Here is a 226020-nt window from a genome sequence, read left to right as displayed (position 1 = left end):
TTCTGAACCGATTGGGCGTGGTTGCCTACCCCCTGCTGGTGCAGCGTAGCCACGTTGTTCGCGTTCAGGGGGCTCGGTGCCGATGCGGGCAGCCGGTCCAATCCGATTTCCTCGGCCAGCCGCTGCTCGGCCCTGCCCGTTTCGCTTTCCCGTTGCTGAGCCCAGGCCGGGGCCGCACCCACTAGCAGGAGCCCCCCGGTCAAAAGTGCCAATAATTTGCTCATGGCTCTGGCTAATTGGGCACGCCGTAACCCAGCAAACCGGACCCGCTTGCCAAGCAAGCGGATCCGGTGCTAAGGGTGTTTATAGCGCACCCGCGCTTAGCTATTAGTCGTGGTCTTGGCGAACGATAGCAGCGTTGCCGTTGCCGTTCTGCACCACTTGGCTCCACTGACGGTCGGCGTTGCCCGAGCCGGCAGGGCCGTTGCCCTGGCGGGTATCGGCAAAGTTGCCAGCGCCCGAGAAAGCAGCGTTGGTTTGCTTCTGGTGCGCGAAGTTACGGTCGCTGTCCTGGTCGATGAAGCCGTAGTTGAAATCACCGTCTTGATCTTGCACTGCGTAGTTTTCGGTCACGTTAGCACCGGCAGCGCCCTGCTCTACGATAGCCTCCTGGCGGTAGCCATTCTGATCCTGGTCAACGTAGTTGCGGGTGCCGTACTGCGAGGAATAAGCTACGTTGCCGCCTCCAACTGGGAACAGGCCACGCTGCGTCTGGTAAGCGTCGTTACCCGTGCCGTTCTGATACATATCGGCGCTGTGGTCCGAGCCGATCTGGCTTACGCTGCCGTAGTTGCCGCTACCAACCTGCTGCAGATACGAATCGTTATCTACCAGTACGTTGTTACGGCTGGTGGCACTGATTTGCACATTGCTTGGCAGTGCGCGGATGCCAGCCGTCCGGCCTTGAGCGGCGGGCTTAGCGTTGGGAGTAGTCTGGGCGAAAGCAGCACCCGAGAACAACAGAGCAGCGGCAAGAAGTTGGATTTTCTTCATGATGTAGGAAGGTTTGGGAATGGGTTGTACTATAAATTTGGTAAGTAATTCTTGTCTTTTCCGGATAGACAGTTCAAATATATGAACGATATCTAATATTCAAATACCGACGAGTAATTTTTTTATTCAATTTTTTCTTGGGATAGTTAGATATAGATTGGGTAATGTGCAATACACTAATTATCAGCTAAATAAAACATCAACTACTTGGCAGTGCGTGCCGACGAAGCAGCGCCCAGGTAGTAAGTGAGCCCCAAACGGCCGCCCCAAGTGTAGTCGTTGTAGGAGCCGTGCGGCATATTGTCGAGCTTATCGCTCAGGAAATAGCGGTTTTCCAAGCTGGCATTCAAACCCAGGCGCTTGGTCAGGAGCAGTTCGGCCCCTAGGCCAAATAAGGTATGCGGCACGGGGGACGTTGGCGCCCCGCCGCGCACGCGCAAGGGCAGCGTTACGCCGCCGCCCGCAAACACCACGGGCGTAAACGCATCAAGCGGAAAGAGCCGGTAGCTTATGCCACCCTCGGTATAGTTAAGGGTACGGTCGAGGTACTTTTCGGCGGAAAGCTGGCCCCGGCCCACGGCTGCAAAGGCGCTCCAGCGGCCCGTACCCAGCTGGTAGCGCACCGTAAGCGCGCCCTGCGGCCGAATAAGCGGGTTGGCAAAGTCGCCGCTGTAGCGCTGCAAACCCGCCGAGAGGCCAATGCCTAAGGTGCTGCGGCGCGGGCGCATATCGCGGCCGAGCACGTCAACGGTTAAGTTTTCTTCTTTTTCCTGCAGGTAGGCGCGCATGCCGGGGCCGTTGGCTTCCTCGGGGTTGCGGGGGGCCCACAGGCCGTCCCTAATGCCCTCGTACACCATGGCCCGCACCGATTTTTCGATGGCCTCCTTCACGGCCATTTCGCTGGGCTCGTTGTAGGTAAAGCCGGTTTCGGTTTCGAGCAGGCGCTTGAAGTTGACGAAGCGAAACAAGCCCGCATCGACCTGCTGCGACAGGATGGTTTTGCTGGTGTACACGGTTTTGAGCACGCGCCCGTTGGCCGTGCTGATGGCCCGCAGGTACACCGTAACACGGTCTTGGCGGTACTGGCCCGAGGCCCCGGCCCCAAAGTAGCGCAGCCCGGCGCCGCCCGTCAGGATGTTGGCATCGTACGAGATGATGCCGCCTTCGAGAATTACGCCCGCAAACAGCAGCGGCGGCAGCGGCGGCTGGCGCTGGCCCGTTTGCTCGGAGTATTCGGCGCGCGTCGAGCGGATGATTTTGCGCTCGTTCAGCAGGTTGCTCAGGTTTTCGCGCTCAATGGCATCAAACCAACGCGATTCTTCCAGGGCGCGCATCAGAATGGTGGTGGTGCCCTGCGTTACGGCTGTGGAAAAGCTGGAGCCGCCCGAGGTGGGCTTGTACTGCCCGGTTTGGTCGCGAAACTTGTACACGGCCACCACCGCTTTTTCGCGGGGGGCGGGCAGGTCGCGCAGCTCGGCGTTGGCGTTTACTTCGGCACCTAGGCGTGCGGGTTGGGTGCCCAGGGGTTGGTGGAAATACGGCGCGCACCCGCCGGCCACGAGCGTGGCCGCCAGTGCCAGCCGGTGCGCAGGGCGCAGCAGCGGAGTGTTCATACGTGGTGGGGAGTGCAAGAAAGCTGGGAGGTGGAGGAGAAACCGCAACCGCTGCACCACCTAGGGCACGTTGGGGATGGTAACGGTGGTTTGGTTGCCGGTACCCGAGTCGGTGATTTTGATGGTGACGCCGTTGGAGCCGGGCACCACCTCAATCTGGTACACGCCCACGGTATAGTTGCCCGGCTTTACGGGGCCCGTGCCGCTGCCAAACTGCGAGGTAATGAAGCGGTTGGTAAGCTGGGCCAGCAGCTGCTTGTTCAGGTTGTCGGCGAAGCTGGTGAGCGGGTCGGCGTTGTCGCGGCCGTCGCGGCCGTCCCGCGCGTTGGTATCCTCAATGGTGTTCTGGGCCGAGGCCGAGCTCAGCAGCCATTGGTAGTTGAAGGTGTTGCCGCCCCCAAACGAGGGGTTTTTCGGCTCGTACACAAGATCCTGGGCGGCGGCGGGGCGGGCCAGCAGCCCCAGCAGCAACCACATACACGCAGTAAACCATACTTTCATAAACATCGGGCGGGGGTAAGGTGGCAGAATAAAACGGGCGGCCTAATACTGCCCCGTGCCGCGCAGCTCGCCTTGCTCGAGCTGCTGGCTGAGGTTGCGGGCCGATTCGAGGTAGCCGTACACGGCCGCGGCGGCATCGGCAGCCGAGGCCTCAATCACGTCGTAGCGGGCCTGCATGGGCATTTCGAGCAGCTCGGTGTTGTCGACGGACACGGCCACCAGGGCCGAATTGCCCATGCGCGCCGGGCGCTCGGCAATTACCACGGAGTACTCGGTTACGCCGGGCGGCGGCTCGAACACGGCGTAAAAGGCATCGTAGAAATCGTGGCCGATTTTGGTGATGGTTTGGTCGATAACCAAGCCTGCCGACTCCGGACCTAGGGCCTTGGGCGCACTCCGGCGCACCGAGTCGGCGCTGAGCAGCAGCTGCAGGGCCTCCTCCAGCTTTTTAGGCGGCAGCGGAGCCGATTTGTTCTCGCGGGCGGGCACCGTGGCCGCGCGGCTGGGCGCATCGGCTCGGGTGGGCACTTTCTTCTCGGCCTGAGCGTGAGCGGGCAAGGCAGCCAGCCAGCCCAGCGCTACGCTGGCCACTGCCAACAGCCACGGGCGCCACCAGCAAACGCTTGGTACCGGGGGTGTGGGCAAGGCGGCGGGCGCTTTCATAACACCTAGGGTTAGGCCCCATTGCTAGGGCAGCTACAACAAAGAGGCAGAATCATTCATTGCAGCATCCATCAATACATAGGATAAATGCTATTGTGTAAACGTAATCGAATATTCTAATTATTCAACATTTTGAATGTATTTTCCCAGAAAGATGAAACGGCATGTGCAAAGTGCAAGCTCGTCGGTTGGCTTGGGCGCCCGCCAAAAAAGCCGCCCGGCCTCACCTTGCAGGCGGGGCCGGGCGGCAGCACAGCGGGCTAGGGCTCGGCCCTATTCCCAAAGCGGGTAGTGCTCGAGGTTCACTTCCTGCCCGAAAAACAGGCGCGTGCTTTCCTCGAACGACGGCGTAAAATCGGAAACGTAGAAGTGGTGCTGCGGCAGGCGCTCGGCCGGCGCCCCCGACAAGCCGTGCGCTTGCAAGAGCTGCTGCAAGGCCAAAGCAACCGTGTCGGATGGGTCGAGCACATCCACGCGGCCTTGGTAGTAGTCGGCAATCTGCTCCCGAATAAGCGGGTAGTGCGTGCAGGCCAGCACCAGCGCCTCAATGCCCTCCAGCGCGGGGTCGGATAAATACGTGTTGATGACGCTTTGGCTGACGGCCCCGCGCACGAAGCCTTCTTCGATCATGGGGGCCAGCAGCGGGGTGGCCAGCGCGTGCAGCCGAATGTCGCGGTCGAGCTGGTCGAGCTTTTTGCGGTACACGTTGGAGCCCACGGTTTGCTTGGTGCCAATCAGGCCCACTTCGCGGTTGGCGTAGTGCAAGCCTACTTGCTGCACAATCGGGTCGATTACGTTGAGCACGCGCGCCTTGGAGCCCACGTACTCGCGCACCAGCTCGTAGGCTGCCGCCGAGGCCGAGTTGCAGGCAATCAGGATTACTTTGCAATGCTGGCGCAGCAGCAAATCGCAGATTTTCACGCTGTAGGCCTGAATAGCGGCCGTCGACTTGTCGCCGTAGGGCAAGTGAGCCGTATCGCCGAAGTACACCAGCCGCTCGTGCGGCAACAGCTGGTTTACGGCACGGGCCACCGTGAGGCCGCCAATGCCGCTATCGAAAACCCCGATAGGGCGCGAATCGGGCGTGCTGGATGCAGGTACTGACATGGGCCCGAAGGTACGGCGGTTTCGTGGTGCACAGGCCCTAGGTGCCCGCGGGCCGGGCCGGGTGCAGGCAAGCGCCTGAGCGGCAAGCCAAACTGTTGGTGCGCCGCCTGGCAAGCCCAGGCAATGCGGTTTGGCGACAAACCGGCCCGAATGCGCCGCGTGCTTCGGCGTGGTTGCATTTCCGGGCAATTGTGTATGTTGCTCAGCAAACTACTGCTGCTTTTATGAACCGAAGCGTCATTCTGGAGGAGATAGACCAGGCGCTTGCTCATTACAACGCCGAACAAGGCCGCCCGGTCGCCATCGAGCTTGGCGAACGGAAATACACGCAGCTGGTGCTCGATGTAGCCGGCCTGCACGCCGATGGCGGCGAACTGACCACCAACACCGGCCGCCCCCTCGCCTACAAAGGCCTCGAAATCCTGCGCGACGACGTGCACGTGGACCGGGTAAGGGTGATTTAGGTGTTAGCTGTTAGCTGTTAGCTGTTAGCTGTTAGCTGTTAGCTGTTAGCTGCGTATGGCCGACCTAGGGGCCGGGTTGTGCGGGCGTGCACTTTTCTCAAGACCCCATACCTAGTACCCAGTACCGAGTACTCAATACCCAATACTCCCTACCAGCTACCTTTGCAGCATGAATTTGCTGTCGGCTGAGAATATATCGAAGAATTACGCGGACCGCTGGTTGTTCCGCGACTTGTCGTTTGGGTTGCAACAAGGCCAGCGCACGGCGCTGGTAGGCGTAAATGGTTCGGGCAAGACTACCCTGCTGCGCGTGCTGGCCGGGCTGGAGCCACCCGATACCGGCCTGGTGGGCGTGCGCAACGGCGTACGCCTGGGCTTTTTGCCCCAGCAACCCACCTTCGATAACAACCTCACCGTTCAGCAAAGCATTTTCGCGGGCGAAAACGCCACCCTGGCGGCCGTGCGCGACTACGAGCGCCTCATGCTGAAAGGCGATGCGGCCGACCCCACCGAGCTGCAGCACGCCCTGCAGCGCATGGACGTGCTGAACGCCTGGGACTACGAAGCGCAGGTGCGCCAAATCCTAGGTCAGCTGGGCATTCACGACCTGGAGCAGCGCGTAGGCTCGCTCTCGGGCGGGCAGCAAAAGCGGGTGGCCCTGGCCCGCCTGCTGATTGAGGAGCCGGAGGTTATCATTCTCGACGAGCCCACCAACCACCTCGACCTCGACACCATTGAGTGGCTCGAAAACCGCCTGGCCTCCCCCACCCTCACGCTGCTGATGGTAACCCATGACCGGTACTTCCTCGACCGCGTGGCCAACGAAATTGTGGAGCTCGACCGCGGCCAGGTGCACCGCTACCAGGGCAACTACGCCTACTTTGTGGAGAAAAAGGCCGAGCGCGAGCTGATGGAAGCTGTGGAGGTAGAAAAAGCCCGCAACCTGCTGCGCAAGGAGCTGGAGTGGATGCGCCGCCAGCCGCAGGCCCGCGGCACCAAGCAAAAAGCGCGCATCGAGGCTTTTTATGAAACGCAGGAGAAAGCCAAGGGCCGCGGCCCGCAGCAGCAGGTAGAGCTATCGGTGAAATCGACGCGCCAGGGCAACAAGGTACTGGAGGCCAAGCACCTGATGAAGCGCTTCGGCGAGAAAACCGTGCTCAACGACTTCAGCCACGTGTTTCGGAAGCAGGAGCGCCTGGGCATTGTAGGGCCCAACGGCGCCGGCAAAACCACCCTGCTCAACATTCTTACGCAGCGCCTGCAGCCCGACAGCGGCGAAGTAGAGGCCGGCCAAACCACCGTGTTCGGCTACTACACCCAGCAAGAGCTGCAGTACACCGACGACCAGCGCGTGATTGACGTGGTGAAGGAAGTGGCCGAGGTGGTGGAAATGGCCGACGGCTCGGTGCTCACGGCCTCGCAGCTGTTGCAGCACTTCCTGTTTCCGCCGGCCCAGCAGTACACCTTGGTGGACAAGCTCAGCGGGGGCGAAAAGCGCCGCCTGCAGCTGCTGCGTGTGCTCATCAAAAACCCCAACTTCCTGATCCTCGACGAGCCCACGAACGACCTCGACATCGTGACGCTCAACATCCTGGAAGACTTCCTGCTGAACTTCGCCGGCTGCCTGGTGCTCGTATCGCACGACCGGTACTTTATGGACCGGCTCGTGGAGCAGCTGCTGGTGCTGGAGCCCGGCGGGCGCGTGCGCCTCTTCCCCGGCAACTATACTGATTACCGCCAGTTCCTTAAGGATCAGCAGGCCGCCGAAGCTGCGGCGGCTGCGGCCAAAGCCGCCAAAGCCACGGCCAGCGCCGCGGCGGTTGCGGCCCCGGCTGCCAGCAAAGCGCGCCGCGCCACCTTCGCCGAGAAAAAGGAATACGAGCAGCTCGAAGCCGCCATTGCCAAGCTCGAAGACGAGAAAAAGCAACTCGTGGAGCAGATGAACAGCGGCAGCGGCAGCCACCAGCAACTAGCCGAATGGGCCGCCCGCCTGCAGCAGCTCGATGCCGACCTCGACGCTAAGGGCGAGCGGTGGCTGGAGCTGGCGGAGCTGGTTGACTAACGGCCGGCAGCGCCCTAGGTGCCGCCTGGGCCGTGGCGGGCTGGTAGCCGTTGGGGCGGTAGCGGAACTGCGTGAACTCGGCAGCCAGCGCGCGGCCGCCCACCGGCAGCACCACGCGTAGGCGGTCGGCGGCATCGGCGGTGCGCAAAAACCGCACGCGGCCGCGCACGGCAAAGCCCGCGTCGAGGGTGGTTTTGCGCAGCAGGTCGGTTTCGGTGGCGCGCAGCTCGTCGCGGAGGGCGGCGGCGCGCACGGCGTGGTCGGTGCGCTCTTGCTGATAGCCGTTCATTTCGGCGTGGTAAGCAGCGTTGCGGGCGTCGCGCTGGGCGTCGGTTTCTTTGCGCTTGCGGCTGCTTAGGTCCTGGGCTATTTCGTTGATGCCGGAAAGGATTTCGACCGCCGGAATGGCCGTGGATTTCTTCTCGTGGAAAGCCGCGCTTAGCTGCAGCTGCCGGATGGTTTCTTCGGGGTCGATGGCCGGTACGCGCACCGGGCCAACCGCAGCGGCAGCGTTGGGCGTGGCAGCCGGCGGAAAGCTGGCCAGCAGGTAAAACTGTTCGGGCGCCACCACCACGGCGCGCGCGCTGCGGTTGCGCAGCGTTACATCGAACTCGAGAAAGTTGCCGGCCGTGGAAGCCGCGGCCATGCTCACTTCCACGCTATCAGCCTCGTCGGAAACCATTTCTAAACCGCCTTCCCAGCGTGTGGCATTGCTGGCGGGCTTCAGGGCAATGTGGTACTGCGGCACACAACCGCCCAATTGCAAGCAGGCACCTAGGAGAAGTAGCGGAGTAGAAAGACGCATAGGCTTGCGGGGATAAAATGGCAGTAAAACCCGCAGAAATATTCGTGCCATTCTATACTACCGAGGCAACTTCTATCTTGCTTTTGCTTCTGTACAATTGCTCACTTCAGCTCACCCACAAGCTATGAAAGTTCAACCCTACTTGGTGCTCTCGCTGGCACTTATCAACCTAGGCACGCTAGCTACTCTGCCCGCCGTGGCGCAAGACGAACCCGCACGCCGGCCTATGGTTATGGATGCCATTGCCACTAACCAGGACCAGGCCAAGCCCAGCCCGGCAGCTACGGCCACCGGCAAGGCCGGCAAGGCCAACGTTACCATCAAGTACAGCAGCCCGGCGGTAAAAGGCCGCAAAATCTGGGGCGAGCTGGTGCCTTACAACCAGGTGTGGCGGGCCGGCGCCAACGAGGCCACCACCATCACCTTCGACAAGCCCGTTACGGTGGAGGGCAAGCCGCTGGCCGCCGGCACGTATTCGTTCTTCGTAATCCCTACGGAGCAAGCCTGGACGGTTATCTTCAACAAAACCGCCAACCAGTGGGGCGCCTACAAGTACGACCAGGCCCAGGATGCGCTGCGCGTAACCGTAACGCCGCGCAAAGCCGCCATGATGGAGCGCCTCGCCTACACCGTTACCAGCCCCGGCGTGGTGCTGCGCTGGGAAACCATGGAGCTGCCCATTGCGGTGAAGTAACGGTTTGGCCGCCTATTCTGGCCCAATTACGCTTGAGCCAGCTTTTAGCGTTGCCAGCCTTCCGATCTTTCCAATAAAAAGCCCTCCAGCACTACCGCTGGAGGGCTTTTTATTGGCAATGCTAATTTCAGCAGCCCCGGGCAAAACACTTGTTATTGAACGATAAGTCGCCCCGACGCTGCCCCATTCCGCACCATGTACACGCCCTGCGGCAAGCCGGCGGGCAAGCGCAGCTCTAAGGTTCCGGAAGCGGGTAGCGTGGTACGCAGCACTACTCGCCCCGTAAGATCGAGCAGGTACAGGGGCTGCCCGGGGGCGGGCCCGGAAACCGTTACGCGCTCATGCACGGGGTTAGGCCAAAGCTGCAAACCAGGAGTAGCAGCGGGAGTTAGAACCACGATTTGGACTGGCGAAACGGTTTCGGTGCCGTCTTGGTCGATCTGGCGCAAGCGGTAGTACACGGTGGTAGCGCCGTAGCCGCTCAGGCCGTTGTCGGCGTACTGGTACGAGGTGGCAACCGTGCTATTGCCCCGCCCCGGCACCCACCCTACCCGCCGAAAGCTGACGCCGTCGAAGGCAGCTTCTACCGCAAAACCTTGGTTGTTCCGCTCCAGCGCGGTAGTCCACGACAAGTGCGCCACGCCACCCCGCGCTTCGGCCCGAAAAGCCGTTAGCTCCACCGGTAGCGTGCCAGCCAGCGTAATGTTGGCGTTGTTGACGGCGAAAAAGACGTTGTTGACGGCCTGAATTTTCAGGCGTCCTTTCGTGGTGTTGAGCCTAGGTAGCTGTATTTCGGCGCTGCCATCGTTGGTCGTGCTGGCCAGCAGCACCGTAGGGAAAGTATTGCCCCCATCGGCCGAAAACAGTACCTGCACGTTGGTGCAGTTTACGGGTACCTGGTTGGTACCGAGCACGTTCCAATTGAGGGTATAGGTGCTACCCGGTGCCAGCGTCAGGGCCGTGTTCGGAGCCGTTACACTAAATGGCCCGGCATCGGCTACGGTTAGGGCCGTATTGGCGGCTGCTACCCCGCCCCGGTTGTCGCGGGCAGTGAGGCGGAAGTTGAGCGTACGCGCCACCAGCGGCAGTATTTCGCCTAGCGACGAGCTGCCCGAAAGCACGGCCGCCATGCTTGGGAAAGTGCGCGCAGGACTCGGCTGCGGTGCAAAGCTGCGAAACAGCGGCGGGCCCGAAACATCGGTAGCGGCGCCGTCCAGGCCGCTGGGGTCGCCTAGGTCCAGCTGCTCCCACGAATACCCCAGGGCGTCACCGTCGGAGTCCGAGCCGCTGCCCTCCAAGGTAAACGGGGTGCCCTTTGGAATGACGTAGCCGCTGGGCGGCACGCTTACGCTGGGCGCGCTGTTGCCGTTGGCCGTGAGGGTACCGCAGCGCAGCCGCCCCATTATGGCGCTGATGCTGCCGGCATGAAAGTACCGCACGGCGCTGCCTACGTTATCGGGGGCGCAACGCGAATCGTACGACATGATGGTGTTGCCAGCGCCGGGCTCGTAAGCCAGGCTGGCGCTGCGGTTGCCGCTCCCACAATTGCCTTTGTCGCCGTTGAAGGTATGGCCAGAGCCCAGCTGATGCCCGATTTCGTGCGTTACCACGGTAGCCATCAGCCCGGCCGACGCGCCCGTGGATGAACCTCCGGCCGGGCGCGTAGAGGAGCACACTACGCCCACGTACGCCACGCCCGAATACCCGCCCGAGCGGTAGCCCAGCACGTGCCCGATATCGTATGTGCCAGCACCTAGGGCGCTATTCACCACCGCATCGTTGGCGTTCATCAGCGCCGATGGACTGCCGTTATCGTAGGGGTCGGAGTTGGCATCGAGGTAGATAAGCTTATCCGTATCGGCTACCAGCTGCAAGCGCATCGATAAGTCGCGCTCATACACCGCATTGATGTTATTGACGAGCGTAACCATGCTGGCCAGGGCACCGGCAACGCTGCCGCCGCCCAGGCTTTGCACGTATTCGCCGGTGGCGGCCAGTGCCAGGCGCAGCGTACGCAGCTGCGTTCCGTAAGGAGCCGGCGCGGTTGGGGGCGCACCGCCCGCGGGGCGGGCACCGTTGCCGGGCAGCTCAATGGCTTGGCAGCTGAACTCAGCAGGGGTTTGCTGGCGGCTTTGGTAGCGGCCAGGCGTCTGGGCTTCGGTACCGATGGCCAGCACGCCTTGGGGAGTGGTAACCTGCGCGTGCAGTCCGGTGGGCAGCCACTCCAGCCGCACCGTAGTGGCCGGCTCATCAATGCCGCGGCCGGCGTAGGCCTGTATCTGCGGGTAACGGGCAGCAAGCGCCGGCTCCATCACGGGCACTTGGGTAATGGCAAAGCGGTGCAGGGTGCCATCGGGGTACGGCAGCTCGAGCGGTACGGCCTGCTGCGGCCTTGTTTCGGCTGGCGCCTGTGCTAAGCGCGAGCGAAGTTGGGCTGCATCGAGCGCGTACCAGTGGCCGCCCGGGGTTGCAGCCCGAAGCGCATCGGGAGCGGGTACCTTTTGCCAAAGCGCGCCGGTGATTTGCCCGTAGCCGATGCCTGGCAACCCAAGCAAAACGCCAGATATAACGCTTGCCTTCAGTAAGTTGTGTATCATAGTCGTGAGGTAGAGCAGTGTGCGGCTCTGCCGGGCACGCTACCGGCCAAGCGAAGCTGCACAGCGGCAAGATTACGCCACAGCTTTTATCTGCCCCCGACCAATCGTTGTATAACCTTGGATAATATCAGAATAGTTAAATTACAACCTAAAATACTTGGTTTCAACAGGGTTACCTCTGCGTTTTCTACAACATAGCCGAGTTGCCACCGTCGGGAGGCAGCTGGCATATCTTCGGCCCTAGGTACCTCAGTTGGCTACCACGAAATCACCCCTCAAGCTGAGCAGGCATTCGAAACCGGCCTTCGGGGTCGGGCTGCATATCAATGGCCCGCACAATGGCCCGCAACGGAATCGGCCCGAACACGTGCGCGAAGTACTGCCCGCGGCTCTCGGCCCACTCCCTTTTCACTAACACGCCCGCGGCACCTAGGGTCGCTTCGTCGAGCTCGAGCAGCACCACATCGGCGCGGCCCAGGTAGTAGCGGTTGGCGGTTTCGAGGAGCTGGTGCAGCTCGGAGGTATGGATGAAACCCTCGGCCTGCAAATCGGCGCTGGCGAAATAACCCGTTTGCTGGGCCTGCTCCCAATCGGATAGCTCGGCTACGCGGTAAAGCATTTCTTTAATTCTGAATTAGGAATTAATAATTATGAATTGCCCAGCTGTTCGCGGCGCCGAGGCCAACCAGCTCCGAACGCAGTAGGCGGTACCCGGAACGCAAAAACGGGGCGGACAGCCAGCGCCGTCAGCCCCGTTTTTTGTTTTTAATTCTCAATTTTTAATTGACCTAAGCTTTCCAGAGCTCGTGCTGCTGGCCTTTGCTGGTGTTGAGCACCAGGCGCGTGGGGCTGGGCAGCAGCACCAGGCGCACCTTGCCGGGGTACTTCTCCGAGTCGATCCAGACGCCGTCTTCGGCGGTGGGCTCGGGGCCGTTGGGCAGGTAGGCGGTGGGCAGCAGCACGTCGGTATCAGAGCCCAGCTCGCCGTGTACTTTCTCCAGGGCGGCTTCCAGGAACTCGCCGTACTCCTCGTTGAAGTCGTCTTCGAGGTCGTGCAGTTCCTCTTCAACATCGTCGTAGCGGGCGTCGCTGTAGGCGAGTTGGTGCAATTCGTGCTTTTTCTTCAGCAGAGCCGCAAGGGCTTTATTCAGGGCGTTAGTATCCATAGGCGAAAAATGACGGCGGCGCGGGCGCGCGGCTGCATTGGCAAATTTGTGAAAGATTCAAGAAAACAGCGGCGTCGGGCACAAATTACCCCGAAACAGTATTTTTACGGAAGTATTCCCGACACCCGATAAACCACCCGAACCCCGCTCCTGCGTATGGAAACGATGACTCCGGCCGCCGCGGCCACTCCCGCTACCGCTGATTTCTTACCTCTAAACGGCACCGATTACATTGAGTTTTACGTTGGCAACGCCAAGCAGTCGGCCTACTTCTACCAGGCGGCGTTCGGGTTTGAGCTGGTAGCCTACGCCGGGCCCGAAACGGGTGTGCGCGACCGGGCTTCGTACGTGCTGCAGCAAAACAAAATCCGGCTGGTGCTTACCACCTCGCTGCTGCCCGACTCCGATATTACGCGCCACGTAGCCAAGCACGGCGACGGTGTGAAGGTAATGGCCCTGTGGGTGGATGATGCCCGCAAATCCTTCGAGGAAACCACCAAGCGCGGCGCCAAGCCGGCTTTCGAGCCTTACACCATTTCCGACGCCAACGGCGAGGTGACGCTGGCAGGCATTTACACCTACGGCGAAACCATTCACACTTTTGTGGAGCGCTCCAAGTACAACGGCGTGTTTCTGCCGGGCTTTGTAGCGCGCAAAAGCAACGTTCCGCAGGGCAACCCGGTGGGCCTGCAGTACGTGGACCACTGCGTGGGCAACGTGGGCTGGGGCCAGATGAACCAGTGGGTGAAGTTTTACGAAGACGTGATGGGCTTTAAACTGCTCATCACCTTCGACGACGACGACATCTCAACGGAATACTCGGCCCTGATGTCGAAGGTGGTGTCGAACGGCAACGGCTTCGTGAAATTCCCCATCAACGAGCCGGCCGAAGGCAAGAAAAAGTCGCAGATCGAGGAGTACCTCGATTTTTACCACGATGCCGGCGTGCAGCACATGGCCCTGATTACGCACGACATCCGCACGACCGTAACCGAGCTGCGCCGCCGCGGCGTGGAGTTCCTGTCGGTGCCCGATACGTACTACGACGACCTGCTGCAGCGCGTAGGCCAAATCGACGAAGACCTGCAGTCGATTAAAGAGCTGAACCTGCTTGTGGACCGCGACGACGAAGGCTACCTGCTCCAGATCTTTACGAAACCGGTGGAAGACCGCCCCACCGTGTTCTACGAAATCATTCAGCGCAAAGGCGCTAAGTCGTTCGGCAAAGGCAACTTCAAGGCTTTGTTCGAGGCCATTGAGCGCGAGCAGGCCCTGCGCGGCAACCTGTAAGGCGGCAGCCCTCCGGGTGCTCATCGGAGCCCCGGCCACCTAGGTGGCCGGGGCTTTTTTGTGCCCGGCAGGTACCCCACCGCACCCGTATTCTGTTGACGAGCAGCCGCCTGAGCCGCTAGGGCGGTGCTTTTTAGCGGTTGTAACCTGCCTGCCCTCAGTCCGGCGGCGAATGCGGCCCGTTTTCGAGTAGCCGCGGCCCCCGGCTGGTAGGCCGGTGTGTACTTGTGCCAGGTTGGGTCCACCGGCCCCAGTGGCGCAGCCAGCGCAGGCTTAAGCCTGTGGCGTTTTAGCGCTTATCTTTTTTCAAGCCGAATAGTACTTCTGAGAAAATAGTGGGTGGTTTTGGTGCTGCCAACCGGTTATTGTGCAACCCAGCTTTAGATTATCATAAGGTGGAGTTAAACTTTATACTGAGGAGTTGAGTAAGATTAACCATTTCTTAATACAGCTCTCCACCCCTATGAAAACACTTCTTCGCACTGCCTTTACCCTCGCACTGGGTAGCGGCCTCAGCTTCGGCGCACACGCTCAGCAAGGCGGCCATTGCCTGAGCTTCACCAGCAGCAAATCCTCGAAAGTAACGGTGCCTTTGCAAGCGCCCAACGGCGCGGTAACCATGGAAGCGTGGGTTTACTTCAACGGCACTTCGTACACGAGCGGCACCGGCCGCTACACGATTATGGAGTTCGGCGACGACACGCCCTGGTTTGGCGTGAACAGCCAGGGCCAGCTCGAGTTATACAACGTGGCTTCGGGTGGGCGCGTGCCGATGCGCGCCTGGACGCACGTGGCCTACACCTGGGACGGCACCAACGGCGCCCTGTTCGTGAACGGCACCCAGGTAGCCACCTCCACCAAAGCCCCCTGGACGCTGCCCACCGTCAACAACCTGGGCATCGGCCACAACTCCGGCGATACGGGCTGGCAGGGCTATATCGACGAGGTGATGGTGTGGAAGGACGACCGCAGCGGCCAAATCATGACCGACATGCAAAGCGGCGTGGCCAACCCGCCGGCCTCGTTGCTGGCGTATTACAAGTTTGAAAACGTGACGGGCCAAACCGTGGCCAACCAAGTGCCGGGCGGCCCGGCCGGCACCCTAGGTACCAGCGCCACCGCCGACGACAGCGACCCAGTAGCCGTTACGTCGGTGATTACCAGCTCGCGCAAAAACGCCGAGTTGGCCGAGGCCATGCTGCAACCCAGCTACCCCAACCCCTTCCGCCACGAAACCAACATTACCTTTACGCTGCAGCACGCCGCCCCCGTACGCCTGACGGTGCTCGACGTAACCGGGCGCGTAGTGGCCACCCTCCTCGACGAGAAGCGGGCTGCCGGCACGCACACGGTGCCGTTCCGGGGCTCGTTGCGCAGCGGCATGTACCGCTACCAGCTCACCACCGAAGGGCAAACCGTTTCGCGCACCATGTTGGTGCAGCCCTAGGTTGCGCTACCCTTGCTTATGCCCCGAGGGCGCCGGAGCAACCTGCTCCGGCGCCCTCGGTGTTGCTGGCCCCAGGCCCACCTAGGGGCTCTACCGATTGCCGTGCAGGCCGGTGGTGCGGGCCCACAGCTGCGCGGCCGAAGCGTGGGCAACTGGCTTGCCAGCCTTGGCGGGGGCCTGCGCAAATGCAACGGCAAAGGGCAGGGCTACAAGCAAGGCCAGCAGCATAAACAGGAGCAGGCTGACGAGGCGGTGAGCGGTTTTCATAGCGGGTAAGGAAATGAGGACGGAACAGCGGTGGAGCAACCAAGCCAGCTTGCCACAAAGCACTGGCTTTTGTACCGGCAAGTCCGCGAAAAACCAGCTGCAGTTCAATCGCATGATAATGTGAGCTTTACCTTGCCCCGGCTGCTCTGTATCCAAACTTCCGTTTTCTTTGACGTACAAACGCCACCCGAACTTTCGCATTCTATGCCTCTTTCTTCCGACATCCAGCAAAAAATCAGCACCTGGCTTAGCGGCAACTACGACGACGAAACCAAGGCCGAAATCCGCCGCCTGCAAGAAAGCGGCGACGAAGAAGCCCTAAACGACGCCTTTTACCGCGACCTGGAATTCGGCACCGGCGGCTTGCGCGGCATTATGGGCGTGGGCTCGAACCGCATGAACCGCTACACCCTGGGCATGGCTACGCAGGGCCTGTGCAACTACCTGTTGCAGCAGTTCCCCGGCGAGGAAATCAAAGTAGCTATTGCCCACGACTCGCGCCTGAACTCGCGCACCTTCGCCGAAACCGCAGCCGGCATTTTCTCGGCCAACGGCATCACGGTGTACCTGTTCGAAGCGCTGCGCCCCACCCCCGAGCTGTCGTTTGCCATTCGGCACCTAGGCTGCCACAGCGGCTGCGTGGTTACGGCCTCGCACAACCCCAAGGAGTACAACGGCTACAAGGTGTACTGGCAGGACGGCGCCCAGGTAGTAGCGCCGCACGACAAAAACATCATCCGCGAGGTAAACGCCATTCAATCGGTCGATGCGGTGAAGTTCCAGGCCGATCCGTCGCGCATCCACATCATCGGCGAAGACCTTGACAATGCTTACCTAGGCGAAGTTGCCAAGCTGAGCATCAACCCCGATGCCATTAAGCGCCAGCACGACCTCAAAATCGTGTACACGCCGCTGCACGGCACGGGCATTACCATGGTGCCCAAGGCCTTGCAGCGCTTCGGCTTCGACAACATCCACATCGTGCAGGAACAGGCCACGCCCGATGGCAACTTCCCGACGGTGAAGTCGCCGAACCCCGAGGAGAAAGTAGCCATGCAGATGGCCCTCGACCAGGCCAAGCAGCTCGATGCCGACATTGTAATTGCCACCGACCCCGACGCCGACCGCGTAGGCATTGGCGTGAAGAACACCCATGGCGAGTGGGTGCTCGTGAACGGCAACCAAACCGCCGCGCTGCTCACGCACTACCTTGTATCGGCCCGCCAGCAAGCCGGCCAGCTCGATAAGGAGAAGGATTACATCGTGTACACCATCGTGACGAGCGACGTGCTCGGCGACGTGGCCCGGCACTACGGCATCCGCTCTTACCAAACCCTTACCGGCTTCAAGTACATTGCCGGCATCATCCGCGACCTGGAGGCCCGCAACGAAGGCCACTACTACATTGGCGGCGGCGAGGAAAGCTACGGCTTCATGATCGGCTCGTTCGTGCGCGACAAAGACGCCGTTTCGGCCTGCTGCCTAATTGCCGAAATGGCCGCCGTGGCCAAAGACCAGGGCCGCACGCTGTACGAGGAAATGGTGCAGATGTACCGCACCTACGGCCTCTACAAAGAAGACTTGATTTCGCTGACCAAAAAAGGCCAGCGCGGCGCCGAGGAAATTCAGGAAATGATGGCCCAGCTCCGCCAGAACCCGCCCGCTTCCCTAGGTGGCTCGCCCGTGGTGCAGCTCCTCGACTACCAGCAGCAAGTGGCCCGCGACCTGCGCACCGGCCAGGAGCGCCCCCTGGAGTTGGAGCGCAGCAACGTGCTGCAGTTCCTCACCGAAGACGGCTCCAAGGTATCGGCCCGCCCCTCGGGCACCGAGCCCAAAATCAAGTTCTACTTCAGCCTGAAGCAGCCCTTCGGCAACGGCGCCGATTTCGAGCAAGCCCAGCAGCAGCTGGATGGCCGCATTCAGCAGATTATTCGGGAGATGCAGCTGCAGTAACCCCAGCCGACTTGCCTAAATAAGAAAAAGCCTTACCGTAACGGTTGGGCTTTTTCATTACTAATACTTGCTAGGTACCTTCACGGGCCGAAGCAGAAAACACCTTACGCTTTGCTATTCATCGTGATTGAGCAACGTGCAACATTGGCTTTTGACTGCAGCAATACACTAGTTAATCTATGATCAAACCTTACTCCTCTATGGATGCCCGCCAAGGCAATGCTTTGTTTTTATGGTTGCTGATGCTTGCCACGTTCTGGCTACTCGCACGCTCAAGTGCGGATGCCCAGGGGCTGCCCGGCTACATCGTAAAGGCCAATGGCGACACCCTGCGGGGCCTGGTTGCTGAAATCAGCCACCAGCGCATAGCGTATTGGGTGCGGCCAGAGGCTCAGCCGCAGTATTTTACTCCTTCGCTGGCCAAAGCTTATGGCGTAGGCGAACATACAACATTCGTGAGCCGCCCTGCTCGTTTGCGCACCGGCCAAGACTCGCTACGGTTTGCGCAACCCGTGCTGGTGGGGCACGCCAGCATTTACAGGACCTCGTTTGATAGCGCCACGCTTTGGCTGGCTCCGCCGGCGCAGGATACCCTGTATGAGCTCACGTCTCGTAATTGGAACCTGCTGTTTGTGCGTTTCTTATCAGGCTGCGCACAGCCAAACCTGACCGATTTGCGGGTAATCGGCCACCGGTATACCCCCAAATTTATTACCGATTTGGTGGAGCAGTACAACCGGTGCCGCCAACCTGGTTGGCGACCTCAGAAGCAAAAGACCTCCTTTGTTCGGTCTGGCTTGCATATTTGGGCCGGCACAATGGTAGTGGCGAACTACACATACAACGGTGCTTACGAGGGCACTAAGTCGCCAAAAGAACGCCGCCCAGGCTGGGCATTAGGCGTTGATATGCGTTTGCTACGCCCCGATGGGTTTTGGTTGGGATTGGGGGTAGCAGCCCAACAGTTTCGCGGCGGCCTTAAGCCCTATCAGGCGTTTACCGGCAGCACAATGTTCAGTTTGTCCTATTCGGAAACCTACCACGTCAGCAGCTTTTTATTCAGACTCAGCACCGGACGCTACTTTGGCGTACCGGGGCGTACCCGGCCTTTTGTGCATTTTCAGGCAGCTCCGTCCTTTGCACTAACCGGTAAGTACCAGAGCCGTTACGACTACTCCAACACGCTAACCGATTTTGGCGTCAAGGAAAAACTCTACGGCAATTTTGGCGCACAAGCCAGCCTAGGCGGCGGCCTGAGTGTACCTCTATCAGCCGCGCGTGAGCTGCAACTGAGCGTACAATATGGCCAGTATGGCTTATTCTCTAATCCGGTTCTTCGAAGCAGTTTCGTATCCGCTGAACTGGGAATGGATATTAGCAGCAAGCCGCGGTAAGGCGGCAGGTGCAACCATTGCAAACCAGCCACGCAGCGCCGCCGCATCAGGTACCACCATTTGCACTACTGCGGCAATTGCCCGCTGCATACATAAGCAGCACCCCAACCGCCATACCTAGTGCATCATTTAGGGAGTGTGGCTGCCGTATGCTCGGTCATCATCTACTCCACCAAGCCCAGGCTTGGTGGGAGACTTACTTTTTGCTTGAATGCACCGCTTTACAACCGAATGCATGATTCGACTTTACACGCTGATTTCCCTTGTACTATTACCAATTGCAGCTTTGGCCCAAGGCCTGCCGGGCTACGTACTTAAGCTGAGCGGCGACACCGTACGCGGAACCATTACCGAGCGCCGCGGCCAGGTGTACCTGCGCCAAGCAAATGCAGCAACGCCCCAGCGGGTCGGCCCGAGCCAGGTTAAGGCCTACGCCGTTGGGGCCAACGCGCCTATTCACAGCTCGGTGGTGCGCTTGGCCTCCGGCGCCGATTCGGTGTGGTTTGTGTTGCCGCAGCTAATCGGCCCCGCCAGCCTATACATGGATGCCTCGCAGAGCGGTATGCTACTGCGTCCCGCCGCTAACGATACGCTTTACGAACTCAGCCCGAGTAATTGGCATGTGTTGTTCAACCGCTACCTAACGGGTTGCGCTACCTTAAAGCAAACCGATGCCCGTGTGCTGGAACTACCCTACTCGCCCGAAAATGTGCGACGGGTACTAACGGAGTACAACACCTGCGTTGATCGGGAGTGGCGCCTGCGCCAGCCTTCGGTTTCATCTGCTTGGCAGGAGGGCTTTGCCGTGCGAGCGACCGGGTTATTCGGCTTGTTGGGCAACAAAGGCCAGACCAATTTGCTGCCGCAGGTTGGCTTTGAGTGGACGGGCCTGCGGGCCAGCGGATTGTACGCCAGCCTGCAGCTTGATTACAGCTACCTGAGTGCTTATTCCGGCGTGACCAGGACAACCAACAACTTCAACGCCCCCGTGGAGCAGCGCGAGTACAGCCGGGCAGGCATGGCAGCGGCTACCACTGCCCTAGGTAAGCGCTGGGGGCAGCCCCAGCGAGTAGGCCTGCACGCAGGAGCGGGCATGGGCCTTTCGTTTATGGCTCATCAGTTCAACGAGGTGCAGCAGCGCCCGGCGGGCAGCGCGGGGCCGTTTCGGGTGGCCGAAAGTTACCATGGCGGGCGTGGCGTTGCCGCGCACCTCGACCTGACCGCCGGCGTGCACCTGCCCCTAGGTGCCCAACGGGAGTTGCGCCTGCAGGGGTGGTACCGCAATCTGTTGCTGACGGGGCTGAGCTTTGCTGGAGTTCAGGTAGGCTACCATTGGTTGCGTTAAGCAGCGAGGCTTGTTAACCGAGCACCCCGCTCGGCTTTTTACAACCGCACCCCAATACCTGGCCCAAACAGCACAAACCAGTGATAAGCTTTGCCTTGGTCGGTTGGCACTTTGCCGTTGAGCAGGTAGCCGCCGCCCAGGTACAGCGGGAAGGTGAGTTTGGCGTCGCGGCGCGTAGGGTATACCGAGCCCAGGATTACGATGCCTAGGTCGCGGTTGACATCACTGGAGCTACTGAGGTTGAACGCGTTGAGCGCCACGAAGCCCGCACCGATTTTGTAGGGCCGGAGGCGGTTGATTTTCTCGGGGTTGTAGAAGCTGAACTGCGCCAAGGTGGCCAGCGAAATACCCCCGAAGGAAGTGTAGTTGGCATCGGGTTGGCCCAGCTTACGCGTCAGCAAACCAGCCGGGAAACTGATATCGATATCAAATTTGAAATTACGCTTCAGCACCAGCTCCACGGTTTGGGTGGAGGGCGGCTCGCTGTACTGCGAAGCTTGATGTCGCACCACCACCACAATGCGGCTCCATTCGTCGAGGTCGTAGGTTTTGCGGCCCAGCAGGCTGTTGAGGCTCAGCGGATCGGTGCGGCACTGCTTGTCCTGGTAAAAGGCGGCGCGGGGCGAGTTGTCGCCGGGGCAGATGACGACGTTCTCGACGTTGCGGATTTCGATCAGCTCGCCTTTGCTGTTGAGCGTACGAATCTCGAACGACAGGAACTGCTTGCCGTAGAGCGACTTGTCGGTATCGATGGCGTTGGTGTTGAAGTTGAACACCACGTCGCGGATGGTGTGCTCGTAGAGCACCGGGCCGTTGAGGCGCGTAATCGGCCGCGACGACTCGCCGTAGCTCACCGACACGAAATCGAGCGGGTGCGGGCGCTGAAACTCGCGCACCGTAAGCGCAAAGCCGGTGGGTTGCCCGGCGTTCAGGATCATGCTCTTGCGCTTGTCGAACGTTACGGGCACCTGCACCCGCAGCACCACCCGCGCCTCCGTCCGCACCGACGAATCGGACGGAATTACCTGCAAATCCTCCAAATGAAAGCGTGCTTTCTGCAGCCCCTCCCCTTCCAGGCGCACGTCCACGGTTTCGCCGGGGCTTACATTGAGCGACGACGTCCAGTCGCCGCCGCGGTGCAGCACCTGCACGCTGGTAATGGTGGTTTTGGGGGTAATGTCGAGGTTGGTGACGTACTGCGCCTGGTCGTTTTGCTTGATGTAGAGGTAGCCCTCGGTTTGGCGGTGCGTGTTGAAGGGGCGCAGGTAGCACAGCACGCGGTCGTTGCTGAGGTACTGGCGCGTATAGAGCTCGGCAATGAGCGCGCCACCGGGCTCCTCCTGGTCTTCGAGGCGGTAGGTACGGCGCAGCTCAAACGCGCGGCCGTTGTCCAGTATCAGCTCCACGCCGCGGCGCCGGCTTACATCATCGAGCGTGATGCTGCGCTTATCGGGCGACAAAAACCGCAGGCGCGAGGCTTTCACGGTAAACTCCTGGCGCAGCAGCGGCAGCTGGTAGCTGAGCTTGCCGCCGCTGAGCAACTGCGGGCGCTCGGTTTGCAGGCGCACACCTAGGGCTTTGCGGCCCAGCTGGTTGGGCAGCACATGCAGGCGCAAAGTGCCGTTTTGCTCGCGCACCACGCGGTAGTCGAAATCCTCGCCGCGCACCCACTCGCCGGTGGCGCGCACGTTGCGCGGGTTCGAGCTGTTCAGCTCAAATACCTTCTCCTCGCCCACGTACAGTTCGTCGTCGGTGCGGCGGATGGAAACCGAGGTGCGGGCCACGGGCAGCAGCGGCACCACGTCGCGCCAGGCCTCCTGGCCCGGGGCGTCGGCGGGTTGCTCCACCACCAACCGGATAAACTGGCTGCTGGTCAGGTCCTGAAATTTCAGGCGGGTGCGGTAGGTGCCGTCGGCTTCGAGCGTAAGCGAATCGAGTTGCTGAAAATCGGCAGAGTGGCGCAGACGCAAGGGCTTTTGGCCGGGCAATTTGCCCTCGGGCAACAGGCGCAGCTCCACGGTTTCGTCGTCGCGCCGAAACCAGAAAAACAGCGTCGGCTCGCCCTGCACATTTGCTGTGTGGCGGCTAAGCTGGTAGGTGGCCGTATCGGTGCGAATGATGACGTCGCGCAGCAGCGAGCTTTGCGCGTTGGCGGTGGCCGGATTCAAGAACAACAGCCCCAGCAGGGCGCCGAGCAAACGGAAGGCAGAACAAAAACGCACGATGCAGATCCCAAACGCGGCCGATACATCCGGCCTGGCTAAACGGGTGCAAAGTTCATGGCCTTGCGGCGTTGCTGCAATGAAATGTTCCTGAAAAAGTGAAAAGCCGCCGTTGCGCCCGCTGTCATTGCGAGCCAAGCGAAGCAATCGGTCCCGGGCAGGGCACAACTCTTCTCCCAACAGCAAACCAAACCGACCTAGGGCGTGGCAGAACGATGTAGCGCGGTGTAGCGCGGACTTTGGCTACGCCGACCTGCGGTTGTAGTCCGCGTCCCCGGATAGTAATGTCTGACCTAGGGATGCAGCGCGTGTAGCGCGGGCTTCAGCCCGCGTTGGCCAGCACGAAATCAATAGGGCGAAACCGCGCGAAACCGTCGTTCACGCAAACGCGGGCTAAAGCCCGCGCTACCTGCAACGATTGATTTTACTATCTGTGGACGCGAACTTGCAGAGTCCGCGCTACAGCAGGCAACCTTTTTCGCTTAGTGCTAGCTGAACGGTTGTACTCGGCCCAGGACCGATTGCCTCGTCGTGCCTCCTCGCAATGACAGCGGCGGGGAGCGGCTACTGCTCTTCCTTGCGGATGGTCAGAATAAACAGCACCAGCAGCCAGAAGGCCGTGCCGCCCAGGCCCCACCACGTAACGGCCGGTAAGCCGCGGTAATAGGGCATTTGGCCGGCCGGGTAATTGCCCAGCAACGACAAACCCGAAAACAGCAGAAACGCCACCGCCAGCAGCGTAATAATGGTGCGCGATACCAGCTTTTCGGCCGTGCTAAGCAGTGGTGCGTAGCCCGAAAGCTGCGCCTGCACCCGCAAATCGCCTTTGGAGAGCTTGCGCACAATCTGGCGCAAATCGGTGGGCAGCGTGTACATGAGAGCCAGCAGCTGCTGGCCGGTGTACTGCAGCTCGGCGCCGATGTTGCTCATGGAGTACTGCTCCATAATCAGCCGGCGGCCGTAGGGGCGCACAAACTCGAAGGTGTTGAAGGCCGGGTGCAGCACCTTGCCAATGCCTTCCAAGATTACCAACGCCCGCAGAATCAGGAACACCGAACCGGGCACCTGCAGCTTGTAGCGATAAATAACGCCTTGCAGGCGCTCGGCCAGGGCGCTCATGCTCATCTCCTTCACATCGAGGCCCGTGAAGTCGTCGATGAGCTGCTGCAGCTCGGCCTCGAAGGTGCGCATGTCGCGGATATCGGAGGTGAGGGCCAGGCGCCGGAAGTTGAGCGCCATGCCGCGGGCATCTTGCTGGCCCATGCTGATGAACACGCCCGCAAACGCGTACTTCTGCTGCTTGGTAAGGCGGCCCACCATGCCAAAGTCGATGAGCACGATGCTGCCATCGGGGCGCACCAGCACGTTGCCGGGGTGCGGATCGGCGTGGAATATCCCGAACTCGAAAATCTGCGTCAGGTAGATGTCCATGCCGGTTTCGGCCACCGTGGCGGGGTCAAGGTTCCAGCGCAGCAGCTGCTCTTTGTCGGTAATTTTGCAGCCGCTGATAAACTCAATCACCAGCACGCGGGCCGTGCTTAGCGCGCGGTGCGGCTCGGGCACGTAAAACGTGTGGTACTCGGCGTAGAGCTTGCGAAACTGCTCCATGGCCCGCGCTTCGGAGGTGTAGTCGAGCTCCTGCATCATGCTGCGCTCAAAGGCCTCCACAATGTCCTGCGGGTTGCTGATGCCTTGGCGGCGCAGGTAGCCGCCCGTCAGGCGAACCAGCTCGCGCAGCAAACTCAGGTCCGTCGTGATTTTGTCGCGGGCATCGGGGCGCTGCACCTTCACCACCACTTCCTGCCCATCGAGCAGGCGGGCGCGGTGCACCTGCCCAATAGAGGCCGAACCCAGGGGCACGTCGTCGAACTCGCTGAACACTTCCTCGATGGGACGGCCCAGCTCCTGCGCCACAATCTGGCGGGCCACGGCGCTATCAAAGGGCGGCACGCTGCTCTGCAGCTTGGCAAACTCATCAACCAAGGGCTGGGGCAGCAAATCGGCGCGGTTGCTGAGCACCTGCGCCAGCTTGATAAACGTGGGGCCCAACTCCTCGATAACCATGCGCACCCGCTCCCAACGCGACATCTCGAACACCGACTGCGAGCCGTGGTGCCAGCTGCGGCGCTGCCGCTCGGGCACCAGCCGCCGCAAGGCCGTGGTGGTTACGGCGTCCTCAAAGCCATAGCGCAGCAGCACCTCCACCACTTGGCGAATGCGACCGAGGTTGGTTATCGTGTTTTTGAACATTGCGGCCAAAATCGGAAAAAATCGGGCGCGGCGCAGGCCCCTTGCCTAAAAGAAAGCCCCGCCGACCTAGGGCCGGCGGGGCTGTGCAAATACGTTCCGGACGTTAAGCGTTGTCGGAAGCAGCAGCGGTACTGCCCGTAGCGGCCGAGGCGCCCGATTTTTTAGCCGAGCTGCTTTTGCTACCGCCCGTTGCGGCTTTTTTAGCCGGAGCCGCAGCCGTGGCGCTATCGGCCTTTTTGGCAGTGGTGCTCTTGGTTTTGCTGGCCGTGGCGGTGCCCGAAGCTTTGGTAGCGGCGCCCCCGGCTTTGCTACCGTTGCCTTTTACGGCTTTCTTCAGCTCTTCCACATCCGAGTTCGAGGCTACGCCCATGCCCTTCATCACGCGCTTGGCAATGCTGTTGATCTGGGTTTCGAACTCCTTGCGCTTGGTGTCGGTGTTCTTTTGCAGCTCGTTCAGGATTTTCTGCCCCTCTTTCTGCGAGAGTTTGTTTTCCTGCACCAGTTGGTTGATCGTGTCCTGCACCCGGTCGTTGGTGCGCGAAACAAACCCAACGCCAGCGTAGATGAACTTCTTAAACAGGTCTTCCATGACTTGAGAAATGGTTGAGGTTAACTAAAACCGGCGCGGCTGGTGAGGCAAACCCAAAGTAGTATGCATGCCGACTACCTGTCACAAACCTACGAAAAGGTAAATATTCGCGGATGATTGAGCACCAATTTCTTGCATGATTTTTCTCAACCATTAACTCGGGTATTTGAAGCCAGTTAGGCCGCCGCTCTGGCCACCGGCCGAACGACTTTCGGCCGCCGTGCGCCTAGGTGCTTTGGGGCCAGCAGCTGCTCGGCAGCGGCCTGGGCACGCCACACGCCTTGCACAAAGCCAGCAGCCCGCTGCAAGGCCACTTTGGCCTCGGGCACGGTGCGCCAAAATAAGTGCCACCAGTGCACCAGCCCCTCGAAGGTTTGGAGGGTTACGGGAACACCGGCTGCACGCGCTTTGGCGGCCAAGGCCAGGGTATCGGGGTAGAGTAACTCGCCATCGGATACTTGCAGCAGCAACGGGGGCAAATCGTGCAGCTCGGCAAACAAGGGCGAGAGCATGGGGTGCGTAAGCGGCGTAGTGCCGGCATATTGCCGGCCCCAGGCTTTTATCTCGAGGGCCTCCACCAGCTTGGCCTCGTCGGGCAATTTGCCTGAGTTGTTGGCGGCACTACCCGGTATGGCTAGGTCGCTCCAGGGCGAAAGGCACAAGGCAGCTGCGGGCTGGGGCAAGCCGGCCTCGCGCAGGTACAGCATCAGCGCCAGCACCAAGCCGCCACCGGCCGAGTCGCCGGCCAGGATTACATCTTGCGGGCGGTAGCCTTGGCTAAGCAGCCAGTGCCAGGCGGCGGCGGCATCGTGCAAAGCAGCCGGAAAAGGATGCTCAGGCGCTTTGCGGTAATCGGCCGATAGGGCGCGTAGGCCGCAGTGCTGCGCTAAGGCGCCAATAAAACCCCGGTGCGTGTTGAGGGAGCCCATTACGTAGGCGCCGCCGTGCAGGTAGAGCAGCACGCGGCGGCAATCGGCGCCGTCGGGCTCAATCCACTCGGCTACCACGCCGGTAGTGCCCGTATCGGCCCGCTCGAAGTGCACGTTCCAGGGCATAAACTGCAGCAACGTGCTTAGCTCCAGGCCCAGGCGCAAGGTATTGATGGCAGGCCGCCGACGGGCAATGGGCCCGGCTGCGGCCGAAAGCAAGGTTTTGACCAGCTGATGCTGAAAGGAAGGCATGGTGGGGAAATGCAGGTAGGAAGCGCAGTGCGAGCGGAGCGGACAAGCCCGGGGCGCGGACTTGCATGCGAGGAGCTTAACTGACTACTATGTAACTCGGAACCGCGCTTGGGTACTCAAAAGCAAACGCTACGCTGAGTACGCAACCCGTTCGGGCGGAGTTGAAAATATAGCGTATTTTGAAGCTAATGCCAGCTCCTGCGTTCTTAGAAATTTTCTACTGACATAGCTCGCCCGCTTTGGCGTAGCTGCTACCGCTGGCCGGGCAGTTTCTGGCCGATGCGGTTTTTGTAGTATCCCCGGATAGCAATAGGTATCCAGCCCAGGATCGGTATAAAGAAATTGATAACAAACGGATTGCGCCACAGCAGCCGCAGCGTGGTACCAAACCCCGCGAGCCGCAGCCGAAACTGCTTGCGGCCGTTCTTGGAATATTGCCGTTCGAACTCGTGAAACAACATGGGCCAGAACGGCGGCAGGAAGAACGGGAAGTAGCGCCAGTTCTCTTTCATGCGCTGCCACAGCTCGCTTAGGCGGTAAGGCTGCTGGCCGTAGCGCGCCACGGCATCGTTGAGTTCCAGCTGCATTTGCTGCTGCACGCGCTCCGTCAGGACTACAAAGTCTTCGCGGGTAAGCTCCTCAAAGGGTTTATCAACCCAATCGGCGGGGCGCATGCGGCTGCCTAGCACAAAGGTGAGCTTGGCCGGAAAGGCCATGTAAAACATCCAGGGCTGCAGGATAATGCCGATGAGCAGCAGCGTGACGGGCAAAAACGGAATGCCGATTTTCTTGCTCAGGTGGTTAAGCCAATCCCAGCTATAAGCGCCGGGGTTGAGGTACTCGCCGTTGACGGTGGAAAACAGCACCAGATCGGTGTTGTGCTGAATGCTGAGGCGCACGATGCTGCTGGCGAGGCGCTGCAACTGGTACTTCCGGTTGAACCCCTTGCCGATGCCGGGTACCCCCTCGGGGTACAGCATCAGGTTGTGGTCGTTGTAGTACATCATCGTCTCGAAGTTCAGCGTGGTGGCATCCACGCAGCCGGCCCGCTTCCAGAAGTCGCGGAGCAGGAAGGGGTTCATCAGGGCCGATTGGCTGAGCAGCGGCGCCGACAGCGGCCGGGGCAAATCGGACTTGTGCGCTACCCGGCGGTAGAGGTGCGAGAGGGCCACGATGGCATCCCAGGGGAAAGCCATGCCCGAGTGGTTGGAGCAGAAAATGAGCGGCCGGTGCGGGTTGTTGCGCTCGGGGTAGTGCTCCTCAAAGCCCACCAGCTCGGAGCGGAACCACACCCGGTCGAGCAGCTGCAGGATGTTTTCGTCGAGGGCGCGAACGAAGTCCGGGTCGTAATGATCGTGGTAGATGCGCTGATTGGCCCGGATGGCTGCCGAGCTAGGCGGCTGGGTAGAGGCGGCAGAAACGGTGGCCGAGGACATCGGGGCGGGGGCACTACGAAGCTGGTGGAAGCCCCCGAAGGCGCCGGGGTTGAACCCAAGATACGCGTTTGGCCGATTCGTGGTCATGGTGCCTTAAATCTGCCGTTTCAGGGTAATGCGCGCCACGTAGATTTCGCCGTCGGGCCGGCGCAGAAACAGGATCAGCTCGCGGCCATCGGCCGAGTGCAGCAGGCGGCTGAGCTGCGTGAGCGAAAACGACTCGGCCGGGGCCAGGTTAAGCGACAAAATCTCGTCGCGCGGCTTTATGTTGGCGTTGTCGGCCGGCGAGCCGGGCTCCACGCGCTGCACCACGTAGCGGCGGTACTGCGGCCCGGTGGCCAGCAGCTCCAGGCCGCACATATCGTGCTCAAACGGGTCGCGGTACAGGCCGTTTGGCTTCAGCCACAGCTTGTTGTGCGGGTAATCGATGATGACGTTGAAACGCTTGAGCAGCTCGAAACCCACGTTGCCGTTGCGGGGCACGTTCACTTTGGCCTGCACGGCCTTGTCGTCGGGGAAAGAGGTGATAAGCGAATTGACGTAGTAGCGGCCCAGCTGCAGGCCCTGCACGCGCCCCAGGTAGCCGTGCACATCGCCGCTGAGGCCGCGCCCCAGGTGCGTGCGCAGGCGCTTGGGCGGCAGGGTAAGGCGGGCATCGGAGCTGGTTTCGATGGAAAGCGCGTGGCCGGCGCCGGTATCCAGAATCAGCTTGAGGGGCATGCGCACCGAGTCGTTGAGGGCCACCTCGGTGTTGATGTACGATTTATCGCCTTCGATATCGAGGGGCAGGTGCGTCCAGCGGCGGCCGCGCGGCGCCCGGAAACGGGTAGGGTCGTGCAGGATGAGCACTTGCTCCTCGGCATCCACCTCCACCACAAAGCTGCGGAAGACATCGGCCCCCAAAATGCCGTGAATAGGCTGGCCCACGTAGCTCGAGAGGTCGAAAACATCGTCGGAGAGCAGCAGAAAGGAAATGCTGGGCGACGAGGCTTTGTCGCCCAGCTGCACGCGCACGCTATCGGTCTGAAAGGCTACCAACGGGGCCTCCTCGCCTACCCCGGCCACCAAAAAGCGCTGGCCCAGGCGTAAATCGAGCGAATCGCGCAGGCCGGGGTCGGTTATCAGCGAGGTGCCCACGCCCGTATCGAGCATGAAGTAGTAGGGCCCGCGGCCGTTGAGCATTACGGGCACCACAATAAGGTTGCGCTGCAGCGTAAACGGCAGGCGGCACCTGGTGCTTTTGCTCTGCGTGAGCTTAAACAACGTGGTTTGTGCCGCGCCGGCCCTAGGTGCCCAGGCCGCTACAACCACCCCTGCCAACCAGGCCAGCACCCAAAGCCGCACGCGGCCAAGCAACGGACAACGACACGGGCTTGACGAGGCCATGGGGCTGAAGAATTGGGGCGTAATAAGATACAAAATATTCCGCCCCGCAACCACATGTTTTAGCGGGGCTCCTCCCAGCTACCCAAGGGGTTGTAGTGCAAATAGCCGCCTGCTACCTGCAGCGGGCTGCGCACGTTGTTGTGGTACAACTGCCCGGTGCCCAGGCCCTGAGCAAAATCGGCCATGGGGTACTGGGCCGTGTATTGGCTGATGGCGTTCAGGCCTACGTTGGATTCCAGCGCCGAGGTCATCCACCAGCCAATGTTGCGGTGAGTGGCCTCGGCAATCCATTGGCCCGCAGCACCCAGGCCGCCGAGCAGCGTGGGCTTGAGCACCACGTAGGCCGGTTGCACCTGCTCCAGCAACCGGCGCTGCTGCCCTAGGTCGGTTACGCCGATCAGCTCTTCGTCGAGGGCGATGGGCACGGGCGAGGTGCGGCATAGCTCGGCCAGGGCCTGCCACTGCCCGGCTTTTATGGGCTGCTCGATGGAGTGCAACCCGAACGCGGCCAACTGCTCGAGCTTGCGTTGGGCATCGGGCAGGGCAAAGGCACCGTTGGCATCCACGCGCAGCACCAGCTCGGCGGGGCTGGCCACCTCCCGAATGCTGCGCAGCAGGGCCAGCTCGGTATCAAAGTCGATGCCGCCGATTTTCATTTTCAGGCAGCGGTAGCCCTCGCCGAGTTTTTTCCGGATTTGCTCCTGCATAAACGCGGCGTCGCCCATCCAAACCAAGCCGTTGATGGGTACGCCCGCTTCGCCGCGGCTAAAGGCATTATCGAATAATTGGTGGCGGCCGCCGCCCTGGTAATCGAGCAGGGCCGTTTCGAGGCCGAAGCGCAGCGCAGGCCATTCGGGCTCTACCAGCTCCTGCCAGTTGGCCGGTACCTCGGCAAGCCCTAGGTGGTTGAACTCCTCGCACAGCCGTTGCAGGCGGCCTTCAAAGTCGAGGCGGTGGTCGGGGCTGAGTCCGGCCAGCGGAGCCGCCTCGCCTATGCCTTCAACTCCTGAGTCGTCATCGGAAAGGTGCAGGTACCAGGCTACGTGCTCGGTAAGCGCGCCGCGCGAGGTGCGGGCCGGAAAGTTGAAGCGCAACGCACGGTGCGAGTATCGTAGCTGTAGGGGCATGCGGAGTGGGCGAATGTGGGTGGCTCAAAAGTAGGATGGCTTGGTGCAGCGGGCAAAGGGCCTCACCCCCCCGGCCCCCTCTCCGTAGAGAGGGGGAGCCAGGCGTCAGCAACGATTTCGTTCAACGATTGCGGCGGCTGCGGCTGGCGCCTTCGCCGCCGCCCCGGTGTAGCGCGGAAATCCGTTCGCTGCGCCGACCTTCGGTTCTGCGACGCGCTGAAGGCGCGTATCTGAAACCGCGCATTACGGACATACGCGCCTTCGGGCGCGTCGCGGAACGGATTTCCGCGCTACACGCCCTAGGTGCCGGAAACGCGGCGGGGCCGCCGAACCCAAAGTTCGGCGGCCCCGCAATCGTTGCTGATGTTGCTGACGTCCGCGCCGCCGTGGCTCCCCCTCTCTACGGAGAGGGGGCCGGGGGGTGAGGCACCACTAAGGCCCTTTTAATCAATCACCGGCCCCGTGGTGGCCTCCGGGTCGCGATTGATAGGCGAACCGGGCTGGTTGTCCTCGGTGGCACGGCCCTGGGCTTGGTTGTTGGCCACGCCACCCAGGGCATCGGCCGGCACGTCGAGGTCTTCGCCGCGCTGCAGTTTTTCGCGCTCCAGGGCTTCCACCAACGAGTCGTTGATTTGGTCGCTCATGCCGCTGCTGCTCTGGCTGCCGGGCGTGTTCTGTTCAATTTTATCCTCGCGCAGGTTGTGTTGCGAGTTGGGTTGCTGTTGCTCTGCCATGATTAATCGGGAGTGTGGTTGAACATCGGGTGCTGATGAGCATACGCCAATCCGGAACCCATCGGTTACACAACTGCCCCTGCAAGCGGGGCCTGCAGGGGCAGTGGGCAATTATTGCCGGTAGGCACCTAGGGCTTAGCCGTTGCGGCGGTTGCCGCTGGTGGCGTTCTGGTCGCTTTGCGTACCCATGCCGCTGCCGGTGTCGCCACCGCTGCGGCTTTCGCCGCCTTTCTGCGAGGGGCTGGTGCCAAAGTTGCCGGGGCGGCTCTGGTTCTGGCCTTCGCCTTCGCGGTTCTGGCCCATGCCGCTCGTCATGGTGGTGTTTACCTGGTCTTCGAGGTCGTCGCCGCGGTCGGCGCCCACGTGCATCTGGCTCGGAATGCCCGACACCCCGCTCTGAATGGAGCTGTTCTGGTCGGTAGAGCCCATGTGCTGCGCCTGGTCCGACGACTGGATGCTTTGCTTATCGCCCTGGTTTTGCGGGGCGTTCGGGTCGTTCTGGCTGCGTTTGCCTTGCTGATTATTAGCCATGGGAAATGCGGTTAGGTGATGGTTGTGAGTCACAAATACGGCCCCAAAGCCCAGCGCTGCTGCGGCCGATTGCCGCAGCTACCACCTAGGCGGGCGCCGCACCAACGGCGGCCCAAAGCGGGGCAGCCACCGGCCTTGCGGCGGGCTTTTGTGTACGCCCGCCCCCGCCTCGGGTTGAGTTTTGCCAAGTATTTTCTGGATATATTTATCCACTAATACATACTACAAACCAGATATTTATCCCCAACAATCCGCCCGTAATTCGCTTACGTATCAGGCCGCCGTTGGCCGTATTCCCGTAGCTAGCCCACGTTTCCTGTTCCTGCAGCCTATGTCTTCCGTTGCCGCTTCAGCCCCTCCCGCGGTTAGTGCCGCTGCCACCGTTGCCGAACGCTACGCCGCCGTGCGCGCCCAAACCGAGGCGCTGTGCCGCCCCTTGCTGCCCGAAGACACCGTGGTGCAGCCCATTATCGATGTGAGCCCGCCCAAGTGGCACCTGGCCCACACCACGTGGTTTTTCGAAACGTTTCTGCTGAAGGAGCACTTGCCCGGCTACCGCGTGTACCACCCGCAGTACGCCTACTTGTTCAACTCGTACTACAACTCGCTGGGGTCGCGCGTAAACCGCGCCGACCGCGGCACCCTGTCGCGCCCGCCTTTGGCTGATGTGTACGCCTACCGCGCCTACGTCGACGAGCACATGCAGCAGCTGCTGGCGCCGTACCCCACCGTGGCCGATGCCCCCTTTGCCGAAGTGCTGGAGCTGGGCCTGCAGCACGAGCAGCAGCACCAGGAGTTGCTCGTTACCGACATCAAATACATCCTCAGCACCAACCCGCTGGCGCCCTCCTACTGGGGCGAGCCGAACGCAGTGCTGCCCGCAACGGTGGCCGCCCCGGCTCCGGCGTGGCTGCCAGTACCCGGCGGCCTAGGCACCATCGGTTACCAGCCCGAAGCCGGCGACCCTCCCGGCTTTTGCTTTGATAACGAGCTAGCGGCGCACGCGGTGTACGTGGAGGCTTTTCAGATGCAAAACCGCCTGGTTACCAACGCCGAATACCTGCAGTTTGTGGAGGCCGGCGGCTACCGTGATTTCCGGTACTGGCTGGGCGAAGGCTGGGATTTGGTGCAGCAGCAAGGCTGGCAGGCGCCGCTGTACTGGGTGGAGCAGCCCAATGGCAGCTGGCACCGCTTTACGCACCACGGCCTGCAGCCCCTCGACCCGGCCGCACCCGTTACGCACGTCAGCTTTTACGAGGCCGATGCCTACGCGCATTGGGCCGGGGCGCGCCTGCCCACCGAGCAGGAGTGGGAGCTGGCGGCGCGGCACTTTGCGCCCGATGGTGGGGCGGCTCAGTTTCTGGAAAGCAACCGCTTCGACCCAACGCCCGTGCCCGCCTCCGCCGACCCCACGCAGTGCCACCAGCTGCTCGGCGACTGTTGGGAGTGGACGTACTCGGCCTACCACCCCTACCCCGGCTATCAGAAAGCGCCCGGCGCCCTGGGCGAGTACAACGGCAAGTTCATGATCAACCAGATGGTGCTGCGCGGTGGCTCGTGCGCTACGCCCGCAAGCCACATTCGGCTGAGCTACCGCAACTTCTTCCATCCCGATAAGCGCTGGCAGTACACCGGCATCCGGCTGGTGCGGTAGGGTTCTCGTTGTTCGTTATTGGTTGTTCGTTTTTCGTTTTCGGCTTTTCTGCATTTATGTCTGCACCTATTTCTTCTGTTTCCGGCCCGGCCGCCAGCCCGTTGGCTGCTGATGCTTCAGCCGTAACCCAAGCGCAACCAGCGTTGCACAACGACAAACCCGAGTCGGAAAGCGAACAACGGACAACAAACAACGAAAACCGAGCAACGAACAATGAACTAGCGCAGCACGTGCTCGAGGGCCTCAGCAAACCGCAGCGGGCGTTGTCGTCGATGTATTTCTACGACGAGGCCGGGAGCCGCTTGTTCCAGCAGATCATGGAGCTGCCGGAGTATTACCCCACCCGCACCGAGTTTCAGCTGCTTACCCGACACCGCGAAGCTATTTGCACGGCTTTAACCCCGGAAAACGAGGACGCTTTTCACTTGCTGGAGCTCGGCGCCGGTGACGGGTTGAAAACTAAAATTCTGCTGCGCCAATTGCTCGATACGGGCACAAATGTCGTCTATGCGCCCGTCGACATTTCGGCTTCGGCCCTGGAGGGCTTAGCCAGCAGCCTGCGCCACGAAATGCCCGCGCTGCAGGTGCAACCGTTGGTGGCGGAATACGCGGCAGCCCTGACCCAGATGCGCACGCAGGCAGGCCGCAAAGCGGTGCTGTTCCTGGGTTCCAACATCGGCAACTTTCATCCCGAGGCCCGGCAGCAGTTCCTGCGTGCGCTCAGCAGCCAGCTCACCCCCAACGACCGCCTGCTCATCGGGTTCGATTTGCAAAAAAACCCGCGCCAGATCCGCGCCGCCTACGACGACGCCCAAGGCGTAACGGCCGCGTTCAACCTGAACCTGCTCACGCGCCTCAACCGCGAGCTGGGCGCCGATTTCGACCTAGGGCAGTGGGAGCATTTTACCGACTACGACCCGCAGGTGGGCGTTATCCGCTCGTACCTCGTGAGCCGCCGGGCGCAGCAGGTGCACGTGGCGGCCCTAGGTCGCAGCTTTGCATTTGCCGCCTGGGAGACGATCCATACCGAAAACTCCTACAAGTTCACGCTGCCACAAATTGAGGCCCTAGGTGCCGCCGCGGGGTTGGCGGTGCAGCAGGTGTTCACCGACGAGCAACAGTGGTTTGCCGACGTGCTCTTCGCGCCGCAGGGCTAACTGCGCGCAGTAGCGCGGGCTTGGCTACGCCTTCCTGCGGTTCAGCCCGCGTTGGCCTGAACGGTTGGTCCTGCACGGTTTCGCCCTAAGATTTCGTTCAGGCCAACGCGGGCTAAAGCCCGCGCTACATTCCGGCTTAGTCGTTCCCGCACTGCTAACGCCGCCCCAACCAATTGCGTAGCTGCTGCCCGGCCCGCTCGCCACCTAGGGAGCCGGCCGGGTGGTTACCTTTGTGGTTCGCTTACTCGCTTTGGTTATGGCTCTGACTTCGTTGCGCCCGCACATCCGCCCCACTCTGCTGCTTGCTTACCCCGTAATGCTCAGCCAGTTGGGCCACGTGCTCGTGAATGTGGTCGACAGCATGGTGGTGGGCCACACCGGCACGGTGCCGCTGGCGGCGGTTTCGTTGGGCGTAAGCGTTACCACTTTGCTGATGGTGCTGGGTATGGGCCTTTCGATGGGCATTACGCCCCTGGTAGCGGCCGCCGATGGCCAGCGCGACATTGCCCGCCTGGGCCAGCTGCTTACGGGCGGCGTAATCATGAGCACGGTTGCGGGAGTAGCGTTGGCCGGCTTGGGCTGGCTGATTACGCCATTGCTGAAGTACCTGAACCAACCAGCCGAGGTGGTGGCGCTGGCCGCGCCGTGGGTGCGCGTCATGTTCCTGTCGCTCATTCCGCTGATGGTGTTTCAGGGTTTCCGGCAGTTTGCCGAAGGCCTGGGCCTCACGCGCCAGGCCATGATACTGTCGGTACTGGCCAACGTGATAAATGCCGTGCTGTGCTACGCTTTCGTGTACGGCCGCCTGGGCGCCCCCAACCTCGGCATGATGGGCGCCGCCTGGGCCACCCTCATTGCTCGCGTAATTATGGCCGCGCTCATGGCGGCGTATGTGCTGCGCGCCGGGCGCCTGCGCCCCTACCGCGAGGCCATCGTCAGCTGGCAGCCCGAGTGGCACATTCAGCGCCGGCTGCTCGATATCGGCTTGCCCATTGGGGCGCATTTGGTGTTTGAGGTAGGCGCGTTCAGCGTTTCGGCCATCATGGCGGGCTGGTTGGGCGCCAGCACGCAGGCCGCCCACCAAATTGCCATCAACGTAGCCTCGGTAACGTTTATGGCCGTGAGCGGCGTAGCCACGGCGGCCACCATTCGGGTGGGCAACCTGCGCGGCATCGGCGACCTGGCCGGGGCACGCCGGGCGGGCTTCACGGCCTACCTGCTCACTTTCCTGTTCATGGCAACGTGCGGGCTGCTGCTGGTGGTGGCCCGTCATTACGTCCCGCTTTTCTACAATTCCGACCCGGCCGTGGTGGCCCAAGCGGCTAGTCTGCTGCTGATTGCGGCCTTGTTCCAGATTTCCGATGGCCTGCAAGTGGTGGGCCTGGGTGCCTTGCGCGGGCTCGAAGACGTGAAGGTGCCTTCGCTGGTGGCCCTGCTTTCCTACTGGGTGCTGGCGCTGCCGCTCAGCTACGTGCTCGGCTTTTGGCTCGATTGGGGCGCGCAGGGCGTTTGGGTGGGCCTGCTGGTGGGCCTTTCGTCGGTAGCTGCTATCTTATTACGCCGCTTCGCCCGCGAAACGCAAGCTGCTCCCGTGGCCGGTTCGGCAATGAACGAAAGTGCCGTGCTCGCGCGTTAGCGCGGCAGTACGTAGCTTCGCTTTCCTAGGTTTCGATTTATGCTCGATCTGCTGCTCTTCCCGCTGCTTCTGCGTTCTTTTTTGGCGCTTCCGTTTACCGCACCTGCCCAGCAGCAGGTAGCTCCCAAACCCGCGGTGCAGCAGCAACAGCCCGCCGCCCAAGCCAAGCCCGAGCTACTGGCCTGGTCGGCCAAACGCCCGCTTACCTGGGCCGATTTCAAAGCCCGTCCCAACACCGCCGATCCGCTGCACGCCCTTACCACGGCCAACATTGGCGCGCAAATTGGCTGCAAAGACTACGTTTTCTCAGCCAACGTGCAGGCCACCTTCACGCCTACTGAATCGTGGGTGAAGGCGCCGCAAACCGCTTCGGCCGCCCTGCTCCACCACGAGCAAGTACACTTCGACCTCACGGAGGTGCACGCCCGCATGCTGCGCCAGCGCCTGCAAACCATCAAGTTCGACTGCGAGCGGCTGCAACCGGCCTTCAACAACCTGATGAAGGTGGCCATTACGGCCTGGCAGCGCGAGCAGCAACGCTACGACGTAGAAACCAACCACGGCCTGAACCTGATAAAGCAAAAAGCCTGGCACGAGCAGGTGCAGCAGCGCCTCACGCAGTTGCAGGCTTTTGCCGCGCCCGAGGCTACGGCAGCCAGCACCAGCGGCGGCCAATAAACGCGGCGCGCAAATCCGTTGGCTACGCCGACCTTCGGTTCCGCGCTACAACTGCCCCGCGTACCTTGCGGCCATGTCAGCCGAACAACCTTCTGTAATTACCTGGTCCGACTTCGAGCGCGTGGATATCCGCGTGGGCACCATTGTGGAGGCCCGCCCCTTCCCCGAAGCGCGCAAGCCGGCTTATCAGCTGCTCCTCGACCTAGGCCCCGAGCTAGGCCTGAAGAAGTCGAGTGCCCAGATTACCAGGCACTACACCCCCGAAACCCTCGTGGGCCGGCAGGTGCTTTGCGTGGTTAACTTCCCATCAAAACAAATCGGCCCGTTCCGCTCCGAGGTGCTGGTAACCGGCGCCCCCGATGCCGAAGGCCATATTGTGCTGGCTTCGCTGGCCGGCCCCGTGCCCAACGGCAGCCGCCTGGCGTAAGGCGGCAACGCGTGTAGCGTGGGCTACCGTCGGGTTACTGCCGCGGCAGCTTTACCTCGCGGGCGCTGATGCTGTCAATCACCACGCCGTAAATCTCCTCCAGGTCCTTGCCGTGGATGGCGTAGTACCGCATACTTTGCCGGAATACTGGCTCGGTGGTGTTGTGGCGGCGGTACAGGTTCTTCGACTCGCGCAGAAACAAAGCGCGGGCCGAATCGGGGGTGGTGCCGGCGTTTTCTACGCGGGCTTCAGTCAGGTGCAAATCCACGAGTATGCGCACCATCTTGTCGCGGGGCAACAATTGGGCGGGGCGCGCGGGCTCTTCGGGCCGGTCGCACTGGCTGAACAGCAGCGTGTTCAGCAACAAAACGAATACAATCAGAGGATTCTTCACGGCCCAAAAATAACAGCTGCGGTTCCAACGCGTTATTTTAGCCACCGCTCATGAGTCAGCCCAGCCCCGACAACTCCCTTCAAAGCATTTTGCGGCGCCTGCGCCAGCTCGAAATCCGCATCCGCAAGGTGGTGGATGCCCAGCTGCAGGGCGACTTTCACTCGGTGTTCAAGGGCACCGGGCTGGAGTTCGACGAGGTGCGCCTGTACCAGTACGGCGACGAAGTGCGCGCCATCGACTGGGCCGTAACGGCCAAAGGCCACGGCACCTTCGTGAAAACGTACAAGGAGGAGCGCGAGCAATCGGTGCTGCTGCTGCTCGACGTGAGCCGCTCGCAGCGCGTGGGGGCCGAAGGCCGCCGCAAGCTCGATGTGGCCCGCGAAATCTGCGGCATTCTGGCCCTGTCGGCGGCGCGGCAGGATGCCCAGCTGGGCGTACTGGCTTTTTCCGATCAGAAGGAGCTGTACCTGCCGCCCGGCAAAGGCTTGCGCCACGCTTATGCGCTTATCAAATCGGTGTTCGGGCTGGAGCCGCAGAGCCCCGGCACCAACGTGGCCGCGGGCATCCGGCAGGCCCTGGGTCTGCTGAAGCGCCGGAGCCTCGTGCTGCTCCTCTCCGACTTCATCGACACCGAATACGAACGCGAGCTGACCATGCTGGCCCGCAAGCACGACTTGATTGTGGTGCAGCTGCACGACCGCCGCGAGCAGGAGTTTCCGCCCCTGGGTATTGTGCCCTTGCGCGACGAGGAAACCGGCCGCACCGTGTGGGTAAATACCTCCTCCAAGGCGTGGCGGGCACGCTACCGCGCTACCTACGAGCAAAACCGCGAGCAAATCGGCCAGATTTGCCGCCGCCACCGCACGTCGTTTCTCAGCATCGCTACCGATGTCGATTACGTGCCGCAGCTGCTCAATTTGTTTCGCCTGCGCAACCGCCGCGGCGCTCAACCTCAGGCTTCGCCCGCTTCCTGATGCAGCTGCGCGTAGTTCGTTGGTTGTGGCTGCTGGGGTTGCTGTTCGGCGCCCTAGGTGCCGGTGCGCAAGCCCCGGCAAAGGCACCTGCCACCCCGCCCGCCTCCGTGCCCGACTCGCTGCCGAAAGGCCGTTTTCTGCGCCCTGCGGCGAGGGTTGGCGAGTTGGTGGAGTTTGAGCTGACCTTCCGGCACGAGCCCGCGCTCAATGTCGTTTTTCCCGATTCCACGGCCGGGTTTAAGCCGTTTGAGTACGTGCGGCGCGAGTACTGGCCCACGCGCACCCGCAACGGCATCAGTCTTGACCGGTGCCGCTACACGCTGCGCACGTTTTCGCTCGACTCGGTGCAGCAGCTGCAAGTGCCCGTAACGGTGCTGCGCGGCCGCGACACCGTGCTCTTGTACGCCGCGCCCGCCGCCGTGCGGTTGGTACGCACCGCCCCCACCGTGGCCCCCGGCGCCGACCTGCCCCCGCTGCGACAGGATTTGCGCCCTTTGCCCGTTGAGCCGCTGTTTAATTACCCCTACTGGATTGCCGGGGCTCTGGCGGTACTGGCCGTAGCGGGCGTAATCTGGTGGACGTTTGGGCGCAACCTGCGCCAGCGCTACCGGCGCTACCGCATGGCCCGCAACCACGTGTATTTTATGGCGCAGTACGCCCGCCACTTGGAGCGTTTTCAGCTGAGCCGCTCGCTCGCCAACATGGAGCGCTCCATCACGCTCTGGAAAAACTACCTGGCCCGCCTCGAAGGCAACTCGCTGAATACCCTAACCACCCGCGAGATTGTAGCCCATTACCAGGGCGACTCCGACGTGGCCACGGCCCTGCGCCTCTCCGACCGCATGATTTACGGCAACCAGCTGCCCGACGAAGCCGCCGAGCAAACCGACCACGCCCTGGAGCTGCTCCGCCGCTTTGCCGACCGCCGCTACCAATTGGTGCGCACCGCGTCGCTGCGCGGCGCCTAGGTGCCGGCGCGGTTTCGGCCCAATGGCACCTAGGGCGCCGCGGTGCTGCCAATGCTTCTGCTTAACTTTCCGGCTGCATGGAGCAGTTTTGGCAGCAAGTAGTAGTACCGGCGTTCGATGGGCTCCGCTACTCCACCCTCACCAGCTACACCTGGGCTTACCCCCGGGTGCTGTTGCTGCTGGCCGCTGTACCACTGCTGTTTCTGCTGCGCGAAGCCCTGGCCCAGCGCCGCCGCCGTAAGCTCGGCGTGGCCTTCGTGCGGGGGCAGGCCCGCAGCCATTGGAGCTCGTTGCTGCGTTTTGTGCCCGATTTGGTGCTGGCGCTTAGCCTGATGATGGGCTTGCTGGCCCTGGCCCGCCCCCAACGCACCGACGAGCGCGTGGAGCAATCGGGCCGCGGCATTGATATCGTGCTGGCCGTCGACGTGTCGGCCTCCATGGAGCTGCAGGATTTTCAGCCCAACCGCCTGGAAGCGGCCAAGCGCATGGCGCAGGCGTTTGTGCGCGGCCGCCGCGGCGACCGGATCGGCGTGGTGGCGTTTGCCGGCGACGCTTACTCCGTACTGCCCCTCACCACCGACTACGAGCTGCTCAACGAAGAGCTTAACAACTTGCGCCTGGGCCTGATCCCCACCGACGGCACCGCCATTGGCACCGCTCTGGGCGTGGCCACCAACCGCCTGCGCAACTCGCCGGGCCGCTCGCGGGTGTGCATCCTCCTCTCCGATGGCGAAAACACCGCCGGCTCGCTCGACCCGCTGACGGCCGCGCAGCTCGCCCACGCTTTCGGGCTGAAGCTCTACACTATTGGCCTGGGCAAAGACGGCACCGTGCCCTACGGCCGCGACGAGCAAGGTCGCCCCAGGTTCGTGGAAACCCGCCTCGACGAAACCACCATGCGCCAGATTGCCGAGGCCGGCGCGGGCCAGTTTTTCCGGGCCACCGATAACTCGGCCTTGCAGCGCGTATTCGCCCAAATCGATCAGCTCGAGAAAACCGAGGTAAAGCTGACGCGCTACCGCAACACCCACGATTACTACCGCTTTTACCTGTACTGGTGCATTGGCCTGTGGCTGCTGTGGCTCGGGCTGAAAAACACCTTTATGGTAAGCGCCATGGAAGACTAACCGCGTGTGGCACCGAGTGGCACTCGGTGCTGGCGCCGCAGGCGCCAAGGCGGGAGCGGGCCGCTTGGGTCGTGGCCGCGCAGTCACACTGGCGCGAGTCTTAGCGCGAAGCGCGCGACTCGTGCCGCAGCATGGAGGGGAGTCTCCAGACTCCCGTCACCATAACGCACCATAACGGCTTGCCGGCTTGGGCTGCCTGATGTTTCCAGTAAGAAAAGCACCTAGGCCGCCTCGTTCACGGCACGGGAGTCAGAGACTCCCCTCCATGTTTGGGCACGAGTCGCGCGCCGAAGGCGCTAAGACTCGCGCCAGTGTGAGACCTTGCGGTGCCGCGCATTATGGGCCGCATAGCCCGGTCCCGCCTTGGCGCCTGCGGCGCCAGCACCGAGTGCCACTCGGTGCCACACCCTACCTTTGCCGCCATGTCGATAGCTGATAACATTCGTGCTTTCCAGCAAGAGCTAACCGGTACCCGCTGCCGCCTGGTTGCCGTGTCCAAAACCCACCCCGTCGAGCTAATCCAGGAAGCCTACGACGCGGGGCAGCGGCTGTTTGGCGAAAACCGCGTGCAGGAGCTTACGGCCAAGCAGCCTGCGCTGCCCGCCGATATCGAGTGGCACCTCATCGGGCACCTGCAAACCAACAAGGTAAAGTACATCGCCCCGTTTGTACACACCATCCAGAGCATCGATAGCCTGAAGCTGCTGCTGGAAGTGGAGCGCCAGGCGGCCAGGCACCAGCGCCAGATACGCGTGCTGCTGCAGTTCCACATCGCCGACGAAGAAACCAAGTTCGGGTTGTCGTGGGAGGAGGCCGAAGCCATGCTGCGCGACGCGGCGGTGCAGCAACTGCAGCACGTGCGCATTGCCGGCGTAATGGGCATTGCTACCAACACCGATGATGAAAGCAAGCTGCGCCAGGAGTTCGGCACGCTGCGCGGCTACTTCGAGCGGCTGAAGGCCGAGCTCCTTGCCAACAACCAAGAGTTCAGCGAAATATCGATGGGCATGAGCGGCGACTACCGCCTGGCAATCGAAGAGGGCAGCACGCTCATCCGGGTGGGCAGCGCCATCTTCGGCCACCGCGCCTACCCGGCCTAGGTTGCAACCTCGGCGGTAGCCAGGCTCCGGGCGTTGCCCGCTAAAAGCGGCTTACCTTTGCACGGCTCCCCGCCATTAGCTTATTACATACTTCTGCTGCATGAATGCTCGCCTCATCCTTATCACCGCTGCCATTTTGGGTGCCCTGGGGGTTTCGCTGGGTGCTTTCGGGGCCCACGCCTTTAAGGCGCACCTCGAGGCTACCGGCCGCCTCGAAACCTTCGAAACGGCGGTGCGCTACCAGTTTTATCATACCCTTGCCCTCATGGCCCTAGGTGTGCTGCGCTTCGTTCGCCCCGATGCGGTTAGCCTGGGTACGGTGGCTTGGCTGTGGCTGGGCGGTATCATCATATTCAGCGGCTCGTTGTACCTGCTGTGCCTCACCGGCTTGCGGTGGCTGGGCGCCATTACGCCCATTGGCGGGGTGCTGTTTATCATTGGCTGGGTGATGCTGGCCGTAGCGGCCATGCGCCTCGCCTAGGTAGCCGCAAAGCAAAAAACACAAAGGCCCGGTTGGCAGCTGCCAACCGGGCCTTTGTGTTTATCAGCCAGGCTATTGTTACGACTTCTTGGCTTTTACCTTGGTTTTGGTCTCGGTTTCCTTGGTCTTGGTTTTGGCCTCCACGGCCGTTTCGGCAGGGGCTGCAGCCGGGTCGAGAATTTCGCCTACCAGCGAAACCATGGTGCTGCCACCGGCCGCGTTCGACTCGATGGTCAGGACTTTGTTTTGCATGCCCAGCTTGCCGGCCGAGTTAAACTTGGCCGTGATGCTGCCGGTTTTGCCTGGCATGATGGGGTCCTTCGTCCAGTCAGGAGTGGTGCAGCCGCAGCTGGTGCCGATGTTCGAGATTACCAGCGGAGCCGTGCCCGTGTTCTTGAACTTGAACGTGTGCTCTACCACGTCGCCCTGCTTGATTTTGCCGAAATCGTACTTCATTTCGGTAAAGCTGATGGCTGGGCCATTTGCCTTGGCAGTAGCGGCTTGTGCGGGAGCCGCGGGGGTTTGAGCCTGAGCGGCGAAGCCGGCCAACGAGAGCGACAGCGCCAGAGCAAGTGCCTTTTTCATGTTGCGGGTGACAGTAAGAGTTGGAGGGTAATTCAAGTTAAGCCTTTCGCGCCGCTAGCCAACAATCGGACCAATTGCGGGCAGCTGCCTCGGGCAAAGCTACCAGATGCGTACCATTCGGCGGCGGTGTTTGCGGGCGTAGCGTTTGGGGTCGGGGCAGTTTTCGTAGGCTTGCTTATCCTGCCGCGAAAGCGGCAGCTGCTGCCGGGCCTCGGGGGCGGGTTGGTTGCGCCACACCGAGGGCATGTTGCTGCGGGCGGCAGCAGGCGGCGCGGCCTTGCGCGGCGTCCGCACCTGCGCCGTAGCTACCTGAGCGCTGCCCAGCCACAACCAACAACCGATACCTAGGGCGCAAGCAAGCTTCATGCGGGGCAGTTACAAGTTGCTACCCCAACACCTGCCCTGCCCAATTCATTCCGCGCCTCCGTCGACAAGTTTGGCGTTGAAATTCAGCAAAAAGAGCTTTTCGGAGGCACGCGTAACGGCCGTGTACAGCCAGCGCGTAAACTCGGCATTGATCATGTCTTCCTTCAGAAAACCGTGGTCGACGAACACGGCGGGCCACTGACCACCCTGCGCCTTGTGGCAGGTAAGCGCGTAGGCAAACTTCACCTGCAGGGCGTTCAGGTACGGGTCGGCGCGCATGGCGGCGGCTTTCTCCTTCTTGGTAGTCAGGTGAGAGTAATCCTCGCTTACGGCTTCGTACAACGCCTTGGAGCGGTCGGCCGGGAAAGCGGGGCTTTCGGTGTGCAGGGTATCGAGCAGCAAGCGTGCTTCTAGCTCGGGCTCGTCGGGGTAGTCGACGAGGCGCAGGCGGGCATCGGCAAAGCGGCAGCCAAACTCCTCCATGCGCCGCACAATTTTGGTTACCTCCACAAAGTCGCCGTTGGCCAAAAAGCCCGCTTCCGATTCGGCCGGCAGCCAGGTGTAGTTGTTGCGCACCACCATCAGGTAGTCGCCGGCCTCAATTTCGTCTTCGGCATCAAACAAGGTGCGCCGAATCAGTTGGTTGTACTGGTTGGCGTTTTTGTTGGAGCGGCAGATAATGGTGGTGTTCTCGTGGCCGTAGTGCCGGTAGGCCCAGCGCAAGCCGTCCTCCAACTTGTCGCCGCCCATTTTGTAGATGTCGGGGTAGCCTTTGGTAACAAACTGAATGTTGGGCGAAGCCTCCGCCGAACCGGGCGTGGCTTCCTGCGCATCGCGCAGCTCCTCGCGCAGCACGGTGGCGTTCATCAGAATACCCGACGACTCAGCCTGACGCATTACCTGACGCAGCTCGGCGGCCTCCACGCGGCAGCGGTACGAGCTAGCCAGCACGCCGGGGTCGAGGGCGGGGCTAATGCTTTGGCCCACCGGCGGCAGCTGGGCCGTATCGCCGATGAGCAGCAGGCGGTTGGTGGTTTTCTCGAACACGTAGCCGAGCAGGTCGTCGAGCAAAGCACTTTCGCCAAACGACTTCTCGTTTGAAATCATCGAGGCTTCGTCGACGATGAAGATGGTTTCGCCGGAGCGGTTGGGTTGCCGCGCAAAGGCCATGCTCTCCGAACCGCCCGACTTACGGTAAATGCGCTTGTGAATGGTGCTGGCTGGCACCCCCGAGTACTGCGACATTACCTTGGCCGCGCGGCCCGTGGGCGCCATCAGCACGTACTTCCGGCCCATTTTGTCGAGCCACTTTACCAAGGCGCTTACCACCGTGGTTTTGCCGGTACCGGCGTAGCCGCGCAGCAAAAAAACCTTCCGGCCGGGCAGTTGGTCTTTCAAAAACCCATCGAGCTGCCCAAACAGATACGATTGATCTTCGGTGGGCTCGTAGGGAAAATAGTTGCGAACAGAGGGTATTCTTGTCGTCAGCATTCGAGACTTATAACTCAGCTAGCAGAACAAAAGATTGAGCAAGCGCATTCGATGCCGATGCGATATTTGCCAAGCTGCACGGCTGCTTGGGCCTATGCACTTGGCTTTTTCGGTGCGCCCCAAACAAGCGCGTAAAGCCGCCCCGCCAACAGCACGGAGCCAAGCCCGAAGCATGCCAGGGCCATGTACTTGCAGAACTGCAGGTCGGCACACAAGTTACGCCCCGTTACCAGCGAAATGCACTCGGGTGGGCCGTTCGTTTCGTACTTCAGGCTTACGGCCGTGTTAACAGCTCCAAAGGCGTTTACAGCCGCTATTAAGTACAACAGCAACACCACCCAGTTGGCCCATGCCGAGGAAATAAGCCTTTTCACAACTCCGGCTCCTAGGCGGCTGGCTCTACCACGGCCATTGTAGCTGTGGCCTTGGCAATTAGCAACCCCTCTTCGGGGTTTTGGCCGCCAAATGCCCGCACTTCTGCTTCGCAGAAATGCAGCCGGCGCCCGCCTTTCAGCACCCAGCCAGTGGCAATCAGCTTATCACCCAGGCCGGGGTGCAGGTAACTTACCTTCAGCTCGGCCGTAACGAGGCCGTGGTCGTCGGGGATGAGCGTAACGCCGGCAAACCCGGCCACAAGGTCGGCCATGGTGGCTACGAGGCCGCCGTGGGCAAAGCCGCGCTGCTGCTGGTGTTGCGTGCCTAGGTCGAGTTCGGCCTGCACGCGGCCTGGCTCGATGGTCGTGATATCGGCACCAATAAGGTGCATAAAGTGCTGGCGCTCCAGCTTGCGACGAATACGCGCCGTGAGGTCGTCGGTGGGGGCAGTGGTAGGCGAAGTAGACATTGCCGCAAAGGTACCGCCCTAGGTTTGCCCGTGCCAATTGGCAGCCAAAGCGCGTATCTTTTCGCAGGCTTCACTGCTGATAATCATGAACCTGTCGGATTACCTTATTTCGGGCGCGTTGGGCTTGGCTTTGGCGGCGTGCAGCGGCTTTCGGGTGTTTGTGCCGTTGCTGGCGGCCAGCATTGCCTACCGCACCGGCTACCTGGCGCCGTCGCCGGGGTTTGCGTGGCTGGGCACTTGGGCCGCCCTAGGTGTGCTGAGCACCGCCACCCTGGCCGAAATGCTGGCCTATTACTTTCCGGTGGTCGATAATCTGCTCGATTCGCTCACCACGCCGGCCTCGTTTGTGGCCGGTACGCTGCTGATGACGGCCGCTTTGCCCGAGCTAAACCCAGTGCTGCGCTGGGGTTTGGGGGTGCTGGTGGGCGGCGGTACAGCAGGAATTATCCAAACCGGCACGGCCGTGCTGCGGGCGGGCTCTACGGCGGCTACCGGCGGCCTGGGCAACCCCGTGCTGGCCACCATCGAAAATACGTTGGCCGTGGTAGGCTCGGTACTGGGGCTGCTTTTGCCCTTGCTGGTAGCGGGGGCAGCTATTGCCGCTATCGTATTCATCGGCAGCCGGTTGCGCCGCCTGCGGCGGCGCAGGCAGGCAAATTTTTCGGCCGGCAGCCCCAACCATACGGGCATTTCATAGGTTTAGGGGCCTGTTACCGCTCCGCTTTCCGCACCTATGCCTGTTTCCTCTGCCTCGCCCGAATCGTTGCTGCACGCCTACACCGAACGCGCCCGCGTGCGCGTTTGTGGCCTGCTGGTGCACGATGGTTCGTTGCTCCTGACTGCCCACCGCGGCCTGTTGGCCAACGACGAGCCGTTTTGGTCGCCGCCGGGCGGCGGATGGCAGTTTGGCGAAACCCTACGCGAAGGCGTGGTGCGCGAGTTTCGGGAAGAAACCGGCCTGGTAGTGCAAGTTGGCCGCTTTTTGCACCTGCACGAGTACCACGGCGACCGGCTGCAAGCCCTCGAAATGTTTTTTGAGGTGCTGCCCACCAACCCCAAAGCGTTGCCGCGCCTAGGTTCCGACCCCGAGCACCACCCCGACAGGCAGCTGCTTACGCAGCTGGCCTGGCTTACGCCGCGCGAGTTGGTGAAGCTGCCGCCGCGGCAAGTGCACCCCATTCTGCGCGACCTCATCAGCGCCGACGACGCGTATATTCCGCAACTCCGCTTGCGCTAATTGCGGCACAAAACGGCGGCCTGCTTACCTTTAGCAGATATTAGTTCTGCTGTGCCGCCTGTGTCTCACGCCGATTCTGCCGATTTCGTTGCCGCTGCGGCTTTGCCTACAGCCTTGCACCGCCTGCGCGACGAAACCCTCGATACCGCTAACCTGGCGGGCTACAACCTGTACCTGACTGCCGGGGCCCACGGCCTGCGCGTAGGCGTAGCCGACGTGCGCCGCAACAAGTTTGTGGTGCTCGAGGATTACGCCCCCGAGCCTGCTACCTCGCTGGCCGGGCAGCTGCAAGCCCTGGCCAGCCACCACGACCTGGTTGGCCTGCAGGGCTGGAACCGCGTGCGCCTGGCCGTGCAAAACCGCCACTTCACGCTGCTGCCCGCTCCGCTTTTCCGCGACGGCGACGAGGCGGCATACCTGCGCCTGCACCACCGCTTCGATGCGCAACACGAGGTAGTGCGCCGCTTTCTGCACCCCAACCGAGAGGTGGTAAGCGTATTTTCGGTTGAAAAGGCCTTGGCCGATTGGTTTGAACGCACCTACCCGCAACAAAAGCTGCTCCATCAAACCAGCGCCCTGCTCGAAGGCGTAGTGCACCAAAGCGAGCGACAGGGCCCGCCTAGGTTGTTTTTGAGCGTGGGCCCGCACGAGCTTACCATTGCCGTAGTGCGCGAAAAGCGCCCGTTGTTCTGCAACGTGTTCAGCTTCAGCACCGCCGAGGACTTCATTTACTACGTCATCCTGGTGATGCAGGAGCTGGGCCTGAACCCCGACGACGACCCCGTGGCCGTGTACGGCGACCTGATGCACGACTCGGAGCTGTTTTCGGTGCTGCGCAAGTACATCCGCAACGTGCGCTTCGGCAACCGCCCCTACGACCTTAGTTACAGCTACCGCCTCAACGACGTGTTCGAGTACCGCTACTTCGAGCTGTACAGCCTGCACCTCTGCGAGTAATTAATAATTAGTAATTAGTAATGCGTGAAAATATTATTCAGACGAAATCGTATGCCTTTGCTTCCCGAATTGTGAAGGCATATCGGTACCTGGTGGCCGAACACCGGGAGTATGTATTGTCGAAACAGCTTTTGCGGAGCGGTACGTCAATCGGGGCAAACGTGGAAGAAGCATTGGCAGCAGCTTCCCGCGCCGATTTTGTTCATAAACTAACCATCGCGGCAAAAGAAGCCCGCGAAACCAACTACTGGTTGCGGCTACTGCACGACAACGATTTTCTTCCGACTCCCATCTTTCCCTTTTTTCGGATATCAATGAGCTTGGCAAAATCATCACCCGCATTCTGGTCAGCACCAAGAGCAACAATTAATAATTACTAATTCATAATTATTAATTAACCCAATGCGCATTGCCCTATTTCCCGGCTCGTTCGATCCGTTTACCAACGGCCACCTCGATGTGGTGCGGCGCGGCGCCGAGCTGTTCGACCACATCATCATTGCCATTGGCAACAACAGCAGCAAAACGCGCTACCTGCCGGTTGAGCAAACGGTTGATATCATCAACGAGGTGTTTCGCGACGAGCCGCGCGTGTCGGTGCAGGCCTACAAGGGACTCACGGCCGACTTCGCGCGCGAAACGGGTGCTAGGTTTCTGCTGCGCGGGCTGCGCAACACCACCGATTTCGAGTACGAAAACACCATTGCGCAGGCCAACCGCCACGTAAACCCCGAGCTGGAAACCGTTTTCCTGATTACCTCCCCTGCCCTGGCCGCCATCAGCAGCACCATCATCCGCGAAATTCACCGCTTTGGTGGCAACGTCGATGACTTCGTGCCATTCCAGATGCCCCCGGCCCAACAACCCTAGGCCCTGAACATCTTCTCACCCATGCCTGCCGCGGAAGCAACCTAGGTTACTTCCGCGGCAGGCATGGGTTGACCCATCTATTTGCGGGCCAGCACCCGAATTCCCGTGATTTTCGACGGTTCGGCGGGGTTCGGTACAGGCAGCACCAAATAAGTGTCGCTTACCAAGTCGAGGTTGCCACGGCGCATCAACTCGTCTTCGTTGGTACCGAGCAACACCAGGTCGCGCACTTTGCGGGTGCGGGCATTAAAAGTGGCTACAACCGTGGCGCCTTGGTAGTCAAAGGTATTGAGCCATTCGTCGGCCTGGTTGGTGCGCAGCTGCTTAGCGGTAGGCTCGGCACCTACCGAAGCCGCCTCCGCTTCGCGGGGCTTGCCCAGCACCTGGCGCACTTCGTCGATGTTGCGCCCCACCAGAGCCGGCATGTTTAGCCCGGTCACGGGCTTGGCTTGCGCAGGCGGTGCGGCATCCCTTTCGATGGCCGGGGTAGTGCGGGTGCAGGCAGCACCCGCGCATACCAATAACACCAGCATCAGCAAGCACGAACGGCTTGAACGCATAAGCTACACGCATGAAGCCGGAGCCAGTGCGGCCGCCCCGGCAGGCTAAGGCTACTTGTTGGTTACGGTAGCCGCGCCGGCCACCTCGCTCAGGTAGTGGCGCACCACCAACGAAATAGAGGCGTACGACTCTTCGAGGGCTTTGAGGGCCTCCTGGGGCTGCATCCAGCGCACTTCTTCGATGTACTCCTCCGCCTGCGGCTTCATGAGGGTATCATCGAGGCACTGCATGATGTACCAGTTGGTTTTCTTCAGGATTTTGTTGCCGTTGTAGGCGTAGGAGTGCCAGGTGCTGGGCAGCTCGTCGCCTAGGGCCACCTTGATGTTGCATTCCTCCTCTACTTCCCGCAGCGCACCTTCGGCCGGGTCCTCGTCTTTCTTAAGCTTACCCTTGGGCAAATCCCATTTGCCGAGGCGGTAAATCATGAGCACCAAGCCGTCTTTCACTACCAGACCACCAGCGGCCTTGGCAATTTTAAACTGGTCTTTGAGGTGCAGGATGAGGGCCTTTTTCTTTTTCGCCATGAGCGTGAGCGAGGTAAGCTTCTTGAGCTTTTTTACCTCCATCAGGCGCAGCATGCGGTCGATAAAAGCCGGCGTTACGTCGCGCACCAGCACATCGCCCACCAGGTCCTTCGAGATGAACTCGTCTTCGGGACCTAGGATGAGGTCGTAGCGGTGCTTGTAGACCTTTTCGGAGGTCTTCTTGATGATTATTGGGATGTCGTTGATGAAAACATTCATCGCGGCAAGTCGGAAGGAAAATGGGAGCAGATGGTCGTCCGGCAGGCTGCAAAACACAGCATTAATTTCGGTATACGAAAGGTGCTTGGATGCTAAAAGGCCAGCTGAGGTAGCCGGGTGCTTCGGCTAGTTAGGCGGAATACGGTTGTGAGCGAGAAAGGTAACACGCTCCCCGAATATTCACTTCATTGCAGCACCCCAGGTTTGCCGGGCGCGTACTTTGCAACCGCCAACTCAACCGTACCGCCATGCAAATCGGCCTGCTTTCCGATACACACAGCTACCTCGATGACCGCATTTTGCACCACTTGCAAGGTTGCGACGAGATATGGCACGCCGGCGACGTAGGCCACGAAAAAGTTCTGGACGAGCTGCAAGCCGTTGCGCCGCTGCGTGCCGTTTTCGGCAACATCGACGACCGCAGCATTCGCTTGCGCTGCCCCGAGCACCATATTTTCGAGGTAAACGGGCTGAAGGTGCTCATCACGCACATCGGCGGCTACCCGGGCCGCTACGCCCCGCCCGCCCGCCCGCTGCTGCAGCACGAGCGGCCGGGGCTGTTTATCTGCGGCCACTCGCACATTTTGCGCGTAATGCCCGACCGCCAGTTGGGCCTGTTGCACCTGAATCCCGGTGCAGCCGGCAAGCACGGCTTTCATAAAGTGCGCACCCTGCTCAAGTTTCGGGTCGAGAATGGGAAAGTGGAGCAGTTGCAGGCAGTGGAGCTCGGCCCGCGGGTGTAGCGCGCAGTAGCGCGGGCTTTGGCTACGCCGACCTTCGGTTGTAGGCCGCGGCCCCGGATAGTATTCTCAATCGTTGCGGGCGACGCGGTGTAGCGTGGGCTTCAGCCCGCGTATGCCGGCACGAGTGGTACCGCGCGGTTTCGCCTCAACGATTCTGTTCCAGCCACCACGCGCTACCGACCTAGGCCAGACATTACTATCCAAGGACGCGGACTGCAACCGCAGGTCGGCGTAGCCAAAGCCCGCGCTACCTCATACCACACGAAAAAGCAAAAGCGCCTTGCGTGGCCACGCAAGGCGCTTTTGCTATTACCAGCCGACCGGCCGGAGTGCCGTTTCGGCTTCCCGCGGAGGAAGCCGCGGCTTAAAACTTAGGCAGCTGCTTCGTTCTTTTTGAAGCTAGCCTTCAGCTCCTCGATATCCACGTTCTTCAGAACGGGCGTGCGGAGCAGATCTTTAATTTCCTGCACCTTGTTGTTGGCGCGGGCGATGTTCTTGCGGTGCTTACGCTTAAGACGAGTAACGGTCATGACGCGGTCGGTTTGAGTCTATTCTGCAGAATGAGGGGGCAAAGGTAAGCAAAAGTTCGACACGTTTTGCTGCTCGCCCAGTGATTGTTGCCGATTCGGGCGCCAAATATAGCAGCAAGTTGGCGCCGGGGCAGTAGTTTGGTATTCGCAAACGGCCGCATCAAGCAGCGCGGCCAGCTCATCGGCAACTGCAACGGCGCCCTAGGTGCTTCTACCTCAACAACCATGATTGATTTACGCTCCGATACCATTACCCGCCCTACCCCTGCCATGCTCGAGGCCATGTTTCGGGCGCAGGTAGGCGACGACGTGTACGAAGAAGACCCCACCGTGCGCGAGCTGGAAAACGAATGCGCCCGCCGCTTCGGCATGGAGGCCGGCTTGTTCTGCCCGTCTGGCACCATGACCAACCAAATTGCCATTAAAGCACACACACAGCCCATGTCGGAAGTGGTGTGCGAGCAAACCTCGCACATTTACCTGTGGGAAGTGGGCGGCATTGCCTTTCACTCAGGCGCTTCGGTAGCGCTGCTGCCCGGCGAGCGGGGCCGGCTTACGGCGGCGCAAGTGGCCGCGGCCATCCGCTCCGAAAACGTGCACTACCCCAACACCAGCCTCATCAGCCTCGAAAACACGCACAACCGCGGCGGCGGCAGCTGCTACAGCTGGCAGGCCCTCGAGGAAATTGCCGAGCTGGCCCAGAGCAAAGGCATTCCGCTGCACCTCGACGGCGCCCGCATCTTCAACGCCTTGGTGGCCACCGGGCAGCGCAGCGAAGATTACGGCCAGCTGTTCGACTCCATTTCCATCTGCCTGAGCAAAGGCCTGGGTACGCCCGTGGGCTCGGTGCTGGTGGGCACGCAGGAGTTCATTCGTAAGTGCAAGCGCATTCGCAAGGCCATGGGCGGCGGCTGGCGCCAGGCAGGGTACCTGGCGGCGGCTGGCCTGTACGCCCTCGAAAACCACGTGGAGCGCCTTGCCGACGACCACCGCCGGGCCCGCCAGTTGGCCGAAGCGCTGGAGCAGGCGCCGTACGTCGACTACGTGCTGCCCGCCGAAACAAACTTGGTCATTTTCCGCCTTCGCGAGGGCCTTACCGAAGACCAGTTCCTCGCCCACCTGGGCGAGTTCGGCGTGAAGGCCTCGGCCTTCGGCCCGCAAATGGTACGCTTTGTAACCCACCTCGACGTAGACGACGCCGGCATTGAGCGCGTGCTCGAGGCCATCCGGGCCGTGCCGCAGTACGCCTAGGTGGCGAATGCCCTCCAACGAGCAAGGCCCCGTAACCAGCGTTACGGGGCCTTGCTCGTTGGAGGGGTTATGCTAGCGTACCTCTTCTTTAAGCGGAATCGGATCGGCGGGTTCTTCGGTGAGCTGCCCCGGCGCCAGGATAATCATGCCGATGATGGCTGAAATCGCCGAGCCGATGAGCACCGCCAGCTTGGCCAGGTCCACGGCTGCTTCGTTGTTAAACGACAGCGTGGCGATGAAAATGGCCATGGTGAAACCAATACCCGCCGTGAAGCCCAGCCCGATAAACCGCCGCCAGTTAACGTTGGTGGGCAGCTGTGCCTGGCCCATGCGCACCACCAGCCACGTTACGCCCACAATGCCGAGCGGCTTGCCCACCATCAGGCCAAGCCCTACACCTAGGGCCAGCCCCGAAAACAGCTCAGGCACGATGTCGGCCGACAGCACAATAGCGGTATTGCACAGCGCAAATAGCGGCAGGATAAAGTAGTTGACGGGTTTTTGCAGGGCATGTTCGAGGTCTTCGAGCCGATCGGTAGGAATGCTCAGGGCCAGCAACACACCCGCAATGGTGGCGTGTATGCCTGATTTCAGCACGCAAAACCACAACCCCAAGCCCAGCAAAATATATAGCCCAAGCGGCTTTACCTTGAAGCGGTTGAGCAGTACCAGCACGGCAAAAATGGCGGCCGCCCCCAGCAAAAAGCCGCTGTGTATGCCGCTGGTGTAAAACGCCGCGATGATGATAACGGCCAGCAGATCATCGATAATGGCCAGCGCCGTGAGGAACACCCGCAGCCCAAACGGCACCCTATCGCCCAACAACGACAAAATACCCAGGGAGAAAGCAATATCGGTAGCGGTAGGAATGGCCCAGCCCGAAGCGGCCGGTGTGCCGCGCGTAAACGCCAGGTGAATCACCGCCGGCAGCAGCACGCCGCCCACCGCGGCCACGGCCGGCAGCAGGGCCTGCCGCGGCTCAGCCAACTCGCCGTACAGCACCTCGCGCTTGATTTCGAGCCCTACTACAAAGAAAAATACCGCCATGAGCCCGTCGTTGACCCAGTGCGACACCGACTTATCGAGCGCGCCGTAGCCAACGTGGGTTTCCCAGAAAGCCAGGTAGCCCGGGCCGGCCGTGGTATTGCTCAGCACCAACGATACCACGGTGGCCAGCAATAGCAGCAAGCCGGCCAGCTTTCCGCTTTCGGACAGCTCGCGAATGGGGATAATAATGCGTCGGAGGGGCATGAAAACAATGGTACTGGCGCCACGCAACGGGCACGCAAGCCCGACTGCTGGCAAAATTGGCAGATACAGCATTGCCCGCTCGGCAATACTTTGCATACGGCTACCACGCGCATCTTACCGTGATAGCCACACGAATTTACGGCTCAAACTTTAAGCACACGCTACAAAAGCTGTCCTTTAAGCTGCTCAAGCTGTTACGGCGGTACCCGTGCACCGGCCGGAACGCCGTGCGGCAGGTGCAGCATCTATACCCCACCGCAGCAAGCAGCGCCCGAAAACACTAGGTTTGTTGTTATGCCTCGCTCCGCTACCTCTGCTCGTTTGTTGCTGTTGCTGCTGCTTTGCCTGATGCACCTAGGCCAGGCGCAGGCGCAACGCAAATCCAAAGCCTACTTTCCGCCGGCCAACAATTGGGAGCAGCGTCGGCCCGAGGCCCTGGGCCTGGACCCGGCAGCGCTGCAAGAGGCCGTGCAATACGCCATTGCCAACGAAAGCAAAGCCCCGCGCGACCTGCGCGACGCGCATTACCAAAGCGCATTCGGGCGCGAGCCTTTCGGCTACCCCATCGGGCCGATGAAGGAGCGCGGCGCTCCCACCGGGCTCATCATCAAAAACGGCTACATCGTGGCGCAATGGGGCGAGCCGCAGCGCGTCGACCTCACTTTCAGCGTAGCCAAAAGCTTCGTTTCGACGATGGTAGGCCTGGCCCATCAGGATGGCCTCATTCGCAGCCCCGACGACAAAGTAGCGCCCTACATGGCGCCCATCATCCCGTTCAACCCCTGGAACACGCCCGCCAACAAAGCCGACGAGCTGGGCCAGCAGGATGTAATTGAGTTGTTCGGCACCGAGCACAACCGCCTCATCACTTGGGACCACCTACTGCGCCAAACCTCCGATTGGGAAGGCACGCTGTGGGGCAAGCCCGATTGGGCCGACCGCCCGCAGGGCCCCGCCAACGAATGGCGCACCCGGCCGCGCAACGCGCCCGGCTCGGTGTACAAGTACAACGACACCCGCGTGAACGTGCTGGCCCTGTCCATCATGAACGTGTGGCGCCGCCCGCTGCCGCAGGTGCTCAAAGAGCGGATTATGGACCCCATCGGCGCCTCTAACTCGTGGCGCTGGACGGGCTACGAAAACTCTTGGGTGGTAATGGATGGCGTGCCCATGCAGGCCGTAAGCGGCGGCTCGCACTGGGGCGGCGGTCTGTTCATCTCGGCGCTCGACCAAGCCCGCTTCGGCTACCTCACCTTGCGCAACGGCCAGTGGAACGGCAAACAGCTAATTGCGCCCGAGTGGCTGAAACTGGCCCGTACGCCCACGCCTGCGCAGCCCACCTACGGCTTCATGAACTACTTCCTGAATACCGACCGCAAGCTGTACCCCAGTGCCCCCGCCACGGCTTTCGCCCACCTAGGGGCCGGTGCCAACATCGTGTACGTCGATCAGGAAAACGACCTTGTAATTGTAGCGCGCTGGATTGAGGATAAAGCCATGGACGGCCTTATCCGACGGGTGCTGAAAAGCATGGGCAAGTAACTTTGCCGCCCTGTTCCGCAGGCTCCAATTCATCAGCCCCAAACTCCCGCCCCGCATGAATTTGTTTGTAGTTGGAGATGTGCACGGCTGCTACCACACCTTCGAGGCTCTGCTGCAGCACTGGAAACCCGCCGAGGAACTGCTGATCCAGGTGGGCGACCTGGTCGACCGCGGCCGCTACAGCCCCGAGTGCGTGCAGCTGGCCCGCGAGCTGGAGGCGCAGCACCCCGGCCACACCGCCTTTTTACTCGGCAACCACGAGTACGAAATGCTAATTCACTACGGCCCCGATGGCCCCAACCGCAACTGGTTAAGCTGGGGTGGCAAAAGCACGGTGGCGCAGTACAACGGCCGCCCCAACCTGCTGCGCGAGCACCTGGCCTGGCTTACCCAGCGCCCCATGGCCTGGGAAAACGAGCACGTGGTGGTAAGCCACGCCGGCATAGCCGACACCGCCGACCCCTTCGACCCCGACAACACCGACGGCATCCTGTGGCGCCGCGGTCCTTTGCGGCACCTAGGCAAGCGGCAGGTGGTAGGCCACACCCCCACCGACAACGGCCGCTACTACCACGACACTGCCCACGACGCGCTTTACATCGACACCGGCGCCTACCGCGGCGCGTGCCTCACCGGCCTGCGCCTCGCCCCTACCGGCGACATCCTAGGTCAGTTTTCGGTGCCTACCGTTGCGCTCGATATTGCCTAGGTCGTTTTACCTGCTGATCCGAAAGCACATGCCCGCTCCTGCCTCCTTCGACATGGCTGCCGCCCTGCAACACCTCAGCCAAGCCGACCCTATTTTGGCTGCGCTTATTGCCCAGGGCCGGCCCGTCAAACCCTCGGCGCACGAAGACCTGTACCTGGCTTTGCTGAAGGCCGTGGTGAGCCAACAGATTTCCACCAAGGCCGCCGCGGCCATCTGGCGCAAGCTCGAAGGCCTGTTCAAGCCCGATGGCTACCCCGAGCCCAACGTGCTGGTACACCTCTCCGACGACGAGCTGCGCGCCGCCGGCATCTCCAGGCAAAAAGCCGGCTACCTGCGGGCCATTGCCGAGTTTGCCCTGCAAGGCCAGCTCGATCATGCCCACCTCTCGCAGCTTGATGAGGACGCCTTTACCCAGCACCTCACCCAAATAAAAGGCGTAGGCCGCTGGACGGCCCAGATGCTGCAGATGTTCGCCCTCGATCAGCCCGATGTTTTCGCTGAAGGCGACCTAGGGATTCAAAATGCCATGCGCCGCCACTACCAGCTCGAGGAAACCGGCCGCGCCCTGCTGCGCCGCATGACGGAACTGGCCGGACCGTGGCGCCCCTACCGCTCGCTGGCCTGCAAGTACCTGTGGCAGTCGCTCGACAACGAGCCGGCGAAGTAGCTCCATTGGCATAGTGCGCTAGACTTGTCATTCCGAGCGCAGCGAGGAATATGGGTGCGAACTGCCCGGCGGGTTGTCGTTCAAAGCACTGCCCCAGATTCCTCGCTGCCGCTCGGAATGACAATTCAGGATGCGTTACTTCTGCGCCTGCTCTTCCTTTTTCTGATCAAGGTAGGTCACGATCATGGCAATGAAGATACTCACATAGGGCAGCACCATGCCAATGAGGAACCAGCGCCAGAACGGCTTGCCCTGGGCGATGTACGTGGTAATGAGCGCGCTGAAAAACGTGAGAACAACGCAGATAATCAGTAACGGAAAGTCAATCATTTCGGGAAAGGAAGCTGGCTAGCGCACTTTGCCGCGCTTTACCAGGTAAGCGTACAGCACCCGATCGAACGGCTCGCGAATATCAACGGGTACAAAATCGATGCGGTACTGGCCGCAGCGCTCGGCCAGCTCCTTGGTAAACTGCTGCATGGCGGCGCGGTATTGCTCGCGCACTTGCGCCGGGCTCAGCTTCACCCGTTCGCCGGTTTCTACGTCCTCAAACACGTAGGGGCGCTCGGCAAATTCGAATTCGGCCTCGGTGGCGCGGTCCATCACGTGGAACAGCAGCACCTCGTGGTGCTGGTGGCGCAGGTGCTGCAACGCGGCCAGCGTATCGGCTTGCTTTTGTTGGCTGCGCCCGAGCATATCCGAGAAGATAATGACAAGCGAGCGTTTCGGGATTTGCTGCGCAATCTGGTGAATTACGCTGGCTACCTCGGTGCCGCCGCGCTCGGTGGGGGCCTGCCGCTCCATCAGCTGCTGCAGCTGCAGCAGCAAGGTGTGGCGGTGCGTGCTGGTAGAGCGCACGGGCGTTTGCAGCTCTACTTTGTCGGAAAACGTAACGAGGCCCACCGCGTCGCGCTGCTTTTGCAGAAGCGTAGCCAGCGCCGCCGCGCACAGCACCGAAAAGTGCAGCTTGTCGTTGCTCGGCCGCGGGTAGTACATCGACGACGACACGTCGAGCAGGATGTGGCAGCGCAGGTTGGTTTCCTCCTCGTAGCGCTTCACGAAAAGCTTATCGGTGCGGGCCAGCACTTTCCAGTCGAGGTGGCGCGTGCTTTCGCCGGGGTTGTAGAGGCGGTGCTCCGAAAACTCCACCGAAAACCCGTGGTACGGCGACTGGTGCAAGCCCGTGATGAACCCATCGACCAGCTGGCGCGCCAGAAACTCCAGGTTTTCAAACGAGCGGACGGCAGCTAAATCGAGTGGTTGAGAAGCCATAGCAACGGATAAAGCAGGTGCGAAGCAATACAGACTGCGAAAGTAACGCGCAAGTTGCCGGGCGAGTGCCCGCCACGGCCGAGCTGCCGCGGAAATGTGCCACGCCGAGGGCCAGGAAATTGGCCTTAAACTTGGCTAGACACTATTTTTAGCAATAAATTTTCATATACGGCGCCTAACCGGTAGCTTTAGCCGGAGAATTTTCAATCTTCTCAAAATAACCCAATAAATTTTCCATTTCTTCATCTTTAAGCTGGACCCCGTGGAAGACCGCTACGAACAGGACGAGATTTATTCCCAGCGCATTAAAGCCGGCAAGCGCACGTACTTTTTCGACGTGAAGGCAACGCGCGGTCAGGATTACTACCTGACGATTACCGAAAGCAAGCGCCGCCTCCGCGACGACGACACTTTCTCCTACGAGAAACACAAGATTTTCCTGTACAAAGAGGACTTCTTGAAGTTTGCCGATGCGCTGCAAGACGCCATCGACTACGTGCGCCAGGAGCTGCTCACGCCCGAAGAAGTAGCCGAGCTCGACCGCCCCCGCCCTGCTTTCGAAGACCCCAACCGCTACGACGGCCCTGCCTATACGCCCGACAACTACTAAGCTTTACAACATCCCTCTTTCTCACGCAACGCGCTTCCGCCGCGGCTCCGGCCCCGATGGTAGCGCGTTGTTGCGTGTATAGCGCTGCATGGTACTCGGTACTGGCGCGTGCGGCGCTAAGGTGGTACCAGGCACCCCTTGAACGCGTAGCTGCGCGCTGCCGGATGGCGGCTTCTGGCCGCCCGCGGAGTGCCACTCCGCGCCACACCTAGGGCCACGGTGCTAACCCCGGCCGGGCTTCGTACCTTTGCCCCCGCATTGGGCCCTAGGTCTGATTCAGCACTCAGCATCCAACATTCAGAATTATAGAAAGACATGGGTCTTCGCTGCGGTATTGTCGGGCTGCCTAACGTAGGTAAGTCTACCCTGTTCAACGCGTTGTCGAACGCCAAGGCCGAATCGGCCAACTACCCTTTTTGCACCATCGAGCCCAACGTGGGCGTGGTAACCGTGCCCGACTCGCGCCTGCAAGTGCTGGAGGAAATCGTGAAGCCCGAGCGCGTGGTGCCCACCATTGTGGAGTTCGTCGACATTGCCGGTCTGGTGAAAGGCGCCTCTAAAGGCGAAGGCCTGGGCAACAAGTTCCTGGCCAACATCCGCGAGGTTGATGCCATCATCCACGTGGTGCGCTGCTTCGACGACCCCAACATCGTGCACGTAGCCGGCGGCGTTGATCCTGTGTTCGACAAGGACGTAATCGACACGGAGCTGCAGCTGAAAGACCTCGAAAGCATCGACAAGAAGCTGCAGAAGTCGGAGCGCTCGGCTAAAAGTGGCGACGCTGTTGCCAAGAAAGAGGTTGCCGCGCTGCAACGCTTTAAGGCGCACCTGGAGGCTGGCAACAACGCCCGCTCGCTCGATGCCTCGGAGGAAGAACTGGCCGCGGTAGAAGACCTGCAACTGCTCACCATCAAGCCCGTTATCTACGCTGCCAACGTTGACGAAGCCAGCATCCCGGCCGGCGGCAACGCTTACGTGGAGGCTCTGCGCGCCCACATTGCCAACGAAAACGCCCAGGTAGTGGTGATTTCGGCCGCCATCGAATCGCAGATTGCTGAGATGGACGACCCCGAGGAAAAAGCCATGTTCCTGGGTGAGTACGGCCTCACGGAGTCGGGCTTGGATAAGCTCATCCGCGCTTCGTATGACATCCTCAACCTCATCACCTACTTCACCGCGGGCGTGAAGGAAGTACGCGCCTGGACCATTCACCGCGGCGACAAAGCCCCCGCTGCCGCCGGCGTTATCCACTCTGACTTCGAGAAAGGCTTCATCCGTGCCGAGGTGATTAAGCTCGACGACTACGTACAGTACCGTTCGGAAGCCAAGATCAAGGAAGCCGGCAAAATGGCCGTGGAAGGCAAAGAATACGTGGTGCAGGACGGCGACATCATGCACTTCCGCTTCAACGTGTAAGCAGTTCGCCCTAGGTCGTTATGCCGAGCGCAGGCTAGGTAGTAACTTAAACGCCCCGGCCGGTATTCGGCTGGGGCGTTTTGGTTTGGTGCCTAAGGTTGTTGCTGTCGTGCCGTATGGCTGCCGAATCATGGTGGCAACTCGGGCGTGCCTTATACCTTTATAACGAAGCAATTATCAAGGTAGCCGATGCGAAAAACATTATTCCTGCTGGCCGGCTTGCTGCCGTTTACGGGCCAGGCGCAGCACAAACTACGGCCTTACGCGGGCTTGCATGCCAGCGGCGATGCCCAGATGTACTACTTGGGGCCGTCGGGCCAGCTGGGGGCCGATTACCGGTTTAACCATGTGCTGGGCGCCACGGCATATGTGCATTACTTCCGCCGCAAAATTGACCGGGCCAGCGGCGCCAGCTTTGAGGATGGCCGCTTCGATTGCCGCACCGTTGCGTTGCTGGCCCAGGTGCACCTAGGCGCCAAGCCCGAGCGGGGCCTATTTGCTGCCGCCGGGGTGGCCGCCCAGCGCCTGGAAGATGAATACCGCGCCGACTGGACCGGTGGCTGGCACACGGTGCGCCGGAACGTGCTGCCGGCGTTTCGGTTGGGCTACGCCTTTCCGGTGGGCCCGCACCAGCTAACCGCCGAGCTGAACGCCACCGGCCCCTACCAGGAGCGCGACGCCTACGGCACCTACACCGAGCTGATTACGCAGCTTAGCCTGGGTACGCGCTTGGTTTGGTAGGCGCAGGAGCGGCTGCCGTTAGCGGCCCACCACCTTAAACAACTGTCCCTTCGAAAGCTTATCGCTCTGCTTCATGCCGTTGAGGATAGCCATTTCCTCGTAGCGGCGGCTGGGCACGCCGTTGGCGGCCAGGGCCTGCGCCAGCGTTTGAGTGCCGGTAGCGGTTTTGATGCGCACGCGCTCGGGCTGGCGGTTGATTTTATTGGCATCGGTGAGGCGGCGGAAACCTTGCGCCACGCGCTGGAACGTGGGGCCGTAGGAGCTGAAGGTGCTAGGCGCGCTCATGCCTACCAAGGCATAAATGGTTTGGCCATCCTGAATGAGGTAGGACAGCGTACGGGCCGTAATGCCCTGCTGCCCCTGCTGGTTCTGGCCAATTTGGTCGCCTTGCACGGCAATGGCCGGGAAGCTGTTGATGGTGGTGCGCGAGGCCTGCGCGTTTTGCAGCTTCAGCTGTTCGGCCAGGGCTTGGGCGGCTTGGTCGAGGGAGTTGCCGGGAGCTAGCAGCAGCACCTGCACGGCCTGGCCGTTGGGCTCAGCCATCTGAAATTGCTGCGGCGAGTTTTGGGTTTTCCAGCCCTGCGGCACCGGGAACTGAAACTTCAGCTCGGGGTGGTAAAAGGCCCCGCCCTCCACGTAGCCCTGGCGCGGGTCGTCGCCGTAGGCCAGCCCGTCGATCATGCGCAGGTACTGGTCGCGGTTGACGGCCAGCTGGCGGCCGGCTTGCTGCTCGGCTTGCACGGCCATCTTTTTCACGTTCTGGTAGCGGTCGGCCGAGTTCGGGTGCGACGACAGGAACGTGGGCACCGTGGCAGCGCCGCTGCTTTGCTCGGTGCGCTGCAAGGTCAGAAAGAAATCGGCCATGGAGGCCGGGTCGTAACCGATTTTGCTGGAGTACTTCACCCCAAGCTTGTCGGATTCGTTTTCGTCGTCGCGGCCGTACTTCAGCAGGCCCAGGCCCGCCACCTGCGACAACGGCTGGGCAATAGACGCGACCCGCCGCGACAGGATTGAGCCCAGGATGAGCGCCCCGTTGGCCACGGTGGAGCGGGTTTGCTGCTTCTGGCCGTGGCGCGCCGTAATGTGGCCGATTTCGTGGCCGAGCACGCCGGCAAACTGCGCCTCGTTGTTGAAGTGCGCCATGATGCCGCGCGTAAAGTATACGTGGCCATCGGGCGTGGCAAAGGCATTGATGATGGGCGAATCGACGATGGTAAAGCCTTTCACATCGGCGGGGCGGTCGGAAATGCGGCCCATCTGCAGGCCTTTCTCGTCGATGTAGCTCTGCAGCTTGGCGTTGTCGAGCAGGCCGAACATGGCTACCACCTGCGGATCGGGCTGCGCCCCCTGCACGGGTACGCGCTTGGCCGGAGCCGGAGCGTAGAGCGCGGGGCTGGTAGAGCCCGCCAGCGGCAGCAACAAGCCGAGCAAGGCCAAAGGCCGGAGTCGGCGGAGCAAGTTGTTATGCATATGTGTGGAAGTACTTGGGGTGGGTAAGTGGTTACAAGTGCAACTATGCCTGCAACGGCCCAGGTGCGGGCTAAGGTTACGCGTGCCGGTACCTAGGGCCACGGCCCTAGGTGCACGAGCCATAACAGTGGCCGGGGCACCTGGGCGTTTGCCAATACCGGGCCAACTGCTTTTTGCCGTACTTGCAGGCTGCTCCACAGTCACCATGAACATTCAGCCCATCCTCGACCATTTTCAGCAGCTCAGCCCCGAAGAGCAAACCAAGGAAGTTTACGCGCATTTCGGGCTGGCGGTATATTTCGGCCAGGCCGTGGAGCAGCAGCTGGCCAACATGCTCATCTTCGATAAGCTGTTTCAGGTGAAGCCCGAAACGCCGGAGCAGTACAGCGCTATTTTTGAGGAATACGCCGCCGCCGACAAGCCCGCCGACATTCTGGCCGTGGAAACCCAGCTGGCCTACCAACTCGCCGATGCCGACCGCGACGAGCTGCAGCGCCTGCTGGTATCGCGCCGCTACCTGGCCGACACCTACTTTAAAGTACACGCCCAACGCCTGCTGCAACCCGAGCAAAAAAGCCAACTGGTAGCCGATTTCGCCCGCTTTCAGGCCCGCTGCCGCGCCCTGCACGACCGCCTGCAGCGCTATCAGCAGCAGTACGTGGAGCGTACTGGCGTAGAGGCAGAGCTGATGCAACAAACCTGGGCAACCGTGGTGCGCGATTCGCAGCGGGTGCTGGGAGCCAGGGCTTAGGGCTTAGGGCTTAGGGCTTAGGGCTTAGGGCTTAGGGCTTAGGGCTTAGGGCTTAGGGCTTAGGGCTTAGGGCTTAGGGCTTAGGGCTTAGGGCTTAGGGCTTAGGGCTTAGGGCTTAGGGCTTAGGGCTTAGGGTGTATGGCCGACCTAGGCCGCGGGTTGCGCCGCTGCGCACCTTTTTCTTGGTCTCAGTACCCAACACTACCTACTCAATACCAACTACTCCGCACCCATCAGCCGCTACCTCCGAAACAGGCCCGGCTGGCTTTGGCGCACTTGCGAGCCGTTTACCTGCAGTGGGCGGTAGCCGATGAGCAAATCGGTGCGGGTGCCGGGCGGGCGGTAGTACACCAAAATATCGTACTGGTTTTGGGTGAGCTGGTAGCTGCCCTCGAAATAGCCCGCATCGGGGGCGCTGCCGGGCTGGCCCACCACGTAGTAGTAGTTGTAGTAGCCCTGCTTAAGCAACGCCCGGCCGGTATAGAGCTGTTGGGCGGCGTTGTAGGTAAGCTTGAAATCGTCTTTCAGCTTCCAGTCGGTGAGGGCGCCGAACACGTACACGGGGCCCGGCGCCACGCTGGGGGCGCGCAGCTGAAACGTTGTCCAGACATAATCAGCGTTGGTGGCGCCGTTGCCGTATTCGCGGCTCTCGAACACGCGCTGCCCGTCGGCATCTTCGTACTGCGTGTAGGCGCGGCTGGCGCGGGTTTCTTCGGGCAGCAGCAGCACCTCGCGCGGGGAGGCTTCGATATTGAGCTGAGCTACGCCCAGGCCCGCGGTTCGCAAGGAGCGTAAATCGGCGAAGCGAAACTCGTTGAACGCCGGAAAGGCATTCTCGAAGTTGAAGTACTGGTAATCGAGCTGCTGCTCGGCATCGCGCACGAAGGTGGGCCGCAGGTTGTACTTGGCGTTGTCCCAGCGGAAGTTCTGGCGCAGCACCACCTTGGTTTCCACGGCCGGGTTCACGAGCGGGTAGTTGCCGTAGCGAATGGCAAAATCAATTTGCTGCATGGTGTAGCGGGCGTTGCCGCCGGGGGCCAGCCCAGGCTGCGCGGCCACTTCCACGAGGTTATCAAACACCAGCAAGCGCCGCGACAACAACGGCTGCCGGGTGGTGCCATCCTGCACCACCAACAGAAAATTGCCCGAGATTCTTACCGACGGAATGGGCAAGCGGTAATGAAAATACGGTACCTGCGTACCCACCGAAGTGCGGTACTGCGTGAGGTTGAACTCGTTGATTTCGTTGAGAAACTGCAGATCGGTGAGGACGGAGGGCGTCCAGTCGGCGTTGCAGTGCACGAGGCGCGCCGTGAGGCGGCGGCTTTGGCTACCCAGGATGTCGAACTCCAGCACCATGCTGCCGCTACTCGCGAGCGGCACCACCGGCGGGTTGAAGATTTCGGTGGGCTGCCCGGTAGCGGCGTAGCACTGCACGCTCTGCACGTCGGGGTCGTAAACGGCATCCTCGAAGCGCAGCTGCTGGTTGGCCCTAGGTGCCTGCACGGCGCTGCCCTGCCCGGGGCGTCCGGCGTTGGGGTCGGTGATGGGCGTGCCCAGGGGCACGCAGGCCGGGGCAGCGGATACGGCGAGTAGCAGGGCAACGGTGGAGATGCGCATGTTGCGAAGGTACGGGCGGCGTATGTTATCCTGCTATTCGTGCTACTGCTATGCGCGGCCTCAAGGTACAGCCCGGCCACCCTCAAAAACTACCGCACGGCCTTCCAGCAGTTGCTTGCCTACCACGCCCCGCGCCTGCCGCTGGAGCTGAGCAAACAGGACGTGCTGGATTACCTGGCGGCGCGCGTGGGGACCGGTATTTCGGAGACGTACCAAACAACGCCATCAAGTTTTACTACGAGCAGGTAGAAGGCCAGCCCCGGCAGCACTACGCCGTGCCCCGCCCCAAGCAGCCCCTGACCAATCCGAAAGTATTGGCCAAAGTGGAGGTGCGCGCCCTGCTGGCCGGCACCGACAACCGGAAACACCGGGACATGCTGATGCTCGCCTACGGCCTGGGCCTGCGGCTGAGCGAAGTGCTGGCCCTCACCCACCGACATCGACAGCAAACGAATGGCGCAGTATGTGCGCGGCGGCAAGGGCAAAAAAGACCGCGACCTGCCGCTGCCGGTGAGTTTACTACATTTATTGCGCAAGCAGTACCGGCAGTTTCGGCCCGTTACGTTCCTATTTGAGGGGCAGCAGCCGGGCGAGCCGTACAGCGAGCGAAGCCTGCAGCAGCTGGTAAAACAAGCCGCCGCGCGGGCCGGTATCCGGCGCCCCGTCACGCTGCACATGCTACGCCACTCCTATGCCACGCACCTGCTGGAAGCCGGGACGGGTATCCGGGTCATCCAAGATTTGCTCGGACACGCCAGTATCAAAACCACCGAAATCTACACCCATGTCGCCCAACGCAACCGCCCGGCCTCTCCACTCGACAGCCTAGGCTTGTAATCCTTCCGGCAGCGGCAAGCGCGCCCGATTGGTATGCTAAACGCTACTACCCTTCGGTTTAAAAAGTTATTAACTCTACTTTCACGAAACCGGCTAGCGTTAACAAGAGCGTTAGGCGAAATTGAATGAGCATTTCATAAGTTTATCAACGACGATATGCACAGCTTTCCCGAATTAGCATATAGATGCGCTACGTTCACACTTACAACTTTGCAAGAAGTGGAAGACAAAACAGTTGAGGAATTGCAAACAAGTGCAGTGACACCATTAGTCAAAACGCTACAAATGGTTCGACTAGACAAAATAATTTTCGCTGTCGGAATATTTTCAGTGTTCGAAGCGCTTTTACAAGACAGATTAAGTTGCAATAACGGCTTTGTCGAAGCAAAGAACATTTTAAAGCAAGCAGGTCAGGCAACTCTTTTGCAAGAATTCACAGACATCGAATTAGCCATTAATGCTTTGAAACACGGGCAAGGAAGAAGTTATAATGCTTTAGTTGCGAAAAATGGAGGGACGTTAACCTCGCAAGTCAAGAAATCTACAGAAAATTTCTTCAATGAGGGGGATGTTTCTGAAGTAGCCGCCTTAATTGACGTCGATGACAAATTTATAAAAGGCTGTGTTGAAGTAATTGATAAAGTATCGAAAGTTATTGAAGATAACCGCCCTGGCATTTTTTTGTAGTCGTCAAAACAAACATCGCCTTACACCGGTTTTGCGACATGGTGGCTGATAAACAAGTACTGAACGATTGTAATACTATTAAAATTTAGTAACAAATTTAAACTGACCCAACACGGAATGCCACGACATCGCAAAGCCCTGTTCCGTTGGCGGTAAACAGCTGATATATCTTTTCAAAAAATCAAAAGCCCCGCCGGAAGCTGCTGCATCCGGCGGGGCTTTTGTATTGATGTGACGACGGCCAGTTGGCCAGGTGTTTTCAGCTATAGCTTGCCTTCCAGCACTTCTACTTTCTCGGCCAGCTCGCTCCACTGGTCGTTCACCTTGCCGAGCTCCTTCTTCACCTGCTCAAACTTCACGGTGGCGTCCTTGAGCTGGGCGGCGTTGTTGTAGATGTTCGGGTCGGCGAGCTGTTTTTCGTAGCCGGCCAGCTCCTGCTCCAGCTTGCTTACGCGGGCTTCTACTTCCTGCAACTGTTTGCTTACCTGCTTTAGCTCGCGTTGGGCGGTTTCGCGCTCCGATTGGCTCAGTTCTTTTTTCACCTCCACGGGCTTGGCTTTGGAAGCAGCCGGCGTATTCAGGCCAAGCTTTTTGGCTTCTTTGGCGCGCTCTTCCTGCCACTGCTCGTACTCGTGGTAGGTGCCGGGGTATTCCTTCAGCTGGTAGTCCTCGATGTACCAGATTTTAGTGGCCACGTTCTCCACGAAGTACCGGTCGTGGCTGATGACCAGGAAGGTGCCCTCAAACTGATCCAGGGCCTGAATCAGGATGTTTACCGACTGCATGTCCAGGTGGTTGGTCGGTTCGTCGAGCAGCAGGAAGTTGGCTTCCGAAATCAGCGTTTTGGCCAGGGCCACGCGGCTTTTCTCGCCGCCGCTGAGCACCTTAATCTTCTTGAACACCGAGTCGCCGGTGAACAGGAACGAGCCCAGCACCGTGCGCAACTCCATTTCGGTGCGCTTCGAGCCGGCCTGCACCATCTCCTGCAGCACCTCGTTGTCCACGTTCAGGCTTTCGAGCTGGTGCTGGGCATAGAACGCCATAATCACGTTGTGGCCCAGCTGGTGCGTGCCCGCCGTGGGCGCTTCGGTGCCCGACACCAAGCGCATCAGCGTAGACTTACCCTTGCCGTTGGCCCCGATCAGGGCAATTTTGTCGCCGCGCTCGATGTGCACGTTCGTATCGCGGAAGATGATCTTCTCGCCGTACTTCTTCGTGACGTGCTCCATGCGCAGGATGTGGCGGCCGGGCTGCACCGAGAAGCGGAACGAGAAGTTGACCTTGGCCGCCTCGGGCGCTACCGAGTCGATGCGGTCCATCTTGTCGAGCATCTTCTGGCGGCTCTGGGCCTGCTTGGCCTTGGAGGCCTTAGCCTTGAAACGCTCGATAAACCGCTCGGCCTGCCGGATGGCCGCCTGCTGGTTTTCGTAGGCCCCCTGGTGAATCTCGTCGCGCAGGGCTTTTTCCTCCATGTAATAGGAGTAGTTGCCGGCGTAGGGCACCAGCTTGCCGCCCGTCACCTCCACCGTCATGTTGGTAGTGTTGTCGAGGAATTCGCGGTCGTGCGATACAATGATGACGGCGCCTTCGTAATCGGCCAGGTAGTTCTCAATCCACTTAATGGAGGGCAAGTCCAGGTGGTTGGTGGGTTCGTCCAAGAGCAGCAGCGAGGGTTGCTGCAGCAGAATCTTGGCCAGCATCACGCGCATGCGCCAGCCACCCGAAAACAGCTTCAGCGGCTTCTGCAGCTCTTCGGTGGTAAAGCCGAGGCCTTCCAGAATCTCCTCCGTGCGGGCCTGCATGGTGTAGCCACCTAGGGCCTCGAAGCGCTCCTGCAGGGCAGCCAGCTTATCCACGAGGTCGTCGGTGTAGTTGTTCTCAAACTCCAGCAGCACCTCGTCGATCTTCTTCTGCAGACCCAGGGCCTCCTCGAAAGCCTGCATGGCCACGATCAGAATCGGCTCGTGCGAGTCGTAGCTAAGCAAATCCTGGTTCAGGAAGCCCAGCGATACGTCTTTGCTCATGGATATGCTGCCGCCGTCGGGCTTGTATTCGCCCACCAGCAGGCGCAGCAGCGTCGATTTGCCCTGACCGTTCAGCCCGATAAGGCCGATTTTGTCTTTGGGCTTGATATGCAGGTTGGCGCCGTCGTAAAGCGTACGGGCACCGAAGTGAAAGTCGAGGTCGGAGATGGAAATCACGTAATCCGCATTAGGAGCCAACAGAAGCACTTTTTACGGCACTTAGTCAGCATTCAGTCAGCTACAGCGGCCGTACCCCAACTTTTGAAGCCCAGCCGCGCCGCAAAGGTACGAAACCCCGCCCGCGAAAAAGTTGTGCCCCGTCCTAACAAACACGATGGCTTAACCATATATGCACCAAACAGCAACACCACCGACTGAGGCTCCCCAATGGGAGCCTTTTTTCGTTTTCCACTATCGGTAAACGCGACACCATGCAGCAACACCACCGCCAATTGATAGAGGATACCCTGTACCGCATGCAACGAATTCAACCGGCAGAGTTGGCGCCCGTCCTGGCATCCCGCTACGAGCGTCTAACATTCGCCGTAGCCCGCGAAGAACTGCAAGCCTTAGCCGATACTCTCTCCCGCCTTTCCGTGGCCGTGTCAGGCTTTATTATGGCCGATGATTGGCAGCGCCAAGAAAATCATGCAGCCGAAGAAACCCGCCGCAACACCAATGCCGCAACTGGCGCCCGCCGCCTTACTGTTGCCGAGGTAGCGCAACGCCTGAGCATCACCCCCGCCAAGGTGTACAAGATGATAGAGGCCGGACAACTACCGGCCCACAACCTCAATGAGAAGAGCACAAATCAAAGGGCGTGCTGGCGAGTTTGGGAAACGGATTTGCCAACGTAAGAATCCTATGAAACGGCCGTGAAGCACCCACAGCTTTTTTTGAGCTACGAGCAATAATGTATCAGTTGCCCAACAAATACTATTGCTAAGCATAGAAAAACACGAAAATCGGCTACTTCCCTCCGAAAAGGCCCCAAATTCTCGTTCGATGTCGGAATGTTTGGTGTGTAGTACTTACTCTCACACCAACTTAAATGCTAATCAATGACGGTATATCTGTACCGAATAATCACACCCTTGTTCTTGACAAACTTGCTTTAGACTTAGAGCCTGCATCCGGGCAGCTTGGATACTCTGAACTAACTAGATTGTATCCATCACAAGGGCGCTCTATTTTAGTTAGCCCTGAAATAGTACTCCGGCCGCTTAGGAAGCCTGACACTTATTTTCATTATCGCTTCGATATCTGGATTAACAATCGCAAAGTTGGCATTCTACATACGAATGCTCATGATTCATCCAATCGGGCAATCGTAAGATTACGATTTGAAAACGAGGTTTTTTACACGGAGCCTGGATGGCATTACTACTACCTACATATTTGCGCCACGTTTGGGCTTTCATTTGTGAAAATTAGCACAATGGAATTGGCTCTTGACATGGCCGGCAATTTATTGAAGGATTTAAGCTATATCTACAGGCACTCGACTTGGATAAAACAAAATCCTGAAGCTTGGTTCAAGCCCGCGCAGCACTCTTTAAGATGCTTCCATGGAGATGAGCAGTTTATTTTTGGTCGTGGCGTCTTCCAAAATGGCTCTTGTGGCAAGCAGGTAACAGTGTACAACAAAAGCAAGGAAATCCTCCACTCGCAGAAGCACTATATTACTTCATTTCACCGTCGCAACGGTCTCGATGTTGGCGCCACCATCGAGCGAGTCGAGGTGCGGCTAGTACGTCGGTATCTGCGAGCTTTTCAATTCGGCCCCGACGAACTAAATGACACGATGCAGCTCGAACGGCTATTCCGCAAAGCATTAGGCAATGCCTTAATAGTTGTTGATACCAGAGAGTTCGAGCGCGACAAGCACCGCAATAAACGTTACCGCAGATACAACTTATTGAATCTAGATGCTTTGAATGGCGAGCCTCCAGCTATGGCGCCAGCAAGTTCTACCCGCAGAACCAAAGACTGGCTTAACCGCGTAACCTTGAAGGGTGCTGTTCATCGGTATGTTGAAATGGGCTCGGGTGTGGAGAGGGATTACATTCTACATTTCATTAATTCCATGCCCATCCCAATGGGAGCTTCCTCGTGGTTTGATTTGCTAGCTAAGTATGCGGAGTCCTACAATGGGGCGCCGACGCAAGAAGCCATGACTCGTCAAGTCAACATTGAACATGTATTTCGTTGCCTAACCCCTATTAACAACCTGGGTTAACAGTACGATACCACCATGGCGTAAAACACCTTGTTCCTAACCCTCAATTAATGTTGTTTTTTTGCACTTATACCGATGTTTTATTCATGCAGGCAATATAGCACAGGTGTTAATCAAAGCACACTGAATATAATAGGACAGCAAAATACGCTCATATCCCCCTCCTCCCCCCAGGATAGGCCGGGGCAGTGGAAAATGTAGGACCTACGCACACATCACCGAGAAATAAATTCCGTTTTAATTTTTAAACATTTATAAAAAAGGGCAGCTCTTCAGCCGCCCTTTTTTTATACTGCAATCTGCTTTGCCTTTGTTACTTTCCCTGGCTCGCTGGCTAAACGACGGTATTCCTCGAATAGATATTCTAATCTGCTCAATTCAGTTGGGAATGCGGCGCCACGGTAGCACAGGTCAACAGCTTTGTCTAGTTGCTGGTGGGCCTTTACCAAAGCCGGAGGCATGGTTAAAGGGTCGTAGAGGGTGGCTAGGCTCTCGGTAGGGAATTGCGCCCGCGCCGCTAGCACTTGCCCGGCCGCGGCCTCTACGGCGGCTACCTGCTTGGGCGTGGGCGAGGCGGGAAAGGGGAAGTTGTTGTAGACGAGGTCTTTTGAATAGCGGAAATCACTTTTTAGACGGCCACAGATTTGTCGTACCCATGCCATGTGCATAGCGGACGTCATTACCCCGAACTGATACAAGTTAGCATCTGGCACTATCGAACAGCTATTGTTCGCAATACAGTGAGGTTCAATAAAACCAATTGGTATATATCGCCTTGACTCGGATGAGTGAAGTGGAATAACCAAGTAGGTACTGGTCGGCTGCTTGGTATCACGAAATAAGCTGGGTACTAGTGCAAATTTCCGGGTAGAGGGAGCGGTGCTGGATTCCCGAAATTCTTTTACAAGCTTAATTCGCTTTTGAACCAAGGGCAACTCCTTCAGGTCTGTAGGGGTTGCATCAACTAGCCATAAGCACCATCTATGCTTATTATTTAGGAACTCATGGGCGCCTATGAGGGGACGAATAAATTTTCCGGCTAATGGTTCTGCTGATAATAACTCCTCTTTTTCCTGCTCATCCAGTATTAGGTTCCCACCGTCAAGAGGCATATTGCCGAAGCGCATTGGTGCAATCTGTGCTAAAGGTTTGCTACGGCTTGCAACTACAATATTACCTGCATCAACTAGGTAAGGGTTGATGTTCTTGACGCGCAACTCTTGCGGCTCAGACCGAGGGGTTACGTAATCAAAGAGCCGACAAACAGCAGGAGCATCAAGCCCGAATCCTACGATAATGCAAAACACGTTGGCATTTCCGCGCGCCTCATTGCTCCATTTAAAGGTGCGGTGTGCAAACTGAATGTGAATGCCGTAGCGGTTAAGCATTTCGCCCCACAAGATGCTTACCTGCTCGCCCTGTGTGATGCTGTTGGTGCTTACCAGAGCTACTTTCACGGCGGTGCCTTGGATGTACTGCGCGGCTTTGAGGTACCACGCGGCTACGTAATCGAGCACGCCCGCGCCTTGCAGTTTTGGCCCCGTCACTGCCAGTAACTCCTTGCGCTGCTGCTCCGTCATCAGCTTCGAGCCAATAAATGGCGGATTACCCAGGATGTAGGTCAGCTGGTCTTTCGGCGCTACCTGCTCCCAATCAGTGGTCAGCGCGTTGCCATGTATAATTTTGGCAGTCCGCGTGAGGGGCAAACGCAGGTAGAGGTTACCAAAGGCTTCGGAGAGGCGCAGGTTCAGTTGGTGGTCTATCAACCACATGGCCACTTCGGCAATGCGGGCCGGGAATTCCTCTACCTCAATGCCGTAGGCTTGGTCTACCTGCACGCGGGCATACAATGCTAAATCAACGGTCTGGCCTTTGGCTACCTGTGCGGCGAACTGGCGCTCTAGGATTTCCTGCTCCAGCAGGCGCAACTCGCGGTAGGTAACAACCAAGAAGTTGCCGCAGCCGCATGAGGGGTCGAGGAAGCGCAGTTTTTCGAGGCGCCGGTGCAGCTGGTCGAGCTTCTGACGGTTTTGGCCAGCGGCGGCCAGCTCTTGACGCAGCTCGTCGAGAAACAGCCCCTGAATTACCTTCAGTATGTTGGCTTCAGACGTGTAGTGGGCGCCTAAGTTGCGGCGCTTTATGGGGTCGGTTACGGATTGAAACAGTGAGCCGAAAATGGCTGGCGAAATGCGCGACCAATCGAAATATGTGCAGCGAATCAGCTGCTCCCGCAGGGCCGCATCGAAGGCCGGAAATGGGAAGAACTCGGTGAAGAGGGAACCGTTAACGTAAGGCAACTGCTGCAAGTGCGCGGGTAGCTGTCGCTGCCGGTCTTGCGGGCGTTGGTCGAGCACTGAAAACCATTGGGCCAGCTGGGTGCCCACGTCGGAGCCATCGTCCCGGGTGTGCTCTTCCAGAAAAGAGCGGAACGCGTCTTTTTCGAAAATGGCAGTGTCTTCGGCAAACAGGCAGAAGAGAATTCGCACCAACAACACCTCAAGCTTATGGCCTGTGTAACCGCCGCGCAGCAAGGCGTCGTGCAGGTCGCCCATCAGCTCGGCCGCCCGGATGTTGGCGGGGTCTTCGGCTTTATACTGGCGCTTCTGGTAGCCCGTCAGGAACGAGAACAGGTGTAGGTGCTGGTGCAGCTCTTCGAGCGGAAAGTCGAAGCTGGTCTCTTCATCGAGGTCGTAGAGACGGAAGCGGGCGAAGTCGGAAACCAAGATGTACTTGGGCAGCTCGTGGTCTTTGAGGCCGGGAAAGTAGTCTTTGGCCTGCTGCACGGCTTTGTCGAGGTCTTTGCCCCGCGATTTGTGCTCTACTAGCAGGGTGCCTTTCCAGAGCAAATCAATAAACCCTTGCTGCCCCGATAGCTTTTTAACGGGCTCTTCGAAAGTGGCCACGCGGCGGCGGTTTATGCCGAACACATCGAAGAATTCTCCCCAGAACGCCTTGGCTTCGGCGTGCTCTCTGGTTTCGCCTTGCCACTCCTGCGCAAAGCGAATAGCACGGTCTTTAATCTCGAATAGGCTTAGTGCCACAGGTCAAACGGTATCAGGTAAAAGCGGGCAGCAAGTTATGGTGTCGCTACCATCTTTTTTACAAGAAACCGGTTGGATTTATACTTGGACACTCCACTCAAAATCCCATGAAATAGGCGCCCCACAGCAACAATTTATTCATGCGGTAGCCTCTCCCGCTGCTCCAAAACGAAAAAAGCCACCTTACAGTGACTTTTCCTCTGCAACGTGGCTAGCACGGCGCCTCACCTTTCCCCACAACCATCTGAGAAAGCTTTCCCATGCTTTATGAAAACGATGGTAAACAATGGCGGCTAGCCCTCCATAAAGCACGGCCTCTTCCCAACGCCAATGATGCTGCATGAACGTTTGCCCAACCTCGTTAGCCCATTCTGCAAATCTTGGCAGTACTCTTACCAGCACCTCCCATACTACAAGCAGCATCCATACGGCTGAAAGCAACCCGCCTACTACTGAATAAACTTGAATGGCGTAGTTCTCGAAGCTCTTTTTCATGCCCCAGTTGGGTTCCGTTTGCGGAGCACTAGATATGCCACAAGCAACACCAGTAAGACTTCAGCAAATTTCCATTCGTGATTGAACCCGACTCGAATAGCAGTAGTAAGCGCCGCCCACATTTCGGAAGGGCCGAAAATCATCAGCCAGTAGATAAAGGCGATAAGTGCGCAGCCAGCAGCAAGTATTAGGGGTACCCCGACCATTAGAGTGAGGATATAGCTTACGATAGCCCCGATTCGTTTCATGGACTAATATTAACTCTGAAAGGTTACAAACCCGCTATTGCTGTATTGCTCCACTAAAAAGCCCCGTCGCCATGGGCAACGAGGCTATTGAGCTTGTATTCGTAGGGCTTAGAATTCTAGTAGCCCACGGGTATCGTACACGCTGCCTTCTTTGCCGGTTTTACCTTTCAGCTTGTCCCAAAATTCTTGAGCCGCTTCAGCACTGTCGAAGGCTACAACCGCGTCCAAGTGCTCGCGCTGCATCTGAATAAGCACACTGGTTTTGCTAACCCAACGGGCGCCTACGATGTAATTAGGATTGACTAAACGAATGCCGTTCTCTGTTTTGACTTCAAGCATGATTGGATGGTTGGTTTATTAGTGTAGAGCAAGCTACCACGAATAAACCCGCAACAAAACAGCTTAGAAACCGGCCATTATAGCGTTTCCCCCCGTTTCGGTGTCCACGTACCGCACAAACGAGCTGAGGTCTTTGTGGCCCGTCCAACTGCGAATCTTGAATTCGGGAAATCCTTTGGCAAGGCAGAGGCAAACAAACGTCCGGCGCCCTGCGTGCGAGGTTACGTGCTGCCAGCGCATTTCCTTAACCTCCCCTCCTTTCGTACGCCGCACTTCCCGCCCTCCGCTGTAGGCCATGGTTTCGAAAGGCACATGTAACGAGGGGCAACGTTGGGCTATTTCTAACAGCCGCGCATTGTACAGAGCCAAGTCAACCGCCTTCATTCCCTTGGGATACTTCGCCAGTACGGCGGCTGACTTTTCGTTCAACGGAATGGCAAGGTTATCCCCGGTTTTCTGTGTGGTAATGCGCAGCACACCCCCGCTTACGTTGGTAGGCTTCACCCTAATAGCATCACTGTAGCGCAACCCTGTAGAAGCGCAGAGCACGAATAAATCCCTGGCATACTCTAATCGAGGGTTATCAGACAAGTTCACCGCCCGCCACTCATCAAACTCTTGCTCACTCAGCGCGAAAATCCTTTGGTTGTTGGGAGCATCCTTCTGCTTTGTCCGGTCGAATCGGTACTCCCGAAACGCCACATTCTTGCACGCTCCCTCCCGCACGAAATGGTTAAGTACCGCTTTGAGCTTTGCCAGCCGCGTGCGAATGCTGCCGTTTAGCATTCCATCTGCCAGCATAAACGAATTAAGTTCCCCGAACAGCTTGTAATCGAAAGAGTCGAACGTAAGCCGGATACCCCGCGCCGTTTCGAATTCCCGCAACAGCGTGCGCAGCGGCTTCAACGTCCGCACCGTGTTGTTTTTAGCAGTCTTCTGTTTTACCGATGCCTCTGACTCTATTTGTAAGGCGTCAAAGCACTGCCAGAAGTCCCGCCTCTCACCTTTTTCCACGTTGCGAGGCGCCTCAAACCGCTCCGCTACCCAATCCAACGGCGGCAGCGCCTTGAATTGCAGTTGGTGAAGCTGAATCAATCCGTCTAACTCCGTTCTCACCTTGTCGATATCGGAATTCCGGGCGGCTACGGTAGCGTTATGCTCTGCCCACTTGGCTACCTTCTGGCACGGCACCACCTTCCCATCTTCAAAGCCATCCGGTAGCACCTTTACGCCGGTCGGGAAACGCTTGGGCTGCCGTTGGTAGGTGTACTGCACATAGACGCTGGCAAACCCGTGCTTATCGAGGTTGCGGAGTACCACCGTTAGATTTCGGGAATTCGGCTTTTTGGGCATATATGCGCTGGCGCCCGCTTTTGTTAGACGCCATGGCAAGATAGCAGCCATTTCGGGAATTTAGTCAGCACTTAGTCAGCAAACAGAGCCTAGCAGAGTAGAACCGATTCCCCGATGCTCTCCTGCAAACCGCATAAACAAGGCAAAAACAAGGTTTTTGTAAACAGAGTATTTTATCATCCCACCATATTAGATTCGAGATGGAAATCATGTAGATACCTTGCAGCGCAGGAACGGCAAAGGTACGGCGTTTGGGCGGAGGGTTATTTACAGGCCCTTGCTAATCTGCTATTGCGCTCCAATTGGCCGCTTATCTAGTCCAAGCCGAAGCGGCTTTTTTACTTCCAGCACGGTTGTTTCGAATCACTGACTTACTTGTTTTTAACCGCTTACGTCTCCGATTCGGAAAGCAAAAACCCGTGTTCTACTCAGTAGAACGCGGGTTTTGCTGTTAGCATAAGAACCGGTAACCGGTTGCGCTATCAATGCTTAAGCACCACTGCCCGTATCGGGCCGGGGGCCGCTGCCGTAGCGTGGGTCGTCGTCGGCCCAGGCTTCGCGCTGCTCGTCGTAAGAGGCGTTTTGGGCGGCGGCTACGCCTTCGGGGTTCTGGTTTTGCTCTACGTGGCCAGGCTGCTGCGCAGGGTCGGCTTGGCGGCTTTCGCGGGAGTAGTCTTCGGTAGCAGACGAGCCGGATTTGCGGAATTCGCTGAACTCGTCGGGGTTATCGTTCGAGCCGTCGTTCACGCGGGCGTCGGTGCCGGGTTTGCGCGGAGCTTCGTCGTTGGGCTGGTGCGGGAAGTTGGGTGTGGTAGGCATAAGGCCGAAAGTTGGTATGAATGGGGTTGCAGCGCGCCCGCAACGAGGCGAACAATGCCGCTGACAGCTCCTTATACGAGCAATTGACGAGCTGGTCGATGGCCTGGCCTCACTTGTCTCGGCAGCGCAGTGTAGCAAGTCCTATGTTCTGCGCCAGATCTGCGCGTTGGCATTTGGCTGCCCAGTTGGCTTGCTGCTGTGCTTGCGTTTTATGTATCAGCAACATAACCCAATTCAGTCAATTGCATTTTACCAAAAAGCCCCTAACAAGCCCGACAGAAACAAGCCTTACGCAAACTGGCATTCTATGCTTGTAAGCTAGTCCGGTCTTTGATTAGTTAAAACGCATCAGCCACTATATAGATAATTATTATTGTGATTTTATAACTAGTTGATTGTACTGTTTTGATATGATTAGACAAATGCCTCACTTGGGGTATTCCAAATCCCTCAAGCTAAGCGCATGAAAAACAACCTATTCCACGTCGCTGCTATTACCACGACCTGCCTAGGTCTGCTATTTACCACCGGCTGCAACAAGCACGAGGTAGCCCCCGCCAGCACAACCGCACAGGCCAGCAATGCGGCCGCAACTTCCGGCGCATCGGCTTTTGTTCGGCGGGCGCACCAGTACATCATCCTTTCGGCTACCGATAAGCTGCCCGCCGACCTGCAGGGCAAAACGGCCTCGGCCAACGGCCAGCTCACGGCCGAGCTACCGGAAATAGGACTGGCCACCGCTACCTCCACCGATCCGGAGTTTGCCAGCAAAGCGGCCAAAATCGAAGGCGTACGCTCGGTTATCCACGATTTCAGCTACCAGGGCTACAACCCACAGCCTCGTACCCTCGATGCCGATGCCAGCGCTGCGGCCGCCGGCACGGCCCTAGGTAGCACCAACCCTTTCTTTGCCCTGCAGTGGGGTTTCGAGGCTATGCAGGTGCCACAGGCCTGGAGCAAGGGCGCCCGCGGCCAGAACGTGCGCGTAGCGGTGCTCGATGGTGGCTTCGATCTGCAGCACCCCGATCTGCAGGCAAACATCGTGGCCAGCCGCTCGTTTGTACCCACCGAGCCCACGCAATTTATGGGCATGGCCTTTAGCCACGGCACGCACACGGCCGGCACCGTAGCCGCCGTCGATAACAACCGCGGCGTGGTGGGCGTGGCGCCCGATGCCAAGCTGATACTGGTGAAAGTGCTGAACGACAACGGCTCCGGCTCGTTCTCCTGGATGATTAACGGCATTTACTACGCCGTAGCCCAGCAGGCCGATGTCATCAACCTGAGCCTGGGAGCGGCCGTGCCGCGCAACAACCGCTACCTCGACGACAACGGCACGCCCGACAACCCCGCCGACGACGCGCTGGTCAACGAAACCCGCGAGATTCAGGAGCTGCTGGTCGCCATCGGCAAAGCCACTAGCTACGCCCGCCAGCAAGGCGTAACGGTAATTGCCGCCGCCGGCAACGATGCCAACGACGGCAACAAAGACGGCAACCTCGTGAACGTGCCCGCCACCTCGCCGGGCGTGATTTCCATTTCGGCCACGGCCCCCATGGGCTGGGCCAACAACCTGCCCGGCACCAACCTCGACCGCATGGCCGCCTACACCAACTACGGCACCGCCGATGTCACGTTTGCCGCGCCGGGCGGCGACTACTCCTACCCCACCAACGAGCTGGTGAACTTCCGGGGCTTCCGCTCGAACGTGTGGGCTTTCGACATGGTGCTGAGCACGAACCGCGCCGGCGGCTACACCTGGTCGGCGGGCACGAGCATGGCGGCGCCCCACGCGGCGGGCGTAGCCGCCCTGATTATTGGGCAGCACGGCGGCCAGCTGGCGCCGGCGCAGGTAGAAGCCGCCCTGCGCGCCTCGGCCGACGACCTGGGCAAGCCCGGCCGCGACCCGTATTACGGCTACGGCCGCCTGAATGCCCTGCGGGCCGTTTCGCCGGTGCAGTAAGCGGCTCTTATCAGCCCGATAACACCCACAGCCCCCTAGGTCAGCAAGCCGACCTAGGGGGCTGTGGCATTCGGGGGCACCCCAAGCGGCCGGGCCATTGCCGTATTGCGGCAGATTCGCAGCGGGCAGCACAGCTATCCTCGGGCATTGTTGGATATTTGCCGCCGATACCCTTACTCTGTCAAATCTGCACGTTGCTGCATCAATGTGCTCTTCCAAAGGTGCCCATCTATGGCCAACTCCAATACCCAGTCGACACATGGCGTATCGGGTGCATGCATAAATTTACCATTTGCGGGGCGCATGGCGGTACGGGTACCTCGCGTTGCTGGTGGGCCTCACGTGGTTTTACTCCGCCCACGACCGCTCCAACCTGCTCGAAAACAACTGCGAGGTAGAGGCCCTGCGCACCATCGCCCAATCAAAGGAAAAAACGGTGCACCTCGAGGCCAACTGCTCCATCATGAACTGGGGCACCATCACCGATCCGCGCTACTCCGATGAGCAAGGCAAAATGCTGTACTACTGGAACATCACGAAGGAAGAAAAGCTGTTTTACCATTAACGCGAAAGGGGCAAGCTCGGCTTGCCCCTTTCGCGTTGGCTGGATACGTGGTAACAAAGCCCAAGGGCCAATGCAGCCCCGGGCTACCTAGGCGAGGTTAATCCAGCTGGTGGTGCGTGGCATACCGGCCGGGTCGGCGCGCACCACGTCGGTGGCAGCCGTAACGGTGCCGTCGGCGTTGCGGTAGTGCACCATGTACTCGGGCGCGGCGCTGGGTTCAATCGGGGCCTTATCGAGGTAGGGGCTGCAGGCGTTGTGGGCCACGCATTGCCACTCCTGGTTGCGGCAGCGGCGGTAAACGTAAGCGTAGTTGCCCGGGCTGACGTTGAAATCGAGCCGACGCCCCGCCGGTACGAGGTGTAGCTGAATAGCTGATGCAGGTTGCATAACGGCAGAAAATGCCCAAGATGAAAGATGATACAAGTAGCGTTGTAGCCGGGCCCTCTTACGGAATACCCCGCCGCCCGGCCAACCAACACTGCCTTAAACGGCATTCATCGGGCCCTAGGTCCACGATTTATACGGGTTTGCCCCTCCGATAATTGCTGATTTTGGCAGGCCGGAACTACTTACCGCCGTTGCGTCATTTTGGTGCGGCCACGCCATTTTACACGGCTGCGGCCGTGCTGTCTGCCTTTTTAGCCTCCCAAGCCTGCAGCAAATACAACAATACCAGCAGGAATATGGTACACTCACCATTCTTGTAGCCTAATCCCATGATTGATTTTTCGCTGCTATTTGCCCCTCTTGCCGAGCACGGCCAAGTGGTTTACTACGCTTATGATTTGCATGCGCGCCGCCTGACCTACGTCAGCCCGGCCTACGCGCGCGTGTTTGGCGGCAGCCCCGAGCTGGTGAACGAGGAGCTGCCGGAGCTGAAAGCCCGCATGCACCCCGACGACCTGGAGTTTCTGGCCGATAAGCTGGCGCAAGCCCCCAACGGCCAACTGATAGAAGACCTGGAGCTGCGCCTGAAACACCCGGATGGCCGCCGGCAGTGGCTCTGCCTTACGGCCGTGCGCGTGCTGGGCCCCGATAACCGCGCGTACATCAGCGGCTCGGCGCAGGACATTACCCGCACGAAGCAGTACATGGATAATGCGCACAAGTACAACGCCAAGAAGAACGCCACGCTCGAAATCCTGTCGCACGATTTGGCGGGCCCGTTGGTAGTGGCCCAACAGCTGGCCGAGCACATTGCCCAGCAATCGGCCGTGTACCAGGATGCTACTTTGAACGAGCTGATTCGGCTGCTGCACGAAACCTGCAAGGACAGCGTCGATCTGATCCGCGACTTCGTGGATCAGGAGTTTATGGAATCGGCCAGCGTGGTGCTGAAGCGCGAGCGGGTTGATATGGTGGCCTGGGTGAACACCGTGGTGGAGGAATACCAACGCTCGGCCCAGAAGCTCGACAAGCATTTCCATTTCATCGCGCCCTCCGACCCTATCTACGTCAGCTGCGATAAAAACAAGTTCGAGCAGGTGCTCAACAACCTGATTTCCAACTCCATCAAGTTCACCCACGACGGCGGCCACATCACCGTTAAAGTAGAGCCCGCGGGTACCCATGTGCGCGTCAGCGTATCCGACGACGGCATTGGCATACCCGAAAACCTGCAGCCCCTGCTCTTCGATAAGTTTACGAAAGCGCGCCGGCCGGGCCTGCGCGGCGAAAAAACCACCGGCCTGGGTATGTCGGTTATCAAAACCATTGTGGGGCTGCACGAGGGCCGCATCACCTTCCGGAGCGAAGAAAACAAGGGCTCCTCTTTTTGCATCGAGCTACCTGCCTCGGCCCCGCTGTCCGATAACGACTAGCCCCCTGAAACACAGCGGCCGGCTGCCACCTAGGGGTAGCCGCCGGCCGCGCACATTGCATCTGGCAGCACCTAGGCCGCCAGCGGAACGCTGTCTTGGCCCGCTTTGCGCTTAATCCGCACGATGTGCAGCTTATCCAAGGTCCAGATGACGGGGTACGTGGGGTCAAGCTCCCACCATTTCACGCCGAAATTGACGCGCAACGGCAGCTTGTGGTGGTTGTTTTGGAACAGCTCGCCGCCGGTCAGGAAGTCGAAGAACAGGGAGTTGCGCGACTTGTCGTGGTTGTCGAAGTTCTGGTAGCCGTACTTGTGGCCGCCCCAGTTAACGATGGCGCCGTGCACGGCCCCCATGGCGAAGTGAATGGGCAGCAGCAAATACTGCCACCAGGCCGTGGCAAACGCCACGTAAAACAGCACATAAACCGCGCCCCAGCCCACGCGGGTGTACCACTTGTTGCCGAACTCCTCGAGCGCCTGCCACACGGGGTAGTCGCCGCCCGCAAACCGGTGCGCGTTGGGGTGCTCGTCCTTCAGCACCTCCTGGTAGGCGGTGCGGGTTTTCCACATCATGCTGAAAGCATTGGTGGAGTTGTGCGGCGAGTGGGGGTCTTTGTCGGTATCGGAGTAGGCGTGGTGCATGCGGTGCAGCAGCGCATAACCCCGCGGCGACATAAAACTCGAGCCCTGCGTGAGGAACGTGAAAACGAAGAAAAACCGCTCCCACAGCGGGTGCATGCTAAACATGCGGTGCGCCGCGTAGCGGTGCTGAAAAAACGACTGCGCAAACAGCGACAGGTACCAATGCGCGAAAAAGGCGACCCAGATAATCATGGCGGCAAACGGTAAAAGTGCGTGAATACAGGTCTGGAAGGGAAACCTGGGCGCCTTTGGGGGTAGGTCCGCTTGCTTCGGTTCGGTAACTGCTTTCGAAACTTACGCAACAACCCCGACATTGGCCTTGGCATTGCGCTGCCGGGCAGCGCCCGGTATTCGTAGTAAACGAAACCCGGTTGGTTTTTGGTGCACTTTCCGGTTTCGCACCAGCAGCCCTTTGGCCTGCTCTCGGGCAAGGCACGGCAACCCTAGGTCAATTTTTTTTCGGCGGCTGCAGCAACACGACAGGGCTTGCCGCAGCCGGTTGCAACCAACGGGTAGCCTTGCGGCAGGGCTTGCTTTAAGCCAATATTGCTTTGCCGTAATAGCATGACTATCTGAATTGAGCCCTTTGCTATTCCAAGCTGAATCCAAAAGCGTATTTTAACATTATTAATAATAAACGCAAGTATTATTACCATACCTCCAACGTATAAACACTGATTCTGCGATTTTGTTAAAAAATTTACGGTTGAGGTGAAAACCGCCGCCGCAGTAGGGTGCGTACATCCGCTCACAACCAACCCCCTACTGTTCCCTATGAAAAGAACTTTACTCGGTGTGTTGCTCTGGATGGGCAGCACCGGGACTTTCGCACAAGCTTACCTCGACTCGCACCTGCAACCCCTGCTCACCAACCCGCTCGATCTGCATCAGGTGGTGGTAACGTTTAAGGGCAACTCGGCCCCTACCCTGGCCAACAAGCTGGCACTGCAGCAGCTGGGCATTGTGCAGGGCGTAACTATGCGCGCCCTGCCGGTAGCGGGCGTGCTGGCCACCAGCGCCCAGATTGACCGCCTCGCCCAAGACCCCAACGTGGTGTCGATTTACCTGAACCGCTCGCTGGTGCGCGACAACGACGGCGCCACCGCCCTTACGGGTGCCCAGCGCGCCCGCCTCGAGCCCTTGTTTACCCAGCGCAACGGCGGGTTGCCGGTGTCGGGCAAGGGCATTGGGGTGGTAGTAAACGACTCGGGCATCGACGGCACGCACCCCGACCACACCCTAGGTAAAAATCTGAAGCAGAACGTACTGGGCACCACCAACCTGAAGGCTCAGAATGCGCTGCTGCCGATTACGTACCTGGAGAACATCCCGAACACCGACCAAACCGGTGGCCACGGCACGCACGTAGCCGGCATTGTAGGCGCCACGGGCGCGGCCTCCAACGGCAAGCACGCCGGCGTGGCCCCCGGCGCCGACCTCATCGGCTACGGCACCGGCGCGGGCTTGTTTATTCTGGATGTGGTGGGCGCCTTCGATTACGCGCTGGTAAACCAGTTCCAGTACAACATCCGGGTTATCACCAACTCCTTCGGCACTACCTCCGACATTGCCACCGAGCCGAACCCTGCCGACCCCATCACCATTGCCACCAAGCGCTGCGTCGACCGCAACATTGTGGTGGTGTTTTCGGCCGGCAACTCGGGCGCGGGCTCGGGCACCATTACCGGCAACTACAAAAAGGCGCCGTGGGTAATTACGGTGGCCAACTCCGATAAAGCGGGCGTGCTGGCGCCCTCGTCGTCGCGCGGCCGTAAGGGCGTAAGCGGCACGGTAACCATTGACGGCCAAACCCTGCCGTGGCGCGATGAGCCGACCGTAACGGCCCCCGGCACCGATATCGTCTCGACGCGCGCCGTGTCGCCGGTTGGGGTGCTGAGCACCCAGCAGGACGTTGAAAACCTGGAGCCGGCCCACGTGCCCTTCTACACGCACCTTACGGGCACCTCCATGGCGGCGCCGCACGTGGCCGGTATCGTGGCCCTGATGCTGGACGCCAACCCCAACCTGACGCCGGCCGAGGTTAAAAGCATTCTGGAGCAAACCGCTACCAACCTGCCCAACCGCGAGTCGTGGGAAATTGGCCACGGCATGGCCAACGCCTACGCCGCCGTCGACCGCGCCTTCCGGGCTGCTGGCTACGGCCCCACGGTAAATGCCAAGCGCGCCTTCAACAGCAGCGTGAACTCGGCCGTTTCGAGCGCGCCCTTTACCATCAACTTCAACCCGGCTACCACCGCCACCAACAGCCAAACGTTTGCGGTACCGGCCGGCACGTCGTCGCTGGAGGTTAGCTGCAAAGTAACCGGCCTGCTGGGCGAAACCGGCAACCCCGTAAACCTGGTGCTGCTTTCGCCGAGCGGTAAGCGCTACGCCTCGGGCATTTCGGTGCTGTTTGCCACCAGCCCCGGCCGCGCGGTGGCCGTAGCCAGCCCCGAAGCCGGCACCTGGACGGTGCGCCTCGATGGCCTGCAAGGCGCCGCGCTGCCCGAAACCGTTTCGGGTACCATCGCCCTGAACAAAGCCCTAGGTGCCACGGGCCTAGGCGACGCCGCTGGCCACCCGGCCGAAACCTCGATTCAGTTGGCCGTCAGCAAACGCCTGATGGATGGCCTCAGCAACGGCTTTAAGCCCGACCAAGACCTGAGCCGCATTCAGCTGGCCGACTATCTGCTGATGGGCCAGGCCGTGCGCCAGTACCTGCCGGTGAGCGGCGCCAACTCCTTCGGCGACGTAACGGGCGTGCAGGCGCTGCTGGCCGAGTCGGTAACGGCCCGCGGCGCGGCGCTCCGCGACCGGTACCACGTGCAAAACGGCGTGATGCAGCCGGTTTCGCCCGGTGTGTTTGCTCCGAACGCAGTTGTTACGCGGGCTAGCCTGGCTTACTCGCTGGTGCAAAGCCTGGGGCTGCAAAACAAAGCCCAGCAAGCCACCGGCCCCGTAACGGTGGAGGTAAACGGCCAACGTATTGCTATTGATGATGCGGCGCAAATTCCGGCCGGCCTCGAAGGCTACGTGCAAGTGGCTCTGGATATGAACATCATCAACGCTTACTACAGCGTAATGCAAGGCCCCTACGATTTGCAGCCCACGCTGCACGCCACCTTTAAGCCGCAGCAAAAGGTAAAGCGGGCCGACTTTGCCGTAATCGTAACGCGCACCCACGATCAGTGGACCTCTGCCCCGGTTGACGCTGCCGCCAGCACCGCCTCGGCAACTGCTGCTCGCACGGCCACTGAAACCGCTCCGGCCATTGATGCGCCGGTGTACGCCGCGCCCAACCCCTTCGCGCAGCGCACGGTATTCACCTACCAGCTGGCCGAGGCCGCCCCCGTACGCCTGGAGGTGTATGATGTGATGGGCCGCAAGGTTGAAACCGTAGTGAATGCCCAACAAAGCGCTGGCTTCCATCAGCACACCTTCGATGGCGCCAAGCTGCCTGCTGGCACCTACCTCTACAAGCTCTCGACCGGCGCCAAAACCCAGAGCGGACGCCTTATCCTGACGCGCTAAGCACCATTGCTTCGCATACTGCAACGGCCCGGAACGCGTGTTCCGGGCCGTTCTTTTTTATACCTACGCCCCAGGTGCTACTGCCCCTCAGAACGGCCGGGCACCTAGGCGCTACAGCTCGCTGATTTCTTCGGCCATTTTGCTGGGCACGCCTACGCTGTTGAGCAGGCCGCTGTTCATGCCCTGCAGCCACACCGAAAACACGCCGTAGTGCAGGTTGCGGTCGGAGCGAATTTTGCCGGGCTCCAGCGGCCTGCCTTTGCTGCGCGGGTTGTCGTCGCGCACCACCAGCACGTTGCTCACCTTCGATACCACTTTGGTCAGCAGCTTCTGCCGATCGGCCCCGCCCCCGCGGCGGCTCAGCAAATCCACTTTCAGGTTGGAGTAGCGGGCCCACATGGCGCCGGTTACCTCGCGGCGGTTTACCAGCAGCGTGGCCCGCAGCCCGTGCAGCTGCCCCCGCTCGAACCGGGCAAAGCGGGTGGGCTCGGTTACGGGGTTGAGCAGCGCGAAGGGCGTGGGGCCGAAAGTGCCCTCTAAGCGGTGCGTGCCGTTGGCATCGAGCAAGGGCACCCAGGCTTTGGCCTGCATGCGGCACCGCCCCCCTAGGTAGGCCGTGGCCTGCAGCATGGCGGGGTGGCCCGCACGCATGCGCTTGGGGTTGTTGCTGATGTTGGTGCCCACCCCGTTGAGGCGCGTAATGGTAAAATGCCCCGGCCGCAAGGCCCGCTTGCCCGTGAAGGTGAAGCGCATATCGAAGTTGCGCACGCGCAGCGTGCGCACATCGAGCCGAAACGGCAGCTTGCCCACGTTTTCGGGCGTTACCACCGAGGGGTTGGGGTTAATGGGGTGTTTGGAGTTGCTGATGATGTGCATGCGCGGGTTGCACAGCTCGATTTCCTGCATCAGCACGGCCTTGCGCCGTTCCAGCGCCCCAAAGTCGAGCCCGGTTACGCGCAGCTCCGGTAGCCGAAACGTAACGTGCGAGGCCTGGTGCCCTTTGCTGCGGGCCAAAGCTTCGGGGCCCATGGTGGGCTGAACCAAGAGGCCCGTAATGCGCAGCTGCTGCCCGCGGGTACTCAGCCCTAGGTGCTCGGTGCGCATGCGGTAATAAGGGCCATCGAGGCGGAGCTGTGCGGGGCCGGTGCGTACTTGCCAGTTGCGGGCGTACAGCACCCGTCGGGCATCCTGGGCGGCTAGGGAGTCGATGCGGATGTTGGTGCCCACAATGTTCAGGTCGCGCACTTCGGGCAGCATGGAAACGCGCGTTACGCGCAGCTGGCCCTGCCCTAGGTGCACGTGCTGCACCTGCACGCGCTGCAGGTAAGGCGCCAGCATTTTATGCAGCGGCGGGGGCGGCGTTGCCGGCGCGGCCACGTGCAGGCGCATAGCCACCACGCGCAGCGAATCGGCCTGCAGCACGCGGCGCGGCAGCAATTTGGGCTGCAGGCCGCTTAGCCGCACCTGGGGCAACCACAAATCGGCCTTTGTGCTGCCTGGCTTGGCCTGCTTATCGGCCACAGGCACCACGCGCAACGAATCGAGTTGGAGCTGCCGGCTACGGCTGCTAAAGCGCGCCGCACCTAGGCGCACGTGGTGGCCGGGCACCTGCGCCTCGAGCCTAATGGCATTCATCTCGAAAGCTGAAGCGTACCCAAGGCGGGTTGAGTCGGAAGCACCGCCGCGGCTGATGAGGATATCCTGCGCCACGAGGTTGCCTTGCCGCAGTTGGGTGCGCTCTTGCCCCCGCTGGCCCGAAGCCACGCGCACATCGCGCAACGCAAAATGCCCGATGCGGATACCCGGTATGCGCTTAGGCAGCTGCTCGTGCAAGGACTGGTTGCCGCCGGGCTTGGCGGGTGTACCGAGCACGCGCGCCCGCACGGTTTCGATCAACACTGTATCTACAGCCACCAGCTCGCCCTTCAGCAACGCACCCAGGCTCACACCACCCACGCGCACATAGTCGACGGTAAGCAGCAGCCACGGGGCGGGCTGGCTGGCCGGCTGCTTGTGCTTGGGCCAACCAGCAGGCCGCACCCACACGTTGCGCAGCGTGAGCGAGCCTTGGCGCAAGCTGGTGCGCAGGGCCCCAATGCGCAGCTCGTACTGCCCGTGGGTTTTGCGGGCTACCTGCTCCTGCAGCGTGCGGCGCAGCCAGGGGTCGAGCATGGTTAAACCTACAGCCACCAGCCCAACCAGCAGTAGTACCGCGCCGCCTACCCACCAAAGCCAACGCCTTGGCCGGCGCGGCCGGGCGCGGGCAGCAACTTCGGCGTGCGGGGTTGCGGGGGTATCGGGCATGGGCATTGGGGCGGTCGGGCAGTGCGTAAACGAAAAACCCGCTGCCGCGGCCGATGTTGGGGCGCAATGCCAACCAGGCGTATACCTTAGCGCCCGCATTTCCTACCCAATTGCAACTGCTTATGTCAGCCCCCGATGCGCTGGCGGCCGGCTTGCTGGCAGCCGTGCGCCATAGCTTTCAGCAATACCAGGCACTTGCCGATAAGGCCCTGGCACAGCTTACGCCCGAGCAATGGCTGTGGCGCCCCGGCCCCGAGGCCAACAGCGCGGCCGTGCTGGTACAGCACCTGGTGGGCAACCTTCGCTCGCGCTTTACCGACTTCTGGACCTCCGACGGCGAAAAACCCGACCGCCACCGCGACCAGGAATTCGAGGAGCCAACCTCGCCCGCGGCCGTGGCCGAGCTACAACAGCAGTGGCAGCAGGCATGGCCGGTTTTGTGGGCCGTGCTCGAGCACCTGGAGCAGCACCCCGCCGATTGGCTGCGCACGGTGTACATCAGGCAGGAGCCCTACACGGCCCTGGGTGCGCTGCAGCGGCAAGCAACCCACTACGCCTACCACACCGGGCAGCTGGTGCAATTGGCTAAGCAAATACGGGGCGAAGCGTGGCAAACCCTCAGTATTCCGCGCGGGCAAAGCGAGCAATTCAACGCCGCCATGCGCCGGCAAGCCAATCCCGGCCTTAACCTTCGGGGCCAATCGGCAGTTTAAGCCCGGCATATGCTAGCAATTACTTCCCTGCTCAATCCGCAGAACGCGTCCCTGATCAACGGCATCATTCAGAGCCTGGAAGATGAGTTCGGCCTCGACGACGTGCAGGACACCCCCGACCCGCACATTACCTACCTGCTGGCCGGCGTAAGCCAGCACGAGTCCTTAAAGCGGGTGCTCGAAGACGTAGCCGCCACCACCCCGCCCTTCGAAGCTTTTACCACGGGCCTGGGGCTATTTCCGGGGCCCAATCCGGTTATCTACATCCCGGTGCTGCGCTCCGAGGAGCTCAACCGCCTGCACACCCGCCTGCTGGCCGCCACTGCCCCGCTCTGCCAGCGCACCGACAAATTCAGCACGCCCGAGCTGTGGCTGCCGCACATTTCGCTGGCCCTGCACGATACTACCCCCGAGCTGCTGGGCCCCGTGCTGCAGTACCTCAACGAGCAAACCTACAACCTGAAGCTGCGCATCAGCAACCTGGCCATTTTGCGGCAAGAAGGCGAGCAGTTTATTCCCGAGGAAGTGTATCCGCTGGAAGGTTAGCTGTTAGCTGTTAGCTGTTAGCTGTTAGCTGTTAGCTGTTAGCTGTTAGCTGTTAGCTGTTAGCTGTTAGCTGTTAGCTGTTAGCTGTTAGCTGTTAGCTGTTAGCTGTTAGCTGTTAGCTGTTAGCTGTTAGCTGCGTATGGCCGACCTAGGGCCCGGGTTGCGCCACTACGCACTTTTTCTCTTGTCTCTATACCCAATACGCAATACCAAGTACTCCTTACCTTTACCGCCTCACCAACCTGCTACCTATGACGTCCGCCTACTCCATTGTACTGCTGCTGCACTCCTGGTCGCGCTGGCTAGTGCTGATTTTTGGTCTGATTGCGCTGTTCCGTGCCCTTTCGGGTTGGCTGGGCCGCAAGCCCTACACCGGTGCCGACAACGGCATGGGCGCCTCGTTTGTGGGCTCGATGCACCTGCAGCTGCTGCTCGGCCTGATTCTGTACTTTGCCCTCAGCCCCTTCGGCGTAAAAGGCATGGAAGCCGCCGGTGGCATGGGCGCCGTAATGAAAGACCCCGCCGCCCGCTTCTGGGGCGTGGAGCACATTACCACCATGATTTTGGCCGTGGTGTTTGCCCAAATCGGCCGCTCGCTTTCCAAAAAGCCCGCCGACGACGTGACCAAGCACCGCCGCGCCGCCATTTACTTCGGCATCGCCTTGCTGCTGGTGCTGCTCATGATTCCGTGGGGCATCTGGAACCCGGCCCGCCCGCTGTTCCGCTTCTAGGTTCCGGCCCTAGGTCAGCTTCAACACCACGCGCCTGCTCCAGCTACTGGGGCAGGCGCTTGTGCTTCGGGGCCCTAGGTGGTTTAAGCAGGTGGGGCGGGTGGCAGGCCTGGCAGGCGGATGGCGCGGGCGTCAGCAACGATTGTCAACCACCCCAGCGGCGGTAAACCGCCGCGTCCCCTCCTCAGCTGAGGAGGGGAGTTTGTCGTTCGGTTAGTGGCTGTGGCTGCCGGCTTGGTTGCTGATGCTGAACTGGCGCACCTCGCCTTTCTCCCAGGCGTTGGCGCCGGGCAGCACGGGCGGGGCCACAATGTCGGCGCGCCGCCTGCGGTTCTCCTTGCTCGACACACCTAGGCGCTGGTCGCGGCGGGCAATCATGGCGGTGTCGGCCTGGCCGTCCTGGGTAAAGCCCATCATCAGCTGCGGGCCGCCGTAGGGCAGTTCCTTGTCTTTATCGGTATGCCAGGTGTGCAGGGTTTTGCCGTAGGTGCTCACAATCTGCTCCATCAGCTCGTGCTCGGCTACTTCGGGTATGCCCGGCGCCACCAGCGTGCCCGATTTCACCTCGTAGCTGTGGCTGTGCCACAGTTTCTTTTCCTCGGCCGGCAGCCTCTCGAACAAGCGCCCCGAAATAATGTACTCGATGCCCATGATTTTGGCGCCGGCTTCGTTGCCGTCGTAAATCACGCACTGCGTCACGTCTTCGTTTAGCTTCTGGCAGAAGTGGTGCGCCTCCATCTGCTCGTTCATGCGGCCGCTGTAAAAGTGAAAGCCGTCGAGGTACATATCCAGCTGGCGCAGCGGGGCTTTGCCCTGCAGCACGTCGGCGCCGGCCTCCAGCACTTTGGTTTTCACCGATTTCTCGGCGCCCGGCGCCTGCACCGGCGACTTGGTGTTTTGGTCGCCGCAGGCACTGAGCAGCAAGGGCAAAGCGGCCGCAACGGCCTGCAAGCATCGGATAGATGTTTTCATATAGCTCCTTCGGATGGTGGTGACGATGCTTTGCTTACGTACCACCTAGGCCGGCGTTCGGGCGAGCTTTCAAGTGTCGGGTAATTTGCTATTATTCAGGCTTAAGCACCACACCAACTGCCATGAACACCACCGCTAACTTAGCGCCTGCCCCAAGCCTGGCAGCCGTCGGCCCCGACGAAGCGCCGCCCCACGCCGCGGCCTGCCTCAACTGCGGCACCACGCTTACCGATCAGTATTGCGCCCATTGCGGACAAGATGCGCACCACACGCACCGCTTTACGCTGCGCTTCCTGTTGTTCCACGATTTGCCGCACTCCATCTGGCACGTCGACAAGGGCATTGGCTACACCTTACGGCAGCTGCTGACGCGGCCCGGCGCCACCTTGCACGAGTACATGGCCGGCCGGCGGGCTCAGCACTTCCGGCCCATATCCTACCTGCTCCTGGTTACGGCCGTGAGCATGTTGCTGCTCTCGGCGGTAGGCATGAACCCCATGACCGCCAGCCAGCAGGCCGATATGCCGCGGCTGTTGCAGCTGACGATGGAGCGCTACCTGCAACTGTACTCCAAGTACCCTACCCTGATCTACGTCGTGCTCCTGCCTGCCAATGCGCTGCTGGCTATGTGGCTGTTGCGCCCAACGCGGTTCAATTTTGCCGAAATGCTGCTGGCTCAGGCGTTCATTTCGGGCACCACTACCATCATATCCTCCGTGGTGATGCTCCCGATGATGCTGCTGACGCCGTATTTCCCGGCTTTGCAGCAATTTATTATGCTGGGCATGCTACCCCACATGGCTTACTCCGCGTGGGTGTACCGCCAGTTGCTCGAACCGGCCCGCATGCCCCTAAAAAATAAATGGGTGCGCGGCATCGGCACCGTGGTGCTGCAAACGATCATCCTGTTTATCAGCATTATACTGGTGTATGCGGCCATCATTTTTTCGCTCATCCGCCAAGACCCCTCCCTGCTTAAGGACTTTCAGCAGAAGATGGCTTCCGGGCAACATCCAGGGCAAGCGGCTCCGATCAGGTGAGTTCAGAAAGTTGAAACGAGGCGGTTAGGCCAACGCGGCTGGTTCAAGTCAAAAGAGCACTCCGCAACTGTTTATTTGCCTCCCAAGCTGCCTCTGCGAAGTGCGTCCGCCACCACGCTCTAATCATACCGTTTGCACCACAAAAAAGCCCGCTGCGGAAGCATCCGCAGCGGGCTTTGTATTGCTAACTAAGCCAATTACTGGCCCAGTACCATCGCAAAAATCAGCGGCGCCACAATCGTAGCATCCGATTCGATGATGAACTTCGGGGTGTCCTGGCCCAGCTTGCCCCAAGTGATTTTCTCGTTCGGCACGGCACCCGAGTACGAACCGTACGAGGTGGTGGAGTCGGAGATTTGGGCGAAGTAGCCCCACAGCGGCACACCCGTGCGCTGCAAATCCTGGTGTAGCATCGGCACCACGCAAATCGGGAAGTCGCCGGCAATGCCGCCGCCGATCTGGAAGAAGCCCACAGTGCTTTCCTCTTGCGCGTTTTTGGTGTACCACTCGGCCAGGTACATCATGTACTCGATGCCGGTGCGCACGGTGTGCACGTTCTTGATGTCGCCCGAGATTACGTGACCGGCGAAGATGTTGCCGAGGGTCGAGTCTTCCCAGCCCGGGCAGATGATCGGCAGGTTCTTCTCGGCCGCGGCCAGCATCCACGAGTCTTTGGGGTCGATCTGGTAGTACTGCTCCAGCTCGCCCGACTTCAGGATTTGGTAGAAGAACTCGTGCGGGAAGTAACGCTCCCCAGCCTTGTCGGCCTGTTCCCAGAACTTCAGCACCGAGTGCTCGAGGCGGCGCATGGCTTCCTCCTCGGGAATGCAGGTATCGGTTACGCGGTTCATGTGGCGCTCGAGCAGGGCTTGCTCGTCGGCCGGCGTGAGGTCGCGGTAGTTCGGCACGCGCTCGTAAAAGTCGTGCGCTACCAGGTTGAAGATATCCTCCTCGAGGTTGGCACCCGTGCAGCTGATGATATGCACTTTATCCTGGCGAATCAGTTCGGCCAGCTGAATGCCCATTTCGGCGGTGCTCATGGCGCCGGCCAGGGTAATCATCATCTTGCCACCCTCGGCGAGGTGCTTGTTGTAGCCTTCGGCTGCGTCGATCAGGGCAGCAGCGTTGAAGTGGCGGTAGTGGTGCTTGAGGAAGTTGGTTACGTTCATTTTGCGTGTGTTGTACGGGGTGCCTCCGGCAGTTCAACCGAAGCACCGGCCCCTAACGCTACCCCCCTGGGTGTAGTTCAATGGCCGGGCTAAAGTTTTTGCAGCAGTAAGGACTACCCGCGGGCCGGTTCTTCGATGATGATATTGTGATTGGTGTAGATGCAGATGTCGGCCGCAATGTGCAGGGCTTCTTCTACCATCTGGCGGGCCGTGAGGTGCGGCGCGTGCTTTTTGAGGGCTAGGGCGGCGGCCTGGGCAAACATGGCGCCCGAGCCAATGGCGGCTACATCGGAGTCGGGCTCGAGCACGTCGCCGGTGCCGGCTACAATCAGCAGCTCGTCCTTGTCGGCCACTACCATCATGGCTTCCAGCTTGCGCAGGTATTGGTCTTTGCGCCAGTCTTTGGCCAGCTCGATGGCTGCCCGCTTGAGGTTGGCACCAAACTGACCTAGCTTTTCCTCGAAGCGCTCCAGCAGCGTAAAGGCATCGGCCGTGGAGCCGGCAAAACCCGTCACGACTTTGCCGCCGTGCAGCTGCCTGATTTTGCGCACGTTGTTTTTGGCTACGTGCTTATCCATGGTAGCCTGGCCATCAGCCCCTACGGCAATTTCGCCGTTGTGCCGAATGCCCAGAACGGTAGTTGATCTTATGCGGGTCATAAGTCAGTTAAAAACTGTCATCCTGAGCACTGCGAAGGACCTTCTCACGTCTGAACAACCATTCAGAACGTCATGCTGAGCTTGCCGAAGCATCTCTACCGCTTCGTTAGATAGTAGATTACTATCCGTAGAGATGCTTCGGCAAGCTCAGCATGACGACCTTACGTGATAAGGTCCTTCGCTGGGCTCAGGATGACAAGTGAGCGTTATTTCCTCAGATGAGCATGCGCATGGGGTCTTCCAGCAGGCTTTTCAGCGTTTGCAGGAAGGCAGCGCCGCTGGCACCGTCTACCACGCGGTGGTCGCACGAGAGGGTTACTTTCATGATGTTGCCCACCACGATTTGGCCATCCTTTACCACGGGCGTTTGCTTGATGCCGCCCACCGCCAGGATGCACGCATCGGGCGGGTTGATAATGGCCGTGAACTCCTCGATGCCGAACATCCCCAGGTTCGAAATGGTGAAGGTATTGCCTTCCCACTCCGAGGGCTGCAGCTTTTTGTTCTTGGCCTTGCCGGCGAGGTCTTTCACCTCAGCGGCAATCTGCGACAGGCCTTTCTGATCGGCGTTGCGGATTACGGGCACCAGCAGGCCTTCGTCCACGGCAACGGCCACACCAATGTTGTACACCTTGTTCTGGCGAATCTTGTCGCCGAGCCACGAGGAGTTGATGGTGGGGTGTTGCTTCAGAGCCACGGCCGAGGCTTTGATAACCATGTCGTTGAACGACAGCTTCACCGGCGACAATTCGTTGAGGCGCTGACGGGCTTCGATGGCTTTGTCCATCGAAATTTCCATCGTGAGGTAGAAGTGCGGCGCCGAGAACTTGCTTTCGGCCAGGCGGCGCGCAATCACCTTGCGCATCTGCGTCACCGGCGTTTCGGTGTAGGTGCCTTCGGCGGCAGCAGGAGCAGCCGGGGCAGGCGCAGCGGCCGGTGCAGCTTGGGCGGCAGGTGCCGGTGCTGCAGCGGGGGCAGCTTGCGGAGCCGGAGCTGCCTGGGGCTGGGCGCCGGGCTGCACGTTCTCCAGGTCGCGCGACACGATACGGCCGTTTTCGCCCGAGCCCTTCACGGTGCTCAGGTCGATGCCTTTCTCCTGGGCAATGCGCTTCGCCAGCGGCGACACGAACACGCGGCCGCCCTGGGGTGCGCCTTGCGAAGCGGCCTGGCCTTGCGAGCCAGCCGGCACCGCCACGCCACCCGACGACTGACCGGTAGCCTCGGCACGGGCCTGAATGTCGCGGTCGGTTTTGGCGTCTTCCAGCTCCGAGTTGGCTTTGGCGTCGGCCTGCTCGCCTTCGCCGGCGGCGGTGGGCGTAAAGCCGCCCTGCGGCTGGCTGCCGCCCGAGCCGCCACCTAGGAGGGCGTCAACGTCGGCTCCTTCTTCGCCGATAATGGCCAGCACGCCGTCAACGGGTACCGACTCGCCGTCCTTCGGGCCGATGTACAGCAGGGTGCCGTCTTCGTAGTTTTCCAGCTCCATGGTGGCCTTGTCGGTTTCCACTTCGGCCAGAATGTCGCCTGATTTTACTTTGTCGCCCACCTTTTTGAGCCACGAGGCAATTACGCCCTCGGTCATGGTGTCGCTCATTTTGGGCATGCGCACCACCGTGGCCTTTTTGCCGTTGCCGGCAGCGGGCTTGGCAGTGGCGGTAGCGGCGGCCGGGGCCGGCGCAGCGGCCTGCGTTGCGGGGGCTGGTGCGGGCGCAGCGGCCGGAGCCGGTGCGGGTGCCGGGGCAGGCTGCGAGGCCGCGCCGCCGTTGCCGCCGATTTGGCTCAGCAAGCCGGAAATATCTTCGCCTTCTTTGCCTACAATGGCCAATACGCCATCAACCGGCACGGCTTCTTTCTCTTTCGGACCGATATAGAGCAAGGTACCGTCTTCGTAATTCTCGAGCTCCATGGTAGCCTTATCGGTTTCTACCTCAGCCAGGATATCACCAGACTTTACCTTGTCGCCCACCTTTTTGAGCCACGCCGCAATGACCCCTTCGGTCATCGTGTCGCTCATCTTGGGCATTTTTATGATTTCGGCCATTTCAAGTCGTCAGTTGGGTTCAAGCCGCCAAAAATAGACCGTATTTCTCGCGGGCACAAACCAGAAGTTATGCAATCGTTATCAGCCCAAATGCTGGGTATCCATATACGAACGCACCGTGAACATGGAGCCGGTATAATGCACGCGGTACAGGCACAGGTTGCGGTGGTCGAAAAGGTCCATGGCGCTGAGCGGGTAATTGAGCAGCTGGCACAACAGCACGCGCATGGCGCGGCCGTGCATGCACACCAGAATGGTTTCCTCGTGGGGGCGGCCGCGCAGCACTTCTTCAATAAACGGCCGCTGGCGGGCGGCTACCTGCTCGGGGCTTTCGCCGCCGGCAAAGGCCAGGTGGGTTTCGCCGCGCTGCCAGGCGCGCAGGATGCCGTGGTACTCGATGTCTTCTTCGGGCGTGATGCGCGTGCCTTCGCGGTGACCCCAGCTGATTTCGTCGAGGGCACGGTGCTGCTCGAAGGGCAAGCCGGCATCAAGGAAAGGCTGCACCGATTGGCGGGTGCGCATCAGCGTGGAGATGTGCACCCGATCGAAGGGCACGTCGTGATAGGCGCTGTGGAATTGCGCGGCTTGCGCAAAACCCTGCTCGTTGAGGGGCGCATCGACGCCGCTGCCCTGTACAATGCCGCGCACGTTGAAGTACGTCTGGCCGTGGCGAATGAGGTAGATTTTCTTGACCACGCGGTTTCGGGGCGTAGTTTTGCTGAATAAGGGCCCGAAAGTAGTGCTTTGCGGGCCGCCAACCGTTTTTTGCTGATACGCGATGCTGCCTGCCTCCTTCCCTACCCTTGCCGAACTCAACGCGTGGTGCCGCAACACCATGGGCGAAACCCTGGGCATTGAGCTCACGGCGGTGGGCGAGCGAATGATTGAAGGCCGGATGCCCGTTGACCACCGCACGCATCAGCCCATGGGCCTGCTGCACGGCGGTGCCTCGGTAGCCCTGGCCGAAACCCTAGGTAGCATTGGCGCAGTGCTGCAAGTAGACCGTACGCGCCAGGCTTGCGTGGGGTTGGAAATCAACGCCAATCACCTGAAGGGCGTGCGCTCGGGCTACGTGGTGGGCCGCGCCGAAGCCATCCACGTGGGCCGCTCCACGCAGGTGTGGGAAATAAAGATTCGGCACGAAGAAACCGACGCCTTGGTGTGCATCAGCCGCATCACCATGGCTGTGATTGACATTCCGGCTGGTAAAAGCGCGCAATCGTGAGCAGCCCCGCAGTAGCCGAAACGGCCGCGCACGCTACCGTACGCCGGCTGGCCGCCCTGGCCCTGCGGCACGACGGCTCAGTGGCCTTGTGGCGCCTGCCCAATGCCGCTGCCCCGGTGTTGCTGCTGAGTTTGCGGCCTTTGCACTTATCGGGTTTGCCGCCTTCGCTTGAGCCCACAGCGCAGGCTGGTTTTGCCTTCTACCCTTTCCAGGACAGCGACACCGCCGAGGCCATGCTGCTGCCTGCCGATGCCGTGCTCGACCTCTCGGCCGGCCAGCAATTAAGCCTTTCGCACGCCCTGCCAGCCGAAGCAGCCGCTGCTGTGCAACGCGTGCTGCACGACACCACCGCGCCCGAAGAACTACCTTGGCACGTAAGCCCGCAGCCGGTGCCCAACACCGCCGACCGCGAAACCTACGAAGCCTTGGTAGCGCGCGGCGTGGCAACTATTCGGGCAGGCGAGGTAGTGAAGGTGGTATCGAGCCGGGCGGCGCGCCGGCCGCTGCCTGCTGGTTTCGATGCCCTAGGTGCTTTCGATGCGCTCTGCCGCCAGCACCCTCGGGCATTTGTGTCGCTGGTGAGTGCGCCGCAAGCGGGCACTTGGTTGGGAGCCACGCCCGAAATCCTGGTGGAAATTGATGGCTCGGAGTTCCGCACCATGGCGCTGGCGGGTACGCAGCCCATCACGGAGGAGATGACCGCCCAAACGGCCGTGTGGCGCCAGAAAGACATCGAGGAGCAAGCCTTGGTGGCGCGCTACATCGTGAACTGCTTTAAGCAGCTGCGCCTGCGCGACTACGACGAAACCGGCCCGCGCACCGTAGCCGCCGGCAACTTGCTGCACCTGCGCACCGATTTCCGCGTCGACCTGAAGCGCAACCGTTTCCCGACGCTGGGTACCGATATGCTGCGCCTGCTGCACCCCACCTCGGCCGTGGGCGGCATGCCCCGCGAAGCCGCGCTCGGCTTTTTGCAGCGCCACGAGGGCTACGACCGCACTTACTACAGCGGTTTCCTAGGTCCGGTAAACCTGCCCACGCCAGGCATCTCGCGCCTGTTCGTGAATTTGCGCTGCATGCAGCTGCGCCCCACCGAAGCCATTCTTTATGCCGGCACGGGGCTTACCGCTGAATCAGACCCAAGCCGCGAGTGGCAGGAAACCGAGCTGAAGCTGCGCACGGTGGGCTCGGTGCTGGATTAGCAGCCAGAGCTGTGGCGCGGAGTGGTACTCCGCGGGCGGCCCGGGGCCGCCATCCGGGCACGCGCTGTTCATTTATCCCAAGCATTTTATTGGCGCTTCGGGCGCCACGCGGAGTACCACTCCGCGCCACTAACTACCGCTTTGTGTCCTTAACGCATTATCGTCGCAACCTACCGCATATCCTCCCGCCCAACGAAACCGTGTTTGTTACCTTCCGACTCGCAGGCTCCGTGCCAGTGGCAGCGCTAGAACAATGGCGCTCAGCACAAAGCAAGACGGGACAGCAACCCACGTACGGACAAACAGATACATGGCTCGACAGCAAAGCCCCCGCTGTGGGGCCTGATTGGCTTCGCCTACCCCAAATAGCCAATGTAGTTGGCGAGGCCCTGCACTTTCGGCACCCAAAAGACTACACGCTTTGGGCCTACTGCGTCATGCCGAATCACGTGCACTTCGTGGCTACTATTGCCAATGAAACAGTTGGTTTCGTGCACACTTTACAAAGCCTGAAAGCCCGTACCGCCCGGCGCTGCAATGCCTTGCTCGCGCGCTCCGGTCCCTTCTGGCAAGACGAAAGTTACGACCATGTCGTACGACGAGGCGGCGAGGAAATGCAGCGCGTAATCAGCTACATTCTCCATAATCCAGTAAAAGCGGGCTTGGTTGCCGATTGGCAACAATGGCCCTTTTCTTATCTGAATCCTGAATGGTGAATAACTGTGGCGCGGAGTGGCACTCCGCGGGCGGCCAACAGCCGCCATCCGGTGCTGCGCGGTCCTTTATTGGCGTCGGCAGCGCCACGCGGAGTACCACTCCGCGCCACGGTTTAGCCACTACCTTTGCGGTCCATGTCAACGCTCCAGCCCATCCACAACATCGCCGAGATCTGTGCCCAGCACGGCATCACCGATGTGGTGTTGTCGCCCGGCTCGCGCTCGGCGCCGCTTACCATTGCCTTTGCCCGCCACCCCGAGCTGCGCGTGCGTGTAGTGCCCGATGAGCGCGCTGCCGCTTTCATCGGCCTGGGGCTGGCACAGGCGCAGGGCAGGCCGGTGGCGCTGGTATGCACCTCGGGTACGGCGGGCCTGAACTATGCGCCGGCTGTGGCCGAGGCGTACTTTCAGCGGGTGCCGCTGGTGGTGTTCACGGCCGACCGCCCGCCGGAGTGGATTGATCAGCTCGACGGCCAAACCATTCGGCAGACCAACCTGTACGGGCGCCACGCCAAGGCCGCTTTCGAGCTGCCCGCCGACTTTGCGCACCGCGACGCGCAATGGCACGCCGCGCGTTTGGTAAACGAAGCCATCAACATTGCGCAGGAGTTTCCGCAGGGCCCGGTGCAGGTGAATGTGCCGTTGCGCGAGCCTTTTTACCCCGCGGCGGGCGAGGAAATCAAGTACGAGGCCGTAAAAATCAGCCGCGAGGTGGCCGGCGCTCCGCAGCTGCCCGCTGGCGAGCTGGAGGTACTGCGCACGCAGCTGCGCCAAACCAGGCGCGTGCTCATCGTGGCCGGCCAACACTCCGCCGATGAGCCGCTGCTGCTGGCGCTGCGCCGCCTAGGTGCCGCGTACCAAATACCCGTGGTGGGCGACCTGATTGCCAACGTGCACCTGCCCGTGGGCCCCGACTACGACGTGCGCACCGCGCCCCTAGGTCGGCAGGACGTGTTTATGGCCGTGCCGGAGCAGGGGCTTAAGGAAGCGTTGCGCCCCGAGCTGCTCATCACCTTCGGCCAGTCGCTCATCTCGAAGGCCCTTAAAAACTACCTGCGCGACTATGCCCCGCAGCAGCACTGGCACGTGCAGCCGGCCGGCGCCGTGGCCGATACGTTCCGCTCGCTCACGCGCACTATCCGCATGGAGCCGGCCGCCTTTTTCGAGGCGCTGCTGGCCGATCAGCCCAAGGCCGCCGAAGCCGATTTCGCTGTTGCAACTGGCAGCAAACCGGCCCGCCTCAGCTGGCAAGGCCCCGGCTCGGCCCGCGACGAAGCCGCTGCCCCTAAGGATGCGTTTACCACGCCGTGGCAGCGCGCCAACGGCTGGGCTACCGATTTCCTGAAGGAGTTCATGCAACAGCCGCAGCAGCCCTTCAACGAGTTTACGGCCATTTACCGGGCGCTGCAGCACGTGCCCGACCGCGCCGCGCTGCACCTGGCCAACAGCATGGCCGTGCGCTACGCCAACATCCTGGGTGTGCCGGCGGGCCGCGCCATCGAGGTGTTTGCCAACCGCGGCACCAGCGGTATCGATGGCTGCAACTCAACGGCCGTGGGCGCCGCCTTGGCCGAGCCCGAGCGCCCGGTGGTGTTGCTCACCGGCGACGTGGCGTTCTTCTACGACCGCAACGCGTTCTGGCACAACTACCCCACGCCCAACCTCAAAATTATTCTCATCAACAACCACGCGGGCGGCATTTTCCGGCTGATTGATGGGCCGCGTCAGCAGCCCGAGCTGGAGGAGTTTTTTGAGACGCGCCAGCAGCTAACGGCCGAAAACACGGCCCGCGACTTCGGCCTGGGTTACCACACCGCCCGCACCTTTGCCGAACTAGATAAGGCGCTGCCGGTTTTCTTTGCGCCCACCCAAAAAGGCAACGCCGCCGTGCTCGAAATCACCACCGATTCGGCCACCAACGCGGCTTTCTTCGAACAATACCGCGCCGCCGTGCGCACTTCTTTTTCCTCTTGAAACCCTCGGCGTCTTCTGCGAAAACCCCTGCGTCTTCTGCGGGCCGCAATCGTACCCACGATTTTCGGCCTGCAGAAGACCCGGCAGGTTGCGCAGAGGGCGCTGAGTTCAATTCACTCTTTATGTCCCAGCAAGTTACCTGGACGCCGATCAAGGAATTCAAGGAAATCCTGTTCAGCTACTACGAAGGCATTGCCAAAATTTCCATCAACCGCCCGCAGGTGCACAACGCCTTCACCCCGCTCACGGTGCAGGAAATGATTGAGGCAATGGACATTTGCCGCAACCGCACCGATATCGGTGTCATCATCCTGACGGGCGAAGGCGGCCAGGCCTTCTGCTCGGGCGGCGACCAGAGCGTGCGCGGCCACGGCGGCTACGTGGGCGAAGACACCGTGCCGCGCCTCAACGTGCTCGACCTGCAAAAGCAAATCCGCTCCATCCCCAAGCCGGTGGTGGCCATGGTGGCCGGGTGGGCCATTGGCGGCGGCCACGTGCTGCACGTGGTGTGCGACCTGAGCATTGCCGCCGAAAACGCCCGCTTCGGCCAAACCGGCCCCAAAGTAGGCTCGTTCGACGGTGGCTTTGGTGCTTCGTACCTGGCGCGCATCGTGGGCCAGAAGAAGGCCCGCGAAATCTGGTACCTCTGCGACCAGTACAACGCCCAGGAAGCCCTCGACATGGGCCTCGTAAACAAAGTGGTACCGCTGGAGCAGCTCGAAAGCACCACCCTCGAATGGTGCTTCAAGATGCTCGAGAAAAGCCCGCTGGCGCTGCGCATGCTCAAATCGTCGTTCAACGCCGAGCTCGATGGGCAGGCTGGTATTCAGGAGCTGGCCGGCAACGCCACGCTACTGTACTACCTCTCCGAAGAGGCCAAAGAGGGCAAAAACGCCTTCATGGAGAAGCGCAAGCCCGACTTCTCGAAGTACCCCAAGTTCCCCTAAGCTTTACGCGCCACCTAGGCCCCGCAAACGGCCCGCACAACCCGGTTGTGCGGGCCGTTTTTGCTTTACACACGTACTTTGTTCTTCGGCATATTTCTCCTCCTCCCATGAAGCTGTTGGCATTTCTTCCGTTGTTAGCTGGGCTTGCCGCTCCGGCCCAGGCTCAAACCACGCCGGCACCGGCCAAGCAGGTGGTGGAAGCCTCGTGCGGGCAGTGCCGCCTGGGGCTGCCCGGCAAGGGCTGCGACCTGGCCGTGCGCATTGGCGGCAAAGCGTATTTCGTAGAGGGCACCTCCATCGACTCGCACGGCGACGCCCATGCCAACGACGGGTTCTGCAACAGCATCCGGCGCGCCGAGGTGAGCGGAAGGGTGGTTAAGAACCGTTTTGTGGCCACCTCGTTTCGGCTGCTACCCGACTCGGCAGGCACCGGCCATTAAACCGGGCGGCTACACTGCCGGGGCAAGGGGCCTGTGTAGCCCCGCAACCTAGGCAAACGTTTCAGCACCCTCTCATTATCACTAGTTTATGTGATTGCACCGGGCGTTTCTGATGAAGATATTACACCTGCCTCATTGGGCCTATGTATGTTGTATCTCAGCAACCGAACGCCATGGAAGCTCAACTGGAACAAATCAGAGAACAGCAAAAGGAAACCTGGAACAGGTTTTCGCCGGGGTGGCGCAAGTGGGATGATTTTACCATGGATTGGCTCAGGCCCATGGGCGACGAAATCATCCGTGCCTTGCAACTCCGCAGCACCGATGTGGTGCTGGATATTGCCGCTGGCACTGGCGAGCCGGGCCTTTCCATTGCCAGGATTGTGAAAGACGGCCACGTGGTGATTACCGACCTGGCCGAAGGCATGCTGGAAGTAGCCCGCGACAACGCCGCTAGGCGCGGCATCCGCAATTACGAAACCGTAGCGTGCGACGTGTGCGAGCTGCCCTTCGCCGACAACACCTTTGATGCCGTTAGCTGCCGCATGGGCTTCATGTTTTTCCCCGATATGCAGCTGGCCGCGCAGGAAATGCAGCGGGTGCTGAAGCCTGGCGGGCGCCTGGCGGCGGCTGTGTGGGGTACGCCCGAGCAAAACCCCTGGGTAACGATGATTATGGGCACCATCAACAAAAACCTGCAGCTGCCGGCCCCGCCGCCCGGCGCACCGGGCATGTTCCGGTGCGGCACGCCGGGTATGCTGGCCGATATCCTGGGGCAGGCCGGGCTGGTAAGCATCGTCGAAAAAGAAGTAACCGGCAAGCTGCGGGCCGGCAGCCCCGACAACTACTGGCTGTTTATGAACGAGGTGGCCGCGCCGGTAGTGGCCGCCATGAGCAAAGCCGATGGCAGCACCCGCGAGAAAATCAGGCGGGAGGTGTTTGAGCTGGTAGCGCAGAAATACCCCGACCACCACGCGGCCATCGATTTTGGGGCCCGCATTGTGTGCGGCCAAAAGCCCCAGGCATAGTCAGGTTGCTGCTTCAGCAAGCCCGCGCCCTAGGTGCGGGCTTTTTTGTGGCCTCGCGGGAGCAAGCCCACGGCTGCCACAACCGCCACGCCCACGCCGCTGTGCTTCTGCTATTGCTCTTTGGTATAGCGGCACGGCGGCATCGGCCTCGGCAACAAGAAGCTTTGTAATCACCAATGATAGTTTTACTATTATTCACTTACTTGCGCCCGCTTTCACGCCTAGGTCGCCCAAGGCCTCAGTGGCAAAGTGCCACCCGTTGCAGGTGCTGCCGCCGGCAACACCTAGGGCCCTGGGCATCATTCGCCCCACACTTGCATGGATTCACAGCTACTCATCTCCAACCTTACCAACCCCACGCTGCTGTTTTTTGCCCTGGGCATTGTGGCCACCGCCGTCAAGAGCGACTTGGAGATTCCGCCCACCACCAGCAAGTTCATCTCGCTGTACCTGCTGTTCTCCATTGGGTTTAAGGGCGGGCAAGAGCTGGCACACAGCCCCTTCAGCAGCGAAATCCTGTATTCGCTGCTGTTCGGTTTGCTTATCGCCTCACTGATTCCGCTCTACACGTTTTTCATTCTGAAGCGGCGCCTGAGCACCAGCGACGCGGGCGCCATTGCGGCGGCCTACGGCTCGGTTAGCGCGGTTACGTTTGTGTCGGCGGTGTCGTTTCTGGAGGCGCAGCAGCTCAACTTCGGGGGGCACATGGTAGCCGTAATGGCCCTGATGGAGTCGCCGGCCATTATCGTGGGCGTGGTGCTGATGATGCGCAACGAAGCTCCTGCCGACAACGCGCAGTCCAACCTGCGCTCCATCATTCAGCACTCCTTCACCAACGGCAGCGTGCTGATGGTGCTGGGCAGCCTGCTCATCGGCCTCATTGCCGACACCAAGCAGGCCGACGGCATCAAGCCCTTCACTACCGACATTTTCAAGGGCTTTCTGGCCATTTTCCTGCTCGAAATGGGCATGGTAACGGCGCGCCGGTTTTCCGCTTTCACGCGCTACGGCCGCTTCGTAACGGTGTTTGCTATCCTGATTCCGGTGCTCAACGGCTGCCTGGTAGCCAGCGCCAGCCACTTGGTTACCGATAGCGTGGGCAACCGCTTCATCTTCGCCATTCTGGCCGCCAGCGCCTCGTACATTGCCGTGCCCGCCGCCATGCGCCTGGCCGCCCCCAAAGCCGACCCCGGCCTGTACATTCCGATGGCGCTGGGCGTCACGTTCCCCATCAACATTACCCTAGGTATGCCGCTGTACTTCGCCATTGTGCAGCACTCGTAGGGGCCGCGCGCCGGCGGCCGGCGGCTTGCCCCGCCACGCATGATTCGAACCACTCTTTTCGCAATGCCCTATGCGCAAAACGTTGGTATCAGGCATCATGGCAGCGGCGCTGTGGCTCGCGCCGCAGGCCGGCCGGGCGCAAAGCAAGCCGCTCGCGTACGGCAGCCAAACGGCCAACCCGGCCATCCGCTTTGCTTACCCCGATACGGCGCAGGATGCGTACCTGCGGCGGCTGCGCCGCGAAAACGGCCTGCAGCAGCTTACCGCCCGCGCCCCCCAGCGCCGCGACCAAGCCCTGCTCGTAAGCCAATGGGTGCACGGGCTTTGGCGGCACAGCGGCCGCAACGAGCCCTCCGCGCCCGATGCCCTTACCATCATCCGCGAGGCCAAAGCGGGCAAAAACTTCCGGTGCGTGGAGTACGCCAAAGTTACCACCGATGCGCTGCTGGCCCTGGGCTTTAAGGCCCGGGTGCTGGCCCTGAAAACCCGGGATGCCGAAACCCGCCGCGCCGGCGCCGGCCACGTGCTCACGGAGGTATGGCTGCCCGAACACCGCAAATGGGCCCTGCTCGATGCTCAGTTCGACCTGATGCCCACGCTGCACCAGGTGCCGCTCAGCGCCGTGGAGTTGCAGGCGGCCTGGGTGCAAAACCAGCCCGTGAGCTTTATACAGGCCGGCGGCGCGGCGGCGCCCGGCCGGCAGCGGGCCTACCGGCGCTTTGTGCAGCGTTACCTTCATTTTTACGAAGTAGCCTTCGACCAACGGCCCACGCCGGCGCCCGGCGGGCCGCTGCAACTGGCCGGCAAATCGGGGCTGATGCTGGTGCCAGCCGGCAGCAAGCCGCCCGCGGTGTTTCAGCGCCGCTTTCCGCTCGATTACCTCCTGACGACCTCCTCGGTAGCCGATTTTTACCCGACGCCGGAGTAGCCGTATTTGCCCTGGCCCCGCAGCCCGGTTTTTGGGGCGGGCCAAACCAGTGCCCGGGCACCACGACCTTACCGCAGCGGCCTGCGTAAGAGCTGGATAGGAGTTGTCCACCGCCGTATTCATGCAGCCCATCCGCCTGACGCAACTGATTCATGTAGTGCAGTACCTGCTGCAAGCCTTGCTGATGGGGGCCCTGGTAATGTGGGCCGGGGGCGGCATGGCCAGCGGGGCGCTGGGCCCGGCACCTTCGCTGGGCCCGTACGTTATTCTGGCGGCTTTGCTGGTGCTGATGGTGGGCAGCAGCCTCTACACCATGTCGCGGTACCTGCGGCCCAACCTGCGCCGCCCCAGCCACGAAAACCACCGCGTGTTCCGGAGCCGCCTGATTTTGCGCAACAGTTTGCTGGGCCTGCTGGCCCTGCCGCCGCTGCTGCTGTACCAGTCGAGCGGGCAGTTTTTCGATTTGCTGTACTACGGGGTAATGTTTGCCGGCTTGCTGGCCCTCAACTGGCCTACTGCCCGCGGCTACCAGCAGTGGCTGATTTCCTAGGTGCCGCGGCCTGCCCGCGGCATTGGCAGCGCATCCTTTCTTTTGCGTTGCCGGTATCAGCTATCGGCTTTTGTTTTTTCGCCCCGTACCCCAACGCTGCATGCCCGCTACCACCCTCCCCGATTCGCTGCTGCTCAATGGCCGCCGCTACCCTTACGCCGAAGTGCAGGAGTACCCCGCCCACGCCGGCGGCGAAATCAACGGCTACGAAGCGCGCGTGCTCGACTACTGCCGCCAGTGGCTCAACGGGGCCCAGGAGTTTGTGCTGACCACCTCGGGCTCCACGGGCACGCCCCAACCCATTGTGCTGCGCCGCAGCCAGCTGGTTGCCAGCGCCGCGCGCACCATGAGCCACCTAGGGCTGGGCCTCGGCCACCGCATGCTGGTATGCCTCAACTGCGAGTTTATCGGCGGGCTGATGATGCTGATTCGGGCCCTGGAGCACGGCTTGCACCTCACCATCACCGAGCCCGTGGCCGACCCGTTTGCCCTGCTCCCGCCCGATGCCGAGTTCGATTTTGCCTCGTTTGTGCCCTTGCAATTGCGCACGGTGCTGGAGCACGGCCACGCTCCGCGCCTGGAGCAAATGAAGGCCATCCTGATTGGCGGCGCGGCCGTTGATGCCGCCCTGACGCAGCTGGCCGGTACGCTGCAGGTGCCCGTTTACCACACCTACGGCATGACGGAAACCTGCTCGCACATTGCCCTGCGCCGCCTCAACGGCCCCGATGCCTCGGCCTACTACCGCGTGCTGCCCGGCCTGCACGTGGAGCAGGACGAGCGCCGCTGCCTCGCCATTCGGGGCGACGTAACCAACCAGGAGTTGGTGCAAACCAACGACCTCGTGCGCTTTGCCGAAAACGACCACCACTTGTTTGAGTGGCTCGGCCGCGCCGATTTCGTCATCAACTCGGGCGGCGTAAAAGTGCCCGCCGAAAAAGTGGAGCAAGTGCTCGAAATAACCCTGGCTGAACTAAACCACCTGGGCCGCCGCGCCTTCGTTACGGGCCTGCCCGATGAGCGCCTAGGTCAGCAGGTAACGGCCATCATCGAGGGCCAGCCGCTGGCCGAAGCACAATGGGCTGAAGTGGCTGATACGCTGCGCCAGCGCCTCGGCCGCTACGAGGTGCCGCGCGCCGTGCACTACGTGCCCGCGTTTGCGCAAACCGCCAGCGGCAAGCTCGATCGGCGCAGCACCTTGCAGCAGCTAGGGTTGTAGCTGCGTGTAGCGCGGACTTTGCAGTCCGCGTCCCCGGATAGTAATTTCTGTTTCTAACCTAGGGAAATGCAGCGTGAGCTTTAGCCCGCGTGTGTCAGAACGATAGACTCTCGCGGTTTCGCATCAACGATTTCGTTCACGCCAACGTGGACTTCAGCCCGCGCTACACCGCGGTACCGCGCTACGATTGATTTTACTATCCGGGGACGCGGACTGCAAAGTCCGCGCTACACCGCGCTGCTGACGCGCCAGGCCATTGCGGCGTTGTATTTGCATTGTGATTTGGCAAGCTGAATGCGTTGCTTTGCGCCGGCTTTTGCTTGCCCTTTCTCACTTACCCATGAAAAACACCCTTTCCCGCCACGCTGCGTGGCTGCTGAGCCTTGGCTTGGCAGGTTGCGCGGCTGCCACCACCCAACCAACCACCGACGCGGCTGTTTCGGCCACCGCCAATGCCGTAAATGGCCTGGGCGCCGATGTGGCGGCCGCAGCCACGCCTGCTGCCCCCGTGGCTACGCCCGCGGCCGAGCAGTCGTTTAAAGTTGTTACCGAGCAGTTTGCCGATTTGCGCGTGCTGCGCTACCAGGTGCCGGGCTTCGAGCAGCTCGAGCCCCAGCAGAAAGAGCTGCTGTACTACCTGTACGAAGCCGCTTTGGCCGGCCGCGACATCATCTACGACCAGAACTACCGCCACAACCTGCGCGTGCGCCGCACCCTCGAGGCGCTGTGGGAGGCCAACCAGCAGCGCATGGCCAGCTCCTCCAACACGCAGCAAGTCGATCAGGCCCAGAAGTTTAACGTGTACGCCAAGCGCGTGTGGTTCAGCAACGGCGTGCACCACCACTACAGCACCCGCAAGTTTGTGCCCGAGTGCACGCGCGAGTACTTCGGCGAGCTGGTGCGCGGCGTCGATAGCAAGGCGCTGCCGCTGCTGCCGGGCGAGTCGGTCGATGAGTTTCTGGCCGCCATCACGCCCGTTATCTTCGACCCCACCCTCGATGCCAAGCGCGTAAACCAGGAGGCCGGGCAGGATTTGGTGAAAACCTCGGCCAACAACTTCTACCAAAACCTGACGCAGAAAGAGGTAGAGGATTACTACGCCAGGAAGATCAACAAAAAAGACCCGCGCCCCATTTCCTACGGCCTCAACTCGCGGCTGGTAAAGGACAAATCGGGCAAGATTGTGGAGCAGCCCTGGAAAGTGGGCGGCCTCTACAGCCCGGCCATTACGCAGATTGTGTACTGGCTTGGCAAAGCGGCCGACGTAGCCGAAACGCCCGAGCAAAAGCTGGCCCTGCAGAAGCTGGTGAAGTACTACAGCTCGGGCGACCTGAAGGTGTGGGACGACTACAACATTGCGTGGGTGCACGATACCAAGTCGCGCGTGGATGTGGTAAACGGCTTTATCGAGGTGTACGGCGACCCGCTGGGCTACCGCGCCTCGTACGAGTCGGTGGTATCGTTTAAGGATTTGGAGGCCACCAAGCGCATCAAAGCCATCGGCGACCAGGCGCAGTGGTTCGAGAACAACTCGCCCATCAAGCCCGAGCACAAAAAGAAAAACGTGGTGGGCATCACGGCCAAGGTGATTACCACCGTGGTGGAGTCGGGCGACGCGGCTCCGGCTACGCCCATCGGCATCAACCTGCCCAACGCTACCTGGATTCGCAAGGAGCACGGCTCAAAGTCGGTGCAGCTCGGCAACATCGTGGAGGCCTACGACCAGGCTTCGGCCGGCGGTATGCTCGATGAGTTTGCTTACTCCGACGAGGAAAAGCAGCGCGCCCGGCAGTACGGCTCGCTCGCGGGCAAGCTGCACACCGATATGCACGAGGTAATCGGCCACGCATCGGGCCAGCTGAACCCCGGCGTGGGCACTACCAAAGAGACCCTGAAAAGCTACGCCTCGGCCATTGAGGAAGGCCGCGCCGACCTGGTTGCCCTGTACTACCTCATGGACCCCAAGCTGATTCAGCTGGGCGTGGTGCCCAACCTGGAGGTGGGCAAAGCCGAGTACGACAGCTACATCCGCAACGGCCTGATGACGCAGCTTTCGCGCCTGACCCTAGGTGAAACCGTGGAGGAGGCGCACATGCGCAACCGCCAGATGGTGGCCAAGTGGGCCTACGAAAAGGGCCAGAAGGACAAGGTGATTGAGAAGGTGCAGAAGGACGGCAAAACCTACTTCCGCATCAACGATTACGACAAGCTGCGCAACCTCTTCGGCCAGCTGCTGCGCGAAACCCAGCGCATTACAAGCGAAGGCGACTACAACGGCGCCAAAACCCTCATCGAGACTTACGGCGTGAAGGTGGACCCTGCCCTGCACAAAGAAGTGTTGCAGCGCTACCAAAAGCTGAACATCGCGCCGTACGCGGGCTTTATTCAGCCGCGCCTGGTGCCGGTGGAGCGCGACGGCAAAGTGGTGGACGTGAAGCTGGAGTACCCCAGCGACTTTGCCCAGCAGATGCTGGAGTACGGCCGCAAGTACTCCTTCTTGCCGAACGCGAACTGACCTAGGCGAGGATTGGACCAAGCCAACGACGAAAAAGTATCTTTCGTCTAAGCTCAACCATATTCCTGCCCTTTCAGTACTGAAAATGCCGGCTGCCTGACCCAAGCAGCCGGCATTTTCGCTTTCTTAGTACCCTCGAATACCCTAACTGCTTATGAAAAAGCTCTTCGCTGCTTCGTTTTTGCTTGCTGCCTGCGCCGTTGCCCCGTCGGTAGCCAGCGCCCAAACCAAACCCGCGGCCCCCACGGCGGCAGCGCCCGATGCGCCCCGCTACGAGTACTGCGAGCTGACGGTGCGCAACAACGGCGACATTTTCTCCGACTTCGGCTACGGCGTGGAGAAGCTGGGCGGCGGTTCGCTCTCGAAGGTAGAGGTGGGCAAGCTCCAGGTATTCAGCACCTACGTTACGGCGCTTAACTACATGGGCTCGTTGGGCTGGGAGCTGCTGCAAACCGACAACCTCGACGGCAAAGGCGCCACCGGCGCAACCATGCGCTTTATGATGCGCCGCTCGCGCACCTCAACCGGCGTAACCGTTACGAAACAGTAATTAGGTGATGAGGTAACAAGTAACACGTGACAGGTGACAGGTGACAGGTCGGCCGCTAAGCCAGCCCAACCCTCGCATTATCGCAAACGGCCGGGGCCGGACGCTGGTAGCGTCCGGCCCCGGCCGTTTGTTTTACCCGTTCCTTGTCACCTGTCACCTGTCACCTGTCACCTGTCACCTCATCACCTGTCACTCCTCCTCAGCCCTTGCTGCGAGAACAAGCGCTGGCGGCCCCGCACGATTTTGTACAGGTCGCCCAAAAACAGCTTCACGCGGCCGTAGAAAATGGCGCCGCTGATGTCGTTTTCGAGCTTTTCGTTGGTGAGCAGGGCCTGGCGGTAACCGGCGCCGGCGCCCACGCCTACCCACCGAAACACGCGCATGTGCCCACCTAGGGTCGGCTCGACGAGCCAGATGTGCTGGCGCGGCGTGCGAAACACGCTGCCATCGGGCTGCTCGTAGCGCACGTAGTAGCGGCCCAGCCCGGCCTGCACGGGCACACTCAGCTCCCAGCGCGGCGTGCCGATGAGCACGTACTCGCCGTAAAGCACGGCGTAGCGAAAGCGCACGGTGTTTTCGGTGCCGGCGGGCAGCGGAAAAGGTGCGGGCGCATTGGTGGGCAAGGCACTGCCTAAAAAATACACGCCCACGCCGGTGCGCAGGCGGCCGCGCCACTCCACGCCCAGCTTTACGCCGTTGATGCCCACCAACTCGTTTTGCAGCAGCGAAAACCGCTGATCGAACTGAAACACCACCCGCCGGTGTGCCTGCCGCACGCGGCTGCTATCGGCTGCACCTAGGATGTTGGGGCTAGCAGAAAACGAGCGCGCAGCCGCGGGCCAGCCAATGGCCAGCAAGCCTCCGAGCAACGAGTAGCGGACGAGCAGGTTCACAGGTCAAAAGTACGGGCGTGGGCAGCTTAGGTGTCGGTAGCACCGGCCAAACCAGGTAAATAACCCTGGCCGGGCCAATTATTAGCCCACCGGTTCGCCCGGCGGCTTGCTACGGTTCACCCGGCGGGCGGTTCGTTTCGCCCCGGTTGCGCTACCCCGCGGCCGCGTGCGGCAGTACTTTCGAACTGTACACTACACCGCCGCCCCGCTACCATGACGCCCGAACTCGCCTTTACCATCGCCAACACGCTGATATTGCCGGCCTGGCTGCTGCTGGCCGTGGCCCCGCGCTGGGTGGTTACGCGTCGCCTGGTGCGCAGCGGCGCCTGGCCCCTGCTCTATGCCGCGGCTTATGGCAGCTTGCTGGTGGTGCACTACCTAGGGCCGCACGGCGGCGAAGGCGGCTTCGGCTCATTGGCCGAAGTAGCCGCCCTGTTCCGCGACCCGTGGGCCCTAACCGCCGGCTGGGCGCATTACCTGTGCTTTGATTTGTGCGTGGGCATTTGGGAAGTGCGCGATGCCGAGCGCCGCGGCCTGCCGCACGTGCTCCTGATTCCGGCCCTGCTGTTCACCTTCCTGGTTGGCCCGCTGGGCTTGCTGCTCTACGCCGGGTTGCGCCTGCTGCGCCCCGCCCCGGCCGCCGAGGTTGCCGCCACTACGCTTGCCTAACCCAACCACTATCCAATTAACCTGCCCTTCTGAGCCATGAAAACTGCCCTTGCCCCCGCAATCAATTTCCAAGCCGCCCCGGCCGCGCTGCTTAAGCGCCCCACCTGGTTGCGCATCATCCACGGGTGCCAGCCGGCGTTGGCTTGGGCAGGCTGGCTGCACGTGGCGCTGCTGGCGGCAGCCCTGGTGCTGTGGCCTTTGGATGAGCGTACCATAACGGGCCTCAACGTGTGGGTTAAGCCCATTAAGTTCAGCATAGCCGGGGTGGTGTACCTGTGGTCGTTGGCGTGGCTGCTGGCCGATTTGCCCGCCCAGGTGCAACGCAGTGCGCGCCGCATCGGGCGCTTGGTGGGCGTGGCGCTGGCCATCGAAATCAGCTGCGTGTACCTGCAGGCGGCCCGCGGCACCACCTCGCACTTCAACATCAGCTCCTGGTTCGATGCCATCGTGTTTCAGCTGATGGGGGTGTTTATCCTCATCAACACCGTTGCCATTGTGTGGGCCATTTGGCTGATGTTCCGGCACCGGCCGCACGGCTCCTCGGCGTGGGTTTGGGGCATGCGCCTGGGGCTGATTTTGTTTCTGGTGGGCAGCGCGGTGGGCGGCAGCATGTCGGCGCGCATGGCGCACACCGTGGGCGCCGCCGATGGCGGCGCGGGCCTGCCCCTGCTGGGCTGGAGCACCCGCCACGGGGATTTGCGCGCCGCGCATTTCCTGGGTTTGCACGCCTTGCAAGCCATTCCGCTGGTGGGCTGGCTGATTACGCGCTACCTGCCCCAGCTGCGCCCCGGCGCCCAGGCCTTGGGCGTGGTGCTGTTTGCCGCGCTGTATACCGGGGCAGTGGCCTGGCTGTACTGGCACGCCGTGCAGGGCCTGCCGCTCGTTTCGCTGCCCTAGGTGGCTATCTTCACGGCGTTGCCCAGGGGCCATCAGCACTTCGCCATGAACGACCGTCGCATTAGCCTGATCGGTATACCGCTGCTTAGCCTCCTCATCGTGCTGCTTGGCAACGCTGGTCAGCTGCACTCGTGGCCGGCGTTCTTCGTCAACTGGGCGGTGTCGCTGCTCTTCACGGCGGTGCTGTGGCTGGGCAACCGCGCCCTTTGGGATGTGCTGTTTCAGCGCTTTCCGCAGGTGCACCAAACCGCCCGGCGCCTCTGGTGGCTGGCCGTGGGCAGCTTGCTCTACACCAGCCTGGCCACCATTGGCTTAGTGGCGCTCATGCACCTGCTCATGCCGCAGTACTTTAGCTTGGCGCCGGGGTTTATCGTGCGGCAAATCATCTTCGATCTGATACCCACCACGGTGGTGCAGCTGGGCTACGAGAGCCGGCACTTTTTTCTGCAGTGGGAGCAAAACGTGCGCCGCGCCGAGCAGCTGCAAAGCGCCAACCAGCGCGCTCAGCTCGAGGCCCTGCAGCAGCAGCTCGATCCGCACTTTCTGTTCAACTCGCTCAACACCCTATCGGCCCTCATCGAGCCCGAAAACGAGCCTGCGCAGGACTTCGTGGAGCGCCTCGCCGATGTGTACCGCTACGTATTGCTGAGCCGCGAGCGGAGCCTGGTGCCCCTGCACGAAGAGCTGGCCTTTGTGGAGGCCTACGTAGCGCTGCAAAAAGCCCGCCTGCGCGACAACCTGCAAGTCAGCCTCGATGTACCCGCCGAGCTGCTCGAGCACCAGGTAGCGCCCCTGAGCGTGCAATTGCTCATCGAAAACGCCCTGAAGCACAACGAGGCCTCGCGCCAGCACGCGCTGCACGTGCACGTAACGGCCACCCCCGAAGGCTGGCTGACGGTGCAAAACGCCCGCCGCGCCCGCACCACCAGCCTGGGGCCCAGCACCGGCACGGGCCTGCGCAACATCCGCGAGCGGTACGCCCTGCTGACCCCGCAGCGCCCCGTGGAGGTCCTCGACGAGGCAGCTACCTTCAGCGTACGGCTACCGCTTGTTTAGTTAATTCTGAATTATGAATGCTGAATTATGAATTGGAAGTAGCCGCTACGCCCCGAGGCAAGCTTGGTGAGACGAGTTTATGCCCCGCTTTTTCCGAATACACGAATTCATAATTCAGCATTCATAATTCAGAATTCCAACGAAGGATGAACGTTCTCCTGCTCGAAGACGAATACCCGGCGGCCGAGCGGCTGCAGCGCCTGCTGGCCCAAGCCGCCCCCGATGCGCAGGTAGTTGCCCACTGCGACACCGTAGCCGGGGCCGTGGAGTGGCTGCGCACCCACCCCGAGCCGCACCTCATCCTGGCCGATATTCACTTGGCCGACGGCATCAGCCTCGATGTGTTTGATCAGCTGGTGGTTACCACGCCCGTTATCTTCACCACGGCCTACGATCAGTACGCCCTGCAAGCCTTTAAAACGCACAGCGTTGATTACCTGCTGAAGCCCATTAAATTGGCCGAGCTGCAAACCGCGCTGCAAAAGCTGCGGCAGTGGCACAGCCCCGCTTTGGCGGCCTCGGAGGTGGCGCAGCGCCTGCAAAGCCTGCTCAACGCCAACACGGCCGCTTCGCCTGCGCAACCCAAAACGCGGTTTTTGGTGAGGCAAAGCGAGCAGCTGCTCCCCATTCAGGCCACCGACATTGCCTGGTTCCAGAGCCGCCACGAAACCGTTACGCTGGTTACGCACCCAGGGCAGCGCTACCTCGTCGATTACACCCTGGAGCAGCTCGAGCAGTTGCTTGATGCGAAGCTGTTCTTCCGCCTCAACCGCCAGTTTATCGCCCAGCTATCGGCCGTGCAGCGGCTGCATCCGTGGTTCAACGGCAAGCTAAAGCTTGATTTGCAGCCCGCTCCTACGGATGAGGTGATTGTAAGCCGCGAAAAGGCCGCGGCGGTGAAGAGCTGGCTGGAGGGGTAATAGTAGATAACGTCTACTCCTGCCAGCTTTGGCTAACAGTTACAAACTGTCATCCTGAGCAAAGCGAAGGACCTTACCACGCTCGATAGCAACTACCTGTCCCTAGGTCGTTCTCACGTGGTAAGGTCCTTCGCTGTGCTCAGGATGACACAATTACCAACAGCAGAGCTGGTGTTCTGATGGCACCTTGGTTGTAAACCCAGGAGTCATCTACCCTTGTAGCTCCAGTTCCGTCAGGTAATCGGGTACTTCGGCCAGTGAACTGATCTGGTGAAATGCCACGCCTTCCAATTCTTCGGCGGGTACGCGCTCCATTACCCAGGTGGTGTGGTAGGGCACGTACACCGCTTGGGCACCTAGGCGGGCCACGGGCAGCACGTCCGATTTCAGGGAGTTGCCGATCATCAGGAACTCCTCGGGCAGCAGCTGGTAGCGCGCCAGAATGCGGCGGTAGGTGTCCTCGTTTTTCTCGCTCACGATTTCGAGGTGGTCGAAGTACTCGCCCAGGCCGGAGCGGGCCAGCTTGCTTTCCTAGTCGAACAGGTCGCCTTTGGTGAGCAGCATCAGCGGTATTTCGCGCTCCTTCAGGGTGGTTAGCACCTCGGGCACGTGCGGCAGCAGCTCGATGGGGAAGCTGAGCAGGCGCTTGCCGTGGTCGAGTATCTGCTGAATCTCGTGGCCCGACACGCGGCCCTCGGTCAGCTCGATAACCGTCTCAATCATGCCCAGCATAAACGATTTGGCCCCGTAACCCAGCAGCGGCAGGTTGCGGCGCTGCACCTGGTAGAAGTGCTGACCCAGCGTATCGGCGTCGGCGTAGTGGGTAAGCAGCTGGTAGAGTTGGGCTTCGGCCAAATCGTAGTGCGGCTGGTTGGGCCACAGGGTGTCGTCGGCGTCGAAGGCCACGAGCTTGGGAACGGGCATGGGGGCAGGAGCAAGCGTACGGATGCCGGGCAAAGTTACCGAACTTGCGCCCCCATGAAGCAGCCCATCGACCTAGCCACCTGGAACCGCCGCGAGCATTTTGCCTTCTTTTCGGCCTTCGAGGAGCCGTTTTTTGGTATTGTGGCCGAGGTGGAGGTTAGCCAGGCCTACGAGCGCGCCAAGGCCCTAGGGGTTTCGTTTTTTCAGGTGTACCTGCACGCGGTGCTGCGCGCCGTCAATCAGGTGGAGGCCTTCCGCTACCGCATCGAAGACGGGCAAGTGTACTGCTACGACGCGGTGCACGTATCGGCCACGCTCACCCGCCCCGATACCACCTTCGCTTTCTCCTTCGTGCCCTACGCCCCCGACCTTACCGAGTTTGGCCTGGGGCTGGCCGCCGAAATGGAGGCCGTGCAGCAGAGCACCGGCCTGCGCCTCAGCCCCAATGCCGCCCGCCTCGATGTGGTACACTTTTCGGCTATTCCGTGGCTGTCGTTCACGGGGCTCACCCATGCCCGCGCCTACTCCCACCCCGACAGCATTCCGAAGCTGTCGGTGGGCCGCTACCGCCCGGTGGGCGAGCAGCTGCTGATGCCCGTGGCCGTGAACGTGCACCATGGCCTGGCCGATGGCTACCACGTGGGCCTGTTTTTCGAGGCCCTGCAGCACGAGCTGAACGGCACCCAACCCGGCCAGTAACCCGCGGCACCTAGGGCGCGGCTACTCCGTGCTGCGCCCCTGCATGTAGGCCTGCACCACGGGCAGCAGCAGGGGCAGCGCCGCCTCCAGGTACGCGCGCTCGGCGGGCGTCCAGTGCCGCGGGTGCCCGAACACGCAGGGCTGCAAAATGCCCCACAGCTGGTGGGCGTCGTCTACGATATGCGCGTGCACCAAGGCCCGGTGCCCAAACGTTTTTCGCTCGAACTCGCGGTTGAGCACCTCGGGGCCGGCGGCTTCCACGTCGTCGACAAACACCGAGGGCTGGGCGGCCAGCGCGGCCCGAAACAAGGGGTCTTGCTCGGGCAGCTCGCCGGTGTCGTCTTGCCAGGGGTGGCGCGGGTCGGGCACGGCATCATCGAGGCGCCACACCAAGGCGATGCGGCCCCGCCCCTGCTCCGGGTTGCGCACGTACAAGAAGCAGCGGTCGGCGCGCAGGTAGTGGCCAATTTGGGCGAGGGCCTCGTTGAGCGCAGCTTCGGGCTCGGTGGCTTTACCTAGGGTTTGCTGGAGTTCGGCGGTTTCGGGAGCAGGCATGGGCGGCAATAGCTTGGTGGTAGCTGTCGGTACGCTTGGCTGCCTAGGTGGGTTGGTGCTGGCTCTGTGTAGGCGGTTAATCCTCAGAGACGCGGCACCTAACGCACATCGTGGAATTACAATTCAATATAAACCAATCCTAATAGAACATAACTAATATCAGGTGAATAACTACCATTACGTTAAGCAACTTTTCCGCGATGGGAGCTACCTTCTTACAGCTGATAGCCCACAGTTCTGTCTAATTGCAAACAAAGGAAACCTACTTACTAGCTGACAATTTTCAGCAGATTCGATTGGGTTTCAAGCACACTTATTGGCTCACAACTAGCCGTGAAAGGGGTTACCCTTTTTAGAATATGTGAACAGGCCAAGCAACACAGCCGGGCGGTGGAATAGGCTGCAAGGGGGGCATCCTCTGCTAATTTCCCCTTCCAAGTGAACGAATAGAACGGGGGAAATAGGTCTTCTTATGGAGTATGAACTTCCCCCTTGTGTTCTTTTGAGCCTAAGAACATGAAAAAGAAATGGAATACTGCATCGCTTTGATACGCAGCGATTTACCCGCATGCAACACTACTCGATATTTGCCGCTCCCACGGCTGTTGCACCACCCCAGAACCTCTCGGGTGGATCGGTGAAAAGTAACGGCTTCCTGCGGAGCTAGCCGGCGAATGACGCCCACTTGATTATTGGGGGCCAGGATGTCAGTATCAAGTAAGACCCAACTTGGTTCCCCCTGACTTGCTGCTCTTTCGTATCCCTCGAGCTCTAGTTGGAAGTAGGCGTAGGCGTTGGAGTTGTTCTTTAGGTGTAGGTGCAAAGAATCACAGGTAGCCCGTACTGTGAGACCCACTACCGGTCCAACGGTGTCATCAGTGTGCCCGCTATAAGTCACGACGGAGAGGTTACTTAGACCAAGACAAGCAAATAGGCTCCACACAGTGAACAGCAGTGGCCACACGAAGTGTACTAGAAGGAAAGACATACTCGACGGTCAAAAGCGGAATTCCACACGAGGCGAATAAATCTAATGTTTCTTTCGGTGAACAGCAGGATTCAGCCCTAATAGTGGGGCGGGTAAAGGCATCCCAGAACAACAAAACTCAGATTGGGGAATAATCAGGTTGAGCTAAGCTTATGAATCAGCTGTATCAGCTAGTGCAATAAGTGATTTTATGTTAATACCCCAACAGTTCTCCCGCTCGATTCGGTTTTTGTGAAATATTATTAGCATTACCTTATTCATCAACCGTTATTCGTCACGCCTGCATCACTGATAGCAAGGCCACTCCACTTCCCACCAAAGTACCCACAACCAACTCGGCTAACGAGTGCCGCTGCAGCACGAGGCGCGAGGCTGCCACCAGGCTAGCCACCAGCAGGGCACCTAGGCCCCACGCCTGATTCATGCCCAACACGCAGCCCGCCATAAAAAACGACAGCGCGGCGTGCAGCGACACTTTCAGCCGAAAGTTGATGGCGTAACAAGCCACCAGCAAACCCAGGGCAGCCAACATACCCGCACGCAGCGGAGCCGCCGGTTGCGTAGCCCACACAAGCGCCGTTGCCAAGCCCAGCAGCGCGATTAACCTAGGGTAAAACGAGGCCCGGTGTTCGCGCACCGATACGTCGAAATCGGTGTAAGCGCCGCTTCTTACCTGCCGGTAGTTCCAGATGGACATGGGCGCGGCCACCCCGAGCAGCAGGCCCGCCACCACCCCAGCCGCAACACGCACCTCGAGTAGCCGAAACGCCAGCACGCCCACGAACACCAAGGCCGTAAACAGCGGATTACCCAGGGCAGAAACCCAATAAGCTACCCGCACCAACCTGGGGTTGTAGCGGCGCGTGGGCGGGTTTTGGGTGGCCGGGCACATAGCGGCGCGTTACCGATCAAGCCAGGCCCGGAAAGCCGGCACCCGCTCGCGGCTCACGAGCACGTCGCCCTCGGGCGAGGCCGGTGCCAAGGTGGTTTTCAGGCGCGAGTTGGTGTAGTGGATGATGTCCTGAATGGCGGCGTGGTGCACCAGGTAGGCCCGGTTGAGGCGGAAAAACTGCTGCGGGTCGAGCATTTTTTCGAGTTGCTCCAAGGTCTGATCGAGCACGAAGCGGCGGTTTTCGCGCGTTTGCACGAAGGTGGCTTTTTCGAGGCTGAAAAAGTAGCTGACCTGCTCCACGGGAATCACCTTCAGATGCTCGCCCACTTTCACCACAAACTGCTTTTTGTATTGCTGTTGCTGCGGCTGCAACTGCTGCAGCACCTGGGCCAGCACCGCGGGGTCGAGACCTAGGGCGCCGCCGGGGCCGGTGGCCGGGGCCGAGGCCCGCAGCTGGCGCAGCTTGTGCAGGGCCGCCTGCAGCTCCTCCTCATCAATAGGCTTGAGCAGGTAATCGACGCTGTTGACCTTGAAAGCGCGCAGGGCGTACTGGTCGTAGGCGGTGGTGAAGATGACCGGGCAGCGCACCTCCACGCGCTCAAACAGCTCGAAGCTGAGCCCATCGGCCAGATGAATATCAAGGAAGAGCACGTCGGGCGGCGCGGCGGCGGTTTCGAGCAGGGCCACGGCGGCCTCCACCGAGTCGGCCGTGGCCAGCACCTGCACGGGCGGCTGTTGGCGGCGCAGCAAATCGGTGAGGCGCTTGGCAGCCAGCGGCTCGTCTTCGATGATAAAGGCAGTCATGGGGAGTTTAGGAGTTGTTGAGTTTGCGAGTTTATGAGTTTGTGGGTTGAGGGGTTGTTGAGGGCTGAAGTCAGCACTTGCGGGAGGTCGGAGGAACAGGGTTAGCTCGTCAGTTTGAACTCGTAAACTCACCAACTCATTCACTCCTTAACTCGCTACCTCGCTAACTATCGCGCTGTCTTCGAGCGCCAGCACGGGCAGGGTTACGGCAAACTCGGTGGCGGTGCGCTGCACCTGTACTTGCTTTTTGGTAAGGTGGCGGTAGCGGCCCTGCAGGTTGGGCAGGCCAATGCCCATCGACTCGCCCGGCGCGAGGCGGCGCGGGCGCAGGTTGTTGACGACGCGCAGGTGCTGGCCAGCTCCGTCGAGCTCGATGCGCAGGTGCAGGGGCTGGCCCGCGGTGGCCACGTTGTGTTTCAGGGCGTTTTCGATGAGCAGCTGCAGGCTGAGGGGCGGCACCACGGCGTGCGCCGATACGCTCTCGGGGTCGGGCAGCTCGGCCTGCAGGGCCTCGCCGTAGCGGATGCGCTGCAGAAACAGGTACGACTGGGCAAAGGCCAGCTCGTCGCGCAGGGGCACCACGTCGCGGCCGCGGGCGTCGAGCACGTAGCGGTACACCTGCGAAAGCTGCCGGATAAAGCGCACGGCCAGCTTGGGCTCCTCCTCCACCAGCGAGGTCAGCGCGTTCAGGGCGTTGAACATGAAGTGCGGATCGAGCTGCTGGCGCAGGGTTTCGGCTTCGGCCTGCGCCATTTCCTTTTGCAGCCGCTCGTTGCGGATCAGGGCTTCGCGCCAGCTCATCAGGAACGAGCGACTGTGCAGCACCAGCGAAATGATGGTGGTTACCAGCAGCGGAAACACCACGCGGGCCATTACGCCCGGTTGCAGCATCACCGAGGCATCGTAGCCCCGGTAGATCACCAAAAACCAGAAGTTGATGGCCGCAATCACCACCAGCGAGCCGCCCAGCGAGGTAAGCAGCGTAAGCACCAGGCGCTTAACCGGCTCGCGCCGCCAGTTGGCGTACCGATCGAGCCAGTCGACGGCGTACCCGTTGGTAACCCACAGGCCCAGCGAGTACACAAACGTCATGGCGTAGTTCACCGTCATTTTGCGGGCGTCGCCCCAGCACTCGGTGCAGGCAAAGGTGCCGATGCTGAAGGTGAGTGCCAGGATGGTGAGGCCCAGCCGCAACCAACGCCGGCGCGAGTAGCGCTGCCAAAACCGAACGGGCGGCATTTGGGCGTTGTGGGCATACAGCGCTTCATGTTCGTCCGGCGTAGGCGGAAACAGCGTAGACATGGCAGTAAGGTAAATGGGAGCCCGCAGCAAGGTAGCACGCCGTGGCGGCATTGCCCTAGGTGGGTAGAGCTGTTCCCCAAGCTGTCATTGCGAGGACGAAGGACGAAGCAATCGGTCCCGGGCAGGGCACAACCCTTCAGCCAGCACTAAGCGAAGTGCACCTAGGGCGGGGCCGAACGATGTAGCGCGGACTTTGTAGTCCGCGTCCCCGGATAGTAATGTCTAATTGTGGACCTAGGGCAACGATTGATTTTACTATCCCTGGACGCGGACTACAACCGTAGGTCGGCGTAGCCAAAGTCCGCGCTACATCGTTCGGCCCCGCCCTAGGTGCACTTCGCTTAGTGCTGGCTGAAGGGTCGTACCCGGCTCAGGACCGATTGCTTCGCTTGGCTCGCAATGACAGCTTGGGGAACGGTGGCTACTACTTGGCGGCGGTGGCTTGCTCGTATTGCTTCAGGCGGCCGAGCACCTGCCGCTCGCCCCAGTTGGGCGCTACCTCGGAGGCAGGTTTGAAGGCGGCGAAACGGGCTTTGGCTTCTTCGTAGAGCGGCTTGGCAGCCTCGGCGCCGCCCCCGAACATTTTGGGCGTGTAGTACACGTTGTTGGCCAGCACCAAATAGGCGCGCGGGTTGGCCGGGTTTAGCTTTTTGGCTTGCTCTATGGTTTCGCTTACCAGCTGCGAGTATTTCATCGAGCGAATCATGGGCGAAATACCCAGGCGCGCCTGGTAGATGTAGGCCTGCAGCACCAGCAGCTCCGATTCGTCGCCGCGCAGCTTGCGGGCTTTGGCCAGGGCGGCTTCGGCCTGGTCGAGGTACTTGTCTTTCACGTCGCCTTCTTCTTTGCTCACAAAGGTGGTCAGCATCAGCGCGTAGGCCTGGTAGTAGCGCGGCAGCCAGTCGGCGGGGGCCACGGCGGCGGCGCGCTCCAGCTTACCGCCGATTTCCTTGAGCTGGGCCGGGTCGCCGGTGCTTGTCACTTGGCGCACGGTGGCAGCCAGCATATCGGAGTAGCCGGCCGGCGCGGCCTGGGCAGTGGCGACCGGAGCCGTCTTTTGTTGGGCCGAAGCGTTGAACGAAGCGGCAGCAAGGGCGAGGATAAGCAGCGAGGTTTTCATGGCAGTGCGTTGGGTTAAGGGGTTGATAATTGGTTGGTTGTTGGCGTCGTGCCTGTCTGGTGATTCAAAGGTGCGGCGACCTAGGACCGCCCGAAATTTTGTGTCGCCGAAGTGTCGGATAAGCCGGCTGAAGTGTGGGTAGCGGGTACCGACTCGTGGGCGATTGGGGGCGTGTAGCGCGCTACACCGCGCTACTCCGGCGCGGTGTTGGTATCGGCCGGGCGCTTTTTATTGATGGAAATCAGCAAGCCGGCGAAAAACATGCGCGGGGCCGAGGGCGTAACGGCCACGCCTTGGTAGGTGCCCGTGGCATCGGGCGTGTTGGCGTAGCGGTAGCCGAACACGTTGTCGCGGCCGAGCACGTTGGAGCAGGCCAGGTGCACGATGGTCAGGTTTTTCCCGATCGAGGTAACGTAGCTCAGGTTCAGGCTTAAATCCTGGTAGCTGGGCGTGCGGGCTTGGTTGTAGCCGGGCAGGTTGGGGTTGTAGTAAGGCCTGGGCGAGGCGTAGCTGTAAGTGGCGCCCACCAGCGTGTGCAGCTTGTTGAACCAATATTTGCCAACCACCGAGAAATTGTGGCGCGAGGCAAACGTGGGCACGGCCAGTTGCGGGTCGGCGCGCTGCTGGCGGCGCGTATCCAGCAGGCCGTAGCTCACCCAGTAGTCGAGGCCCTTCACCGATTTCCGGTCGCGCCAGAACACATCCACACCGCGGGCGTAGCCCTTGCCGGTGCTCTGGTAGGCGGCCGGCACAAAAGGCAGCGGCACATTGGTACCTAGGGCCGGGGCTGCGTAGCGCGTCAGGTGCGCGTAGTCTTTGTAATAAGCTTCGCCGCGAAAAGTGCGGTTGTTTTTGATGCGCTGATACGTAACCAGGTAGTGCGCCGCCCGCTCGAAGCGCAGGTTAGCGGCGTACTGCCCAATGCGCATCAGGTCGTTGGCGGGCGTTTGGTAGAAGTAGCCCCACGCCCCCGAAAGCTGCTCGCCTTCGCTCAGCTGGTAAGCCAACGCTAGGCGCGGCGCAGCGTTCCAGCGGCCCAGCACTTTGGAGTACTCGGCCCGGCCGCCGGCGCGGGCCACCAGGTTGTTGCTGAAGGCAATGTCCGATTCGGCAAAGGCCGCCACCCGTGCTTCCTCAAACCCGAGGCGCTGCAGCGGTGCTTCGCCGGAGGCCTGATACTGCTGCTGGTAGCGCTGGCCCAGGCCCTCGGCCCCGAGCTTAAGGTTCCAGTAGGTGCCGGCCGAATCGTTGGTGAGCACCACGCGGCCCACCACCGATTGCTCCAGATCGTGGAGGTACTGCACGTCGGGGCGCACGGTTTGCGCGTCGCGGGTGCCGGCCACGCCGGTTTGCACGCTCCAGCCGCGGCGCAAGGGGCTCCGGAAAGTGGCGTTGAGGTAGTGGTTTTGGTTTTGCAGGCCAATGGGGCGGCCGCCGGCAAAGTCGGGGTCGGGCTGGCGCAGGCCAAACTCCGAGCGCGTAAAGGCTCCGTACACTTTCAGCATGCCCATGTCGCCGGTGCGCTGGCGCAGGGCCACCGAGCCACCTAGGGACTGCGGCGCTTTCAGCCAGCCCCACTCCTGCGGCACCAGGCCGTAGTAAGGCTGCAGGTTGGTGTAATCCAGGGTAGCGGCCACTGAGCTGCGCTCGAAGCGCTGCTGGTGAGACAAGCCCAGGCCCACCGACAGCAACGACACGCCCGTTTGGGTTTCGTCGGCCAGGTCGTACGATTTCAGCCCCACCACCGCCGACAGCGCCTGCCCGAACTCGGCCGAGTAGCCGCCCGTGCTAAACACCGTGCCCTTGAACAGGTTGGGCGAAAAGCGGCCCCGCGCCGGCACCCCGGCCACGCTGGCGTTGTAGGGGCTTTGCAAGGGCAGGCCGTCGAGGTACTGCTTGGTTTCGCCGGCCGCCCCGCCGCGCACAAACAGCTTGCCCTCCTCGCCTACCCTGCTGGTGCCAGGGAGGGTGTTCAGCGCGCCGTTGATGTCGGCCAGGGCGCCGGCGGTGGTTTGCACGTCGCGGGTGGTGAGTACGGTGCTGCGTTTTTCGTCGCTGGCCTCAAAGGCGCCGGCCGTGATGGTAACATCGCCGAGTTGGTTGCGCACGGGCTTCAGCACAACGGCAAAACGCTTGGCCACGCCATCGAGCACCACGAGCCGCTCCTGCACCTCGTAGCCCATCAGCGTAACCACCAGGGGCAGCGTGCCGGTTTGCTGCGTGCTGAAGCGGAACCGCCCCAGCGAATCGGCGGTGGCGCCGTCGAAGGTGGTTTTCAGGAACACGTTGGCGCCGGGCAGCGGCTGGCCCTGCGCATCGCGCACGGTGCCGCTAAGGGCGGTGGCGGTTTGGGCCGACACCCGACCTAGGGCGGCCAGCAGGAGCAGCAGTACGAGGGGTAGCAAACGTTTCATGGGGGGTAGCGGCTGATTGACCAGCCAAAAGTGGCCGCCCGGCCTGCCCCCTTGCCACTTGTTGCTACCGAAGTGTAGCATGAGCCCGATGAACCGTAGCTCACCAGGACGAAATGCATTACCGAAACCCAAGAATTTGCCCGCCACAATCAGGCCTGGAGCTTGTTGGTTAGCCCAACAATACGGCCGCTGCAAGCCCCAATGCAGCAGCGCTTTATGGTTGCGCTTCGGCCCGCCGAGCTTGCGCCTAGCCCAACCATTTATTGTACTTAATCTGGCTATCTGAACAATAACAATAGCAATTGAGCCCCGTAAGCCCATCCTACATTCCTCGAAGTTGGCTTTATCCGATTCCGGCACCGGCCGGCCCAAACCCTACATTCCTATGCAACCGCCCCAAAACCCCACCCCACCCAACGCCTCGAACCAGCCCCTTGTGCAGCCCGGGCAGCCGGTGGTGATTCCGGTGATTGAGGAGCAGCTGCAGGTGCAGCGCGGCGTGGTAGAAACCGGCCGCATTCGCGTAACCAAGCAAGTACACGAGGAGCACCAGGAAGTAACGGCACCCACCGTGCGCGAAGAAATTGAGGTGGAGCGGGTGCCCGTCAATCAATACGTGGATGTGGCCCCGCCCGCCGTGCGCTACGAGGGCGACACCACCATTATGCCGGTGCTGCGCGAGGTGTTGGTGGTTGAAAAGCGCATTCTGTTTGTAGAAGAAGTGCGCATTACCAAACGCCAGGTGCAAGCCGAAACCACGCAACCTGTTACGCTCCGCAAAGAAGAGATTATCGTGGAGCGGGTGACGAATGATCCTAACCAACCCGCGGGCTAAACCTGGTCCGCCTTTTTACCCAACCCAACCAATAACCCTAATCCCAGTACCATGGCACAAACCGTAATTGGCATGTTCGACGATGCCAACCAAGCCCGACAAGCCGCGCAACAACTCGAAAGCATGGGCGTTACGCGCGACCATATAGATATTTCGGCCCAGAACACCACGGGCACCACCAGCGCCAGCACTACCAGCAGCACCACCAACGACGACAGCATCAGCGGGTTTTTCCGCTCGCTGTTTACCAGCGACGACGAAGTATCGCGCTACTCCGAAGTGGCCCGCCGCGGCGCGATGGTAACCGTGCACGCCTCCGATCAGATGGAAGCCCAACGGGCCGCCGAGGTGCTCGACCGTTGCGGCGCCGTTGATGTGGACGAGCGCGCCCAGCAGTACCGCAGCGGCTGGACAGGCATGGGCGCCCAAAGCATGAGCCAGCAGAGCATGGGCCAGCAGCAGAACCTGACGGCCGGCACCGACGCCACCGCCAGCGGCACGAGCAGCCGCGACATGGTGGGCCGCGGCGCCGACGTAACGGATCAGTCGATTCCGATCATCGAAGAAAACCTGCAAGTGGGCAAGCGCGAGGTAGAAACCGGCGCCATGCGCCTGCGCAGCCGCATTGTGGAGCGCCCCGTGGAGGAGCACCTGCGCCTGCGCCAGGAGCACGCCTGGATTGAGCGCAACCCCGTAAACCGCCCCGCTTCGGAAGCCGATATTCAGAACTTCAGAGAGGGCGAAATCGAAATTACCGAGCGCGCCGAAGTGCCCGTGGTAAACAAGGAAGCCCGCGTGGTGGAAGAAGTGCGCCTGGGCAAAGAGGTAGAGGAGCGCGACGAAACCATCCGCGACACGGTGCGCCGCACCGACGTGGATGTGGAGCGCCTGAACTCCGACGACCCCATGCGCCAGCGCCGCGCCTCCTCCGACCAGGACGACCTGAACCGCGGCAGCGGCCTCTAGCCTACTGCTGACTAGCAATTGCTTTTAGCCTACCCCGAAGCGGCAGCTGGTTTTCCGGCTGCCGCTTCTTGTTGTGGCCTGCCCTAGGTGGTTGCGCCCGCCCGCACCTAGGGCACCTCGGCTTTAACCGCACGGCGCCGGGCACGTTTAGCCCAATGGCACCGGGCTGCAGGCCACGGTTTTTGCCACCCAAGCACAAGAGCAACCCCGCTTATGAGCCGCGCAGTTTACCCCTGGCTGGGCCTGCTGGCCGGCATAGCTGTAGCGCACCTAGGGCAGGCCCAGCACCGCACCTGGGAAGCTGCCCTTTCGGGCGGCGCGGCCCTCAATGTGCCCACGCCGTTGCGCATTCATCAGCGCGAGGCCCCTGTGCTTAGGCTGCAGGCCCGCTACCGCACCGAGCCGTTTCGGCCGCCCGTGTACTACGATGCGCGCCTGGCCACCTGGCGCGGCAGCCAGGGCTGGGCGCTGCGCCTCACGCACCACAAAATCATTCTGCGCAACCGCCCGCCCGAGGTGCAGCGCTTTTCCATCACCGATGGCTTCAACCTGATTACGCTCACGCGCCTGTGGCAGCGGCACGGCTTTGCGTGGGCGGCGGGCGCGGGGGCCGTCATCACCCACCCCGAGTCGACGGTGCGCAACAAGACTTTTCCGGAGCGCGGCGGGCTGCTGGGCACGGGTTACTTTTTATCGGGGCCGGTGCTGGAGGTGGGCGTGGCCAAACGCTACGCCTTTGCCCCCAGGTGGTTTGTGCAGGCCGAAGCGCGGGCCACGGCGGCCTACGTGCGGGTGCCCATCGAAAACGGCCACGCCAACGTAACCAACGTGGCGGCGCACGGGCTGCTCGGCGTGGGCTTCCGCATCAGCAACCCGGCCTCCACGCAGGTGCCCTAACCGGCAGCGCCCCGGCTGGTAGCGCCTAGGAATAGCGGCGCCAGTTTCTCCTTCCCTCAACCCAATCTCCTATGCTCCCCGAAACTTCTTCCGCACGCCTCAACCCCTCCGACGTACTCGAACGCCTTACGCAGCGCCTGCCCAAGGTGGTGTCGCCGCAAGCCCACGCGTTGTTCGATTTGGCAGCTTTTCCGGCCATGCTGGGTTTGGCGTACTGGCTGTGGCCGCGCAACCGCCCCGCCGCTAAGCTGCTGCTGGCCAACGCCCTGCTCGAAGGCCCCAACGCCACCGTTACCAATTTTCCGCCGGCGGTGGTGCCGCTGCTGAGTTTTCGCACGCACGTGAGCACCGGCCTGGTAGGCCTGCCGATATACACGGCCGTAAGCCTGCTCACCAAAAACATTCCGCTCAAATACCGCTTGCTGCCGCTGGCTTTCGGCGTAGTTCCGCTGATTGTAAACGCCCTGAGCAACACGCGCGCCGGCGGCGAGGGCATGGTAGAGCACTCGGTAGCCGAAGCCCTATCGAACGCCGACAGCGCCCGGATATAGCCTCGTTCGACACTGCTTAAAACAGAAGCGCTGCGACGCCGGAAACCCGGTGCCGCAGCGCTTTCTTGTGTAGCCTTGCTTTGCCGATTGGCGGGGCAAGGACCCTAGGTTGCCGGGGTGCTAAGCACGCCCGGCCGCCGGGTTGTTAGTCGTTGTTGCCGGTGGCGCCTTCGTCGGTGAAGGATTTGCTCGACGAAGGGCTCGACTTGATGCCGCTGGCGGCTTCGCGGTTCAGCGAGGCATCGGCCTGGCTGCCTTTTTGGCCCGAAGCCGACTTTTGCGAGCCGCTGCTTTTGGCGCTAGCCGAGCTCGGCTGCGAACCGCGGCGCTGGTTGTTGCCGCTCTGCTCGCCGTCTTGCTGACCTTGGTCCGAACGGCTGCCCGTGAGGCCCGATTTATCGGCCAGGCTGCTGAGGCTGCTGCCCCACGACGACCATTTGTCGCGGGTGAGGGCTACGAAGGCGCCGGCGGCTAGTACGCCCAGCGAGGCGCCTACCCACGTGCGGTTGTTGCCGCGCGAAATCCAGTTGCTGCCCGACGATTGCTCGCGCTGGCTGCTGCTCTGGCCGGTAGCCTGCACGCCGTGCTTGCTGCCGTAGTAGCTGCTCGACGACGAGGCCGAAGAGTTATCATCGTTGCCCTGGCTGCTGCGGCCCTGGCGGTTGGGTTCAAATTCAAGGTGACGCGCGTCGTGGCGGTTGTGGTCGTTGGAGGTTGCCATAAGTATGAAAAGTTAATTTCATTATCGGTTATGTCATATACCTACGCAGATTTTTCGCTGAGGTAACAGCTCGGCCGATTTTTTTGCTTGAGCCGGGTACTTCGCATGCCTTGCTTTATATCAATAACCCATTGTATATCAACCCATAAACCAACTATCAGCTACCTACCTGAAAACGCGGAGGTTTTGCTGCGCCGTGCTTGCCGGCTTGCGTGTCGGCGCAAGCCAAATCCTTCGTGGCAAACCACAACCGCCGCGGTTGCCAAGCCGCATCGTAACACAGGCTTAACAAGCCCTTGACCTGGGGGTAACAGTAAATGCCTCACTTTGCCCCAAGGTTGTTTTTGCATGAAATATCTGTTAAGTGCGATGCTCTTGCTGGCCTTGCCGGCCCTAGGTCAGCAGGCCGATACGGCGCGGCAGGCCCCGGCTGCCCGGCCGGCCCAAAGCCAGCCCGAGGCGCGCAAGAAAGAGTGGTTCGAGGCCGTATCCATCAGGGGCTACATGCAGGTGCGCTACAACCGCCTGCTCGAAACCAACCCCCAGCTGCAATGCGAGCAGTGCGACAAATCGTGGGGCGAAAACGGCGGGTTTTCGTTTCGGCGCATCCGGCTGATTGTGTACGGGCAGCTGCACCCCCGCGTGTACTTTTACCTGCAGCCCGATTTTGCCAGCACGCCCGGCGGCAGCAACACGGGGCAATTTGCGCAGGTGCGCGATGCCTACTTCGACCTGGGCCTGAACGCCACCAGCACCTGGCGCCTGCGCCTGGGCCAAAGCAAAGTGCCCTACGGCTTCGAGAACATGCAATCGAGCCAGCAGCGCCTGCCCCTCGACCGCAACGATGCCCTGAACAGCGCCTTGGCCAACGAGCGCGACCTGGGTGCGTTTGTGTACTGGGCGCCGGCCAGCATCCGGAAGCGCCTGGCCACCTTGGTGAGCGAGGGGCTGAAAGGCTCGGGCGACTACGGCGTGGTGGGGTTTGGCGTGTTCAACGGGCAAGCGGCCAACCGCTCCGAGCTGAACAACGGCCAGCACCTGGTAGCCCGTGTGAGCTACCCCTTTCAGGTGGGCAACCAAATTATTGAACCCGGCCTGCAGGGCTACACCGGCCGGTACACCCTGGCCAAAGACCAGCTTTCGGCGCGCGTGAAAGTTCGCCCCGACCTCACTTACCCCGATCAGCGGGCCGCCGCCACCTTCGTGCTGTATCCGCAGCCCTTTGGCATTCAGGCCGAGTACAACCTAGGGCGCGGCCCCGAGTTCAACGCCAGCACCGACAGCATCGAAACCCGGCGCCTGCACGGCGGCTACGCCACGCTCAGCTACCGCGCCCGCGTGGGCCAGCAGCAGTTTTATCCCTTTGTGCGCGGGCAGTACTACCAGGGCGGCAAAAAGCACGAGCGCGACGCCCGCAGCTACGCCGTGCGCGAGCTGGAGCTGGGCCTGGAGTGGCAGCCGCTCAAGAACTTCGAGCTGGTAACGATGTACACGTTGTCGGCGCGGCGCTTCGAGGACCTGCAAACCCAGGGCAACCGCCAGCGAGGCGGCTTGCTGCGCCTGCAGGCCCAGCTGAATTTCTGAGTGACCCAGGGCCCGTAGGCAGCAGCCCGATGCGCGAAGCGCAGCCGTATTTGGCTGCCGAAGAATACCGGTGCGGTAGCGGCGGCAACGGTTCAGGATAACCGAAAACCCCTCGCGCAGCTAAGCCAGAGGGGTATCGTGGGGAACAGGGCGCATAGCGGCCCGAATCGGGACAACGGAATAGCGCCCACCAACTACCGGCCGGGCGGTTGCAGTACGGCTGCCTGCCCACCAGGATACGTAGAGCTTCCGGAGTGCCCAGCTACCGGTTTCTGCTCATGGACAAAACGGTCTTTCATATTGCGCACATGGATTGCGCCGCCGAGGAAACCCTGGTGCGCATGCAGCTGCAGGAAGACCCCGCCGTGCACGGCCTCGCTTTCGACTTGCCCCAGCGCCGCCTCACGGTGTACCACCTAGGCGAGTTGCCGCGCATTACGCAGCAGCTGAACGCGTTGCACCTGCAATCGTCGGTGGTGCACTCGGCAACCGCGCCCGAGGCCCCGTTGCCCGCGCCGCAAGGCAACCCCGAAGCCCGCCTGCTGTGGGCGGTGCTGCTCATCAACGGTGCGTTCTTTTTGCTGGAGGTGCTGGCGGGCTACGTGGCCAACTCGATGGGCCTGCTGGCCGATAGCCTCGATATGCTGGCCGATGCCCTGGTGTACGGGCTTAGCTTGTGGGCCGTGGGCAGCAGTGCCCTGCGCAAGCGCAGCGTTGCGCGGGCCAGTGGCTATTTTCAGCTGGTGCTGGCCGGCCTGGGCATGGCAGAGGTGCTGCGGCGCTTTGGGGGCTACGAAACCACCCCCGATTTTCGGCTGATGCTGGGGGTATCGGCCCTGGCGCTGCTGGCCAACGCGGCTTGCCTGTACTTGCTGCAGCAAAGCCGCACGCGCGGCGAGGCCCACATGCAGGCCAGCATCATCTTCACCTCCAACGACGTGCTCATCAACCTGGGCGTAATGGCGGGCGCGGTGCTGGTGCGCGTGTTCAACTCCAACCTCCCCGATCTGCTTATTGGCGCCGTGGTGTTTGCGCTGGTGCTGCGCGGCGCCGTGCGCATTCTGCAATTAGCCAAACCGGCTGCCACCAAGTAGGCGGCAGCCGGTTTGACCGAGTGGGTTAATCCGTAAAATATCAGCAACTTACTCGCTGCTTCGGTCGCGCTGGCGCTTCTTTTCTTCTTTGGCGGCCTTCTTTTCCTTGTCGGTTTTGGCAGGCTCCTTTTTCTTCTCTTTGCGGGCGTTTTGCGACTTGGCCATGGCTGGAAGGGATTTTATGTGGGTAGGTTTGGTGTTCGTAACGCAGGGAATCGGGGGCGTGTTGTGCCCCGCGGGCGGCCCCAGGCAACTTTAGCTACTAAGCATGAACTGGAAAAAACGGGTATGGGCAATGTATTGGCTGGCGGCCGCGCTGCTTGGCGGAGCCCCGGCGGCGCAGGCCTGGGCGCCCGTGCAGCCGCTCGAAATTGCCCGCCGCTTTGTGGCCAAAGGCCAGTGGCCGCGCATGAAGAGCTACCTGTGCTGCGAAGTGGCCCAACAGGCCAAAGCGCAAACCCTGGGGCAGCAAATTCCCGCCAACCTGGAGCGCAAGTGCCAGTTGCTGCAGCAAGATAACGCTTCGGCCGTAGTGGCCGTGGAGCTGCGCGATACCGCCAGCACCGCCGACTTTTACCTGCACTTTGTAAAAGAAGCCGACGACTGGAAGCTGCAGGCCGTGCGCGGCTTATCGGGCACTTCCCTGGGCAAGCAAATGCTGCAGCTGATGCAGGGCATGCCCGACGCCGAGGTAAGCCGCTACAACCAAAGCCACCCCGACGCCGACCACGCCTTTACGGTGGAAAACCTGAAGCTGTGGATCGGCGCCGATGCCCGGATCATCGAGCATTTCAACCGCAACCGCGCAGGCTTTGAGGAAGTGGTGCGCACCGTGGAAGCGCGCGGCTACCTGGCCCAGCCCACCCCCCAGGCCGAGCAGCAAGCCAACACCGACCCGGCCATTAAAGACCGCCTGCAGCAGCTCTACATCCGGCGCCTTACGCGCCGCACCACCGCTTGCGGCGCGTGCCTCGAGTTCCTGATCGGGGGCGTAACCAACGATACCGTGGGCTTGCTCTACCAGCCCAACCCCGCCGCGGTACCCGCCATGAACCCGGCGCACATCATCGTGATTAAGCCCCTGGGTGGCGGCTGGTATCTGTACAAAACCACCTAGGCCGTGTAGCACGGAAATCGGCTGGGCACTATATTTTCCGTAAACCGGCGGGGCGCTCGTCCGTAACACAAGCCAGCGGCGCCTTCGCGCCGCGCATCCGCACTTCTTCCTCTCACCAAAACCCCGTCCACAACCATGGCACAAACCGTGATTGGCGTTTTTCCGAACGCCGATGCCGCCCAACGCGCGGCCGACCAACTGACGCAAAATGGGTTTGCGGAAGCCGACGTTGACATTTCGCAGAGCTCTACCGTTACGACCGAAAACCCCACGGGCGAGTTTGGCGAGAACGACGCCTTCCACCGCTTTTTCCGGGCAGTGTTCAGCGGCCACCCCGATTCCGACACCCACACCTACGCCAACGCGGCCCGCCGTGGCTCGGTCGTTACGGTGCACACCCACACCCTGGCCGAAGCCGAGCGCGCCCGCGACCTGCTCGACCACGCCGGCGCCGCCAACGTGCACGAAATGGGCATTCAGCACCGCGCCATTGGCGAGGGCGGCTCGCCCGTGCCCGACCCCGACCACCTGCTGCCCGGCCAGCAGCGCGCCCAACACCTAGGGCCGCAGCGCAGCCGCATCGTGGAGCGTCGCGTCGACGACGACCTGCGCCTGCGCTAGCCCAACGCCTGCCCTAGGTGGCAGAGCCCCGCAATCCTACTGGCAACCTTCGCCGTGCAGCGCTACGGAGGAGGTTGCCACTTTTCGTTGTACTTTCGGGCTGCAGCTTAGGAGCTGTGTGGCCGGTTTATGCCGGCTGCAAGCCGCACCTTATCGATTCCGTTTCTGCTTTTATGGCCGCCGCGTTACCCACCTCCGTCGATTACCAACAGCTTTTTCATGCGCTGCCCGATGCGCTGTTGCTGATGACCCCCAACGGCACCATTCTCGACAATACCGATGCCCACGTGGCCGCTTCGCTGAAGCCGCGCGAGGAGGTGATAAACCGCAACCTTTTCGAGGCCTACCCGGTGGTCGACCGGAACCAGGGCGACGAGATTGAACGCTCGCACGAGCACGTGCGCCAGCACCTGCAGCCGCACACCATGCCCGTTATCCGCTACGACCTGGCGGTGCCCGCCGAAAAAGGCGGCGGCTTCGAGGAAATGTACTGGCAGGCCACGCACTATCCCATTCTCGACGCCGAGGGCAAGCTGCAGTACATTTTGCAGCGCACCCAAAACATTACCGAGCAGTACCTGGCCGCCCAGCGCGCCGAGGAAATGCAAAAAGCCCTGACCGAAGCCCAGGAGTACGCGCACTTTGTGCTCGGGGCCGTGCCGGTGCTGGTGAGCAGCTCCAGGCCCGATGGCCGCGCCGATTATTTTAACCAGCGCTGGATGCAGTTTACCGGCCTCACGCACGAGCAGCTGGTGGCCGGCGAGTGGGTTGGCGCCATTCATCCCGACGACCAGCAGCGCCTCGCCGACGACTGGGAGCGGGTGCGCTACTCCACCGAAGAATACCAGCACGAGTACCGCCTGCGCCGCCACGACGGCGAGTACCGCTGGATGCTGATGCGCACCGTGCCGCGCCTCGATGCCGCGGGCAACATCGTGCTGCGCGTGGGCGGCAGCATCGACATCACCGACCAGAAGCAGATGGTGGAGGAGCTGCTGCGCGCCAACGAGGAGCAGGCCGTGCTGTCGGACCAGGCCTACCAGAGCTACCAGCTGATGCGCACCCAGCGCGAAACCTTCCACAACCTGTTTATGCAGGCACCGGCGCTCATCTGCATTTTGCGCGGGCCCGAGCACCGCTACGATTTCGTGAACCCCAAGTACCAGCAGCTGTTTCCGCACCGCCAGCTACTGGGCCGCACCGTGGCCGAGGCCCTGCCCGAGGTAGTGGAGCAAGGCTTTGTGGCCCTGCTCGATAACGTGTACAAAACCGGCGAAACCTATATCGGCAACGAGGTGCAAATCATGCTCGACCGCGACGGCAGCGGCCAGCTCACCATGTCGTACCTGAACTTCACTTACCAGCTATACCACGAGGCCGATGCCAAAGCCGGCATTTCGGTGTTTGCCTTCGATGTTACCGATTTGGTAAAGGCCCGAAAGGTGCTGGAAGGCAACTCCACCAACCCGGCTTAAACTCCCCCTGCTCCTACGCCCTACCCCGTTCCGTATGGATCTTTCCGCCCTGGACTTTCAGCAAGCCAGGATCAAGCAGGTGCTCTTTAAATCGCGGCTGCGCTCCGTGCTCTACGGCGTGCGCGAAGCCGACGCGTTCCTATTCGACATCCGCCAGAACCCGCTCGGCCAGTGGCTGGAGTCGGTAGTAAAACCCAGGTACCAGGCTCCCGAGGTAACCGAAATCGAGCGGGTGCTTCAGCGCATGCTCGACGCCGGCCAGGCCTTGGTAGCCCAGTACAAGCGCGGGCAAATTGAGGAAGCGCGCGAAGGCCTGAGCCAGATTGACCGGCACTCCGAGCGCATTGAGCAGCTGCTGCAAGCCTTGGAGCGCAGCAGCCGCGCCACCTAACCGGCTTATTCAACCACAAAAGCTCCGCGGGGCCGGCTCACCTAGGTGGTGGGCCGGCCCCGCCTACTTAAGAGCCGGGCCGTGGGGCGCGGCGGGCCAACCGCGGGCCCGGCTACGCGTTGGTTCGGGCTGGGCTGGCACGGGTGCAAACCTAGGCTTCTTGACCTAGGCTTTGCGCACGAGTAAGAGCTGCCGGCTCCAGGGCCCGCTGTTTGCCGCAAAGCCTACAATTCGATTAACATATATTCGACTATTGCTGTTTTTAACCTAGATTTAATACCTGCAATCGATTTCAGTACCCCAACAGCCGCACTATGCGATGATTTTTTACGGTAGCAATTCTTCTCATTTACTTACCGAGCCGGTGCCCGACACCGCGTGCCACAGCTGCGGCACGCCCGATGCGCTGCGCCTGAGCGTGCTCGGCCGCTATGCCCACGTGTACTGGGTACCGTTGTTCCCGTTCGGCAAAACGGGCGGCACCCAATGCGTGCACTGCCAGCAGGTGCTGCGCGCCAACGAGCTGCCGCCTCAGTTGCGCCCGCAGTTCGAGGCCGCCAAAGAGCGCGCCCGCGTGCCCAAGTGGCACTTCGCCGGCCTGGCCTTGCTGGCGCTTATCATCGTGGGTTCGTTTGCATCGGATTACGCCCAGCACCGCAACGACCAGCAGCTGCTGGAGCACCCCCGCGTGGGCGACCGGTACCACGTGAAAACCGACGAGCCAGGCTTTTATACCCTGCTGAAAGTGGTGCAGGTAAACGGCAACAGCCTGCGCCTGCAGCAGAACAGCTACCAAACCAACCGCCAAAGCGAAGTGGCAGGCCTCGATAAGCCCGCGAACTACGACGCCGAGTCTTTCGACCTGACGCAGTACGACCTGCAGATTATGCACCAGCAGGACAAGCTGGTGGAAGTAGCCCGCCCCGCAGCCGAGTAGTCGACCGGGCCTGCCCTTGCGGCAGCGCCTTACTTGCAGCAGCCCCGGGTGTACCCGTGGCTGCTGCTTGCTTTTGCGGGGTGCGGCACCCAGGGCCCCGGCGCCGCCCAACCGCCAAAAAGTGCAGCCCCGGCCCGCCTGCGTGCAACCTTAGCTGCCGTAGCCAGTACCTTTGGCATTCATACACCTTTGCTTTCCCAATGGCCTTTTTCCGTCCGCTGCTCGTTGTGGGCAGCCTGCTTACCCTTGCGGGGCCCGCTGCGGCTCAGTCTCTCACCATCGATAAAAAAGTGGCCGCGGCTGTGGGGCAGGTTCGGCCCGACGACATCAAGGCCCACATCCAATACCTCGCCGACGACAAGCTGAAAGGCCGCCAGCCCGGCACCGAGGGCTACCAAATGGCCGTCGACTACGTTACCAAGCAGCTGAAATCGTACGGCGTGAAGCCGGCCGGCGAAAACGGCTCGTTTGTGCAGCGGGTGCGCCTGCGCCGCGCTTTTCTGAAGCCCGAAAGCAGCTTTGCGCTTAGCGCCGGCCCGGCCGCGGCGGCGCCGCTAGCGGCCGGTCAGGATTACGTATTCTACCCCAACCCCGAGTTGCCCGGCGTGCAGCTGGAGGCGCCCCTGGTGTTTGCGGGCTACGGCATTTCGGCGCCCGAGCTGGGCTACGACGACTACGCCGGCCTCGATGCCAAAGGCAAGATTGCGGTAATCGTGCGCGGCGCGCCGGCCGCGTTTCCCTCCACGGTATCGGCCGCCAGCCAAGACCTCACCATGATTATGCAAAACGCCGTGCAGCACGGCGCCGTGGGCGTAATTGTGGCCTCAACCAACCCCAAAGGCACCCTGCCCAACCTGCGCCGCGGGGCTTACAGCGTACTGGGCAGCAACGGCAAAGTGGCCGCCTCGCGCAGCTACGCTACCGGCGTGCAAGTGCTCGGCAACATCAACGCCGCCACGCTGCAGCGCTTGTTTGTGGCAGCTTCGTCTGATACCAGCCGTGCTTTTTCGGCCTTGCGTGCGGGCAAGCCAGCCCCCACGGCCTTCAACAGCACCGCCAAGCTCAGCTTCGGCTCCACGTATCAGGATTTTGACTCCTACAACGTGGTGGGCCAGATTACGGGCTCCGACAAGGTGCTGCGCGACGAATACGTGGTGCACTCGGCCCACCTCGACCACATCGGCATCAGCACGCCCGTAAAAGGCGACTCCATCTACAACGGGGCCCACGACAATGCCTCGGGCGTGGCCTCGGTGCTCGAAATTGCCCGCACCTACTCGCGCCTCAAGCAAAAGCCCAAGCGCAGCATTTTGCTGGTGCTGCAAACCGCCGAAGAGCTGGGCCTGCTCGGCTCGGCCTACTTTGCCTCGAACCCCACGGTGCCCAAGGCCAAAATTGTGGCCGACGTGAACACCGATATGCCCACCATCATTGCCCCGCTGCTGTCGGTAGTGCCCCTGGGTGCCCAGCACTCCTCGCTCTCCGAGCCGGTTGACCGGGCCGCCGCTTACCTAGGGCTGACGGTGGAAGCCGACCCCGAGCCCGAGCAAAACCGCTTCATCCGCTCCGATCAGTACAGCTTCGTAACGCAGGGCATCCCGGCCTTGCACATCAAGTACGGCAACCGCACCACCGATGGCAAAAACAACCTCAGCCAGCTGGTGCAGAAGTGGCGCGCCGAAACCTACCACAAACCGCAGGACGACATCAACGGCCTGTTCGACTTTGAAGCTGGCAAAAAGTACGTGCAGCTGAACTTCCTTATCGGCTACCAGGTGGCCAACGAGCCGCAGCGCCCCACCTGGAAAAAGGGCGACTTTTTCGGCGGTCGTTTCGGCGGCAAGTCGCTGTAAGCAACCATTTTATCAGCTATCCAACGCAAAGGGCCACACCGCAACGGTGTGGCCCTTTGTTGTTTCGAACGGCTGAGCACCTAGGGCTGCACGTTGATTTCGATGCCGTATTGCTTGGCTTTGCGCATAAACAAATCGAGCTGGCCATTGGCTTTCATATGCCCGTAGAGCGCGCCCACCAGCTTGCTGCTGTCTTCGCGGTAGGGCGAGTTGGCATCCACGTAAAGCTGGTGCGCCTTAAAGAGGTTGTCGAGCGCCACTTCAAAGTTTTCCTGTAGCATGGCCATGCGGCCTACCCCAAAATACCCCTCGGGGTCGTTGGGGTGGTATTGCCGGAGCAGCTCGTAATATTTCAGCGAGTTGGCCCAATCTTTCTTGAGCGAGTACACCACTGCTGTGTTCAGTAGGGCCAAATTGCCCTCGGGGTACACGGCCAACGATTTGCTGTACGCCTCCAGGGCTTTGTCGAGGTTGCCGAGTTGCCGGTGGCAAATGGCAATGTGGTCGAGGGCATATACGAACTGCTTATCGGCCTCGGCTGCTTTCTCGAATTGTTTCAGAGCCGCTTTATAGTTCTGCTGCTTCAGCAGGTTGTTGCCTTCGTCGTAGTACTTGTTGGCGGTTTCGGAGGCCGATAAGCGGTAGTATTGGGCCTCCTTTGCGTTGGGCTCGGCGGCAGCGGCTTGCAGGGGTTTGGGTTGAGCGTCAAGCACACGCTTCACCTCGGGGCACACACTCGGTAGCAGCTGAGCGGCCTGTTTGATGTTGCCCTGAATGCCTTCTACGGTATTCATGGTTTCCCGATCCTTGGCCGAGCCGTTTGCCATGGCCGTAACCATGCCTTCGGGCAAACAGCGTTTCAGACGCTGCTGCAGAGTATCGGCATTGGCAATGGTACCCAGGCAATTGCAAGCGGCGCTAGCAGTGCGCTCGGGCAGCGACTGCGCCGTGGCGCTGAAGCAAACGAGCATAACCAGGGTTAGGCCCGAAAGCAGGTGTTTGATACTCATACTTGGTATAAAAAATGGGGCTGCTGCAGCCAGTGGCAATAGATAGCTCGAACTACACAAGTCGCTGCTCCAAGGTAGCCCTTACCGTTTAGCAAAGCAAAGTACAGCCAGTGCGCCAGGGTACAAGCTGGCTAACCAAAGCTTGGCGGTGCAACTGAAGCTAGCTCTTGTTGTGCATCTGCGCGCCGCCGACCTAGGGCGTTACACTATCGTTGGCTTCGGGCTTCATCGCGTTCATCGGCTTGCCCTCCACCCAACTGAGAAAATCCTGCGCCACGTCGTCCCAGTGGTACTGGTTCTCATAATCAACTTTGCCATCCTTGAAGCCGAAAAAGTTGTGCTCTAGGCCGGGGTATTCCTTGAACGACACCCGCGTGTTCTGCTCCCGGATCATCTCCAGCCGCAGGTAATCGCAGAAGGGCGCGCCAGCGTCGCGGGTGCCGTACACCACCAGCACGGGCACGCGGGTTTTGCGCAGGTATTGCATGGGCGGCACCGAAAACGAGTAAGTGGTTTTGGGTGAGTCGCCGGGGCCGCAGGTTACTTTGTCGGGCTCGTCCACGATCTGCTGCCAGTTGCGGAAGGCCTCATCGGCGCTGGCCTCGGGGTCGGCGTTGCGCTGCTGGTTCACCATCGTCGACATCCGACCTAGGGGGTTGCCGCTGAGGTATACCACGTGCGTGAGGTGGCGGCTGGTAGCAGCCATTTTGGCCACTACGTTGCTGCCCTCGGAGTGCCCGGCTACCACCACGCGGCGGCTATCAACCCAAGGCAGCTTAATCAGGTACTTGAGCACGGCATTGTTGCGGGCCACGTAATAATCGAGGTAGTTGCGCTGGCAGTAGGCAGCGGGCGGCGCCTGCGTTTGGGGCTCGAAATAGCTCAGGTTGCGCTGCAGCTCGGTTTGCTCGGCTAGCACCGGTATGCCCGGCTTGCCGATGATAACCAGGTGGTAGGCATCGGTATACAACTTGGGTGTGAAGCCAAACCCATTGTACGCGCCTTTGGCGTGCGGCACAATCAGCGGCCGGGGCAAGGAACCCTGCACCACCAGCAGCAAGGGTTTGCGCTGCTGCTCCTCGCCCGGCTTCGACATCACGAGCACGTCTACGCTGTCGCGCCCGAAGGTGGTGCGCAGGTGGCGGTAGCCAAAATCGGCGGGCGTTTTGGGCGGGGTTTGTCCCTGAGCAAGCTCAGCGAACCAGCTTACTAGCAGGGCGCCAATCAGCAGTAGTTTTTTAGATAAGCGGTGCATCATAACGCATACAATCACACAGATAACTCAGGCCCGTACTCACGCTTCGTATAGCTCGAGCGGCAGCCCATCGGGGTCGAAGAAAAAAGAGAAACGCTTGCCGGTGTACTCGTCGGTGCGGACCGGTTCGTGGGCTATTTGCAACCGGTCGAGCTCGGCGAGGGCAGCATCGAGGTGGGGTACAGCAAACGCCAAGTGGCGCAGCCCAGCTGCTTCAGGTTGCGATACGCGAGGCATCGGTGCCGGGAAGGAAAACAGCTCGATGATATACTGCTCGCCCAAGGCCAAATCGAGCTTGTGCGACTCGCGCTCGGCGCGGTACACTTCGCGCACCACCTGCAGGCCCAGCACTTCGGTGTAAAAGCGCTTGGAAGCCTCGTAGTCGGAGCAGATAATAGCAACGTGATGTATGTGCGCGAGCTGAAGCATGCAGCAAGTTAGGCGAGCCTGGGGCACATACCCCAGGAGGTGCGCAACGGCATAGCGGTTTATAACACCTAAAAATCTGATTTTACACCTCAATATCTGCTTCAGATTCGATGTAAAGCCAGTTTTGTGTTCTTATCAAAGCGTTCTGAAAAGTCAGATACGGGCCGTTATTCGACGCTGTGGTGTGCTACTAATTTCACAGCTTTGGTCATCGGATTTGCCGCCTCAACTGCCATGCCTTTGCCCAACTTCTACCACCACATTCACCATACGCTGCAGCACCAGGCCGAGCAGGTGCTGCTGGTGTGGCCGGGCGGGGCTAGGGCAGGCCATAGCACCTCCTACACCGGCCGCGACCTAGGCCTGCGCATTGCCGCCTACCAGCACTTGCTGCGCGGCCAGGGCGTGCAAGGCGGCCAACCGGTGCTGCTGGCATTGCCCGTAGGCGCCGAGCTGATTTGCGGCTTGCTCGCCATTATGAGTCTGGGTGCCGTGCCGGTGCTGCCGCCTGCCGGCGCATCGGCCACAGGGCTGCTGAAGCTGCTGCGCCATAACGGCGTTGGCGCTGCGCTAGTGCCGAGCAAAGGGGCGCGGCGGTATGGCTGGCTGGCGCGCGGCCTAGGTCTGCGCCTGCTCGGGGCACCCAAGCACCTAGGCACCGCCGAACTGCTGCCGCCGCAAGCCGTGCCGCCCACGCAGCCAGCGCTGGTGTCGCACAGCTCGGGCTCTACGGGGCAGGCCAAGGCTATTCGGCGCAGCCACGCGGTGCTCACAGCCCAGCACCAGGTGCTGAAGCAGGCGTTTCCGCCGTGGCAAGGTCAGCGCGACTTCCCGCTGTTCCCGAACATCTTGCTGCATAACCTATCGGTGGGTGCCGTGAGCGTGCTGCCCGACGTGCCCTGGGGCCAGCTAGCCGACCTCGAACCCGCGCGCGTGGTGCGGCAGCTGCTGGCCACACAGGTCGAAACCCTTACGGGCAACGTGTTCTACTTCGCGGCGCTGTGCGGCTACCTCGAGCAGCACCCCACTCCCCTGCCGCACGTGCGGGCCCTAGGTGTGGGTGGCTCGCCGGTGCCCGAGAGCTTGCTGCAGCGCCTGCGCACTTGTTTTGCCGATGCCGAGGTGTACATGATTTACGGTTCTTCCGAGGCCGAACCCATTGCCGTACGGGCGGCCGCCACTGCCACCAACCCGCGCGGCGGCTACTGCGTGGGCCCCGTGCAAGCTGGCCTCAACTGCCGCCTGCAGCCCCTAGGTGCGGTGGTGCTGCCCAACGGCAGCCACTACCAGGTAGGCGAAGTGTGCGTGCAAGGCGCGCACGTGGCTGCCGAGCCGGGCGCGTGGCTGCACACCGGCGACTTCGGCTACTTCGACGAGCAAAACCGGCTGTGGCTTACCGGCCGCCAAGGCAACGAGGCCATTCACCTAGGCGTGCAGCACTACCAGATCGAGCACGTGCTGCAAATGCTAGTAGGCGTTGAGCGCGCCGCAGCCCGCGCCACCGCTACCGGCTTCGACATCTACTACCAAGGCACGGCCTCCGAAGCGGCTGTGCGGGCGGTGCTGGCTCAACATTTTCCGGCGGGCCTTTGCAACCGCGTACTGCCCCGGCGGCATCTGCCTGTAGACCGCCGTCACCTGTCCAAGATTCTCTACGACCAGCTCCGCTAACACCTGATGCACTCCGAATTCTATAACGTAGCCCTCGACCGCATCCGCTACTCGCTGGTGTGGGAAAGCAGCACCACCCTGTGCCAAGCGCTGCAATTGCAGGCCACCGACGACGTGCTGGTCATCAGCTCGGCTGGGTGCAATGCCCTCAACGCACTGCTGCAGGAACCGCGCAGCGTAACGGCCATCGACCTGAACCCGGTGCAAAACCACCTGCTGCGCTTTAAGCAGTACCTCATTTTGCACCACGAGCCGCAGGTGCTGCGCGCCTTGCTCGGCCTCGATGGCCCCGCCGCCGTGCTGCCTACCTGGCACGCCCTCGAGCCTACCTTGCCCGAGGAGCTGCGCGCCTACTGGGCACCGTTTTTCGAGAGCCACGCGGCGGGTATTTTGCCGGCTGGTCGGCTCGAAAGCTACCTGCTAGGTTTTCTGCCTACCCTCAGCCCCGAGCTGCAAGCCAAGGTGCGCCAGCTAGCGGCCTTCGACAGACTGGCCGAGCAGCGGCGCTGGTTTATGGATGAGCTGCACGGCACCGCGTTCGAGGATCAGTTTATCAGCTACTTCGACGACGCCAACCTTAGCCGCGGCCGCGATACGAAGCTGTTCCGCTACGCGCCCGAATCGGGTGGGCAGGCGTTTTACCGGCGCTTGGTGCGGCACGTGTCCACGGAGCTGCTGCGCGACAACTTCTTTTTCCGGTTCTTCTTTCTCGGGCCCGAAAACCTGCCCGAGGCCATTCTGCCGCCCTGCTACCAGCAGCAGAATTTCTACCGCCTGCGCGCCCAGCTGCAGCAAGGCAAGCTTACGGTAGTTACCGGCGAGGCCACCGCGTTTTTGCTCTCTGAGGCCGGCCAGCACATCTGCAAAGCCAGCCTGTCCAACATCTTCGAGTACGTAAGTCCGGCCGAGTTCCTGCGCACCAGCCGCGCCCTCATGAGCCGGCCGCAGCAGCCCCTGCGCCTCGTGTTCTGGAACCTGCTGCAAGCGCACGCCTCCCACGTGGTGCCCGGCGTGCCCCTCGACCGCACCGCCTCGCTGGCCCTAGGTCGGCAGCCCGGCGCTTGCTACTACTTCCGCGATGTGCGCGTGCTCGACACCGCCCTGGTACCCACTCCCGCTTCTGCTCCCGCTCTGGTTTCGGCCCATGCATAGCGCAGCCCACTACTGTTCCGCGGCTTTCATCGAGCAGCTGATGCAGGCACACGCGCCCGAGCGCGGTATTCGGGTGCACGCGGTAAGCCCCTTACCGCTCGATAACTCGGCCAGCATTTTGGTGGTGCTCACGGCCGGCCAAACCAACCGCCCGGTAGGCCACTTCGGCCTACGCGTAACCTTTGAGGCCGACGGGCAACTGCTGACGCGCGACATGGTGCTGAAGCTAAAGCCGCCCGGCCGCGAAGTATCGGCCATGCTCACGAGCCTGGCCCAGGCCTGCGGCGGCGAGCTGGCGGCGGTGTACCCTACCTACGCCGCTCGCACCGGCTTTTTCCACACCCACCAGCGCGAGCTGCAGGTGTACGCCGAGTACGGCACGGCCCCGCTGATGCCCGAAATATGGGGCTTGCATCACGACCAGGCCCACGACGTGCACGCCATTCTGATGGAATACCTCGCCGAGGTGGAGCTGCTGAACGCGGTGATGACGCCCGACCAGTGGACCGACGAGCACCTGCGCGCGGCCCTAGGTGCCTTGGCCGAGTGGCATGCCGCCCATCTGCAGCCCGGGCACTCGCGCACCGTTTGGCCCGATCAGCCTTCCGCAGAATACATGCAGGCGCTTGCGCCTTTGTGGGAAGCGTTGCTAAGCAATGCCGCCGCGCACTTTCCGGAGCTTTACGGCCCGGCGCAGGCGGCGCAGCTGCAGCAAGCCATCCGGGCCATTCCGGAGTATTGGGCTGAGCTGGCGGCGCACCCGAAAACGCTTATCCACAACGACCTGAACCCGCGCAACACCTGTTTCCGGCGCACGGCCCTAGGTTTGCAGTTGTGCGCCTACGATTGGGAGCTGGCCACCTACCACGTGCCGCAGTACGATGTGGTGGAGCTGCTCACGTTCGTGCTCGACGCCGACCGCTACCACCTCCGCCCAGCTTACCTGGAGTACTACCGCCAGCAATTGCACGCCCTCACGGGCCTGTTCCCGAACGCGGAGGAGTTCAACCACATTGCCGGCCTGGCCGCCCTCGACTTCGGCCTTCACCGCCTGGGCATGTATATGATGGCGCACACCGTCAGCCCCTACCCCTTCCTGCCGCGCGTGGTGCAGAGCTACTTCAACACCCTTTCGCAGCTGCAACCGCTCCGCTCCCAAGCGCAAGTCATAGTCGCGACTAAGATCAGAAACTAGAGCTAGCTCCCCTCCTCAGATGAATTCCGCGAATGGAGCGGCGTGGGTTGGGGGTGGTTGACCCATCGTTGTTTACCTAGGGCGTCATGCTGAGCTTGCCGAAGCATCTCTTCCTCTTTGTTGCGCGGCAGTAGCGCGGACTTTGTAGTCCGCGTCTCCGGATAGTATTCCCAATCATCTACACAATGAGAAATTACTATCCGAGGACGCGGACTACAACCGAAGGTCGGCGTAGCCAAAGTCCGCGCTACAGCAATGCCGCTCGTGCTAGCATACGCGGGCTAAAGCCCACGCTACAGCTCTTTCCCAAACAGCGCGTACTGCGCCACCTCGTAATCGAGGCCATCGGTAAAGTGCAGGGAGTAATTGCCGGTGCGCATCAGGCAGAAGATTACTTCCTCGTACCGCTCGCGGAAGTGCACCATGCCGTAGGCTCCCATGTACGACATCAGCCCGCGTTGGCGGTAGTCGGGGTGCACGCCTACGGTTTTGGCCAGCAGCACTTTGCGGGGCAGCTTGGCAAAGTCGCGTTCGAACACGGGGTGTTCGGTGGCAGGCAGTTGCAGCGCCTGGTAGTTGGGGTGGCAAAAGCTCAGCGCCGCCAAATGCCCGTTGGCCTGGTCGCGAAACAGCACCGAGGTGCACGGACACAGGCGCTCGGCATAACGGCGGTTGTAAAGCAGCCGGAATTGCTCGAACGACACGGGCCGATAAGCCGGGTTGGCACCGAAAATGGCTTGTACCAGCTCGTAAATAGCGTGCTCGTGCTGCTCCCAGGTTTCGGGCGTGAGCGGAATGAAGTCGTACGGAATTTTGCCCAGTTCCCGCAGCAGCATGTCCTTGTCGGCAAACACCGCGGGCACGGTTTCAGGCCGAATCAGTCGGCTCTCGAAGGTGCTGATCGGCTGAAAACCTAGGCGGGCGAGAAGCTCGGAGTAGTAGGTAGGGTTCAGGGGTTCCCGATCGAAATGCCCCCACGAGGGCGGCTCGCCCAGGCGCAGGCGGTAGGCGTGGTAAGTGCTGAAGTTAAGCGGGCCCACCAGGCGGCTGTAACCACGTTGGCGGGCCTCCTCGGCCAAGGCGGCAAAGGCGACTTCGTTGGCGGCAGTATCATGCAGCGTTTCCCAAAAGCCAAAGTAGGCATCGGGGCTGTTCTCGGGAAAGATGCCGGCCAGGCGCAGCGTGGCGTCGTGGTGGCCGAAAAGCACAATGCCGTTGCGCGTGGCCTCGTGCGCAAAAAGCTGCTCGGTTACGGCGGGGTTCTCGTCGGGCCGAAAAGGCTGGTGGTGGTAAACGCGCGCCGGCACCTGCCAGAACCAGTCGGGCAGTTGGCCTTGGTAAGGTATGCGGAGTAGCTGAGGCATGGTGGATGCAAGGTAGCGCTGAGCAGCACTCGGCGCTGGCGCGGCACGCGCCAATACGGAACCGGGCAGCTGTTGGGGTGCTAACCATGCCACGCCCCTGCCCGCCCGGATCATTTTCCGCGGAGGCACACCAAACCGAAATAATCATATTGACAGCACGAAAAAATACACATTCATTACCGCCGATTTGCACGCAGTATTCACGTTATCCCTCAATCCTATGCGAAGCACGGCACCCTGGGCTTATGCCCTACCCCTTTTGGCTAGCTCTGCCCTGGCCGCTTTGTGGCTGAAGTCAAACAGCAAAAACGGCCGAGCCAACGGCCGGAAAAAGCGGCGTGCCAACGCGGCCGAGGCCCCGCTCGCCGACCCGACCCTGAACATTGGCAGATCGGCCGTTACGGGCAGCGGACACGAACTTGCCGCCGGCGTTATAGGCGTGGGCGTAACGGCCCAAGGTGGGCTGAACCTGGGCCAGCACAACAACCGGAATGTGTATTTGGGGTATCGGAGCGGCCCCGCCACGGCCGATACCACAGGCAGCGGCAACACCTTTGTGGGCACGCACAGCGGCCGGAGCAACACCTCGGGCCTCGACAACACCTTTGTGGGAGGCGCAAGCGGAACGGCCAACACTACCGGCATCAGCAACACGTTTTGCGGGCGCAATAGCGGGAAGGCCAACACCACCGGCAGCTCCAATACCTTTACCGGCTCGGCTTGTGGCCAAGCCAACACCGACGGCAAAAACAACACGTTTGCAGGCGCCAACAGCGGCATCAAGAACACCAGCAGCAACGACAACACTTACCTGGGCGCGGCCAGCGGCATCGAATCGACGGGTGAGCACAACACCTTTGTGGGGGCGGCCAGCGGCGCATCCAATACCAGCGGCAGCAAAAACATAGCCCTTGGCTTTTGGGCAGGCCCCAGCGAGGGCAACCTGCAAAACGCGGGCGCCATTGGCTTCCGCGCAAAGGTTAGCCAAAGCAACAGTTTGGTGCTAGGTGGCACGGGGCCCCATGCCGTGCGGGTGGGCATTGGCACGCCCGCGCCCCAGGCTACGCTGCACGTAATCGGCGACGTACTGGCCAGCGGCGCTATCACCCAGCTCTCGGATGCGCAATTCAAAACCGATGTGCAGCCCCTGCAAAATGCCTTGGGCAAGGTGCTGGCGCTGCAGGGCGTACGCTTCCGGTGGCGCGCCAAGGAGTTTCCGGCTCAGCGGTTTGCCACCGACCCACAGGTGGGCTTGGTAGCGCAGGAGGTAGCCGAGCACTACCCCGAGCTGGTGTGCACCGATGCGCGTGGCCACCAAAGCCTTGACTACGGGCGCCTGACCGCCGTGCTGGTGGAAGCCATGAAAGAGCAGCAAGCGCAGATTGAGGCCCTGGGGCAGCAGCTGCAAGCCCTAAAGAACGCCCACGACTAAGTAGCCGCACACTGGCGCGCCAGGGCCCCTGGTGGCCCGCGCCAGTGTGCGCGGCTTTGCCCCTTACCGCATTGGCGCCTGCCCCGCCTGCACCGAGCACTGCTCAGGGCTACATCAGTTCTATTTCGCCCGTGGCGCCATCGAGGCGTACGAACTGGCCGCTGCGCAGGCGCTTGGTGATGCCCGGCACGTTGATGATGGTAGGAATGCCCAGCTCGCGCAGCAGAATAACCGAGTGCGACAACGACGACCCTTTTTCGATGATGACGGCGCGGCAGGCCGGAAACAGGGCCGCCCAACCGGGGTCGGTGCGCAGCGCACACACGATTTTTCCGGCCACGCCTAGGTTGTCTTCGGGCGAGGTGATAACCAGCACCTCGCCGCTTGCCTGGCCGGGGTAGCAGCCCGTGCCGCGCATGGCAGCCTCGCTGGTTTCGTCGTGCTCGGCCGGCGTGAGCGGCGGCGAGGGTACAACCACGCGGGCAGGCACATCGGCGCGCTGGTACGCGCTGAACTCCTGCTGCCGCGTGGCCAAGGTAGCCGGCAAATCAGCCAGAAAGCCATCCTTTAGCGTAGAGGTGGCCTCGTCTTCGGTGAGGTAAAAAATCTGTCGGGGCTCTTGCAGCAGGCCCGCAGCGGCAAGCTTTACGCCTATGGCCAGGTACAAGGCCCGGTACATGCCAAACAGCCGTGTGCGCTCCAGCCGCAGCGACTCGCGGTGCCGGATGGCTTGCTGCAGCTGCCGCAGCTGCCGGCGCACCTGCCGCTGCAGCACCCACGATTTGCCCTGCAGCAAAGCCTCTACTTCGGCCTGGGCCTGGCCGAGCACCTGCTGGCTGCCGTGGGTACCTAGGGTGGCCGGCGCCTCGGCGGTAAGGTAGTTGCGCAGGTATTGGTAGAATATCTGCGGGTTGGTGCGCATGGTTTGGGTTTCCAGCTTCAGCTCGCCCACCGTACGGTCGCCGTAGCGGCTGATGAACTCGGCTACCTGCTCGGCAAACGCGGGCGCTAGCTGCTGCACCTGGGCGGGCAAATCGCTGCGCTGCGCCAAAATGAGCTGGCGCAGCGCGGCATTGGGCCGCACCTGCTCGGCCAGGGCCAGCATGTGCTTGGTGGGCTGCGTGCTGGCCAGATCCTGGTCGCCGGCCAGGTAGCGGCGCAGCAGGGCCTCGGGCTCGGGGGCGCCGGCCTGTTGCAGTTGGCGCACGGCCCGGCCGTTGGTCATCATCACGTAGAAATCGTTGACGATGGGCGTGCTCCAGTTGCCGAGCAGCTCGTCGTCGAGGCGCTTTTTTTCGGCCAGCAAGGCATCGGCGCTTAGCCGGCTTAGCTGCAACCGGTAGAAGCGCCGGTAATGCTGCTCGAAACGCGCGTGAAACGCCCGCACGGCCTCGTTCAGGCGCGAAAAGGCCCACAGCAACCGCGAGAGGTTGAGCACCAGCCGCGGGGCCATGCGCAACTTGGCCGCCAGGGTTTTCTCCTGCGTCTGCACGAAATCAACGGGCTCTTCGAGGCCCATCATGCGCTCCATATCGGCCTTGTTTTGCCGAAACGAAGGCAGCAGCTGCAGGCCGCGGTACCAGTTGTTGATGTTGTAGTAAATACGCCCTTTCACCAGCCCCAGCAGTTGCGTTATTACCGGCTCCTGCGCCGCAATCTGGGCCGCGGGCAAACCCAGCGCGTGCATGGTTTGGCGATACACGGTGGCGTAGGCGCGCTGCGCAAAGCTGAAGGTAAGCGGCGTGGTTACGCCGCAGTAGCTTTCCTGAATGTTGGAGTTGTCGTACACCACCACCTCCGGAATGGGCTGCGTAATGGGCCGCGCCTGCACCACCCACAGCTGCTCGCCCGCCACCACAAACTCCACGTCCTGCGGGCCGCCCAGGGCCTGCTCCAGCTGCGTACCGATACCGAACAGTTGCCCTAGGTGTGCGGCGCTCAGGCAGGGCTCGTGCTGCAACGGGGGCGGCACGGCCTGCACCAGAAGCCCACCCGCGGGGCGCGCCACGTACTGCTGATCCTTGCTGGCAATGGTTTGCCGGTGCACCTGCCCGGTTTGCTTGCTGAAGTAGAACTCGTCGGGCGCGAGGGCGCCACTCACCAGCCCCTCGCCAAAGCCCCACACGGCATGCACCGCCAGCTCCTGCGGATATTCGGGGAAGGTGGAAAACAGCACCCCGCTGGCCGCAGGCGTGATTTGCCGCTGAACGATAACCGCCGGGCGCGCCGCCAGCGGCAAGCCTTTTTGCCGGCGGTAGGCCACGGCCCGCTCCGAGTACGCGCTGGCGGCGCAGCGCGCAATTGCCTGCTCCACCTCTTCGGGCGTGGTGAGGTTCATAAAGGTGTCCATCAGCCCCGCGAAGGCTGCCTGCTGGCCGTCTTCATCGGCTACTGAGGAACGTACCACCACCGGCTGCTGCGGAAAATTCCACTGCTGCAATTGAGCCGAGAGCGTGCTGCGCTCGGCCTCGCCGAGGCGAAAGTGCAGGAGCTTTTCCCGGCGCCGCTGCAGGCCAGCTTCGTCGGTGCTGATACCTAGGAAGAGCGCATCGAATTGCTCGGCTGGCAGCACCACAAAATCGGGCACGCGCATGCCGGTGGCTTGCAAACGGTACAAACCAGCCGCTTTGCCGCCCACGGCGTGGCGTGGGGGCTGCGGTTCGGCGGAGGTCAGAATCATGCAGAAGTGAGCTAAGGGCAGCGCGGCGGGGCTTGCTGCTGAGGCAAATGGCGGATGGATAAAGGTCGGAGAGTTTACGTTTGGGTCGGTCCTGCTGAGCCCCGTCGAACCGCAGGAAGGCGTAGCCAGGCACCTCGCCGAATAGTATTGTCATCCTGACGCAGGAAGGACCTTCTCACGTTGGACCTCACCCCCGGCCCCTCTCCAAAAGAGAGGGGGGCGGTTAGTACCCGGCGTCAGCAAGCGAGATGTCTCGGCAAGCTCGACATGACATTCCGTGACGGTTGCAAACGAAGCGGTAGAGATGCTTGGCTACGCCGACCTTCGGTTCGACAAGCGCAGCATGACGTTCAATATTTTCAGACACACGTCCAACTTACCAGAGCCGGCCGGCAATTTCGACGATAATCGACACGTAGCTCGTGAGCATGAACAGCGACACCAGCAGCTCGGCCACTTTCAGGGTTTTGGTGCGCGGCTTGGCCAAGCTGCCCAGGTAGGTGCCTACCGTTACCAGGTACAGCACGCCCATCAGGGCAAAGGGCCACAGGCGCGTGGCCAGCAAATTCAGCAAGTAGCCCTGCACCAGCACCCCGGCCAGCAGCACCACCAGCACGGCCACGATGGCCCCCGCGTAGCCCAGCGTGCGCGAGTACGAATCGACGCCGGCGCGCTCGGCTTCGGGCGTTTTGATTTTGCGGGCAATTTCGAACGACAAGCCTCCGAGCAGGCTGAGCAGCGCCAGCAGCAGCAACGGCACCGAGAGCAGCGGCCGCGCGGCGTAGGCCGACCACACCCACCCGATAATCAGCGGCATGATGAGCAGGTGCGTGAAGGCGTAGAGCACCAGCCGGGCCCGCAGCCACTCGCGCACGCCAAACTCGTAGCGCATCAGCAGGCTGTAGCCCACCACCAGCGCCCAGGCCAGCAGCGTGCCCCAGCCCACCCACGCCGACCACGCCGCCTCCAGCACCAGCCCTGCCCAGGCCACGCGCTTCAGCTGACCTAGGCTAACGCGGCCCGACTGCAGCACACGGTGCGGAAAGTGCGCCAGATCGGAGGCGTAATCTTTGATTTCGTCGAATACCCGGAGCCGGAAAAAGAAGGATATTGTAGCCAGAATGCCCACGGCTTCCTGCGGGCCGAACCCTGCCGGTTTTGCGGGTTGCGTGGCCTGCGCCACGGCCAACACCGTGAGAAACAAGATGGCAAACAAAGCCATGTTGACGAGCGGAAAACGCTCGTGCAGGTAAGCAGGAAAGTGGCGCCAATTCATGGCAAGCAAATTACACCCACGGCCGCCCTATCGCACCCACATGATCGAGGGATTACACAAATTTCGTTTTTGGCTGCTCGGGTTGGTGCTGGTGATGTGCGCGTTGTTGTGGCCAGGCGTGCGGGCGGCCGTGCAGGTTGATAACAGCCTGAAGGCCTGGTTTCTGGAAGGCGACGCGAGCCTGCAGGCTTACCGCGACTTTCAGCAGCGCTTCGGCAACGACGAAGTAATCATTGTGGTGGTGCACGGCGAGCAGTCGGTGCTGACGCCCGCGTACTTCCGGCGCTTCCGGCGGCTTAGCCAGGCGCTGGAGCGCCTGCCGGCGGTGGCGGGCGTAATCGGGCCCGGCAATGCCGTGGTGCCCACGCGGGCAGCCCTAGGTGGCAGCGCCCAACCCTTGCTCGGGACCCACACCCAGCCCGCCGACGTGCGGCAGCTGCTGGCCAACCACGCGGTACTGCGCGAGCAGCTTTTCAGCCCCGATTACCGCACGGCGCGCTTGCTGGTGCACATGCGCCAGCTGCCCGACTTCGATGCGCAGCGCGGCGACATTGTGGCCGCCGTGCAGCGCACGGTGTACGCCCACATGCCCCGCGAGCATGCTTACCTGGGCGGCGTGGGCGTGATTTACGCCGGCCTGAATGCCCTGTCGCAGCAGGATTTCGGCTTTTTTCTGGGCCTGGGCTACCTGCTGATGTTTGCCGTGTTTGCCTTGCTCTACCGCAACGGCTGGCTGCTGCTCTACGTGCTGGGCATTGTGGGGCTGGCCACCTACGTAACGCTGGGCGTGTACGGCGCCCTAGGTTACCGGCTGACCCTGATGACGGTGCTGCTGCCGGTGGTGCTGATTCTGCTGGGCTTCATGGATGCCATGCACGTCATCAACGAGCGCAACCTGCTGGCCGCACCGGGTATGTCGCGGCAGGAGTCGGCGTTGCGGGCGCTGCGCAACACGTTTTCGCCTTGCCTGGCTACCATGCTTACCACGGTGGCGGGATTTCTGGCGCTGGTTACCAGCCCCATGGCCATTCTGCAAAACTTCGGGTTGTTCGCGGCCCTGGGTATTGCCCTGTGCCTGCTATTCACCTTCCTGCTGGGTGTGCTGATACTGCCCCACGCCAAGCCCGCACCTAGGGCCACGCGCACCACCAGCGCGGGGCTGGCGCGGCTCTACGAGGTAATTCTCGGCCGCAAAGGCGTATTTGCGGCGGCCTCAGTGGCCCTGGTGCTGCTGGCCGCGGCCGGCGCTACCCGGCTGCAAGCCGATACCTACACCCTGGGTTATTTCCCCCGGAACCACGCCGTGGTGCGCGACCACCAGGCCATGGAAAAAACCTGGGGCCCTTATATGCCCCTGGAGCTGCTAATCGAGCCCAAGCCCGGCCACCAACTCGCCGATGCCGCCGTGGTGCAGGCCGCCGCTGCCTTCGCCGATTCGGCCCGTACCTTGCCCGGCGTGGGGCGCGTGTTCGGTTTTCAGTCGCTCTACGAAGCCGGACTGGAAACGCGCTTTCCGGGCAAAGGCCGCGCGGCGCTCCGCAGCCAAAGCCTGCTGCGGAAAGTGCACGCGCAGCTAACCGCCGATTACCCGCAGCTGGCCGCGCAGTTTATGCACCAGCCCAGCCAAACCGGGCGCATCACCGTTTCGGGCGCTATGCTCTCGGCGCGGCAGCTCACCGCCAAAACCGACACGCTCTTGCGCATGGCTCGCAACACCCTAGGCAACGTGGCCGCGGTGCGGCCGGCGGGCTACCAGCCCCTGTACGCCCGCATTGTGCAGTACGTAACCACCTCGCAAACCAACAGCCTAATGCTATCGGCCTTTATGGTGTTCGGGCTGGTGTGGCTGTACGTGCGCAGTTTTCGGTTGGCGCTGCTCACGGTGGTGCCCAACCTGTTTCCGGTGCTGGTGCTGCTTGGCGTAATGGGCTGGTTTGGCATTGCCCTCGACACGGCCACGGCCAGCATCGGGGCCATTGTGCTGGGCTTGTGCGTCGATGATACGGTGCACTACATCCACCATTACCGGCAGGCCCGGCTCGGGGGCCAGTCGCCGCACCAGGCCCGGCTCAGCACCATTACCCACGTGGGGCCCACCATTGTGCTTACCAGCCTTATTTTGTTTGCCGGCTACGCCGTAATGGGCTTCGGCTCGCTGAAAACGGTGGAGCTGTTCGGCGTGCTCACGGCCGTATCGGTAGCGGCGGCGCTGTTCGGCGAAATCATCATCTTCCCGCTGGTGCTGGAGCGGTTCGATCGGGAGCCGAAGCGGCAAAAGGTGCGGGTTTGAGCGCGTCCGTGCGGGTAGTGCGGCTCGCTCTACCGGGGCCTCACGGGACCCCTACGGGGCACGGCCCCCTGCCTCGCTCGATGCGCGACATCGTGGAGAGGGGGAGCCACGGCGTCAGCAACGATTCCGTGCAACGATTGCGGCGGCTGCGGCTGACGCCTTCGCCGCCGCGCCCTAGGTGCACAAACGAATAATCAGGTAAAGCAGCGGGGCCGCCGAACCCAAAGTTCGGCGGCCCCGCAATCGTTGCTGATGTTGCTGACGCCTGGCTCCCCCTCTCCCTCGGAGAGGGGGCCGGGGGGTGAGGCTACAGCTCCTCCGGCAGGCGCACGCTATCGAGCCAGGCCTGCAGCAAGGCCGGCTTTTGGAACAGGTTGATGAACAGCACCCGCTCCTCGCCCACCAGGCGCCACACTTCGGCATAAAAATCCTCCAGGGCATACAGCTGCAAGCGGCACCCGTGCTCGGCGCGGTCGGCCAGGTGGTGGCCGGTGCGCAGCAGGTGCTCGGTTTGCTGACCTAAGGGTAATTGGGCGAAAGCGGCGAATTTCATAACAACACGGCCACCACGGCGCGGCCGACCAGAACCGAAGATACAACGATTGACGGGCGGCGGGTTCCCGGCCGTGTGCCTGGGTCAAGGAGCGCATATGGGTATGCCACGGGCCTGCCGTTGGGCATTTCGCAGCCAAGCACCCAGGCCGCAAGTAGCGCCGTAGGCGGCACCCTGAATTCCGTGCCGCGGCGCGCGGTTCGGCCGGTGCTTTGTTCTTTTGCGGCTCACACCTGCTTTTGCACCCATGCCCAAGTTTCGTTTTCCGCACCCGCTGGTGCTGCTGGTTGGCTTTATCATGTTGGCCGTGGCGCTGAGTTATGTGCTGCCGGCCGGGCGGTTCGAGCGCCGCGAAGATGCCCTGACCAAGCGCGAAGTGGTGGTACCCGGCTCCTACCGCCTGGTGCCGGCCACGCCGGTTTCGCCGCTCGATGCCGTTACGGCCATTCCGCGCGGGTTGCAGGGGGCCGCCGATGTTATTTTCCTGGTATTTCTGGCCGGCGGCGCGTTTACGGTGGTCGACCAAACCGGGGCGCTGCGGCGCGGCGTCGATTGGCTGGTGCAGCGGCTGCGCGGGCGCGAGGCCCTGGTGATACCCGTGGTGGCGCTGCTGTTTGCCACCATGGGCGCCCTCGAAAACATGCAGGAGGAAATTGTGCCCCTGGTGCCGGTGCTGCTGGTGCTGATGCGGCGCCTGCGCTACCCCGTGCTCACGGCTGCGGCGGTAAGTATCGGAGCCGCGGCGGTGGGCGCCGCGTTCAGCCCGCTCAACCCGTTTCAGGTGGGCATTGCGCAAAAGCTGGCCGGCCTGCCGCTGCTCTCGGGCCTGGGCTTCCGGCTGGTATTCCTGGCCCTTGCCCTGCTGATCTGGATTGGCGGCACCTTGCGCTACGCCCTGCGCCACCGCGAAACCGCACCCCTAGGTGCCGCGGCCGATGCCCCTGAGCTTGAGGCCGAAACCGCTACGCAGCCAGGCGGCAACCGCCAAGGCCTGGTGCTGCTGTTGCTGCTGGCCACCTTCGGGTACTTTGCCTACGGGGTGCTGGAGCAGGGCTGGGATTTCACCCAAATGGCGGCCCTGTTTTTTGTGCTGGGCGTGGCGGCTGGCCTGGTGGGTGGCTTGGGCCTCACGGGCACGGCCGAAGGCTTCATTGCCGGCTTCAAGGACATTGCTTTTTCGGGCATGCTCATCGGGTTTGCCCGCGCTATTTTCGTGGTGCTCGAGCAAGGCCAGATCGTCGATACCATCGTGCACGGCATGTCGGCACCGCTGGCGCAGTTGCCGGTTACGCTCTCGGCCCTAGGTATGCTGGGGGTGCACACGGCCCTGCACCTGCCGGTGCCCAGCGTGAGCGGGCAAGCGGTGCTTACCATGCCCATTCTTACGCCCTTGTCGGATTTGCTGGGCCTGTCGCGGCAGGTTACGGTGCTGGCGTACCAGTACGGCGCGGGCTTGTGCGAGCTGATTACGCCCACCAACGGCGCGCTCATGGCCATTGTGGCCGCCTGCGGCGTGCGCTTCGATCAGTGGTGGCGCTTCGTGCTGCCGCTCTACCTGCTCCTGCTGCTGCTGGCCGCCGCCGCCATCGTGCTGGCCATTGCGGTAGGGATTTAGGTGTTAGGGCTTAGGCATTGGAGGTTAGGTCTAGGTTATCGAGCCTAAATATTCCTCAGCCTAAACCCTAATACCTAAGCCCTAACACCTACGAAGCCCTCAGCTCTTCGGCCTCGAACACGTGGGGCACTTTCTTTTTGCGGACCACAATCTGGTAGCGGGCGCGGTCGGTGCGCTCGTCCCAGAAAATATCCGACACCACGCCGCGCAGGCGGGGCTGGCCGGGCTCCATCGCCACGGCTTCTACCGGGTCGCCGAAGCCGAACGGGGGGCGCCGGATGGGCCGAAACAGCTCGGGGCGCACCAGGTATTGCTGCTCGTCGTAGCGCAGCGTAATCCACTCTTCGTCCTCTCTGATTTTCTCGAACACTTTGTTCACGGGCTCCACCCACTCGAAGGTGCGGCGGTTGGCCGGGTGCACGTAGGTGTAGCCGTAGGCGGGGGTCCAGCCATAAAGGCCAAATTCGAGCATGGGACGGGGCACGGGCAGTAGCAGTTGGTGAGCGTGTAAGCACAAACGCCGGAGCGGCCTCGGGAGTTTGCGGCGGCAAAAGTAACCACGCCCGCTTGCCTGCGCCTAACCGCCTGGCCCGCTGCTCTGGCGCAGGGTTGCCCGCCCAAAACCCGCTTGGCCGGCTGCGCCGCGCGTACCGGCACCGCCTAGGTGCCTTAGCTTAAAAGTGAACTTTGGAACCTGCCAGCCGAACCATGCGCGAGCCGCAGCTTAAGCCTGCCCTGCTGTTTGCTCTGGCCGGGCCCCTAGGTGGTGCTGGGCCGCGTGGGCCAGCACCCGCTGCTGCAGCTCGGCCGCGTTGTGCATTTGCCCCAAGCCAAGGCGCTGCTGCCGGCCACCGGGCCAGGTTACGAGCACGTCGGTAGGGCCGGCCGGCTCCACGGCCTGCACCTCGGCCCAGCGCACTTCTGTGATGCGGGCAAAAGGCTTCAGGCGCACGCTGAAGCCCTCGGCGTGCAGGTGCAAAAACCGGCGGGCATCGAGCTGCGGCATCCGAAAAGCAATAACCACAAACGCCACGGCCGCAGCCGCATAAATCCACGGCAGCACATGAAACTTGTGCGGCGCACCGGCCAGCTCAGCCTCGTGGTGGCGGTGCCAGATGTGGTAGCCCTCGAGCAGCAAAATGCCGGCCGCGGCCAGCTCCAGCCAGGCCACCCGCTCGCGGTGGTGCGGGTGCTTGCGCAAGTGCAGCAGCTCGCGCACCAGCAGCACCACGTAGGCAGCGCCCACGGCAATTTCGGCCGCCGTAACCCAGGTAAACGCCTCGCCGCCCAGCACCGCCGCTACGCTGCTGAGCAGCACCAGCGCGGGCACCAGGTGCGACAGCGCCTTGCCCCGCTGCCGCTTGGCGTGGTGGCGGTGGTAGAGCGTGAGGCGTTCGGCGGAGGTAGCAGCGGCGTTCATGGCGCCCAAGCACGCGAAAATTGGCGGCCGGTGCAACCCGCGGCCTGCGGCCAGGCACAACCAAACCCACCGAAAACCAGTAGCAGCAGGTACTGACGAGCTTTTCCGTACCACACCATGTCTGCTACAACCCTAGGTGCTGCGCCTGCCGCGGCCGCACCTGTGGCCGCCCTCCCCGCTGGGATGGGAGCCATTCTTCATGCCACGGGCACCGCCTTTCGGGTATGGGCCCCCAACGCCACCGCCGTTTCGGTAGTCGGCGATTTTAACGACTGGAACCCCCGGCAGCACCCGCTGCTGCCCGAGCCCAACGGCTACTGGGCTGCCAATGTGCCCGCGGTGCAAGCCGGCGCCGAGTACCGCTTTTGGCTGCGTACCGCCGAGGGCCACGCCCTTACCCGCAACGACCCCTACGCCCGCGAGGTAACGCACTCGAGCGGCAACTCCGTGGTGCACGACCCCGCCTTCGACTGGGCCGACGACCAGTTTACCATGCCCGCCTGGAACGAGCTGGTGATTTACGAGCTGCACGTGGGCACCTTCAACGCCCCCGACGCCGAGCGGCCCGGCACTTTTCTGGATGTAATTGCGCGCCTGCCCTACCTGCAAAAGCTGGGCATCAACTGCATCGAGGTGATGCCGGCCACCGAGTTTCCGGGCAGCCGCTCGTGGGGCTACAACCCCTCCCACCCCTTCGCGCTCGAAACCGATTACGGCGGGCCGCTGGCGTTCAAGCAACTCGTAAAAGCCGCCCACCAGCACGGCATTGCCGTGGTGCTCGATGTGGTGTACAACCACTTTGGCCCCGGCGACCTGGATTTGTGGCAGTTCGATGGCTGGCACGAAAACGACGGCGGCGGTATTTACTTCTACAACGACTGGCGCGCCGAAACGCCCTGGGGCCACAACCGCCCCGATTACGGTCGCCCCGAGGTGCGCCAGTACATCCGCGACAACGCCCTGTTTTGGCTGGAAGAATACCGCGTAGATGGCCTGCGCGCCGACGCCATTGCCCACGTGCGCAACGTAGATGGCTCCGCCGACCCCGCCCGCGACCTGCCCGATGGCTGGAGTTTGATGCGCTGGATCAACGAGGAAATCCGGGAGCGGATGCCCTGGAAAATCACCATCGCCGAAGACCTGCTGGGCAACGAGTACATCACCCGCGCCCCGGAGGCCGACGGGCAGGGGTTTGCCGCGCAGTGGGATGCGGCCTTCGTGAACCGCGTGCGCGATGCCCTCATCACGCAGCACGACGCCGACCGCGACCTAGGGGCCGTGGCCGAAAGCCTGCTGCAGTGCTACAACGGTGATGCTTTTCAGCGCGTCATCTACACCGAGTCGCACGACGAGGTGGCCAACGGCAAATCGCGCGTGCCCGAGGAGATTATGCCCGGCGAGGCCGCCCACTGGTTCCCGAAAAAGCGCGCCGCCCTAGGTGCCGCGCTGGTGTTCACGGCGCCGGGCATCCCGATGATCTTTCAGGGGCAGGAGTTTTTGCAGGACGGTTATTTCTCCGACGACCAACCACTCGACTGGCGCCGCGCCCAGGAGCACCGCGGCCTCGTGCACCTCTACCGCGACCTGATTGCCCTACGCCGCAACCTGCACGGCCACTCGGCCGGCCTGCTGGGCCAGCACACCCAACTGCTGCACCTCAACCACGAGCAAAAAGTGCTAGCCTACCAGCGCTGGGCACACGAAGGCGGCCCCCACGATACCGTGGTGGTAATCCTGAACTTCAGCAACACCACCCACGAGGCCTACCGCCTGGGCCTGCCCGCCGCCGGCCACTGGCACGTGCGCTTCAACAGCGACTGGGAGGGCTACGACGCCGATTTCGACAACTTCCCGGCCCTAGGTGCCGACACGCAGGCGGGCGACTACGACGGCTGCCCGCAGTTTGCCGAGTTTGGCCTGCCGGCATATTCGGCGCTGATTCTGTCGCAATCGGCCGAGGTGTAGCGCCGAACCGTAGGTTGGCGCCGCGCAACGGATTGCCGCGCTACAAACCGCGTTGCGTACGTAATCAGCGGTTGCCTAAGCGCCAATCAAGCCTATATTTCACCCGCCTCCACCAATCTTGCCACCTTATGCAGTTTCCTATGCCCGCCCCCGAAGCCGTAGTACCCGGTGCCCTGCTCGTGGAAGTAGCCTGGGAAGTATGCAACCAAGTGGGCGGTATCTACACGGTAATCCGCTCGAAGGTGCCGGCTACCGTGGAGGGCTGGGGCGACCGGTACTGCCTGGTGGGCCCGTATTTTCCGCAAACGGCGCAGGCCGAGTTCGAGCCGCTTTCCGATACGCAGATGGCCGCTGCGTATGCCGACCCCATTGCCCGCGCCGTAAAAAAACTGCGCCAGCAGGGCCTGGATGTGTGCTACGGCCACTGGCTCGTAACGGGCAAGCCGCGCGTGGTGCTGCTCTCGCCCTACCAGGCCTATCCGCAGCTCAATCAGCTGAAGAAAGATTTGTGGGAGCAGCACGGCATTCCGTCGCCCGACCACGACGATTTGCTGCACCAGGTAACGGCGTTTGGGCACCTGGCCAAGCTGTTTGTGCAGGCGCTGGAGGCCGAGCTGGCCGAGGCCAACCTGCAGCTGCTGGCGCACTTTCATGAGTGGATGGTGGGCTCGGCCATACCGGCCCTGCGCCGCGAGCAAACCAAGGCGCACCTGGTATTTACCACCCACGCCACGCTGTTGGGCCGCTACCTGGCCATGAACGACCCCAACTTCTACGACCACCTGCTGTACGTAGACTGGGAGCGGGAGGCGCGGCACTTCAACATCGAAACGGCCGTGCGCATGGAGCGCGCCGCCGCGCACGGCTCGCACGTGTTCACCACGGTGTCGGAGCTAACGGTGCGCGAGTGCATTTACCTGCTCGACCGCATCCCCGACGCGGTGTTGCCCAACGGCCTCAACATCGAGCGGTTTGTGGCCCTGCACGAGTTCCAGAACCTGCACCAGCAGTACAAGCAGCGCATCCACGAGTTCGTGATGGCGCACTTCTTCCAGTCGTACTCCTTCGACCTCGATAAGACGCTCTACCTGTTCACCTCGGGCCGCTACGAGTACCACAACAAAGGCTTCGATTTGACGCTGGAAGCCCTGGCCCGCCTCAACTACCGCATTCAGCAAAGCGGCCTGGAGGGACAGGTAGTGCTGTTCATCATCACCAAACGCCCTTACCACAGCATCAACCCCGATGTGCTGCAAAGCCGGGCCATGCTCGATGAGGTGCGCGACACCTGCCAGGCCATTGAGCAGCAGGTGGGCGAGCGGCTGTTTTACCAGGCCGCCAGCAGCACCGAGTACCAGCTGCCCAACCTTTCTGAGTTGGTCGACGACTACTGGAAGCTGCGCTACCGCCGCACGCTGCAAAGCTGGAAAACCTCGCGCCTGCCGCCGGTTATCACCCACAACCTCGTCGACGACGCGAGCGACGAAATCCTGGATTTCCTGCGCCGGGCCAACCTCGTGAACAACCGCCACGACCGCGTGAAGGTGGTGTACCACCCCGATTTCGTGTCGCCCACCTCGCCGCTGTTCGGCATGGAGTACGGGCAGTTTGTGCGCGGCTGCCACCTAGGGGTTTTCCCGAGCTACTACGAGCCCTGGGGCTACACCCCGCTCGAATGCGTGGCCCGCGGCGTGCCGGCCATTACCTCCGACCTATCGGGTTTCGGCGACTACGTGCAGCAACACGTGCCCGAGCACGAGCAGAAAGGCATTTTTGTGGTGCGGCGCAAAGAAAAGAGCTTCGATGAGGCCGCCGACGAGCTGTGCGACATGCTCTGGCGCTTCGTCATTCAGAACCGCCGCGAGCGGATTACCCAGCGCAACCAGGTGGAAAGCGCATCCGAGCAGTTCGACTGGCACCAGCTGCGCCAGTACTACGACCGCGCCTACGCCCTGGCCATGGAGCGTGAGTAGCCCTAGGTGCCCCGCCCAAAAAAGGCCGCTGCCAGCACTGGCAGCGGCCTTTTTTGGGCGGGGCACCTAGGGTTCGGGCGCCGCACTACGGCAGCAGCACCCGATCAATCACGTGCACCACGCCGTTGCTGGCGTGCACGTTGGCCGTTACCACGTTGGCCGGCGTGTTGCCGTTGCCGTTGCCGCGCACGGTTACGGCGTTGCCGCTCACGCCAATGGTTACGTTGCCGTTGAGCGTGCCCACGGTTTGGTTGTTGGTGAGGTCCGTCGAGAAGGCCCGGGTGTTGTTCACGATGTGCAGCTGCAGCACGCCCACCAGCACGTTATCGGGTACTTGGCTGAGGTTGGTGAGGTTGAGCTGCTGCAGCAAGGCCCGGAAAGCAGCATCGGTAGGCGCGAACACCGTGAGGTTGGAGGCGGGGTTGGCGGCCGCCGCCAGCAACGCCGAAGCGGCGGGCCGTTGCAAGGCTTGCAGCAGCAAGGTAAACTCGGGGTTGGTGCTGGCCGAAGCGCGTGCTACCACAATCTCCGAAATGCGCTGCGAGGGCGGCAGCAGCACCCGATCAATCACGTGCACCACGCCGTTGCTGGCGTCTACATCGGCCTGCGTTACGCGCGTGTTGCCGTTGATGGCCACGCCGCCCGCGGCGGGCTTGCTGATGTAAATGCGGTTGTCGTTGGTGCCGGCGGTGGCGGGGCGCTGCGTGGGGTAGGCCTGCGCGCTCAGGCCGCTGGCGGTTAGCTCGCCGGCCAGCACGTGGTACAGCAAAATGCCGCGCAGGGTGGCAATCTGGTTGGCATCGGTGATGGCGCCGATGTTCTGGGCATTGTTAAACGGGGCGGGCAGCTGCGCAAATGCGTCGTTGGTGGGGGCAAACACCGTTAGCTGGGTGGTGCCGCTGAGCGTGGTGGCCAAATCTGCCTTTTGCACGGCCGCTACCAAGGTGGTGAGGTTGGAGTTGCTTTGCGCCACCTGCACAATGTTGGATTGGGCGGGTCCGGCGTCATCGTCGTCGTCGTCGCAGGCGGCGAGGCCCAGGCTGGCCAATACGGCGCAAATCATCCACGCACGGGTTAGCACGCGCGCAAGCAGGTTTGGGGAAGCTTTCATGTTTTGTTTAAGTTTTGGTCAACAAACATTCAACAAACACAATACCTCTATCTTCTAAAATTGTTTGCCGTTCGCCCATCTTTGTCGGATGCTTCTCCGACGTGTTGGCTTGCTTTCGGCTTTGCTGCTTGCCCTAGGTGCTTCGGCCAACGAGTTCTGGCTGCAGCCCGTGCGCTTTGTTGTGGCGCCCGGCAGCCGCGTGCACCTAGGGCGCTGGGTGGGCCAGCAGTTTCGGGGCGAGCGGTGGGCCGGCACCAGCCAGCGCCTCGCCGAGCTGGTGCACCTGCAGCCGGGCGGCCGCAAGGCCAACCTCACGGCCATGGCCCGCCAGGCCGATACCCTGCAAACCAGCGTGTTGCTCGAGCAAGCCGGCACTCACCTGCTGGCGCTCCAAACCAACAACGCCAGCCTTGGCTTCACGGGCCCGGCCTTTTCCGATTACCTGCGCGCCGAAGGCCTCAACGACGTGCTGGCCCTACGCCAGCGCCGCGGCCAGGCCGTCGCCCCGGCCCGCGAGCAGTACCGCCGCTGCGCCAAAACGCTCATCCGGGTGGGCACCCCCGCCCCCGCCGATACCACCTGGCAACGGCACCTAGGGCACCCGCTCGAAATCCTTTTGGAGCAGAACCCGTATACGCTGCGCCCCGGAGCAGCCCTCACCGTGGTTGTGTTGGCTGCCGGGCGCCCTGCTCCCAACCAAGCGCTCCGGGCCTGGTTGCGGCCCCACGCCGGGGGCACTACCCAACATTTTACCCTGCGCACCAACAATAATGGCCGTACGCTGTTACGCCTACTCCAACCCGCCGACGTGCTGCTGAGCACCGTCCGGATGGAGCCTCACCCCACCCCCGCCGCAGCCGATTGGCAAAGCACCTGGGCCACGCTTACCTTTGCTTTTCCGGGCCGATAATTATCCGCGCGCATCAATTAATGGCTGATTTCTCTTAGATTCAGACATTCATTTTTTTACTACCTTCGCAACTCCCACGTACTACCGAAGACGTCCCGTATGAAGTACTCCATTGATAAAAAAGAGAACTACACGATTATCACGATTGACGAGAAAAAGCTCGACACTACCGTCGCGCCCGATCTGAAATCGGAGTTCGTGAAGCTCAACGCCGAAGGCATCAACAACCTGATCCTCGACCTTCAAAATGTGAAGTACACCGATTCGTCGGGACTGAGCTCTATTCTGATTGCCAACCGCCTGTGCAACTCTACGGGCGGTCTGCTGGTCCTCACGGGCCTGCAGGATCACGTGATGAAGCTCATTACCATCTCCAAGTTGGAGTCGGTGCTGCACATTCTGCCCACCGTGGAGGAAGGCATCGACCGCATTTTCCTGCACGCCATCGAGCGCGACCTTACCAACAAGGAGTAGTTTTCGTTTGATTGTCAGTTCGGAAGGTTGTCGGTTGTCAGTGCTCGAAGCTGACATCTGACAACCTTCTTCTTTTCGCGGCCGTCTGCCCCTTGCGGCGCCGCTTCCGACAACTCACAACTCGCAACGGACAGCTAATTTGGAGTTCGAGCTAACCATTCTCGGCAGCGCCTCGGCCACTCCCATGCTGGGGCGCCACCACACGGCACAAGTGCTTACGGTAGGCCGCGAGCCCTACCTGATTGATTGCGGCGAGGCTACCCAGGAGCGCCTCATCGAGCAGCGCATGCGCTTTGGGCGCATCAACCGCATCTTTATTTCGCACCTGCACGGCGACCATTTTTTTGGCTTGTTTGGGCTCCTGGGCACCCTGCACCTGCAAGGCCGCCACGAACCGCTGTACATCTACGGCCCGGCCGGGCTCGATGAGATAATTACCACGCAGCTGCGCTGCTCCGGCACGCCCCTGGCCTACGACGTGGAGTTTACGCCCGTGGATACCGAGCGCCACCAGCTTATTTTTGAAGACGCCGCCGTGCAGGTGTATACCCTGCCCATGCGCCACCGCATTCCGTGCTGCGGCTACCTGTTCCGGGAGCAGCCGCGCCGCCGCCGCCTCATCAAGGAAAACCTCCCGGCCGGCCTCACGCCCGAGCAGCTGCAGGCCCTCACGCGCGGCCACGACCTGCACGACGAAGGCGGCCACGTGCTCCTGCGCCACGCCGACGTAACCGTGGCCCCGCCCCCGCCCCGCACCTACGCCTACTGCGCCGACACCGTGTACCAGGAAAACCTGGCCGAGTTGGTGCGCGGTGCCGATTTGCTGTATCACGAGGCCACTTTTTTGCACGAAATGCTCGAGCGCGCCCAGCAAACCGGCCACTCCACGGCCCGCCAGGCGGGCCAGCTGGCCCGCCTGGCCGAGGTAAAACAGCTGCTTATCGGGCACTTTTCGTCGCGCTACCGCGACTTGCAGCCCCTGCTCACCGAAGCCAAGCGCGAATTCGAAAACACCCAGCTTGCCCTCGAAGGCCTTACGGTAGCGGTTTAGGTAGCCACTGGGTAAGGTGCGGCGGCTTTAGCGGGTTGTTTTGGCTTCCCCAAGGTTTGGCTTGATGCACCCGGCAAAACATGGCGCTACCGGCGCGTTCGGGTGCCGGTTGCGTCAACTGTTTTGCTGCGCTGGCCGGCCCCACAGCTTGTAACTGCTCACGGGCACCTTACTTTGCGCCATGAGCAGTACCGCTACCACTTCGTTTGCGCATAAAAAGCAGCAGCTATACCTCGTGCTAAGCGCCATTTTTCTGGTGAATGCGCTGCTCGCCGAAATCATCGGGGTTAAGATTTTTTCGGTTGATGAGCTGATGGGCCTGCCCGGCAACCTCACGGCCGGCGTGCTCATTTGGCCGGTGGTGTTCGTTACTACCGACATCCTCAACGAGTACTTCGGCCCCAAGGGAGTGCTGCGCGTGAGCTTGCTCACGGCCGGGCTCATTCTGTACGCTTTCGGCATCATCTACGCTACTACCAAGCTGCCCCCGGCGGCCTTCTGGCTCGATGTCAACAAGACCGACGACCTAGGCCGCCCCTTCAACGTCGACTTCGCCTACCAGAGCATTTTCCGGCAGGGCGGCAACATCATCATCGGCTCCATTGTGGCCTTTGTGGTCGGTCAGATTCTTGACGCCACGGTGTTTCAGGCCTTGCGCCGCATCACGCGCAACCGCCTTATCTGGCTGCGCGCCACCGGCTCCACGCTCGTGTCGCAGCTCGTCGACTCGTTTGTGGTGCTGTTTGTGGCCTTTTACGTTTTCGGCAACTGGAGCTTCGAGCAAGTACTGAGCGTAGCCAACACCAACTACTGGTATAAATTCGCAGCCGCGATTCTGCTCACGCCCGTGCTCTACCTCGCCCACGCCCTCATCGACCGCTACCTAGGAAAAGAGGAAACGGTGGAGCTGCAGCAAGAGGCCGAGGCGAATGTGAGCGTGTAAGTGCACGATGTTATCTGAATTGATGAAGCTTTACTGCTTACTTTTTCTCTTGCTGTTGCCGCAGGCGCTACGAGCACAATTCACTTCTTTCGAATCAGGGGCATACATCCTAGGCAAGGACCCGCGCATCAGCTACCCGGCACAGCTTAAGCTTCAGGAGAAAAAGCAGTTGCTGGTGGTTCGCACCCCGGAAGGCAAAACGCTCAAGCTGGCACCGGAAGAAGTAACGTATGCCCGCATCGGCAAACAAGGCTACCTAACGGCTGGCAGCTTCAACATCGGCACCAAGCTGCTGACCGGCGGCATCGTTACGAGGGCCTTTGTTCCGGTGCTCGACAGTGGCCGCATTATGCTGATGCGCTACGAGTACAAGGAACAGGCTGTAGTCATAACCGATCCAAAATACCCCTCCGGTGCCTCCTTTACGCGCCGCTACTTATACTTGCTTCAGTCGCCTGCCAGCTACGTGGCCACGGTACTGCCGGTTGGTACACAGTCGGGCAACAGTCGCTTTCGGGAGGTACTCTCCTTGCACCTTGCAGCACGGCCAGATTTGGTTGAGCTGGTTCAGCAAAGCCGCATAACGGAAAGTAATCTGCGTGCCGTCATTCAGGCGTTCAACAGCAATCAACCCTATCCTCCTGCAACCCAAGCTACGTCAACGGGTCACTAATTTTGTCTTTTAAATCACCTGTGCCGTCGACCGCTACCTAGGGAGGCGGGAAGCAGAGGCGCATGTGAGAGTATCATCACTTACAATCATTCGCCGTTCCACATAGCTACTTCGTTATGCCCGTACTGTGTTGGTGCTTCTTTCTGTTTTTCATCAGCTGCGTATCTCACGTAACCTCGGCCCAAACGGCCACTTATCAGCTGAAGGACGGCACGCTAGGCACTGGGCAAATCCGGTATCTTCCTGATGGTACCCGCAAAGTGGTAGTGCGAACAATTGAGCGCGCAACTCTGCCTGCTGATCAGATTAGGTGGTTTGAAACGTCGCCTTCGCGTCGGTTCGTGCCGGTATCCGACTTCGTGGTGCGCTTAAATAGGAATAAGCGCTTGCGCATAACCCATGATTTTGCATGGATAGCGGATACTGGGCGCGTGGATTTGCTTGTCTATGATTTGCTACTGAATCCTTCACAACAAGGATATTTTTACTTGCTCAAGACCCGCGGCAACAACACCTATTTAGTCGTTCGTGACAATAGCAACAAATTTGACGAAGGCGAATTTTCTGCGCACGACCGAAAGATTCTGCTCAAAGTGTTTGGCAACGATCCGAACTTGCAGCAGTTGTTTGCTCAGCATAAGCTCACTTGTAGAAACCTCCCTGCTTACGTGCGCACTTTCAACGATCAATTTTGTCCCGCACGGTAAGTTCGATTACATGTCCCGCATACACTCGGGCCCGTTGCGCACGGGGCCAGCAGCACCTAGGCCGCTAAACATTCGCAGCCATAAGCTGGGCAATGCCTCTTGGGTTGGCGCATAAAAAAATTTACTCCTTACCCGTTACATGCGATTATTCTGCTTCGCCCTTGCGCTGTTGTTGCCGCAGCTGCTTTGGGCACAATCCACTTCCTTTAAGTCAGGCTCTTACATTCTTAATCAAGAGCAAACGGTTCGGCACAACGGCGAGCTGAAGTTGCGCGACGGCAACACCCTTGTGGTGAAGAACGCGCAAGGGAAAACTCTGAAGTTGACTCCCGATGAGGTTCAGTCCTTCAGCATTGGCAGACGTAAATACATCGTTGCCAAGGGTTTCCTCGTCAACATGGGCAGCAGCTACGTCGACAAAGCCTTTGTGGAACAAGTGGATAGCGGCATGGTAGTGTTGCTGAACTATACCTACACGGTTGGCTCGGCCGGGCACATGACGGCGGGAGGCGGCATGGTTGGGGGTGGTGCATCCAGCAAGCCCGAATATCTGATCAGATGGGCCAAAGACAGCACGCTTACGGCCCTTACCACCAGTAGCTGGAACGGCGGCGCGTATTTTCGCGAAATGCTTCGGCCGTTTCTGGTCTCGCGCCCCGATCTGGTTAGGCTCGTCGATGAAAAAATAGCAACACCGGAAACGTTGATTCCCGTTATTCGCTCGCTCAACCGGAACCTGCCCTGCCCGTTGAGCAGCATCGGCACAGCTTCCGGCAAACAAGACTGACCAACGTTATTTCCACCGAAAGCCAACAGCTAACAGCTGTCAGCTAAAAGCTTAAAAAATGTCCCGCATTCTTACCGGCATTCAGAGCACGGGCCGGCCGCACCTCGGCAACCTGCTCGGCGCCATTCTGCCCGCCATTGAGCTGTCGAAAGACAGCCGCAACGAGTCGCTGCTGTTCATTGCTGATATGCACTCGCTCACGACCGTGCGCGATGCCGAATTGCTCCGCCAGAACACCTACGCCGTGGCTGCCGCGTGGCTGGCCTGCGGTTTCGACACCGACAAAAACCTGTTCTACCGCCAGTCGGATGTGCCGCAGGTAACCGAGCTGACGTGGTATCTCTCGTGCCTGACGCCCTACCCAATGCTGGCCAACGCGCACTCGTTTAAGGATAAATCGGGCCGCCTCGCCGACGTAAACGCGGGCCTGTTTACCTACCCTGTGCTGATGGCCGCCGACATCCTGCTCTACGATGCCGAGTTTGTGCCCGTGGGCAAAGACCAGATTCAGCACCTGGAGATTACGCGCGACATTGCTTCGGCCTTCAACAACCGCTACGGCGAAACCTTTGTGCTGCCCGAAGCCCGCGTAGACGAGCAAATCCAGACCATTCCGGGCCTCGACGGGCAGAAGATGAGCAAGTCGTACGGCAACATCATCGATATCTTCCTCGACGACAAAGCCCTGCTGAAGAACATCCGCAGCATCGTGTCGGACAGCACCCCGCTCGAAGCGCCCAAGAACCCCGATACCGACACCACCTTCAAGCTGTTCGCGCTGCTGGCCTCGCCGGCCGAAGTAGCCGAAATGCGCGAAAACTATTTGAAAGGCGGTTACGGCTACGGCCACGCCAAGCAGGCGCTCTACGAGGTGATTCGAACGCGCTTTGCCAAGGAGCGCGAGTTGTTCAACTACTACATGGAAAACCTGCCCGAGCTGGATGCGCGCCTGGCCGAAGGCGCCCGCAAAGCGCAGGCCTACGGCACCACCGTGCTCAACAAAGTGCGCGAGCGGGTGGGCTACTCGCCTAGGTAGTTCTTGCCTGTCCTGTCATCCTGAGCAAAGCGAAGGACCTTATCACCCTAGAACGAAAATCGTTACGACGACTAGTTCAGCGGTGATAAGGTCCTTCGCTTTGCTCAGGATGACAAATGAGATGACAGAGTCAGACTGACTTACAAGCAGACAGCTACTTAGTAAATCAGGCCGTCGTAGCCGTGGTGGCGTTGCTCGTTGCGGAAGTTGAACCCGACTTTGCTGCCGCGGCTTACTTGCTGGTTTTCGAGCTTTTGCTTGACGGTGATTTTCTGAATGTCCTGGATGGAGGGCGCCATCAGGTCGTTGTTGACGGCGGCAATCATGGCGCTTTCCACGTACAGGCGCATCGCGTCATCGTTGATGACGTTGTGCTCCATGTCGTTTTCGGGCATTTCGAGCTGCTTGGCGCCTTCGATGTAGTAGTGGTTCTCGATGTTGACGAGCAGGCGCCCCACCAGGTAGCCGGGGTCGTTCATGCGCTGGTACTTAATCGAGTCGGCCATGAAGTTGTAGGCCATGATGTGCCCGAAAAAGCGGCGGCGGAAGTCGTCGGTAACGTAGCGCGAGCCGAACAGCGGGAAATCATCGGGAAAGGTGATGATGTTGGAGTGCATCACAAACACCAGCAAATCGCCCGAAAACCGGATGTGAAACTCGAACTCGTTGATGGGCCGGTACTCGATTACCACGCTCGAATCGACGGTGGAGATGCGCCGCGTCAGCTCCAGCACCAGCTCCTGCGTTACGGTGCGCAGGCACTCGAAAGCCGCCTGCGTGTTGCGGAAAATGGCTTGCTTGGCCGTCGATTTCTGGCGCAGCCCTTCGAAAATGATGTCGAGCTTGTCTTCTACCTCCTCGTGCGGGGTGTCGGCGGCGGGTTCGGGCTCGGGCGATGCCTGGGCCTGCGCGTTTTCATCGGCGGGCGGGGCGCTTACCGCGGCCTCGGCAGGTGCGGGGCTTTGGGCAGCGGGCTCGGTGGCCGGCGCGCCGGGTTTGTCGTTGAACTCAGCGGAAGGAGACGAATTTTCTATTTCCTGAGGCATAGGCGGGCGGCGATACGCCGTTTGGGTCGGAGGAAGGTTTGCGGACCTAGGCAAGCCCGCAAACACGAACAGCTATAAGTTAATGGTACGAAGCTTTAGTTGAACGGGGTTTGGTTTTCGCCCGATGTGCCTTGCGGCGCGCCAAACCTTGCGCTATGCTCGCCTAGGTGCGGCGGCGCCGATAATGCCCCGGCAGCCGGCCAGTGGGGGCTCCGAAACGCCACCGTACGCAAGCCCGCGTGCGCAAAGCCCGGCTGGGGCGGCAGCAGCATAGCGGCCGCGGCGGGCTCGGCCAGGGCCTGCCCGGCCGTGCGCACCGCCCCGGCCGGCACGGCCAAGCGGGCCAGCTCGGCCAGCAGCCCGGCGCCCGGTATCTGCCCTATCCGCTCGTGCAACAAAGCTTCCAACGCCTGCCGGTGCAGCACCCGCGCGCCGTTGCTGCCGAAACGCTCGTCGGTGGCCCACGCGGGGCGGCCCAGCGCCTCGCACAGCTGCTGAAACTGCCGATCGGTGCCCACGGCCAGTATCAGCCGCACGCCGTCGGCCCCGAGGTACACGGTGCCGTAGGGCACAATGCTGGGGTGGCCCGAGCCCAGAGGCTGGGGGTCGTGGCCGGTGCTGAGGTAGGTGCTGCCCTGGTTGGCCAACGAAGCCAGCCCGGCCTCCCACAACGATACCTGCACCAGCGCACCCCGGCCCGTCCGCTCGCGGCGGTACAAGGCCGTCAGCAACCCTTCTTTCAGCTGGTGCGCGGCCAGCAGGTCCATCAGGGCTACGGGCATTTTGAGCGGCTCGCCGCCGGGCTGGCCGTTGAGGTACATAAAGCCGGCTTCGGCCTGCACCACGGCATCGTAGCCGGCGCGGGGCTCGTGGGGGCCGTAGCCGGTTATCTGCCCATACACGAGGCGGGGGTTGCGGGCACCTAGGGTTTGGTAATCAACGCCCAGCTTCTCGGCGTCGCCGGGCTTGTAGCTGGCCAGCACGATGTCGGCCACTTGGGCCAGCTGCTGCACCAAGCCCAGCCCGGCCGGGGTGCGCAAATCGGCCACCACCGACTGCTTGCCCCAGTTGGCGCAGGCAAAGTAGGCCGATACGTCGGTGTCGGGGGCTTCGGCGGGCGTTTTCCAGCTGCGGGTTACGTCGCCGGTGGGCGGTTCAATCTTAATGACTTCGGCGCCTAGTTCGGCCAAAAACTGGCCTACCTGCGGGCCGGCCAGCACGCTGGCCAGCTCCAGCACGCGCAGGCCGTGCAGGGGCGGCTCGGCCGGTAAATCAGAAACGTTACTCAAAGCTTAGGAACAGAATACGTGCTTCCGGCGCGCGCCGCGCATGGGCAGGCGCGCCGTCCGAATTAGCCCGCAGTATAGCCGAATTTCTTACCTGGCGCGGCGGCAGCCAGCGCGAATGCCCTAGGGAAGCGGGCCGCAACGCGCGGGGCATTTGGCCGGCGGGGTGGTTTAGCTAAGCTCGAGGGCCCACTCCCGGGCGTGCGCAACATTCTCGAACAAAGCCAGCTGCAGCAGCGCGTGGGGCTGGGTATACTTGCTGATGAAGGGGCTGATCTTTTCGCGGTTCTGCGGCAAATCCGACAGCAACAACGCAAACCGATCCAGGCCCAGGTCGCGCTGCATGCCGTCGAGCATTTGCTCAGCCCAGTACAGGTCGCCCAGGCTTAGTGGGCCCAGGGCCTGGTCGTTGGCAATCCAGGCATTCACCTGGTGGCGGCGGGCCAACATGGTCGCCCGCACGGAAGTCCGCTGCAGTTCGGCGCCGTTGCACCTGTTCAGCCACCTGACCTCCAAAGCCGCACGGTAGCCGTTGTCGTGTAAGAAAACCTGCGCGCAAGCATCGCTATGAAGTAAAAGCATAAAAACGGCGGTAAGCCGCTACGGCGCGGCGGCTTGCTAGGTGTGGGAAGGTGCAACCGGGGCAGGCATCAAGCAAACGACAACGGAGCTATTGCAGCATTGCCCGGAATACATACCAGCGGATAGCAAAAGTATGGAGCGAGCGGCTGAAATAGCGAAATGCCGTTCAAAACCTTCTTAGCCTCAATGGCCTAGGCTGCGGCCCTCCGAGCCGCTGTGGGTTGCCCCGGGCAATGGTGCCGGGGTAGCCGTGCGTGCACGCGCAGCTCGCGCCAGGCTACCCGCGGCGGCGCTGGTTTGGCTATTCGCTTACCTTCGCTCATCATGACCAACGCCATCCAAACCGGCTTGCTTGCCTACGGCATGTCGGGCCAGGTATTTCAGGCGCCGTTTGTGGCGGCCCACCCCGGCTTTGCGCTGCGCGCCGTGGCCGAGCGCACCCGCAAGCAAGCCCGGCAGCACTACCCCGACATCATCAGCTACGACTCGGTGGCTGAGCTGCTCGGCGATACTGCCATTGAGCTGGTTATCGTGAACACGCCCAACGACACGCACGTGGCGCTGGCGCGCCAGGCCTTGCAAGCCGGCAAGCACGTGCTGCTCGAAAAACCCGTGGCTACCTCCGTGGCCGAGGTGCAGGAGCTGTGGCAGCTGGCCCGCTCCGTAAACCGCCGGATTTTTGCCTACCAAAACCGCCGCTACGACAGCGACTTTCAACTGGTGCAGCAGGTGGTGGCCGGCGGGCAGCTGGGGCCACTGGCCGAGGCTACGTTTCGGTTCGACCGCTACAAGCTGGCACTAAACCACAAGCGGTTCAAGGAAACGCCCGCCCTGCCGGGCAGCGGCTTGCTGTTCGACCTAGGGCCGCACCTGCTCGATCAGGCCCTCAGCCTGTTTGGCCGCCCCGCGCGCGTGCGCCGCACCCTAGGTCGTTTCCGGCCCGGCTCGCAGGTCGACGACTACTTTCAGCTGCAGCTGCTGTACCCCCACGGGCCGGTGGTTACGCTGGTATCGGGGCTGGTAATTGCGCAACCGTTGCCGGCCTACGTGCTCCACGGCACCCTGGGTAGCTTCCGAAAAACCAGGGCCGATGTGCAGGAGGCGCAACTGCTGCAAGGCCTCACGCCGCTCGATGCCGCCTACGGCCTGGAGCCCGCCTCCGAAGCCGGCCTGCTGACGCTGGTGGCCGCCGATGGTCAGCAAACCCAACAACCCCTGCCCGCGCCCAAAGGCGACTACCTGCAATTGTTCGAGGCAGTATACCAATCGTTGCGTCGCGGGGCCCCGTACCCCATCAGCGAGGAGCAGTTGGTTTGGCAGCTGCAGGCCCTAACCGAGCCCGACGAGCATTGGGAAATGCCCGCCAATTAGGTGGTGGCTGAAAACGCATTCTGTGTTTCTTGAGCATCGTGCTGAGCCCCGTCGAACCGAAGGAAGGCGTAGCCAAGCACCTCTCCCGCTTCGCCTGCTGCCATTACAGAATGTCGTGTCGAGCTTGCCGGGGCATCTCGCCTGCGAACGTGAGGTAGTAACCCCAACGAAGCGGCAGAGAGGATTCGATTACGCTGAGCACGAGCGTTTTGTGCTTTCCTGACACAGCTTAAGCTCGCGGCGCTGCCTGCTGGTGCGCCAGCCGCACGATGTCCCGTACTTCCAGCACCGGCTTCGGATACCCAAACCGGGCTGCGTTGATCATGGCCTGCGCCATTTCCTGCAGCGTAGACACGTACCCCGGCAGCAGCTTGCGCAGCGCGGGGTACGCCCAGGCAAAGTAGCGGTAGCCCGAAAGCGTGTTTTTGAGGCCGGGCGTGGGGTGCATGTAACCGGGCCTGAAGGCATACACCCGCCGGAAAGGCAGCTGCTGCAAGGCGTTTTCGGTGCGGCCTTTTACGCGGGCCCACATTTGCCGGCCCCGCTCGGAGCCGTCGGTGCCGGCGCCCGAAACGTAGCAGAACGTCATCGGCGGGTTCAGGCGGGCCAGGGTGCGGGCAAAACCCAGGGTGAGGTCGTAGGTGAGGCGGGTGTACTCGGCCTCGCTCATGCCAACCGACGATACCCCCAGGCAGAAAAAGCAGGCATCGTAGCCGGTTAGCTCATCTTCCACGGGGGCGGGGTCGGCAAAGTTGGCCAGCAACACTTCGCGCAGTTTGGGGTGCTGCACATGGGTGGGCCGGCGCGTAACCACCAGCACTTGCTCGACAGCAGCATCGCGCAGGCATTCGTGCAGCACGCCTTCGCCCACCATGCCGGTGGCGCCGGTAATAATTACTTTCATCGGTAGGGTACGCTAGCCGCGCCCGCAGCGGCGCAGGGCGGTATGCTATACACAACGACGACGGCCGCGGAATACCTTACGCCTCGCCAACAAATTGATGCCCTAGGTGCGCTTGCCCGTAGCCCCGCCAATGGGCTCCCCGGCCAGCAGTGGGCATAATTACGCCAAATATTGCGTTGCAATAATATTCACGGAGCGAACCATCGCGGCGGCGCACCTGTTGGATTCGCGTATATTTAGCGCCAATACGCTGTTTTTGCTGACCCAGGAACTCAAGGTCAGCCATCATTTACCCAACTTGCTGAACCCTTGACGTTCGACGAATTTCAACTGCACCCCGACGTGTTCGACGGGGTGCAGGGTATGGGCTATACCAAGCCCTCCCCCATTCAGGAGCAGGCCATTCCGGCCGCGCTGGCCGGAAAAGACCTGATAGCCTGTGCCCAAACCGGCACCGGCAAAACGGCCGCTTATCTCCTCCCCGTTCTCGATTTTATCGCCTACGAGCGCCCCGAGCACACCACCGCCCTCATTTTGTGCCCCACGCGCGAGCTGGCCAAGCAAATTGATGAGCAGGTAGAAGGCTTCGGTTACCACGTGGGCGCCAGCAGCATTGCCATTTACGGCGGCGGCAAAAGCGACATCTGGGAGCAGCAGAAGCGCGCCCTCACCCAAGGCGCCGATATCATCATTGCCACGCCGGGCCGCCTGATTGCGCACATGCAGCTGGGCTACGTGAAGCTCGATCAGATCGACTTCCTGATCCTCGACGAGGCTGATAAGATGATGGACATGGGCTTTGCCGAAGACATCATCCAGATTGTCAATCAGCTGCCTACAAAGCGCCAGACGCTGCTGTTTTCGGCCACCATGCCGAACAAGATCCGCGAGTTCTCGAAGAAGATTTTGCACGAGCCGGAGGAAATCCGCCTGGCCGTGTCGAAACCGGCCGAGAACATCAACCAGCAGCTGTACATGGTGTACGACACCAACAAGCTGGCCTTGCTGGAGCACCTCATCGGGCAGCTCGAAGTGCAGAGCATGATCCTGTTCACCTCGCGCAAGATGAACGTGGGGCCCATTGAGCGCGCCTTGCGCAAAAAAGGCCTGAACGTGCGCGGCATCACCTCCGACCGCACCCAGGAGGAGCGCGAGCAGGTGCTGCGCGAGTTCAAAAACAAGCAGTTCCAGATTCTGGTGGCCACCGACGTGATGTCGCGCGGCATCGACGTGAGCGAACTGTCGCACGTGGTGAACTTCGACCTGCCCCGCGACGCCGAGGACTACGTGCACCGCATTGGCCGCACGGCCCGCGCCGGCACCTCGGGCATGGCCATCACGTTCGTGTCGGACCACGACCAGGACGCCGTGGTGAAGATCGAGAAGCTGATTGAGCGGGAGCTGGAGAAAAAGCCCACCCCCGAGGCAATTGGCCCCTCGCCCGAGTTCGACCCCAAAAAATACCGCGGCCGCGGCCCCGCCCACGCCGGCAAGCCTGCTGGCCGCAGTGGCAAACCGGGCAGCCGCAACGCCCGCCCCGAGCGCGCCGCCGCGCCGGCCGCTGCTGCCCCTGCCCCCGCACCCCTAGGTGCCGAAGGTACCCCGGCCGCCGTGGAGACCGAGGAGCAGAAGCGCCGGAAAAAACGCCGCCGCAAGCCGCGCCCCGAGGGCGCTGCCGAAGGTGCCGCTGCCCCCTCCGAAGCCTCGGCACCTAGGGCCGAAGCCGCCGGCGAAGGCACCCCCGACGAAGTCGCCAAGCGCCGCCGCAAGCGGGGCGGCCGCAACCGCCGGGGCCCAAAGCCCGAGGGCACTCCGCAGAGCGTAACCGCTCCGGCCGCCAGCGAATAACCGATTAGCCCAAAAGCACCTTGCTACGGTTGGTAGCGGGGTGCTTTTGTGTTTTTGGCTGCTGGTCCGGGTGCGCTCAGCCGCCACGCAGCACTCAATGGCTGGCGGTGGTGTTGCTTATATTTCTGCCATCTACTGCCCGCTTCATGCCTGTAGCTCTCGATAAACCAATGATTCTTCAGCGCCTGCGTGCCGAAACGCACCCGTACCACCACGCGCTGGAGCAAACCGAATTCAACCAGGCATTGGCGGCGGGCAGCGTTTCGGCGGCAGCTACCGCGCGCTTTCTGGCCAAGCTTTACGGCTTTTTGCGGCCCTACGAGGCCCACCTGCGGCACCACTCGTTTGGGCCCGACTGGCAGATTGAGCGGCGGCAACGGGCCCACCTCATCGAGCAGGACCTGGCCGACGCCACTTGCCTGCCCGAATGCGCCGATATGCCCGATTTGCGCACCCGACCTCAACTGCTGGGGGCGCTGTACGTACTCGAGGGCTCCACCCTGGGCGGACAGGTGATTACCCGCCAACTCGCCAAAGCGGGCATCAGCACCCGCGCTTATTTTACGGGCTATGCCGAGCACACCGGCCCCATGTGGAAAAGCTTTTGCCAACTGCTGGCAGCCGAAGCCACGCCCGACAACGAAACGGAAATTGTGCAGTCCGCCATCCAGACGTTTCAAAAGCTACACGCGTGGATCGAGCTACGGTAATCCTCTCCGACGAAACCCTTCTCAATACGCCGGTTACGCTCACCAACTGCGACCGGGAGCCCATTCACATACCGGGCTCGGTGCAGCCCTACGGCTTTTTGCTGTGCCTCCACGAGCAAACCAGGCGCGTGGTGCACGCCAGCGCCAACACGGCCCAACTCATCGGTGTTTCGGCCGAAGAGCTGCTGGGCCAGGGCCTGGAGCGCCTCCTAGGTGCCGCCGCGCTGGCCGAGCTGGAGCAGCTGTGGACGGGCCTGAGCGAAACGCCCAAGCTGCTCGGCACCCGCCTCGATCAGCTGGCCCATCAGCCTTACTACAAGCTGATTACGCACCGCTACGATGGCCTGCTGTGGGTGGAGTTTGAGCCCGTGGCCGAAACCACCAGCGCCCCCTTCGACCTGGCCTCGCTGAACGTGGCGCTGGGGCAAATGCTCACGGCCGGCTCGGTTCGCGAGTTCTGCCAGTTTGCCGTCGATCAGCTGCGCACCATTACCGAGTTCGACCGGGTGGTGATGTACCGCTTTGCCGAGGACGCCAGCGGCGAAGTAGTAGCCGAAGCCAAACGCGACGACCTGGAGCCCTTTTTGGGCCTGCACTACCCCGCTACGGATATTCCGCCGCAGGCGCGGGCCATGTACTTGAAAAACTGGCTGCGCTTTATTCCGGATGTGTCGTACGAGCCGGCCCCGCTGGTGCCCGTGCTGCACCCCACGGCCAACCGCCCGCCCGACATGACCTACGCCGTGCTGCGGAGCGTATCGCCGATACACCTGCAGTACCTGCGCAACATGGGCGTGGCCGCCACCATGACGATTTCCGTCATCGTGGAGGGCAAGCTCTGGGGCCTGATTACCTGCCACCACCTTACGCCACGCCTGCTCGGCTACGAGCTGCGCGAGCTGTGCCTGTTTATTGGCAAAACGTTTTCGGCGCTGCTGAAAACCAAACAGCAGCAAGACGATTACGCCTACCAGCTGCACATCCGCGAAACCCAGGTACGGCTGTTCGAACAGATTTCGCGCCACGACAACTTCGTGGACGGCTTGTACCAGCGCAAGCCCACCGTGATGGACGTGTTCGACTGCGGCGGCGTGGCCATTTGCTTCGATGACAACATCATAACCCTAGGCAGCACGCCTACCCAGGCCCAGCTGGAGGAGCTGCGCACCTGGCTGCAGCTGAACATGAAGCAGGATTTGTTCCGCACCAATTCCTACGCGCAGCACAACCCGGCGGGCGTGGCCATCCGCGGTACAGCCAGCGGCATCATGGCTGTGTCGTTGGCCCAGGACCCCGGCGACTACCTCATTTGGTTCCGGCCCGAGCTGATTCAGACGGTAACCTGGGCCGGCAAAGAGCAAAAAGCCGAAGTAATGCAGGACGGCGTGCTGCAGCTTTCGCCGAGGCAGTCGTTTGCGGCCTGGAGCCAGGAGGTAACCAACACCGCCCTGCCGTGGCGCCCCATGGAGGTGGCCGCCGCCGAGGAAATCCGCCTGCACCTCTCCGACGTGCGCCTGAAAATCTTTAACGAGCTGCAGGCCCGCGCCGCCAGCCTGAGCCGACTGAACACCGAGCTGGAGCGCAGCAACGACGAGCTCGACTCGTTTGCCTACGTGGCCTCGCACGATTTGAAGGAGCCGCTGCGCGGCATCCACAACTACTCCATTTTCCTGCTCGAAGACTACGCCCACCAGCTCGATGCCGACGGCGTAAACAAGCTGCAAACCCTGGTGCGCCTGAGCCAGCGCATGGAGGCGCTTATCGAGTCGCTGCTGCAGCTCTCGCGCGTGGGTCGGCAAGAGCTGGTGGTGGTGCCCACCAACCTGAACGAGGTGCTGGAAGAAGTACTCGACATGCTGCAGCCGCGCTTCGAGCAAACCAACACCCAGGTAACGGTAAATGGGCCGCTGCCCACCTTCCGCTGCGACAAAGTACGTATACGGGAAGTGCTCAACAACTTGCTCACCAACGCTATGCGCTACAACGACAAACCCGAGCGGCGGATTGCGGTGGGCAAAGCGCCGGCCGAAGTGCGCGGCCCGCGCGGTACCGGCGACCCGGCCGACTACCACGTGCTGTACGTGCAGGACAACGGCATCGGCATCGACCCCAAACACCACCAAACCATCTTCAAATCTTTAAACGCCTGCACGCGCAGGACAAATTTGGCGGTGGCACGGGCGCTGGCCTGACTATTGCCCGCAAGATGGTGGAACGCCACGACGGTGAATTGTGGTTGGAATCGGTGCCGGGCCAAGGCACTACGTTTTATTTTTCCCTCTCTAAGCACTTATAAGTGACTACCTTCTCTCACAAGCCCATTTTGGTGGTAGAAGACAGCGTGGAAGACTTCACCGCGTTGGGGCGCGCTTTCCGCAAGCAGGAGCTGCCCAACCCCGTGTTGCGCTGCGAAGACGGCGACCAAGCCCTGGAATACCTGCAGAGCTACGGGCAGCACCCCAACTGGCCGGCGCAGCTGCCTGCTTTCGTGTTGCTGGACCTGAACCTACCCGGCACCGACGGCCGCGCCGTGCTCGACGTGGTTAAGAAAGACCCGCGGCTGCAGTCGATTCCGGTCATTATCTTCAGCACCTCCTCCAACACGCGCGACATTCAGGACTGCTACCGCCTGGGGGCCAACAGCTACATGACCAAGCCCATCGAATTTTCGGTGCTGGAAGAGAAAACCCGCGCCTTAGTGCGCTACTGGCTCAATACCTCCGAACTTCCCTCCGAAAGCTAGCCGCTTTCCCTGCGCGTGAAGAAAATTTTTCTTGTCGACGATAACGAGTACGACCGGATGCTGTACAAGCGCTACCTGCGCCGGCAGCCCGAGTTGCAGGCGTACGAGGTGCTGGAGGCCGCCTCGGGCGAAGAAAGCCTGGCGTTGTTTGCCCAGCACCAGCCCGATTGCGTGCTGCTCGACTACAACCTGCTCGATACCGACGGCCTGACGCTGCTAGGGGAGCTAAAGCGCATTGCACCGCCCGATACGCTCTGCGTGGTGATGATTACGGGCGGCGGCAGCGAGCAGCTGGCCGTGCGCGCCCTCAACAACGGCGCCCTCGATTACCTGGTGAAGGGCCATTTCGACCAGGAGCTGCTGGCCAAAACCGTGTTGCACGCCATCGAAAAAAACGAGTGGCGCCAGCACGAGGCCGAACACCGCCGCCAGCTGCAGGCCGTAAACCAGCAGCTGCGCGAATCGCTGGCTGAGCTTACCGAAACCCGCCGCCAGCTGCAGCAAAGCAACGACCAGCTGACCTCGGCCAACGCGGCCATCCAGGCCCGCAACCAGGCCCTGGGAGTAGCCAACCAGCAGCTGGCCCGCACCAACGCCGACCTCGACAACTTTGTGTACGCGGCCTCGCACGACCTGCGCCAGCCGGTAAACAACCTGTGCGGCCTGTTCGACGAGCTGCGCCGCAGCGTCACCTTTCCCGACCCCGCCGAAACCGTAGTGCTGCAGCTGGCCGAAGACTCGCTGCGCGACTTGTCGAATACCATCGATGGGCTTACCGCCGCGGTGCAGGAGCAGCGTCAGCCCGGCGAGCACGCCGCCGAGCTGGTGGAGCTGGCCGAGCTTACCGGTGAGGTGCTGCAGGTCATCCGGCCGCAGGTGCAGGCCAGCCAGGCCAGCATTTGCACCGACTTTGCCGAGCTGCCCGCCCTGCTGTACGTGCGCAGCAACCTGCGCACCATTCTGCACAACCTGCTCAGCAACGCCCTCAAATACCGCCACGCCGAGCGCCAGCCGCGCATTGCCCTGCGCACCCAGGTGGTGGCCGGCCAGCCCGTGCTCGAAATCAGCGACAACGGCCTGGGGATGAACCTGGAGCGCCACGGCGCGGAACTGTTTCAGCTGTTCCGGCGCTTTCACCCGCAAGCCAGCGACGGCACCGGCGTGGGGTTGTTTCTGGTGAACCGGCTGGTACAATCCCATGGTGGCCGCATCGAGGTGGAGAGCGAAGAGGGCATCGGCACTACCTTTCGGCTGTACTTGCGGGGCTAGCCCGCTCGCCACATAAGCCAGTCTTCGCGCAAACGGCCGCCCCACAGGGGCGGCCGTTTGCGCGAAGACTGGCTTGGCAGTAGATAAAATCGTTGTTTGGACCGGAGCCGGCTGGGCTACAGCAGCTGCCCGATACCAAACAGCAGCACAAAGAGCAAGGTGCTCATGGCCATTTGCTTCAGCAGCGGGTCGAGCTGCATGGACTGCTGGCGTTTCCAGACTTGCACGCCGTTGAACACCAGCAGCGGCACCGCGCCCACAAACAGCCACTGCCACGGCGTACGGTAGTGCTGCAGCACATACACCACCGCGGCACCTAGGCCCAGCAGCAACAGCAGCCAGTGGTACACCCGCGCCCGGCGGGCACCCAGGCGCACCGGAATGGTGATTTTGCCGGCCAGCTCATCGGAGCGCATATCGCGGATGTTGTTCACGTTCAGCACGGCCGTGGAGAAACAGCCGAGGCTGATGGCCGGCAGCAGCACCTCGTAGGGCAGCTCGCTGGTTTGCAGAAAGTAGCTGCCGCACACGCCCACCAGCCCGAAGAACAGAAACACCGACACGTCGCCCAAGCCCGCGTAGCCATAGGGCCGGGCGCCGGCTGTGTAGTTGATGGCCGCCCAAATGGCGCCCAGGCCCAGCAGCAGAAACCCCATAAACAGCCACAGCCCCGAGGCACCTAGGGCCACCCACAGCAGCAGCAACCCCGAAGCCAGCGACAGGGCGCCGAACACGTACATGCCCTGCCGCATGGCGGCCGGCGAAATGGCCCCGCTTTGCACGGCGCGCTGCGGCCCCTCGCGGTGCACGCTGTCGGCGCCGTTTTGCGAGTCGCCGTAGTCGTTGGCGAGGTTGCTGAGCACTTGCAGCAGCACGGTGGTAAGCGCCGCCAGTCCAATTACTGCCCCGTTGAACTGGTGGCGGCTGGCGGCCAGAAAGCCGCCCATCAGGATACTGGCCAGGGCCAGCGGCAAGGTGCGCGGCCGGAAAGCCGAAACCCAAGCCCCGATGAGGCTTGGGTTTCGCGGGGTGGTATCGGAAGTGGTCGTCAAGGCAAGGCGCAGATTAGCGCCTGCTAAACAAGCGCTTACAACGTTGGTAACCTGGTTTACTAGCTGTTACCCTAGGTAGTAAACACGTTTACGAACTGGGGCAACAGACCGTCAGGAGGTTTATTTCAGGATGGCCGAAACAAGCTCTTCGCTCATCGGCTTCACTTTGGAAGGATAGAAGCCGATAACCTGGCCTTGCTCGTTGATGAGGTATTTGCAGAAGTTCCAGGTGGGCTTTTCGTCGGTGTAGCCGTTCTTCGATTTATCACCTAGGAACTTGTACAGCGGCGCGGTGTCGTCGCCTTTCACCGATACTTTGCTGAAGAGCGGGAACGTAACGCCGTAGTTTTTCTCGCAGAAAGCGGCAATCTGCTCGTTGGAGCCCGGCTCCTGCCCACCGAAGTTGTTGGCCGGGAAGCCCAGCACGGTTACCCGGTCGCCGTGCTTTTTGTAGAGCTCCTCCAGCTCCTTGTACTGCGGGGTGTAGCCGCATTCCGAGGCCGTGTTCACGATCAGCAGCTTCTTGCCTTTGTACTGGCTGAGCTGCACGGGCTTGCCGTTGATATCGGTAACCGTGAAATCGTACACGGTGCTGCGGGCGGCAGCGGTTTCGGTGGTGGCAGCGGGCGTTTCGGCCATGGCGGTGGGCTTGTCGGTGGTAGAGGCCGAGCGGGCGCCGCAGGCAGCCAGGGCGCCGGCCAGGGAGTAAAGGACTAAAGATTTCATTTCGGACGGTGGTGTTACTAAGAGCGAAAACAAATTCGAGGCACTAACCCCGTACAGGGCCCGTTGTTTGCGGCGGCGCCTAGGTGCGGCTCGGCGTCAGCCACTTTTCCACGTTGCTGGGCTGCCAGGCCTGCATGTGGCCCAACAACTCCTCGATGTTGTCGGCTACCATTAACTGGCGGCGGTTTTCGGCCCGCAGCAAGCCCTGCTGCACCATGTGGTCGAGCAGGTGAATAAGCGCATCGTAGAAGCCAGCCACGTTCAGCAGGCCAATGGGCTTACGGTGCAGGCCCAGCTGGCCCCAGGTAAGCACCTCAAACAACTCTTCCAAAGTACCAAATCCGCCGGGCATGGCAATAAAGCCTTCGGCCAGCTCGGCCATTCGCAGCTTGCGCTGGTGCATGTTCTCTACCACCTCGAGCTGCGTGAGCCCTAGGTGCGCTACTTCTTTGTCTTTCAGAAAGCCGGGGATGATGCCGATGGCCTGGCCGCCGCGCTGCATGGTGGCATCGGCCACGGCGCCCATCAGGCCTACGTTGCCGCCGCCGTACACCAGCGTGATGCCGCGTTGGGCAAACGTTTGGCCTACTTGGGTGGCGTGCTCGCGGTAGCGCGCATCGGTGCCGGCGCTGGAGCCGCAATAAACTGCAATTGATTTCATGCGAAAAGAAGTGGCGCGGAGTGGTACTCCGCGTGGCGCCCGAAGCGCCAATAAAATGCTTGGGATAAATGAACAGCGCGTGCCCGGATGGCGGCCCCGGGCCGCCCGCGGAGTACCACTCCGCGCCACAGCCGCCGGGCTTAAATAAGTAGTGCCACGGCTTGCGGGCCGTGGCACTGCCTAGGGTTTACATGCGCTCGGGCGCCGTAATGCCGAGCAGCTTCAGGCTCTGCCGCAGGGTGTCGGCTACTTGCGCCGACAGGGCTACGCGCAGGCTGCGTTTGGCAGCGTCGGGCTCGGGCAGCACCGGCACTTCGGTGTAGAAGCGGTTGTAGGTTTTGGCCAGATCGTAGGCGTACTGCGCAATAACGGCCGGCGAATACGTGCGGGCCGCCTCGGCTACGGCCGTAGCGTAGCTGGCCAGTGCCTGCACCACGTCGCGCTCGGTTTCGTGCAGCGCGGCCACGCCCTCGGCCAGTTCGGGCTGAATGCCCATTTCGGCGGCCTTGCGGCGCAGCTGGGCAATGCGGGCGTGGGTGTACTGAATGAACGGCCCCGTGTGGCCCTGCAGCTGCACCGACTCGTTCGGATCGAACAGCATGCGCTTCTTGGGGTCCACCTTCAGCAGGTAGTACTTCAGGGCACCCAAGCCCAGCGTGTGGTACAGCTGCGCGGCTTCCTGCTCGCTCAGGCCGTCGATTTTGCCCAGCTCGGCGGTGGTTTGCTTGGCGGCGTCGGTTACTTCCTGCACCAGCTCGTCGGCATCTACCACGGTGCCTTCGCGCGACTTCATCTTGCCCGAGGGCAAATCCACCATGCCGTAGCTCAGGTGGTAAATGGCGTCGGCGTAGGGCTTGCCCAGCTTTTTCAGCACGAGCTTGAGCACCTGCATGTGGTAGTTCTGCTCGTCGGCAATCACGTACACCGACGAATCGTACTGGTAGTCCTGGTACTTCAGCTCGGCGGTGCCTAGGTCTTGGGTCATGTACACCGAGGTGCCATCGGCGCGCAGGAGCAGTTTCTGGTCGAGGCCTTCGTCGGTGAGGTCGACCCACACCGAGCCGTCGTCCTTGCGGAAGAACACGCCCTTGGCCAGGCCCTCTTCTACCCGCTCCTTGCCCAGCAGGTAGGTTTCCGACTCGTAGTAGAACTTGTCGAAATCGACGCCGATGCGCTGGTAGGTGTCATTAAAGCCTTCGTACACCCAGCCGTTCATCTGGCGCCACAGGCTTACTACCTGCTCGTCGCCGGCCTCCCACTGCTGCAGCATTTCCTGCGCGTGGCGCATCAGCGGGGCTTCGCGCTTGGCTACTTCGTTGGCTACGCCTTCGGCCTCGAGCTGCTTTATTTGCTCGCGGTAGTGCTTCTCGAACAGCACGTAGTACTTGCCGATCAGGTGGTCGCCTTTGATGCCCGCGCTCTGCGGCGTTTCGCCCTGGCCGTACTGCTGGTACGCCAGCATCGATTTGCAGATGTGGATGCCGCGGTCGTTTACCAGGTTGGCTTTGGTAACGGTAGCGCCCGTGGCTTTCAGAATCTCGGCCACCGAATAGCCCAAAAAGTTGTTGCGCAGGTGCCCTAGGTGCAGGGGCTTGTTGGTGTTGGGCGAGGAGTACTCCACCACCACGCGCTGGGGGCCGCCGGTTGGCACGGGCGCGGCAATGTCCTGGGCGCGCAGCTGGCGCAGCAACCGCAGCCACTCGGCATCGGCAATTTCCAGGTTCAGAAAGCCTTTTACTACGTTGAAGCCGCTTACGCGCGGCTCGTTGTTTTGCAGCCACTCACCTAGGGCCTGCCCGATTTGCTCGGGGCCTTTGCCCAAGGCTTTGGTGAGCGGAAAGGTTACCAGCGTAAACGTGCCCGCGAAATCTTTGCGCGTGGGCTGAATGGTGAGCTGCTCGGCCGGCACCGCCGCGCCAAATACTTGCTGAAGGGCCGCGCTCAGCGCCGCTTTGAGGTCTTGTTCGAGTTGTTGCACAGGGGTGCGGAGTTTATGTCGGAGCGCAATCTGCCACGGGGCGGGGCGCTGAGATACAATGGGTTTGAGAGCTGAAATCGGACGCTGGCGTAAACCCTCGCGGCGGCCGCAGGCAGCGGCGGCGCAGGCCGAAGGCTTACGCTACATTCGTCGCTCGTTTCGGCTCCGAAACGACCGCACCACAGGGTTCAATACAAAGACTGGCAGCGGTTTCACGGGCGCAAAGCTAAGCACGGATTTACACCGATGCCGCGGCCAGCACCGATTTTAGCTTCGTCGGCCTTCGGTGGCAGCTGTTTCCGTGGTTGCACAACCGCAGCGCGGGCTTTAGCCCGCCGGCCTTTGGTTGCAGTCTGCGTCTCTGGTTAATAACTTCTGTTTCCCGACCTAGGGATGCAGCGCGGTGTAGCGTGGGCTTTAGCCCGCGTTTGCCAGCACGAATGAAATTGGGCCGTTTTGGTCTAACGTTCACGCAGACGCGTGCTGAACCGAAGGAAGGCGTAGCCAAGCCCACGCTACACGCTTACTGCCCCGCGGCGCGGCGTAGCATCATCTGCACCTGCTTGGGGTTGCCGCGCGTGATGACGGGGTAGGCCGAATCGTTGGTGAACATGAGCCGGCCATCGACCTCGATGCGGGCCTGCACAGCGTAGGTATTGGTGGGGTCGATGCGGGCCGTGTCGTAGCGCAGCACGAAGGGCAGCGGCACCTGCCGGCCCCGCGACTCTACGGTAGCCGAGGCCACCTCCACGGCCGGCGCATCCTGCCGGCTTACGTCCTGCAGCTGCACGCGCAGCACGGCGTTGGGCGGCAGGGCAATACGCTCGCGGTAGGCCACGGTGCCGGTTACGGAGTCGCGCACGGCGGTGGTATTAGTTTGCCCGTAGCTGCCCGAGGTGGTGGCCGACGGGCCGGTGCAAGCCCCTAGCAGAGCGGCGGCACCTAGGGCGCTCAGAAGCGCGTACGAATTCATGGCAACAGCAAGAAAAGCGGATACAAACGCGACTGGTTTTCACGAATGTATCCGCTTTTAGCACAATGCCAACAATAAGTTTCCGGCTTTATCGCCCGGTCACCATGTCGTCGAGGCGCAGGCGTTCCTGAATAGCCTCGGTAGCCGCTTCCAGAATTTCGAAAGCGTTGCCAGCCATGGTATTTTCGGAATCGAGCGTGGGGTTGATTTCCACCATTTCGAAGCACACTACGCGGTCATTTTCGAGCAGGGCGCGGCACAAGGCTTTGGCTTCGCCCACGTCGAGGCCCAGCTCCACGGGCGTGCCGGTGCCTTTGCTGAAGCGCGAGTCGAGCGAATCCACATCGAACGAGATGTATACCAGGTCGCAAAAACGCAGCTGCTCGTAAATCTCGCGGGCTACCTGCCGCGGCCCCTTAGCCCGGAACTCATCGAGCTTGAAGTTGCGAATGCCGTGCTGCGCAATGATGGCGTCTTCTTCCATCTCGGTGTCGCGCACTACCACGTACACCAGGTGGTCGGGCGTAACCTTGGGGCCTTCCTCGCCCAGGTTCTTGATTTTGCGCCAGAAGAACTCCGTTTCGGGCTCCACGTTGTTGTGCTGCAGCTCGCGGTGGTCGGCACCTAGGGCCATGGCCAGCGGCATGCCGTGCACGTTGCCCGAGGGCGTGGTGTAGGGCGAGTGAATGTCGGCGTGAGCATCAATCCACACCACGCCGAGGGTTTTGTGGGGGTACGCGGCCTTGATGCCGGCAATGGTACCGGCGGCGTTGCTATGGTCGCCGGCCAGCACCAGCGGAAACTCCCCAAAGCGCAGGGTTTGCTCTACCGTGTTGGCAATGCCTTTGAGCACGGTGTAAATGCTGTCGATGTGCTTCGCGTAGGGGAAGTGATTTTTATCGAACAGCACGTGGTTTTGGTCCGGCACGGCCACGGCGTTGAAGCGGCGGAAGTAATCGGAACCTTTGTTCAGGCAGGCCACTTTAAGGGCATCGACGCCCAGGCTTGCCCCACGGGTACCGGCCCCAAGTTCGGACCGTACTTCAATGAGTTTAATTCGTCGCATACTACATCGGCTAAATAAGTTTAGGAGCGGTAGTGTTGCTTGCCGATTACCGGAACCCCAAGGTGCTAACACACAAGGGCTGACACCCGTAGGCGCCGGTTAGGCTTGGTGTCGGAGGACCCTCCTCCGCGACCAACGAACAATTCAACAACCAAAACACCCCCGTTGGGGTATCTTTGCGGGCCTGAAGATAGAGCTTAGGAACTTAGGTTTTAGGGCTTAGTAACGGATTTTAGGGGCCGATGAACAACCTCCGTCGGCCCGGCCCGGCTAAGCTTACCTTCTACCCAAAAACAAGCACCTAAGCCCTAAGTTCCTAACCACTAAGCCCTAAAATGGACACGTACCACGACCTTATTAGCCAAACCTTCGACTTTCCTTCGCAGGAGTTCACCGTTGAGGGCAATGAGCTGCGCTTTCACGGCATTCCGCTGATGGATTTGATCCGGAAACACGGTACGCCGCTGCGCCTTACTTACCTGCCCAAAATCAGCGAGAACATCCAGCGGGCGAAGCAGTGGTTTGAGCAGGGAATCCAGAAAATTGGCTACCAGGGCAACTACACCTACTGCTACTGCACCAAGGCCTCGCACTTTGCTTTCGTGGTAGAAGAAGCCCTGAAAAACGACGTGCACATCGAGACATCCTCGGGCTACGACATGCACATTGTGCGCGCGCTCTACCACAAGGGCCGCATCAACAAGCAGACGTACATCATCGCCAACGGCTTTAAGCGCGAGCGATACAAGCGTTACCTCACCGAGTTCATGAACGACGGCTTCGTGAACTGCATGCCGATTCTCGATAACCTGTCGGAAATTGAGTACTACAAGGAGCACGTGCACGCCGACACCCGCGCCAACCTAGGCATTCGGTTGGCCTCCGATGAGGAGCCGCGCTTCCAGTTCTACACCTCGCGCCTGGGCGTGCGCTACGCCGATGCCATTCCGCTGTACGAAGAGCAGATCAAGAACGATCCGCGCTTCGAGCTGACGATGCTGCACTACTTCATCAACACGGGCATCAAGGACACCTCCTACTACTGGTCGGAGCTGCGCCGCTTTGTGCACAAGTACTGCGAGCTGCGCAAGGTGTGCCCCACCCTGCACACCATCGACATCGGCGGTGGCCTGCCCATTCAAACTTCCATTCAGCCGGAGTACGATTACCCGTACATGATTGAGGAAGTGCTGCGCACCATCCAGCGCATTTGCCGCGAGGAAGGCGTGCCCGAGCCGCACATCTTTACCGAGTTCGGCATCTTCACGGTGGGCGAGTCGGGGGCGCACATCTACAACATCCTCGACGAGAAGCTGCAGAACGACAAGGAGCTGTGGTACATGATCGACGGCTCGTTCATCACGAACCTGCCCGATACGTGGGCCCTCAACCAGCGCTTTATCATGCTGGCCCTCAACGGCTGGGAGCGGAACTACAAGAAGATTCAGCTGGGCGGCCTCACCTGCGACTCGCAGGACTACTACAACGCCGAGAAGCACATTTACCAGGTGTTTCTGCCCGAGCGCGGCCAGGAGAAGCCGCTGTACGTGGGCTTCTTCCACACGGGTGCGTACCAGGAGCAGCTTTCGGGCTACGGCGGCATCAAGCACTGCCTCATTCCGGCGCCCAAGCACGTCATCCTCGACCGCGACGCCGACGGCACCGTGCGCGACTGGGAATTTGCCCCGGAGCAAGACCCCGAATCGATGATGCGCATTTTGGGTTACGCCTAAGCTGCGCTAACCCTAGGTGGTTTAAGCTCGCTCCCGCGTTAGGCAGCTGCCTGGCGCGGGAGCGTTGTTTTGGAGAAACACCCCCAGCAGGCTCATTTATACAAGCTCAGCAGTATAGCACTTTTCTGCCTTCGGCAGTTTGGAGTAAGGCCCACGGCAGCAGTATGTTTGTATTCCGATAAGCTAATCTGTACTACTCATGAAAAAAGGTTTACTTCTTCTGACCGCCGCTGCTACGCTGGGCCTCGGTGCTTGCAACAAGCAGTCGTGCCCGGCCTACGGCAAAGCCGCTACCCAGAAAGCAGAGGTAGTAGCCTCGGCTGCTGCTCCGGCTGAGCGCCAGTAAGCACCCGCTCTTACCTAAACCGGCCGCGGTGTCCTGCTCAGGACACCGCGGCCGGTTTTTTTTGTGGCTTGCTACCAGGCGCAAGCCCGGCAGTGCAACGATTTATCAGGAATTTACCAGGTTGAAGTTTTTCTAGTTCACCTCAAACTAAACCCGAGCTATACTCCGTTAGTACCGAATCTTTTACCCCGCGTAACTCTCGCGCACAATTGAACATTTACATGAAGAAGATTGCAGTTCTGGGCGTTTTGGCCATGGCCGCCGGCTTGGGTTCGTGCAGCACCAAGTGCCCTGCCTACACGCAGCAAAAGCCCGCCACCCAGCAGGCTTCGGCCGTAACGGCCAGCGCCGCCGAGGCCTCGGCCGAACGCCAGTAAGCAACGCGCTCCTACTCTGCAGCCCCACCGGGCAGGCCAAATTGGCTTGCCCGGTGGGGCTGCGGCTTTGCGGGGCCTAGGTATCAGGCACTCAAAATCAGGTCGGCGGCGGCGGCCAGGTTGGGCACCAGCGGCGCATCGGGCACCAAGGGCTCCTCGCCAACCAGTATGCCGCGCACGCCCACTTTGGCGGCGGCTTGCAAGTCGCGGGGCCGGTCGCCTACCATCCAGCACTGCGCGGCACCCAGGCCAAACCGCGCCATGGCTTTTTCGAGCATCAGCGAATCGGGCTTGCGCATGAGCGACTCCGACACCGACGGGTGCCCGGGCGCGTAGTAAAATGCATCGATTACGCCACCGCAGGCCTCCTGCAGCTTTTGGTGGCAGGCCGCCACGTCGGCGGGCGTGTAGAGGCCCTTGGCAATGCCGGCCTGGTTGGTAACCACAATTAGCAGGTAGCCAGCCTGGTGCAGGCGCTGCAAAGCAACGGGCACGTCGGGCAGCACCACAAAATCGGCGGGGCGCCACACGTAGGTACCAATTTCGGCATTCAGCACGCCGTCGCGGTCGAGGAAAACGGCTTTGGCCGTGGAAGTAGCATTCATGCCCGTCAAAAGTACGCGCGGCCGGGCTGTTCGGCGCACCGGCAGCCGGCGCCACCTAGCCCCCTGCCACGCCTCCAATTGAAATAAATCAGCAAAATGAGTATCCTCGGCAGCTTACTTTTGCAGCTTTGGGTGGTTTACACTTTCGCATGAACGTAGCAATTATCGGCAGCGGCATCACGGGCCTGGCCACGGCGTGGTACCTGCAGCAACAAGGCGCCACAGCGCACGTGTACGAGAGCGGCCCGGCGGCCGGCGGCAACATGCGCACGCGCCACCTGCCCGAGGGCTACGTGCTGGAGCTGGGCCCCAACTCGCTGCAGCTCAGCCCCGAGCTCGAAGGCCTGATTGCCGACCTAGGGCTAACCGACCAGATACAGGAGCCCAGCGCCGTGAGCGGCCACCGCTACGTGGTGCGCGGCGGGGCGCTGCGCGAGCTGCCGGGCAAACCGCAGCAGCTGCTGTTCGGCGGCTTCTTCAGCCTGAAAGCCAAGTGGCAGGTGCTATCGGAGCTGCGGCGCAGCAAAGCAACCCCTGATGCGCACGAAACCATTGGCCACTTTTTCCGGCGCCGCTTCGGGCAGGAAATCCTTGATTACGCCGTCAATCCGTTTGTATCGGGCATTTACGCCGGCGACCCTAACCAGCTGCTGCTGCACAAAACGTTTCCGCAGCTGGCCGCTTTGGAGCAGGAGCACGGCTCGGTGCTGCGCGGCTTTGCCCGCACCATGAAGGGCGTAGCGCGCCGCCGCATCATCTCCTTCCGGGGTGGTTTGCAGGTGCTTACCGATGCCCTGGCCAGCCGCTTATCCCACCTGCACCTAGGCACCCGCGTGCAGGCCTTGTTGCCTCAGGATGGCGGCAAATACCGCTTGCAGCTGGCCGGCCAGTCGGAGCCAACCGAGTTGTACGATGCCGTAATTCTGGCATTGCCGGCCTACGCCGCTTCCGATCTGCTGAAGCAACTGCACCCCCAGGAAGCCGCGGCCCTAGGTGCCGTGCACTACCCGCCCCTCACGGCCGTGCACACCGCCTACGACCGCAGCGCCGTGCAGCACCCGCTCAACGGTTTTGGCGCCCTCAGCCCGCGCGTGGAGCAACCCGTGGCGGCGGGCACCTTGTGGAGCAGTTCGCTGTTTCCGGATAGGTGCCCCGCGGGGCAGGTGCTGTTCACCTCGTTTGTGGGCGGCGCCCAGTACGAAACCAACGCCCGCATGCCCGACGCGCAACTGCTGGCCTCGTTGCGGGCCGAACAGCAACGCCTCTACGGTCTTGCCGCCGATGCTCCGGCGCGGCTGCAGCACATTTACCGGTGGGAACGAAGCATCCCGCAGTTCGATGCGCGCATCATTCCGGCACACGCCGCGGCCGATGCCCTGGAGCCGCAAGGCATTTGGGCGGTAGCCAACTGGCGCGCCGGGGTGGGCATCCCCGATTGCCTGCGCCGGGCCCAGGAAGTGGCGCAAAAATTAACCTCGGCAGCATAGCCTAATTGTTACCTTTGGATTAATGAACGATTCGCTCGTCATCATACCGACCTACAACGAACGGGAAAACGCCGAGCTGATCATCCGCAAGGTTTTTTCGCTGCCGAAGGCGTTCGATGTACTCATCATCGACGATGGCTCGCCCGATGGCACCGCCGCCGTGGTGCGCGGGCTGATGGGCGAGTTTGCGGGGCGCCTGCACCTGGAAGAGCGCACCGGCAAGCTGGGCCTAGGTACCGCTTACCTGCACGGCTTTAAGTGGGCCCTGCAGCGCGGCTATCAGTACATCTTCGAGATGGATGCCGACTTCTCGCACAACCCCGACGACCTGGTGCGCCTCTACGAGGCCTGCGCCGTGGAGGGGCACGATATGTCCATCGGCTCGCGCTACATCACCGGCGTAAACGTGGTAAACTGGCCCATGGACCGCGTGCTGATGTCGTGGTTTGCCTCGGCCTACGTGCGCTTTGTTACGGGCATGCCCATCATGGATGCCACCGCTGGCTTTAAGTGCTACACCGCGCCCGTGTTGCGCACCATCGACCTCAGCCGCATTCACTTCGTGGGCTATGCGTTTCAGATCGAAATGAAGTGGCTGGCTTACAAGCACGGCTTCCGCATCAAGGAAGTGCCCATTATTTTCACCGACCGCACCCGCGGCGCCTCCAAAATGTCGAAGGGTATTTTTAAGGAAGCGTTGCTGGGCGTGGTGCAAATGAAGGTTGAGAGCTGGTTCCGCCATTTCGGAAGGTCCGATTCGGCCCACACCCCGCTGCCCCAAACCGCCACGGCTACCCCCGCCGTAACCTCCGCGCCCGAAACGCGGTAGGCTCCACTACCCTAGGTGGCGGCCGGGCATTCGGCCGCTGCCTGCTGATGCGTTTTTTGCATGACTACAACTCCCTGGTTCTGGGTTGCTTTCAACCTCTTTGTGCTGGCCATGCTGCTGCTCGACTTGCTGGTGTTCAACCGCAAGGCCCACGTAGTGCGCATGCGCGAAGCCCTGAGCTGGAGCGCCTTCTGGATTGCGCTTTCGCTGGCATTTAACTATTTCGTGTACCGCGAGTTCGGGCGCGAGGCCGGCATGAACTTCCTCACGGGCTACCTGCTCGAAAAGGCCCTGAGCGTCGACAACCTCTTCGTGTTCCTGCTCATCTTCACCTACTTCAAGGTGCCGGGCGAGTACCAGCACAAAATCCTATTCTGGGGCGTGCTCGGGGCCTTGGTGCTGCGCGCGCTGTTTATCGTAATCGGGGCAGCGCTCATCAGCAAGTTCAGCTGGACGCTCTACGTGCTCGGCGCGTTTCTGGTGTACACCGGCTTCAAGATGGCCACCACCAGCGGCGACCCGGAAATCGACCCCGAAAACAACCCGGTGGTGCGCTTCCTGAGCCGCCACCTGCCCATCACCAACCGCTACGAGGGCGGCAAGTTCTTCGTGCGCAAGGAGAAGCTGCTGTTCGCCACGCCGCTGTTTGTGGTGCTGGTGATGGTGGAAACCACCGACGTGGTGTTTGCGGCCGACTCCATCCCGGCCATTCTGGCCGTTACGCAGGATAAGTTTATCGTGTACACCTCCAACGTGTTTGCCCTGCTGGGCCTGCGCGCGCTGTACTTTGCCCTGGCGGGCCTCATGCAGCTGTTCCACTACCTGCACTACGGCCTCTCGCTCATTCTCATCTTCATCGGGGGCAAGCTGCTGCTGCACGACTTTTTCCACCTGCCCACCGAGTGGGCCCTGGGGGTGGTAGCGGCCGTGCTTGCCCTGTCGGTAGTGGTGTCGCTGATACTGCCCAAAAAGACCGACGACGATGACCTGCCCGAGCCCGCGGCCTCGTCATCGTCTTCCGACGAGCCCAACCTTTAGGGCCTTGCCCTAGGTGCCCAAGCAAAAAGCCCGGCGGAGCAGCTGCTCCGCCGGGCTTTTTGCTTGGGCACCTAGGGTTTAGGGCTGTTTGCCGCCGTTGTTGTCGGTGCCTTCGGTGGCCGGGGCGTTGGTGTTGGCGCCTTCGTCGGGCAGGCCGCCGGTGTTCAGCAGGTCGATGAGGTTGATGGGGTCGAACTGGCTGCTGTCGGCCGCCACCGCCCGCGTGGTATCGGGGCGGGCCGAGAAGTTCATGAAGCGACGGGCTGGGCCGGCCAGATTTACCGAGCGGCTCAGCCCATCAGCCTCGGCCTCGGGGATGTAGCCGCGCCGGGCCATGATGTCGGCAATCAGGCGGAAGAAGTAGCGCGAGCTGGCCTTCAGGTCGCCGTACTGGTTGAACGACTCGCGGGCGTACTTCGGCTTCGGAATGATGCTGGCCAGGTACAGGCTTTCCTGCAGGGTCAGTTGCGAAGGCTCTTTGTCGTAATAAAACCGGGCCGCCTCCTTCACGCCGTACACGCCCCGCTCGCCGCTGGGCCAGCGGTAGCGGCTGGGGCCCCACTCGATAATGTTCAGGTACACCTCCATCATGCGCTCTTTGCTCACGAGGCGGGTATTCTCGATCAGCCACACCATCAGGGCTTCTTCGGCCTTGCGGGCTACGGTTTTTTTGCGCGTTAGGAACACGTTTTTCACGAGCTGCATCGAGAGCGTGCTACCACCGCGGGCAAAGCGCTTTTCCTTGATGTTCTGGATGGCTGATTTCACAAAGGCTTTCTCCATAAAGCCTTTGTGCGTGAAGAAGCGCGGATCTTCGGCCGTGATGATGGCGTACTTTAGGTAGTTCGATACCTGATTGAACGGCACGAAATCGGGGTTCGAAGGGCCTACGGCAAACGTTTTGAGCGAGTCGCCGCGGTCGTTGTAGGCGGTGTAGGCAAACTCGGTGTTCAGCTTGCGCAGATCGACGCGGCCAAAGCGGGTGATTTTGAAGTCGCGGCTGGCGCGCAGGCCCGAGTCGAACTTCAGGCTATCCACTTGCTGCATGTCGAGGGCGGCGCTCAGGTGGTATTGCAGCGTGCCGGTGCCCTGCATGCCCTCCACAGCCCCGAAAATGCCCTGCGGCAGCGAGTTGAAGAAATCGGTAGCCGGCACTTCGTCCGACTCCACGTTCAGCGACACCAGCAGGCCGCGCAGGCGCGGGCTGTAGTGGCGGGTTTCGGCGGCCACGCGGCGGCCCAGCTCGGCCGGCGTCCGCATGCGCACGCTGATTTGTGGGAAAGCCACAATTTTGTTCAGGGTAACCTTGGTGCCCTTTTCCAGCGCGAGGTAGTTTTGACCTAGGGTGGCCACGAAGTCGATGCCACCGCGGCGCACCACCACGTCCTCGTCCGAGATTTTGGGGTGGTTCAGGCGGAAGTTGCTGGCCAGCGCGGCGCCGCGTACGGTAAGCCGCTCGTCGTCGAAATCCTTGCCGGCCAGTTGCAGGTGCAGCGTATCGAACTGCACACTGGCGCCAAAACGGCGCTGCAGGTACGGCAGCACCACCGGCTGGCGGCCCTGGCTGAACACCTGCACGTCCATGTTCTCGTCGCCCTGCTCCACGTGGCCGCGCAGGCCAATGCGGTTGGTTACGGAGTCGAGCTCAACGGTGAGCTTGCCCGCCAGGTCGCCGTCCTCAATGGTGAGCTCGGGCATGGTGATGGTGGCGCGGTGGCGCGGGCTCTCGTAGGCCACCAGAAAGTTGCGGAAATCGGCCTCGCCCGGAATGTTCTCCAGCGCCGTTTCGAGCACCTGGTTCAGCAGCACGCCGTAGTTGGTGCCCTTGGTGGTATCGCGCGGCACGGTGGTTTTGCCGGTGCGCTTAATCAGAAACCCGTAGTTATCGGCCGTGGCGGTTTTGCGGGCCAGCAATTGGGCTTGCTCGATTTGCAGGTTGCTGAACACCGGCCGCCGGGCAAACAACGAACGCAGGCTGATGCTGGCGTTGATGCGGCGGGCCGTGAGCAAGGTATCCTGCAGGCCGGTGCGGGGCACCAGGCTCACGTTGGTGATCTGCACGGTGTTCAGATCGGTAAAGCGGGCCGGACCTAGGGTAAGGGTAACGGGGTACTTGCGCTCGACCTTGGTTTTGGTTTGGCGCATGGCATACTGCAGCAGCTCCTCGCGCTTCAGCAGAAACACGGCCAGGCCCACGAGCAACAAGGCTCCGAAAGTACCTAGCGACCAGTACAGTATTTTCTTGGTTTTTGGGTTCACTCGCACGGAAGTGTAGATAATCAGCGGCCTGCCTCGCCAGTTTCGTGCCGAACCAAAGCCGCTTCGGGTACAAAAGTACCACAAAGTGCCCCTACGCGTAGCCCGGCTATACGTTGTCCCGGCCGCAAGGCATTCCTACCTTCGCGGGCAAATCGGCGGTCGGGCCCGTGCCCGCAACGCAGCCGGCGGCTGCACCACCTGTCTCGTTGCCATAAAAACCAGGGCTTAAGGCCTGCTAGTTCCTTTCTCGCATGACGCACGACGCACTGACGCCCCTCACGGCCCTCTCGCCCCTCGATGGCCGCTACCGCCGCCAAACCGCTCCGCTGGCCGGTTTTTTTTCGGAGCTGGCCCTGATTCGCTACCGCGTGCTGGTGGAGGTGGAGTACTTTATTGCTTTGTGCGAGCTGCCTTTGCCCCAGCTGCAGGGCGTTGATGCAGCCGTGTTTGAGCGCCTGCGCCTGCTTTATCAGGAGTTTACCGAAGCCGACGCCGAGGCCATTAAGGCGCACGAGCGCGTTACCAACCACGATGTAAAAGCCGTGGAGTACTGGCTGCGCGACCAGTTTGAGATTTTGGAGCTAGGCGCCTACGTGGAGTTTATCCACTTTGGCCTGACCTCGCAGGACGTGAACAACACCGCCGTGCCGCTGAGCCTGCGCGAGGCCCTGCACCGCGAAATCGTGCCCGGCTACGAGCAGCTTACCGACCAACTGCGGGCCTGCGCCGCTCAGTGGGCCGCCGTGCCCATGCTGGCACGCACGCACGGCCAGCCCGCCTCGCCCACGCGCCTGGGCAAAGAGCTTGAGGTGTTTGTGGCTCGCCTGGAGGCGCAGCTAGCCTTGCTGAAGCAAGTACCCTTCGGGGCGAAGTTTGGCGGAGCTACGGGCAACTTCAACGCCCACCACGTGGCTTACCCGCAGGTTGACTGGCACGCCTTCGGCAACCGGTTCGTGAACGAGCAGCTGGGCCTGCACCGCTCCTACCCCACCACCCAGATTGAGCACTACGACCACCTGGCCGCCACCTGCGACGGACTCAAGCGCCTCAACACCATCCTCATCGATATGGCCCGCGACGTGTGGCAGTACATTTCGCTGGGCTACTTCCGCCAAACCATCAAGGCCGGCGAAGTGGGCTCGTCGGCCATGCCGCACAAGGTAAACCCCATCGATTTCGAGAATGCCGAGGGCAACCTGGGCCTGGCCAATGCCGTGCTCGAGCACCTAGGGGCCAAATTGCCCATTTCGCGCCTGCAGCGCGACCTCACCGACTCCACGGTGCTGCGCAACCTGGGCGTGCCGCTGGGCCACATCCTCATTGCCGTTTCGGCGCTGCAACGCGGCCTGGGCAAATTGGCCCTCGACGAGGAAGCCTTGCGCCGCGACCTGGAGGCCAACTGGCCGGTAGTGGCCGAGGCCATCCAAACCATTCTGCGCCGCGAGCAATACCCCGATCCGTACAACGCCCTCAAGGCCCTTACGCGCACGCACGGCCCGGTTACGCAGGCCACCATCAGCGAATTCGTGGAAACCCTCGACGTGCGCCCCGAGGTAAAGGCCGAGCTGCGCGCCATCACGCCCTGGAACTACGTGGGCATTTAACCGAACCGCCGAGTTGAGCACCAACATCCTGAACCATACCGTTGTACACCCGGATTGCCGCCATTTTCGGGGCGACATTCCGTGCCGCCCCAACAAGGAGCACGGCTACCAGTGCGCAGATTGCCCCGTGTACGCGCCGGTGCAGCAGCGCATCCTTATCATCAAGCTCGGGGCCATCGGCGACGTAATCCGAACCACGCCGCTGCTGCGCCGCCTGCGGCAGGAGTACCCGCAGGGCTACATTACCTGGCTGACGCATACGCCCGCCATTTTGCCCCAGGATGCCGTCGATGAGATTCTGAAGTTCGATTTCGCGGCCGTACTGCAACTGCAAGCCCGCGAGTTCGACGTGGTGTTCAACCTCGACAAAGACAAGGAAGCCGGCGCGCTGCTGAACACCCTCAAGGCCCCCCAAAAGTTCGGTTACGCCCTGCGCCCCTACGATGGCGTGGCCTGGCCCGCCAACGACCTGGCCCAGCACAAATTCCTGACGGGCGTGTTCGATCAGCTCAGCCTGCAGAACACCAAGCCCTACGTGCAGGAGATTTTTGAGCTGTGCGGCTACGAGTTCCGGGGCGAGGAATACGTGTTCGACAACCACGCCGACAAAGGCTACCAGTGGCCGCAGTTGCCCCCTGCCGGCCGCCGCGTGGGCCTGAACACCGGCTGCGGCGACCGTTGGACGACGCGCTTGTGGTCCGATGAAAAATGGATTGCCCTGATTACCCAGCTGCAGCAAGCCGGCTACGCGCCCGTGCTCCTGGGTGGCGCCGCCGAAGAGGAGCGCAACCAGCGCCTGCACGCAGCCACGGGCGCGCCGTACCTAGGGCACTTTCCGCTGCCGCAGTTCATCAACCTGCTCGATCAGATGGACCTCATCGTGACGCAGGTAACCATGGCCATGCACATCAGCATTGCTCTGCGCAAGCCTACCGTGCTGATGAACAACATCTTCAACCCCTACGAATTCGACCTGTACGGCCGCGGCCAGATTGTGCAGCCCGACCGCCAATGCGTGTGCTTTTACCGCGGCACCTGCAAGCTGGGCACCAGTTGCATGGAGGAGTTGCCAGCCACGAAGGTGTTGGCGGCGGTGCAGGCCAGCTTGCCCATCTCTGTTAGCTGAGAATGCCTAAGACAAGACCGCCCCGCTTCGCGCTAGCCAAACGGCAGCAACGAAGCGGGGCGGTCTTGTTTTTTGGTGCGAAAAGCAGCCTTGTCGCCTAGGTGCCGGGGGCGGCGGCTACCTCCTTCAGCGCCTTCACCATTTCACTCCACGAAAACTGCTGCTTGTAGTGGCGCGTGCCGGCTTCAAACCGGGCCTGCAGCTCGGGGTGCGTGAAATACTCGACCAGCGCATCGGCAATAGCTTGGGCGGTGGGTGGCACCACGTAGCCCACCTCGCCGTCAGGTATCAGCTCGGCCAGGCCGCCAACGTCCGTCACCAGCATCGGCCGCTCGAAGTGGTAGGCAATCTGCGATACGCCGCTTTGCGTGGCGTGCTTGTAGGGCTGCACCACCATGTCGGCCGCGCAGAAGTAATCGGCCACGCGCTCGTTCGGGATGAAATCGGTAGCGCGCACCAGGCGGTTCTCCAGGTTGTGCTCGCGAATGATGGCCTCGTAGGGCGCAGCGTCTTCGTAAAACTCGCCGGCCACAATCAGCTTCAAGGGCAGCTTAGCCAGCCGCTCATCGGCAAAGGCCTGCAGCAGCACATCGAGCCCTTTGTATGCCCTGATAAAGCCGAAGAACAACAAGTACCGGTACTCGGGCCCTAGGTGCAAGCGGCGCTGAGCATCGCGTTGGGGCACAATCGGCCCGAAGTTGTCGTAGAGCGGGTGTGCCTGGTAACAAGCGGGTTGCTTGAGATTAAGCCGCCGCAAATCGGCCAGCACCGAGCGGCTCATCGTCACGAAGCCGTGACACACCTGCAGGAAATACTGCGTGAAAGGCCGGTCGCCGGGCCGCTTCTCGTGCGGAATTACGTTATCGGTGATGGTGACGATGCGCGTGTGGCCGTTGCCGCGCACCAGGCGCGCAATAGTACCTAGGGCCGGCCCCATAAACGGCAACCAAAACCGAAACACAACTAAATCGGGCCGCTCGCGCCGCAGCCGCTGGCCTACCTGCCACCAGCTCAGCGGGTTTACGGAGTTGATGCTTACCTCAATGGCGAGGTCGGCGGGCCCGGGCTCGGTGCTGAACTGCGTTTGGCCCGGAAACAGAAAGTTGGGGTACTGCAGGCTGAACGTAACGATGCGCACCTCGTCGCCGGCTTCGCGGAAAGCCCGTGCCAGCCGCTCGTTGTAGGTAGCCAGGCCCCCACGCAGCGGGTATGCCGGCCCAATAATCACCACCCGTGCCATGCGCCTAGGTGGTGGGCAGGTTCAGGGTTTCGCGCACCAGGTATTGGTTTTTGCGCCGGCCGTTCAGCGAGGTCAGCTCGGCCAGAAAACCCGTCAGAAACAACTGCACGCCCACAATCACAGCCACCAAGGCCAGGAAGAACAGCGGCTGATCGGTGACGTCGCGGGCGCGCAGGTTGTGCGCCGCCAGCCACACCTTCTCCCCTACCAGCCACAGCGTGATTACAGCACCTAGGAAAAACGACAGCACGCCCATCGACCCAAAAAAGTGCATTGGCCGGCGCCGGAAGCGGCTCACAAACGTGATGCTCATCAGATCCAGGAAGCCGTACACGAAGCGCTCCAGCCCGAACTTGGTGGTGCCGTACTTGCGCTCCTGGTGCTGCACGGCCTTCTCGCCGATGCGCCGAAACCCGGCCCACTTGGCAATAACCGGGATGTAGCGGTGCATCTCGCCGTACACCTCAATGCTCTTCACCACGCGGCTGTCGTAGGCCTTCAGGCCGCAGTTGAAATCGTGCAGCTGAATGCCCGAAATCCAGCGCGTTACGCCGTTGAAGAGCTTCGTCGGGATGGTTTTGCTCAGCGGGTCGTAGCGCTTCTTTTTCCAGCCGCTGATCAGGTCGTAACCCTCCTCGGCAATGAGCCGGTAAAGCTCGGGCAGCTCCTCCGGCGAGTCCTGCAAATCGGCGTCCATGGTGCACACCACGCGGCCCTCGGCGGCCCGAAAGCCGGTGTCGAGGGCCGCCGATTTGCCGTAGTTGCGGTTGAAGCGAATGCCGCGGATGTGTACATCCGCGGCAGCCAGCTCCTCAATCACTTCCCAGGAGTTATCCGTCGAACCGTCGTCGATCAGGATGACCTCGTACGAAAGCCCGTGCGCCTGCAGCACGCGCCCAATCCAGCTCGTCAGCTCCGGCAACGATTCTTCCTCGTTGAGCAGCGGAATTACGATTGACAGCTCGACGGGAAATGATTTTAACTTCTTCTTACTCAAACTCGGGGCGCGTACGCTTGGTAATGGCTGAGATGATCAGCGATAAAATTAGGCCTATAATGATTGAAACCACTATTGCAACAACCACTCCTACGGGCCCTTCTGTCATCTTGCTGCTCACGGACATGGCTTGGTCGATTTGTTCATCCGACATGCCTTGTTCTTCGAGTTTCGCGCGAGCCGCTTCGGCGCCGCGGGCCAAAGCCTCGGGGTCGATGAAAGTGAGGTAGATGTAACGGAATACCGACGCCAGCAAACCCGAAACGGCCGATGCAACAACCCCAATCGTGACGCCTTGCCCGAACGACATGAAACCGCCATTAGCCTGCTTAAACGCCTTGTGAGCCAACACTATAAAAGCAATGCTGATTACCGCGCCAAGCAACCCGATAGCGGTATTCTGCTCTAAGCCGGCCATCATAGTTACGGCCGTGAAGATGATGGATACGATGCCGAGCATGACGCCGTAGCGCACGCCAACGGACGAGGGCGAAACAGAGGGAGTAGCGGTGTTTTCCATTAGAGTTAGTGTTTTGGATGAGAGAAGTTATTTCCGAAAGAAAATGGCGCCGGGCAAAAAGAAAAACAAACCGGCCAAAAGCTTTTTGCTGAAATCGTCCTGCGCCAAGCCAGCGGGTGTGCTGGCAATGCCGCGGAGGCTGCGTTCATACTGCTCCTTGCCGCCTTTCTCTTTCATAAAATTGGCCCGCTCTGCCTGAATCATGCGCTCCATCTGAACCCGGTTTTGCTCAATCAGCTTGGGGTTGCCCATTCGGGCCAAGGTGTAAACGCCCAAACCCGAGAGGCTAGCCGTTATCAGGAGCGCAACTACGCCCGTCATTAAGGCCGTTAAAAACCCGAATTTATTGGGTGCATGCTTGCGTGCGCTCCACTGCGCCACCAACACCGCAACGGGCGGCACAAACACCGTCATCAGGCGCTTGGGCCCGTAGGGGTTCTGGTCGGTAAAGTAGAGCATCAGCACCCAAGCCACACACAAAGCACCGGCAATACCACCCACGCGTACTGCTGTCCGCAACCCAGCCTGATTCATCATTTTAATTACGCTGTGCTCAATCGTTGAGCTTTGCGGCAAGTTAGAGCACTTTGCCGAAACGACGACCTAGGCAGCAAGTGGAGCGGCAGTATTCTTTGCCCCGGCAAAGCGCAACACCAGCACTTCTCCCAGTAAACATAGCAAAGCAGCTATCAGACAGTAACGCCATAGCGGTGTACCGGCACGCTGTTGGGCAAAACGGGCCGCAACACTTTGCCCGCTTGCCACTTCGTAAATGTGCACATTGGGGTGGGTTGCTTCGAGTTGGCGCAGCTCATTCAGCGAGTAATAAGCCAATTCCGACTCTTTCTTATCGATGTTGAATGCCAGCTCCCCGACGGTGTGCTCTCCTAGGCTAAGCTTATAATAGCCGGGCTGACGCAGATCGGGCGGCAATTGCAGGTACAGGCGTCCGTCGCGCACTTGCTGAGCCGGGATAAAGGAGCTACCGTCGTTTACCAGTTTGTATACTTGCTCTTTGCCCGCATTAGCCACAACGGGTTGCCGCAGCACTACCGTCCGGTCGGTTAGCCGGTACGCAGGCAGTTGGTCCAGCTGTACACTCGACGTGGCCAAGCGGTACATTACCGGCACAAACAAGGGGTGCTCCGCGAACGTGGTGTACGCAGGTGCAAGCGGCGAAGCCACCACATAGATCATCCCGTTGCCAGTGCGGAACCCTGATATAAAAGGGCTCCCGTCACGAAACTTCAACACATCAACGGCCGAGCGGCTCCAGGTAAGCAGCGGGGTGGCACGGGGCATATCGGCCTGTCGCGTTTGCTCCGCGAAAACATCCTTGAAGAAAGGATTCTGCTTGTCGGGCGGTGCAAGTTCTTGGGGGGTACTCGCACCTGCCCCGTTAAGCGGCCGCAGTGTCGACAGCCCTAGGTCAGCCAAGGCCTCGTTGAGGGAAGCACCTGCTGAATTAGCGGCTGGAATGAACAAGATGGTGCCCCCCGCATCGGCGAACCGCCTCAATGCCGTTCGCCGGCCGCTATCCGAAGAAGCAAAGGCAGAAACAACAATGAAGTCGGCATTGCTAAGTACTTCCGGCCGAATATCGCCTACCGAAATCTGACTGTAACCGAAAACTGCCTCGTTTGGATACAAGCGCTGCAAGGCACTCCGGCCCGCACCAACTTCCAGTATCCGCACGCGGCTAACGGGCTTAAGCACAAAATAATAAGTATTATCGAAGCGGATGGGTTGGTCGTCGACCTCCACTCGGCACTGCACCGCTTGGGCACCGTTGAGCCTTGCCCGAACCGTAGTCACGGTAGTTTGCCCAGCCAGCAAATCGATTTGAAAGGCTCCGACTTGTCGCTCAGCAATCAATACGCGCACGCCAACGCGCTGAGCATCTTTGCTCCCGCCATTACGCAGGCGTATCTGCAAAGCCAAGTCCCCACCGGGCCTCACAAACTCATCAGCAACATATACGCTATCAACATAAATGCTTGCTGCGGGAGTAAAACGGAGCGGCAGGAGATACACCTGTTGCTTCGTTCCCAATTGCATTATCATGCTCGGGTTGAACCCAATCCGCTGAAAGTCGGAGACAAGAAATACGGAAGAGGGATTACTGTTGCGGAGGCCGCTTGTTAGCCAAGCCAATTGAGCACCTAGGCCTTGACTATTAGCAGATACCGTCACAGCGTTCAGGGCTTCTTGAGCTCGTTGCGGCGTTAAAGAGGCCTGACGCCTGGATCCAGCCAATACATCAATTGTAGCAGTGCGCGGAAAAATACCCACCACTTCACCCGCCTCATCCGCACCTCTCTCAATCAATTGCTGTCCCTGCGCATCTTCAGCCGACATGCTCAAGGTGTTATCGATAACAAACGCAGTTCTGCTATCAACTCCCGTGGTGCCGTTATCCAAAGCCTGAAGGAAAGGTTGGCAGAATAACAACACCAAAAAGCTGATGAACCCCAACCTAAGAAACAACACCAATAGATGCTGGAGCCTCCGCTGTTTTGCGGTTACCAGCTTGACATCCTTAATGAAGTCGACATTAGTAAACAAAACCCGCTGAGGGCGACGTAACTCAAATAAATGAAGGATTATGGGTATAGCTAGAGCAATTAGCCCTAAAAGAAACCATGGATATGTTAGATTCATGAGGTACTAGAAATGCAGTACCTAAAGAACGTAAATAGTAGTAAAAAGACGCCTAGAACGATTAATACAACTGCACTAGGAAGCCCTACATAAAGGTGTAGTGACAACTCCTTAAACCGCAATCTGATTAATAACTACCTAAAGCGCGGTGACGACTGAGGCGCTGCGCGAGCTGGCGCAGGGCTATCTGGCCCCGGCGGGCCCAACGGCGCGGTAACCGGTCTTCGGTGCCCGGGCTGGGGCGTTTCCCCCTGCCGGGCACCGAAGCCCAGCCGGCCGCAGGCTCAGTTACCCGCCCGGGCCCAGAAACTGGTCCGCCACTGCGCCCGCACCGTGGTGCGTGAGGGCCACGCGTACGCGCCTTCCCCCCGCACAGACCGGCTTCGTGCCGTTGCCCAAGCGGCTCGGGCCCACGCACGGCTTCCGCAGCCGGCATTCCCCACCGGTTCGGTGGGCCGCGCCCTGCCTGGCCCGAGGCGACCGGCCCACCGGCTCCGGCAAGGCTGTGGCCCGCCGGGGCGGCCGGGGGCGCCAGCGTGTATCAACCGGTAGGAATAAGCAGCCCTTGCGTCTGCGCGTCCCCGGCGGCTGAAGCCCCGGGGTGGCAGGTCGCGCGGGCCCGCGTTTCGCCCGCAACGCGGACTGCCCCCCGCGGCGGTTCCTGGGGGAGGAACCCGCGGGGGGCAGCGCGAACAGACAAGGGTTGGCGGCGACCGACTCTCCCGCCGGCGAAGGCAGTACCATGGGCGCTCCGGGGCTTAACGACTCTGTTCGGAATGGGAAGAGGTGAACACCCGGGCTAAAGCCACCATTGTCGTGAGCGGACATCCCGGCCCGGTGGGGGCGGCGGGAGCCGTGAACTTGTGACGCACGGCCAGCAAACGCAGAAGGGGAAAACACGAGGCACTGGTTCGGAAGCGTTCGGTTCATTAGTACCGCTCGGCTGGCCGTTTCCGGCTTAAGACCTGCGGCCTATCGACGTGGTGATCTGCCACGGACCTTATACAACGGAATGCTCATCTTCAGGTGAGTTTCGCACTTAGATGCTTTCAGCGCTTATCTCGACCCAGCGTAGCTACCCAGCGCTGCACCTGGCGGCACAACTGGTACACCAGCGGCTGGTCCAACCCGGTCCTCTCGTACTAAGGTCAGGTCCTGTCAACATTCCAACGCCCGCCACAGATAGGGACCGAACTGTCTCACGACGTTCTGAACCCAGCTCGCGTGCCACTTTAATCGGCGAACAGCCGAACCCTTGGGACCTTCTCCAGCCCCAGGACGTGACGAGCCGACATCGAGGTGCCAAACCTCCCCGTCGATATGAGCTCTTGGGGGAGATCAGCCTGTTATCCCCGGCGTACCTTTTATCCTTTGAGCGATGGCCCTTCCATGCGGAACCACCGGATCACTATATCCGTCTTTCGACCCTGCTCGGCGTGTCGGCCTCACAGTCAAGCCCGCTTCTGCTATTGCGCTCTGCATCCGGTTACCAAGCGGATTGAGCGGACCTTTGAAAGCCTCCGATACACTTTTGGAGGCGACCACCCCAGTCAAACTACCCACCAGACACTGTTTCCCCTTCCTGGAGATTAGGCCCCAAGCAACGCAAGGGTGGTATTTCAACGTCGGCTCCCCGAGGGCTGGCGCCCCCGGCTCAACGCCTCCCACCTATGCTACACATGCGGTGCCCAGGGTCAATGTCAAGCTGTAGTAAAGGTGCACGGGGTCTTTCCGTCCCGTGGCGGGTACTCGGCATCTTCACCGAGACTACAATTTCACCGAGCTCACGGCTGAGACAGCGCCCAGATCGTTACACCATTCGTGCAGGTCGGAACTTACCCGACAAGGAATTTCGCTACCTTAGGACCGTTATAGTTACGGCCGCCGTTTACCGGGGCTTCGATTCAGACCGTCGCTTGCGCTAAGTCCCCCTCTTAACCTTCCGGCACCGGGCAGGTGTCAGGCCTTATACTTCCTCTTGCGAGTTCGCAAAGCCATGTGTTTTTGTTAAACAGTCGCCTGGGCCTTTTCACTGCGGCTTCTCCTATTGCTAGGAGGAAGCGTCCCTTCTCCCGAAGTTACAGGACCATTTTGCCGAGTTCCTTGGCCGTGATTCACTCGAGCGCCTCAGGATGCTCTCCTTGACTACCTGTGTCGGTTTGCGGTACGGGTTGTCCAGCGGTAAACGCTTAGCGGGTTTTCTTGGGAGTCTGATTAGGGCAACTATGGCCGCGCCCCGAGGGGCTTGGCCTACTATCACGTTTCGGCAAAACCGGCGTACTTCACTACCGGTCCTATACCTACGCGCTTCAACGGGCACTTCCGTCCGCCCGCGTGCCTTTCACTTCTCCGTCACCGCATCACTCCACTGAACAAGTGCTGGAATATCAACCAGCTGGCCATCGGTCATCGCCTGTCGGCTTAGCCTTAGGTCCCGACTAACCCTGCTCCGATTAGCGTTGAGCAGGAAACCTTAGTCTATCGGCGTGGGGGTTTCGCACCCCCATTATCGTTACTCATGCCTACATTTGCTTTTCCAGCCGCTCCACCACGCCTCCCGGTCGTGGCTTCGCCGCTGCTGGAATGCTCCCCTACCACTCTACCATAAGTAGAATCCATCGCTTCGGTACCGGACTTGATGCCCGCGTATTATCGATGCCCTGTCGCTCGACCAGTGAGCTGTTACGCACTCTTTAAATGAATGGCTGCTTCCAAGCCAACATCCTGGCTGTCAAGGCAACTGGACCTCCTTTGTTCAACTTAGCCCGGATTTAGGGACCTTAGCGGATGGTCTGGGTTCTTTCCCTCTCGGCCTGGGACCTTAGCACCCCAGGCCTCACTGCCGTGTATATCACCGTGGCATTCGGAGTTCGTCTGGATTCGGTAGGCTGTGACACCCCCTAGTCCAATCGGTAGCTCTACCTCCAGGTGACTCGACCACGACGCTGTACCTCAATACATTTCGGGGAGTACGAGCTATTTCTCAGTTTGATTGGCCTTTCACCCCTACCCACAGGTCATCCAAATCCTTTTCAACGGAAACTGGTTCGGGCCTCCAGTTGGTGTTACCCAACCTTCACCCTGCCCATGGGTAGATCACAAAGTTTCGCGTCTGCCCCCCCTGACTCTGCGCCCTGTTCAGACTCGCTTTCGCTGCGGCTCCGCGTCTCCAGACGCTTAACCTCGCCAGGGAGGAGCAACTCGTAGGCTCATTATGCAAAAGGCACGCCGTCACTGCACCTAGCAGCTCCGACCGCTTGTAAGCGCACGGTTTCAGGTTCTTTTCACTCCCCTATCCGGGGTTCTTTTCACCTTTCCCTCACGGTACTGGTTCACTATCGGTCTCTCGGGAGTATGTAGCCTTGCCGGATGGTGCCGGCGGATTCAGACGGGGCGTCTCCAACCCCGCCTTACTCAGGATCCCGCTAGGGCCTTTTACAATGTCGTCTACCGGACTCTCACCGTCTCTGGTACAGTTTCCCACCTGTTTCGACTACCGTAAAAAGGTCCCACGCCGCGGTCCTACAACCCCGGGCTGGCCGTAACCAACCCGGTTTGGGCTCGTCCCCGTTCGCTCGCCACTACTGGGGGAATCATTGTTATTTTCTGTTCCTGCGGGTACTTAGATGTTTCAGTTCCCCGCGTTCGCCTCCGTCCTTGCGGATTCGGATACCAGGTCTTCAACCTGGTGGGTTGCCCCATTCGGAAATCTCGGGATCAGCCGGTATGTGCCCGTCCCCCAAGCTTATCGCAGCTTATCACGTCCTTCGTCGCCTCCGAGAGCCTAGGCATCCCCCGTGCGCCCTTCGTTACTTCCGTAAGTAACGGTCGTTCCCGAGTAAGCAGGGAACTGTCGTTTGCTCGTGTGATGCGCAACCACGCCAGGTGGTTGGGCTTATCTTCTATGTTTGCTAGCCGTTACGTCAAAGAACGTATGACGGACCTGCTGTCCATCACGGAGGCAGGTGGGCCGAAGCCCAACCGCCTAGGTAAGAGTGGAGAATAACGGATTCGAACCGTTGACCCCCTGCGTGCAAGGCAGGTGCTCTAGCCAGCTGAGCTAATCCCCCGTCGTACAAGTCGCCGCGGCCGGACGCCGAAGCGAGTGGGCCTGCGTGGACTCGAACCACGGACCTCGACATTATCAGTGTCGCGCTCTAACCACCTGAGCTACAAGCCCGGGCCTTCAGTTGCCGCCCGCAGGCCGCAGTGAATCCTCGTTACTCAACTAAATTATTTGAGCGAGTGCGAAAACAACAAGCGTCAGCTTGACGAACCACAATCCGGTCAGCGTAACAAAAGTGCTCCAGAAAGGAGGTGATCCAGCCGCACCTTCCGGTACGGCTACCTTGTTACGACTTAGCCCCAGTTACCTGTTCTACCCTAACCGGCTTCTGTGACGAGCACCGGCTTCAGGTCTACCAGACTTCCATGGCTTGACGGGCGGTGTGTACAAGGCCCGGGAACGTATTCACCGCGTCGTTGCTGATACGCGATTACTAGTGATTCCAGCTTCACGCAGTCGAGTTGCAGACTGCGATCCGAACTGAGAACGGCTTTTCGAGATTGGCTCCGCATCGCTGCGTGGCAACCCGCTGTACCGCCCATTGTAGCACGTGTGTAGCCCTAGGCGTAAGGGCCATGATGACCTGACGTCGTCCCCGCCTTCCTCGCTGCTTGCGCAGGCAGTCTGTCTAGAGTCCCCGCCTTGACGCGCTGGCAACTAAACATAGGGGTTGCGCTCGTTGCGGGACTTAACCCAACACCTCACGGCACGAGCTGACGACGGCCATGCAGCACCTTGCTTTGTGTCCCGAAGGAAAGGCCCATCTCTGGGCCGGTCACGCGCATTCTAGCCTAGGTAAGGTTCCTCGCGTATCATCGAATTAAACCACATGCTCCACCACTTGTGCGGGCCCCCGTCAATTCCTTTGAGTTTCACCGTTGCCGGCGTACTCCCCAGGTGGGATACTTAACGCTTTCGCTAAGCCGCGGACCGTCATATTGCCCACAGCGAGTATCCATCGTTTACGGCGTGGACTACCAGGGTATCTAATCCTGTTTGCTCCCCACGCTTTCGTGCCTCAGCGTCAGTACCAGCCTAGTCAGCTGCCTACGCAATCGGGGTTCTGGATGGTATCTATGCATTTCACCGCTACACCATCCATTCCGCCAACCTCGTCTGGACTCAAGCCCGGCAGTATCCATGGCAGTTCCCTCGTTGAGCGAGGGGCTTTCACCACGGACTTACCGGGCCGCCTACGCACCCTTTAAACCCAATAAATCCGGACAACGCTCGCACCCTCCGTATTACCGCGGCTGCTGGCACGGAGTTAGCCGGTGCTTATTCAACCGGTACCGTCGATTCCCCTCGCAAGGGTTTTTTCTTCCCGGTCAAAAGCCGTTTACAACCCAGAAGGCCTTCATCCGGCACGCGGCATGGCTGGGTCAGCGTTTCCGCCATTGCCCAATATTCCCTACTGCTGCCTCCCGTAGGAGTCTGGCCCGTATCTCAGTGCCAGTGTGGGGGATCGGCCTCTCAGCTCCCCTAGCCATCGTCGCCTTGGTGGGCCCTTACCCCGCCAACTAGCTAATGGCACGCAGGCTCATCTACTTCCGAAATTCTTTAACCCCTGCGCGATGCCGCGCCGTGGTCTTATGCGGTATTAATCCACCTTTCGGCGGGCTATCCCCCAGAAGTAGGCAGATTGCCTACGCGTTACGCACCCGTGCGCCACTCGGGGCATCGCTGCCCCGCGTTCGACTTGCATGTATTAGGCCTGCCGCTAGCGTTCATCCTGAGCCAGGATCAAACTCTCCATTGTAAAAGTTTGTGTGCCGCGCCGAAGCGCAGCGTTGTGTCCTAGCAATCTTTTGTCGTTGCCCTTCCACAAGAGAAGGGCGGCTGACAGGATCGGTTTGTTCGTTTCGCTTGTCTTCGCCCCTTGCCCGCGCCTCGCGGCGCCGCAAGCGGCTACTACCTTGTCGTTTTCAACACTCTCTCAAAGAACGTGCGAACACCGGTCGTGTTCGTGGCGAAGCGCTGCTCGCTTCGGTTGTTTGCGTTTGGGGTGGCAAAGGTACGAAGCGCAGTTCGTTGTTTGCAAGCCCCCGGGCAACTTTTTTTTCGCCGCCCCGTTTGCCTCTTTTCCGGCTGCCCGCTCGCGTTTCGAACCGGGCTGCAAAGGTAGCAAACCACGTTGCCACTTTGCAAGTTCCAAGCCCCTTCTTTTTTTCGTCTTCTTGATGAGCGAAAAATCAAGGGGTTAGAACATTATCCTTTTCACCGAACCACCACAGGTCTTTTCAGAACCGCAAAGCTGCCCGTTTCCAGTTGAATCGGGGTGCAAAAGTAGCACTGCCGAAACCTCAAAGTCAAGAGCTGAAGCAAAAAAATTTTCCAGAGCTTTATGATCAGGAAAATCAGTAGGCCGTTTGCCGTTCTGGGAGGACAAAAGTACGCCTCGCTTGCGAAAAATCAAGCGAGGCGTACTCATTTTTTATCAGTTCATGTGGAGGGTGCTCGTACGATCGGGGCCGACGCTTACTATGGTGACTGGCACTTTCAGTTGCTGCTCAAGATATTGCACGTAGGTTGTCAGCTGAGCGGGAAGGGCTTTGGGGTCGTTAATATTGTCGAGGCTGGTTTGCCAACCTGGCAGTGAGATGTACTCAGGGCTTAGCTCCTGTAGTTCGGCTAGGTCGGGCAATTGCTCCGTGATGCTGCCATCGGCATTCCGATAATGCGTGCAAACGCGGATTTCATCGAAATCAGAAAGCACATCGGCTTTCATCAGGTGGATTTCAGTGACGCCGTTCAGCATGATGGCATAGCGCAAAGCCGGAAGGTCGATCCAACCACAGCGGCGCGGACGACCAGTGGTGGAGCCAAATTCGCGGCCAGCCTGGCGAATCTTCTCCCCTACCTCATCATGCAGCTCGGTAGGAAATGGGCCGCTGCCCACGCGGGTGCAATAGGCTTTGCTGATACCGTATACCTTATGTATGTGCTTGGGCGCGATGCCAAGCCCGGTGCAGGCACCGGCCACAATGGTGCTCGACGAGGTAACAAAAGGATAAGTGCCGAAGTCGATATCCAGCAGAGAGCCTTGAGCCCCTTCGGCCAGAATGCGCTTGCCTTGGCTGAGCAGGTCATTCAGCAGATACTCCGTATCCGTGAGGTTGAGCTGGCGCAACTCTTCCACCGCTTCAAAAAAGGCTGCCTCGTCAGCTTCGATGCTCAATTCGCGCTGGTGAAAGTTGGCAAGCTGCCGATGCCGCTCTACCGTTTCCTGGTAGCGCTGCTTGAAATCGGCACGCAGAATGTCGCCAATGCGCAGACCCGTACGGCCGATTTTGTCTTGGTAGGTCGGGCCGATGCCTTTTAGCGTAGAGCCAATACGACCGCCGCCACGCGCTTCCTCCCAAATCCGGTCGAGGGCGCGGTGCGAGGGCAGGATCAGCTGCGCTTTCTTCGAGATGTAGAGATTGGCCGTCCCGTCGATGCCGCGCGCGGCAAGCTTGCGCAGCTCCTCGCGAAACACTACGGGGTCGAGCACTACCCCATTCCCGACCACATTAATAATGTGTGGGTGGAAAATGCCCGAGGGCACTTGGTGCAGTACGTGCTTGGTGCCGTTGAACGTGAGGGTGTGGCCGGCATTGGGCCCGCCCTGAAAACGAGCTACTACGTCGTACGTGGGCGCTAGCACGTCCACGATTTTTCCTTTTCCTTCGTCGCCCCACTGGAGCCCGACGAGTACGTCTACTGGCATTAGTTGGCGTTTTTGAGCAGGCTGGTAGCAGCTGCTTCGTCGTCGGCGATGGTGAAGATGGAAGTGAGCTTGGTGAGTGCAAGCATCTTGCGGGGGTGCTCGGCGGGGTTGATCAAAACCAGCTCGCCGCCACGGCTGCGGAACTTGGTGAGCAGCGACACCAGTACGCCAATGCCCGAGCTGTTGACATAGCGCACGTTGGACAAATCGACCGAGCACAGCTTCACGGCGTCGTCGCCTAGGTGCTGATCAACGGTTTGCAGGAGTTGCTGGGAATCGGGGCTGCCGATCAGGTCGCCGGTGAGGCGCACCGACAGGATGCCGTCTTGCAGGTTGGCGTCAGTTTTCATTCGGTGGTGGTACGAGCGGCTTTCGCGCGACAGTCGCCGCAAATGCCGTAAAGATTTAAGGAGTGGTGCAAGATATGGAAGTTCAATAACTCCCCGACCATCGTCTGGATGCCGTGGATGCGCGGGTCGCAGAACTCCACCACCTTATGGCACTCAGTGCAGATGACGTGGTCGTGCTGCCGATAGCCGTACGACTTTTCGTATTGTGCCAGGTTGCGGCCGAATTGGTGTTTGCTCACCAAATGGTGCTCAACAAGCAAATCCAGCGTGTTGTAAACCGTAGCGCGGCTCACCTGAACGCCGCGTTCCTTCATACCCGCATACAGTTCCTCTACATCGAAGTGGCCGTTGCGCGAGTAGATTTCCTCCAGAATGGCATACCGCTCGGAGGTTTTCCGAAGGCCCTTGCTTTCGAGGTACGCGGTGAAAATCTTCTTTACCTCCTCGTATTTCTCAACATCAAGCATGCTATGCTCCCTTATATACTACTGTGTACCCGGATATACCCAAACATGCCGCCCTTGGCCGTTGCTCTTTTTGGTTGCCCGACCTAGGAGCCGAAACGCTCCACTGACAGCACGCCCCGCACGCGCGACAAACGTTGTATTAGCTTTTCGAGGTGAGCCGTGTCGTTTACGAACACCATGATCTGGCCTTCGAACATGCCGTCGTCCGAGTCGATGGTGATGGAGCGCATGTTCACCTTAAGGCTGTTCGAGATGATTTTCGTGACGTCGTTGACCAGGCCTACGCGGTCGGAGCCTTTGATGCGGATACCGGCTAGGAAAGCCAACTCCAGCTGGTCCGTCCATTTGGCGCGCACAATGCGGTTCCCGAAGCTCGACATCAGGCTGGTAGCCTTAGGGCACGAGGTACGGTGAATTTCGATGCTCTGATCGGTTTCAAAGCCGAACACATCGTCGCCAGGAATGGGGTTACAACAAGTGGCAATGGTGTAGCGGATGGTGTCGGTTTTCTCCCCTATCAGCAGCATATCGGGCCGCACGCCGCGCAGCTTCTGCACCTCCTGGTCGAAGGCCTTGGGCTCGAGCATCGAGGGCAACCTAGGGGCCGGCGTGGCCGGGTCGAACAGGCTCTCCTTGATTTCGCGGCCGTCGATCTGGCCGATGGCCAGGCGGTAGTAGAACTCGTGCAGGTTGTGCACATTAAAGTGCGCCAGCAAACGGTTGAGGTTGTCGGAAGTTGGCTCGACACCTAGGAGCTCCAAGCGCTTCTCCACCAAAAACTTGCCGTCCTCGGCTTTCGTGCGCTTATCGTCGCGCAGGAATTCGCGGATGCGCGACCGGGCCTTGGAGGTCGTCACGTAACCCAGCCATTCTTCGGTGGGGCGCTGCTTCTGCGAGGTCAGAATTTCGACCTGGTCGCCGTTGCGCAGGCGGTAGCTCAGGGGCTCCAGCTTCTGATTCACTTTGGCACCTAGGCACTGCAGGCCGATGTGCGTGTGAATTTCGAAGGCAAAATCGAGGGCCGTAGCGCCGTCGGGCAGAATGATGAGCTTGCCTTTGGGCGTGAAGACGTAGACCTCCTTTACGAACAGGTTCTGGCGAAACTCGTCCATAAACTCCAGCGCATTGGAGTTGTTGGTTTCGAGCATCTCGCGCACCTTACTAATCCAGGCCTCCAACGACGACTCGGGCTGCACGGCGCCGGTGTCTTTGTATTTCCAGTGCGCGGCGTAACCCTTCTCGGCAATGTCGTCCATGCGGCGCGAGCGGATCTGCACCTCCACCCACTGCCCGGTTTGCGACATCACGGTGGTGTGCAAGCTTTCGTAGCCGTTGGCTTTGGGCGTGCTCACCCAATCGCGCAGGCGGTCGGGGTTGGGTTGGTAAAAATCGGTAACGATAGAGTACACGCGCCAGCAGGCCGCTTTCTCCTGCTCGGGCGGCACGTTCAGAATAATGCGGATGGCAAACAGATCGTACACTTCCTCGAACGGAATGTTCTGCTTGCGCATCTTCCGCAGAATGGAGTAGATGCTTTTGGGCCGGCCTTTAATCTCGAAGTCGAAACCCTGCTCCTTCAGCTCATCTTCCAGCGGCGTTACAAACTCCTTAATAAAGCGGTTGCGCGCGCCGCGGCTCTGGCGCACCTTCTGCGTCAGTTCCCGGAAGGTTTCGGTATCGGTGTACTTCAGGTGCAAGTCCTCCAGCTCGCTCTTGATGGCGTACAGACCTAGGCGGTGCGCCAGCGGGGCGTAGAGGTAAATGGTTTCCGACGCGATTTTGAGCTGCTTGTGGCGCGGCATCGAGTCGAGCGTCCGCATGTTGTGCAGGCGGTCGGCAATCTTGATGAGAATCACGCGCACGTCCTCCGACAAGGTCAGCAGCATCTTGCGGAAGTTCTCGGCCTGCTCGGAGGTGCCGTAGTCGAACACGCCCGAAATCTTGGTGAGGCCATCGACGATGCGCGCCACCTTGCTGCCGAACTCGCGCTCCACGTCGGAAATTTCCCAGGTGGTATCCTCCACCACGTCGTGCAGCAAGGCCGCCACGATGCTGGTGGTGCCCAACCCGATTTCCTCCACCACAATCTGGGCTACGGCCAGCGGGTGCAGAATGTACGGCTCGCCCGATTTGCGACGCATGTCTTTGTGCGCCTCCAGCGAGGTATTAAAGGCCTTTTTGATCAGCTTGGCGTCGCCCTCTTTCAGGTAAGGCTTGGCCGTGCGAAGCAGGCGGCGGTAGTGGCGCAGGATTTCCTGGCGTTCTACCTCAGGATCTATAAGAGTTGCCATTGGCGAAAAAAGCACTGCGGGCCGCTTGCGGAAACGGCAGACGAAGGTACGAAAACCTCCTCCCATCGCTTACGCCCAGGGCGTGGTGCCCGAAGCCAAGGCGGCCCGTTTCACCTAGGGAGGCTTCGGTACCTGCGGCTATAACACGAATTTTGGGCTCGGCGTTGCCATCTTTTCGCAAGGATTTGATTTTCCGAGAACCTTGCTTAGTTTTGCGGCCCCGCGGCAGACGGTTGCGGACTATGCGGATGTGGCGAAATTGGTAGACGTGCCAGACTTAGGATCTGGTGCCGCAAGGCGTGTGGGTTCGAGTCCCTCCATCCGCACCACTCGCATGCTGTTTCGGCAGCCAAACGATACAAGCCCTCAACTCCCCGGCCCCGGTGCGTTGGGGGCTTGTTGCCTTTTCACCTAACTGGGCCAACGGCCCGCTTACCTTTAACCTCCGACTCGTTTTGGACATTACCCTCGACAAAAAAGACGAACAGCAGGGCGCCCTGCTGACGGTGCGCCTCACCGAAGCTGACTACTCGGAAGCCGTAGAAAAGCAGATCAAGGAAACCAGCAAGCGGGCGCAGATCAAGGGCTTCCGTCCGGGCAAAGTGCCGGCGGGTCTGGTGCGCAAGATGTACGGCAAAGGCATCCTGGTCGACGAAATCAACCGTTTGCTGAGCTCGTCGGTTGACGGCTACATCAAAGAAAACAACCTGCGTTTGCTGGGCGACCCGCTGCCCGTGCCTACCAACGTTGATTTCGACACGCAGAAGGACTTCGAATTCCAGTTCGAGCTTGGCCTGATTCCGGACTTCACGCTGCCCACCGGCGACTCGTTTGAAGTGGAGCGCCCGAAAGTAGAGCTCGACCAGAACACCCTCGACGAAACCTACGAGCAGATTGGCCGCCAGTTTGGCGAAAACAGCACGCCCGAAACCTCGGAAGCCGGCGACTACATCTCGGGTCAGCTGAAGCAGGAAACCACCGAGTTTTCGCAGAAGGTGATGCTGCCCACCAACAAGGTGAAGAACGGCGCTGACAAGTTTGTGGGCGTGAAAGCCGGCGACGTGGTAACGTTCGACCTGAAAGAAGCTTTCGGCGGCGACGCTACCCTGATTGCCAACTTTACGGGCCTCTCGAAGGAGCTGGCTGCCGGCGTTGAAGGCGAGTACGCTTTCGAAGTGGAGCAAATCCACCGCTCGACGCAGGCTGAGTTCAACCAGGAGCTGTTCGACAAAGTGTTCGGCAAAGATGCCGTAGCCTCGAAGGAAGATTTCGACGCCAAAGTGCGCGAAACCATCCAGGAGAACTACGACCGTGAATCGGATAACCTGCTGAACCGTCGTCTGATCGACAAAATCGTAGCCGAGACGGAAATCAACCTGCCCAAAGAGTTCTTCAAGAAGTGGCTGGTGGCGGCCAACAAAGGCAAGCTGACGCCCGAGCAGGTAGAAGAGCACTACTCGGACTACGAGAAGGAGCTGAAATGGTCGCTGATCCGCAACAAAGTGGTGGAAGAGCAAGGCCTGAACGTGTCGAACGACGAGATTCTGGACCGCACCATCAGCAAGATTCTGAGCCAGTTCAACATGCCGGAGGTATCCGACGAGCTGCGCGAATCGGTGCGCGGCTTCGCCGATAACTACCTACGCCAGGAGAACGGCAAAAACTACGTGCAGGAGTACGAAGCCATTCTGGCAGAAAAAGTACTCGACAACCTGCGCGGCCAGATTGTTGTTAAAGACCAGCCGATGACGGCCGAGGACTTCCGGAACCAGCCCAATGCTTAATTAGCATCGGGGTTGATTCCCACTAAAAAAAAGCCCTTACTTCGTCGGAGTAAGGGCTTTTTTCGTACCCTTGGCTCCCCGGCCTTGTGCCGGCATCATGCCGTACCAACCATTCTCCTACCCCTTCAGTCAATGCTGAACAAACAGGAATTCCGCAAATTTGCCGTTAAGGGCCAAGGCCTGAGCGGTTTGGGTGTCGATCAGTATCTGCACCACATCGAAGGCCAAAGCCGCCATTTCGTCACGAACATGACGCGCTCGGTGATTGAGGAGCGCCCCACGCGCTTTGCCGAGATTGACGTGTTCTCGCGCCTGATCATGGACCGCATCGTGTTCCTGGGCACGCCCGTCGACGATTACATTGCCAACATCATCACGGCGCAGCTGCTCTTCCTGGAGTCGGCCGACGCCAAGAAGGATATCCTGCTCTACATCAACTCGCCCGGCGGCTCGGTGTACGCCGGCCTAGGTATCTACGACACGATGCAGTACGTGGGCCCCGATGTGGCCACCATCTGCACCGGCCTGGCTGCTTCGATGGGTGCTGTGCTGCTCGCCGGCGGCGCCACCGATAAGCGCTCGGCCTTGCCCCACGCCCGCGTGATGATTCACCAGCCCTCGGGCGGCGTGCAAGGCCAGTCGTCGGACATCGAAATTACCGCTCGTGAGATTCTGAAGCTCAAGAAAGAGCTGTACGACATTCTGGCGAAACACACCGGCAAAACCTACCAGGAGGTGCACGACAACTCCGACCGCGACTACTGGATGCGCGCCGACGAAGCCAAGGAATACGGCATCATCGACGAAGTGCTGGAGCGCCACAAGCTGGAGAAATAATTCGCCGGTCTGTCATTCCGAGCGTAGCGAGGAATCTGGCTCCTGACTTAGGCAACCAGATGTCTAACTTTGTTCGACACGACAGGTAGCATGCAACCGTCTCATTCTGAATTGCAACTTCAGGATGAGACGGTTGTTCTTTTTGTAGAAGCTGCTTGCGGTGGCACCTTTGGGTGTACAAGCGGCGTTTCCGAATTCGTACCTTTGAGGCTGTATTACCCAATTAGGCTGTACAGTTAGATTTTCGACTTTCCTTCGACAATGGCAGATATCACCTGCTCGTTCTGCGGCAAAAGCAAGCGCGAGGTTTCCATAATGATTTCCGGCATCAACGCGCACATTTGCGAGCGTTGCGTTGGACAGGCGCAGCAAATCCTGAACGAAGAGAACAAAATTCGCTCGAACGCGAAGGCGCCGAAGTTTAACCTCGTGAAGCCCCGCGACATGAAGGAATACCTCGATCAGTACGTGGTAGGCCAAGATGAAGCAAAGAAGGTGCTGAGTGTAGCCGTGTACAACCACTACAAGCGCCTGATGCAGAAGCCCACCGGCAAAGACGATGTGACGATTGAGAAATCGAACATCATCATGGTAGGCGAAACCGGCACGGGCAAAACCTTCCTGGCTAAAATGCTGGCCTCGGTGCTGCAGGTGCCCTTCTGCATTGCCGATGCCACTGTGCTAACAGAAGCCGGCTACGTGGGCGAAGACGTGGAAAGCATCCTGACGCGCCTGCTGCAAGCTGCCGACTACAACGTAGAAGCCGCTGAGCGCGGCATCGTGTACATCGACGAGGTGGACAAGATTGCCCGCAAAAGCGACAACCCCAGCATTACGCGCGACGTGAGCGGCGAGGGTGTGCAGCAGGCCATGCTGAAGCTGCTGGAAGGCACCACCGTAAACGTGCCCCCGCACGGCGGCCGCAAGCACCCCGAGCAGAAGATGATTACCGTGAACACGGAGAACATCCTGTTCATCTGCGGCGGCGCTTTCGTGGGCATCGACCGCATCATCAAGAGCCGCCTGAATACCAAGCCCCTAGGTTTCGCCAAAACGATGCTGGAGGAGAAGGTGGACACCAACAACTTCCTGCGCTACATCACGGCGCAAGACCTCAAGCAGTTCGGCCTCATTCCGGAGCTCATCGGCCGCCTGCCGGTGCTCACGCACCTGAACCCGCTCGATAAAGCCACGCTGCGCATGATTCTGACGGAGCCCAAGAACTCCATCCTGAAGCAGTACCACCGCTTGTTCGAGATGGAAGGCATCAACCTGACCTTTACCGACGAGGCGCTGGACTACATCGTCGACAAGGCCGACGAGTACCGCCTAGGTGCCCGCGGCCTGCGCAGCATCTGCGAGAGCATCATGACGGACGCCATGTTCGATATGCCTTCGGTGACGGACACGACCGAGTTGGTTATCGATTTGGAATACGCGCACGAGAAGTTCGAGAAGTCGCCGCTGAAGCAGCTGCGCGCCGCCTAGGTTGGCAAAGGCTCGAAAAGCCAAAGGGCCCCGGATCAGCTGATCCGGGGCCCTTTGGCTTTTGGTACCTAGGGCGGTTAGCGCGTGAGCAGGTAGCCCACCATCAGCTCGGCGGCTTTTTGCGCGGAGTTCTGGCGGCCCAGCTTCTCGCGGATTTCGGCGTAGCCGGTTTTTATTTCGGCGATGTGCGCGTCGTCTTCGAGCAGGCGGTGCAGCTCGGCCACGAGGTTGCGGGCGTTGAACTCGCCCTGGATCAGCTCCTTTACCACCTGGCGGCCGGCAATCAGGTTGACGAGCGAAATGTACGGCACCTTGATGACAGCCTTGCCAATGCGGTACGAAATGGTGCTGGTGCGGTAGCACACCACTTGCGGCACGTCGAACAGGGCGGTTTCGAGGGTGGCGGTACCGCTGGTTACGATGGCCGCTTTGGCGTGGCGGAGCAAATCGTAAGTTTGCTCGAACACGATACGCACGTTGTTGCGCTCGAAGTGATTGTAGTAGTTGCGGTCGAGGTTGGAAACGCCGGCTACTACAAACTGGTAATCGAGGAAGGGCGGCAGGATGCGCAGCATCTCAAACAGCATCTCCTCGATTTCCTGCTTGCGCGAGCCGGGCAGCACGGCCACAATGGGCCGCTCCGGGTCGAAGCCGTTGCGCTGGTAGAAATCGGTGGGCGCGGGGTGCTCGTGCACGGCATCGGCCGTGGGGTTGCCGATGTAGTCGACCTCGTAATCGAAACGCTTATAGAACTCCTGCTCGAAGGGCAGGATAACGAACATGCGGTCGACGAGCTGCTTGATCTTGTGTACGCGGCTCTGGTTCCAGGCCCAGATTTTCGGCGAGATGTAGTAAAACACCTTGATACCGTGGACCTTAGCAAACTTAGCCACGCGCAGGTTGAAGCCGGCATAATCGACCAGAATCAGCACGTGCGGCTTGTTGGCCAGCAGGTCTTGCTCGGCTTCCTTCAGAAAGCGCCGAAACTTGAACACGCTGGTAGCCGCCTCCACGAAGCCCATAATGGCCATTTCGTCGTAGTGGTGCACCAGCTCGCCACCGGCTTCTTTCATCATATCGCCACCCCAGCAACGAAACTCGGCGGTCGAGTCTTGCTGCTTCAGGGCACGCATGAGGCGTGCGGCGTGGAAGTCGCCGGACCGTTCGCCGGCAATCAGGTAGTATTTCATTATCAATTAATAATTAAAAATTAAAAATTAAAAATGGAATTATTGGGCAATTAGCCAGGCGATTTGCAAGCATCAAAACGCTCAATGAAGCAAACCAGCCTGCATTTTGCCGACCTAATTCTTAATTTTTAATTCTCAATTTTTAATTGATTTTACCCTCCGTAGTATTCGACGAAGTTGCGGGGCGTTTCGTAAATCTTGACGCAGTGCAGCTGCGCCGTGCGGGTAATGCTCGGCAGCTCGCGCTGCAGGATTTCCCAGAAGGCAATGGCCAGGTTTTCGGTGCTGGCCAGCTTGCCAGCCATAAAGGGCACGTCGAGGTTGAGATTTTTGTGGTCGACGTGGCGCACGATATGCTCGCGGATGAGTACGCTGAGGGCTTTCAGATCGACCACAAAGCCGGTTTCGGAGTCGGGTTGGCCCTTTACCGTAACGATGAGGTCGTAGTTATGTCCGTGCCAGTTGGTATTGGCGCAGGGCCCGAACACCTCTTTGTTGCGCTCCTCGCTCCAGTTGGGGTTGTAGAGCTTGTGGGCGGCGTTGAAGTGCTCCTGACGGCTTAGGTAAATCATTTGGAAGGGTCTTGGGGACGTAGGGGCTTGGGGGCCTGGGTTCGAGCTGCCAGACCGACAGACCAGACCCAAGCCCCCAAGACGCTAAGCCCCTTTTTTTCGCAGCAAATATACGAAGAACGGTACGCCGAACAGGGCCGTTATCAGCCCAACCGGCAAACCGGCCGGCGGATACAGCCACCGCGCTAGCAAATCGCAGGCCAGCAAAAACGTTCCGCCCAGCAAAGCGCAAAAAGCCACGTTGAGCCGGCCCGTAACGCCGAGCAGCCCGCGAGTGATATGCGGCACAATCAGCCCCACAAAGCCAAGCGGCCCGCACAGGGCTACCACACCCGCCGTAATGCCGCTGGCCGCCAGCAGCAGCACCCAGCGGGTTCGGCCCACATCCAGACCTAGGGCAGTAGCCCGCTCCTCCCCTAGCAGCAGAATATTGAGGTGGCGACGCAGGGCCCAGGCCAGGCCCAAACCGATAACCACCGCAATAGCCGGCCCGGTGAGCAAACCCCAACCGGCGCGCTCGAGGCTGCCGAATGCCCACGACACAGCCGCGCGCAGCTGCGAATCGGTTTGGGCCTGAAAGATGATGAGGCCACCCAGGGCGTTGAGCATGGAGGCCACGGCTACCCCAGCCAAGAGCAACTGCGCGGGTATAAGCCGGCCGCGCCGCGAACCGATGCCGATTACCAGCAGGGTGGCGCCCGCGGCGCCGGCCAGGCTGCCAATCGGTAAAATCCAGGGCGTGATGGTGCTGGCCGCTGGCAAGAGCACGCTCACCACCAAAGCACCTAGGGAGGCGCCCGAGGCGGTGCCGAGCAAGTAAGGGTCGGCCAAGGGGTTGTTTACCATGGCCTGCATGAGGTAGCCGCTCAGGGCCAACCCCCCACCGGCCAGCAAGGCCAGCAACAACCTAGGCAAGCGCAGCTCAATCAGCACCAAGTGCGCCGGGTTGTTGGCATCGTAGTGCTGCAGGGCTTGCCAAAGCGTGGCGTAATCGGCGCTTTCGATGCTGCCCAGGCGCATGCCTATTAGCAGCAGCACCACGGCAGCTACCAGAGTAAGGCCAAAAAGCAGCGGCGCACGACGGCTCATGTAGTGGGGTGCAGCAAACGGTGTAGCTCGCGTACGGATTGAATAATGCGCGGGCTGGGGCGGGCCATCAGGTCGCCATCGACGGGGTACACCTGCCGCGTTTGGTAGGCCCGAATGCGGCGCAGCTCGGGGTACATGCGGAAGAACGTGCTATCGAGCTTGCCAAACCGCCCGCCGATGAGCACATCGGGGTTCAGCTTAAGGATGTACTCGCGGGTAAGCGCTGGGTAGGGCTGCGGAAACGAATCCTGCAGAGCATTTTGGCCGCCGGCCAGTCGGATTTTGTCCGTAAAAAGGGTGTTGCGGCCGTAGGCGTAAATGGGGTCGAGCCAGGTAATGGCCAGGGTGCGCGGCTTGGAGCCGTTGGTGACAGGAAGGCTGGCCAGCTCGCGCCGGAGCGAATCGGTGAGGTGCTTGGCTTGCGGTTCGCGGCCGAGCAGGCGGCCTAGGTCGCGGAGGCCGCGGAGGATGTCCGCGACGTGGCGGTAGCGCTGGTAGTACACCGGCACACCTAATTGCTGCAGGCGGGCGGCATCAGCGGCGCTGGTCATGCCTTCTACTGTGAACACCACATCGGGGTGCAGGCCCACAATGGTTTCAAAATCGACGGGGTAGCTGTTGACTTTGGGCTTGCGCAAGGCCGCCGCGGGGTAGTCGCAGGCCTGGGTGCGGGCAATGATGGTGCCCGTATCAGCTACGGCGAAGAGCATTTCCGTCATGGAGGCCGCCAGGGCCATAACGCGTTTCGGGCGCGACGGAATGCTGACGGCGCGACCTAGGTCGTCGGTAACGGTGATGCGCGCGGGCAGCGGGGCTTCGACCTTGGTGGCGTTGGCCGAATCAGAAGCCTGGGAGCAAGCGGCCATCGAAGCCCCGAGCAGCAGCAAATACAGGTAGCGCATGGCTGGCAAAGGTAGCGCGCAGGTGTGGGGAGAAGGTGCGCGGTTATGGACCTAGGGGAATGTGGAAGGCGAATGCAAAAAACTTTCAGAGCTTGTCGAACCGCACCAAGGCGTTGCCAAGCCTCCTTGCTGATAACATTCTACTATCTGGCGAAGCAGTAGAGATGCTTGGCTACGCCGACCTTTCGACTGCGCTCAGCATGACGTTCTTTTTGCTGACTGTTCACACACATTAGGGGAACGGGTCAGCGGTTGACGGTGCGCACCTGCCAGCGCCCGTGTTGGTGCGTGAGCTGGGTAACGGAGCCGAAATCGATGGTAACCTGAAAGGCATTGCGCAGCGGGTAGCCCAGGCAGTGCGCCAACAGAGCCCGGATTACGCCGCCGTGGGTGAACACCAGCACCGGTCCGGCTTCGGGTGAGAGTTGCGGCAGCTCGGCCAGAAATGCGGTGGCGCGGTCTTGCAGCTGCTGGAAGGTTTCGCCGGCGGGCGGCGCTACGCTTACGTAGTCGGCCATCCAGGGCGTAAGCTCGGCTTCGGGCAGCTCGGCCCACGCGCGGTTTTCCCAGGCGCCGAAGTGCATTTCGCGCAGGCGTTCGTCGAGGACGGCGCTGTTGGCAACGGTGTGGGCCAGCTGCCGGCACCGCGTCGACGGACTGGTAAACGCTTGAAAACCTTGTTCCGGCGCTGTGGGCAGCTTGGTTTGGAGCGCGGCTACCTCATCGGCAAAACTTTCGGCCAGGCCCACATCGTGGTGGCCGTAGCAGAGGCCGGGTGTAGCCACGGCAGTGTGGCGAATCAGGTAAACGTCGAGCAGCGGAGAGGCCATCAGAACCAGATGCTAGCGGTGAAGAACAAGTAAATAACCACCTCGGCCAGTTGCTGGGTAGCGCCGAGGCAGTCGCCGGTGTAGCCGCCAATCCAGCGCTGAAACCACCGACCCAGCACCACTTGCAGAATGGCTAATGGTAGCAGCACCAGCAGCATGCCCGGGTTTTGGGCGTAGGCCATCCACGCTAGCAATGGCAGCAGGCCCCAGGCGCTGGCCGTCAGCAGCCGACCTAGGTCGAGGGCCTTAGCTACGGGTTTGGCTTTGGCGTCGTCGTTTTCGCGGGCGTACTGATGCGTGAACACGAAGCTGAGGGCCGTAAGGCGGCTAAGCGGATGTGCTACCAGCAGTAATACCGGTATGGATGCCCGGATGGCCGATTCGGCGTTGCTAACCTGGTACAACGAACCAAATTTGGTTGCCATCAGCAAGCCCAAGCCCACCACGCCGTAGGTACCCACGCGGCTGTCTTTCATGATTTCGAGGATGCGGCCGCTCGTCCAGCCACCCCCAAAACCGTCGCACACATCAGCAAAGCCATCCTCGTGGAAAGCCCCGGTAATCAGCACCGAGGCCACCATGCTCAGGAGCAAGCCAATGGCCGAGCCCCACAGGTAAGCCGCCCCTAGGTACACCACGGCCGAAGCCGCGCCCACCAGCCAGCCAATCAGCGGAAAATAGATGGTGGAGCGGTTGAGCAGCTCCTCGGAGTGGCCAATCCAGCTGGGGCAAGGTATGCGGGTGTAGAACATTACGGCCGTCAGCAGCAGCTCTACTTGGGTGCGAAGCCACTGTTTCATCGGGCTTCGGAGGCTGTAGCTTCGGTGGCAGTGCTTACGCCAGCGCTTTCGAAGGAGGCCATTTCGTTGAGGAAGGCCACGGCCGACTGCACCAAGGGGTACGCCAAAGCGCAGCCGGTGCCCTCGCCCAGGCGCAAGCCCAGCTGCAACAGCGGGCGGGCACCTAGGGCGGCCAGCAAATGGCGGTGCCCAGCCTCGGCCGATTGAGTGCAGAACACACAATAGTCGAGCACAGCGGGCTCGAGGCGGGCCGCTACCAACAGGGCGGCACTTACGATAAAACCATCGACCAGCACCAACATGCGCCGGGCAGCGGCGCGGTACATGGCACCGCAAAGCTGGGCTATTTCGAAGCCGCCAAACGTGGCTAGCACCTGTAAGGGGTTGCGGGCCGATACTTCGGGGTGAGCGGCTACAGCTTGGGTAAGCACCGCAAGCTTATGCTGCAGGCCGGCATCGTCGAGGCCGGTGCCGCGGCCTACGCACTGCGCCAACGGCAGCCCCGTGAGCACATGCAGCAGCACCGCCGCCGACGAGGTGTTGCCAATACCCATTTCGCCGAAGCCCACTACGTTGCAGCCGGCGGCGTGCAGCTCATCGACGATGGCCGCACCGGCATTCAGGGCTTGCTGGCACTCAGCTGCTGACATGGCTGGTTGGTGCAGGAAGCTGCGGGTGCCGGCTCCTACCCTGGCGTCGCGCACGCCGGGCACGTCGGCGAGGTCGCTGGCCACGCCGGCGTTTATTACCTGCAGCGCAAGGCCATGCTGCCGGCAGAACACGTTGATGGCCGCCCCGCCCGCGGCGAAATTGCGCACCATTTGGCCGGTTACCTCGGCGGGGTATGGGCTTACGCCTTCGGCAGCAATGCCTTGGTCGGCGGCGAATACGAGCAGGTGCGGCTGCCGAAGCTCAGGTGTCAAGGTTTGCTGCACCAAGCTGGCCTGCCGGGCCAAGTCCTCGAGCTGACCTAGGGCACCCAGGGGTTTGGTTTTGGTATCGATGCGGTGCTGCACGGCGGCGGGCAGCGGGCTACCGGCCGGCACCAGCGGCGGCACGGGCAGGGCAAACAGGTCGGAAGAACCCGGGAAAGGAGACGTCATCAAGCAGAAGAAAAGGCTGGCCCGAAGGCTGCCGGATACCTGCTGCCCGGCTGCATTACCGTGCGCATTCTGCTTTCCTCCGGAGCCAACAGGCAAGGCACCGAACGGTGCTGATGCAGCTCTGCCAAGCGGCTGCACAACAGCGCATAACCGCTGCTTTTCTTACCTGATGACGGCCTTGTAGGCGCGAAGGCGTCACCCAAGCAGCGGCGGGCAGGTCTCCTGACTTGTACCATCTTCTCGGCCTTCTCGCCCCTGGGAGCGGGGCAATGGCTTGCTCGAAAAGACTTGGCTAGCGGGTACTTACAGTAGCGCGTCTGTTCGGGAGTTGCACCCGATTCCCTTTTTAAGCCCGACCTAGGGCCGGGCACCTGCCGCTGTCTGGTTGCAAAGTCAACCAAGAAACAGTGCGCCAAAGGTAGCGGAAACTTCGGGCCCTTTTTCGGGCATGCGCGGCCGCCCGGCAACTCGGCCAAAACCAAGCGCCCGGCCCAGCGTAGAGCTTTGGCATCGGCGCCGGGCGTAACCCTAGGTGCCCCGATTTGCTTATGCACCAAGGAGCAGCCGGCCGGCGCAGCGCCGGGGTTGCCACGGATCTTTACTCATTCCATTCCAAACACGCACATGAAGAACCACATCGGTTTAGACTCGGCTCAGGCGCAGGAGCTTGCCTCGGGCCTGAACACCCTGCTCGCCAACTACCAGATTTTCTACATCAACACCCGCGGCTTTCACTGGAATATCAAGGGCGAGAAGTTTTTCGAGCTGCACGCCAAGTTTGAGGAGCTGTATACCGATGCCCTCGTGAAAATCGACGAAATAGCCGAGCGCATCCTCACGCTGGGCCACCGCCCCCTGCACTCGTTTACCGATTACGTGCGCACCGCTACCATCAAGGAGGCCACCAACGTTTCGGAAGGCAACGCCGCCGTGCGCACCGTGGTCGAGAACTTTCAGGCCTTGCTGATACTGGAGCGCCAGCTGCTGGAGCTGGCCGGCGAGGCCAACGACGAAGGCACCGGCGCGCTGATGAGCGACTACATTCGGGAGCAGGAGAAAACGGTGTGGATGTACAGCGCCTCGCTGAACCTCTAACCCCATTACCGCAGGCAGTAAACCACTCGCAACCAACCGATAAGCCTGCCGGCGCCCTAGGTGCCGGCAGGCTTTTTTGCCTCGATGAGGCGCGGAGCCACACGCGGCGCCGCAGCATTTGCGCACGGCGCCGCGCAGCTAGTCGTGCATTGCCATCGGCTGCCCTACCTTTGCCCCACAGAAAACGACATCTGAGCTTATGATTATCGTGACGGGCGCAGCGGGCTTTATCGGCAGCTGCATGGTAAGCCGGCTCAATGCCGATGGCTTC

At 61.0% G+C, this 226020-nt stretch carries 208 protein-coding genes, 3 tRNA genes, 3 rRNA genes and 1 riboswitch (2 of these 215 cut by a window edge); of the genes, 111 read left to right on the top strand and 103 right to left on the bottom strand.

Features of this window, described 5'->3' with window-relative positions; all coding sequences use genetic code 11:
• From OIS50_RS02180 to murI, 6 genes are all read right to left on the bottom strand, one after another.
• On the bottom strand, positions 1-224 hold the 5' end (the start) of the coding sequence (locus OIS50_RS02180; protein ID WP_264692691.1) for a hypothetical protein. It extends 358 nt beyond the left edge of the window; 224 of the gene's 582 nt are visible here — the first part of the coding sequence; its start codon is at positions 222-224; its stop codon lies off the left edge, out of view.
• Positions 225-327: 103 nt separating this feature from the next.
• A complete protein-coding gene (locus OIS50_RS02175) occupies positions 328-993 on the bottom strand; it encodes a hypothetical protein (RefSeq protein ID WP_264692690.1) in 666 nt (221 codons plus the stop codon).
• Between the two features lie 203 nt (positions 994-1196).
• Positions 1197-2606: a CsgG/HfaB family protein gene (locus OIS50_RS02170; RefSeq protein WP_264692689.1), complete on the bottom strand. Its 1410-nt coding sequence runs from the start codon at positions 2604-2606 to the stop codon at positions 1197-1199.
• A gap of 60 nt (positions 2607-2666) precedes the next feature.
• Positions 2667-3113 (bottom strand): curli production assembly/transport component CsgF, encoded by a 447-nt coding sequence (locus tag OIS50_RS02165; protein WP_264692688.1) that lies wholly within the window; start codon positions 3111-3113, stop codon positions 2667-2669.
• A gap of 36 nt (positions 3114-3149) precedes the next feature.
• Positions 3150-3770: a curli production assembly/transport protein CsgE gene (locus OIS50_RS02160; protein ID WP_264692687.1), complete on the bottom strand. Its 621-nt coding sequence runs from the start codon at positions 3768-3770 to the stop codon at positions 3150-3152.
• A 273-nt stretch (positions 3771-4043) separates the two neighbouring features.
• Positions 4044-4877, bottom strand: coding sequence for a glutamate racemase (murI, locus tag OIS50_RS02155; RefSeq protein WP_264692686.1), 834 nt, complete (start codon positions 4875-4877; stop codon positions 4044-4046).
• Between the two features lie 224 nt (positions 4878-5101).
• On the opposite strand from murI, the gene OIS50_RS02150 reads away from it, so the two are divergent.
• A complete protein-coding gene (locus OIS50_RS02150) occupies positions 5102-5341 on the top strand; it encodes a hypothetical protein (RefSeq protein WP_264692685.1) in 240 nt (79 codons plus the stop codon).
• 169 nt (positions 5342-5510) lie between these two features.
• Positions 5511-7403 (top strand): ABC-F family ATP-binding cassette domain-containing protein, encoded by a 1893-nt coding sequence (locus OIS50_RS02145; protein ID WP_264692684.1) that lies wholly within the window; start codon positions 5511-5513, stop codon positions 7401-7403.
• On the opposite strand, the gene OIS50_RS02140 is transcribed toward OIS50_RS02145, so the two are convergent.
• On the bottom strand, positions 7360-8208 hold the full coding sequence (locus OIS50_RS02140) for a hypothetical protein (protein ID WP_264692683.1): 849 nt from the start codon (positions 8206-8208) through the stop codon (positions 7360-7362). The two genes, OIS50_RS02145 and OIS50_RS02140, sit on opposite strands and share 44 nt — an antisense overlap.
• A gap of 124 nt (positions 8209-8332) precedes the next feature.
• On the opposite strand from OIS50_RS02140, the gene OIS50_RS02135 reads away from it, so the two are divergent.
• Positions 8333-8902, top strand: a complete 570-nt coding sequence (locus OIS50_RS02135) for a DUF2911 domain-containing protein (protein WP_264692682.1) — start codon at positions 8333-8335, stop codon at positions 8900-8902.
• A 152-nt stretch (positions 8903-9054) separates the two neighbouring features.
• On the opposite strand, the gene OIS50_RS02130 is transcribed toward OIS50_RS02135, so the two are convergent.
• From OIS50_RS02130 to OIS50_RS02120, 3 genes are all read right to left on the bottom strand, one after another.
• Positions 9055-11499: a reprolysin-like metallopeptidase gene (locus OIS50_RS02130; RefSeq protein WP_264692681.1), complete on the bottom strand. Its 2445-nt coding sequence runs from the start codon at positions 11497-11499 to the stop codon at positions 9055-9057.
• A 268-nt stretch (positions 11500-11767) separates the two neighbouring features.
• Complete coding sequence (locus OIS50_RS02125; RefSeq protein ID WP_264692680.1) at positions 11768-12118, bottom strand: DUF952 domain-containing protein; 351 nt, start codon at positions 12116-12118, stop codon at positions 11768-11770.
• A 169-nt stretch (positions 12119-12287) separates the two neighbouring features.
• On the bottom strand, positions 12288-12665 hold the full coding sequence (locus tag OIS50_RS02120) for a hypothetical protein (protein ID WP_059069877.1): 378 nt from the start codon (positions 12663-12665) through the stop codon (positions 12288-12290).
• Positions 12666-12821: 156 nt separating this feature from the next.
• Between OIS50_RS02120 and hppD the strand changes: the two genes are divergently transcribed.
• Together hppD and OIS50_RS02110 are read left to right on the top strand one after the other, a co-directional pair.
• A complete protein-coding gene (gene hppD, locus OIS50_RS02115) occupies positions 12822-13955 on the top strand; it encodes a 4-hydroxyphenylpyruvate dioxygenase (RefSeq protein WP_264692679.1) in 1134 nt (377 codons plus the stop codon).
• Between the two features lie 463 nt (positions 13956-14418).
• On the top strand, positions 14419-15402 hold the full coding sequence (locus OIS50_RS02110) for a LamG-like jellyroll fold domain-containing protein (RefSeq protein WP_264692678.1): 984 nt from the start codon (positions 14419-14421) through the stop codon (positions 15400-15402).
• A 90-nt stretch (positions 15403-15492) separates the two neighbouring features.
• Here the strand turns inward: OIS50_RS02110 and OIS50_RS02105 are convergent, their stop codons facing one another.
• The gene (locus tag OIS50_RS02105; RefSeq protein ID WP_264692677.1) at positions 15493-15669 is read right to left on the bottom strand and encodes a hypothetical protein; all 177 of its coding nucleotides are present in this window, start codon (positions 15667-15669) and stop codon (positions 15493-15495) included.
• Positions 15670-15873: 204 nt separating this feature from the next.
• Here OIS50_RS02105 and OIS50_RS02100 point away from each other — a divergent pair, with 204 nt between their 5' ends.
• The 3 genes from OIS50_RS02100 (at position 15874) to OIS50_RS02090 (ending at position 20361) form a co-directional block, all read left to right on the top strand.
• Positions 15874-17622, top strand: a complete 1749-nt coding sequence (locus OIS50_RS02100) for a phospho-sugar mutase (protein ID WP_264692676.1) — start codon at positions 15874-15876, stop codon at positions 17620-17622.
• 179 nt (positions 17623-17801) lie between these two features.
• Positions 17802-19016, top strand: a complete 1215-nt coding sequence (locus OIS50_RS02095) for a hypothetical protein (RefSeq protein ID WP_264692675.1) — start codon at positions 17802-17804, stop codon at positions 19014-19016.
• Between the two features lie 235 nt (positions 19017-19251).
• Positions 19252-20361 (top strand): hypothetical protein, encoded by a 1110-nt coding sequence (locus OIS50_RS02090; protein ID WP_264692674.1) that lies wholly within the window; start codon positions 19252-19254, stop codon positions 20359-20361.
• Between the two features lie 38 nt (positions 20362-20399).
• On the opposite strand, the gene OIS50_RS02085 is transcribed toward OIS50_RS02090, so the two are convergent.
• The 9 genes from OIS50_RS02085 to OIS50_RS02045 all read right to left on the bottom strand — a co-directional run bounded on the left by OIS50_RS02085 (position 20400) and on the right by OIS50_RS02045 (position 31817).
• Entirely contained in the window at positions 20400-22583 is a 2184-nt protein-coding gene (locus OIS50_RS02085) for a hypothetical protein (RefSeq protein WP_264692673.1), read from the bottom strand.
• 564 nt (positions 22584-23147) lie between these two features.
• Positions 23148-24833 carry an ABC1 kinase family protein gene (locus tag OIS50_RS02080; RefSeq protein ID WP_264692672.1) on the bottom strand — a complete coding sequence of 562 codons (1686 nt, stop codon included), beginning with the start codon at positions 24831-24833 and terminating at the stop codon, positions 23148-23150.
• A gap of 103 nt (positions 24834-24936) precedes the next feature.
• The gene (locus tag OIS50_RS02075; protein ID WP_264692671.1) at positions 24937-25422 is read right to left on the bottom strand and encodes a phasin family protein; all 486 of its coding nucleotides are present in this window, start codon (positions 25420-25422) and stop codon (positions 24937-24939) included.
• Between the two features lie 176 nt (positions 25423-25598).
• Positions 25599-26603, bottom strand: a complete 1005-nt coding sequence (locus tag OIS50_RS02070; RefSeq protein WP_264692670.1) for an alpha/beta hydrolase — start codon at positions 26601-26603, stop codon at positions 25599-25601.
• A gap of 251 nt (positions 26604-26854) precedes the next feature.
• Positions 26855-28039, bottom strand: a complete 1185-nt coding sequence (locus tag OIS50_RS02065) for a lysophospholipid acyltransferase family protein (RefSeq protein WP_264692669.1) — start codon at positions 28037-28039, stop codon at positions 26855-26857.
• A 93-nt stretch (positions 28040-28132) separates the two neighbouring features.
• Positions 28133-29425: an aspartyl protease family protein gene (locus OIS50_RS02060; RefSeq protein WP_264692668.1), complete on the bottom strand. Its 1293-nt coding sequence runs from the start codon at positions 29423-29425 to the stop codon at positions 28133-28135.
• 59 nt (positions 29426-29484) lie between these two features.
• Positions 29485-30552 carry an o-succinylbenzoate synthase gene (locus OIS50_RS02055; protein WP_264692667.1) on the bottom strand — a complete coding sequence of 356 codons (1068 nt, stop codon included), beginning with the start codon at positions 30550-30552 and terminating at the stop codon, positions 29485-29487.
• A 443-nt stretch (positions 30553-30995) separates the two neighbouring features.
• Complete coding sequence (locus tag OIS50_RS02050; RefSeq protein WP_264692666.1) at positions 30996-31286, bottom strand: hypothetical protein; 291 nt, start codon at positions 31284-31286, stop codon at positions 30996-30998.
• Between the two features lie 135 nt (positions 31287-31421).
• A complete protein-coding gene (locus OIS50_RS02045) occupies positions 31422-31817 on the bottom strand; it encodes a hypothetical protein (RefSeq protein WP_264692665.1) in 396 nt (131 codons plus the stop codon).
• A gap of 331 nt (positions 31818-32148) precedes the next feature.
• Here OIS50_RS02045 and egtB point away from each other — a divergent pair, with 331 nt between their 5' ends.
• The 5 genes from egtB (at position 32149) to OIS50_RS02020 (ending at position 37369) form a co-directional block, all read left to right on the top strand.
• Complete coding sequence (gene egtB / locus OIS50_RS02040) at positions 32149-33471, top strand: ergothioneine biosynthesis protein EgtB (RefSeq protein WP_264692664.1); 1323 nt, start codon at positions 32149-32151, stop codon at positions 33469-33471.
• Positions 33472-33527: 56 nt separating this feature from the next.
• The gene (egtD, locus tag OIS50_RS02035) at positions 33528-34628 is read left to right on the top strand and encodes an L-histidine N(alpha)-methyltransferase (RefSeq protein WP_264692663.1); all 1101 of its coding nucleotides are present in this window, start codon (positions 33528-33530) and stop codon (positions 34626-34628) included.
• 256 nt (positions 34629-34884) lie between these two features.
• Complete coding sequence (locus OIS50_RS02030; RefSeq protein WP_264692662.1) at positions 34885-36264, top strand: MATE family efflux transporter; 1380 nt, start codon at positions 34885-34887, stop codon at positions 36262-36264.
• Between the two features lie 39 nt (positions 36265-36303).
• The gene (locus OIS50_RS02025) at positions 36304-36942 is read left to right on the top strand and encodes a DUF922 domain-containing protein (protein ID WP_264692661.1); all 639 of its coding nucleotides are present in this window, start codon (positions 36304-36306) and stop codon (positions 36940-36942) included.
• A gap of 73 nt (positions 36943-37015) precedes the next feature.
• Positions 37016-37369 (top strand): tRNA-binding protein, encoded by a 354-nt coding sequence (locus OIS50_RS02020; RefSeq protein WP_264692660.1) that lies wholly within the window; start codon positions 37016-37018, stop codon positions 37367-37369.
• A gap of 34 nt (positions 37370-37403) precedes the next feature.
• On the opposite strand, the gene OIS50_RS02015 is transcribed toward OIS50_RS02020, so the two are convergent.
• Positions 37404-37763 (bottom strand): DUF4296 domain-containing protein, encoded by a 360-nt coding sequence (locus OIS50_RS02015; RefSeq protein ID WP_264692659.1) that lies wholly within the window; start codon positions 37761-37763, stop codon positions 37404-37406.
• A gap of 50 nt (positions 37764-37813) precedes the next feature.
• On the opposite strand from OIS50_RS02015, the gene OIS50_RS02010 reads away from it, so the two are divergent.
• The 5 genes from OIS50_RS02010 (at position 37814) to OIS50_RS01990 (ending at position 42413) form a co-directional block, all read left to right on the top strand.
• Positions 37814-38737 carry a DUF58 domain-containing protein gene (locus OIS50_RS02010; RefSeq protein WP_264692658.1) on the top strand — a complete coding sequence of 308 codons (924 nt, stop codon included), beginning with the start codon at positions 37814-37816 and terminating at the stop codon, positions 38735-38737.
• On the top strand, positions 38737-39705 hold the full coding sequence (locus tag OIS50_RS02005; RefSeq protein ID WP_264692657.1) for a hypothetical protein: 969 nt from the start codon (positions 38737-38739) through the stop codon (positions 39703-39705). Before OIS50_RS02010 ends, OIS50_RS02005 begins: the two co-directional genes overlap by 1 nt.
• 77 nt (positions 39706-39782) lie before the next feature.
• Positions 39783-40832 (top strand): VWA domain-containing protein, encoded by a 1050-nt coding sequence (locus tag OIS50_RS02000; RefSeq protein ID WP_264692656.1) that lies wholly within the window; start codon positions 39783-39785, stop codon positions 40830-40832.
• Between the two features lie 422 nt (positions 40833-41254).
• On the top strand, positions 41255-41932 hold the full coding sequence (locus OIS50_RS01995) for a YggS family pyridoxal phosphate-dependent enzyme (RefSeq protein ID WP_264692655.1): 678 nt from the start codon (positions 41255-41257) through the stop codon (positions 41930-41932).
• Between the two features lie 100 nt (positions 41933-42032).
• Positions 42033-42413, top strand: a complete 381-nt coding sequence (locus OIS50_RS01990) for a DUF423 domain-containing protein (protein WP_264692654.1) — start codon at positions 42033-42035, stop codon at positions 42411-42413.
• 78 nt (positions 42414-42491) lie between these two features.
• Here the strand turns inward: OIS50_RS01990 and OIS50_RS01985 are convergent, their stop codons facing one another.
• The 4 genes from OIS50_RS01985 to OIS50_RS01970 form a co-directional block, all read right to left on the bottom strand.
• Positions 42492-42998 (bottom strand): DUF1573 domain-containing protein, encoded by a 507-nt coding sequence (locus OIS50_RS01985; protein ID WP_319805315.1) that lies wholly within the window; start codon positions 42996-42998, stop codon positions 42492-42494.
• A gap of 99 nt (positions 42999-43097) precedes the next feature.
• Positions 43098-43364 (bottom strand): hypothetical protein, encoded by a 267-nt coding sequence (locus tag OIS50_RS01980; RefSeq protein ID WP_264692653.1) that lies wholly within the window; start codon positions 43362-43364, stop codon positions 43098-43100.
• A 45-nt stretch (positions 43365-43409) separates the two neighbouring features.
• Positions 43410-44855 (bottom strand): ATP-dependent DNA helicase, encoded by a 1446-nt coding sequence (locus OIS50_RS01975; protein WP_264692652.1) that lies wholly within the window; start codon positions 44853-44855, stop codon positions 43410-43412.
• A 385-nt stretch (positions 44856-45240) separates the two neighbouring features.
• The gene (locus OIS50_RS01970; RefSeq protein WP_264692651.1) at positions 45241-45699 is read right to left on the bottom strand and encodes a PaaI family thioesterase; all 459 of its coding nucleotides are present in this window, start codon (positions 45697-45699) and stop codon (positions 45241-45243) included.
• An 85-nt stretch (positions 45700-45784) separates the two neighbouring features.
• Here OIS50_RS01970 and OIS50_RS01965 point away from each other — a divergent pair, with 85 nt between their 5' ends.
• The 5 genes from OIS50_RS01965 to coaD are packed head-to-tail and all read left to right on the top strand — an operon-like array spanning position 45785 to position 48763.
• Positions 45785-46396 (top strand): DUF4126 domain-containing protein, encoded by a 612-nt coding sequence (locus OIS50_RS01965; RefSeq protein ID WP_264692650.1) that lies wholly within the window; start codon positions 45785-45787, stop codon positions 46394-46396.
• A gap of 36 nt (positions 46397-46432) precedes the next feature.
• A complete protein-coding gene (locus OIS50_RS01960) occupies positions 46433-46936 on the top strand; it encodes an NUDIX domain-containing protein (RefSeq protein WP_264692649.1) in 504 nt (167 codons plus the stop codon).
• Between the two features lie 60 nt (positions 46937-46996).
• Positions 46997-47893 carry a DUF3822 family protein gene (locus OIS50_RS01955; protein ID WP_264692648.1) on the top strand — a complete coding sequence of 299 codons (897 nt, stop codon included), beginning with the start codon at positions 46997-46999 and terminating at the stop codon, positions 47891-47893.
• Between the two features lie 20 nt (positions 47894-47913).
• On the top strand, positions 47914-48273 hold the full coding sequence (locus tag OIS50_RS01950) for a four helix bundle protein (protein WP_319805314.1): 360 nt from the start codon (positions 47914-47916) through the stop codon (positions 48271-48273).
• Between the two features lie 22 nt (positions 48274-48295).
• Positions 48296-48763 (top strand): pantetheine-phosphate adenylyltransferase, encoded by a 468-nt coding sequence (gene coaD / locus OIS50_RS01945; RefSeq protein ID WP_264692647.1) that lies wholly within the window; start codon positions 48296-48298, stop codon positions 48761-48763.
• Positions 48764-48840: 77 nt separating this feature from the next.
• On the opposite strand, the gene OIS50_RS01940 is transcribed toward coaD, so the two are convergent.
• Both OIS50_RS01940 and OIS50_RS01935 read right to left on the bottom strand, forming a co-directional pair.
• On the bottom strand, positions 48841-49323 hold the full coding sequence (locus OIS50_RS01940) for a hypothetical protein (protein ID WP_264692646.1): 483 nt from the start codon (positions 49321-49323) through the stop codon (positions 48841-48843).
• Between the two features lie 51 nt (positions 49324-49374).
• The gene (locus OIS50_RS01935; RefSeq protein ID WP_264692645.1) at positions 49375-50067 is read right to left on the bottom strand and encodes an NUDIX hydrolase; all 693 of its coding nucleotides are present in this window, start codon (positions 50065-50067) and stop codon (positions 49375-49377) included.
• Positions 50068-50315: 248 nt separating this feature from the next.
• Here OIS50_RS01935 and OIS50_RS01930 point away from each other — a divergent pair, with 248 nt between their 5' ends.
• Positions 50316-50810 (top strand): metallophosphoesterase family protein, encoded by a 495-nt coding sequence (locus tag OIS50_RS01930; RefSeq protein ID WP_264692644.1) that lies wholly within the window; start codon positions 50316-50318, stop codon positions 50808-50810.
• A gap of 371 nt (positions 50811-51181) precedes the next feature.
• On the opposite strand, the gene OIS50_RS01925 is transcribed toward OIS50_RS01930, so the two are convergent.
• The gene (locus OIS50_RS01925) at positions 51182-51340 is read right to left on the bottom strand and encodes a hypothetical protein (protein ID WP_173664832.1); all 159 of its coding nucleotides are present in this window, start codon (positions 51338-51340) and stop codon (positions 51182-51184) included.
• Positions 51341-51565: 225 nt separating this feature from the next.
• Between OIS50_RS01925 and OIS50_RS01920 the strand changes: the two genes are divergently transcribed.
• The gene (locus OIS50_RS01920; protein WP_264694315.1) at positions 51566-52591 is read left to right on the top strand and encodes a threonine aldolase family protein; all 1026 of its coding nucleotides are present in this window, start codon (positions 51566-51568) and stop codon (positions 52589-52591) included.
• 72 nt (positions 52592-52663) lie between these two features.
• Here OIS50_RS01920 and nhaA read toward each other — a convergent pair whose 3' ends face one another.
• The gene (gene nhaA, locus OIS50_RS01915; protein ID WP_264692643.1) at positions 52664-53842 is read right to left on the bottom strand and encodes a Na+/H+ antiporter NhaA; all 1179 of its coding nucleotides are present in this window, start codon (positions 53840-53842) and stop codon (positions 52664-52666) included.
• Positions 53843-54136: 294 nt separating this feature from the next.
• Between nhaA and OIS50_RS01910 the strand changes: the two genes are divergently transcribed.
• From OIS50_RS01910 to OIS50_RS01900, 3 genes are read left to right on the top strand one after another with little or no spacing between them, the layout of a single operon-like run.
• Entirely contained in the window at positions 54137-55384 is a 1248-nt protein-coding gene (locus OIS50_RS01910) for a serine hydrolase domain-containing protein (RefSeq protein ID WP_413617034.1), read from the top strand.
• 55 nt (positions 55385-55439) lie between these two features.
• Positions 55440-56093: a metallophosphoesterase gene (locus tag OIS50_RS01905; protein ID WP_264692642.1), complete on the top strand. Its 654-nt coding sequence runs from the start codon at positions 55440-55442 to the stop codon at positions 56091-56093.
• Between the two features lie 28 nt (positions 56094-56121).
• Complete coding sequence (locus OIS50_RS01900; protein ID WP_264692641.1) at positions 56122-56760, top strand: DNA-3-methyladenine glycosylase family protein; 639 nt, start codon at positions 56122-56124, stop codon at positions 56758-56760.
• A gap of 135 nt (positions 56761-56895) precedes the next feature.
• Here OIS50_RS01900 and OIS50_RS01895 read toward each other — a convergent pair whose 3' ends face one another.
• Both OIS50_RS01895 and OIS50_RS01890 read right to left on the bottom strand, forming a co-directional pair.
• On the bottom strand, positions 56896-57090 hold the full coding sequence (locus OIS50_RS01895) for a hypothetical protein (protein WP_264692640.1): 195 nt from the start codon (positions 57088-57090) through the stop codon (positions 56896-56898).
• 18 nt (positions 57091-57108) lie between these two features.
• Positions 57109-58032 carry a DUF58 domain-containing protein gene (locus tag OIS50_RS01890; RefSeq protein ID WP_264692639.1) on the bottom strand — a complete coding sequence of 308 codons (924 nt, stop codon included), beginning with the start codon at positions 58030-58032 and terminating at the stop codon, positions 57109-57111.
• Positions 58033-58294: 262 nt separating this feature from the next.
• Here OIS50_RS01890 and OIS50_RS01885 point away from each other — a divergent pair, with 262 nt between their 5' ends.
• The 3 genes from OIS50_RS01885 to OIS50_RS01875 all read left to right on the top strand — a co-directional run bounded on the left by OIS50_RS01885 (position 58295) and on the right by OIS50_RS01875 (position 60799).
• Complete coding sequence (locus tag OIS50_RS01885; protein WP_059069793.1) at positions 58295-58642, top strand: DUF3276 family protein; 348 nt, start codon at positions 58295-58297, stop codon at positions 58640-58642.
• Between the two features lie 315 nt (positions 58643-58957).
• On the top strand, positions 58958-60058 hold the full coding sequence (gene ychF, locus OIS50_RS01880) for a redox-regulated ATPase YchF (protein ID WP_264692638.1): 1101 nt from the start codon (positions 58958-58960) through the stop codon (positions 60056-60058).
• 189 nt (positions 60059-60247) lie between these two features.
• Positions 60248-60799 (top strand): hypothetical protein, encoded by a 552-nt coding sequence (locus OIS50_RS01875; protein WP_264692637.1) that lies wholly within the window; start codon positions 60248-60250, stop codon positions 60797-60799.
• A gap of 18 nt (positions 60800-60817) precedes the next feature.
• Here the strand turns inward: OIS50_RS01875 and OIS50_RS01870 are convergent, their stop codons facing one another.
• Positions 60818-62269 (bottom strand): M48 family metalloprotease, encoded by a 1452-nt coding sequence (locus tag OIS50_RS01870; protein ID WP_264692636.1) that lies wholly within the window; start codon positions 62267-62269, stop codon positions 60818-60820.
• A gap of 205 nt (positions 62270-62474) precedes the next feature.
• Between OIS50_RS01870 and OIS50_RS01865 the strand changes: the two genes are divergently transcribed.
• Complete coding sequence (locus OIS50_RS01865) at positions 62475-63020, top strand: hypothetical protein (RefSeq protein WP_264692635.1); 546 nt, start codon at positions 62475-62477, stop codon at positions 63018-63020.
• A gap of 240 nt (positions 63021-63260) precedes the next feature.
• Here the strand turns inward: OIS50_RS01865 and OIS50_RS01860 are convergent, their stop codons facing one another.
• Positions 63261-64640: a type IX secretion system plug protein gene (locus OIS50_RS01860; protein WP_264692634.1), complete on the bottom strand. Its 1380-nt coding sequence runs from the start codon at positions 64638-64640 to the stop codon at positions 63261-63263.
• 170 nt (positions 64641-64810) lie between these two features.
• Positions 64811-65119: a hypothetical protein gene (locus tag OIS50_RS01855; RefSeq protein WP_264694437.1), complete on the bottom strand. Its 309-nt coding sequence runs from the start codon at positions 65117-65119 to the stop codon at positions 64811-64813.
• On the opposite strand from OIS50_RS01855, the gene OIS50_RS01850 reads away from it, so the two are divergent.
• The gene (locus OIS50_RS01850) at positions 65094-65477 is read left to right on the top strand and encodes a tyrosine-type recombinase/integrase (protein ID WP_264692633.1); all 384 of its coding nucleotides are present in this window, start codon (positions 65094-65096) and stop codon (positions 65475-65477) included. The two genes, OIS50_RS01855 and OIS50_RS01850, sit on opposite strands and share 26 nt — an antisense overlap.
• 156 nt (positions 65478-65633) lie before the next feature.
• Positions 65634-66164, top strand: a complete 531-nt coding sequence (locus OIS50_RS01845) for a hypothetical protein (RefSeq protein ID WP_264692632.1) — start codon at positions 65634-65636, stop codon at positions 66162-66164.
• 263 nt (positions 66165-66427) lie between these two features.
• Here OIS50_RS01845 and OIS50_RS01840 read toward each other — a convergent pair whose 3' ends face one another.
• Complete coding sequence (locus OIS50_RS01840) at positions 66428-68365, bottom strand: ABC-F family ATP-binding cassette domain-containing protein (protein WP_264692631.1); 1938 nt, start codon at positions 68363-68365, stop codon at positions 66428-66430.
• Between the two features lie 254 nt (positions 68366-68619).
• Here OIS50_RS01840 and OIS50_RS01835 point away from each other — a divergent pair, with 254 nt between their 5' ends.
• A complete protein-coding gene (locus OIS50_RS01835; protein ID WP_264692630.1) occupies positions 68620-69045 on the top strand; it encodes a helix-turn-helix domain-containing protein in 426 nt (141 codons plus the stop codon).
• Positions 69046-69626: 581 nt separating this feature from the next.
• Positions 69627-70427, top strand: coding sequence for a hypothetical protein (locus OIS50_RS01830; protein WP_264692629.1), 801 nt, complete (start codon positions 69627-69629; stop codon positions 70425-70427).
• 287 nt (positions 70428-70714) lie between these two features.
• Here OIS50_RS01830 and OIS50_RS01825 read toward each other — a convergent pair whose 3' ends face one another.
• From OIS50_RS01825 to OIS50_RS01805, 5 genes are all read right to left on the bottom strand, one after another.
• Positions 70715-73468, bottom strand: a complete 2754-nt coding sequence (locus tag OIS50_RS01825) for a class I SAM-dependent DNA methyltransferase (RefSeq protein ID WP_264692628.1) — start codon at positions 73466-73468, stop codon at positions 70715-70717.
• A 183-nt stretch (positions 73469-73651) separates the two neighbouring features.
• Positions 73652-73963: a hypothetical protein gene (locus OIS50_RS01820; RefSeq protein WP_264692627.1), complete on the bottom strand. Its 312-nt coding sequence runs from the start codon at positions 73961-73963 to the stop codon at positions 73652-73654.
• 356 nt (positions 73964-74319) lie between these two features.
• The gene (locus OIS50_RS01815) at positions 74320-74550 is read right to left on the bottom strand and encodes a hypothetical protein (RefSeq protein WP_264692626.1); all 231 of its coding nucleotides are present in this window, start codon (positions 74548-74550) and stop codon (positions 74320-74322) included.
• Positions 74551-74613: 63 nt separating this feature from the next.
• Positions 74614-75954 (bottom strand): site-specific integrase, encoded by a 1341-nt coding sequence (locus tag OIS50_RS01810; protein ID WP_264692625.1) that lies wholly within the window; start codon positions 75952-75954, stop codon positions 74614-74616.
• A gap of 438 nt (positions 75955-76392) precedes the next feature.
• Positions 76393-76722 carry a hypothetical protein gene (locus tag OIS50_RS01805; protein ID WP_264692624.1) on the bottom strand — a complete coding sequence of 110 codons (330 nt, stop codon included), beginning with the start codon at positions 76720-76722 and terminating at the stop codon, positions 76393-76395.
• A 463-nt stretch (positions 76723-77185) separates the two neighbouring features.
• On the opposite strand from OIS50_RS01805, the gene OIS50_RS01800 reads away from it, so the two are divergent.
• Positions 77186-78685: a S8 family serine peptidase gene (locus OIS50_RS01800; protein ID WP_264692623.1), complete on the top strand. Its 1500-nt coding sequence runs from the start codon at positions 77186-77188 to the stop codon at positions 78683-78685.
• 292 nt (positions 78686-78977) lie between these two features.
• Entirely contained in the window at positions 78978-79250 is a 273-nt protein-coding gene (locus OIS50_RS01795) for a hypothetical protein (RefSeq protein WP_264692622.1), read from the top strand.
• Positions 79251-79337: 87 nt separating this feature from the next.
• Here the strand turns inward: OIS50_RS01795 and OIS50_RS01790 are convergent, their stop codons facing one another.
• Complete coding sequence (locus OIS50_RS01790) at positions 79338-79637, bottom strand: hypothetical protein (protein ID WP_264692621.1); 300 nt, start codon at positions 79635-79637, stop codon at positions 79338-79340.
• 329 nt (positions 79638-79966) lie between these two features.
• Here OIS50_RS01790 and OIS50_RS01785 point away from each other — a divergent pair, with 329 nt between their 5' ends.
• On the top strand, positions 79967-81070 hold the full coding sequence (locus tag OIS50_RS01785) for a PAS domain-containing sensor histidine kinase (RefSeq protein WP_264692620.1): 1104 nt from the start codon (positions 79967-79969) through the stop codon (positions 81068-81070).
• Positions 81071-81141: 71 nt separating this feature from the next.
• Here the strand turns inward: OIS50_RS01785 and OIS50_RS01780 are convergent, their stop codons facing one another.
• On the bottom strand, positions 81142-81903 hold the full coding sequence (locus OIS50_RS01780; protein WP_264692619.1) for an acyl-CoA desaturase: 762 nt from the start codon (positions 81901-81903) through the stop codon (positions 81142-81144).
• A gap of 251 nt (positions 81904-82154) precedes the next feature.
• On the bottom strand, positions 82155-82367 hold the full coding sequence (locus OIS50_RS01775) for a hypothetical protein (protein ID WP_264692618.1): 213 nt from the start codon (positions 82365-82367) through the stop codon (positions 82155-82157).
• Between the two features lie 118 nt (positions 82368-82485).
• Between OIS50_RS01775 and OIS50_RS01770 the strand changes: the two genes are divergently transcribed.
• Positions 82486-85242 (top strand): S8 family peptidase, encoded by a 2757-nt coding sequence (locus tag OIS50_RS01770; RefSeq protein WP_264692617.1) that lies wholly within the window; start codon positions 82486-82488, stop codon positions 85240-85242.
• A gap of 111 nt (positions 85243-85353) precedes the next feature.
• On the opposite strand, the gene OIS50_RS01765 is transcribed toward OIS50_RS01770, so the two are convergent.
• Entirely contained in the window at positions 85354-87546 is a 2193-nt protein-coding gene (locus tag OIS50_RS01765) for an AsmA family protein (protein WP_264692616.1), read from the bottom strand.
• Positions 87547-87668: 122 nt separating this feature from the next.
• On the opposite strand from OIS50_RS01765, the gene OIS50_RS01760 reads away from it, so the two are divergent.
• From OIS50_RS01760 to OIS50_RS01750, 3 genes are all read left to right on the top strand, one after another.
• A complete protein-coding gene (locus OIS50_RS01760) occupies positions 87669-88259 on the top strand; it encodes a DUF1572 domain-containing protein (RefSeq protein ID WP_264692615.1) in 591 nt (196 codons plus the stop codon).
• 9 nt (positions 88260-88268) lie between these two features.
• Positions 88269-88805: a 2'-5' RNA ligase family protein gene (locus OIS50_RS01755; protein WP_264692614.1), complete on the top strand. Its 537-nt coding sequence runs from the start codon at positions 88269-88271 to the stop codon at positions 88803-88805.
• A 251-nt stretch (positions 88806-89056) separates the two neighbouring features.
• Positions 89057-89536, top strand: a complete 480-nt coding sequence (locus OIS50_RS01750; protein ID WP_264692613.1) for a hypothetical protein — start codon at positions 89057-89059, stop codon at positions 89534-89536.
• Between the two features lie 213 nt (positions 89537-89749).
• Here OIS50_RS01750 and OIS50_RS01745 read toward each other — a convergent pair whose 3' ends face one another.
• Positions 89750-90508 (bottom strand): OBAP family protein, encoded by a 759-nt coding sequence (locus OIS50_RS01745; RefSeq protein ID WP_264692612.1) that lies wholly within the window; start codon positions 90506-90508, stop codon positions 89750-89752.
• A 122-nt stretch (positions 90509-90630) separates the two neighbouring features.
• On the opposite strand from OIS50_RS01745, the gene OIS50_RS01740 reads away from it, so the two are divergent.
• The gene (locus OIS50_RS01740; protein ID WP_264692611.1) at positions 90631-91548 is read left to right on the top strand and encodes a DUF3667 domain-containing protein; all 918 of its coding nucleotides are present in this window, start codon (positions 90631-90633) and stop codon (positions 91546-91548) included.
• A 197-nt stretch (positions 91549-91745) separates the two neighbouring features.
• Here OIS50_RS01740 and OIS50_RS01735 read toward each other — a convergent pair whose 3' ends face one another.
• From OIS50_RS01735 to OIS50_RS01720, 4 genes are all read right to left on the bottom strand, one after another.
• The gene (locus OIS50_RS01735; RefSeq protein ID WP_059069745.1) at positions 91746-92717 is read right to left on the bottom strand and encodes a deoxyhypusine synthase family protein; all 972 of its coding nucleotides are present in this window, start codon (positions 92715-92717) and stop codon (positions 91746-91748) included.
• Between the two features lie 113 nt (positions 92718-92830).
• Complete coding sequence (hslV, locus tag OIS50_RS01730) at positions 92831-93376, bottom strand: ATP-dependent protease subunit HslV (RefSeq protein ID WP_264692610.1); 546 nt, start codon at positions 93374-93376, stop codon at positions 92831-92833.
• A gap of 214 nt (positions 93377-93590) precedes the next feature.
• Positions 93591-95414 carry a pyruvate dehydrogenase complex dihydrolipoamide acetyltransferase gene (locus OIS50_RS01725; RefSeq protein WP_264692609.1) on the bottom strand — a complete coding sequence of 608 codons (1824 nt, stop codon included), beginning with the start codon at positions 95412-95414 and terminating at the stop codon, positions 93591-93593.
• Positions 95415-95495: 81 nt separating this feature from the next.
• Positions 95496-96110 carry a histidine phosphatase family protein gene (locus tag OIS50_RS01720; protein ID WP_264692608.1) on the bottom strand — a complete coding sequence of 205 codons (615 nt, stop codon included), beginning with the start codon at positions 96108-96110 and terminating at the stop codon, positions 95496-95498.
• 82 nt (positions 96111-96192) lie between these two features.
• Between OIS50_RS01720 and OIS50_RS01715 the strand changes: the two genes are divergently transcribed.
• The 13 genes from OIS50_RS01715 (at position 96193) to OIS50_RS01655 (ending at position 109992) form a co-directional block, all read left to right on the top strand.
• Complete coding sequence (locus OIS50_RS01715; protein ID WP_319805313.1) at positions 96193-96639, top strand: hotdog fold thioesterase; 447 nt, start codon at positions 96193-96195, stop codon at positions 96637-96639.
• Entirely contained in the window at positions 96636-97841 is a 1206-nt protein-coding gene (locus tag OIS50_RS01710; protein ID WP_264692607.1) for a chorismate-binding protein, read from the top strand. The genes OIS50_RS01715 and OIS50_RS01710 overlap by 4 nt, the downstream gene beginning before the upstream one ends.
• 143 nt (positions 97842-97984) lie before the next feature.
• Positions 97985-98557, top strand: coding sequence for an REP-associated tyrosine transposase (locus OIS50_RS01705; protein ID WP_264692606.1), 573 nt, complete (start codon positions 97985-97987; stop codon positions 98555-98557).
• A gap of 135 nt (positions 98558-98692) precedes the next feature.
• The gene (gene menD, locus OIS50_RS01700) at positions 98693-100531 is read left to right on the top strand and encodes a 2-succinyl-5-enolpyruvyl-6-hydroxy-3-cyclohexene-1-carboxylic-acid synthase (RefSeq protein ID WP_264692605.1); all 1839 of its coding nucleotides are present in this window, start codon (positions 98693-98695) and stop codon (positions 100529-100531) included.
• Between the two features lie 122 nt (positions 100532-100653).
• On the top strand, positions 100654-101478 hold the full coding sequence (gene menB, locus OIS50_RS01695; protein ID WP_264692604.1) for a 1,4-dihydroxy-2-naphthoyl-CoA synthase: 825 nt from the start codon (positions 100654-100656) through the stop codon (positions 101476-101478).
• Positions 101479-101585: 107 nt separating this feature from the next.
• Positions 101586-101918 (top strand): DUF6370 family protein, encoded by a 333-nt coding sequence (locus tag OIS50_RS01690; protein WP_264692603.1) that lies wholly within the window; start codon positions 101586-101588, stop codon positions 101916-101918.
• 173 nt (positions 101919-102091) lie between these two features.
• Positions 102092-102946 (top strand): class I SAM-dependent methyltransferase, encoded by an 855-nt coding sequence (locus tag OIS50_RS01685; RefSeq protein ID WP_264692602.1) that lies wholly within the window; start codon positions 102092-102094, stop codon positions 102944-102946.
• A 318-nt stretch (positions 102947-103264) separates the two neighbouring features.
• Positions 103265-104230 (top strand): sodium-dependent bicarbonate transport family permease, encoded by a 966-nt coding sequence (locus tag OIS50_RS01680; RefSeq protein ID WP_264692601.1) that lies wholly within the window; start codon positions 103265-103267, stop codon positions 104228-104230.
• 70 nt (positions 104231-104300) lie between these two features.
• Positions 104301-105158: a transglutaminase domain-containing protein gene (locus tag OIS50_RS01675; RefSeq protein ID WP_264692600.1), complete on the top strand. Its 858-nt coding sequence runs from the start codon at positions 104301-104303 to the stop codon at positions 105156-105158.
• Positions 105159-105279: 121 nt separating this feature from the next.
• Complete coding sequence (locus OIS50_RS01670; RefSeq protein ID WP_264692599.1) at positions 105280-105708, top strand: hypothetical protein; 429 nt, start codon at positions 105280-105282, stop codon at positions 105706-105708.
• A 100-nt stretch (positions 105709-105808) separates the two neighbouring features.
• Entirely contained in the window at positions 105809-106927 is a 1119-nt protein-coding gene (locus tag OIS50_RS01665; protein WP_264692598.1) for an AMP-binding protein, read from the top strand.
• Between the two features lie 340 nt (positions 106928-107267).
• Positions 107268-109442 (top strand): dipeptidyl-peptidase 3 family protein, encoded by a 2175-nt coding sequence (locus tag OIS50_RS01660; protein WP_264692597.1) that lies wholly within the window; start codon positions 107268-107270, stop codon positions 109440-109442.
• A gap of 154 nt (positions 109443-109596) precedes the next feature.
• A complete protein-coding gene (locus OIS50_RS01655) occupies positions 109597-109992 on the top strand; it encodes a hypothetical protein (protein WP_264692596.1) in 396 nt (131 codons plus the stop codon).
• A 182-nt stretch (positions 109993-110174) separates the two neighbouring features.
• Here OIS50_RS01655 and OIS50_RS01650 read toward each other — a convergent pair whose 3' ends face one another.
• Positions 110175-110885, bottom strand: coding sequence for a hypothetical protein (locus tag OIS50_RS01650; RefSeq protein WP_264692595.1), 711 nt, complete (start codon positions 110883-110885; stop codon positions 110175-110177).
• A 213-nt stretch (positions 110886-111098) separates the two neighbouring features.
• Here OIS50_RS01650 and OIS50_RS01645 point away from each other — a divergent pair, with 213 nt between their 5' ends.
• The 4 genes from OIS50_RS01645 to OIS50_RS01630 all read left to right on the top strand — a co-directional run bounded on the left by OIS50_RS01645 (position 111099) and on the right by OIS50_RS01630 (position 114427).
• Positions 111099-111554 (top strand): ABA4-like family protein, encoded by a 456-nt coding sequence (locus tag OIS50_RS01645; RefSeq protein WP_264692594.1) that lies wholly within the window; start codon positions 111099-111101, stop codon positions 111552-111554.
• A 36-nt stretch (positions 111555-111590) separates the two neighbouring features.
• A complete protein-coding gene (locus tag OIS50_RS01640; protein ID WP_264692593.1) occupies positions 111591-112451 on the top strand; it encodes a hypothetical protein in 861 nt (286 codons plus the stop codon).
• 45 nt (positions 112452-112496) lie between these two features.
• Positions 112497-113507, top strand: coding sequence for a sensor histidine kinase (locus tag OIS50_RS01635; RefSeq protein WP_264692592.1), 1011 nt, complete (start codon positions 112497-112499; stop codon positions 113505-113507).
• 146 nt (positions 113508-113653) lie between these two features.
• Positions 113654-114427, top strand: coding sequence for a LytR/AlgR family response regulator transcription factor (locus OIS50_RS01630; RefSeq protein ID WP_264692591.1), 774 nt, complete (start codon positions 113654-113656; stop codon positions 114425-114427).
• Positions 114428-114637: 210 nt separating this feature from the next.
• Here OIS50_RS01630 and OIS50_RS20505 read toward each other — a convergent pair whose 3' ends face one another.
• Both OIS50_RS20505 and OIS50_RS20500 read right to left on the bottom strand, forming a co-directional pair.
• Positions 114638-114904: an HAD family hydrolase gene (locus tag OIS50_RS20505; protein ID WP_319805312.1), complete on the bottom strand. Its 267-nt coding sequence runs from the start codon at positions 114902-114904 to the stop codon at positions 114638-114640.
• A 54-nt stretch (positions 114905-114958) separates the two neighbouring features.
• Positions 114959-115351: an HAD family hydrolase gene (locus tag OIS50_RS20500; RefSeq protein WP_319805311.1), complete on the bottom strand. Its 393-nt coding sequence runs from the start codon at positions 115349-115351 to the stop codon at positions 114959-114961.
• A gap of 54 nt (positions 115352-115405) precedes the next feature.
• Here OIS50_RS20500 and OIS50_RS01620 point away from each other — a divergent pair, with 54 nt between their 5' ends.
• The gene (locus OIS50_RS01620) at positions 115406-116050 is read left to right on the top strand and encodes a chloramphenicol acetyltransferase (protein WP_264692590.1); all 645 of its coding nucleotides are present in this window, start codon (positions 115406-115408) and stop codon (positions 116048-116050) included.
• Between the two features lie 21 nt (positions 116051-116071).
• Here the strand turns inward: OIS50_RS01620 and OIS50_RS01615 are convergent, their stop codons facing one another.
• The 6 genes from OIS50_RS01615 to OIS50_RS01590 form a co-directional block, all read right to left on the bottom strand.
• Entirely contained in the window at positions 116072-116605 is a 534-nt protein-coding gene (locus OIS50_RS01615) for a GAF domain-containing protein (protein WP_264692589.1), read from the bottom strand.
• A 1262-nt stretch (positions 116606-117867) separates the two neighbouring features.
• Positions 117868-118485 (bottom strand): hypothetical protein, encoded by a 618-nt coding sequence (locus tag OIS50_RS01610; protein ID WP_264692588.1) that lies wholly within the window; start codon positions 118483-118485, stop codon positions 117868-117870.
• Positions 118486-118494: 9 nt separating this feature from the next.
• On the bottom strand, positions 118495-119289 hold the full coding sequence (locus OIS50_RS01605) for a LytR/AlgR family response regulator transcription factor (protein ID WP_264692587.1): 795 nt from the start codon (positions 119287-119289) through the stop codon (positions 118495-118497).
• 147 nt (positions 119290-119436) lie between these two features.
• On the bottom strand, positions 119437-120591 hold the full coding sequence (locus OIS50_RS01600; protein WP_264692586.1) for a sensor histidine kinase: 1155 nt from the start codon (positions 120589-120591) through the stop codon (positions 119437-119439).
• 424 nt (positions 120592-121015) lie between these two features.
• Complete coding sequence (locus tag OIS50_RS01595; RefSeq protein ID WP_264692585.1) at positions 121016-121711, bottom strand: hypothetical protein; 696 nt, start codon at positions 121709-121711, stop codon at positions 121016-121018.
• 191 nt (positions 121712-121902) lie between these two features.
• Positions 121903-124125 (bottom strand): TonB-dependent receptor, encoded by a 2223-nt coding sequence (locus OIS50_RS01590; RefSeq protein WP_264692584.1) that lies wholly within the window; start codon positions 124123-124125, stop codon positions 121903-121905.
• 385 nt (positions 124126-124510) lie between these two features.
• On the opposite strand from OIS50_RS01590, the gene OIS50_RS01585 reads away from it, so the two are divergent.
• The 4 genes from OIS50_RS01585 (at position 124511) to OIS50_RS01570 (ending at position 127374) form a co-directional block, all read left to right on the top strand.
• Complete coding sequence (locus OIS50_RS01585; RefSeq protein ID WP_264692583.1) at positions 124511-124960, top strand: YsnF/AvaK domain-containing protein; 450 nt, start codon at positions 124511-124513, stop codon at positions 124958-124960.
• A 51-nt stretch (positions 124961-125011) separates the two neighbouring features.
• Positions 125012-125926, top strand: a complete 915-nt coding sequence (locus OIS50_RS01580) for a YsnF/AvaK domain-containing protein (RefSeq protein WP_264692582.1) — start codon at positions 125012-125014, stop codon at positions 125924-125926.
• Positions 125927-126139: 213 nt separating this feature from the next.
• The gene (locus OIS50_RS01575; protein WP_264692581.1) at positions 126140-126823 is read left to right on the top strand and encodes a hypothetical protein; all 684 of its coding nucleotides are present in this window, start codon (positions 126140-126142) and stop codon (positions 126821-126823) included.
• Between the two features lie 71 nt (positions 126824-126894).
• A complete protein-coding gene (locus tag OIS50_RS01570; protein ID WP_264692580.1) occupies positions 126895-127374 on the top strand; it encodes a hypothetical protein in 480 nt (159 codons plus the stop codon).
• 145 nt (positions 127375-127519) lie between these two features.
• On the opposite strand, the gene OIS50_RS01565 is transcribed toward OIS50_RS01570, so the two are convergent.
• A complete protein-coding gene (locus OIS50_RS01565) occupies positions 127520-128095 on the bottom strand; it encodes a hypothetical protein (protein WP_264692579.1) in 576 nt (191 codons plus the stop codon).
• A gap of 348 nt (positions 128096-128443) precedes the next feature.
• Here OIS50_RS01565 and OIS50_RS01560 point away from each other — a divergent pair, with 348 nt between their 5' ends.
• The 8 genes from OIS50_RS01560 (at position 128444) to OIS50_RS01525 (ending at position 137167) form a co-directional block, all read left to right on the top strand.
• Positions 128444-129679, top strand: a complete 1236-nt coding sequence (locus tag OIS50_RS01560) for an OprO/OprP family phosphate-selective porin (protein ID WP_264692578.1) — start codon at positions 128444-128446, stop codon at positions 129677-129679.
• 278 nt (positions 129680-129957) lie between these two features.
• Positions 129958-130773 carry a cation efflux transmembrane domain-containing protein gene (locus OIS50_RS01555; RefSeq protein ID WP_264692577.1) on the top strand — a complete coding sequence of 272 codons (816 nt, stop codon included), beginning with the start codon at positions 129958-129960 and terminating at the stop codon, positions 130771-130773.
• Positions 130774-131041: 268 nt separating this feature from the next.
• A complete protein-coding gene (locus OIS50_RS01550) occupies positions 131042-131890 on the top strand; it encodes a hypothetical protein (protein ID WP_264692576.1) in 849 nt (282 codons plus the stop codon).
• A gap of 135 nt (positions 131891-132025) precedes the next feature.
• A complete protein-coding gene (locus OIS50_RS01545) occupies positions 132026-132511 on the top strand; it encodes a hypothetical protein (protein WP_264692575.1) in 486 nt (161 codons plus the stop codon).
• A 173-nt stretch (positions 132512-132684) separates the two neighbouring features.
• On the top strand, positions 132685-133986 hold the full coding sequence (locus tag OIS50_RS01540) for a PAS domain-containing protein (protein WP_264692574.1): 1302 nt from the start codon (positions 132685-132687) through the stop codon (positions 133984-133986).
• 34 nt (positions 133987-134020) lie between these two features.
• Complete coding sequence (locus tag OIS50_RS01535) at positions 134021-134377, top strand: hypothetical protein (protein WP_264692573.1); 357 nt, start codon at positions 134021-134023, stop codon at positions 134375-134377.
• A gap of 364 nt (positions 134378-134741) precedes the next feature.
• Positions 134742-135314, top strand: coding sequence for a hypothetical protein (locus OIS50_RS01530; RefSeq protein ID WP_264692572.1), 573 nt, complete (start codon positions 134742-134744; stop codon positions 135312-135314).
• Between the two features lie 200 nt (positions 135315-135514).
• A complete protein-coding gene (locus OIS50_RS01525) occupies positions 135515-137167 on the top strand; it encodes a M28 family peptidase (RefSeq protein ID WP_264692571.1) in 1653 nt (550 codons plus the stop codon).
• An 80-nt stretch (positions 137168-137247) separates the two neighbouring features.
• Here OIS50_RS01525 and OIS50_RS01520 read toward each other — a convergent pair whose 3' ends face one another.
• The 3 genes from OIS50_RS01520 to gloA2 form a co-directional block, all read right to left on the bottom strand.
• Positions 137248-138177, bottom strand: coding sequence for a tetratricopeptide repeat protein (locus OIS50_RS01520; protein WP_264692570.1), 930 nt, complete (start codon positions 138175-138177; stop codon positions 137248-137250).
• A 193-nt stretch (positions 138178-138370) separates the two neighbouring features.
• A complete protein-coding gene (locus tag OIS50_RS01515) occupies positions 138371-139435 on the bottom strand; it encodes an alpha/beta hydrolase family protein (RefSeq protein ID WP_264692569.1) in 1065 nt (354 codons plus the stop codon).
• A gap of 36 nt (positions 139436-139471) precedes the next feature.
• On the bottom strand, positions 139472-139861 hold the full coding sequence (gene gloA2 / locus OIS50_RS01510; RefSeq protein ID WP_264692568.1) for an SMU1112c/YaeR family gloxylase I-like metalloprotein: 390 nt from the start codon (positions 139859-139861) through the stop codon (positions 139472-139474).
• Between the two features lie 234 nt (positions 139862-140095).
• Between gloA2 and OIS50_RS01505 the strand changes: the two genes are divergently transcribed.
• The 3 genes from OIS50_RS01505 to OIS50_RS01495 are packed head-to-tail and all read left to right on the top strand — an operon-like array spanning position 140096 to position 143879.
• Positions 140096-141532: an AMP-binding protein gene (locus OIS50_RS01505; protein WP_264692567.1), complete on the top strand. Its 1437-nt coding sequence runs from the start codon at positions 140096-140098 to the stop codon at positions 141530-141532.
• A 6-nt stretch (positions 141533-141538) separates the two neighbouring features.
• Complete coding sequence (locus tag OIS50_RS01500) at positions 141539-142684, top strand: BtaA family protein (RefSeq protein WP_264692566.1); 1146 nt, start codon at positions 141539-141541, stop codon at positions 142682-142684.
• Positions 142677-143879: an aminoglycoside phosphotransferase family protein gene (locus tag OIS50_RS01495; RefSeq protein WP_264692565.1), complete on the top strand. Its 1203-nt coding sequence runs from the start codon at positions 142677-142679 to the stop codon at positions 143877-143879. Before OIS50_RS01500 ends, OIS50_RS01495 begins: the two co-directional genes overlap by 8 nt.
• A 293-nt stretch (positions 143880-144172) precedes the next feature.
• Here OIS50_RS01495 and OIS50_RS01490 read toward each other — a convergent pair whose 3' ends face one another.
• Complete coding sequence (locus OIS50_RS01490; RefSeq protein ID WP_264692564.1) at positions 144173-145243, bottom strand: hypothetical protein; 1071 nt, start codon at positions 145241-145243, stop codon at positions 144173-144175.
• Between the two features lie 259 nt (positions 145244-145502).
• On the opposite strand from OIS50_RS01490, the gene OIS50_RS01485 reads away from it, so the two are divergent.
• Positions 145503-146675 (top strand): tail fiber domain-containing protein, encoded by a 1173-nt coding sequence (locus OIS50_RS01485; protein WP_264692563.1) that lies wholly within the window; start codon positions 145503-145505, stop codon positions 146673-146675.
• A 109-nt stretch (positions 146676-146784) separates the two neighbouring features.
• Here the strand turns inward: OIS50_RS01485 and OIS50_RS01480 are convergent, their stop codons facing one another.
• Both OIS50_RS01480 and OIS50_RS01475 read right to left on the bottom strand, forming a co-directional pair.
• Positions 146785-149355, bottom strand: coding sequence for a PEP/pyruvate-binding domain-containing protein (locus OIS50_RS01480; RefSeq protein WP_264692562.1), 2571 nt, complete (start codon positions 149353-149355; stop codon positions 146785-146787).
• 376 nt (positions 149356-149731) lie between these two features.
• Entirely contained in the window at positions 149732-150631 is a 900-nt protein-coding gene (locus OIS50_RS01475; RefSeq protein ID WP_264692561.1) for a UbiA prenyltransferase family protein, read from the bottom strand.
• Between the two features lie 40 nt (positions 150632-150671).
• Between OIS50_RS01475 and OIS50_RS01470 the strand changes: the two genes are divergently transcribed.
• Complete coding sequence (locus OIS50_RS01470; protein ID WP_264692560.1) at positions 150672-152921, top strand: efflux RND transporter permease subunit; 2250 nt, start codon at positions 150672-150674, stop codon at positions 152919-152921.
• Between the two features lie 307 nt (positions 152922-153228).
• Here the strand turns inward: OIS50_RS01470 and OIS50_RS01465 are convergent, their stop codons facing one another.
• Positions 153229-153474 (bottom strand): hypothetical protein, encoded by a 246-nt coding sequence (locus OIS50_RS01465; protein WP_264692559.1) that lies wholly within the window; start codon positions 153472-153474, stop codon positions 153229-153231.
• 247 nt (positions 153475-153721) lie between these two features.
• On the opposite strand from OIS50_RS01465, the gene OIS50_RS01460 reads away from it, so the two are divergent.
• On the top strand, positions 153722-155089 hold the full coding sequence (locus tag OIS50_RS01460; RefSeq protein WP_264692558.1) for a YfcC family protein: 1368 nt from the start codon (positions 153722-153724) through the stop codon (positions 155087-155089).
• Between the two features lie 88 nt (positions 155090-155177).
• Here the strand turns inward: OIS50_RS01460 and OIS50_RS01455 are convergent, their stop codons facing one another.
• Positions 155178-155573, bottom strand: coding sequence for a DUF6960 family protein (locus OIS50_RS01455; protein WP_264692557.1), 396 nt, complete (start codon positions 155571-155573; stop codon positions 155178-155180).
• A gap of 240 nt (positions 155574-155813) precedes the next feature.
• On the bottom strand, positions 155814-156509 hold the full coding sequence (locus tag OIS50_RS01450) for a hypothetical protein (protein ID WP_264692556.1): 696 nt from the start codon (positions 156507-156509) through the stop codon (positions 155814-155816).
• 117 nt (positions 156510-156626) lie between these two features.
• On the opposite strand from OIS50_RS01450, the gene OIS50_RS01445 reads away from it, so the two are divergent.
• Together OIS50_RS01445 and OIS50_RS01440 are read left to right on the top strand one after the other, a co-directional pair.
• Positions 156627-158474 (top strand): alpha-amylase family glycosyl hydrolase, encoded by a 1848-nt coding sequence (locus OIS50_RS01445; protein WP_264692555.1) that lies wholly within the window; start codon positions 156627-156629, stop codon positions 158472-158474.
• Positions 158475-158602: 128 nt separating this feature from the next.
• Positions 158603-160447, top strand: a complete 1845-nt coding sequence (locus tag OIS50_RS01440) for a glycosyltransferase (RefSeq protein ID WP_264692554.1) — start codon at positions 158603-158605, stop codon at positions 160445-160447.
• A gap of 85 nt (positions 160448-160532) precedes the next feature.
• On the opposite strand, the gene OIS50_RS01435 is transcribed toward OIS50_RS01440, so the two are convergent.
• The gene (locus OIS50_RS01435; protein WP_264692553.1) at positions 160533-161558 is read right to left on the bottom strand and encodes a fasciclin domain-containing protein; all 1026 of its coding nucleotides are present in this window, start codon (positions 161556-161558) and stop codon (positions 160533-160535) included.
• 88 nt (positions 161559-161646) lie between these two features.
• On the opposite strand from OIS50_RS01435, the gene OIS50_RS01430 reads away from it, so the two are divergent.
• The 8 genes from OIS50_RS01430 to trpS all read left to right on the top strand — a co-directional run bounded on the left by OIS50_RS01430 (position 161647) and on the right by trpS (position 168139).
• Complete coding sequence (locus OIS50_RS01430) at positions 161647-162468, top strand: DUF4198 domain-containing protein (protein ID WP_264692552.1); 822 nt, start codon at positions 161647-161649, stop codon at positions 162466-162468.
• Between the two features lie 99 nt (positions 162469-162567).
• Positions 162568-162942 (top strand): STAS domain-containing protein, encoded by a 375-nt coding sequence (locus OIS50_RS01425; RefSeq protein WP_059069601.1) that lies wholly within the window; start codon positions 162568-162570, stop codon positions 162940-162942.
• Between the two features lie 139 nt (positions 162943-163081).
• On the top strand, positions 163082-163993 hold the full coding sequence (locus OIS50_RS01420; RefSeq protein WP_264692551.1) for a ribonuclease Z: 912 nt from the start codon (positions 163082-163084) through the stop codon (positions 163991-163993).
• A gap of 181 nt (positions 163994-164174) precedes the next feature.
• Complete coding sequence (locus OIS50_RS01415; RefSeq protein ID WP_264692550.1) at positions 164175-164936, top strand: queuosine precursor transporter; 762 nt, start codon at positions 164175-164177, stop codon at positions 164934-164936.
• A 22-nt stretch (positions 164937-164958) separates the two neighbouring features.
• On the top strand, positions 164959-165609 hold the full coding sequence (locus tag OIS50_RS01410) for a hypothetical protein (protein WP_264692549.1): 651 nt from the start codon (positions 164959-164961) through the stop codon (positions 165607-165609).
• A 116-nt stretch (positions 165610-165725) separates the two neighbouring features.
• Positions 165726-166316, top strand: coding sequence for a hypothetical protein (locus OIS50_RS01405; RefSeq protein WP_264692548.1), 591 nt, complete (start codon positions 165726-165728; stop codon positions 166314-166316).
• 139 nt (positions 166317-166455) lie between these two features.
• Positions 166456-167103, top strand: coding sequence for a hypothetical protein (locus tag OIS50_RS01400; protein ID WP_264692547.1), 648 nt, complete (start codon positions 166456-166458; stop codon positions 167101-167103).
• A 58-nt stretch (positions 167104-167161) separates the two neighbouring features.
• Positions 167162-168139: a tryptophan--tRNA ligase gene (gene trpS, locus OIS50_RS01395; RefSeq protein WP_264692546.1), complete on the top strand. Its 978-nt coding sequence runs from the start codon at positions 167162-167164 to the stop codon at positions 168137-168139.
• A gap of 158 nt (positions 168140-168297) precedes the next feature.
• On the opposite strand, the gene OIS50_RS01390 is transcribed toward trpS, so the two are convergent.
• From OIS50_RS01390 to OIS50_RS01380, 3 genes are all read right to left on the bottom strand, one after another.
• Positions 168298-169185, bottom strand: coding sequence for a hypothetical protein (locus OIS50_RS01390; protein ID WP_264692545.1), 888 nt, complete (start codon positions 169183-169185; stop codon positions 168298-168300).
• A gap of 95 nt (positions 169186-169280) precedes the next feature.
• Positions 169281-170474 carry a CaiB/BaiF CoA transferase family protein gene (locus tag OIS50_RS01385; protein WP_264692544.1) on the bottom strand — a complete coding sequence of 398 codons (1194 nt, stop codon included), beginning with the start codon at positions 170472-170474 and terminating at the stop codon, positions 169281-169283.
• A gap of 168 nt (positions 170475-170642) precedes the next feature.
• Positions 170643-170921, bottom strand: a complete 279-nt coding sequence (locus tag OIS50_RS01380) for a hypothetical protein (RefSeq protein ID WP_264692543.1) — start codon at positions 170919-170921, stop codon at positions 170643-170645.
• Positions 170922-171350: 429 nt separating this feature from the next.
• Between OIS50_RS01380 and OIS50_RS01375 the strand changes: the two genes are divergently transcribed.
• On the top strand, positions 171351-172424 hold the full coding sequence (locus tag OIS50_RS01375; RefSeq protein WP_264692542.1) for a Gfo/Idh/MocA family oxidoreductase: 1074 nt from the start codon (positions 171351-171353) through the stop codon (positions 172422-172424).
• 229 nt (positions 172425-172653) lie between these two features.
• On the opposite strand, the gene OIS50_RS01370 is transcribed toward OIS50_RS01375, so the two are convergent.
• On the bottom strand, positions 172654-173328 hold the full coding sequence (locus OIS50_RS01370) for an NAD-dependent epimerase/dehydratase family protein (protein ID WP_264692541.1): 675 nt from the start codon (positions 173326-173328) through the stop codon (positions 172654-172656).
• 309 nt (positions 173329-173637) lie between these two features.
• Between OIS50_RS01370 and OIS50_RS01365 the strand changes: the two genes are divergently transcribed.
• The 6 genes from OIS50_RS01365 (at position 173638) to OIS50_RS01345 (ending at position 179898) form a co-directional block, all read left to right on the top strand.
• Entirely contained in the window at positions 173638-175176 is a 1539-nt protein-coding gene (locus OIS50_RS01365) for a DEAD/DEAH box helicase (RefSeq protein WP_319805310.1), read from the top strand.
• Between the two features lie 146 nt (positions 175177-175322).
• Positions 175323-175886, top strand: coding sequence for a biliverdin-producing heme oxygenase (locus OIS50_RS01360; RefSeq protein WP_264692540.1), 564 nt, complete (start codon positions 175323-175325; stop codon positions 175884-175886).
• Positions 175868-178078: a GAF domain-containing protein gene (locus OIS50_RS01355; RefSeq protein ID WP_264692539.1), complete on the top strand. Its 2211-nt coding sequence runs from the start codon at positions 175868-175870 to the stop codon at positions 178076-178078. Before OIS50_RS01360 ends, OIS50_RS01355 begins: the two co-directional genes overlap by 19 nt.
• Positions 178079-178092: 14 nt before the next feature.
• Positions 178093-178182 carry a hypothetical protein gene (locus tag OIS50_RS20570; RefSeq protein WP_413617033.1) on the top strand — a complete coding sequence of 30 codons (90 nt, stop codon included), beginning with the start codon at positions 178093-178095 and terminating at the stop codon, positions 178180-178182.
• Positions 178183-178629, top strand: a complete 447-nt coding sequence (locus OIS50_RS01350; RefSeq protein WP_264692538.1) for a response regulator — start codon at positions 178183-178185, stop codon at positions 178627-178629.
• Between the two features lie 15 nt (positions 178630-178644).
• Positions 178645-179898: an ATP-binding response regulator gene (locus OIS50_RS01345; protein WP_264692537.1), complete on the top strand. Its 1254-nt coding sequence runs from the start codon at positions 178645-178647 to the stop codon at positions 179896-179898.
• Positions 179899-180014: 116 nt separating this feature from the next.
• On the opposite strand, the gene OIS50_RS01340 is transcribed toward OIS50_RS01345, so the two are convergent.
• The 6 genes from OIS50_RS01340 to OIS50_RS01315 form a co-directional block, all read right to left on the bottom strand.
• Entirely contained in the window at positions 180015-180950 is a 936-nt protein-coding gene (locus OIS50_RS01340; RefSeq protein ID WP_264692536.1) for a 1,4-dihydroxy-2-naphthoate polyprenyltransferase, read from the bottom strand.
• Positions 180951-181070: 120 nt separating this feature from the next.
• On the bottom strand, positions 181071-181676 hold the full coding sequence (locus OIS50_RS01335) for a glutathione peroxidase (protein ID WP_264692535.1): 606 nt from the start codon (positions 181674-181676) through the stop codon (positions 181071-181073).
• A gap of 79 nt (positions 181677-181755) precedes the next feature.
• Entirely contained in the window at positions 181756-182337 is a 582-nt protein-coding gene (locus tag OIS50_RS01330; RefSeq protein ID WP_264692534.1) for an LOG family protein, read from the bottom strand.
• A 187-nt stretch (positions 182338-182524) separates the two neighbouring features.
• Positions 182525-184315: an arginine--tRNA ligase gene (gene argS, locus OIS50_RS01325; RefSeq protein ID WP_264692533.1), complete on the bottom strand. Its 1791-nt coding sequence runs from the start codon at positions 184313-184315 to the stop codon at positions 182525-182527.
• Between the two features lie 523 nt (positions 184316-184838).
• Positions 184839-185288, bottom strand: a complete 450-nt coding sequence (locus tag OIS50_RS01320; protein WP_264692532.1) for a YbaY family lipoprotein — start codon at positions 185286-185288, stop codon at positions 184839-184841.
• 88 nt (positions 185289-185376) lie between these two features.
• Positions 185377-186354, bottom strand: a complete 978-nt coding sequence (locus OIS50_RS01315) for an arginase (protein WP_264692531.1) — start codon at positions 186352-186354, stop codon at positions 185377-185379.
• Positions 186355-186689: 335 nt separating this feature from the next.
• Here OIS50_RS01315 and OIS50_RS01310 point away from each other — a divergent pair, with 335 nt between their 5' ends.
• From OIS50_RS01310 to OIS50_RS01300, 3 genes are all read left to right on the top strand, one after another.
• Positions 186690-188087, top strand: coding sequence for a type III PLP-dependent enzyme domain-containing protein (locus tag OIS50_RS01310; protein WP_264692530.1), 1398 nt, complete (start codon positions 186690-186692; stop codon positions 188085-188087).
• 199 nt (positions 188088-188286) lie between these two features.
• Entirely contained in the window at positions 188287-188433 is a 147-nt protein-coding gene (locus OIS50_RS01305; protein WP_162910460.1) for a hypothetical protein, read from the top strand.
• A 221-nt stretch (positions 188434-188654) separates the two neighbouring features.
• Positions 188655-188810, top strand: a complete 156-nt coding sequence (locus tag OIS50_RS01300) for a hypothetical protein (protein WP_264692529.1) — start codon at positions 188655-188657, stop codon at positions 188808-188810.
• Between the two features lie 83 nt (positions 188811-188893).
• Here OIS50_RS01300 and OIS50_RS01295 read toward each other — a convergent pair whose 3' ends face one another.
• Positions 188894-189415, bottom strand: a complete 522-nt coding sequence (locus OIS50_RS01295) for a D-glycero-alpha-D-manno-heptose-1,7-bisphosphate 7-phosphatase (protein WP_264692528.1) — start codon at positions 189413-189415, stop codon at positions 188894-188896.
• Between the two features lie 149 nt (positions 189416-189564).
• Here OIS50_RS01295 and hemG point away from each other — a divergent pair, with 149 nt between their 5' ends.
• The 3 genes from hemG to OIS50_RS01280 are packed head-to-tail and all read left to right on the top strand — an operon-like array spanning position 189565 to position 192769.
• Positions 189565-190902, top strand: a complete 1338-nt coding sequence (gene hemG / locus OIS50_RS01290) for a protoporphyrinogen oxidase (protein ID WP_264692527.1) — start codon at positions 189565-189567, stop codon at positions 190900-190902.
• Positions 190903-190924: 22 nt separating this feature from the next.
• Positions 190925-191731: a polyprenol monophosphomannose synthase gene (locus tag OIS50_RS01285; protein WP_264692526.1), complete on the top strand. Its 807-nt coding sequence runs from the start codon at positions 190925-190927 to the stop codon at positions 191729-191731.
• Positions 191732-191791: 60 nt separating this feature from the next.
• A complete protein-coding gene (locus OIS50_RS01280) occupies positions 191792-192769 on the top strand; it encodes a TerC family protein (protein ID WP_264692525.1) in 978 nt (325 codons plus the stop codon).
• Between the two features lie 78 nt (positions 192770-192847).
• On the opposite strand, the gene OIS50_RS01275 is transcribed toward OIS50_RS01280, so the two are convergent.
• Entirely contained in the window at positions 192848-195028 is a 2181-nt protein-coding gene (locus tag OIS50_RS01275) for a biosynthetic peptidoglycan transglycosylase (RefSeq protein WP_264692524.1), read from the bottom strand.
• Positions 195029-195279: 251 nt separating this feature from the next.
• Here OIS50_RS01275 and purB point away from each other — a divergent pair, with 251 nt between their 5' ends.
• Both purB and OIS50_RS01265 read left to right on the top strand, forming a co-directional pair.
• A complete protein-coding gene (purB, locus tag OIS50_RS01270) occupies positions 195280-196632 on the top strand; it encodes an adenylosuccinate lyase (RefSeq protein WP_264692523.1) in 1353 nt (450 codons plus the stop codon).
• 13 nt (positions 196633-196645) lie between these two features.
• Positions 196646-197758 (top strand): glycosyltransferase family 9 protein, encoded by a 1113-nt coding sequence (locus tag OIS50_RS01265; protein ID WP_264692522.1) that lies wholly within the window; start codon positions 196646-196648, stop codon positions 197756-197758.
• A 97-nt stretch (positions 197759-197855) separates the two neighbouring features.
• On the opposite strand, the gene OIS50_RS01260 is transcribed toward OIS50_RS01265, so the two are convergent.
• The 15 genes from OIS50_RS01260 to OIS50_RS01190 form a co-directional block, all read right to left on the bottom strand.
• Entirely contained in the window at positions 197856-198998 is a 1143-nt protein-coding gene (locus tag OIS50_RS01260; RefSeq protein ID WP_264692521.1) for a glycosyltransferase, read from the bottom strand.
• 4 nt (positions 198999-199002) lie between these two features.
• On the bottom strand, positions 199003-199995 hold the full coding sequence (locus tag OIS50_RS01255; RefSeq protein WP_264692520.1) for a glycosyltransferase family 2 protein: 993 nt from the start codon (positions 199993-199995) through the stop codon (positions 199003-199005).
• Complete coding sequence (locus OIS50_RS01250; protein WP_264692519.1) at positions 199988-200515, bottom strand: DUF4199 domain-containing protein; 528 nt, start codon at positions 200513-200515, stop codon at positions 199988-199990. The genes OIS50_RS01255 and OIS50_RS01250 overlap by 8 nt, the downstream gene beginning before the upstream one ends.
• A gap of 27 nt (positions 200516-200542) precedes the next feature.
• Positions 200543-201052, bottom strand: a complete 510-nt coding sequence (locus tag OIS50_RS01245; RefSeq protein WP_264692518.1) for a DUF4199 domain-containing protein — start codon at positions 201050-201052, stop codon at positions 200543-200545.
• A 66-nt stretch (positions 201053-201118) separates the two neighbouring features.
• Complete coding sequence (locus OIS50_RS01240) at positions 201119-203176, bottom strand: BatA domain-containing protein (RefSeq protein WP_264692517.1); 2058 nt, start codon at positions 203174-203176, stop codon at positions 201119-201121.
• 701 nt (positions 203177-203877) lie between these two features.
• Positions 203878-203989, bottom strand: a 5S ribosomal RNA gene (rrf, locus tag OIS50_RS01235).
• 96 nt (positions 203990-204085) lie between these two features.
• Positions 204086-206995 (bottom strand): 23S ribosomal RNA (locus OIS50_RS01230).
• A 177-nt stretch (positions 206996-207172) separates the two neighbouring features.
• Positions 207173-207246, bottom strand: a tRNA-Ala gene (locus tag OIS50_RS01225).
• A gap of 36 nt (positions 207247-207282) precedes the next feature.
• A tRNA-Ile gene (locus tag OIS50_RS01220) sits at positions 207283-207356 on the bottom strand.
• A gap of 130 nt (positions 207357-207486) precedes the next feature.
• Positions 207487-209001 (bottom strand): 16S ribosomal RNA (locus OIS50_RS01215).
• The 16S, 23S and 5S rRNA genes sit together here with 2 tRNA genes alongside, the layout of an rRNA operon.
• Positions 209002-209442: 441 nt before the next feature.
• Positions 209443-209673, bottom strand: coding sequence for a hypothetical protein (locus tag OIS50_RS01210; protein ID WP_264692516.1), 231 nt, complete (start codon positions 209671-209673; stop codon positions 209443-209445).
• Between the two features lie 6 nt (positions 209674-209679).
• A complete protein-coding gene (locus tag OIS50_RS01205) occupies positions 209680-210951 on the bottom strand; it encodes an adenylosuccinate synthase (RefSeq protein ID WP_264692515.1) in 1272 nt (423 codons plus the stop codon).
• Positions 210951-211301, bottom strand: a complete 351-nt coding sequence (locus OIS50_RS01200) for an STAS domain-containing protein (protein WP_059072717.1) — start codon at positions 211299-211301, stop codon at positions 210951-210953. The genes OIS50_RS01205 and OIS50_RS01200 overlap by 1 nt, the downstream gene beginning before the upstream one ends.
• Positions 211298-211768 (bottom strand): Fur family transcriptional regulator, encoded by a 471-nt coding sequence (locus OIS50_RS01195; protein ID WP_264692514.1) that lies wholly within the window; start codon positions 211766-211768, stop codon positions 211298-211300. The genes OIS50_RS01200 and OIS50_RS01195 overlap by 4 nt, the downstream gene beginning before the upstream one ends.
• Before the next feature lie 83 nt (positions 211769-211851).
• Positions 211852-214059, bottom strand: a complete 2208-nt coding sequence (locus OIS50_RS01190) for a RelA/SpoT family protein (protein ID WP_264692513.1) — start codon at positions 214057-214059, stop codon at positions 211852-211854.
• 244 nt (positions 214060-214303) lie between these two features.
• Here OIS50_RS01190 and OIS50_RS01185 point away from each other — a divergent pair.
• The 4 genes from OIS50_RS01185 (at position 214304) to clpX (ending at position 218168) form a co-directional block, all read left to right on the top strand.
• Positions 214304-214388, top strand: a tRNA-Leu gene (locus OIS50_RS01185).
• 126 nt (positions 214389-214514) lie between these two features.
• Positions 214515-215843, top strand: coding sequence for a trigger factor (gene tig / locus OIS50_RS01180; RefSeq protein WP_264692512.1), 1329 nt, complete (start codon positions 214515-214517; stop codon positions 215841-215843).
• Between the two features lie 132 nt (positions 215844-215975).
• Complete coding sequence (locus OIS50_RS01175; protein ID WP_264692511.1) at positions 215976-216680, top strand: ATP-dependent Clp protease proteolytic subunit; 705 nt, start codon at positions 215976-215978, stop codon at positions 216678-216680.
• 261 nt (positions 216681-216941) lie between these two features.
• Positions 216942-218168, top strand: a complete 1227-nt coding sequence (clpX, locus tag OIS50_RS01170) for an ATP-dependent Clp protease ATP-binding subunit ClpX (protein ID WP_264692510.1) — start codon at positions 216942-216944, stop codon at positions 218166-218168.
• Positions 218169-218245: 77 nt separating this feature from the next.
• On the opposite strand, the gene lpxB is transcribed toward clpX, so the two are convergent.
• From lpxB to cobT, 7 genes are all read right to left on the bottom strand, one after another.
• Entirely contained in the window at positions 218246-219358 is a 1113-nt protein-coding gene (lpxB, locus tag OIS50_RS01165; RefSeq protein WP_264692509.1) for a lipid-A-disaccharide synthase, read from the bottom strand.
• A gap of 152 nt (positions 219359-219510) precedes the next feature.
• Positions 219511-219930, bottom strand: a complete 420-nt coding sequence (locus OIS50_RS01160) for a 6-pyruvoyl trahydropterin synthase family protein (protein WP_264692508.1) — start codon at positions 219928-219930, stop codon at positions 219511-219513.
• Positions 219931-220014: 84 nt separating this feature from the next.
• Positions 220015-221019, bottom strand: coding sequence for a FecCD family ABC transporter permease (locus OIS50_RS01155; protein WP_264692507.1), 1005 nt, complete (start codon positions 221017-221019; stop codon positions 220015-220017).
• A complete protein-coding gene (locus OIS50_RS01150) occupies positions 221016-221921 on the bottom strand; it encodes an ABC transporter substrate-binding protein (RefSeq protein ID WP_264692506.1) in 906 nt (301 codons plus the stop codon). Before OIS50_RS01150 ends, OIS50_RS01155 begins: the two co-directional genes overlap by 4 nt.
• 245 nt (positions 221922-222166) lie before the next feature.
• The gene (gene cobC, locus OIS50_RS01145; RefSeq protein ID WP_264692505.1) at positions 222167-222751 is read right to left on the bottom strand and encodes an alpha-ribazole phosphatase family protein; all 585 of its coding nucleotides are present in this window, start codon (positions 222749-222751) and stop codon (positions 222167-222169) included.
• Positions 222751-223551, bottom strand: a complete 801-nt coding sequence (locus OIS50_RS01140; RefSeq protein ID WP_264692504.1) for an adenosylcobinamide-GDP ribazoletransferase — start codon at positions 223549-223551, stop codon at positions 222751-222753. The genes cobC and OIS50_RS01140 overlap by 1 nt, the downstream gene beginning before the upstream one ends.
• On the bottom strand, positions 223548-224654 hold the full coding sequence (gene cobT / locus OIS50_RS01135; RefSeq protein WP_264692503.1) for a nicotinate-nucleotide--dimethylbenzimidazole phosphoribosyltransferase: 1107 nt from the start codon (positions 224652-224654) through the stop codon (positions 223548-223550). Before cobT ends, OIS50_RS01140 begins: the two co-directional genes overlap by 4 nt.
• A gap of 195 nt (positions 224655-224849) precedes the next feature.
• Positions 224850-225044: riboswitch (cobalamin riboswitch) on the bottom strand.
• 234 nt (positions 225045-225278) lie between these two features.
• Here cobT and OIS50_RS01130 point away from each other — a divergent pair.
• Together OIS50_RS01130 and rfaD are read left to right on the top strand one after the other, a co-directional pair.
• Positions 225279-225749 (top strand): Dps family protein, encoded by a 471-nt coding sequence (locus OIS50_RS01130; protein WP_264692502.1) that lies wholly within the window; start codon positions 225279-225281, stop codon positions 225747-225749.
• 199 nt (positions 225750-225948) lie between these two features.
• Positions 225949-226020, top strand: partial view of an ADP-glyceromanno-heptose 6-epimerase gene (gene rfaD, locus OIS50_RS01125; RefSeq protein WP_264692501.1) — the 5' portion only. 894 nt of this gene lie beyond the right edge of the window; the window shows 72 of its 966 coding nt (coding positions 1-72); its start codon is at positions 225949-225951; its stop codon lies beyond the right edge, outside the window.

Origin of the sequence: Hymenobacter sp. YIM 151858-1 (genome assembly GCF_025979705.1) — a bacterium.
In the GTDB taxonomy this organism is placed as follows: Bacteria; Bacteroidota; Bacteroidia; order Cytophagales; family Hymenobacteraceae; genus Solirubrum.
This window is presented reverse-complemented; position numbering and strand designations above follow the sequence as displayed.

Excerpts from the sequence above, each read along its gene's own strand:
- OIS50_RS01295 (WP_264692528.1), bottom strand. The coding sequence starts at position 189,415 with ATGAATGCTACTTCCACGGCCAAAGCCGTTTTCCTCGACCGCGACGGC.
- purB (WP_264692523.1), top strand. The coding sequence starts at position 195,280 with ATGACGCACGACGCACTGACGCCCCTCACGGCCCTCTCGCCCCTCGAT.
- OIS50_RS01470 (WP_264692560.1), top strand. The coding sequence starts at position 150,672 with ATGATCGAGGGATTACACAAATTTCGTTTTTGGCTGCTCGGGTTGGTG.
- OIS50_RS01575 (WP_264692581.1), top strand. The coding sequence starts at position 126,140 with ATGAGCCGCGCAGTTTACCCCTGGCTGGGCCTGCTGGCCGGCATAGCT.
- cobT (WP_264692503.1), bottom strand. The coding sequence starts at position 224,654 with ATGACGTCTCCTTTCCCGGGTTCTTCCGACCTGTTTGCCCTGCCCGTG.
- OIS50_RS01195 (WP_264692514.1), bottom strand. The coding sequence starts at position 211,768 with ATGCTTGATGTTGAGAAATACGAGGAGGTAAAGAAGATTTTCACCGCG.
- OIS50_RS01620 (WP_264692590.1), top strand. The coding sequence starts at position 115,406 with ATGAAGCAGCCCATCGACCTAGCCACCTGGAACCGCCGCGAGCATTTT.
- OIS50_RS02075 (WP_264692671.1), bottom strand. The coding sequence starts at position 25,422 with ATGGAAGACCTGTTTAAGAAGTTCATCTACGCTGGCGTTGGGTTTGTT.
- OIS50_RS02125 (WP_264692680.1), bottom strand. The coding sequence starts at position 12,118 with ATGCTTTACCGCGTAGCCGAGCTATCCGATTGGGAGCAGGCCCAGCAA.
- OIS50_RS01900 (WP_264692641.1), top strand. The coding sequence starts at position 56,122 with ATGCCCGCTCCTGCCTCCTTCGACATGGCTGCCGCCCTGCAACACCTC.
- OIS50_RS01400 (WP_264692547.1), top strand. The coding sequence starts at position 166,456 with ATGCGATTATTCTGCTTCGCCCTTGCGCTGTTGTTGCCGCAGCTGCTT.
- OIS50_RS02130 (WP_264692681.1), bottom strand. The coding sequence starts at position 11,499 with ATGATACACAACTTACTGAAGGCAAGCGTTATATCTGGCGTTTTGCTT.
- OIS50_RS01545 (WP_264692575.1), top strand. The coding sequence starts at position 132,026 with ATGGCACAAACCGTGATTGGCGTTTTTCCGAACGCCGATGCCGCCCAA.
- OIS50_RS01820 (WP_264692627.1), bottom strand. The coding sequence starts at position 73,963 with ATGAAAAAGAGCTTCGAGAACTACGCCATTCAAGTTTATTCAGTAGTA.
- OIS50_RS01500 (WP_264692566.1), top strand. The coding sequence starts at position 141,539 with ATGCACTCCGAATTCTATAACGTAGCCCTCGACCGCATCCGCTACTCG.
- OIS50_RS02025 (WP_264692661.1), top strand. The coding sequence starts at position 36,304 with ATGCTCGATCTGCTGCTCTTCCCGCTGCTTCTGCGTTCTTTTTTGGCG.
- OIS50_RS01440 (WP_264692554.1), top strand. The coding sequence starts at position 158,603 with ATGCAGTTTCCTATGCCCGCCCCCGAAGCCGTAGTACCCGGTGCCCTG.
- OIS50_RS01785 (WP_264692620.1), top strand. The coding sequence starts at position 79,967 with ATGATTGATTTTTCGCTGCTATTTGCCCCTCTTGCCGAGCACGGCCAA.
- OIS50_RS01160 (WP_264692508.1), bottom strand. The coding sequence starts at position 219,930 with ATGATTTACCTAAGCCGTCAGGAGCACTTCAACGCCGCCCACAAGCTC.
- OIS50_RS01715 (WP_319805313.1), top strand. The coding sequence starts at position 96,193 with ATGCTGCCTGCCTCCTTCCCTACCCTTGCCGAACTCAACGCGTGGTGC.
- OIS50_RS01155 (WP_264692507.1), bottom strand. The coding sequence starts at position 221,019 with ATGAGCCGTCGTGCGCCGCTGCTTTTTGGCCTTACTCTGGTAGCTGCC.
- egtD (WP_264692663.1), top strand. The coding sequence starts at position 33,528 with ATGTCTGCACCTATTTCTTCTGTTTCCGGCCCGGCCGCCAGCCCGTTG.
- nhaA (WP_264692643.1), bottom strand. The coding sequence starts at position 53,842 with ATGCCCCTCCGACGCATTATTATCCCCATTCGCGAGCTGTCCGAAAGC.
- OIS50_RS01480 (WP_264692562.1), bottom strand. The coding sequence starts at position 149,355 with ATGATTCTGACCTCCGCCGAACCGCAGCCCCCACGCCACGCCGTGGGC.
- OIS50_RS01515 (WP_264692569.1), bottom strand. The coding sequence starts at position 139,435 with ATGATGCACCGCTTATCTAAAAAACTACTGCTGATTGGCGCCCTGCTA.
- menB (WP_264692604.1), top strand. The coding sequence starts at position 100,654 with ATGTCCCAGCAAGTTACCTGGACGCCGATCAAGGAATTCAAGGAAATC.
- OIS50_RS01435 (WP_264692553.1), bottom strand. The coding sequence starts at position 161,558 with ATGAAAGCTTCCCCAAACCTGCTTGCGCGCGTGCTAACCCGTGCGTGG.
- OIS50_RS02160 (WP_264692687.1), bottom strand. The coding sequence starts at position 3,770 with ATGAAAGCGCCCGCCGCCTTGCCCACACCCCCGGTACCAAGCGTTTGC.
- OIS50_RS01560 (WP_264692578.1), top strand. The coding sequence starts at position 128,444 with ATGAAATATCTGTTAAGTGCGATGCTCTTGCTGGCCTTGCCGGCCCTA.
- OIS50_RS01590 (WP_264692584.1), bottom strand. The coding sequence starts at position 124,125 with ATGAAACGTTTGCTACCCCTCGTACTGCTGCTCCTGCTGGCCGCCCTA.
- OIS50_RS02095 (WP_264692675.1), top strand. The coding sequence starts at position 17,802 with ATGATCAAACCTTACTCCTCTATGGATGCCCGCCAAGGCAATGCTTTG.
- OIS50_RS02110 (WP_264692678.1), top strand. The coding sequence starts at position 14,419 with ATGAAAACACTTCTTCGCACTGCCTTTACCCTCGCACTGGGTAGCGGC.
- OIS50_RS01815 (WP_264692626.1), bottom strand. The coding sequence starts at position 74,550 with ATGCTTGAAGTCAAAACAGAGAACGGCATTCGTTTAGTCAATCCTAAT.
- OIS50_RS01430 (WP_264692552.1), top strand. The coding sequence starts at position 161,647 with ATGCTTCTCCGACGTGTTGGCTTGCTTTCGGCTTTGCTGCTTGCCCTA.
- OIS50_RS02060 (WP_264692668.1), bottom strand. The coding sequence starts at position 29,425 with ATGGCCTCGTCAAGCCCGTGTCGTTGTCCGTTGCTTGGCCGCGTGCGG.
- OIS50_RS01630 (WP_264692591.1), top strand. The coding sequence starts at position 113,654 with ATGAACGTTCTCCTGCTCGAAGACGAATACCCGGCGGCCGAGCGGCTG.
- OIS50_RS20500 (WP_319805311.1), bottom strand. The coding sequence starts at position 115,351 with ATGCCCGTTCCCAAGCTCGTGGCCTTCGACGCCGACGACACCCTGTGG.
- OIS50_RS01640 (WP_264692593.1), top strand. The coding sequence starts at position 111,591 with ATGAAAACTGCCCTTGCCCCCGCAATCAATTTCCAAGCCGCCCCGGCC.
- OIS50_RS01140 (WP_264692504.1), bottom strand. The coding sequence starts at position 223,551 with ATGAAACAGTGGCTTCGCACCCAAGTAGAGCTGCTGCTGACGGCCGTA.
- OIS50_RS02065 (WP_264692669.1), bottom strand. The coding sequence starts at position 28,039 with ATGTCCTCGGCCACCGTTTCTGCCGCCTCTACCCAGCCGCCTAGCTCG.
- OIS50_RS01250 (WP_264692519.1), bottom strand. The coding sequence starts at position 200,515 with ATGGAAAACACCGCTACTCCCTCTGTTTCGCCCTCGTCCGTTGGCGTG.
- OIS50_RS01205 (WP_264692515.1), bottom strand. The coding sequence starts at position 210,951 with ATGCCAGTAGACGTACTCGTCGGGCTCCAGTGGGGCGACGAAGGAAAA.
- OIS50_RS02175 (WP_264692690.1), bottom strand. The coding sequence starts at position 993 with ATGAAGAAAATCCAACTTCTTGCCGCTGCTCTGTTGTTCTCGGGTGCT.
- OIS50_RS01675 (WP_264692600.1), top strand. The coding sequence starts at position 104,301 with ATGCGCAAAACGTTGGTATCAGGCATCATGGCAGCGGCGCTGTGGCTC.
- OIS50_RS01665 (WP_264692598.1), top strand. The coding sequence starts at position 105,809 with ATGCCCGCTACCACCCTCCCCGATTCGCTGCTGCTCAATGGCCGCCGC.
- OIS50_RS01780 (WP_264692619.1), bottom strand. The coding sequence starts at position 81,903 with ATGATTATCTGGGTCGCCTTTTTCGCGCATTGGTACCTGTCGCTGTTT.
- OIS50_RS01490 (WP_264692564.1), bottom strand. The coding sequence starts at position 145,243 with ATGCCTCAGCTACTCCGCATACCTTACCAAGGCCAACTGCCCGACTGG.
- OIS50_RS01870 (WP_264692636.1), bottom strand. The coding sequence starts at position 62,269 with ATGCATAACAACTTGCTCCGCCGACTCCGGCCTTTGGCCTTGCTCGGC.
- OIS50_RS02120 (WP_059069877.1), bottom strand. The coding sequence starts at position 12,665 with ATGGATACTAACGCCCTGAATAAAGCCCTTGCGGCTCTGCTGAAGAAA.
- OIS50_RS01845 (WP_264692632.1), top strand. The coding sequence starts at position 65,634 with ATGCACAGCTTTCCCGAATTAGCATATAGATGCGCTACGTTCACACTT.
- OIS50_RS01660 (WP_264692597.1), top strand. The coding sequence starts at position 107,268 with ATGAAAAACACCCTTTCCCGCCACGCTGCGTGGCTGCTGAGCCTTGGC.
- OIS50_RS01830 (WP_264692629.1), top strand. The coding sequence starts at position 69,627 with ATGGAATTGGCTCTTGACATGGCCGGCAATTTATTGAAGGATTTAAGC.
- OIS50_RS01370 (WP_264692541.1), bottom strand. The coding sequence starts at position 173,328 with ATGAAAGTAATTATTACCGGCGCCACCGGCATGGTGGGCGAAGGCGTG.
- OIS50_RS02020 (WP_264692660.1), top strand. The coding sequence starts at position 37,016 with ATGTCAGCCGAACAACCTTCTGTAATTACCTGGTCCGACTTCGAGCGC.
- OIS50_RS01805 (WP_264692624.1), bottom strand. The coding sequence starts at position 76,722 with ATGCCTACCACACCCAACTTCCCGCACCAGCCCAACGACGAAGCTCCG.
- OIS50_RS01425 (WP_059069601.1), top strand. The coding sequence starts at position 162,568 with ATGAAGTACTCCATTGATAAAAAAGAGAACTACACGATTATCACGATT.
- OIS50_RS01960 (WP_264692649.1), top strand. The coding sequence starts at position 46,433 with ATGCCTGTTTCCTCTGCCTCGCCCGAATCGTTGCTGCACGCCTACACC.
- OIS50_RS01750 (WP_264692613.1), top strand. The coding sequence starts at position 89,057 with ATGACGTCCGCCTACTCCATTGTACTGCTGCTGCACTCCTGGTCGCGC.
- OIS50_RS01390 (WP_264692545.1), bottom strand. The coding sequence starts at position 169,185 with ATGCCTCAGGAAATAGAAAATTCGTCTCCTTCCGCTGAGTTCAACGAC.
- OIS50_RS01920 (WP_264694315.1), top strand. The coding sequence starts at position 51,566 with ATGATTGATTTACGCTCCGATACCATTACCCGCCCTACCCCTGCCATG.
- OIS50_RS01310 (WP_264692530.1), top strand. The coding sequence starts at position 186,690 with ATGGACACGTACCACGACCTTATTAGCCAAACCTTCGACTTTCCTTCG.
- hslV (WP_264692610.1), bottom strand. The coding sequence starts at position 93,376 with ATGACCCGCATAAGATCAACTACCGTTCTGGGCATTCGGCACAACGGC.
- OIS50_RS01995 (WP_264692655.1), top strand. The coding sequence starts at position 41,255 with ATGTCGATAGCTGATAACATTCGTGCTTTCCAGCAAGAGCTAACCGGT.
- OIS50_RS01300 (WP_264692529.1), top strand. The coding sequence starts at position 188,655 with ATGAAGAAGATTGCAGTTCTGGGCGTTTTGGCCATGGCCGCCGGCTTG.
- OIS50_RS02000 (WP_264692656.1), top strand. The coding sequence starts at position 39,783 with ATGGAGCAGTTTTGGCAGCAAGTAGTAGTACCGGCGTTCGATGGGCTC.
- OIS50_RS01580 (WP_264692582.1), top strand. The coding sequence starts at position 125,012 with ATGGCACAAACCGTAATTGGCATGTTCGACGATGCCAACCAAGCCCGA.
- OIS50_RS01685 (WP_264692602.1), top strand. The coding sequence starts at position 102,092 with ATGGAAGCTCAACTGGAACAAATCAGAGAACAGCAAAAGGAAACCTGG.
- OIS50_RS01740 (WP_264692611.1), top strand. The coding sequence starts at position 90,631 with ATGAACACCACCGCTAACTTAGCGCCTGCCCCAAGCCTGGCAGCCGTC.
- OIS50_RS01595 (WP_264692585.1), bottom strand. The coding sequence starts at position 121,711 with ATGAAAACCTCGCTGCTTATCCTCGCCCTTGCTGCCGCTTCGTTCAAC.
- OIS50_RS01405 (WP_264692548.1), top strand. The coding sequence starts at position 165,726 with ATGCCCGTACTGTGTTGGTGCTTCTTTCTGTTTTTCATCAGCTGCGTA.
- OIS50_RS02100 (WP_264692676.1), top strand. The coding sequence starts at position 15,874 with ATGCCTCTTTCTTCCGACATCCAGCAAAAAATCAGCACCTGGCTTAGC.
- OIS50_RS01380 (WP_264692543.1), bottom strand. The coding sequence starts at position 170,921 with ATGTTGGCCCGCCGCCACCAGGTGAATGCCTGGATTGCCAACGACCAG.
- hppD (WP_264692679.1), top strand. The coding sequence starts at position 12,822 with ATGGAAACGATGACTCCGGCCGCCGCGGCCACTCCCGCTACCGCTGAT.
- OIS50_RS01835 (WP_264692630.1), top strand. The coding sequence starts at position 68,620 with ATGCAGCAACACCACCGCCAATTGATAGAGGATACCCTGTACCGCATG.
- OIS50_RS01735 (WP_059069745.1), bottom strand. The coding sequence starts at position 92,717 with ATGAACGTAACCAACTTCCTCAAGCACCACTACCGCCACTTCAACGCT.
- OIS50_RS02090 (WP_264692674.1), top strand. The coding sequence starts at position 19,252 with ATGATTCGACTTTACACGCTGATTTCCCTTGTACTATTACCAATTGCA.
- OIS50_RS01245 (WP_264692518.1), bottom strand. The coding sequence starts at position 201,052 with ATGATGAATCAGGCTGGGTTGCGGACAGCAGTACGCGTGGGTGGTATT.
- OIS50_RS01520 (WP_264692570.1), bottom strand. The coding sequence starts at position 138,177 with ATGAGTATCAAACACCTGCTTTCGGGCCTAACCCTGGTTATGCTCGTT.
- OIS50_RS01285 (WP_264692526.1), top strand. The coding sequence starts at position 190,925 with ATGAACGATTCGCTCGTCATCATACCGACCTACAACGAACGGGAAAAC.
- gloA2 (WP_264692568.1), bottom strand. The coding sequence starts at position 139,861 with ATGCTTCAGCTCGCGCACATACATCACGTTGCTATTATCTGCTCCGAC.
- OIS50_RS01335 (WP_264692535.1), bottom strand. The coding sequence starts at position 181,676 with ATGAAATCTTTAGTCCTTTACTCCCTGGCCGGCGCCCTGGCTGCCTGC.
- OIS50_RS02010 (WP_264692658.1), top strand. The coding sequence starts at position 37,814 with ATGAGTCAGCCCAGCCCCGACAACTCCCTTCAAAGCATTTTGCGGCGC.
- OIS50_RS01410 (WP_264692549.1), top strand. The coding sequence starts at position 164,959 with ATGAAGCTTTACTGCTTACTTTTTCTCTTGCTGTTGCCGCAGGCGCTA.
- OIS50_RS01200 (WP_059072717.1), bottom strand. The coding sequence starts at position 211,301 with ATGAAAACTGACGCCAACCTGCAAGACGGCATCCTGTCGGTGCGCCTC.
- OIS50_RS02105 (WP_264692677.1), bottom strand. The coding sequence starts at position 15,669 with ATGAAAACCGCTCACCGCCTCGTCAGCCTGCTCCTGTTTATGCTGCTG.
- OIS50_RS01770 (WP_264692617.1), top strand. The coding sequence starts at position 82,486 with ATGAAAAGAACTTTACTCGGTGTGTTGCTCTGGATGGGCAGCACCGGG.
- OIS50_RS01755 (WP_264692614.1), top strand. The coding sequence starts at position 88,269 with ATGCTAGCAATTACTTCCCTGCTCAATCCGCAGAACGCGTCCCTGATC.
- OIS50_RS02045 (WP_264692665.1), bottom strand. The coding sequence starts at position 31,817 with ATGGCTAATAATCAGCAAGGCAAACGCAGCCAGAACGACCCGAACGCC.
- OIS50_RS01450 (WP_264692556.1), bottom strand. The coding sequence starts at position 156,509 with ATGAACGCCGCTGCTACCTCCGCCGAACGCCTCACGCTCTACCACCGC.
- OIS50_RS01615 (WP_264692589.1), bottom strand. The coding sequence starts at position 116,605 with ATGCCTGCTCCCGAAACCGCCGAACTCCAGCAAACCCTAGGTAAAGCC.
- OIS50_RS01460 (WP_264692558.1), top strand. The coding sequence starts at position 153,722 with ATGCCCAAGTTTCGTTTTCCGCACCCGCTGGTGCTGCTGGTTGGCTTT.
- OIS50_RS01745 (WP_264692612.1), bottom strand. The coding sequence starts at position 90,508 with ATGAAAACATCTATCCGATGCTTGCAGGCCGTTGCGGCCGCTTTGCCC.
- OIS50_RS02055 (WP_264692667.1), bottom strand. The coding sequence starts at position 30,552 with ATGCCCCTACAGCTACGATACTCGCACCGTGCGTTGCGCTTCAACTTT.
- ychF (WP_264692638.1), top strand. The coding sequence starts at position 58,958 with ATGGGTCTTCGCTGCGGTATTGTCGGGCTGCCTAACGTAGGTAAGTCT.
- OIS50_RS02080 (WP_264692672.1), bottom strand. The coding sequence starts at position 24,833 with ATGTTCAAAAACACGATAACCAACCTCGGTCGCATTCGCCAAGTGGTG.
- trpS (WP_264692546.1), top strand. The coding sequence starts at position 167,162 with ATGTCCCGCATTCTTACCGGCATTCAGAGCACGGGCCGGCCGCACCTC.
- OIS50_RS01725 (WP_264692609.1), bottom strand. The coding sequence starts at position 95,414 with ATGGCCGAAATCATAAAAATGCCCAAGATGAGCGACACGATGACCGAA.
- OIS50_RS01240 (WP_264692517.1), bottom strand. The coding sequence starts at position 203,176 with ATGAATCTAACATATCCATGGTTTCTTTTAGGGCTAATTGCTCTAGCT.
- OIS50_RS01150 (WP_264692506.1), bottom strand. The coding sequence starts at position 221,921 with ATGCGCTACCTGTATTTGCTGCTGCTCGGGGCTTCGATGGCCGCTTGC.
- OIS50_RS01465 (WP_264692559.1), bottom strand. The coding sequence starts at position 153,474 with ATGAAATTCGCCGCTTTCGCCCAATTACCCTTAGGTCAGCAAACCGAG.
- OIS50_RS01415 (WP_264692550.1), top strand. The coding sequence starts at position 164,175 with ATGAGCAGTACCGCTACCACTTCGTTTGCGCATAAAAAGCAGCAGCTA.
- OIS50_RS01925 (WP_173664832.1), bottom strand. The coding sequence starts at position 51,340 with ATGACCGTTACTCGTCTTAAGCGTAAGCACCGCAAGAACATCGCCCGC.
- OIS50_RS01895 (WP_264692640.1), bottom strand. The coding sequence starts at position 57,090 with ATGATTGACTTTCCGTTACTGATTATCTGCGTTGTTCTCACGTTTTTC.
- OIS50_RS01775 (WP_264692618.1), bottom strand. The coding sequence starts at position 82,367 with ATGGTAATAATACTTGCGTTTATTATTAATAATGTTAAAATACGCTTT.
- OIS50_RS01950 (WP_319805314.1), top strand. The coding sequence starts at position 47,914 with ATGCGTGAAAATATTATTCAGACGAAATCGTATGCCTTTGCTTCCCGA.
- OIS50_RS01555 (WP_264692577.1), top strand. The coding sequence starts at position 129,958 with ATGGACAAAACGGTCTTTCATATTGCGCACATGGATTGCGCCGCCGAG.
- OIS50_RS01445 (WP_264692555.1), top strand. The coding sequence starts at position 156,627 with ATGTCTGCTACAACCCTAGGTGCTGCGCCTGCCGCGGCCGCACCTGTG.
- OIS50_RS01495 (WP_264692565.1), top strand. The coding sequence starts at position 142,677 with ATGCATAGCGCAGCCCACTACTGTTCCGCGGCTTTCATCGAGCAGCTG.
- OIS50_RS01865 (WP_264692635.1), top strand. The coding sequence starts at position 62,475 with ATGAACATTCAGCCCATCCTCGACCATTTTCAGCAGCTCAGCCCCGAA.
- OIS50_RS01965 (WP_264692650.1), top strand. The coding sequence starts at position 45,785 with ATGAACCTGTCGGATTACCTTATTTCGGGCGCGTTGGGCTTGGCTTTG.
- OIS50_RS01130 (WP_264692502.1), top strand. The coding sequence starts at position 225,279 with ATGAAGAACCACATCGGTTTAGACTCGGCTCAGGCGCAGGAGCTTGCC.
- OIS50_RS01475 (WP_264692561.1), bottom strand. The coding sequence starts at position 150,631 with ATGAATTGGCGCCACTTTCCTGCTTACCTGCACGAGCGTTTTCCGCTC.
- OIS50_RS01690 (WP_264692603.1), top strand. The coding sequence starts at position 101,586 with ATGAAGCTGTTGGCATTTCTTCCGTTGTTAGCTGGGCTTGCCGCTCCG.
- OIS50_RS01605 (WP_264692587.1), bottom strand. The coding sequence starts at position 119,289 with ATGACTGCCTTTATCATCGAAGACGAGCCGCTGGCTGCCAAGCGCCTC.
- OIS50_RS01585 (WP_264692583.1), top strand. The coding sequence starts at position 124,511 with ATGCAACCGCCCCAAAACCCCACCCCACCCAACGCCTCGAACCAGCCC.
- OIS50_RS01550 (WP_264692576.1), top strand. The coding sequence starts at position 131,042 with ATGAACTGGAAAAAACGGGTATGGGCAATGTATTGGCTGGCGGCCGCG.
- OIS50_RS01970 (WP_264692651.1), bottom strand. The coding sequence starts at position 45,699 with ATGTCTACTTCGCCTACCACTGCCCCCACCGACGACCTCACGGCGCGT.
- OIS50_RS02165 (WP_264692688.1), bottom strand. The coding sequence starts at position 3,113 with ATGTTTATGAAAGTATGGTTTACTGCGTGTATGTGGTTGCTGCTGGGG.
- OIS50_RS01305 (WP_162910460.1), top strand. The coding sequence starts at position 188,287 with ATGAAAAAAGGTTTACTTCTTCTGACCGCCGCTGCTACGCTGGGCCTC.
- OIS50_RS01940 (WP_264692646.1), bottom strand. The coding sequence starts at position 49,323 with ATGCGTTCAAGCCGTTCGTGCTTGCTGATGCTGGTGTTATTGGTATGC.
- OIS50_RS01315 (WP_264692531.1), bottom strand. The coding sequence starts at position 186,354 with ATGCGACGAATTAAACTCATTGAAGTACGGTCCGAACTTGGGGCCGGT.
- OIS50_RS01890 (WP_264692639.1), bottom strand. The coding sequence starts at position 58,032 with ATGGCTTCTCAACCACTCGATTTAGCTGCCGTCCGCTCGTTTGAAAAC.
- coaD (WP_264692647.1), top strand. The coding sequence starts at position 48,296 with ATGCGCATTGCCCTATTTCCCGGCTCGTTCGATCCGTTTACCAACGGC.
- menD (WP_264692605.1), top strand. The coding sequence starts at position 98,693 with ATGTCAACGCTCCAGCCCATCCACAACATCGCCGAGATCTGTGCCCAG.
- OIS50_RS01875 (WP_264692637.1), top strand. The coding sequence starts at position 60,248 with ATGCGAAAAACATTATTCCTGCTGGCCGGCTTGCTGCCGTTTACGGGC.
- OIS50_RS01260 (WP_264692521.1), bottom strand. The coding sequence starts at position 198,998 with ATGGCACGGGTGGTGATTATTGGGCCGGCATACCCGCTGCGTGGGGGC.
- OIS50_RS01800 (WP_264692623.1), top strand. The coding sequence starts at position 77,186 with ATGAAAAACAACCTATTCCACGTCGCTGCTATTACCACGACCTGCCTA.
- OIS50_RS01320 (WP_264692532.1), bottom strand. The coding sequence starts at position 185,288 with ATGAATTCGTACGCGCTTCTGAGCGCCCTAGGTGCCGCCGCTCTGCTA.
- OIS50_RS01610 (WP_264692588.1), bottom strand. The coding sequence starts at position 118,485 with ATGTGCCCGGCCACCCAAAACCCGCCCACGCGCCGCTACAACCCCAGG.
- OIS50_RS01990 (WP_264692654.1), top strand. The coding sequence starts at position 42,033 with ATGAATGCTCGCCTCATCCTTATCACCGCTGCCATTTTGGGTGCCCTG.
- OIS50_RS02140 (WP_264692683.1), bottom strand. The coding sequence starts at position 8,208 with ATGCGTCTTTCTACTCCGCTACTTCTCCTAGGTGCCTGCTTGCAATTG.
- OIS50_RS02150 (WP_264692685.1), top strand. The coding sequence starts at position 5,102 with ATGAACCGAAGCGTCATTCTGGAGGAGATAGACCAGGCGCTTGCTCAT.
- OIS50_RS01540 (WP_264692574.1), top strand. The coding sequence starts at position 132,685 with ATGGCCGCCGCGTTACCCACCTCCGTCGATTACCAACAGCTTTTTCAT.
- OIS50_RS02135 (WP_264692682.1), top strand. The coding sequence starts at position 8,333 with ATGAAAGTTCAACCCTACTTGGTGCTCTCGCTGGCACTTATCAACCTA.
- OIS50_RS01535 (WP_264692573.1), top strand. The coding sequence starts at position 134,021 with ATGGATCTTTCCGCCCTGGACTTTCAGCAAGCCAGGATCAAGCAGGTG.
- hemG (WP_264692527.1), top strand. The coding sequence starts at position 189,565 with ATGAACGTAGCAATTATCGGCAGCGGCATCACGGGCCTGGCCACGGCG.
- OIS50_RS01175 (WP_264692511.1), top strand. The coding sequence starts at position 215,976 with ATGCTGAACAAACAGGAATTCCGCAAATTTGCCGTTAAGGGCCAAGGC.
- OIS50_RS01850 (WP_264692633.1), top strand. The coding sequence starts at position 65,094 with ATGGCGCAGTATGTGCGCGGCGGCAAGGGCAAAAAAGACCGCGACCTG.
- murI (WP_264692686.1), bottom strand. The coding sequence starts at position 4,877 with ATGTCAGTACCTGCATCCAGCACGCCCGATTCGCGCCCTATCGGGGTT.
- OIS50_RS01930 (WP_264692644.1), top strand. The coding sequence starts at position 50,316 with ATGCAAATCGGCCTGCTTTCCGATACACACAGCTACCTCGATGACCGC.
- OIS50_RS01210 (WP_264692516.1), bottom strand. The coding sequence starts at position 209,673 with ATGAGTACGCCTCGCTTGATTTTTCGCAAGCGAGGCGTACTTTTGTCC.
- OIS50_RS01655 (WP_264692596.1), top strand. The coding sequence starts at position 109,597 with ATGAAAAAGCTCTTCGCTGCTTCGTTTTTGCTTGCTGCCTGCGCCGTT.
- OIS50_RS01760 (WP_264692615.1), top strand. The coding sequence starts at position 87,669 with ATGTCAGCCCCCGATGCGCTGGCGGCCGGCTTGCTGGCAGCCGTGCGC.
- OIS50_RS01975 (WP_264692652.1), bottom strand. The coding sequence starts at position 44,855 with ATGCTGACGACAAGAATACCCTCTGTTCGCAACTATTTTCCCTACGAG.
- OIS50_RS02050 (WP_264692666.1), bottom strand. The coding sequence starts at position 31,286 with ATGGCAGAGCAACAGCAACCCAACTCGCAACACAACCTGCGCGAGGAT.
- OIS50_RS20570 (WP_413617033.1), top strand. The coding sequence starts at position 178,093 with ATGGTGGAACGCCACGACGGTGAATTGTGGTTGGAATCGGTGCCGGGC.
- OIS50_RS01505 (WP_264692567.1), top strand. The coding sequence starts at position 140,096 with ATGCCTTTGCCCAACTTCTACCACCACATTCACCATACGCTGCAGCAC.
- OIS50_RS01810 (WP_264692625.1), bottom strand. The coding sequence starts at position 75,954 with ATGGCTGCTATCTTGCCATGGCGTCTAACAAAAGCGGGCGCCAGCGCA.
- OIS50_RS01330 (WP_264692534.1), bottom strand. The coding sequence starts at position 182,337 with ATGAAATCAATTGCAGTTTATTGCGGCTCCAGCGCCGGCACCGATGCG.
- clpX (WP_264692510.1), top strand. The coding sequence starts at position 216,942 with ATGGCAGATATCACCTGCTCGTTCTGCGGCAAAAGCAAGCGCGAGGTT.
- OIS50_RS01645 (WP_264692594.1), top strand. The coding sequence starts at position 111,099 with ATGACGCCCGAACTCGCCTTTACCATCGCCAACACGCTGATATTGCCG.
- OIS50_RS01790 (WP_264692621.1), bottom strand. The coding sequence starts at position 79,637 with ATGCAACCTGCATCAGCTATTCAGCTACACCTCGTACCGGCGGGGCGT.
- OIS50_RS01980 (WP_264692653.1), bottom strand. The coding sequence starts at position 43,364 with ATGAAGCTTGCTTGCGCCCTAGGTATCGGTTGTTGGTTGTGGCTGGGC.
- OIS50_RS01860 (WP_264692634.1), bottom strand. The coding sequence starts at position 64,640 with ATGCGCATCTCCACCGTTGCCCTGCTACTCGCCGTATCCGCTGCCCCG.
- OIS50_RS01190 (WP_264692513.1), bottom strand. The coding sequence starts at position 214,059 with ATGGCAACTCTTATAGATCCTGAGGTAGAACGCCAGGAAATCCTGCGC.
- OIS50_RS02145 (WP_264692684.1), top strand. The coding sequence starts at position 5,511 with ATGAATTTGCTGTCGGCTGAGAATATATCGAAGAATTACGCGGACCGC.
- OIS50_RS02070 (WP_264692670.1), bottom strand. The coding sequence starts at position 26,603 with ATGCCTTCCTTTCAGCATCAGCTGGTCAAAACCTTGCTTTCGGCCGCA.
- OIS50_RS01670 (WP_264692599.1), top strand. The coding sequence starts at position 105,280 with ATGCAGCCCATCCGCCTGACGCAACTGATTCATGTAGTGCAGTACCTG.
- OIS50_RS02005 (WP_264692657.1), top strand. The coding sequence starts at position 38,737 with ATGCAGCTGCGCGTAGTTCGTTGGTTGTGGCTGCTGGGGTTGCTGTTC.
- OIS50_RS01985 (WP_319805315.1), bottom strand. The coding sequence starts at position 42,998 with ATGAAAAAGGCACTTGCTCTGGCGCTGTCGCTCTCGTTGGCCGGCTTC.
- OIS50_RS02030 (WP_264692662.1), top strand. The coding sequence starts at position 34,885 with ATGGCTCTGACTTCGTTGCGCCCGCACATCCGCCCCACTCTGCTGCTT.
- OIS50_RS01635 (WP_264692592.1), top strand. The coding sequence starts at position 112,497 with ATGAACGACCGTCGCATTAGCCTGATCGGTATACCGCTGCTTAGCCTC.
- cobC (WP_264692505.1), bottom strand. The coding sequence starts at position 222,751 with ATGGCCTCTCCGCTGCTCGACGTTTACCTGATTCGCCACACTGCCGTG.
- OIS50_RS01565 (WP_264692579.1), bottom strand. The coding sequence starts at position 128,095 with ATGGCAACCTCCAACGACCACAACCGCCACGACGCGCGTCACCTTGAA.
- OIS50_RS01935 (WP_264692645.1), bottom strand. The coding sequence starts at position 50,067 with ATGAATGTTTTCATCAACGACATCCCAATAATCATCAAGAAGACCTCC.
- OIS50_RS01910 (WP_413617034.1), top strand. The coding sequence starts at position 54,137 with ATGCCTCGCTCCGCTACCTCTGCTCGTTTGTTGCTGTTGCTGCTGCTT.
- lpxB (WP_264692509.1), bottom strand. The coding sequence starts at position 219,358 with ATGAAATACTACCTGATTGCCGGCGAACGGTCCGGCGACTTCCACGCC.
- OIS50_RS02170 (WP_264692689.1), bottom strand. The coding sequence starts at position 2,606 with ATGAACACTCCGCTGCTGCGCCCTGCGCACCGGCTGGCACTGGCGGCC.
- OIS50_RS01600 (WP_264692586.1), bottom strand. The coding sequence starts at position 120,591 with ATGTCTACGCTGTTTCCGCCTACGCCGGACGAACATGAAGCGCTGTAT.
- OIS50_RS01680 (WP_264692601.1), top strand. The coding sequence starts at position 103,265 with ATGGATTCACAGCTACTCATCTCCAACCTTACCAACCCCACGCTGCTG.
- OIS50_RS01360 (WP_264692540.1), top strand. The coding sequence starts at position 175,323 with ATGCCTGTAGCTCTCGATAAACCAATGATTCTTCAGCGCCTGCGTGCC.
- OIS50_RS01280 (WP_264692525.1), top strand. The coding sequence starts at position 191,792 with ATGACTACAACTCCCTGGTTCTGGGTTGCTTTCAACCTCTTTGTGCTG.
- OIS50_RS01765 (WP_264692616.1), bottom strand. The coding sequence starts at position 87,546 with ATGCCCGATACCCCCGCAACCCCGCACGCCGAAGTTGCTGCCCGCGCC.
- OIS50_RS01525 (WP_264692571.1), top strand. The coding sequence starts at position 135,515 with ATGGCCTTTTTCCGTCCGCTGCTCGTTGTGGGCAGCCTGCTTACCCTT.
- egtB (WP_264692664.1), top strand. The coding sequence starts at position 32,149 with ATGTCTTCCGTTGCCGCTTCAGCCCCTCCCGCGGTTAGTGCCGCTGCC.
- OIS50_RS01905 (WP_264692642.1), top strand. The coding sequence starts at position 55,440 with ATGAATTTGTTTGTAGTTGGAGATGTGCACGGCTGCTACCACACCTTC.
- OIS50_RS01570 (WP_264692580.1), top strand. The coding sequence starts at position 126,895 with ATGCTCCCCGAAACTTCTTCCGCACGCCTCAACCCCTCCGACGTACTC.